The sequence below is a fragment of the Sphingomonas sanxanigenens DSM 19645 = NX02 genome, assembly GCF_000512205.2.
GTDB classification, from domain to species: Bacteria; Pseudomonadota; Alphaproteobacteria; order Sphingomonadales; family Sphingomonadaceae; genus Sphingomonas_D; species Sphingomonas_D sanxanigenens.
Map to the genome: position 1 here is coordinate 2995524 of NZ_CP006644.1, position 227613 is coordinate 3223136.

General features: G+C 67.7%; 207 protein-coding genes, 3 tRNA genes, 1 pseudogene and 2 riboswitches (2 of these 213 running past the window's edge). Of the genes and pseudogenes, 109 read left to right on the plus strand and 102 right to left on the minus strand.

What is annotated here, in order from left to right:
* The 7 genes from NX02_RS13760 to NX02_RS13790 all read right to left on the minus strand — a co-directional run.
* Positions 1 to 846, minus strand: the 5' portion of a protein-coding gene (locus NX02_RS13760; RefSeq protein WP_025292779.1) for a lipopolysaccharide biosynthesis protein. The gene continues 486 nt to the left of window position 1, outside the view; only the first 846 of its 1332 coding nucleotides appear in the window; it begins with the start codon at positions 844 to 846; the stop codon falls past the left edge of the window.
* Positions 847 to 897: 51 nt separating this feature from the next.
* Positions 898 to 2955, minus strand: a complete 2058-nt coding sequence (locus NX02_RS13765) for an NAD(+) synthase (protein ID WP_025292780.1) — start codon at positions 2953 to 2955, stop codon at positions 898 to 900.
* Positions 2956 to 2997: 42 nt separating this feature from the next.
* Positions 2998 to 3426, minus strand: coding sequence for a YbaN family protein (locus tag NX02_RS13770; protein WP_245648846.1), 429 nt, complete (start codon positions 3424 to 3426; stop codon positions 2998 to 3000).
* The gene (locus tag NX02_RS13775; RefSeq protein WP_025292782.1) at positions 3404 to 3610 is read right to left on the minus strand and encodes a DUF4169 family protein; all 207 of its coding nucleotides are present in this window, start codon (positions 3608 to 3610) and stop codon (positions 3404 to 3406) included. The genes NX02_RS13770 and NX02_RS13775 overlap by 23 nt, the downstream gene beginning before the upstream one ends.
* A 65-nt stretch (positions 3611 to 3675) precedes the next feature.
* A complete protein-coding gene (locus NX02_RS13780; RefSeq protein WP_025292783.1) occupies positions 3676 to 4713 on the minus strand; it encodes a sensor histidine kinase in 1038 nt (345 codons plus the stop codon).
* A complete protein-coding gene (locus NX02_RS13785) occupies positions 4713 to 5156 on the minus strand; it encodes a response regulator (protein ID WP_025292784.1) in 444 nt (147 codons plus the stop codon). Before NX02_RS13785 ends, NX02_RS13780 begins: the two co-directional genes overlap by 1 nt.
* Positions 5153 to 6646 carry an ATP-binding protein gene (locus NX02_RS13790; protein ID WP_025292785.1) on the minus strand — a complete coding sequence of 498 codons (1494 nt, stop codon included), beginning with the start codon at positions 6644 to 6646 and terminating at the stop codon, positions 5153 to 5155. Before NX02_RS13790 ends, NX02_RS13785 begins: the two co-directional genes overlap by 4 nt.
* 165 nt (positions 6647 to 6811) lie before the next feature.
* Between NX02_RS13790 and NX02_RS13795 the strand changes: the two genes are divergently transcribed.
* A complete protein-coding gene (locus tag NX02_RS13795; RefSeq protein ID WP_025292786.1) occupies positions 6812 to 7294 on the plus strand; it encodes a hypothetical protein in 483 nt (160 codons plus the stop codon).
* Here NX02_RS13795 and NX02_RS13800 read toward each other — a convergent pair.
* The 3 genes from NX02_RS13800 to NX02_RS13810 all read right to left on the minus strand — a co-directional run bounded on the left by NX02_RS13800 (position 7260) and on the right by NX02_RS13810 (position 10117).
* Complete coding sequence (locus NX02_RS13800; RefSeq protein WP_047099794.1) at positions 7260 to 7898, minus strand: M23 family metallopeptidase; 639 nt, start codon at positions 7896 to 7898, stop codon at positions 7260 to 7262. The genes NX02_RS13795 and NX02_RS13800 overlap by 35 nt on opposite strands.
* 2 nt (positions 7899 to 7900) lie before the next feature.
* The gene (locus tag NX02_RS13805; RefSeq protein ID WP_025292788.1) at positions 7901 to 8998 is read right to left on the minus strand and encodes a L,D-transpeptidase family protein; all 1098 of its coding nucleotides are present in this window, start codon (positions 8996 to 8998) and stop codon (positions 7901 to 7903) included.
* A gap of 63 nt (positions 8999 to 9061) precedes the next feature.
* Positions 9062 to 10117 carry an AI-2E family transporter gene (locus NX02_RS13810; protein ID WP_053000641.1) on the minus strand — a complete coding sequence of 352 codons (1056 nt, stop codon included), beginning with the start codon at positions 10115 to 10117 and terminating at the stop codon, positions 9062 to 9064.
* Between the two features lie 158 nt (positions 10118 to 10275).
* Here NX02_RS13810 and dapB point away from each other — a divergent pair, with 158 nt between their 5' ends.
* Genes dapB through NX02_RS13825 form a run of 3 tightly spaced genes read left to right on the plus strand, consistent with a single transcriptional unit; the run spans position 10276 to position 12125 of the window.
* The gene (dapB, locus tag NX02_RS13815; protein WP_025292790.1) at positions 10276 to 11004 is read left to right on the plus strand and encodes a 4-hydroxy-tetrahydrodipicolinate reductase; all 729 of its coding nucleotides are present in this window, start codon (positions 10276 to 10278) and stop codon (positions 11002 to 11004) included.
* A complete protein-coding gene (gene nth, locus NX02_RS13820; RefSeq protein ID WP_025292791.1) occupies positions 11001 to 11672 on the plus strand; it encodes an endonuclease III in 672 nt (223 codons plus the stop codon). Before dapB ends, nth begins: the two co-directional genes overlap by 4 nt.
* Positions 11673 to 11726: 54 nt before the next feature.
* Positions 11727 to 12125, plus strand: coding sequence for a hypothetical protein (locus tag NX02_RS13825; RefSeq protein WP_039996589.1), 399 nt, complete (start codon positions 11727 to 11729; stop codon positions 12123 to 12125).
* 79 nt (positions 12126 to 12204) lie between these two features.
* Here NX02_RS13825 and NX02_RS13830 read toward each other — a convergent pair whose 3' ends face one another.
* Together NX02_RS13830 and NX02_RS13835 are read right to left on the minus strand one after the other, a co-directional pair.
* The gene (locus NX02_RS13830) at positions 12205 to 12435 is read right to left on the minus strand and encodes a hypothetical protein (protein WP_158014018.1); all 231 of its coding nucleotides are present in this window, start codon (positions 12433 to 12435) and stop codon (positions 12205 to 12207) included.
* Between the two features lie 117 nt (positions 12436 to 12552).
* Positions 12553 to 12888 carry a DMT family protein gene (locus tag NX02_RS13835; protein WP_025292794.1) on the minus strand — a complete coding sequence of 112 codons (336 nt, stop codon included), beginning with the start codon at positions 12886 to 12888 and terminating at the stop codon, positions 12553 to 12555.
* Between the two features lie 397 nt (positions 12889 to 13285).
* Here NX02_RS13835 and NX02_RS13845 point away from each other — a divergent pair, with 397 nt between their 5' ends.
* Complete coding sequence (locus NX02_RS13845; RefSeq protein ID WP_025292796.1) at positions 13286 to 13786, plus strand: glycine zipper 2TM domain-containing protein; 501 nt, start codon at positions 13286 to 13288, stop codon at positions 13784 to 13786.
* A gap of 56 nt (positions 13787 to 13842) precedes the next feature.
* Here NX02_RS13845 and NX02_RS33310 read toward each other — a convergent pair whose 3' ends face one another.
* The 4 genes from NX02_RS33310 to NX02_RS13865 are packed head-to-tail and all read right to left on the minus strand — an operon-like array spanning position 13843 to position 16290.
* A complete protein-coding gene (locus NX02_RS33310; protein WP_025292797.1) occupies positions 13843 to 14448 on the minus strand; it encodes a hypothetical protein in 606 nt (201 codons plus the stop codon).
* Positions 14449 to 14487: 39 nt separating this feature from the next.
* Positions 14488 to 15429, minus strand: a complete 942-nt coding sequence (rarD, locus tag NX02_RS13855) for an EamA family transporter RarD (protein WP_084717790.1) — start codon at positions 15427 to 15429, stop codon at positions 14488 to 14490.
* A 32-nt stretch (positions 15430 to 15461) separates the two neighbouring features.
* The gene (locus NX02_RS13860) at positions 15462 to 15683 is read right to left on the minus strand and encodes a hypothetical protein (protein WP_025292799.1); all 222 of its coding nucleotides are present in this window, start codon (positions 15681 to 15683) and stop codon (positions 15462 to 15464) included.
* Positions 15684 to 15690: 7 nt separating this feature from the next.
* Complete coding sequence (locus tag NX02_RS13865) at positions 15691 to 16290, minus strand: SOUL family heme-binding protein (protein ID WP_039997538.1); 600 nt, start codon at positions 16288 to 16290, stop codon at positions 15691 to 15693.
* Positions 16291 to 16396: 106 nt separating this feature from the next.
* Here NX02_RS13865 and NX02_RS13870 point away from each other — a divergent pair, with 106 nt between their 5' ends.
* The 3 genes from NX02_RS13870 (at position 16397) to purQ (ending at position 18023) form a co-directional block, all read left to right on the plus strand.
* Positions 16397 to 17047, plus strand: coding sequence for a hypothetical protein (locus NX02_RS13870; RefSeq protein ID WP_158014019.1), 651 nt, complete (start codon positions 16397 to 16399; stop codon positions 17045 to 17047).
* Between the two features lie 77 nt (positions 17048 to 17124).
* Positions 17125 to 17358 (plus strand): phosphoribosylformylglycinamidine synthase subunit PurS, encoded by a 234-nt coding sequence (gene purS / locus NX02_RS13875; RefSeq protein ID WP_025292802.1) that lies wholly within the window; start codon positions 17125 to 17127, stop codon positions 17356 to 17358.
* Complete coding sequence (gene purQ, locus NX02_RS13880) at positions 17355 to 18023, plus strand: phosphoribosylformylglycinamidine synthase subunit PurQ (protein ID WP_025292803.1); 669 nt, start codon at positions 17355 to 17357, stop codon at positions 18021 to 18023. Before purS ends, purQ begins: the two co-directional genes overlap by 4 nt.
* Before the next feature lie 50 nt (positions 18024 to 18073).
* Here the strand turns inward: purQ and NX02_RS13885 are convergent, their stop codons facing one another.
* Positions 18074 to 18391, minus strand: coding sequence for a hypothetical protein (locus NX02_RS13885; protein WP_025292804.1), 318 nt, complete (start codon positions 18389 to 18391; stop codon positions 18074 to 18076).
* Positions 18388 to 19137 (minus strand): queuosine precursor transporter, encoded by a 750-nt coding sequence (locus NX02_RS13890; protein ID WP_025292805.1) that lies wholly within the window; start codon positions 19135 to 19137, stop codon positions 18388 to 18390. Before NX02_RS13890 ends, NX02_RS13885 begins: the two co-directional genes overlap by 4 nt.
* A 56-nt stretch (positions 19138 to 19193) precedes the next feature.
* Here NX02_RS13890 and NX02_RS13895 point away from each other — a divergent pair.
* Positions 19194 to 19270: transfer RNA gene (locus NX02_RS13895), tRNA-Arg, on the plus strand.
* A 128-nt stretch (positions 19271 to 19398) separates the two neighbouring features.
* Here the strand turns inward: NX02_RS13895 and NX02_RS33585 are convergent.
* Positions 19399 to 20778 carry a DUF5996 family protein gene (locus tag NX02_RS33585; protein WP_245648847.1) on the minus strand — a complete coding sequence of 460 codons (1380 nt, stop codon included), beginning with the start codon at positions 20776 to 20778 and terminating at the stop codon, positions 19399 to 19401.
* Positions 20697 to 21632 carry a pirin family protein gene (locus tag NX02_RS13905; protein WP_025292807.1) on the minus strand — a complete coding sequence of 312 codons (936 nt, stop codon included), beginning with the start codon at positions 21630 to 21632 and terminating at the stop codon, positions 20697 to 20699. Before NX02_RS13905 ends, NX02_RS33585 begins: the two co-directional genes overlap by 82 nt.
* Positions 21633 to 21918: 286 nt before the next feature.
* Here NX02_RS13905 and NX02_RS13910 point away from each other — a divergent pair, with 286 nt between their 5' ends.
* The gene (locus NX02_RS13910) at positions 21919 to 22749 is read left to right on the plus strand and encodes an alpha/beta fold hydrolase (protein ID WP_025292808.1); all 831 of its coding nucleotides are present in this window, start codon (positions 21919 to 21921) and stop codon (positions 22747 to 22749) included.
* 31 nt (positions 22750 to 22780) lie between these two features.
* On the plus strand, positions 22781 to 23785 hold the full coding sequence (locus NX02_RS13915) for a zinc-dependent alcohol dehydrogenase family protein (RefSeq protein WP_025292809.1): 1005 nt from the start codon (positions 22781 to 22783) through the stop codon (positions 23783 to 23785).
* Positions 23786 to 23791: 6 nt separating this feature from the next.
* Here the strand turns inward: NX02_RS13915 and NX02_RS13920 are convergent, their stop codons facing one another.
* Positions 23792 to 24724, minus strand: a complete 933-nt coding sequence (locus tag NX02_RS13920; RefSeq protein WP_025292810.1) for an AraC family transcriptional regulator — start codon at positions 24722 to 24724, stop codon at positions 23792 to 23794.
* Positions 24721 to 25572, minus strand: coding sequence for an AraC family transcriptional regulator (locus NX02_RS13925; protein WP_211258320.1), 852 nt, complete (start codon positions 25570 to 25572; stop codon positions 24721 to 24723). The genes NX02_RS13920 and NX02_RS13925 overlap by 4 nt, the downstream gene beginning before the upstream one ends.
* Before the next feature lie 476 nt (positions 25573 to 26048).
* Between NX02_RS13925 and NX02_RS13930 the strand changes: the two genes are divergently transcribed.
* Together NX02_RS13930 and NX02_RS33315 are read left to right on the plus strand one after the other, a co-directional pair.
* On the plus strand, positions 26049 to 26402 hold the full coding sequence (locus tag NX02_RS13930; protein WP_162232680.1) for a MoaF-related domain-containing protein: 354 nt from the start codon (positions 26049 to 26051) through the stop codon (positions 26400 to 26402).
* Entirely contained in the window at positions 26399 to 27190 is a 792-nt protein-coding gene (locus tag NX02_RS33315; RefSeq protein ID WP_211258321.1) for a nuclear transport factor 2 family protein, read from the plus strand. The genes NX02_RS13930 and NX02_RS33315 overlap by 4 nt, the downstream gene beginning before the upstream one ends.
* A gap of 64 nt (positions 27191 to 27254) precedes the next feature.
* Here the strand turns inward: NX02_RS33315 and NX02_RS13945 are convergent, their stop codons facing one another.
* From NX02_RS13945 to NX02_RS13955, 3 genes are all read right to left on the minus strand, one after another.
* Complete coding sequence (locus NX02_RS13945) at positions 27255 to 27905, minus strand: hydrolase (protein ID WP_025292813.1); 651 nt, start codon at positions 27903 to 27905, stop codon at positions 27255 to 27257.
* A gap of 242 nt (positions 27906 to 28147) precedes the next feature.
* A complete protein-coding gene (locus tag NX02_RS13950) occupies positions 28148 to 29386 on the minus strand; it encodes an RNA polymerase sigma factor (RefSeq protein WP_025292814.1) in 1239 nt (412 codons plus the stop codon).
* Entirely contained in the window at positions 29386 to 29745 is a 360-nt protein-coding gene (locus tag NX02_RS13955) for a YciI family protein (RefSeq protein ID WP_025292815.1), read from the minus strand. Before NX02_RS13955 ends, NX02_RS13950 begins: the two co-directional genes overlap by 1 nt.
* Before the next feature lie 441 nt (positions 29746 to 30186).
* Between NX02_RS13955 and NX02_RS13960 the strand changes: the two genes are divergently transcribed.
* Positions 30187 to 32358: a TonB-dependent receptor gene (locus NX02_RS13960; protein WP_025292816.1), complete on the plus strand. Its 2172-nt coding sequence runs from the start codon at positions 30187 to 30189 to the stop codon at positions 32356 to 32358.
* 130 nt (positions 32359 to 32488) lie between these two features.
* On the opposite strand, the gene NX02_RS13965 is transcribed toward NX02_RS13960, so the two are convergent.
* From NX02_RS13965 to NX02_RS13975, 3 genes are all read right to left on the minus strand, one after another.
* The gene (locus NX02_RS13965) at positions 32489 to 32872 is read right to left on the minus strand and encodes a hypothetical protein (protein WP_025292817.1); all 384 of its coding nucleotides are present in this window, start codon (positions 32870 to 32872) and stop codon (positions 32489 to 32491) included.
* 41 nt (positions 32873 to 32913) lie between these two features.
* Positions 32914 to 33570, minus strand: a complete 657-nt coding sequence (locus NX02_RS13970; protein WP_025292818.1) for a TetR/AcrR family transcriptional regulator — start codon at positions 33568 to 33570, stop codon at positions 32914 to 32916.
* Between the two features lie 306 nt (positions 33571 to 33876).
* Entirely contained in the window at positions 33877 to 34896 is a 1020-nt protein-coding gene (locus NX02_RS13975) for a phytase (RefSeq protein ID WP_047100039.1), read from the minus strand.
* A 200-nt stretch (positions 34897 to 35096) separates the two neighbouring features.
* On the opposite strand from NX02_RS13975, the gene NX02_RS13980 reads away from it, so the two are divergent.
* Positions 35097 to 37328 carry a TonB-dependent receptor plug domain-containing protein gene (locus NX02_RS13980; RefSeq protein ID WP_025292820.1) on the plus strand — a complete coding sequence of 744 codons (2232 nt, stop codon included), beginning with the start codon at positions 35097 to 35099 and terminating at the stop codon, positions 37326 to 37328.
* A 200-nt stretch (positions 37329 to 37528) separates the two neighbouring features.
* On the opposite strand, the gene NX02_RS13985 is transcribed toward NX02_RS13980, so the two are convergent.
* Positions 37529 to 37714 (minus strand): hypothetical protein, encoded by a 186-nt coding sequence (locus tag NX02_RS13985; protein ID WP_025292821.1) that lies wholly within the window; start codon positions 37712 to 37714, stop codon positions 37529 to 37531.
* A gap of 102 nt (positions 37715 to 37816) precedes the next feature.
* Between NX02_RS13985 and NX02_RS13990 the strand changes: the two genes are divergently transcribed.
* Complete coding sequence (locus NX02_RS13990; protein ID WP_425424040.1) at positions 37817 to 38638, plus strand: class I SAM-dependent methyltransferase; 822 nt, start codon at positions 37817 to 37819, stop codon at positions 38636 to 38638.
* 96 nt (positions 38639 to 38734) lie between these two features.
* Here NX02_RS13990 and NX02_RS13995 read toward each other — a convergent pair whose 3' ends face one another.
* From NX02_RS13995 to NX02_RS14050, 12 genes are all read right to left on the minus strand, one after another.
* Positions 38735 to 39700, minus strand: coding sequence for an IS110 family RNA-guided transposase (locus NX02_RS13995; RefSeq protein ID WP_025290252.1), 966 nt, complete (start codon positions 39698 to 39700; stop codon positions 38735 to 38737).
* Between the two features lie 369 nt (positions 39701 to 40069).
* On the minus strand, positions 40070 to 40492 hold the full coding sequence (locus NX02_RS14000) for an acyl-CoA thioesterase (RefSeq protein WP_025292823.1): 423 nt from the start codon (positions 40490 to 40492) through the stop codon (positions 40070 to 40072).
* Positions 40493 to 40570: 78 nt separating this feature from the next.
* A complete protein-coding gene (gene argB, locus NX02_RS14005; protein WP_025292824.1) occupies positions 40571 to 41470 on the minus strand; it encodes an acetylglutamate kinase in 900 nt (299 codons plus the stop codon).
* Positions 41471 to 41525: 55 nt separating this feature from the next.
* Entirely contained in the window at positions 41526 to 42191 is a 666-nt protein-coding gene (locus tag NX02_RS14010) for a queuosine precursor transporter (protein WP_158014253.1), read from the minus strand.
* Between the two features lie 121 nt (positions 42192 to 42312).
* The gene (locus tag NX02_RS14015) at positions 42313 to 43848 is read right to left on the minus strand and encodes a FadD3 family acyl-CoA ligase (protein ID WP_025292826.1); all 1536 of its coding nucleotides are present in this window, start codon (positions 43846 to 43848) and stop codon (positions 42313 to 42315) included.
* 33 nt (positions 43849 to 43881) lie between these two features.
* A complete protein-coding gene (locus NX02_RS14020) occupies positions 43882 to 45000 on the minus strand; it encodes a Gfo/Idh/MocA family protein (RefSeq protein ID WP_025292827.1) in 1119 nt (372 codons plus the stop codon).
* Positions 44993 to 45844 carry a sugar phosphate isomerase/epimerase family protein gene (locus NX02_RS14025; protein ID WP_025292828.1) on the minus strand — a complete coding sequence of 284 codons (852 nt, stop codon included), beginning with the start codon at positions 45842 to 45844 and terminating at the stop codon, positions 44993 to 44995. The genes NX02_RS14020 and NX02_RS14025 overlap by 8 nt, the downstream gene beginning before the upstream one ends.
* Positions 45834 to 46241, minus strand: coding sequence for a VOC family protein (locus tag NX02_RS14030; RefSeq protein ID WP_025292829.1), 408 nt, complete (start codon positions 46239 to 46241; stop codon positions 45834 to 45836). Before NX02_RS14030 ends, NX02_RS14025 begins: the two co-directional genes overlap by 11 nt.
* A complete protein-coding gene (locus NX02_RS14035; RefSeq protein WP_025292830.1) occupies positions 46241 to 46999 on the minus strand; it encodes an SDR family NAD(P)-dependent oxidoreductase in 759 nt (252 codons plus the stop codon). The genes NX02_RS14030 and NX02_RS14035 overlap by 1 nt, the downstream gene beginning before the upstream one ends.
* 12 nt (positions 47000 to 47011) lie before the next feature.
* Complete coding sequence (locus NX02_RS14040) at positions 47012 to 48229, minus strand: hypothetical protein (protein WP_025292831.1); 1218 nt, start codon at positions 48227 to 48229, stop codon at positions 47012 to 47014.
* Positions 48226 to 49479, minus strand: a complete 1254-nt coding sequence (locus NX02_RS14045) for a sulfotransferase family protein (RefSeq protein ID WP_025292832.1) — start codon at positions 49477 to 49479, stop codon at positions 48226 to 48228. Before NX02_RS14045 ends, NX02_RS14040 begins: the two co-directional genes overlap by 4 nt.
* On the minus strand, positions 49472 to 50500 hold the full coding sequence (locus NX02_RS14050) for a zinc-dependent alcohol dehydrogenase (protein ID WP_245648848.1): 1029 nt from the start codon (positions 50498 to 50500) through the stop codon (positions 49472 to 49474). The genes NX02_RS14045 and NX02_RS14050 overlap by 8 nt, the downstream gene beginning before the upstream one ends.
* A 236-nt stretch (positions 50501 to 50736) precedes the next feature.
* Here NX02_RS14050 and NX02_RS14055 point away from each other — a divergent pair, with 236 nt between their 5' ends.
* From NX02_RS14055 to metE, 20 genes are all read left to right on the plus strand, one after another.
* The gene (locus NX02_RS14055; RefSeq protein ID WP_025292834.1) at positions 50737 to 51630 is read left to right on the plus strand and encodes a VOC family protein; all 894 of its coding nucleotides are present in this window, start codon (positions 50737 to 50739) and stop codon (positions 51628 to 51630) included.
* Positions 51627 to 52514 carry a CoA transferase subunit A gene (locus NX02_RS14060; RefSeq protein WP_039996591.1) on the plus strand — a complete coding sequence of 296 codons (888 nt, stop codon included), beginning with the start codon at positions 51627 to 51629 and terminating at the stop codon, positions 52512 to 52514. The genes NX02_RS14055 and NX02_RS14060 overlap by 4 nt, the downstream gene beginning before the upstream one ends.
* 10 nt (positions 52515 to 52524) lie before the next feature.
* Complete coding sequence (locus tag NX02_RS14065; protein WP_025292836.1) at positions 52525 to 53310, plus strand: CoA-transferase subunit beta; 786 nt, start codon at positions 52525 to 52527, stop codon at positions 53308 to 53310.
* Positions 53307 to 53744 (plus strand): Zn-ribbon domain-containing OB-fold protein, encoded by a 438-nt coding sequence (locus NX02_RS14070; protein ID WP_025292837.1) that lies wholly within the window; start codon positions 53307 to 53309, stop codon positions 53742 to 53744. Before NX02_RS14065 ends, NX02_RS14070 begins: the two co-directional genes overlap by 4 nt.
* The gene (locus NX02_RS14075; protein WP_025292838.1) at positions 53741 to 54922 is read left to right on the plus strand and encodes a lipid-transfer protein; all 1182 of its coding nucleotides are present in this window, start codon (positions 53741 to 53743) and stop codon (positions 54920 to 54922) included. Before NX02_RS14070 ends, NX02_RS14075 begins: the two co-directional genes overlap by 4 nt.
* Before the next feature lie 4 nt (positions 54923 to 54926).
* Positions 54927 to 56018 carry an NAD(P)H-dependent flavin oxidoreductase gene (locus tag NX02_RS14080; protein WP_025292839.1) on the plus strand — a complete coding sequence of 364 codons (1092 nt, stop codon included), beginning with the start codon at positions 54927 to 54929 and terminating at the stop codon, positions 56016 to 56018.
* Positions 56018 to 56767: an enoyl-CoA hydratase family protein gene (locus NX02_RS14085; protein WP_025292840.1), complete on the plus strand. Its 750-nt coding sequence runs from the start codon at positions 56018 to 56020 to the stop codon at positions 56765 to 56767. The genes NX02_RS14080 and NX02_RS14085 overlap by 1 nt, the downstream gene beginning before the upstream one ends.
* Position 56768: 1 nt before the next feature.
* Positions 56769 to 57920, plus strand: a complete 1152-nt coding sequence (locus NX02_RS14090; RefSeq protein WP_025292841.1) for an acyl-CoA dehydrogenase family protein — start codon at positions 56769 to 56771, stop codon at positions 57918 to 57920.
* An 11-nt stretch (positions 57921 to 57931) separates the two neighbouring features.
* Complete coding sequence (locus NX02_RS14095) at positions 57932 to 58915, plus strand: acyl-CoA dehydrogenase family protein (protein ID WP_025292842.1); 984 nt, start codon at positions 57932 to 57934, stop codon at positions 58913 to 58915.
* Positions 58908 to 60062 (plus strand): acetyl-CoA C-acetyltransferase, encoded by a 1155-nt coding sequence (locus NX02_RS14100; RefSeq protein WP_025292843.1) that lies wholly within the window; start codon positions 58908 to 58910, stop codon positions 60060 to 60062. The genes NX02_RS14095 and NX02_RS14100 overlap by 8 nt, the downstream gene beginning before the upstream one ends.
* The gene (locus NX02_RS14105) at positions 60062 to 60661 is read left to right on the plus strand and encodes a gamma carbonic anhydrase family protein (protein ID WP_025292844.1); all 600 of its coding nucleotides are present in this window, start codon (positions 60062 to 60064) and stop codon (positions 60659 to 60661) included. Before NX02_RS14100 ends, NX02_RS14105 begins: the two co-directional genes overlap by 1 nt.
* 15 nt (positions 60662 to 60676) lie before the next feature.
* Positions 60677 to 61591, plus strand: a complete 915-nt coding sequence (locus tag NX02_RS14110) for an SDR family oxidoreductase (protein WP_025292845.1) — start codon at positions 60677 to 60679, stop codon at positions 61589 to 61591.
* Positions 61591 to 62715, plus strand: a complete 1125-nt coding sequence (locus tag NX02_RS14115; protein ID WP_025292846.1) for an acyl-CoA dehydrogenase family protein — start codon at positions 61591 to 61593, stop codon at positions 62713 to 62715. The genes NX02_RS14110 and NX02_RS14115 overlap by 1 nt, the downstream gene beginning before the upstream one ends.
* The gene (locus NX02_RS14120) at positions 62712 to 63494 is read left to right on the plus strand and encodes an SDR family oxidoreductase (RefSeq protein WP_025292847.1); all 783 of its coding nucleotides are present in this window, start codon (positions 62712 to 62714) and stop codon (positions 63492 to 63494) included. Before NX02_RS14115 ends, NX02_RS14120 begins: the two co-directional genes overlap by 4 nt.
* Entirely contained in the window at positions 63491 to 63958 is a 468-nt protein-coding gene (locus NX02_RS14125; RefSeq protein ID WP_025292848.1) for a MaoC family dehydratase, read from the plus strand. Before NX02_RS14120 ends, NX02_RS14125 begins: the two co-directional genes overlap by 4 nt.
* Positions 63959 to 63960: 2 nt before the next feature.
* Complete coding sequence (locus NX02_RS14130; protein ID WP_025292849.1) at positions 63961 to 64347, plus strand: nuclear transport factor 2 family protein; 387 nt, start codon at positions 63961 to 63963, stop codon at positions 64345 to 64347.
* Positions 64340 to 65539 carry a thiolase family protein gene (locus NX02_RS14135; RefSeq protein ID WP_025292850.1) on the plus strand — a complete coding sequence of 400 codons (1200 nt, stop codon included), beginning with the start codon at positions 64340 to 64342 and terminating at the stop codon, positions 65537 to 65539. The genes NX02_RS14130 and NX02_RS14135 overlap by 8 nt, the downstream gene beginning before the upstream one ends.
* 23 nt (positions 65540 to 65562) lie before the next feature.
* Positions 65563 to 66312, plus strand: coding sequence for an SDR family oxidoreductase (locus NX02_RS14140; protein ID WP_025292851.1), 750 nt, complete (start codon positions 65563 to 65565; stop codon positions 66310 to 66312).
* 146 nt (positions 66313 to 66458) lie between these two features.
* Positions 66459 to 68087, plus strand: coding sequence for a Na+/H+ antiporter (locus NX02_RS14145; protein ID WP_025292852.1), 1629 nt, complete (start codon positions 66459 to 66461; stop codon positions 68085 to 68087).
* Positions 68088 to 68151: 64 nt separating this feature from the next.
* A riboswitch (cobalamin riboswitch) is annotated at positions 68152 to 68360 on the plus strand.
* A gap of 114 nt (positions 68361 to 68474) precedes the next feature.
* A complete protein-coding gene (gene metE, locus NX02_RS14150) occupies positions 68475 to 70769 on the plus strand; it encodes a 5-methyltetrahydropteroyltriglutamate--homocysteine S-methyltransferase (protein WP_025292853.1) in 2295 nt (764 codons plus the stop codon).
* A 79-nt stretch (positions 70770 to 70848) separates the two neighbouring features.
* Here the strand turns inward: metE and NX02_RS14155 are convergent, their stop codons facing one another.
* Positions 70849 to 71499 carry an MSMEG_1061 family FMN-dependent PPOX-type flavoprotein gene (locus tag NX02_RS14155; RefSeq protein WP_025292854.1) on the minus strand — a complete coding sequence of 217 codons (651 nt, stop codon included), beginning with the start codon at positions 71497 to 71499 and terminating at the stop codon, positions 70849 to 70851.
* An 87-nt stretch (positions 71500 to 71586) separates the two neighbouring features.
* On the opposite strand from NX02_RS14155, the gene NX02_RS14160 reads away from it, so the two are divergent.
* Complete coding sequence (locus NX02_RS14160) at positions 71587 to 72363, plus strand: AraC family transcriptional regulator (RefSeq protein WP_025292855.1); 777 nt, start codon at positions 71587 to 71589, stop codon at positions 72361 to 72363.
* On the opposite strand, the gene NX02_RS14165 is transcribed toward NX02_RS14160, so the two are convergent.
* Positions 72360 to 73367: an Ldh family oxidoreductase gene (locus tag NX02_RS14165; RefSeq protein WP_025292856.1), complete on the minus strand. Its 1008-nt coding sequence runs from the start codon at positions 73365 to 73367 to the stop codon at positions 72360 to 72362. The genes NX02_RS14160 and NX02_RS14165 overlap by 4 nt on opposite strands.
* A 97-nt stretch (positions 73368 to 73464) precedes the next feature.
* Here NX02_RS14165 and speB point away from each other — a divergent pair, with 97 nt between their 5' ends.
* Both speB and NX02_RS14175 read left to right on the plus strand, forming a co-directional pair.
* Positions 73465 to 74505, plus strand: coding sequence for an agmatinase (gene speB, locus NX02_RS14170; protein WP_025292857.1), 1041 nt, complete (start codon positions 73465 to 73467; stop codon positions 74503 to 74505).
* Positions 74502 to 75923 (plus strand): APC family permease, encoded by a 1422-nt coding sequence (locus NX02_RS14175; RefSeq protein ID WP_025292858.1) that lies wholly within the window; start codon positions 74502 to 74504, stop codon positions 75921 to 75923. Before speB ends, NX02_RS14175 begins: the two co-directional genes overlap by 4 nt.
* A gap of 44 nt (positions 75924 to 75967) precedes the next feature.
* Here the strand turns inward: NX02_RS14175 and NX02_RS14180 are convergent, their stop codons facing one another.
* Positions 75968 to 76906, minus strand: a complete 939-nt coding sequence (locus tag NX02_RS14180; protein ID WP_039996592.1) for a haloalkane dehalogenase — start codon at positions 76904 to 76906, stop codon at positions 75968 to 75970.
* Between the two features lie 129 nt (positions 76907 to 77035).
* On the opposite strand from NX02_RS14180, the gene NX02_RS14185 reads away from it, so the two are divergent.
* From NX02_RS14185 to NX02_RS32995, 5 genes are all read left to right on the plus strand, one after another.
* A complete protein-coding gene (locus NX02_RS14185) occupies positions 77036 to 77476 on the plus strand; it encodes a nuclear transport factor 2 family protein (RefSeq protein WP_025292860.1) in 441 nt (146 codons plus the stop codon).
* A gap of 11 nt (positions 77477 to 77487) precedes the next feature.
* Positions 77488 to 78051, plus strand: a complete 564-nt coding sequence (locus NX02_RS14190) for an EthD domain-containing protein (RefSeq protein ID WP_245648849.1) — start codon at positions 77488 to 77490, stop codon at positions 78049 to 78051.
* Between the two features lie 222 nt (positions 78052 to 78273).
* Positions 78274 to 79266: a hypothetical protein gene (locus NX02_RS32470; protein ID WP_158014020.1), complete on the plus strand. Its 993-nt coding sequence runs from the start codon at positions 78274 to 78276 to the stop codon at positions 79264 to 79266.
* Positions 79263 to 79826: a hypothetical protein gene (locus NX02_RS32475; protein WP_158014021.1), complete on the plus strand. Its 564-nt coding sequence runs from the start codon at positions 79263 to 79265 to the stop codon at positions 79824 to 79826. The genes NX02_RS32470 and NX02_RS32475 overlap by 4 nt, the downstream gene beginning before the upstream one ends.
* A gap of 51 nt (positions 79827 to 79877) precedes the next feature.
* On the plus strand, positions 79878 to 80237 hold the full coding sequence (locus NX02_RS32995) for a hypothetical protein (RefSeq protein ID WP_162232681.1): 360 nt from the start codon (positions 79878 to 79880) through the stop codon (positions 80235 to 80237).
* A gap of 37 nt (positions 80238 to 80274) precedes the next feature.
* Here NX02_RS32995 and NX02_RS14210 read toward each other — a convergent pair whose 3' ends face one another.
* Positions 80275 to 81585 carry an SLC13 family permease gene (locus tag NX02_RS14210; RefSeq protein ID WP_025292865.1) on the minus strand — a complete coding sequence of 437 codons (1311 nt, stop codon included), beginning with the start codon at positions 81583 to 81585 and terminating at the stop codon, positions 80275 to 80277.
* 102 nt (positions 81586 to 81687) lie between these two features.
* Between NX02_RS14210 and NX02_RS14215 the strand changes: the two genes are divergently transcribed.
* Complete coding sequence (locus NX02_RS14215) at positions 81688 to 82620, plus strand: hypothetical protein (RefSeq protein WP_025292866.1); 933 nt, start codon at positions 81688 to 81690, stop codon at positions 82618 to 82620.
* Between the two features lie 19 nt (positions 82621 to 82639).
* Here NX02_RS14215 and NX02_RS14220 read toward each other — a convergent pair whose 3' ends face one another.
* Together NX02_RS14220 and NX02_RS14225 are read right to left on the minus strand one after the other, a co-directional pair.
* Positions 82640 to 83410: an SDR family NAD(P)-dependent oxidoreductase gene (locus tag NX02_RS14220; protein WP_025292867.1), complete on the minus strand. Its 771-nt coding sequence runs from the start codon at positions 83408 to 83410 to the stop codon at positions 82640 to 82642.
* A 211-nt stretch (positions 83411 to 83621) separates the two neighbouring features.
* Positions 83622 to 84761: an oxidoreductase gene (locus NX02_RS14225; RefSeq protein WP_025292868.1), complete on the minus strand. Its 1140-nt coding sequence runs from the start codon at positions 84759 to 84761 to the stop codon at positions 83622 to 83624.
* A gap of 352 nt (positions 84762 to 85113) precedes the next feature.
* Here NX02_RS14225 and NX02_RS14230 point away from each other — a divergent pair, with 352 nt between their 5' ends.
* From NX02_RS14230 to NX02_RS14240, 3 genes are all read left to right on the plus strand, one after another.
* Positions 85114 to 87483 (plus strand): TonB-dependent receptor, encoded by a 2370-nt coding sequence (locus tag NX02_RS14230; RefSeq protein WP_025292869.1) that lies wholly within the window; start codon positions 85114 to 85116, stop codon positions 87481 to 87483.
* A gap of 241 nt (positions 87484 to 87724) precedes the next feature.
* Positions 87725 to 89314, plus strand: a complete 1590-nt coding sequence (locus NX02_RS14235; RefSeq protein ID WP_025292870.1) for an arylsulfatase — start codon at positions 87725 to 87727, stop codon at positions 89312 to 89314.
* Positions 89311 to 90540, plus strand: coding sequence for an MFS transporter (locus NX02_RS14240; protein WP_025292871.1), 1230 nt, complete (start codon positions 89311 to 89313; stop codon positions 90538 to 90540). Before NX02_RS14235 ends, NX02_RS14240 begins: the two co-directional genes overlap by 4 nt.
* Before the next feature lie 23 nt (positions 90541 to 90563).
* On the opposite strand, the gene NX02_RS14245 is transcribed toward NX02_RS14240, so the two are convergent.
* A complete protein-coding gene (locus NX02_RS14245) occupies positions 90564 to 91079 on the minus strand; it encodes a DUF2721 domain-containing protein (RefSeq protein ID WP_245648850.1) in 516 nt (171 codons plus the stop codon).
* Positions 91080 to 91133: 54 nt separating this feature from the next.
* On the opposite strand from NX02_RS14245, the gene NX02_RS14250 reads away from it, so the two are divergent.
* The gene (locus NX02_RS14250) at positions 91134 to 94151 is read left to right on the plus strand and encodes a M16 family metallopeptidase (protein WP_025292873.1); all 3018 of its coding nucleotides are present in this window, start codon (positions 91134 to 91136) and stop codon (positions 94149 to 94151) included.
* Positions 94152 to 94172: 21 nt separating this feature from the next.
* Here NX02_RS14250 and NX02_RS14255 read toward each other — a convergent pair whose 3' ends face one another.
* Positions 94173 to 94850 carry a LexA family transcriptional regulator gene (locus tag NX02_RS14255; RefSeq protein WP_025292874.1) on the minus strand — a complete coding sequence of 226 codons (678 nt, stop codon included), beginning with the start codon at positions 94848 to 94850 and terminating at the stop codon, positions 94173 to 94175.
* A 99-nt stretch (positions 94851 to 94949) separates the two neighbouring features.
* On the opposite strand from NX02_RS14255, the gene NX02_RS31600 reads away from it, so the two are divergent.
* Positions 94950 to 95186 (plus strand): hypothetical protein, encoded by a 237-nt coding sequence (locus NX02_RS31600; RefSeq protein WP_084717794.1) that lies wholly within the window; start codon positions 94950 to 94952, stop codon positions 95184 to 95186.
* On the opposite strand, the gene NX02_RS14260 is transcribed toward NX02_RS31600, so the two are convergent.
* Entirely contained in the window at positions 95131 to 95688 is a 558-nt protein-coding gene (locus tag NX02_RS14260; protein WP_025292875.1) for a type 1 glutamine amidotransferase domain-containing protein, read from the minus strand. The genes NX02_RS31600 and NX02_RS14260 overlap by 56 nt on opposite strands.
* A gap of 100 nt (positions 95689 to 95788) precedes the next feature.
* Here NX02_RS14260 and NX02_RS14265 point away from each other — a divergent pair, with 100 nt between their 5' ends.
* Together NX02_RS14265 and NX02_RS14270 are read left to right on the plus strand one after the other, a co-directional pair.
* Positions 95789 to 96838 carry a DNA topoisomerase IB gene (locus NX02_RS14265; protein ID WP_025292876.1) on the plus strand — a complete coding sequence of 350 codons (1050 nt, stop codon included), beginning with the start codon at positions 95789 to 95791 and terminating at the stop codon, positions 96836 to 96838.
* 5 nt (positions 96839 to 96843) lie between these two features.
* Positions 96844 to 98097 (plus strand): mechanosensitive ion channel family protein, encoded by a 1254-nt coding sequence (locus NX02_RS14270; protein WP_025292877.1) that lies wholly within the window; start codon positions 96844 to 96846, stop codon positions 98095 to 98097.
* A gap of 27 nt (positions 98098 to 98124) precedes the next feature.
* Here the strand turns inward: NX02_RS14270 and NX02_RS14275 are convergent, their stop codons facing one another.
* Complete coding sequence (locus NX02_RS14275) at positions 98125 to 98604, minus strand: hypothetical protein (RefSeq protein ID WP_025292878.1); 480 nt, start codon at positions 98602 to 98604, stop codon at positions 98125 to 98127.
* A 225-nt stretch (positions 98605 to 98829) separates the two neighbouring features.
* On the opposite strand from NX02_RS14275, the gene NX02_RS14280 reads away from it, so the two are divergent.
* The gene (locus NX02_RS14280) at positions 98830 to 99312 is read left to right on the plus strand and encodes a pyridoxamine 5'-phosphate oxidase family protein (protein ID WP_025292879.1); all 483 of its coding nucleotides are present in this window, start codon (positions 98830 to 98832) and stop codon (positions 99310 to 99312) included.
* Between the two features lie 89 nt (positions 99313 to 99401).
* Here the strand turns inward: NX02_RS14280 and NX02_RS14285 are convergent, their stop codons facing one another.
* Positions 99402 to 99821 (minus strand): DUF2147 domain-containing protein, encoded by a 420-nt coding sequence (locus tag NX02_RS14285; protein WP_025292880.1) that lies wholly within the window; start codon positions 99819 to 99821, stop codon positions 99402 to 99404.
* 94 nt (positions 99822 to 99915) lie between these two features.
* On the opposite strand from NX02_RS14285, the gene NX02_RS14290 reads away from it, so the two are divergent.
* The 3 genes from NX02_RS14290 to NX02_RS14300 all read left to right on the plus strand — a co-directional run bounded on the left by NX02_RS14290 (position 99916) and on the right by NX02_RS14300 (position 104316).
* The gene (locus NX02_RS14290) at positions 99916 to 102204 is read left to right on the plus strand and encodes an ATP-binding cassette domain-containing protein (RefSeq protein ID WP_025292881.1); all 2289 of its coding nucleotides are present in this window, start codon (positions 99916 to 99918) and stop codon (positions 102202 to 102204) included.
* Positions 102205 to 102376: 172 nt separating this feature from the next.
* A complete protein-coding gene (locus tag NX02_RS30730; protein WP_025292882.1) occupies positions 102377 to 103714 on the plus strand; it encodes a PP2C family protein-serine/threonine phosphatase in 1338 nt (445 codons plus the stop codon).
* A gap of 62 nt (positions 103715 to 103776) precedes the next feature.
* Positions 103777 to 104316, plus strand: coding sequence for a hypothetical protein (locus NX02_RS14300; protein ID WP_025292883.1), 540 nt, complete (start codon positions 103777 to 103779; stop codon positions 104314 to 104316).
* A gap of 313 nt (positions 104317 to 104629) precedes the next feature.
* Here NX02_RS14300 and NX02_RS14305 read toward each other — a convergent pair whose 3' ends face one another.
* Positions 104630 to 105505, minus strand: a complete 876-nt coding sequence (locus NX02_RS14305; protein WP_245648851.1) for a helix-turn-helix transcriptional regulator — start codon at positions 105503 to 105505, stop codon at positions 104630 to 104632.
* A gap of 134 nt (positions 105506 to 105639) precedes the next feature.
* Between NX02_RS14305 and NX02_RS14310 the strand changes: the two genes are divergently transcribed.
* The 3 genes from NX02_RS14310 (at position 105640) to NX02_RS14320 (ending at position 108420) form a co-directional block, all read left to right on the plus strand.
* Positions 105640 to 106872, plus strand: coding sequence for a hypothetical protein (locus NX02_RS14310; protein ID WP_025292885.1), 1233 nt, complete (start codon positions 105640 to 105642; stop codon positions 106870 to 106872).
* 5 nt (positions 106873 to 106877) lie between these two features.
* The gene (locus NX02_RS14315; protein ID WP_025292886.1) at positions 106878 to 107705 is read left to right on the plus strand and encodes an oxidoreductase; all 828 of its coding nucleotides are present in this window, start codon (positions 106878 to 106880) and stop codon (positions 107703 to 107705) included.
* Between the two features lie 175 nt (positions 107706 to 107880).
* Complete coding sequence (locus NX02_RS14320) at positions 107881 to 108420, plus strand: nuclear transport factor 2 family protein (protein ID WP_039996594.1); 540 nt, start codon at positions 107881 to 107883, stop codon at positions 108418 to 108420.
* 98 nt (positions 108421 to 108518) lie between these two features.
* On the opposite strand, the gene NX02_RS14325 is transcribed toward NX02_RS14320, so the two are convergent.
* Positions 108519 to 109016: a flavin reductase family protein gene (locus tag NX02_RS14325; protein WP_245648591.1), complete on the minus strand. Its 498-nt coding sequence runs from the start codon at positions 109014 to 109016 to the stop codon at positions 108519 to 108521.
* A 309-nt stretch (positions 109017 to 109325) separates the two neighbouring features.
* Between NX02_RS14325 and NX02_RS14330 the strand changes: the two genes are divergently transcribed.
* Positions 109326 to 109709 carry a hypothetical protein gene (locus tag NX02_RS14330; protein ID WP_158014022.1) on the plus strand — a complete coding sequence of 128 codons (384 nt, stop codon included), beginning with the start codon at positions 109326 to 109328 and terminating at the stop codon, positions 109707 to 109709.
* Positions 109710 to 109760: 51 nt separating this feature from the next.
* Here NX02_RS14330 and NX02_RS14335 read toward each other — a convergent pair whose 3' ends face one another.
* Positions 109761 to 110102, minus strand: a complete 342-nt coding sequence (locus NX02_RS14335) for a hypothetical protein (protein WP_158014023.1) — start codon at positions 110100 to 110102, stop codon at positions 109761 to 109763.
* A 22-nt stretch (positions 110103 to 110124) separates the two neighbouring features.
* A complete protein-coding gene (locus tag NX02_RS30735) occupies positions 110125 to 111465 on the minus strand; it encodes a phage tail tip lysozyme (protein ID WP_025292891.1) in 1341 nt (446 codons plus the stop codon).
* Between the two features lie 161 nt (positions 111466 to 111626).
* Here NX02_RS30735 and NX02_RS30740 point away from each other — a divergent pair, with 161 nt between their 5' ends.
* Together NX02_RS30740 and NX02_RS14350 are read left to right on the plus strand one after the other, a co-directional pair.
* Positions 111627 to 112541 carry a Tle-like phospholipase domain-containing protein gene (locus NX02_RS30740; RefSeq protein ID WP_025292892.1) on the plus strand — a complete coding sequence of 305 codons (915 nt, stop codon included), beginning with the start codon at positions 111627 to 111629 and terminating at the stop codon, positions 112539 to 112541.
* Positions 112542 to 112579: 38 nt separating this feature from the next.
* Positions 112580 to 113446, plus strand: a complete 867-nt coding sequence (locus tag NX02_RS14350; RefSeq protein WP_158014024.1) for an ankyrin repeat domain-containing protein — start codon at positions 112580 to 112582, stop codon at positions 113444 to 113446.
* A gap of 24 nt (positions 113447 to 113470) precedes the next feature.
* Here NX02_RS14350 and NX02_RS14355 read toward each other — a convergent pair whose 3' ends face one another.
* Both NX02_RS14355 and NX02_RS14360 read right to left on the minus strand, forming a co-directional pair.
* The gene (locus NX02_RS14355) at positions 113471 to 114103 is read right to left on the minus strand and encodes an ATP-binding protein (RefSeq protein ID WP_025292894.1); all 633 of its coding nucleotides are present in this window, start codon (positions 114101 to 114103) and stop codon (positions 113471 to 113473) included.
* Positions 114104 to 114332: 229 nt separating this feature from the next.
* Positions 114333 to 115634, minus strand: coding sequence for an NtaA/DmoA family FMN-dependent monooxygenase (locus tag NX02_RS14360; protein ID WP_025292895.1), 1302 nt, complete (start codon positions 115632 to 115634; stop codon positions 114333 to 114335).
* A gap of 177 nt (positions 115635 to 115811) precedes the next feature.
* On the opposite strand from NX02_RS14360, the gene NX02_RS14365 reads away from it, so the two are divergent.
* The 4 genes from NX02_RS14365 (at position 115812) to NX02_RS14380 (ending at position 120499) form a co-directional block, all read left to right on the plus strand.
* Complete coding sequence (locus tag NX02_RS14365; protein WP_025292896.1) at positions 115812 to 117194, plus strand: UbiD family decarboxylase; 1383 nt, start codon at positions 115812 to 115814, stop codon at positions 117192 to 117194.
* Complete coding sequence (locus NX02_RS14370) at positions 117194 to 117769, plus strand: UbiX family flavin prenyltransferase (RefSeq protein ID WP_025292897.1); 576 nt, start codon at positions 117194 to 117196, stop codon at positions 117767 to 117769. Before NX02_RS14365 ends, NX02_RS14370 begins: the two co-directional genes overlap by 1 nt.
* Positions 117770 to 117896: 127 nt before the next feature.
* The gene (locus tag NX02_RS14375) at positions 117897 to 119252 is read left to right on the plus strand and encodes a dihydroorotase (RefSeq protein WP_025292898.1); all 1356 of its coding nucleotides are present in this window, start codon (positions 117897 to 117899) and stop codon (positions 119250 to 119252) included.
* Complete coding sequence (locus tag NX02_RS14380) at positions 119249 to 120499, plus strand: Zn-dependent hydrolase (RefSeq protein ID WP_025292899.1); 1251 nt, start codon at positions 119249 to 119251, stop codon at positions 120497 to 120499. Before NX02_RS14375 ends, NX02_RS14380 begins: the two co-directional genes overlap by 4 nt.
* Positions 120500 to 120547: 48 nt before the next feature.
* On the opposite strand, the gene NX02_RS14385 is transcribed toward NX02_RS14380, so the two are convergent.
* The 5 genes from NX02_RS14385 to NX02_RS14405 all read right to left on the minus strand — a co-directional run bounded on the left by NX02_RS14385 (position 120548) and on the right by NX02_RS14405 (position 127158).
* Positions 120548 to 121855 carry an MFS transporter gene (locus NX02_RS14385; RefSeq protein WP_025292900.1) on the minus strand — a complete coding sequence of 436 codons (1308 nt, stop codon included), beginning with the start codon at positions 121853 to 121855 and terminating at the stop codon, positions 120548 to 120550.
* On the minus strand, positions 121852 to 123489 hold the full coding sequence (locus tag NX02_RS14390; protein WP_025292901.1) for a thiourocanate hydratase: 1638 nt from the start codon (positions 123487 to 123489) through the stop codon (positions 121852 to 121854). The genes NX02_RS14385 and NX02_RS14390 overlap by 4 nt, the downstream gene beginning before the upstream one ends.
* Complete coding sequence (locus NX02_RS14395; RefSeq protein ID WP_025292902.1) at positions 123486 to 124574, minus strand: thiohydantoin desulfurase; 1089 nt, start codon at positions 124572 to 124574, stop codon at positions 123486 to 123488. Before NX02_RS14395 ends, NX02_RS14390 begins: the two co-directional genes overlap by 4 nt.
* Positions 124571 to 125263, minus strand: coding sequence for a class I SAM-dependent methyltransferase (locus tag NX02_RS14400; protein ID WP_025292903.1), 693 nt, complete (start codon positions 125261 to 125263; stop codon positions 124571 to 124573). The genes NX02_RS14395 and NX02_RS14400 overlap by 4 nt, the downstream gene beginning before the upstream one ends.
* A gap of 128 nt (positions 125264 to 125391) precedes the next feature.
* Entirely contained in the window at positions 125392 to 127158 is a 1767-nt protein-coding gene (locus NX02_RS14405) for an aromatic amino acid ammonia-lyase (RefSeq protein ID WP_158014025.1), read from the minus strand.
* Positions 127159 to 127325: 167 nt separating this feature from the next.
* On the opposite strand from NX02_RS14405, the gene coxB reads away from it, so the two are divergent.
* From coxB to NX02_RS14430, 5 genes are read left to right on the plus strand one after another with little or no spacing between them, the layout of a single operon-like run.
* Positions 127326 to 128297 carry a cytochrome c oxidase subunit II gene (coxB, locus tag NX02_RS14410; RefSeq protein ID WP_025292905.1) on the plus strand — a complete coding sequence of 324 codons (972 nt, stop codon included), beginning with the start codon at positions 127326 to 127328 and terminating at the stop codon, positions 128295 to 128297.
* A complete protein-coding gene (gene ctaD, locus NX02_RS14415; protein ID WP_025292906.1) occupies positions 128297 to 130831 on the plus strand; it encodes a cytochrome c oxidase subunit I in 2535 nt (844 codons plus the stop codon). The genes coxB and ctaD overlap by 1 nt, the downstream gene beginning before the upstream one ends.
* Entirely contained in the window at positions 130831 to 131214 is a 384-nt protein-coding gene (locus NX02_RS14420) for a membrane protein (RefSeq protein ID WP_039996597.1), read from the plus strand. The genes ctaD and NX02_RS14420 overlap by 1 nt, the downstream gene beginning before the upstream one ends.
* Entirely contained in the window at positions 131214 to 131819 is a 606-nt protein-coding gene (locus tag NX02_RS14425) for a cytochrome c oxidase assembly protein (protein ID WP_025292908.1), read from the plus strand. Before NX02_RS14420 ends, NX02_RS14425 begins: the two co-directional genes overlap by 1 nt.
* Entirely contained in the window at positions 131816 to 132841 is a 1026-nt protein-coding gene (locus NX02_RS14430; protein WP_025292909.1) for a c-type cytochrome, read from the plus strand. Before NX02_RS14425 ends, NX02_RS14430 begins: the two co-directional genes overlap by 4 nt.
* A gap of 388 nt (positions 132842 to 133229) precedes the next feature.
* Here NX02_RS14430 and NX02_RS14435 read toward each other — a convergent pair whose 3' ends face one another.
* On the minus strand, positions 133230 to 134426 hold the full coding sequence (locus NX02_RS14435) for an IS256 family transposase (RefSeq protein WP_025290540.1): 1197 nt from the start codon (positions 134424 to 134426) through the stop codon (positions 133230 to 133232).
* A gap of 227 nt (positions 134427 to 134653) precedes the next feature.
* Entirely contained in the window at positions 134654 to 135466 is an 813-nt protein-coding gene (locus tag NX02_RS14440) for an ABC transporter substrate-binding protein (protein WP_084718267.1), read from the minus strand.
* Between the two features lie 107 nt (positions 135467 to 135573).
* Between NX02_RS14440 and NX02_RS14445 the strand changes: the two genes are divergently transcribed.
* From NX02_RS14445 to cobS, 7 genes are all read left to right on the plus strand, one after another.
* The gene (locus tag NX02_RS14445; RefSeq protein ID WP_025292911.1) at positions 135574 to 136581 is read left to right on the plus strand and encodes a FecCD family ABC transporter permease; all 1008 of its coding nucleotides are present in this window, start codon (positions 135574 to 135576) and stop codon (positions 136579 to 136581) included.
* Positions 136575 to 137351, plus strand: coding sequence for an ABC transporter ATP-binding protein (locus tag NX02_RS14450; protein ID WP_025292912.1), 777 nt, complete (start codon positions 136575 to 136577; stop codon positions 137349 to 137351). The genes NX02_RS14445 and NX02_RS14450 overlap by 7 nt, the downstream gene beginning before the upstream one ends.
* Before the next feature lie 43 nt (positions 137352 to 137394).
* A riboswitch (cobalamin riboswitch) is annotated at positions 137395 to 137581 on the plus strand.
* A 145-nt stretch (positions 137582 to 137726) separates the two neighbouring features.
* Complete coding sequence (locus tag NX02_RS14455; protein ID WP_025292913.1) at positions 137727 to 139685, plus strand: TonB-dependent receptor plug domain-containing protein; 1959 nt, start codon at positions 137727 to 137729, stop codon at positions 139683 to 139685.
* Positions 139685 to 140221, plus strand: a complete 537-nt coding sequence (locus NX02_RS30745; RefSeq protein WP_025292914.1) for a hypothetical protein — start codon at positions 139685 to 139687, stop codon at positions 140219 to 140221. The genes NX02_RS14455 and NX02_RS30745 overlap by 1 nt, the downstream gene beginning before the upstream one ends.
* A gap of 5 nt (positions 140222 to 140226) precedes the next feature.
* A complete protein-coding gene (locus NX02_RS14465; protein WP_025292915.1) occupies positions 140227 to 140634 on the plus strand; it encodes a DUF1636 domain-containing protein in 408 nt (135 codons plus the stop codon).
* Positions 140634 to 141650, plus strand: coding sequence for a nicotinate-nucleotide--dimethylbenzimidazole phosphoribosyltransferase (gene cobT, locus NX02_RS14470; protein WP_039996599.1), 1017 nt, complete (start codon positions 140634 to 140636; stop codon positions 141648 to 141650). The genes NX02_RS14465 and cobT overlap by 1 nt, the downstream gene beginning before the upstream one ends.
* Positions 141647 to 142384: an adenosylcobinamide-GDP ribazoletransferase gene (gene cobS, locus NX02_RS14475; RefSeq protein ID WP_025292917.1), complete on the plus strand. Its 738-nt coding sequence runs from the start codon at positions 141647 to 141649 to the stop codon at positions 142382 to 142384. Before cobT ends, cobS begins: the two co-directional genes overlap by 4 nt.
* Positions 142385 to 142389: 5 nt before the next feature.
* Here the strand turns inward: cobS and NX02_RS14480 are convergent, their stop codons facing one another.
* The 9 genes from NX02_RS14480 to NX02_RS14520 form a co-directional block, all read right to left on the minus strand.
* The gene (locus tag NX02_RS14480) at positions 142390 to 143859 is read right to left on the minus strand and encodes a PepSY-associated TM helix domain-containing protein (RefSeq protein ID WP_025292918.1); all 1470 of its coding nucleotides are present in this window, start codon (positions 143857 to 143859) and stop codon (positions 142390 to 142392) included.
* 10 nt (positions 143860 to 143869) lie between these two features.
* Positions 143870 to 144439, minus strand: coding sequence for a hypothetical protein (locus NX02_RS14485; RefSeq protein ID WP_025292919.1), 570 nt, complete (start codon positions 144437 to 144439; stop codon positions 143870 to 143872).
* Positions 144440 to 144517: 78 nt separating this feature from the next.
* A complete protein-coding gene (locus tag NX02_RS14490; protein ID WP_039997568.1) occupies positions 144518 to 145999 on the minus strand; it encodes a cobyric acid synthase in 1482 nt (493 codons plus the stop codon).
* Positions 145999 to 146988, minus strand: coding sequence for an adenosylcobinamide-phosphate synthase CbiB (cbiB, locus tag NX02_RS14495; RefSeq protein ID WP_025292921.1), 990 nt, complete (start codon positions 146986 to 146988; stop codon positions 145999 to 146001). The genes NX02_RS14490 and cbiB overlap by 1 nt, the downstream gene beginning before the upstream one ends.
* Complete coding sequence (gene cobD / locus NX02_RS14500; protein WP_039997570.1) at positions 146942 to 147913, minus strand: threonine-phosphate decarboxylase CobD; 972 nt, start codon at positions 147911 to 147913, stop codon at positions 146942 to 146944. Before cobD ends, cbiB begins: the two co-directional genes overlap by 47 nt.
* A 215-nt stretch (positions 147914 to 148128) precedes the next feature.
* Entirely contained in the window at positions 148129 to 148947 is an 819-nt protein-coding gene (locus NX02_RS14505; RefSeq protein WP_025292923.1) for an SDR family NAD(P)-dependent oxidoreductase, read from the minus strand.
* A 26-nt stretch (positions 148948 to 148973) separates the two neighbouring features.
* The gene (locus tag NX02_RS14510; RefSeq protein ID WP_039996600.1) at positions 148974 to 150611 is read right to left on the minus strand and encodes a DUF5597 domain-containing protein; all 1638 of its coding nucleotides are present in this window, start codon (positions 150609 to 150611) and stop codon (positions 148974 to 148976) included.
* 5 nt (positions 150612 to 150616) lie between these two features.
* A complete protein-coding gene (locus tag NX02_RS14515; RefSeq protein WP_025292925.1) occupies positions 150617 to 150961 on the minus strand; it encodes an L-rhamnose mutarotase in 345 nt (114 codons plus the stop codon).
* Between the two features lie 118 nt (positions 150962 to 151079).
* Positions 151080 to 153905 (minus strand): TonB-dependent receptor, encoded by a 2826-nt coding sequence (locus NX02_RS14520; protein WP_245648592.1) that lies wholly within the window; start codon positions 153903 to 153905, stop codon positions 151080 to 151082.
* A 203-nt stretch (positions 153906 to 154108) separates the two neighbouring features.
* Between NX02_RS14520 and NX02_RS14525 the strand changes: the two genes are divergently transcribed.
* The 7 genes from NX02_RS14525 (at position 154109) to NX02_RS14555 (ending at position 161490) form a co-directional block, all read left to right on the plus strand.
* Positions 154109 to 154897 carry an IclR family transcriptional regulator gene (locus tag NX02_RS14525; RefSeq protein WP_025292927.1) on the plus strand — a complete coding sequence of 263 codons (789 nt, stop codon included), beginning with the start codon at positions 154109 to 154111 and terminating at the stop codon, positions 154895 to 154897.
* A 2-nt stretch (positions 154898 to 154899) separates the two neighbouring features.
* Positions 154900 to 155889: an alpha/beta hydrolase gene (locus tag NX02_RS14530; RefSeq protein WP_025292928.1), complete on the plus strand. Its 990-nt coding sequence runs from the start codon at positions 154900 to 154902 to the stop codon at positions 155887 to 155889.
* Positions 155886 to 156716, plus strand: coding sequence for a GDSL-type esterase/lipase family protein (locus NX02_RS14535; protein WP_025292929.1), 831 nt, complete (start codon positions 155886 to 155888; stop codon positions 156714 to 156716). Before NX02_RS14530 ends, NX02_RS14535 begins: the two co-directional genes overlap by 4 nt.
* On the plus strand, positions 156713 to 158350 hold the full coding sequence (locus tag NX02_RS14540; protein ID WP_039996602.1) for an alpha-L-fucosidase: 1638 nt from the start codon (positions 156713 to 156715) through the stop codon (positions 158348 to 158350). Before NX02_RS14535 ends, NX02_RS14540 begins: the two co-directional genes overlap by 4 nt.
* 47 nt (positions 158351 to 158397) lie before the next feature.
* Positions 158398 to 160752 carry a glycoside hydrolase family 31 protein gene (locus NX02_RS14545; RefSeq protein WP_025292931.1) on the plus strand — a complete coding sequence of 785 codons (2355 nt, stop codon included), beginning with the start codon at positions 158398 to 158400 and terminating at the stop codon, positions 160750 to 160752.
* A gap of 167 nt (positions 160753 to 160919) precedes the next feature.
* Positions 160920 to 161225, plus strand: a complete 306-nt coding sequence (gene relB, locus NX02_RS14550; protein WP_025292932.1) for a type II toxin-antitoxin system RelB family antitoxin — start codon at positions 160920 to 160922, stop codon at positions 161223 to 161225.
* Positions 161206 to 161490: a type II toxin-antitoxin system RelE/ParE family toxin gene (locus NX02_RS14555; RefSeq protein ID WP_025292933.1), complete on the plus strand. Its 285-nt coding sequence runs from the start codon at positions 161206 to 161208 to the stop codon at positions 161488 to 161490. The genes relB and NX02_RS14555 overlap by 20 nt, the downstream gene beginning before the upstream one ends.
* Before the next feature lie 75 nt (positions 161491 to 161565).
* On the opposite strand, the gene NX02_RS14560 is transcribed toward NX02_RS14555, so the two are convergent.
* The 4 genes from NX02_RS14560 to NX02_RS14575 all read right to left on the minus strand — a co-directional run bounded on the left by NX02_RS14560 (position 161566) and on the right by NX02_RS14575 (position 166981).
* The gene (locus NX02_RS14560) at positions 161566 to 163812 is read right to left on the minus strand and encodes a TonB-dependent receptor (protein ID WP_025292934.1); all 2247 of its coding nucleotides are present in this window, start codon (positions 163810 to 163812) and stop codon (positions 161566 to 161568) included.
* Between the two features lie 238 nt (positions 163813 to 164050).
* Entirely contained in the window at positions 164051 to 164887 is an 837-nt protein-coding gene (gene kduI, locus NX02_RS14565; protein WP_025292935.1) for a 5-dehydro-4-deoxy-D-glucuronate isomerase, read from the minus strand.
* 26 nt (positions 164888 to 164913) lie between these two features.
* Complete coding sequence (locus NX02_RS14570; protein ID WP_084717799.1) at positions 164914 to 166065, minus strand: glycoside hydrolase family 88/105 protein; 1152 nt, start codon at positions 166063 to 166065, stop codon at positions 164914 to 164916.
* 208 nt (positions 166066 to 166273) lie between these two features.
* Positions 166274 to 166981, minus strand: a complete 708-nt coding sequence (locus tag NX02_RS14575) for a FadR/GntR family transcriptional regulator (RefSeq protein ID WP_245648593.1) — start codon at positions 166979 to 166981, stop codon at positions 166274 to 166276.
* A gap of 160 nt (positions 166982 to 167141) precedes the next feature.
* Here NX02_RS14575 and NX02_RS14580 point away from each other — a divergent pair, with 160 nt between their 5' ends.
* Genes NX02_RS14580 through NX02_RS14590 form a run of 3 tightly spaced genes read left to right on the plus strand, consistent with a single transcriptional unit; the run spans position 167142 to position 172611 of the window.
* Complete coding sequence (locus tag NX02_RS14580) at positions 167142 to 170387, plus strand: glycoside hydrolase family 2 TIM barrel-domain containing protein (protein ID WP_025292938.1); 3246 nt, start codon at positions 167142 to 167144, stop codon at positions 170385 to 170387.
* Positions 170384 to 171325: a DUF4861 family protein gene (locus tag NX02_RS14585; protein WP_025292939.1), complete on the plus strand. Its 942-nt coding sequence runs from the start codon at positions 170384 to 170386 to the stop codon at positions 171323 to 171325. Before NX02_RS14580 ends, NX02_RS14585 begins: the two co-directional genes overlap by 4 nt.
* A gap of 23 nt (positions 171326 to 171348) precedes the next feature.
* Positions 171349 to 172611 carry a DUF2264 domain-containing protein gene (locus NX02_RS14590; protein WP_025292940.1) on the plus strand — a complete coding sequence of 421 codons (1263 nt, stop codon included), beginning with the start codon at positions 171349 to 171351 and terminating at the stop codon, positions 172609 to 172611.
* On the opposite strand, the gene NX02_RS14595 is transcribed toward NX02_RS14590, so the two are convergent.
* Complete coding sequence (locus NX02_RS14595; RefSeq protein WP_025292941.1) at positions 172596 to 173459, minus strand: helix-turn-helix transcriptional regulator; 864 nt, start codon at positions 173457 to 173459, stop codon at positions 172596 to 172598. The genes NX02_RS14590 and NX02_RS14595 overlap by 16 nt on opposite strands.
* Positions 173460 to 173555: 96 nt before the next feature.
* On the opposite strand from NX02_RS14595, the gene NX02_RS14600 reads away from it, so the two are divergent.
* On the plus strand, positions 173556 to 174452 hold the full coding sequence (locus NX02_RS14600) for an SDR family oxidoreductase (RefSeq protein WP_025292942.1): 897 nt from the start codon (positions 173556 to 173558) through the stop codon (positions 174450 to 174452).
* 90 nt (positions 174453 to 174542) lie between these two features.
* Here NX02_RS14600 and NX02_RS14605 read toward each other — a convergent pair whose 3' ends face one another.
* Entirely contained in the window at positions 174543 to 175301 is a 759-nt protein-coding gene (locus tag NX02_RS14605; protein ID WP_245648594.1) for an alpha/beta fold hydrolase, read from the minus strand.
* Positions 175302 to 175502: 201 nt separating this feature from the next.
* Between NX02_RS14605 and NX02_RS14610 the strand changes: the two genes are divergently transcribed.
* Complete coding sequence (locus NX02_RS14610) at positions 175503 to 176792, plus strand: MFS transporter (RefSeq protein WP_025292944.1); 1290 nt, start codon at positions 175503 to 175505, stop codon at positions 176790 to 176792.
* A gap of 15 nt (positions 176793 to 176807) precedes the next feature.
* On the opposite strand, the gene hutC is transcribed toward NX02_RS14610, so the two are convergent.
* Together hutC and NX02_RS14620 are read right to left on the minus strand one after the other, a co-directional pair.
* Positions 176808 to 177560 carry a histidine utilization transcriptional repressor HutC gene (gene hutC, locus NX02_RS14615; protein ID WP_025292945.1) on the minus strand — a complete coding sequence of 251 codons (753 nt, stop codon included), beginning with the start codon at positions 177558 to 177560 and terminating at the stop codon, positions 176808 to 176810.
* Positions 177561 to 177637: 77 nt separating this feature from the next.
* Positions 177638 to 180217 carry a M14 family metallopeptidase gene (locus NX02_RS14620; protein ID WP_039997576.1) on the minus strand — a complete coding sequence of 860 codons (2580 nt, stop codon included), beginning with the start codon at positions 180215 to 180217 and terminating at the stop codon, positions 177638 to 177640.
* A 656-nt stretch (positions 180218 to 180873) separates the two neighbouring features.
* On the opposite strand from NX02_RS14620, the gene NX02_RS14625 reads away from it, so the two are divergent.
* Positions 180874 to 189204 carry a calcium-binding protein gene (locus NX02_RS14625; protein ID WP_025292947.1) on the plus strand — a complete coding sequence of 2777 codons (8331 nt, stop codon included), beginning with the start codon at positions 180874 to 180876 and terminating at the stop codon, positions 189202 to 189204.
* A 44-nt stretch (positions 189205 to 189248) separates the two neighbouring features.
* On the opposite strand, the gene NX02_RS14630 is transcribed toward NX02_RS14625, so the two are convergent.
* From NX02_RS14630 to hutI, 5 genes are read right to left on the minus strand one after another with little or no spacing between them, the layout of a single operon-like run.
* Positions 189249 to 189815: a HutD/Ves family protein gene (locus tag NX02_RS14630; protein WP_025292948.1), complete on the minus strand. Its 567-nt coding sequence runs from the start codon at positions 189813 to 189815 to the stop codon at positions 189249 to 189251.
* A 2-nt stretch (positions 189816 to 189817) separates the two neighbouring features.
* Positions 189818 to 191485: a urocanate hydratase gene (gene hutU / locus NX02_RS14635; protein ID WP_025292949.1), complete on the minus strand. Its 1668-nt coding sequence runs from the start codon at positions 191483 to 191485 to the stop codon at positions 189818 to 189820.
* Positions 191482 to 192306, minus strand: a complete 825-nt coding sequence (gene hutG / locus NX02_RS14640) for an N-formylglutamate deformylase (protein ID WP_025292950.1) — start codon at positions 192304 to 192306, stop codon at positions 191482 to 191484. Before hutG ends, hutU begins: the two co-directional genes overlap by 4 nt.
* Positions 192303 to 193829 carry a histidine ammonia-lyase gene (hutH, locus tag NX02_RS14645; protein ID WP_025292951.1) on the minus strand — a complete coding sequence of 509 codons (1527 nt, stop codon included), beginning with the start codon at positions 193827 to 193829 and terminating at the stop codon, positions 192303 to 192305. Before hutH ends, hutG begins: the two co-directional genes overlap by 4 nt.
* Positions 193826 to 195028 carry an imidazolonepropionase gene (gene hutI / locus NX02_RS14650; RefSeq protein ID WP_025292952.1) on the minus strand — a complete coding sequence of 401 codons (1203 nt, stop codon included), beginning with the start codon at positions 195026 to 195028 and terminating at the stop codon, positions 193826 to 193828. The genes hutH and hutI overlap by 4 nt, the downstream gene beginning before the upstream one ends.
* Positions 195029 to 195117: 89 nt before the next feature.
* On the opposite strand from hutI, the gene NX02_RS14655 reads away from it, so the two are divergent.
* On the plus strand, positions 195118 to 196482 hold the full coding sequence (locus NX02_RS14655) for a formimidoylglutamate deiminase (protein ID WP_025292953.1): 1365 nt from the start codon (positions 195118 to 195120) through the stop codon (positions 196480 to 196482).
* 200 nt (positions 196483 to 196682) lie between these two features.
* On the opposite strand, the gene NX02_RS14660 is transcribed toward NX02_RS14655, so the two are convergent.
* Positions 196683 to 198758, minus strand: coding sequence for a malate synthase G (locus NX02_RS14660; protein WP_025292954.1), 2076 nt, complete (start codon positions 198756 to 198758; stop codon positions 196683 to 196685).
* A 126-nt stretch (positions 198759 to 198884) separates the two neighbouring features.
* Between NX02_RS14660 and NX02_RS14665 the strand changes: the two genes are divergently transcribed.
* Positions 198885 to 200093: a hydrolase gene (locus tag NX02_RS14665; RefSeq protein WP_025292955.1), complete on the plus strand. Its 1209-nt coding sequence runs from the start codon at positions 198885 to 198887 to the stop codon at positions 200091 to 200093.
* Positions 200090 to 201112, plus strand: a complete 1023-nt coding sequence (locus NX02_RS14670; protein WP_025292956.1) for an arginine N-succinyltransferase — start codon at positions 200090 to 200092, stop codon at positions 201110 to 201112. Before NX02_RS14665 ends, NX02_RS14670 begins: the two co-directional genes overlap by 4 nt.
* 28 nt (positions 201113 to 201140) lie before the next feature.
* On the opposite strand, the gene NX02_RS14675 is transcribed toward NX02_RS14670, so the two are convergent.
* Entirely contained in the window at positions 201141 to 201641 is a 501-nt protein-coding gene (locus NX02_RS14675) for an EF-hand domain-containing protein (protein WP_342671253.1), read from the minus strand.
* Between the two features lie 42 nt (positions 201642 to 201683).
* On the minus strand, positions 201684 to 202361 hold the full coding sequence (locus NX02_RS14680) for a hypothetical protein (RefSeq protein ID WP_025292958.1): 678 nt from the start codon (positions 202359 to 202361) through the stop codon (positions 201684 to 201686).
* A 119-nt stretch (positions 202362 to 202480) separates the two neighbouring features.
* Between NX02_RS14680 and NX02_RS14685 the strand changes: the two genes are divergently transcribed.
* Positions 202481 to 202966, plus strand: a complete 486-nt coding sequence (locus NX02_RS14685; protein WP_025292959.1) for a hypothetical protein — start codon at positions 202481 to 202483, stop codon at positions 202964 to 202966.
* Positions 202966 to 203796, plus strand: a complete 831-nt coding sequence (locus NX02_RS14690) for a hypothetical protein (protein WP_025292960.1) — start codon at positions 202966 to 202968, stop codon at positions 203794 to 203796. Before NX02_RS14685 ends, NX02_RS14690 begins: the two co-directional genes overlap by 1 nt.
* 120 nt (positions 203797 to 203916) lie before the next feature.
* Here NX02_RS14690 and NX02_RS14695 read toward each other — a convergent pair whose 3' ends face one another.
* The 4 genes from NX02_RS14695 to eno form a co-directional block, all read right to left on the minus strand.
* On the minus strand, positions 203917 to 205296 hold the full coding sequence (locus NX02_RS14695; protein ID WP_025292961.1) for a pyruvate dehydrogenase complex E1 component subunit beta: 1380 nt from the start codon (positions 205294 to 205296) through the stop codon (positions 203917 to 203919).
* Positions 205296 to 206372 carry a pyruvate dehydrogenase (acetyl-transferring) E1 component subunit alpha gene (gene pdhA / locus NX02_RS14700; RefSeq protein ID WP_025292962.1) on the minus strand — a complete coding sequence of 359 codons (1077 nt, stop codon included), beginning with the start codon at positions 206370 to 206372 and terminating at the stop codon, positions 205296 to 205298. Before pdhA ends, NX02_RS14695 begins: the two co-directional genes overlap by 1 nt.
* A gap of 140 nt (positions 206373 to 206512) precedes the next feature.
* Positions 206513 to 206824 (minus strand): FtsB family cell division protein, encoded by a 312-nt coding sequence (locus NX02_RS14705; RefSeq protein WP_025292963.1) that lies wholly within the window; start codon positions 206822 to 206824, stop codon positions 206513 to 206515.
* A 135-nt stretch (positions 206825 to 206959) separates the two neighbouring features.
* Positions 206960 to 208234, minus strand: coding sequence for a phosphopyruvate hydratase (eno, locus tag NX02_RS14710; RefSeq protein ID WP_025292964.1), 1275 nt, complete (start codon positions 208232 to 208234; stop codon positions 206960 to 206962).
* A gap of 157 nt (positions 208235 to 208391) precedes the next feature.
* On the opposite strand from eno, the gene NX02_RS14715 reads away from it, so the two are divergent.
* From NX02_RS14715 to NX02_RS14730, 4 genes are read left to right on the plus strand one after another with little or no spacing between them, the layout of a single operon-like run.
* On the plus strand, positions 208392 to 209021 hold the full coding sequence (locus NX02_RS14715) for a hypothetical protein (protein ID WP_025292965.1): 630 nt from the start codon (positions 208392 to 208394) through the stop codon (positions 209019 to 209021).
* A gap of 10 nt (positions 209022 to 209031) precedes the next feature.
* Positions 209032 to 209436 carry a phage holin family protein gene (locus NX02_RS14720; RefSeq protein ID WP_158014028.1) on the plus strand — a complete coding sequence of 135 codons (405 nt, stop codon included), beginning with the start codon at positions 209032 to 209034 and terminating at the stop codon, positions 209434 to 209436.
* Positions 209433 to 209774: a DUF3618 domain-containing protein gene (locus NX02_RS14725; RefSeq protein ID WP_025292967.1), complete on the plus strand. Its 342-nt coding sequence runs from the start codon at positions 209433 to 209435 to the stop codon at positions 209772 to 209774. Before NX02_RS14720 ends, NX02_RS14725 begins: the two co-directional genes overlap by 4 nt.
* 36 nt (positions 209775 to 209810) lie before the next feature.
* Positions 209811 to 210314 carry a hypothetical protein gene (locus NX02_RS14730; protein ID WP_025292968.1) on the plus strand — a complete coding sequence of 168 codons (504 nt, stop codon included), beginning with the start codon at positions 209811 to 209813 and terminating at the stop codon, positions 210312 to 210314.
* 47 nt (positions 210315 to 210361) lie between these two features.
* On the opposite strand, the gene NX02_RS14735 is transcribed toward NX02_RS14730, so the two are convergent.
* On the minus strand, positions 210362 to 211162 hold the full coding sequence (locus NX02_RS14735) for a DUF72 domain-containing protein (RefSeq protein ID WP_025292969.1): 801 nt from the start codon (positions 211160 to 211162) through the stop codon (positions 210362 to 210364).
* Between the two features lie 98 nt (positions 211163 to 211260).
* On the opposite strand from NX02_RS14735, the gene NX02_RS14740 reads away from it, so the two are divergent.
* Together NX02_RS14740 and NX02_RS14745 are read left to right on the plus strand one after the other, a co-directional pair.
* Complete coding sequence (locus tag NX02_RS14740; RefSeq protein WP_025292970.1) at positions 211261 to 211689, plus strand: hypothetical protein; 429 nt, start codon at positions 211261 to 211263, stop codon at positions 211687 to 211689.
* Between the two features lie 17 nt (positions 211690 to 211706).
* A complete protein-coding gene (locus NX02_RS14745; protein WP_025292971.1) occupies positions 211707 to 212210 on the plus strand; it encodes a MaoC family dehydratase in 504 nt (167 codons plus the stop codon).
* Here the strand turns inward: NX02_RS14745 and NX02_RS14750 are convergent.
* The 3 genes from NX02_RS14750 to NX02_RS14760 form a co-directional block, all read right to left on the minus strand.
* A complete protein-coding gene (locus tag NX02_RS14750) occupies positions 212207 to 213541 on the minus strand; it encodes a cation:proton antiporter (protein WP_025292972.1) in 1335 nt (444 codons plus the stop codon). The two genes, NX02_RS14745 and NX02_RS14750, sit on opposite strands and share 4 nt — an antisense overlap.
* A gap of 411 nt (positions 213542 to 213952) precedes the next feature.
* Positions 213953 to 214029 (minus strand) — tRNA-Pro (locus tag NX02_RS14755).
* Between the two features lie 43 nt (positions 214030 to 214072).
* Positions 214073 to 214148 (minus strand) — tRNA-Ile (locus tag NX02_RS14760).
* A 184-nt stretch (positions 214149 to 214332) separates the two neighbouring features.
* Between NX02_RS14760 and NX02_RS14765 the strand changes: the two genes are divergently transcribed.
* Positions 214333 to 214803 carry an Lrp/AsnC family transcriptional regulator gene (locus tag NX02_RS14765; protein ID WP_025292973.1) on the plus strand — a complete coding sequence of 157 codons (471 nt, stop codon included), beginning with the start codon at positions 214333 to 214335 and terminating at the stop codon, positions 214801 to 214803.
* Between the two features lie 63 nt (positions 214804 to 214866).
* On the opposite strand, the gene NX02_RS14770 is transcribed toward NX02_RS14765, so the two are convergent.
* Positions 214867 to 216150, minus strand: coding sequence for a hypothetical protein (locus NX02_RS14770; RefSeq protein ID WP_025292974.1), 1284 nt, complete (start codon positions 216148 to 216150; stop codon positions 214867 to 214869).
* A gap of 218 nt (positions 216151 to 216368) precedes the next feature.
* On the opposite strand from NX02_RS14770, the gene yaaA reads away from it, so the two are divergent.
* The 4 genes and pseudogenes from yaaA to NX02_RS33135 all read left to right on the plus strand — a co-directional run bounded on the left by yaaA (position 216369) and on the right by NX02_RS33135 (position 221216).
* Positions 216369 to 217124 carry a peroxide stress protein YaaA gene (yaaA, locus tag NX02_RS14775; protein ID WP_025292975.1) on the plus strand — a complete coding sequence of 252 codons (756 nt, stop codon included), beginning with the start codon at positions 216369 to 216371 and terminating at the stop codon, positions 217122 to 217124.
* A 135-nt stretch (positions 217125 to 217259) separates the two neighbouring features.
* Complete coding sequence (gene gyrA / locus NX02_RS14780; RefSeq protein WP_025292976.1) at positions 217260 to 220001, plus strand: DNA gyrase subunit A; 2742 nt, start codon at positions 217260 to 217262, stop codon at positions 219999 to 220001.
* 108 nt (positions 220002 to 220109) lie between these two features.
* A pseudogene (locus NX02_RS33130) lies at positions 220110 to 220397 on the plus strand (DUF952 domain-containing protein); the annotation flags it as partial.
* A 57-nt stretch (positions 220398 to 220454) separates the two neighbouring features.
* Positions 220455 to 221216 carry an aspartyl/asparaginyl beta-hydroxylase domain-containing protein gene (locus NX02_RS33135; protein WP_039997586.1) on the plus strand — a complete coding sequence of 254 codons (762 nt, stop codon included), beginning with the start codon at positions 220455 to 220457 and terminating at the stop codon, positions 221214 to 221216.
* 9 nt (positions 221217 to 221225) lie between these two features.
* On the opposite strand, the gene NX02_RS14790 is transcribed toward NX02_RS33135, so the two are convergent.
* Positions 221226 to 221663 (minus strand): DUF488 domain-containing protein, encoded by a 438-nt coding sequence (locus tag NX02_RS14790; RefSeq protein WP_025292978.1) that lies wholly within the window; start codon positions 221661 to 221663, stop codon positions 221226 to 221228.
* 20 nt (positions 221664 to 221683) lie between these two features.
* Complete coding sequence (locus tag NX02_RS14795) at positions 221684 to 222685, minus strand: DUF6607 family protein (RefSeq protein ID WP_025292979.1); 1002 nt, start codon at positions 222683 to 222685, stop codon at positions 221684 to 221686.
* On the opposite strand from NX02_RS14795, the gene NX02_RS14800 reads away from it, so the two are divergent.
* A complete protein-coding gene (locus NX02_RS14800) occupies positions 222665 to 223294 on the plus strand; it encodes a c-type cytochrome (RefSeq protein WP_245648596.1) in 630 nt (209 codons plus the stop codon). The genes NX02_RS14795 and NX02_RS14800 overlap by 21 nt on opposite strands.
* Positions 223295 to 223315: 21 nt before the next feature.
* On the opposite strand, the gene NX02_RS14805 is transcribed toward NX02_RS14800, so the two are convergent.
* The gene (locus NX02_RS14805) at positions 223316 to 225355 is read right to left on the minus strand and encodes a tetratricopeptide repeat-containing sulfotransferase family protein (RefSeq protein WP_025292981.1); all 2040 of its coding nucleotides are present in this window, start codon (positions 225353 to 225355) and stop codon (positions 223316 to 223318) included.
* 390 nt (positions 225356 to 225745) lie between these two features.
* On the opposite strand from NX02_RS14805, the gene NX02_RS14810 reads away from it, so the two are divergent.
* Positions 225746 to 227613, plus strand: the 5' portion of a protein-coding gene (locus NX02_RS14810) for a TonB-dependent receptor (RefSeq protein ID WP_025292982.1). Its footprint extends 808 nt past the window's final position; the window shows 1868 of its 2676 coding nt (coding positions 1-1868); its start codon is at positions 225746 to 225748; the stop codon falls past the right edge of the window.

A 227613-nucleotide genomic window follows, 5' to 3' on the forward strand; every position in this document is an offset into this window, starting at 1 on the left:
GATCATGCCGGTGCCGAGCTCGCGCGCGATGCGAAACAGGCCGGCGGCAGCGGGCCCCAGCATCCAGGCGACGATCATCACCGCAAGCTGGGTCGGCACCAATTGCACCGAACTGTTGAGGTTGGAGAGGATGGCGAAGCGCCACATCCCCGGATTGGCGTCTGACAGGCCGCGCAGCGACGGCGTGAAGCCGGTCAGCAGATCGTGGCGCCACGCTTCGCGCCACGCGAGGACGCCACCGGCAATCGCCCCCAGCCAGCCGGCGACGACCCAGGCCGCGATATACCAGGCCAGTCCCCCGCCGGTCAGCGCAAGTATGGCGATCAGCACCAGCCGGAACGCAGGGGTAATCACCGCCTGCGCGGTCAGCAGATCGAACCGGTTGAGCAGCCGCAGGATTGCCTTGGGAGTCGCAATCGAATTGGCGAAGGCGAGCGGCGCGGCGCATTGCGCCAGAAAGACGAGATCGGGGCCCCATCCCAGCCGCCCGGCCATGAACGGCGCGGCGATCACCGTCGCCAGGGCAGCAAGCGTGGAGGCGCCGAGATCGAGCAGGGTGCCCGCCTTGAACAGCGCCTGCACCGCGGGCAGATCGCGCGAATTGAGGTGCGGCACGCCGTAGCGGATGATCGCCTGGTTCGATTCGAACTGCGCGAGGCCGGTCAGCAGCATCACCTGCGCGACCACCACCGAGAAGACGCCGAACCCCTCCAGCCCAAGCCCGCGCGCCGCCATCGCGAAGGTACCGAGTTGCATCACGCCCGCGGCGGTCTTCCCGCCCAGCAACAGGCCGGCGTTGCGCACCGCGCGCTTGAGGATGCCGCCCTGCGGATGGGGGTGAGTCATGGCCGGGCTTTCTAGGCTTCGCACGTGCGAAAGCCATCGGAATCCGCGAGGTCACTCACCCGAAGGCAGCGCCCGCTCCAGTTCCGCCAGCCAAGCCGCCGCGGTGCCATCCGATGGCGCCCGCCAGTCGCCGCGCGGCGAGAGCGCGGCGGCGCCGGAGACCTTGGGCCCGTTCGGAATCGCCGAGCGCTTGTACTGGCTGATCTGGAAGAAGCGGAACAGGAAGCTCTTCAGCCAGTGCCGGATCGTCGGCAGGTCATAGGCGTTGCGGCCGCTTTCGGGGAAATCGATCGGCCAGCTGCCGCGCTCGGCATCCCGCCACGCGTGCCAGGCGAGAAACGCCACCTTCGACGGCGGCAGCCCGAAATGCGCGACATAATGGAGGAAGAAGTCGTTGAGCGCGTAAGGCCCGATCTTGCTTTCCGTGCTCTGCAGCGCGCCGCCGGCATCCGCTGGCACCAGTTCGGGCGAAATCTCCGTGTTCAGGATCGCGGTCAGCACGCGATCGGTCTCGACGTCGAACTGGTTGGTCTGCACGCACCAGCGGATCAGATACTGGATCAGCGTCTTGGGCACGCCGCAATTGACGGCATAGTGGCTCATCTGGTCGCCGACGCCATAGGTGCACCAGCCAAGCGCCAGTTCGGAGAGATCGCCGGTGCCGACCACGAAGCCGCCGCGCTGGTTGGCGAGGCGGAACAGATAGTCGGTGCGCAGCCCCGCCTGCACATTCTCGAAGGTGATGTCGTAGAGCGGTTCGCCCGCCGCGAACGGATGGCCCATGTCGGTCAGCAACTGCCGCGCGGCGGGGCGGATATCGATTTCCTCGCCGGTCACGCCCAGCGCGTTCATCAGTGCCCAGGCGTTGGACCTGGTGCCGTCGCTGGTGGCAAAGCCCGGCATGGTGAAGCCGAGCACGGCGGTGCGCAGCAGCCCCATCACGTCGCAGGCCTTGGCGGCGACGATCAGCGCATGCGTCGAATCGAGCCCGCCCGAAACGCCGATCACCATCGTCGTGCCCGCGGTTGCGCGGAAGCGACGGACGAGCGCCTCGACCTGAATGTTGAAGGCCTCGTAGCAATCATCGTCGAGCCGCCGGGGATCGTCCGGCACGAACGGGAAGCGCCGCACCTTGCGCTCCAGCCCGACATCCTTGAGCACCGGACGATGCTCGAAGGTCACGCGGCGGAAGCGCCGCTCGGGATGGCCGGCTGCGACCGCAGCATCGTTGAACGTGCCGGTGCGCATCCGCTCCAGCCGCAGCCGCTGCACGTCGACATCGGCATAGATGATCTCGGCATCGCTGCCGAAGCGCGTCGATTCCGCGAGCAGGTCGCCCAGTTCATGGATCATCGCCTGCCCGTCCCACGCGAGGTCGGTGGTGCTCTCCCCCGGCCCGGCCGCCGAATAGGCATAAGCAGAGATCGTCCGCATCGATTGCGCGGCGGAGAGAAGCGCACGGTCGCGCGCCTTGCCGATGATGATGTTGGAGGCGGAAAGGTTGCAGAGAATGAGCGCGCCGGCGAGCGCTCCCGCGGTCGAGGGCGGCGTCGGCGCCCAATAATCCTCACAGATCTCGACATGAAAGCTGAAGTCGGCAAGGTCGGTCGCGGCGAAGATCAGGTCCGGACCGAAAGGCGCGGTCTGCCCCGCCACCTCGATTTCCAGCCCCGCCAGCCCGGCGCCGGCGGCGAACCAGCGCTTCTCGTAATATTCCCGATAATTGGGAAGATAGGATTTGGGCACGACGCCGAGAATGCGGCCGTGCGCGATCACCACCGCGCAATTATAGAGCCGCCCGGCCCGCTGCAGCGGCGCGCCCACCAACAGCACCGGCGTGATGTCGATGCTCGCGGCGACGATGCGTGCAAGGCCCGCGCGCACCGCCTGCTGCATCACCTCCTGCAAATGGAGATCGTCGATCGCATAGGAGGAGATGTTGAGTTCGGGGAAGACCAGCAGATCCGCCGCCTTCGCGCTGGCGAGCCGCGCGAGCGCGATCGCCGCATCGACATTGGCGGCGACGTCTCCCACGCTCGCCACCGGCGTGGCGGCAGCGACACGGACGAAGCCGTGCGCGTGGATCGAGTTGAACTGGGCTGGCTTCATCCCATCGCCTCAAGCATCATTCCCGGCGCATGTCGAGCGAGGTCACTGCGCCCGCGGCACCGGCCGCGAGACGACATAGGCCATGCAACCCACGAAGACTGCAAGCACCCCGATGCCGAGCGGCCATGATGGCTGCGTGCCCCACAGGAAGCTCGCATAGCCGACGATCATGCCCGCGACCGCGGCGATCTTGCCACGCCGCGGGATCGCGCCTTCCTCGCGCCAGCTCCGCACCGGCGGCCCGTAACGCGGATGATCGAGCAGCCAGGCTTCGAGCCGCGGCGAGGAGCGGGTGAAGCAGGCCGCGGCGATGATCAGGAAGACCGTGCCCGGCATGACCGGCAGGATGATGCCGACGATTCCCACAACGACGAAGGCCAGCCCGAGTGCCGCCCACAGCCGTTGCCGCATCGACTCGCCGAGCCGGCGTGGCGGCGGAGCGCGTTCGTCACCCCCGGGTGTGATCGGCATCCTCCTCGCGGCCCTCGCGGCGGGCCCCCTCCAGCAGCGCCTCGCGACGTGCCTGTTCATCGGCCTCCGCACGCCGTTCGGCGAGCGTGCGGCCGAACTTCGCACGGTTGGCCGCCGCCACCGTTTCGGCGGTGGCGCGGGCCTTGGCCTTGCGCGTCAGCCTGAGGTTCACGACTTCGCCCATCGTCCGTCCGATCGCCTGTCCGTCAATCGGGCCTTAGGCGCTGACGCCGTTGCAACGCAATCGCATTACGCCGCGGCGGCAAGCACGACGCTGAAACCGGGCCCGCCATGATTGTAGCGCAGTTCGGCACCCAGCGTCTGCGCCATCGCCCCGATCAACTTGGAGCCGAGCCCCGTGCCCTTGGCGCCTGCCCCTTCGGCGACGCCGCAGCCATCATCTTCCACCGCGACGGTGAAGCGATCGGCGCCGTCGATGCCCAAAAGCACCCGCACCTGCCCCGCCACGTCGGGCGCATAGGCATATTTGCAGGCGTTGCTGACCAGTTCGTTGACGATGATGCCGACCGCAACCGCCTTATCCGTAGCCAGACGCACCGGCTGCGCATCCAGCTTGATGTCGCGTGGTGCATCCGGAGTCGACCAGGTTTCGCTGAGTTCGGCGAGCAGCGAGGCGAGATACTCGGCCATGTCCACGCTCTGCACCGAATCGGCGGTATAGAGCCGGCGATGGACTTGCGCGATCGCCTGAATACGGCGCTGCGTATCGGTGAGCGCGGCACGCGCGGCCTCGTCGGTCAGCACACGCGACTGCATCGCAACGAAGGCGGAAACGATCTGCAGGCTGTTGGCGACGCGGTGATTGACCTCGGCGAGCAGCGCCTGCAGCCGCTCGTTGCTTTCCCGCAGGCTCACCTGCGCCGCCTCATGCGCGCGGCGCAACCGTTCGGTGGTCAGGGCCTGCTCGATCGCACGGCCGAGCAGATCGAAGAAATCATCGCTCACCGACTTCACGACATAGTCGATCGCGCCGGCCTTGAGCGCCGCCACCGCAAGCCGGCTCTCGTCCGATCCGGTAACGAAGATCACGGGCGGCGGGACAGGCAGTTCGCGGAGCGCGGCGAGCGTCTCCAACCCGTCCTGCCCCGGCATATAATGATCGACCGCAACCAGATCGAAACTCTCTGCCGCGGCCATCGCGACACCTTCGACGCCATCGGCCGCAAGCGCGACCTGGTAGCCGGCACGCTCCAGCGCCCGCCGCGTCAGCCGGCGGAGCCCTTCATCGTCGTCGATATAGAGGATCTTCGGTTGTGGCGCGGTCATCAGTCCTCGACGATTTCCGGTACCTGGATCACCGAGAGGAACAGGCCGAGCTGACGGATCGCATCCGCGAAGCTCTCATAGTTCACCGGTTTGGTGATGTAGACGTTGCAGCCCAGATCGTAGCAGCGCTGGATTTCCAGCTTGTCGTCGGTCGTGGTCAGCACCACCACCGGCGCGCGCTTCAGCGGACCATCGCCCTTGACCTTCGCCAGGATGTCGATGCCGCTCATGTCGGGCAGGTTGAGATCGAGCAGGATCAGCGCGGGGCCGTTGTGGACCGGGCCGCTCGGATCCTCGTAGAGGAAATGCAGCGCAGAGGTGCCATCGAGGAAATGCTTGATCGGATTGGAGATACCCGCACGGCGGATATTCTTCTCGATCAGGCGGGCATGCCCCTCATCGTCCTCGATCATGACGATGTTGACGGCTTGCTCACTGGTCATGGCCTGGGCCCCCTGTCACTCACAAAAATCACTGGAATGTTGAGCGTGAAGGTCGAGCCTTCGCCGAACTCAGATTCCACCCCGATCGTCCCGCCCAACCGATAGGCGAGCGCACGCACATGCGCGAGGCCGATGCCCTCGCCCTGCTGATCCTGCACCCCGGAACGGCGGAACAGATCGAAGATGCGGTCATGGTCGCGCTTCTCGATGCCACGGCCATTGTCCACGACATCGATCATAGCGCGGCCATGCTTGGCTTGGCCAGTGATCCGGATCAAACCGGGTCGGCCGGGCTTGAGATATTTGACGGCATTCTCGATGAGGTTCGACAATATCTGTTCGATCGCAAGGCGATCGCTGACGACATCCGGCAGATCCGGCGCAACCTCCACCGTCACGCCGAGTTCGTCGATGCGGTGACGCAGACCATCGACAATGCCGTGGACGAGCGCATCCATGTCCACCCGCTCGGGCGAGATCGTCCGGCGGCCCTCACGCGACAGGCGCAGGATCGCATTGATCAGCCGGTCCATCTTCTGCGTCGAGGTACGGATGAAACCGATCGCCTCGGGCAGATCCTCGTCCACCGCCTGCCGCGCCTCACCGGTGTCGATCGCGGGCGCCTGGGCATCCACCTGATCGAGCAGCGCGCGCATCGGCTTGATCGAGGCGTCGAGTTCGGCGGTGAAGCCCATCACATTGACCAGCGGCGAGCGCAGATCGTGCGAAACGATATAGGCGAAGCGCTGAATCTCGTCATTGGCGCGCTGGAGGTCCACGGTGCGCTCGGCAACCGCATCTTCCAGATTGTCGTTGAGTTCGGCGAGCGCGTTGCGCGACGCGACGAGCGTACGCGTATAACGCCGCACGATCGTCAGCGAACCGATGCCGGTGACGATGACGAGGATCGCGGCAAGCGCCAGCACGCCATAGAGAATTTCCGTGCTCTCGCGGCGATCGCCATCGCGCTCTTCGAAGAGGAGGCGCTCGGCGTCCAGCATCCGATCCGCCCGTTTGACAACTGCCTGCGCGGCCGCCTGACGCTCGGCTTCGTCAGCCGCGGACCCGCGCTGGCCGGGGCGCAGCGATCGCTTGAAGAGGCTGTCCATGTGATCGGCCAGCCGTCGCAGTTCGGCGATGTTGCCTTGCTGACGGGGATTGTCTGCCGTGAGGTGTGCGGCAAAGTCGATTTCCCGATCGAGCCGGGCCGCAGCGGCGGCATAGCTCGCGGAGGGAGCCACCCTGATGCGCAGCACTTCGCCGCGCCGCGCGGTGCGCATTTCCTCCACCGAGAGCCGGATCCGGGCGATCTGCCGTTCGACGTCGAAACTGTGGTTGACCCATTGGGTCTGTTCCTGCGTGCGCAGCAGCACGAGGGCGGCTGCAACGCCGGCAAGCAGCAGCGCGGCGAAGCCGGCGACCATCATCAACAGCACGCGCCGCGCGAACCGCCGTTCCGATATGGCTTCCTGCTGATCCAACTCCGTCACCGCGACCCGTTAGGCCGGGATGTTCGCCTTGCCAACACGCAAAATATGGGCTTGCCCGAATCACCCCATCGGGAACCTCGTCCGCCCTGCCCGGTTTCAGCATCGATGCGGCAGAGACAGGCGAAGCAGGATCGATCGACGCGGCTCGTTTTCCATTGCGGGCGCATGGCGGCAATCCTTGTCGCGGGCGCGGTGCTGGGGACGATGCTGGGCAATTTCGCGACCGGCGACATCATCAGCCGGGCGATCGCGGAACCGCCGCTGATCGACGCCCCCCTCGCCTCCCGGCCCGACGCGCAACCGCTTGCCGCGATAGAGCCCGCGCCGCCGATCCGGTCCTGCATCGGCTGCGATCCGCCGCCCTTCCGGCGCTGGTACGAAGGCGAACAGGCACGCATCGCCGCCCACCTTGCCGAGACCGACTATGCGCCGTCCGACGCGGGCTATGGCTATGACCGCTACGGCAATGTCTACTATGACGACGGCGCCTATGATGTGCTGGCGGCCGGTCGCCCCGAACATGTTACCGGAGACGCTTTGGCCCCGGCGCGTGTTGCGGTGGCCGCTGATGCGCCGGCCATCCGCGTCACCGTCTCGCCGCGCGACCGCCCCGCTATCGACGGCGCTTCAGCAACGGATATGGATTGACCGCAACGCCCTGATACCAGGGCTCATCCGGCCGCGCATGGTGAATCGCGAAGTGCAGGTGCGGCGCCGCCGGATCGGCATTGCCTGTAGAGCCAACCGTTCCGATCGGGGCGCCGCGCTTCACCATGGCGCCTTCGCGCAGGCCTGCCGCGTAGCCCGAAAGATGCGCGTAATAGAGAATCCATCGCCGATCTGGCGTGCGGATATACACGGTGTTGCCGCCAAGATCGCTGACGAACAACTTTTCGACCCGCCCGGCGGTGGCTGCAACGACGGGCGTTCCTTCCGGCGCGAGGATATCGATTGCGTCGTGGATCCGTCCGCCTGACCGCGCCTCTGTAAAGCTGTCATATAGCCCCTCACGACGCACGCCCGCGACGGGGACGGCCATCGGACCACCGAGATCGACCGGCAACCGCCGCGCGGCCGCCGGCGCATTGCGGGAGGCGGCCGGCTTGGGCGGCGCCGCGCCGGGCGCGTCGGGCCGCGCGGGCACGAAGCGCATCCGGGAGACCAGCTGAACGACAAGCAGCAGCACCAGCGCCCCGCATAGCAGCGGCAGCCAGCGCGGGCGGGTTGCCTTACCGGAAGGCGGTGCGCGCATCGTCAAGCCTGGAAGATGACCGTGATGCCGCCCTTCACCATCTGGGCGAGGCGGGCGACATCCCAGTTCGTAAGGCGCACGCAGCCGTGGCTTTCCGTCCGGCCGATGGTCCGCGGCTCGCTGGTGCCGTGGATGCCATAATGCTCCTTCGACAGATCGATCCACACAACCCCGACCGGGCTGTTGGGCCCCGGCTTGAGCAATTTATCCTCCTTATGATCGCTCACGTCCCAGAACAGCTTGGGATTGTAGTGGAAGTCGGGATTGCGGCTGACGCCATTGACCTTCCACGAGCCGATCGGCAGCGGATCATGCTCACTGCCCATCGTCGCAGGGGCCTGCATCAGCAGCTTGTCATCTTCGCCATAGGCGCGCAGCACGCCCTCGGACTTGTCGACGACGATGCGCGTCGCGCTCGGCTGCTCCGGGGCCACCGCCAGTGTCAGCAGGGTGCGGTTCCAGCCGCGATCGTCCTCACCCAGCGCCGCCGGATCGATATCAGCGACATTGGGCACCTGGATCACCCGCCCCGCGCCCACCTTCGTCGTCGGGCCGTTGAGCGCGACCAGCGTTTCGGGCGTGGTATGGAAACGCTCGGCCAATGCCTCCATCAGGCTGCGATAGCCGAGCTGCGCGAAATCGGCCTGCGCCGATGTTTCGCGCGGCAGGTCCGGCACGAACGGTCCGGCGGCGAAAGCGGCCGGGATGCGCACCATCCGCGTGGCCGGGACATCCTTCCACGCCGCCAGCGCAGATCGGGTCGCGTCGTCGAGCGTGCCCGTCTCGGTAAGACCGCGCGATGCCTGGAAACCGCGCAAGGCCAGCGTCAGGCTGGCGCCCTCCTTGCCGTCGATCACGCCCGGCGAGATGCCGAGACGGTCGAGCACCACCTGGAGCTGCAATGCCGGCAGATCGGCCTGCCCACCCGGCGCCCGCGAGGCATCGGCCGGCGCGTCGGCAAACAGCAGCGCGGTGCCGGGGTTCGGCGCCGCCGCGGCGGGTGTCGCTGCAGCCGCATTGCCGCCGTCTTCGGATTCCTTCACCGACACCTCGCAGGCGGAAAGCAGCACGAGGGCGATCAGGGGAATACAAGCCTTCAATGCGGCATCCTTTCGATTATGGTTCGGGCCTGCAACGCCCGAACCATCGCAAAGGCTGCGCGATCAATCTTCGCCGGCGATCCGGATCGGCTTGTCGAGCATGGTGCGCACATAGATGCGTTGCACGAACACATAGACGACCACGGTGAGCGGCGCCGCGAGCAGTACGCCGAGCGCGCCGAACAACATGCCGGCGCCGACGACCGCGAACAGCAACACCGCCGGGGGCACGTCCACCGCCTGCTTCTGGATCATCGGCTGCAGGAAATTGCCCTGGAGCTGCTGGATGATCAGGAACAGCACGATCGTCCACAGCGCTGTCGCCGGCGAGACGGTGAAGGCGAGCAGCACCGCGGGAATGCCCGCGACGATCGGTCCGACCATCGGGATCACGTCGAGCAGCCCGGCGATCAGGCCGAGGCCGCCTGCCGCCGGTACGCCGAGCAGCATCAGCCCGAGCCAGGTGAGCAGCGCAACCACCACCGACGACACCGCCTGCCCGATCATCCAGCCGCGCAGCCCGCGCGAGGCATCGTCGAGCGCCTGCGCCACCGGGCCCTCGGCGCGCTGCGGCATCATCATCACCATCCCGCGGCGATAAACCGCCGGGTCGCTGGCGAGGAAGATGGCGCCGACCAGCACCAGCACGAAATCGGCCACGCCGCTGCCCGCCGCAAGCACATAGCTGCCTGCGCGCGTGGCGAGCGTGCTGAGATCGCTGCTGCCCTGATCGAACAGGCTGCGGACCTGATCGCCGATGCCGAAGCGGTTGAGCTGCCCCTCGACGGCGGCGATGGCGGGCGGCAGGCTTTGCCTGATCGTGTCGAACTGCTGGACCAACTGCGATCCGAACAGGGTGAAGATGCCGACGAAGACGCCAAGCAGCGCGATGACGGCGAGCAGCAGGGCGAGACCGCGCGGCAGCTTGGTAAGCGCCTGCAGCTTGCGCGCCATCGCATCGAAAATCGTGGCGATCACGATTGCGGCGAACACCAGCATGAACAGCCGGGTGAGTTCCGTGAGCAGCCACGCGACGCCGACGATCGCGATCAGCATCACGATCACCACCGCGATCCGGCCGTAGCTCCAGCCTTCGCGCGTGCCCTGCCCGTCACTCATGCCATTGTCCCCCTCGTTCGTGCGCCGCCTTCGCGGCTGCAAAAATCATCGACGCCGCCGATGTTCCGCTTCCGCCATGATTTCGATGCCCGCGCGCCCCCTGTCCAGCCTGCGCCTCCTGTCCTAAAGCGACGGCGATATTCGCGCGAGGGAGCGGCATGACGGCGATCGGGATCATCGGTTCGGCAGGACGAATGGGGCGTGCGATCGCCGCTGCGGCGGACGAGGCGGGGATGAGCATAGCGGGCGGCGTCGATGCCGGCGGCGACCTTGCCGCTCTCGCGGAGGCGGCCGACCTGCTGATCGATTTCTCGGTGCCCGGCGCGCTGGAGGCCACGCTTGCCGCCGCCGTCGCTGCCGGGACGCCGGTTCTGATCGGCACCACCGGCCTCGAAACCGCGCATCACGCCGCAATCGACCGCGCCGCCGCCGCCATCCCGGTGCTGCAGACCGGCAACACCTCGCTGGGCGTCACGCTGCTGGCGGCGCTGGTGCGCGATGCCGCGGCGCGGCTGGGGCCGGACTGGGACATCGAGATCGTCGAGATGCATCATCGCCACAAGGTCGATGCCCCCTCGGGCACAGCGCTGCTGCTCGGGCAGGCCGCGGCGGCGGGCCGCAACGTGGAACTGGCCGCGGTCGCGGATCGCGGGCGGGACGGCATCACCGGCGCGCGCCGTGAAGGCGCGATCGGTTTCGCCGCTTTGCGCGGCGGATCGGTGGCGGGCGATCATCAGGTGATCTTCGCCGGCGAGGGCGAGCGCATCGAACTCGGCCACCGCGCCGAAAGCCGCGCGATCTTCGCCCGCGGTGCGATCAAGGGCGCGCTGTGGCTGCTCGGCAAGCCCGCCGCACGCTACACGATGAACGACGTGCTCGGGCTGTGAAGAAGGCCGATATCTTCGAGTTCTTCCGGCGGCTGGCGGAGGCCAATCCGTCACCGGAGACCGAGCTGGAATCGGTCAACGACTATACCCTGCTGGTTGCCGTCGTGCTTTCGGCGCAGGCGACCGACGCGGGGGTCAACAAGGCGACGAAGCGGCTGTTCCAGGAGGTGACGACGCCCGAGCAGATGGTCGCGCTCGGCGAGGACGGGCTCAAGCAGCACATCAAGACGATCGGGCTGTTCAACGCCAAGGCGAAGAACGTCATCGCGCTGTCGGAGGCGCTGGTCCGCGACCATGGCAGCCAGGTGCCCGCCGATCGCGACGCGCTGGAGAAGCTGCCGGGCGTCGGCCGCAAGACCGCGAATGTCGTGATGAACGTCGCCTTCGGGCACGAAACCTTCGCGGTCGACACCCACCTGTTCCGCCTCGGCAACCGCACCGGCCTTGCCAGGGGCAAGACGCCGCTGGCGGTGGAACTGAAGCTGGAAAAGGCGGTACCGCAGCCTTTCCGGCTACACGCGCATCACTGGCTGATCCTGCATGGCCGCTACGTCTGCAAGGCGCGGCGGCCCGAATGCTGGCGCTGCATCGTCGAGGATCTCTGCGCGTTCAGGCCGAAGTCGGGGGCGCCGGCCCAGTCTCGGGCCGCTCGACCCAAAGCGGGGTAGGATCGACTCGCCATTGCCTGATAGGCTCGCCGCGGGGGCAAGAAAGGTTCGACCATGACCAGGCTTATGAAGTTCCTCGCCTGCGCCGGTATCGCCGCCGGCGCGCCGCTGTTGCTCGCTGCCGATCGCAACACGCCGCCGCCAGCGAAGGAAACCGGCGCCGCGGTCTCCTGCATCCCGCTGCGCTCGATCCGCGAGACGCGCGTGCATGGCGATCAGGTGATCGACTTCCACATGAACGGCAAGAAGGTCTACCGGAACACCCTGCCCTACAGCTGTCCGCAACTCGGCTTCGAAGAGCGTTTTTCCTACAGCACCTCGCTCAGCCAGCTCTGCTCGCAGGACATCATCACCGTGCTGCGCACCGCACCGGTGTCGCCGGGCGCGAGCTGCGGCCTCGGCCGGTTCCAGCCGGTCGAGATCATCAAGCAGGACGGAAAAAAGAAGCAATAGGCGGTCGGGGCGGCGCTCCCCGCCGCCATCCGAACGCCAGGTGCCCGAGTGACACAACACGCCACCCGACAACGCGAAATCAGGACTCCGACCGCCCCCGCACCACCCCCGCATCGTCATCGAGCTGCCCGCTTTCGGCCTTGTGGCCGACATGCGCGGCCAACTCGTCGGCGGTGGGCTTGCGCCAACCGTCCGGTGCCCGGATCAGCGGCGCATCGCACCGCTTGCAGTTCGTCCAATAGTCCTGCCCGTCATGACGAGCCGTTCCCCGATCGGGCAGATGCCCGCGAAGCTTGCACAAAACCGACACGTAACCATCCTTGTGGCCTGGAGAAAACTCCTTTTCGCACCGACCGTTACGCCGCCGATTCGCACTACTGAGTACCCAAATCATCTATGATGGTTAACAATTTATTACCAACCTCGATCAGCGGCCGACGAAGAGAAATGCGACCCCGGCCATGATGCAGCCAAACGCGGCGAAATGACGCCAGTGCAGCGGCTCCCCCAGCACCCACACCATGAACCCGGCGAACACGACGAGCGCGAGCGCTTCCTGGACGATCTTGAGCTGCCCCGCGCTCCAGCCCGAGGCGTAGCCGATCCGGTTGGCGGGCACGGCAAGGCAATATTCGATCAGCGCGATGCCCCAGCTGATCAGCACCACCAGCCACAGCGGCTTCGCCTCGCCGCCCTTCAGGTGCCAGTACCAGGCGGTCGTCATGAAGATGTTTGAGAATGTCAGCAGGATGATTGTGGGCATCGGCCGGTTTTCCAAGGGCTGTTCATTGGGGGTACAGCCGCCTGTGCCCATTCTGTGCCTATGGGGCGAATTCTTTTTCTGACGATTGGAACCGCGGCGCTGATGCCGGTGGCTGCCATGGCGGATGGACCGCGGTCGCAGGCTCCCGCAAGCGCGCGCAGCCAGCAACCGTGCACCGAAGGCTTCAGCCAGACGACGGCGCGTGCGAGCAGCGCGACCCGGATCCTCCCGCGCCAGGCGCCCAAACGACTGCCGCGCCGCTTCATCCTGATGTAAGCCGCTGCCTGCGGGCAGCCTTTCACCCCCGAAACGATCTTTCCTCCCCGGCGCAACCGCCGGCGCGTTCATGCGCTTTACGTCTGCGGTGCCTGAGGGCGCCGCGCAGAGGAGTGATGAGATGAAGACGTTTATCGTGGCGGCCGTGCTTGCCGCCATCGCCGCCCCGGTCGCCCCGGCGCTTGCCGGACCGCAGGACGCGCGCGAGTATCGCCGCGACACGCGCAGGGCCGACCGCGAATATCAGCGCGATGTCCGCGATGCACGGCGCGACCGCAACAACGCCCGCCGCGACGCCTGGCGCGATTACAACCGCTACGACTATAACCGCCCCGACCCCCGCTACGGCCGTTATGATGCCGGCCGCTATTATCGCGATGGGCGCTATTACAAGGCGCGGGCGATGCGGCGGGGCGAACGTGTCTATCGGGGCAATGACGGTCGCTATTATTGCCGCCGCAACGACGGCACCACCGGGCTGATCATCGGCGGCATCGGCGGCGGCGTACTCGGCAACGTCATAGCACCGGGCGATTCGAAGACGATCGGCACGGTGCTCGGCGCGGGCCTTGGCGCGTTGCTCGGCCGCGAGGTCGATCGCGGCGAGGTGCGCTGCCGCTGATCATCGGCATCGCTGGTAGAAGAAATAGCCCGGCACCATGTGGTGCCGGGCTATTCTTATGGGTTGGGAACCCTGCGGAACTCGCGCCGCGGACTGGGCGCGACGCGGGTGCTGCCACCACGCGGACTGCGCCATTGGCGCTGCTCCGTCCGTCGTTCGGTACGCGATGTCGGGCGTTGTTGCTCGGTTCTCCGCTCGCTGCGCAACGCCGGCCGCTGCTCGGTGCGGCGCTCGCTCCGCCAGGTCCGGCGATCGTCACGCCGCTCCGCGCGTCCGTCGCGCCGGTCATCGCGGCGGCCCGCGCGCCAGTCCCGGCGGTCGTCGCGTCGCCCGGCACGCCAGTCCCGGCGGTCGTCCCGACGCCCATCGCGCCAATCCTGCCGCGCTTCCCGGCGCCCTTCCCAATAGCGCCGGTCGCTGTCGCGCCAACGATGTCGGGTGCCGCGGCGATCATAAATATAATAGCCGCTGCCGGGATAATAGAAGCCATTATGCCAGCCGCGGCCATAGCTGGGCCCGTAGTAATTGTCGTAGAACCCGCCGCCATAATAGCCGGCACCGACGTTGACGCCGCCATAGCCACGGCCGTCATCATAACAGGCGCTCAGCCCGAGCGACGCGACAAGCGCCAGCGCCGCGGCCTTCACTCTCCTACCGATCATGACTGTCTCCTGGACCGGAAATCAGCCCCTGCACGATGCTCAACGCACGGGGTGGCCGTGCGGGTCCGTTCCGGCGGGCGCGGCCGTGGGCACCACCACGCGCCGGGCATGGCGCAGGGCATCGAGCGCGAACAACGCCAGCCCCGACCAGATCAGCGCGAAGCAGATCAGATGCGCCGGGGTCAGCGGTTCATGGTAGACGAACACGCCGATCAGGAACTGCAGCGTCGGTGCAATATATTGCAACAGCCCCAGCATCGCATAGGGCATCCTGCGCGCGGCCGCCGCGAACAGCAGCAGCGGGACCGCGGTCAAAGGCCCCGCGGCGACGAGCAGCGCGGTGGTCGAGGGGTCGGAGCCGAACGAAAGGTCACCGCTCACCCGCAGCCAGGCGAGGATGGCGATGGCCGGGGGCAGCAGCAGCACGGTCTCGATGGCCAGCCCTTCGAGCGCATCGACCGTCACCACTTTGCGCAGAAGCCCGTAGAAGCCGAAGGTCAGCGCCAGCGATGCGCTGATCCACAGCCCCTCGCCCGCGCCCGCCGCCAGCACCGCGACGCCACAACCGGCAAGAAGCACCGCACCGACCTGGATCGGCCGCAGCCTTTCCTTCAGCAGCAACACGCCAAGCAGCACGTTGAGCAGCGGGTTGAGGAAATAGCCGAGGCTCGACGCGATCACATGCCCGTTGGTCACCGCCCAGATGTAGACCAGCCAGTTGACCGCGATCAGCGTGGCGCTGGCGGCCAGGATGGCGACCGCGCGGCGATCGGCGGACGCACGCCGCAACGCGCCCAGCCGGCGCGCCATCACCAGCAGCGCGCCCACCAGCAGCAGCGACCAGACGACGCGTTGCGCCAGCACCTCGAACGGCGAGACATGCCCCACCGCATTGAAAAACAGCGGCAGCAGCCCCCAGATGCCATAGGCGCCGATGCCGAGCGCGATGCCCCGGCGCTGCTCCGTTTCACGATCCGTCATGGCGGTTCATCTCGAACGGCGCGGCGTGCGCCTCAGATGATCCCACCACCCATCATCAGCCGCACGATGCCGACGATCACGACGAAGATGTTGAGATTGCGGCCGGACGTGCTGCTCGACAGTGCGCCGAAAAACAGCCCGGCGAGCGCAAGGGGTATGATCGCCCAATAGGCCCAGCCGAGGAACGGCAGGAACGCGAAGATCGCGAGGAAAGCCGCGACAAGTCCGATCAGAATAGAAATGGCGTTCAGCATCGGCGGGTCATCCTGTCGGGATCAAGACTTCGGAGCGGCGCAGCGGCCCCGGTATCGCGGGCGAGTTGTAGAAGGCATGCTCGGCATCGCCAAGCGCGATCAGCCCGCGCCTGTGCATCCAGTTGCGCAGCACCGCCTCACGCCCCGCGAGGCGGGCATCGTCGGGCACGCCGCCGAAGCGGATCGCCGCCACGCGCCGTTCGGGCAGGCTGGCGATGGCGATGCCGGACGGCGGTGCCGGCAAGCTGGCGCGGCCGCGCGCCGCAGGCATCACGAAGCGCGTACGCCAGCCGCCCGGCACTGCCGCCGCCAGCACCGGTGCGGTCATCGCGATCTTGCCTTCGCGCTGGCTGCCTCCGCGGATGAACCCGGCCAGCCGCCTGAAACCCTCGGAAAGCGCGGGCTGGCGGGTGCCCGGCGCGATCGTCTCGGCGACGAGCAGCGCGGGATAGTCGCGCAGTTCGATGTCGCCATCCTCCTCGACCAGCCGGAAGCGCGGTTCCTCGGCCAGCCGTTCGCGCGCGTACCAGGCAACGGCGCCGGCAGCGGCCAGCACGGCCCCCGCCCCGACCCATTTCCACACCGGCTTCGCACCCTGTTCGGCCATCGCCATGCTCCCTCGATCGCCCGTACCGTTGCGCCGATATAGGGGTGCGCCTCCCCCGGCGATAGAGCGCTGGCGCCCGCCATCGGCATTCGCCATGATCGCGGGCATGCGCATCCTTCTCCCGTGCCTGGCGGCACTGCTCCTCACCGGTTCCGCCGCAGCACGGGCGACAGGCGAAACCGATCCCGCCGTCGGCCACTATTCCGCACAGCTCGGCCCCGATGCGCTTTCGGCGCTGGAGGTCAATCCGGATGGCACCTTCGACTATGCGCTGAGCGCCGGCGCGCTCGACGAGCAGGCGCACGGGCGCTGGATGCGCCACGGCGGCATGCTGCGCTTCACCACCCGGCCGCATCCGGTCGCGCCGCTGTTCGTCGCGCTGGTGCCCGCGCATGCAGCCGGCCCGCTGTCGGTCAGCGTCACCTGGCCCGACGGCCAGGGCATCGCCGGCATCGACGTGACGGTGGGGTTCGACAGCGGCGAGCCGGCGACCGGCTATACGCAGGAGGATGGCTGGACGCTGCCCGCCGGCGAAACCCGCGTGCCGCGCTGGATCCGGCTCGACGAGCCGGTCCATGGCGTCATCTCCCCCGAGTTCCGCATCGATCCCGCCGCGGGCACCGCGCTCGCCTTCAAGCTGGAGCCCAATGATCTGGGGACATTCGATTTCCGCGACGCGCCCGTCGAGATCGACGGCGACGACCTGATCCTCCACCGCGGCGAAGGGCGCATCCGCTATTCGCGCCGCCCGCGCTGATCGGCGGCTCGACGCTTGCCCCGTGGCCGAACCCGCGCCATAGGGGCGGCGTTTTCCAGCCAGGCGAAGGACGCGCGATGAAGACCCGCATTCATGTCACCTTGAAGAGCGGCGTGCTCGACCCCCAGGGCAAGGCGATCCATCATGCGCTCGAAGGGCTCGGCTTCTCGGGCGTCAACGATGTCCGCGCGGGCAAGCTGATCGAGATCGAGCATGATCCCGCGCTGACCGACGCCGAACTCGACCAGATGTGCGCCAAGCTGCTCGCCAACACGGTGATCGAGAATTACCGCATCGAGCGCGGCGCATGAAGACCGCGGTGATCGTCTTCCCGGGCTCCAACTGCGACCGCGACCTCGCGGTGGCGCTGGAGGCGGTGACCGGGCGTGCCCCCGAAATGGTGTGGCATGGCGAGGCGAGCCTGCCCGACGGCATCGGCTTCATCGGCGTGCCCGGCGGCTTTTCCTATGGCGACTATCTGCGCTCGGGCGCGATGGCGGCGCGATCGCCGGTGATGCGCGCGGTGGTCGCGGCGGCGGGCCGCGGCGTGCCGGTGTTCGGCGTGTGCAACGGCTTCCAGATCCTCACCGAAGCCGGGCTGCTGCCGGGCGCGCTGATGCGCAACGCCGGCATCCGCTTCGTCTGCCGCACCGTGAAGCTGACGGTGGCGAACGCGCAGAGCGCCTTCACCAGCCTGTATGACGCCGGCGAGGAACTGCTCGTGCCCGTCGCGCATCATGACGGCAATTATTTCGCCGACGACGCGACGCTCGACAGGCTCGAGGGCGAAGGCCGCGTCGCCTTCCGCTATGCAGAGCCCGTCAACGGCTCCGCGCGCGACATCGCCGGCGTGCTCAACGCCGCGGGCAATGTGCTGGGCATGATGCCCCACCCCGAGCGCCGCATCGAAGCCGCGCATGGCGGTGATGACGGCCGCCGCCTGTTCGCCGGGCTGCTCGAGGCGGTCGGCGCCTGATCCCGCCGGCGGGGCTGCCGCCGATCGGCTGCCCCGCGGCGACCCATCGCCTAAAGCCCAGGCGCGTCGCGGACCGCATCGAGCAGCGCCCGCAGTTCGGCGTCACCGCCGTAGCGGCGCAGCAGCAACGCCTCATCCGCATCCAGCCGGGCACAGCGCAGATCCGCAAGCGCACCGTCGATCTCGCGCCGCCGCGCGGCGTCGTAGGGTTCCTCGCCCGCCCAATGATTGCAGCCCGTCCGCCGATCGATGAACGCCCGCACCGCCGCCGGCTGGCGCGCGGCGCGGGCGGCCAGCGTCGGCGCCGGGGCATCGGCCACGGCCTGCAGCGACGCCAGCAGCGCAACCAGCAGCGGCGCGGCCGTCACACGCCGGTCCTGAAGGGGGTGAAGTCGGTCGCTTCGTCGAACACGTCCAGCCCTTCCTCGCGCTTGAGCCAGCCGACGACGAGATAGGTCACCGGCGTCAGCAGCGCTTCCCAGCCCACCTTCAGCGCCCATTGCGTGACCAGAACCTGGAGGACGAGCCCGGTCGTCCACCCTTCGGCGAAGAGGAAGGCGGCGGGATAGAAGATCAGGCTGTCGACCGCCTGGCCGGCGATCGTCGAGCCGATCGTGCGTGCCCATAGATGGCGCCCGCCGGTGACCAGCTTCATCCGCGCGAGCACATAGGAATTGACGAACTCGCCCGCCCAGAACGCGATCATCGATGCGAACACGATGCGCGGGACCTGGCCGAAGATCGTCTCGTACGCCGCCTGGTTGCCCCATTCGGGCGCGGGCGGCAGCGCCACCACCACCCAACTCATGAACGCCATGAACAGCAAGGCGGCAAACCCCGCCCAGATCACGCGCCGCGCGCGGGCATAGCCATAGACCTCGGTCAGCACGTCGCCGATCACGTAGGAGACGGGAAAGAACAGGATGCCCGCGCCGAACGGCCACAGCCCGACGAAGGGCAGATCGATCACCGCGACCTTGCCGGCGCCCAGAACGTTGGACAGCAGCAGGATGGCGACGAACGCCGCCATCACGAAATCGAAATACCGAAGCGGCCGCCCGGCGATATCCGCCGCCGAAACCGCGCGCGGCGCGGCAGAATCCCCTGTGCTCATGGCGGGCAGACTATCGCGGTTTCCCGCACGCGCAATCCGCGCTATGCGGCGGGCGGGCGCCCGTAGCTCAGTTGGATAGAGCACTAGCCTTCTAAGCTTGTGGTCGCTGGTTCGAATCCAGCCGGGCGCGCCATTTCGGTTCAAATCCGCGAACGCCAGTAACCGCCGCCTCTCCCGCAGAGCGGCGACTGGCGTAGCAGTTCTTGGGGAGACTATGCCTCGGCTCTATCCGGAAAGCGGGCGATCAGCTTGATCCAGCGATCAATGCAGCACGTCCTGCCACTCGGGATGGCGGTCGATCTGCACCTTGGCAAAGGGGCAGAGCGGAATGATCGCGACCCCTTCGCGCCGCGCGTCCTCGACCGCCTGGCGAACCAGTTGCTCTCCAACCTTGCGTCCACGCAGCGCCGCCGGAACCTCGGTATGGTCGATGATGATCAATGTTGCGCTGGCGCGGCTGTAGGTCATCTCGGCCTCGATGCCGTCGATGACGATTCGATAGCGCCCCTTCGACGCGCCATCCTCGCGCTCGACCCTTCCGACCGGGGATAGCGGAACCGGTGCCTGCAACTCGGCATCCGCCGGCCGCACCTGACGCGGTCCTCCCTGCGCGCATTCAAGCAGGTCGCGGTCCCATCCGCCCAGATCGGCGGCGGCCTCGTATGTGGAGGTCAGGAACGCCAGAAGCGTCGCATCGGGATCGTCGGCCGACTGAACGGCATCATAGGGCAGCAGAAATTCCGACAATTGCTCCTGCCAGAACGCAGCATCAGGCAAAACCTGAGCGGCACGGTAGCCGGCCGGCGTCGGATAGGCGTAGGCATAGAAGGCGGGGTAATCGATGCCGCCCCCGCCCGGCCAGAATCCTGCGGACGCGACCTCGCGGTCATAGGCTTCCTGCGCCACGTCGTTCGGCAACGCCGGAATGTTTCCCGGGTGTAGCGGCGCGCGGCGCCCTGAAAAGCGGGTCACCGCCAGGTCGAGCGCGCCCCAGAAGAGATGAACCGGACTGGACTTGCCCAGAAACGATGTCCGGAAGCGGTTGAACACCCGGTCGATGGCGACCAGCGCCTGATGGAAACGGCGCACGGCCTCACGGTCATAGGGGCGCTCGCGATGGTCCTCGGCAAAGGGCACGGGGTTCGGAACCTCGTTTGGCGTACCATGGAACTGCGGCGTGCCGCCGAGATCGGCGACGAGCTTCACGAATTCGGCATGAAACGCCGCGACCGTCGTCGGCCCAAGCGCAAAGGCGGCGCGGCGACCGTCGCCGCTGGTCCCGACGACCTTGTGCTCCCGCAGGTCGAACAGGAGTTCGATGCCGGAACCATCGGGGATCGGCGAGGAGGCCAAGCCGCCGGGCGTCACATAGAAGGTCGCGTTCCAGGAATGGTTCAGCCACGGGCTGCGCGCGAGCCGGTATTTGCCCGCGACCTGCAGGTAGAGGTGCAGCGCGGAGCAGGTTTCCCGCCAGCCGAGATAATCGAGCCGAGGCCAGTTGGTCGTCATTCCGCATTCTCCACTCGGTATCTGCTTGCACTCGGGGGCGGCGTACCGACTCAGTCGGGCAACGGAATATACTCTTCCCGGTCGTCCGCCGGCAGATCGAAGCGGCCCGCGCCCCAGTTCGCCGCGCGCCATTCGGCCTTCGCCGCATCCATGCGCTCCTGCGACGATGCCACGAAATTCCACCAGATGTAACGCGGGCCGGCCAGGGTGGCTCCGCCGAGGATCATCAGCCGCGCGCCGCCGCTGCCTGCGGCGACCGTGATCCTGTCGCCGGGCCGGAACACCATCATCTGGCCCGCCTCAAAGCCTTGCCCTGCGACCGATATCGAGCCTTCGACGATGTAGATGCCGCGATCCTCGTGATCGTCGGGCATCGGCAGCCGGCTTTCCGGATCGAGCCGCACATCGGCATAGAAGGTTTCCGAGAACATGGTCGCGGGCGAGACTGCGCCATAGGCATTGCCGAGGATCAGCCGAAGCGAAATGCCGCCATCCTCGATGACGGGAAGCATTTCCTTGCCGTGATGCTCGAAGGCGGGCGGCGCATCCTCATGCGCGTCCGGCAGGGCCAGCCAGGTCTGGATGCCGAACAGGCCATTCGGGCCGGTTCGTGCGGCGGCAGAGGTCCGTTCGGAATGGGTGACGCCCCGCCCCGCCACCATCCAGTTCAGCGCGCCGGGACGGATGATCTGGTCGGCCCCGGTGCTGTCGCGGTGATGAAAATCGCCGCGGTAAAGATAGGTGACCGTGCCGATACCGATATGGGGATGGGGGCGGACGTCGATGCCCTGCCCGGCCAGCAGCTCGGCCGGTCCGGCCTGATCGAAGAAGATGAACGGCCCAACCATCTGGCGGTTCGGCGCAGGCAGGGCGCGACGGACCTCGAACCCGCCAAGGTCCCGGGACCGTGGCACGATGAGCGTTTCGATCGCGTCCTGTTCGACCTTATCGGGACAGGTCGGTTCGATTGCCGGATTCCAACTCATTGTTCATTGCCTTCCCGGAAGCCGCCGGACGGAATCGCATGGCTGTTTCGAGCCGAGGTTCGGCGGATTGTCGCTGCGTCGGGTCCGATCTTATGGACCGGTTCCGACGATGCGGTGCCAAGACTGCGGCGAGGGTGCCGATTTTGCGCCCTTCCAAGGCGGCCGGCGAGGCCGGGGCGCGTTCGATCACACGGTCAGGTCCGCAAGATCGGCACCCGCACCGCAGCTTCAGCGCCGCGCGTGTCCGCGGCGTTTGCTAGCTCGGCAGGCGGAAGGACATCCCATCATGGCCATCGTTACCACATCCGACGGCACCAATCTGTTCTACAAGGACTGGGGACCAAAGGATGCTCAGCCGGTGATGTTCCACCATGGCTGGCCGCTGAGCGCCGACGATTGGGACGGCCAAATGCTGTTCTTCCTGTCGGCGGGCTATCGCGTGATCGCGCACGACCGGCGGGGACATGGCCGGTCGGACCAGACCGATACGGGTAACGAGATGGACACCTACGCGTTGGATGTCGCGGCGATCGTGACCGCACTGGACCTTTATGATGTCATCCATGTCGGCCATTCGACCGGCGGTGGCGAGGTCGCGCGCTATGCTGCGCGCGCGGAACCCGGCCGGGTTGCCAAGGCGATGCTGATCAGCGCGGTTCCTCCGGTGATGGTCAGGTCCACGCGGAACCCGGACGGCATTCCGATCGAGCTATTCGATGGTTTTCGAGGCGCGCTGTCCCGGAACCGGGCCGAGTTCTACAAGGCCATCCCCAGCGGCCCCTTCTACGGCTTCAACCGCGAAGGCGCGCAAGCCCGCCAGGGCCTAATCGACAATTGGTGGCGCCAGGGCATGGCCGGCGGCGCCAAGGCGCAGTTCGACTGCATCAGGGCTTTTTCGGAGACCGACTTCACCGAAGACCTGGAAGCGATCACGGTTCCGATCCTGTTCCTGCATGGAGAGGACGACCAGATCGTTCCGATCGGCAATTCCGCGCACAAGGCGATCGGTCTCGTGCGGGATGGAATGCTGAAGACCTATCCCGGCCTGTCGCACGGCCTATTCGCCACGCACCCGGACATGGTGAACGCCGACCTGCTGGCCTTTGCCCGATCCTGACCTGCTGACCTCCTGTTGGAAAGAGAAGACCATGACCAAGACCATGAAGGCGATCGTCCTTGGCAAGTTCGGCGGTTTCGATGCGTTCGAGTTACGCGATGTCGCCGTGCCGGAGGTCGGGCCCCGGCAGGTCAGGGTGCGCGTCCACGCGACCGCCATCAATCCCCTGGACTATCAGATCCGACGCGGTGACTATGTCGACCATGTGCCACTGCCCGCGATTATCGGGCACGACGTCTCCGGTGTCGTCGAGGAGAAAGGCGCGAATGTCACCGAGTTCGATATCGGCGACGCGGTCTATTATACGCCAAAGATCTTCGGTGGCCCCGGCTCCTATGCGGAGCAGCATGTTGCCGACGTCGAACTGGTCGCGCGCAAGCCGCACAACATCACCCATCTGGAAGCCGCCAGCCTGACGCTTGTGGGCGGGACGGTCTGGGAGGCGTTGGTAACCCGTGCCCAGCTTGCGGTTCACGAAACCATCCTGATCCATGGCGGTGCCGGCGGTGTCGGCACGGTGGCGATCCAGCTTGCCAAGGCGATGGGAGCGCGGGTCATCACGACGGCGCGACGGGACAACGACGCCTTCGTGCGTTCGCTCGGCGCGGATGAGGTGATCGACTATAGCGCCGACGACTATGTCACAGCCGTGGCGGACCTGACGCAGGGACAGGGCGTAAACGTGGTGTTCGACACGATCGGCGGCGACACCCTCACCCGCAGTGCGGTCGTCCTGGCGGATGCCGGTCGGCTGGTCAGCATCGTCGACATCGCCCAGCCCCAGAACCTGATCGAGGCATGGGGCAAGAACGCCGCCTATCATTTCGTGTTCACCCGCCAGAACCGCGGCAAGCTCGACGCGCTGACAACGCTTGTGGAACGCGGCCGCATCAAGCCCGTCATCGGCGCGGTGCTTCCCCTTGCAAGGATCGGCGATGCGCATGACCTGCTTGAAAACGGCGGTTCTCGCGGGCTTCGCGGCAAAGTGACGATCGATGTCGCTGGTGAAACCGTCAAGCTGCCGACCCCGCGATAGATGCTCTCAACGGAGCGACGGCGAAGGTTCCTGCACGACGACGGGACGAACCGGTTCCCGGACCGCCCGACGATAATCGCTCGGGCTCATGCGTCGATGCTTGAGGAAGACGCGGGCGAGCACCTGGTTTGACGAATAGCCGACCTCCAGGGCGATCTGGGTGACCGGAAGGTCCGTATGCTCCAGCAGTTCGCAGGCTTTTTCGATACGTAGCCTGGTCAGATAGACCCTCGGCGGCACGCCGAGGCTCTGCTTGAACATTCGGGCAAAATGAAACGGCGAAAGCCGCGCCTGGGCCGCGAGATCATCAAGGCTGATATCGTCCGACAGCCGCTCCTGCATCATTTCCACACAGCGCTGCTCAGCCCAGGGCGCAAGGCCGCCCCTTGCGGGCGTGAACGGCGTCCCGCCCAGGCGGCAGAGTTCGGCAAGAATCTCGCAGCCTGCCGCCCGCGCCAGCAACCGTGACGGCGCGCCTTCGTCCTCGCAGAGCGCCCACAGGTTGCGAACCGCCAGTCGGATCGCCGACGAACCGAACACCCGGCCATAGATGCGGGAGGCGTCGAACGAGGAGCGGCCGTCGGCGGCCTCGTCGAGCAGATCCTGCCATTGGGCAAGGGAGAAGGCGAGGCTGCGAAGCCGGTGGCTTTCATCATTGATCACGGTGGTCGCGAAGTTTGGGGCCGCGACGGCGAGCGTCCCTTTCCTGGTGGCCATATCGAAGCGACCGCCACCCAAGTCTCCCCTGACGCGACGGCAACCGAGCACGTCCTCCATCAGCACGATATCCGGCAGCGCGGGGCGCGACATATCCCCGGCGGGTCGCTGCACCTCGAGAAGATCGAGAATTCCCCCCGGTGACTTCATCGTGCGCACATAGGATGAATGTCGGCCATGGCTGTGCCATCGGGCGAAGGACGAATGCGCGTGGACGGTCATTGCCGTGCTTCCGGAGCCGGTCGCGCGTGGAACGCGATCGATTCGCCGCCAAAGTCACGAACGGCCCGCCGATAGTCGGATGGGCTGAGGTGCATGTGCTTGAGGAAAACCCGCGCAAGGACCTGGTTCGACGAATATCCCACCTCCAGCGCGATGTGCGTGACCGGCAGATCCGTCCTCTCCAGCAACTCGCAGGCTTTTTCCATCCTCAGCCGCGTCAGGTAGGCGCGCGGCGGCAAGCCCAGGCTTTGCTTGAACATCCGCGCGAAATGGAATGGCGAGAGCCGCACTTCTGCCGCCAGTTCGTCGAGGCCGATGTCCTCCGAAAGCCGCGTCCGCATCAGTTCCAGACAGCGCCGTTCCGCCCAGGGTGCAAGGCCGCCCTTCACCGTTGGCAGCGGCGCTCCGCCCAACCGGCAAAGTTCGGCCAGAATCGCGCAGCCCGCAGCCCGCGCGAGCAGGCGCGACGGTGCGCCTTCATCATCGCAGAGAGCCCAAAGCTTCCGATATGCCGCCCGAATCCCCGGTGAGGCGAACATCCGGCCATAGATATTGAGATTGTCGAACGAGAATCGGCCATCCGCGGCTTCGTCCAGCACGCTTTCCCAATCAGCCATCGGGAAGATCAGGCTGCGAAGCCGATGCGTTTCTTCCATCATCGCCGTGGTGGCGAAGTTGGGCGCGGCGACGCAGAAATTGCCCCGTTCGCCCATGACATCGAAGCGGCCCCCGCCCAGGTCGCCGCTGACCCGACTGCCTCCGAGCAAGTCCTGATACAGGACGATATCCGGCAGTCCCGGTCGGGACATGTCCCCGGCTGGCCGAGCCACCTCAAGCAGGTCGAGCACGCCGCCTGGCGACCGTCGCGAGCGCAAATAGGACGCCTGCCGCCCCTGGCAGTACCAGTCGGAAGACGATGGATGGGCCGATACCGTAATTGCCGTCACTCCTATGACATCTCGGGCGCTTCGATCTCCAAGCATGCACCCTGGTCAGCCGGCTTGGCACGCCGGCGCATCAGGGCGTTGCCCGTCTCGACAAAAGCCGATCAGCAATTAGACGGAGTCGCGCTGCGGCGACCGTAGACCGATCGGCGAGCCCTCCTCCGACGGGCCTTATGATACCATGGTCGAGGCGCGCATGACAGCGGCCCGACCGCTTCGCCGCAAGAGCGGCAACGCGGCAGCAGTGCCTGCGTCGCTCATCGCGCACGATCCCTGTAAGGTCGGTCGATGTCGCTTGCCCGTCGGCCGACATGTTCGATCACATCCGAACCGTTCGACGCGGCAGGCGCCTCAACACGATCGTTTCATCGGAGTCTGCCTTGCCTGAACCAGCATCGGACGCACCGAAATCGGCAGACGCATATCCGATCGGCATCGTCTTCGACGTCGTTTTCGACGCGTTCACCGCTCGCCTGACGACGCTGCCGGACGGCCAGATCCGGTTCGAAATCGCCAAGGGACCCTACGCCAAGACGGAAACCGTCAAGATTGCCGCGAGCCGGATCCGAACGGGTGTTTTCGCCGTGAGCTGGGTCGAAGCAAGCGGCGCCACGGTCGTGCATGTCGAGGATTTCGAGCACTGCATCGTCCACTCCTATGCCACCCTGCCCGACGGCTCGTTTCTGAGGATGCAGGGACCTATTCACCTCATCTCGAGAGGAAAAGTCCGATGACGATGACGCTAGACGGCAAAAAAGCCCTGGTCCTCGAAGCCATGACCGCGCTGTTCCAGCGCCGCGACCCCCAGGCCGTCGAGCGACTTTATGCGCCCGATTACATCCAGCACAATCCCGGCATCCCGCAGGGACGAGATGCGCTGGCCGCGCTGGTGGCAACGCTTCCCCCGACCGTGTTCTACGAGCCCGGCCTGATCGTTGCCGAGGGCGACTTTGTCGCCATCCACGGCCGGATCCATGGCTGGGCGCCGAAACCACAGATCGTCGTCGACATCTTCCGCATCGCGGATGGCCTGCTCGCCGAGCATTGGGACGTGCTCCAGGACGAGGCGGCGACCGAGGGTTCCGCGTCCGGCCTGGCGATGTTTTCATCGGACGAGGGCGAGCGGCAACGCACGCGAGAGCCCGAAACACCGATCGACGCCATCGACTATGACCGGATGATGAAGGCCAATCTGCTCACCGTCTTCAACGAGCGCGATGAGGGGCGGCGCCTTGAAGCGGTTCGCACGCTTTATCGCGAAGACGCGGTGCTGCACGAACCGCACGCCTCCGTCCGCGGTCACGCTGCGATAAACGATGCGGTCGGGCGGCTGCTTGCGACGTTGCCCGCCGATGTCGCCTTCGTCGCCGAGGGGCCTGCTGTCGGCCATAACGGCGTCGGCCGACTCAAATGGCGCTCCGGGCCGGACCCGGATGCCGCCGTAACGGGCACCGACGTCGCGCAGTTCGAGGGTGGCCGCATCCTCTCACTTCACGTCTTTCTCGACCCTCAGGGGGTCTGAAGGGGATGGCAAGCGCCGATAGACGCCGCTCGCGCAGCAGGCCGCCTGCCATCCCCGCCGGGGGTCAGGCGGCGTCCGGCACCGGCGTGTTGAGCAACTGCTGCTCCCACAGATAGGCGATCGCGCTTCCGCCGATGTGATATTTGAGCGCATCGTTCAGCGGACCGGCGGTATCGGTACGCGCCCAGTCGCGCTGCCATTCGGATGCGAGGGCGAGCCACGTCATCATGTTGACGCCCGCCGCGATCATGCGCTGGATCGACACCTCATGCGCCTCCAGCGAGGTGCCACCCGAGGCGTCGGTGATGACGGTCACGTCCCAGCCTTCGCCCGCGGCCTGGATCGCCGGCATGGCGACGCAGATCTCGGTCCACAGACCGGCGATGATCAGTTGCTTGCGGCCGGTGGCCTTCACCGCATCGACGACCTTGGGGTCTTCCCAGGTGTTGATGAAGGTTCGATCGATCACCTCCTGATCGGGAAACACTTCGGTGACATGGGGGAAGATGACCCCACCGCGGGCAGCAACCACGCTGGTAAGGATCGTCGGCACGCCGAATACCTTGGCGACCTTGGCAAGCGCGGTCGTGTTGTTGACGACCGCTTGGGGATCGTGGCTGTTCAGATTGGCCAGCTGATAGGGTTGATGGTCGATGAGAACAAGAACAGAATCTTCAGGACGAAGAAGCGAGTCGAGGCCGTTACGAGGAGCCATGATACCATCCTTTTATCTGGGGGCGTGCTTCACAAGCGGCTGTAGTGGACGCGCCCGGGCGGTGCGGCGTGAAAGCTGCCGCGATGGTGCCGATCTTGCGGTCGCTTCGCCACGATGCGGGACATTCAACGGCGCTGATTCGAACCGCAACCGTGTCCGGCCGGCCTTCATGCAACCCCGATATGTCCCCGATTGCGGCCTGGATCACCGATTTCGACAGACGTTTCGGCGCGGGGGGGAGATCAGTTGCCGGGCGGGTCGCCATACCCGCCTTCGAGCAGGAAGCGGCGAATGGCTGGATCGCTGCTGAGGCCGGCCGCCATGATGGCGGCGTCGCGCGCGGCAACCGCCTGGTTCGCCAACCAGAGTGTCCGGGCCCGCGCCGCCCACCAGGGCTGATAGGTCCTCGCGCCTTCGATGCCATCCAGCAGTTGGAGCGCAGCGGCGGGATCGCCGCCTTCCGCGACAGCGACGGCGCGTGCGACGAGAACGCCGGTGGTCGGTGCGAAGCTGGCGAGAACGTCGTAAAGCCGCACCAGCGGGCGGGTCAGGCGTTCGCCGGTCATCCGCTGCTGCACGTGCAGCGACTGGATTGCCGCCTCGGTCTGGAAGCGTCCCGGCGCGAGCAGGCGCGCGGCCGCGCGCAGCGTCGCCTCTGCCTCCATGATCAGGGCGTGCGACCACAGCGACATGTCCTGGTCGCGCAGCGCTATGAAGCGACCATCCGCGTCGCGTCGCGCGGCACCGCGCGCTTCACAGTGAAGCACCAGCGACAACAGCCCAAGCGCTTCGGGCTGATCCGGCGCGAGCTGAACCGTCAACCGCGCGAGCCAGATGGCCTCTTCGGCAAGCCCTGCCAGCCGCGCGTCGGCGCCCGCGACGTCGTCCCAAGCCGTGCCATAGGCGGCATAGATCGCGGAGAGGACTGCGGACAGGCGTGCCGGAACCTCTGCGGAATCAGGAATCACGAAAGCGAACCCGGCGTCGCGGATGCGTCGCTTGGCGCGGACGAGCCGTTGCCCCATCGACGCACCGGACACCAGGAAGCTCGCCGCGATCCGCGCAGCGTCGAGGCCCAGCACCGTCTGGAGCATCAGCGGCGTCTGCACATCCTGCGCGATCGCGGGATGCGTGCATACGAACATGAGCTTGAGCCGCTCGTCGCCAAACTCGTTCGCCATGATATCGGCGCGCTCGTCATAAAGCATTCGGACCAGCTCCGCCCCACGCTCGGCGGTTTGCCGCCGGCCGGCGGCGTGCCCGACACTTCGCCGCGCAACAGTGAGCAGCCACCCAACCGGATTGGACGGCACGCCATCGCGCGGCCATTGCGCGAGCGCAGCCGCGAATGCGTCGGACAGGGCGTCTTCGGCGGCGGCGATGTCGCGCGTCCGCGAGACCAGGATCGAGAGCAGCTTGCCATAGGAGTCGCGCGCCGCCAGCGTCGCCAGGGCGGCGGCGTTGCGGCGCGCATCGTCCATCAATTGGCGGGGGATGGCAAAACGGGGCGGATCTCGACCGAGCCAGCGCTAACGCACGGCGCGCGGGCGGCCCATTCGAGCGCCGCATCAAGGTCCGGAACGTCGAGAACCACGTAGCCGCCGAGCATCTCCTTGGTGTCTGCGAACGGGCCATCGGCCACATGGCGCATGCCGTTCTCCACCCGCAACGTGGTGCCCGCCTCCGGAGGTTGCAGTCCATTTCCGCTGACCATGGCGCCAGCCTGGCCGATCGCGCCCATATAAGCGTTCCAACCGCCCCAATAGGTGTCTGCCAGCGCCGGATCGGTGCGCTTGCGCATCTCCTCCGCGGTCTCATTGAAGAGCAGCATGTAGTGCATGTGGATCGCCTTCCGTCCGATGATGTCCGACCACCAACCCGCTGTCGATGGCCGAGCGGCCAACGCCGCTCAACTGCATGTGCCGCGAGCACAGCGAGTTTCGACAGGCCGGGGCCAAAAGGTTGCGATCATCGGCGCGTTGCAGATCGCGCCGATGATCACCGGCGGGCGCTCGAGGTCAAGGCTGACCCTGTCGCTCTGGGAAGAGCGGCCAGCAGAGCAGGCCGTGGCGCCACGCGCCGGTCGCCCGAGACGCATGACCATCCCGGTTCAGCACTGCCTTGATCGATCATGTTTTCGTGCGCTTTGCGGCCCCCGCAATGGCCACCCGTCGACCTGTCGCGGCGGCCGATAACTTGCTTATGCGAGTGAGTTGCACTAATTCCCGGCGGGACCGAGCCATACCCCACGAAGGGCGCGGCCGCTGCAAAAGGGACCTCCATGTCGATCGCTCATACCTGCTTCCGTGCGCTGCTCGTTTCCTCGGCCGCGCTCATGCCCGCTGCCGTCCATGCGCAGGCCGCGCCTGCCCCGGCGGCGGCTGACAGCGGTGAGATCGTCGTGACCGCACAGCGCGAGAACCGCACGCAGGTGATCCGCGGCGGCCAGATCGGCATCCTGGGCGACAAGGATGCCGGCGACGTTCCGTTCAGCGTCAAGAGCTACAGCGAGACTCTGATCCTCAACCAGCAGCCGCAGACGCTCGGCCAGGTGCTGGAGAACGATCCGTCGGTGCGGACGACCTATGGCTTCGGCAATGCCTCCGAGCAGTTCGTGATCCGTGGCTTCGCGCTGTTTGGCGACGATATCGGCATGAACGGCCTCTACGGACTCACCCCGCGTCAACTCGTCGCGCCCGAACTCTATCAGCAGGTGCAGGTGCTGAACGGCGCCACCGCCTTTCTCAACGGCGCGGCACCGGGTGGCTCGGGCATCGGCGGCAGCGTCAACCTGATCACCAAGCAGGCGGGCGACCAGCCGCTCACCCGCGCCACCGCCAACTACACCTCCACCGGCCATGTCGGCGGCAGCTTCGACGTTGCGCGGCGACTGGGCGACGGTTCGTTCGGCGTCCGCATCAACGGCGCGCTGCGCGGCGGCGATGTCGCGATCGACGACGAATATCGCCGGTCGGTGGTGATCGGCGCCTCGTTCGACTGGCGCAGCGACAAGGCGCGCGTGTTCGTCGATCTCGCCTATCAGCGCGTCAAGGTGCGCAACCTGCGCCCGACCGTCGGGCTTGCCGCCGGCGTGACCGCGATTCCGCGCGTGCCGAAATCCGATCATAATTATGGCCAGACGTTCGCCTATACCGATCTGCGCGACATTTTCGGCACCGTCCGTGCGGAATATGATCTGAGCGACAGCGCGATGCTCTATGCCTCGTTCGGCGCGCGCGACGGCTATGAGGACGGCGTCTATGACGGCATCACCGTAACCGACATCGTCACCGGCGCGGCGAATGGCAGTGCAAGCTACATCCCGCGCACGGACAATAACGAAGCCGCACAGGCCGGACTGCGGGTGAAGCTGGACGCGGGCGGGATCACCAACGAATTCAACTTCGGCGGTTCCTACATCTGGCAGGTCAACCGCAACGCCTTCGATTTTCGTACCGGCTTCGCAACCAACCTCTATGATACACCGCAGGTGGCCTACCCCGGCAGATCGTTCGCCGGCGGCAACCTCGACAATCCCTTCCCGATCCAGCGCAACCGGCTGGCCAGCGCCTTCGCTTCGGACACCATGGGCTTCCTCGACGATCGCATCCTCGTCACCGCCGGCCTGCGGCTGCAGACGATCAGGGTGACACGCTACGCCTATGCCACCGGCGCGTTCGAAAGCCGCTATGACGAGGATGCGGCGACCCCGGTCATCGGCGTGGTGGTGAAGCCAACAGACGGGCTCTCGATCTTCGCCAACCGGATCGAGGCGCTCGTCCAGGGCGATACCGCCCCCAACGGCGCCAACATCATCAATCCGGGCGAGGCGTTCCCGCCCTTCAAGTCGAAGCAATATGAGGTGGGCGGCAAGCTCAGCCTCGGCCGCTTCAACATGTCGGTGGCGGCGTTCCAGACCGAGCGGCCGAGCGCGTACAGCGTCTCGACGCCGATCCCGGGCAATCCGGACGCGGTGACCTTCGGCATCTTCGGCGAGCAGCGCAACCGCGGCATCGAACTCAGCGTCGATGGGGAACCGGTGGAAGGGCTGCGCATCATCGCCGGCGGATCGATCAACGACGCCAAGCTGCGCCGCACCGCGGGCGGGCTGAACGAGGGCAACGACGCGATCGGCGTGCCGGACTATCTTGCCAACGCCAATGTCGAATGGGATCTGCCCTTCCTGCCCGGCACCACGCTCACCGGCCGCGTCGTGCGCACCGGCAAGCAGATGGTGAACCCGGAGAACACGCTGGAACTGCCTGGCTGGACCCGCTTCGACCTCGGCGCGCGCTATGTCGTGCCGGTGGCGGAGAACCCGCTGACGCTGCGCTTCAACGTCGATAATGTCGCTGACAAGCGGTACTGGTCGTCCGCCTTCGGCTCCTTCGGCACCGCGCTGCTGCAGGGCATGCCGCGCACCTACAAGATTTCCGCGTCGGTCGACTTCTAGGCCAAGAGGCGGAGGTCGGCTCGTAGGGGTGGAGAGGTTGAAGTCTCCACCCCCACGGCCCGCTCTGCGGCCGCCCGGCACGGCAAGGCGCAGACGATACGGCCCCGGCTGCTATCCTGATATCGTCGCCTTATGCGCAGGGCAGCGGGCGTTCGCCGCGTTCACGCGCGCGCTTGGCTTCGCGGTTACAGCGGATCCTGCGGACGGTTTCCACATTGTTCCGAGCAGCTTCGGCATTGTTACGCTGTTGCTCGGCGGCATAGAGCGGCGCGTTATCTCGGCGACGCTGCTGGTTGAGCATGCATCGGGTATATTCCTTGCCCCTGTCCGCACCAATACGTTCGCAGGTTCTGCTGTCTTCCCGTTCGGCGGAGCGACCCCAGTCGATCTGAGCCGATGCATCACCGGCGACACCCACGCCCAGAAGGGCGGCGATCGCCACCAAGGCAGTCCGATAGAGGCCGATCGGCCGTTGCGATGCCCGGCGATATCCGGTCGGGGTAGATATACGCATGTTACTCTCCTGCGTTGTGGATCCTGGTACCGGGATTTGCGTCAAGCGCGATCGGCGCCCGCGCGATCACCGGCAGCGAATCGAAAGATCGCGCGCGGGACCGGATCGCAGACCGGCAAGGTCGCAGCCTTGCGGATCGCGCCTGACATCAGTTCGGCGAGCTCGACCGCGGCGTAAGACTGGCCGCCGCTGACGGCCGCGATGCTGATGGCCTGATCGATGATCCTGATCGCCGCGACGATTGTCGCGGCGCACATTCGCACGTCGAAATCCAGCGTCGAACGATTGCTCCGACGGGCGATCACCGCGTGAAAACGCACTTCAAGCAAATGATAGGCGTCCAGCCATATCGCACGGATGTCAGGCTCCTGGGCGCACAGCGCGACGAGCTTCACCGCCAACGTGCCGTCCGCGATCAGGCGCGGGGATTCCCCGCCGACGGGCATGGCGATGCGAAGATGGTCCTCGAGCGACACATCGAGGGGCCATTCGTCCATTATTCTCGCGAAGCGCTGGATCGACGTGACCAGTACCGGTTCGATGCAGCTCTCCTTGTTGCGGAAATGGCGCCACACGGTCCTCGTCGAGACAGCGGCGGCCGCAGCGATGGCATCGCCGCCGGTCTCTGCGACACCGCGCTCCAGAAACAGCCGCGCCGCTTCACGCGAGATCCTCAGCCGTGTTTCGTCCCGATCCATAGCATTCCGACTCTTGTCACTAAGTGACATTTTCAATGCCTCTTAGTGACACCTGCCCGCAATCGTGGCTCGATGACCCGAGCGGTTAACCGGGATGAGTCGAGGCTTTCTGATTGCATCAGGGTGTCGAGACGCCAGGCGGGCGCCCGCGGCGCGCAGGGGACAGTGCCCCGATCCACATGGGGCGCTCAGCTATGGCCCCGGCATCTCATGACGTCGGCGGCCCCGCGACAAGCTTCGATGCCGGGGAGCGATCGATGTCCTGCGAACCCGCTTGAAAACGGGTTTGCCCGCTCCTGCGCTTCGCTATTTCAGCTTGAGCGCCTTCAGCACATCGTCCCACGCGACAAGCTTGAAATTCTGCGCGGCCGGCGCGTTCTCGCCGTCCTGCGCGATCATGATGCCGCCGGGGAAGGCAGGACCGAAATCGCCGACGATCACCTCGATGCCGTCGGTCTCCTCGGTCGAACCGAACCTGCCCTTGGCGATGCGGAAGCGGCCGACATAGGCATCGTCGGCCAGCCGGTAGAGCGCATAGGCATTGTCGCCCTGGCTGGAGACGACGAGATAGCCGCCATCGCCCTCGCTACCATCGCTCGCGATCGCCAGTCCCTCGACATCGTCGAACAGCCGCTGCTTGTCGACCTTGGCGATCGACACCGCCTCTGCGGCGCCCGTCGGCCGCGCGTCGAAGCGCCAGAGACCGACATCCTCCTCGGCGACATACAGGCGATGCGTCCGTTCATCGACGACGCAGCCCTCGGCCTGGCTGCCGACCTTCAGGCGGCGGACCAGGCGCCCCACGGGCTGGGCACCGGTGAGGTCGAGCGCGACCTGGCCGATGCCGCCTTCCTTGGTGACCATGAACGCATAGAGCGCGCCGGCGTCGCGATAGAGGCACATGCCATAGGCCTCCCCCTCGATCGACGGCACCGTGCCGAGCGCGGTGAGCTTCGCGGTGGCGGTGTCGAGCCGGAACAGCGCGACCCGGGCATTGGCCTCGTCGCTGCGGTCGCTTGCCACCACCAGCACGCCGTCGGTGCCGCCGATCGCCACGTCGGCGCGCAGGTCGACATTGTTGACCCGGCCGGTCTTGATGAAGGAACGCGTCTTGCCGTCCAGCCCATAGACATAGAGGCCGGCCTTCTTGTCGGTGGCGACGATCAGGCTCTTCGCCGGGTCCGCCGGGTCGCGCCAGATCGCGGGGTCGTCCGCCGCATCGGCGTTGGCGGTGCCGACGACATCGGTCTCACCGCGCGCGGTCACTTCGGCGGTGACGATCGGCGCGGGCGTCGCCGCAGGCGCCGATTCCGACACATTCCCCATGTTCGTCAACGCGTTGTCGGCAGTTTCACCGCCGCCGCAGGCCGCCACGGTGCAAAGAAGCAACGCAGTCGTCACCGACCTGAAACAAAACTGTAGGGTCTGCGTCACGCAAATTCTCCACTGGCCGGCTCGATCGCGCCGCTCATACATCTCAAACCGCGGCGGTCAATTTCGGTGTCTTGCCGAAAAAGGGGAATTCAGTGACCAAGAAACTGCTGCTGCTTGGCGGCGTTGCGCTGCCGCTCATCTTCGCCATGCCCGCCGTCGCGCAGGAATTGCCGACCGATGCGGGTACGCCGCAGGAGGAAGCCGACCCGGTCCGCGCCAGCGACATCATCGTCAACGGCCAGATCAGCTTCCGCAACCGTACCGACGATGCCAACCCGGTGCTTTCCTACGACCTCGAATATTTCCAGCGTTTCGAGCCGGTCTCGGTGGGCGAGATGCTGAAGCGCGTGCCGGGCGTGACCTTCACGTCGGACGTGCTGGAATATGACGGCGTCCAGATGCGCGGCCTGCCGCCGGGCTTCACCCAGGTGCTGATCAACGGCCGCCGCGCGCCCGGCGGCGAGGCCGACCGCAGCTTCTTCGTCGACCGCATTCCGGCCGAACTGGTCGAGCGCATCGAGATCGTCCGCGCACCGCGCGCCGACCAGCCGAGCGAAGGCATCGCCGGCACGCTCAACATCATCACCAAGGAGTCGGTCAGTTTCGAGGGCGGCTTCGCCAAGGCCGGCGCGCTGATCAACGAGGATGGCAAGGTCCGCCCTTCGGGCGCGATCGCCTATGCGACGAGCATCGGTGAGGACACGACGATCTGGGCCGGCCTGAACTATCAGGAGCGCCGCAACCCCAAGAAGAAGGTCTCCTACCGCTTCGGCGACACGCCGACGACGGGCGCGCCCTACACCGACGATCCCGAGTTCGATAACACCGAGCTGCAGGACGATACCCGCGACGGCAGCGACCTTTCCGGCAATCTCGAGCTGACGCATCGCTTCGGCGACGATGGCCGCATCCGCTTCTCGGGCTTCTTCGTCGACACCGACCGCGACGAGGACGAGAGTTCGGTCACGCTCGAGGGCGAGGATCTCGATTTCGACGGCATCGAGGTGCAGCACGAAGAGATCAACCAGCAGACCTATTCGCTCGGCATGGACGCGATCGTGCCGCTGGGCGGCGTCGAGCTCGGCCTCGCCGCCGGCTGGTCCGGCTTTCGCGAGGATTCGACCTCGACGGTGTTCGTCGGCGAGAATGAGGATGATCTCACCGACCTCGAACTCGACGATGAAGAGACGCTCAACATCAAGGATGACGAGTATACCGGCACGATCAGCCTCACCTTCGGCAAGGATTCGCCGCTCAAGGTGAAGGCGGGCGTCGATCTGCTGCACAAGAAGCGCAATGGCCTGAACGACGGCGACTTCCTGGCGGGCGAGTTCACCATCAAGGAAGACCGCTACGATCCCTATGTGCGGCTGACCTATGAGCCGAGCACGACGTTCAGCGTCGATGCCGGCCTGCGTTACGAGATCACCCGCCGCGACGTGACCGGCGAGGATATCGACGATGCATCCTACGACACCGAGATGCTCAACCCGTCGCTGCACGTCCGCTACGCCCCCACCACGCGCGACCAGTTCCGCGCCTCGGTGGCGCGCACGGTCCGCCGCCCGAACTACGGCCTGCTCTCTCCGTTCGAGGAGGAGGAGAGCCCGGGCGACGAGGATGTGACGATCGGCAACCCCGAACTCAGGAACGAACGCGCCTGGGGCGTGGACGTCGGCTATGAGCGCCGGTTGGGGACCAGCGGTATCGTCGGCATCAACTTCTTCTACCGCAACATCAAGGATCTGACCGAACTGGTGCGGATCGCGGACAGCGACATGGGCGGCAACGTCTACACGCCGCGCAACATCGGCGATGGCGACACCTGGGGCATGGAGATCGATTTCTCCGCGCCGCTGACCGCGTTCGGCTTGCCCGACACCGGCCTGTTCGCAAACTACACCTATCTGGACAGCGAGACGACCGACCCGTTCACCGGCGAGAAGCGCCGCTTCAACAACCAGCCGCACCATGTCTACAATCTGGGCTTCATCCAGACGGTGCGGACGATCGACGCCAGCTTCGGCGCGACCATTTCCGGCCGCAGCAAGGCGCGCGAGTACAACTTCGACGAGACGATCGACCTGCGCTACGATCCCGACCTCGAATTGTTCGTCGAAAAGCGCATCGGCAAGAATTTCGTGCTGCGCGGCTCGGTGCAGAACCTGCTCGACCGCCAGAAGAAGGAAGACTTCCGCAAATATGACGGGGATTCGCTCGACGAGATCATCGCCAACCGCGCCGCTGGCGACCTCGACGAATATGAGATCGAGCGCGAGAAGTCCGGCCCGCTGTTTCAGGTGACGCTGCGCGCCGCGTTTTAACGGGCCTCTGCCCCCCTCTCCCCTTCGGGGAGAGGGGGAGTCGCGCGACGCGTAAAGGTTCGGAGGGCGCGGTACTGCTGCCCGGCCAGCCAAATTCGGGCGAACCTGTCAGACGTCTACGCTTGGCGCGACTGCCCCTCTCCCTGGTCCGCTGCGCGGACCTGTCCCTCTCCCCAAAGGGGCGAGGGCTTTCTCTGTTCCTACCCCTTCACCGCGAGCGCCGCCGCCACGATCGCGGTCAGCATCGCCGCCACCAGCACGCCGGGCCACGGCATGATACCCACCCGATCGAGGTCTTCGCGCGTCAGGCGACGGCGATCGGCGAAGGCGGCGATGCCCGCCACCGTCGCAGCGATGCCGCTGACCGCCCATAATTCCGTCTGCAAATTACCCCGCCTTCGACTTGTGTTTCCTCGCCTCTTCCAGATAGGTTGCAGACAAGGGGACGAAAGTCCCCGCCCCGACAAAAACATGGGTGGAGGATGATGATGCGGAATGCTTTGCTGGCGGCGGCGGCGCTGCTGGTGGTCACTGCGGGCAGCGGCGCTGCGATCCTGGCGAGCGAGACGAAGGCGCCGGGCACAGATGCGCAGGCGCTGGCGACGGCGATCGCCGGGTCCAACCGCAGCGAAGCCAACCGGGCGCGCGATAAATATCGCCACCCGGCCGAGACGCTCGCCTTCTTCGGTGTCGCCCCTACCGACACGGTCGTGGAATATAATCCCGGCGGCGGCGGCTGGTACACCGAGATCCTCGCGCCCTATCTTGCGACCAAGGGAGCCTATTATGCCGCGCAGCCGGGCACGCGCGGGCTCGACGCGCTCAAGACCAAGTTCGGCGGTGCGCCGGCCGCCTATGCCAAGGCCAAGCTCGTCGCATGGCCGCCCTCTTCCGCGGCAATCCCCGATGGCAGCGCGGACAAGGTGCTGACCTTCCGCAACGTCCACAACATGATCATGAGCGGCGGCACCGCCGCCGACGATAATTTCGCCGCTTTCTATCGCGTCCTCAAGCCCGGCGGCGTGCTGGGCGTGGTCGACCACCGCCTGCCCGAAAACCGCGACATCGCGCTCGAAAAGAAGAGCGGCTACGTCAAGCGGTCGACCGTGATCGCGCTCGCCGAAAAGGCCGGGTTCAAGCTGATCGATGAATCCGAGATCAACGCCAATCCGAAGGACAGCGCGGACTGGCCAGATGGGGTATGGACGCTGCCGCCGGCGCTGGCGAAGAAGGATGTCGATCGCGAGAAATATCTGGCGATCGGCGAGAGCGACCGGATGACGCTCAAGTTCCAGAAGCCGAAGCGGTAGCGGCGGGATCATCCGCCGCCGCGGATCTCGTGCCTGTCCAATCGGCACCCCCTCACTCCGTTCGCCCCGAGCGAAGTCGAGCATCTGTCTTCCAGGTCAAGCGGGTTTGGGCGCCCACACGCGATTTTTGGTGATGAGGGTGTTGGCAAGCGCGACGAGTTTTCGTGCGACGGCGATGAGGGCGAGCTTTGGAGCTTTTCCGCGCGCGAGAAGGCCATCGTAGAAGCGCTTCAAGTCGGGGTTGCGGCGGCTGGCGACGAGCGCGGCCATGTAGAGGGTGGATCTGAGCTCGGCGCGTCCGCCGCGTATGGATCGCTTGCCGCGCATGCCGCCGCTGTCGCGGGCGAAGGGCGCGAGGCCGACGAGGGCTGCGGCCTGCTTGTTGGTAATGCGGCCGAGTTCGTGGAGGTATGAGAGGAAGGCCTGGGTGCTGATGGGGCCGATGGCGGGGATGGATCGCAGGATTTTGGCTTTGCGCGTCATCTCGGCATCAGCCTTGATCAGTTCCTCGATCTTCACCTCGATGCGATCGATATGCGTGGCGATCGAGCTCAGCCTTCTTTTATGTTCGCTCTTGAGGAAGCTGCCCTGCGTGACGCTGAGCCTGTTGCGCAGCGCGGTCTGTTCGGCGAGCGCCGCGGTGCGGGCGCTGACGAGTTCCTGAAGCTCCTCCTGCCGCCGGCTCACCGGCTCGGATGCCGAGAGGCCGAAGCGATCGGCCATCAATGCCAGCATGGCGGCATCGATCGCATCGGTCTTGGCGAGTTTGCCGGCAGCCTCGGCGAACAGCCTGGCCCTCAGCGGATTGACGAGCGCCACCGGCAGTCCGGCATCATGCAGATGGCGTTGGACGTCCCGATGATAGCGCGACGTCGGCTCCATCAGCACCAGCTTCACCGCGAACCGGCCGAGCACCTCGACCAGGCGGTCATGCCCGGCACTGTCGTTGCTCACCCGCAGCTGCTCGCCCACCGGGTGAATGTGGATGTCCAAATTGGCCTTGCTCACATCGACGCCGACATGGACCTCCGGCAGCGACTTGTCCTCGACCTTTCCTTGCATACGGGACTTGCTCCCCTTCATCTGTTCAGGCCAGACTTGAAGGGACGGACGGACCGATCTCGACTACGGCTCGAACCAAGGGACACTCGGTCCCGTCCGTCCGACCGCCGGGGGTGGCCACCCCCGGCGGTCGCCCTTCTGGACTACCAGATCGGGCTGACCGCAAGATGCAAGGGGGCCGTCGAGCGCAGCCGAGACGGCGGCTTTGGGCCCCGCTCCGGGCGGGTCCCGGTTCCCGGCTTCGCTCGAACAACCCCTCGACTTCGCTCGGGGTGAACGGTGGGGTGTTGGATTGCTTTGGAAGCGTCCGTCCGGGCGGACACAGTCCTGATCCGAGTGATTGACGCGAAGTCGTCCCCGCTCCGGGCCTCAGGCGGCGGAGGGTTCGCTCGTCCGATCTCCGAAGAAGCGGGCCGCGATGTCCGCGGCGATCCGCGCCGGGCGCAGCGTTTCGGCATCGACGCAGCACCAGCTCGACTTCACTTCCGCCAGCACCTCTTCGCCGCGGCGGATCAGCGTCTCGTAGAAGGCCCGTGCGCCCTGCACCTTCTCGAGGATGACGGTGGCGATCACCTCATCCTCGAGGAAGGCGGGTTTCCGGTAGGTGATTTCGTGCTTGAGCGCGACCCACAGGTGCTGCGCCACCGCCTCGGCCGGCGCGAGGTTGCGCCAATGTGCGATCACCGCATCCTGCACCCAGCCAAGATAGCGGGCATTGTTGACATGCCCCATGAAATCGATGTCCGCCGGCTCGACGGTGATCGGATGGTGATGTGGGGCAGCGGCGGACATGGTGCTTACACTAATGTAAGCGGCCGGCGCTGTCAGCAGGGATTATGTTGCGCGGCAGCAAGCTGACGCGTCCGGCGCTCATTTCCGGATCAGCGTGCCCGCGCCGCGCCGGGTGAAGATCTCGATCAGCATCGCATGCGGCACGCGGCCGTCGAGGATGACCGCGGCGTCGACGCCATTCTCCACGGCGTGGATGCAGGTATCGAGCTTGGGGATCATGCCGCCGGAAATCGTGCCGTCGGCCTTCAGCGCCGCGACCTGTTCCGGATTGAGATCGGTGAGGAGGTTCTTCTCCTTGTCGAGCACGCCCGCGACGTCGGTCAGCAGGAAGAAGCGCGACGCGCCGACCGCGGCGGCGATCGCCCCCGCCATCGTATCGGCGTTGATGTTGTAGGTGTGGCCGTCCGCGCCGCTGGCGATCGGCGCGATCACCGGGATCACGCCCGCGTCGGACATGGTATCGAGGATGCGGCGATCGACGCCCACCGGCTCGCCGACGAAGCCGAGGTCGACATGACGCTCGATCCCCTGCAGCGCGTCCGCCTCGTCACGCCCCACCTTGCGCGCGGTGACGAGCCCGGCATCCTTGCCGGAGATGCCGACGGCGCGGCCGCCGGCGGTGCCGATCCAGTTGACGATTTCCTTGTTGATCGAACCCGCCAGCACCATTTCGGCGATGTGTGCGGTCTCCGCGTCGGTCACGCGCAACCCGCCCACGAACTGCGATTCGACGCCGAGCCGCTTGAGCATCGCGCCGATCTGCGGTCCGCCGCCATGGACGACGATCGGGTTGATGCCCACCGCCTTGAGCAGCACCACATCCTCGGCGAAATCGCGCGCCAGCTCGGGATCGCCCATGGCGTGGCCGCCATATTTGACCACGAAGGTCCGCCCGGCATAGCGCTGCATGTAGGGCAGCGCCTCGGTGAGCGTTTCGGCCTTGGCGAGCATCGCCGGATCGATGGTGCTGTTCGTCATGCGCGCGGCCTTAGAGTTTCCGCGCGCGCGTGAAAACGGCTTTTTCGGCTTCGGCTCAGCGCGCGGCCACGCTTCCGTCCAGCCGCCGCCCGATCGCGACGAAGGCATAGATCAGCAGCGGCACAAGCGCGACCGACAGCACGACCTTGGTAACCATCTGTCCGACGATGACCCCGCCAATGGGGAAGAGACCGTAAAAGGCGATGGTGATGAACAGCAATGTGTCGACGATCTGCGAAAGGGTGCTGGCGACCGCCGAGCGCAGCCACAGCAGACGGCTCCCTTCCCGCCCCTTCAGCGCGCTGAAAACAGTGACGTTGAGCGTCTGCGAGGTGCCATAGGCGATGAGGCCCGCGAACATCAGCCGTGCGCTCTGGCCGAGGATCGTCTCGAACGCGGCCAGCCGCGGCGCCTCCATGCTCGCCGCCGCCGGCAGCGACAGCACCAGTTCGATCAGCGCCATCGCGGCGATCATCGGCAGGAAGCCGATCTGCACCAGGCGGTTCGCCACCTTCGCGCCGTGAATTTCGGCGACGGCGCTGGAGAGCGCGACGAGTAGCAGGAAGGCGAAGATTCCCGCTTCCACCGCCAGCGGCCCCAGCCCGAGCAAGGGCCCCAGCGCCGAGACCGGCCCAAGCGAGACCAGCTTGTTGCCCAACACGCCGGCGATGCAGACCATGCCGCCATAGAACAGCGCATAGACGAACAACGATCGCTGCATCGCGACCGTCGGGTTGGGTTCAGCAGTCACGATCGGTCCCCGGCAAATGTCAAACGCCAACGACTAGAGGTTCGGGCGGGAAATGGAACCACCCGTGTCGCACGCGACAAGAAGGCGAACGCTATTTCAGCATGAAACGCTGCACCTTGCCCGCGGCGTTCAGCGGCAGTTCCGCCACCCATTCCACCGTCCGCGGGGCCTTGTAGTTCGCCATTTCGTCGCGGCACCAGGCGAGGAACGCCGCCGCATCCTGCGCCGCGCCCGGCTTGGCGACGATCACCGCGTGGCCGACCTCGCCCAGCCGCTCGTGCGGGCGGCCGACGACGGCGACGCGGGCGACCTCGGGATGTTCGAGGATACGCGCCTCGATCTCGGCGGGGTAGCAGTTGAAGCCGCCGCAGATGAACATGTCCTTGGCGCGGTCGGTGATCTTCAGATAGCCGCGCGCATCCTGCGTGGCGATGTCGCCGGTGCGCAGCCAGCCTTCGGCGTCGATCGCCTCGGCGGTGGCAGCGGGGTCGTCGAGATAGCCCTTCATCACGTTGAAGCCGCGCACCAGCAGCTCGCCCGCCTCGCCGGCGGCGACGTCGCTGCCCTCCGGATCGACCAGCCGTACCTCGACGCCGGGGATCGGCGTGCCGCAGCTCGCCGCGACCAGTTCGGCCGGATCGCCCGCCTTGGTCGCGCTGACGCAGCCGCAGCTTTCGGTGAGGCCATAGGCGGTCAGCACATCGTCGATGCCCAGATCCTCGCGCATCCGCCGGATCAGCACCGGCGGCACGCTCGCCGCGCCCGTCACCGAGAGGCGCAGGCTGGAGATGTCGGCGGTCGCGCGCTCGGGCGCGTCGAGCAGGGACTGGAAGATGGTGGGCGGCCCCGGCAGCACGCTGATCCGCGCCGCGGCGATGCGGCGGAGCGCGGATGCCGCGTCGAACATCGCCATCGGATAGACGGTGGCACCCTGCAGCAGCGCCGCGATCCAGCCCGCCTTGTAGCCGAAGGTGTGGAAGAAGGGATTGACCACGAGATAGCGGTCGCCCTCGCGCAGCCCCACCGCATCGCTCCACGCCTGGAAGGTACGGAGGTTCTGCATGTGGCTGCTCATCGCGCCCTTGGGCCGGCCGGTGGTGCCCGACGTGAACAGCACGTCCGCGACATCGTCGGGCGCAACCGCGGCGATGCGCGCGTCGATCGCGGCATCGTCGATCGCCTCGCCCGCCGCCAGCCACGCGTCGAAGCCGTCGTCGAGGAAGACGATCTCTTCCAGCAGCGGCAGATCGCGCCCGGCCAGCATCGCGGCATAGTCGAAGCCGAGGAAGTCGCGCACGCTGAACAGCCAGCGCACGCCGCCGCGCGCGAGGATGTCGGCGGCCTCGGCGCCCTTGAAGCGGGTGTTGAGCGGGATCAGCTGCACGCCGATCTGCACCGCGCCCGCCGCCGCGATTGCCCAGCCCGCGCTGTTGGGTGCCCAGATCGCGATGCGATGCCCCGGCGCGCCGCCGCGCGCGATGAGCGCGCGTGACACGCGGCGCGCGCCATCGCGGAAGGCGGCGAAGCTGATCGTCCTGCCATCCTCTTCATGCAGGAAGACGGTATCGGGCCAGCGCGCGGCGGCTTCGTCGATCAGCGCGCCCATGGTCAGCGTGTTGGGAAGCATCTCACCTCGTCTCGCGAAATATCATGGTCATGGTCAGTCCTGCGCCACATCGATCCAAGCACCCTGTGCGGCGGACGCGCGCGCGGCGTCGAGCACCGCCTGGCCGCGCACGGCATCGGCGAAGCTGCCCGCGGTCTCCCGCGCGCTGATCGCCTCACCGGCGATCCGGCGGCGCATCTCGCCGAACAGCCGGGCATAGGGCGCGACATCGAACCCCATGCTATGCCAGCGATCCTGCTCGGTCTGGATCAGGTCGGCGACGGGGAACGGTTCGGGGCGTGGCATCGCCAGTTCGGGCGGCATTTCGATCGGCCGCTGGCCGGCGGCATCGCTCACCCACACCTCTTCCGGATCGCCGAAGCCGGCGCCGGACTGGATCCAGGCGCCCCCCTTCGTGCCGACAATCTTGGTCGCCATGACCAGCGGACCCGGCGCCGCCAACGCCGCGATCAACGTGCCCTTCGCGCCGCCGGCGCATTCGAACTGCAGCACATAGCTGTCGTCCGCGGTCATATTGGGCCGGCCTGGCGCCAGGGTCTGCAGCACGCAATTGACCCGCATGATCGGGCCCAGTGTCGAGAGGATCTGGTCGATCATGTGGGTACCGAACGCGCCGAGGAAACCGCCGCCCTGCCCTGCATCCTCCCACCAGTCGCTCAGCGTCTCGTTCGGATCCTGCAGCCCCGGCTGGTGATAGATTCGCAGGAACTGGCGCGGTTCGCCGATCAGCCCATCCTGCACCACCCGCCGCAGCAGCGCCTGCGCGCCATCGAAGCGGAACTCGGCACCGAGCATATGGACGATGCCCGCCCGTTCGGCGGCGTCGCGCATCGTCCGCGCCTCGGCCAGATCGCGCGCGAAGGGCTTCTCGCAGACGATGTGGCGTCCCGCGCCGATCGCCGCCATCACCACCGGGAAATGCGCGTGCGGCGGCGTCGCGACCGTTACCAGCACGGTCGCCGGGTCGGCCAACGCCTCGGCGAGGCTGTCGGTGGCGAGCGGGATGCCGAGCGGCGCCGCACGATGCGCAGTGCGTTCGCGATTGCGGCCGACGATCGCGCGCACCGCGAACCCCGCCTCGCGCAGCGCGCGAACATGGGTGAACAGGCCGAAGCCGGTTCCGACCACCACCGCACCCGGTCGTTCAGCCATCGATCCTCTCCCCGATCATCCGCCGCGCCGCGGCGGCGCAGCGCGCGGCGACCGCCGCGATCGGCTGTGCGGCCAGCGCATCCGAAAAGACTTCCACGCCGAGCGGCGCCGCGGTGCCGGTCCGGCGCAGCGCCGCCATGAACCCGGCAAGGTCGAGCGCGCCCTCGCCCGGCAGCAGCCGGTCATGCACCATCGCATGGTCGAGATCGGCCTCGGGCGCCGCCGGCGCGTCGCCGATCTGGATGCTCTTGATCGCCCAGGCGGGCAGCGACGCGAGCAGCCCGAGATCGGGGGTGCCACGGAAAACGTGCCAGCTATCGACCAGCAGCCCGCCATTCGCGCGCCCCGCTGCCTCGACGATCGGCCACGCCGCGGCGAGATCCGGGATGCAGCCCGTCGGCACGAACTCCAGCGCGACATGCAGCCCCGCATCCGCCGCGCGGTCGCACAGCAGGGCGAACGCCTCCGTTGCCCGATCCCTGGGGCAATCGACGCCGCGCAGTTCGGCGACGGTGATGCCGCGCGCGCCGACCGCCTCGGCGATCGCGATCACGTGCGCGCCGGTCGTGCGCTGGAGCAAAGCGTCCAGCCACCCCGGATTCGGCTTGGTCGGCACGCCGGGCAGCCAGTTGCCGACGATCTCTACCTCGTGGATGAACAGCCCGGCATCGGCGACACGCGTACGCACCTCACCGGCATCGACGCCCCGCGCCGCCAGCGCCTCCATATCGGCGGCAAACATCGAGATGCCGGCGAAGCCGGCGTCGCGCGCGGGGGCCAGCCGGTCGAAGAAGGGCACGGCCTGCACCGTCCCCGCCGAAAGGATCAGCGCGTCAGGGCTCATGGAAATTGAGCTCGAGCAATATGCCGTCGGGATCTATGACGAAAAGCTGGGTCAGCTCGACCGCATCGATGCGGTGCGCGGTCCAGCCGACGCCCTGCGCGGCGAGCCGCGTCTCGATCGCGTCGCGATCGGTGCAGGCGAGCGCGACATGATGCAGCGCGCCCTGCGTGGCCCCGGCCTGCCAGGGCACCGCATCGTCGCTCGGATAGGCGAGCGCCGCCGAGCCGATATGCACCGCGGCATGGTCGCCATCGTCGAGCATCCAGCCGCCGCGCGCGCCATCCACATGCCCGGGAAAGGGCTGGAAGCGCATGCCCAGCACATCGCGATAGAAGGCGATGGCGCGTGCCGGTTCCGCCGTGCGCACATTGACATGGTCGATCGCCGCGATGCCCATCAGCCGGCCACCGTGAAGCCGCCGTCGATCGGCAGCACCTGCCCCGTGATCCAGGACGCCGCCGAACTGGTGAGGAACAGCACCGCGCCGGCGATGTCGGCGGGCTCGCCGAGCCGGCCGAGCGGCGTGCGCGCCAATGTCGGCCCGGTCCATTCGATCTCGTCGAAGGTGCCCGCGGTCATCCTGCTGCGGGTGAGCCCGGCGGCGACCGCGTTCACGCGAATGCCCTGCCGCGCCCATTCCACCGCGAGCACGCGGGTGAGGCCGAGCAGCCCGGTTTTCGCCGCGCCATAGCCGGGAATCATGCCGATGCCGAAATAGGAGGTCATCGAGGCAATGCCGACCACCGACGCGCCGCCGGCGCGCTTGCTCTGCGCCAACGCCCCGCGGCAGCCATGCGCCATGCGATAGGCGGCGGTCAGGTGCATCGCCAGCGAGCGTTCGAAGATCGCCGGATCCCATTCGTCGAGCCCGAGCGATCCGAGGGCAAGGCCGGCATTGTTGACGAGGATATCGAGTTCGCTCTGCGCAGCGGCAACCTCGGCGATCTGGTCGCGGTCCTCCACGTCGAGTTGCCGGTATCGAAAGCCCGACAGATCCTCGTCATATTCGGCGGCGTCGCCGCGCGTTCCGGTGATCGTCACCACCGCGCCCGCCTCGGCATAATCACGCGCGATTTCCGCGCCGATGCCGCTCGTGCCGCCCGTCACCAGCACATGCGCGCCGGCAAAATCGTAACGGAGATCGCTCCAGCCCATCCTCCTGCCCCCTCAATCGGTGATTTCGCCGCTCTCGATCGGCGCGGTCGTATCAAGCAGCGCCCGGCCCTTCGCGGCGAGCTCGGCCAGCGGCACGCGCCACAGGCGGACCGGCGGCGGCTCGCCCTCGGTCTTGATCAACCGCAGGCTCATGCCGCCATGGCGATGGCCATAGGGATCGACATGATTGCCGCCGATGCCGGGATCGCTGGCGGCGACGGTGATCAGGATCGCGCCATCCGGTTCGGCAACGGCGCGATACTTCTGCACATGGCCGCCGCCATCCTCATAATTGTCGAGATTTTCCTGCCAGATGTTGCAGAGCTGGAAGATCCAGTAATCGCAGGGCGTCGGCGTGAAGCGGATCACCAGCGCCTCGTCCGCGGCGCATTCCCAGGTGCCGAAGCCATGATGGCGATCGGGCACGCCGCCATTGGAGAGATAGACCGCGCGGCTGAAGCGGATGCGGTTGGGGCGCTGGCCCAGATTGTCCTGCCACCAGCGCCGCACCAGCGCGGCATAGGCGAGCACCACCTGCGCCGATTTCGCCAGCCCGTCCGCCACGTCGGTGGCGCGGACCGGGCGCGGTTCGGCCCCGTCGAGCCGCTCGATCCGCATCGTCGGCGCGATCGTTTCCTCCCGCAGATGATAGACGGTGCGGACGAGCAGCCCGACGCAATCCGCGGTGATCGGCAGCCATGCGACGTCGCCCGCCGGCCTGTGCTGCGAGACGATGATCTCGAAATCGCCATTGCCCGCGAAGCGGATCGCGTCGCTCTGGAGGAAGCCGGTGGTGGTCAGGGTCGCGGGATCGAAGTCGGCGAGCCCCGCCTCGCCGCGCCCCGCCCAGTCCTGCGCGCCGGGCGCCACCGGTTGCGGCGCGCGCCAGCTCGCGATGACAAAATAGGGGATCGTGCCGCGATTGCCGGTGATGCGATAAGCGTGGCGGCCGTCGACGAACTCGGCGAGCAGATGATCCTGGTCCGGCGACTGGAAGTTGATCGCCTGCCGCCACGGCGTGTCGCGCAGCCGCGGCCGTTCGGGCTCGCAATTCTCGACGAAACGCTCGAAGCCGTTTCGCATGAGCCGGGTGACGAACCGATACCATTCGGCCCGATCGAGATCGTCGACCTCGTCGCCGAACCGCTCGATCATCCGCGCGGCCACGCGAACGGTTTCCAGATAATCCTCGAATGCGCGGCCCGAGAGCAGCCGGTCGGCGCCGCTCACGTCCGTTCCCCCGTCACCCGCTCGCGCGCGACCGGGAAGCGATCATAGTAAAAGCCGAAGCGCTCGCGCAGCGCGCCGATGTCGATGCCGAAATCGCCGATCAGGTCGTAGACGACGCGGCCATGCTTGTTGCGCGGATTGGCGGCAAGGAAGGCGTCGATCCGCGCCTCCGCCTCGGGCGTCATCTCCAGCCCCGCCATCGCATAGACCCGCGCGACGGTCGCCTTCTGGTCGGCCATATATTCGTGGAAGAGAATGTCGATCGATTGCGCCGCCGGGATCGCATCCCGATCCCGCACGCAGCGGCGCAACAGCGCCTCGATGCGGTCGATCCACCAGGCGGCGAGCGCGGGCAGATCCTGGCGCTTGCGGCGGATGCGGTCGCCATAGGCGATCATCGTGATCGCCGATTGCAGCACAGCCACCGGATCGCGATGCGTGATCGGCACAATCGCGCTGGGGTGCACCGCGATCAGCGCCGGCAGGTTTTCCATGTGCGGCGGCGATTTCACCACCCAGCGGCGCGGCCCCTTCAGCCAGGTCAGCGCCTGCATCATGCGTTTGGCATAGGCATAATGCGGCGTCTGATCCGCGGTCAGATAATGATCGCGCCATGCCGTCGGCCGGCTCAGCCATTCGGGAAGGTAGGACGAGAAATCCGGGCCCTGCAGCTCGATATCCTCATGGACATGCTCGGGCGCCATCTCATGCATCGCCGGCATCAGCGGCAGCGTCTCCTCGAACGCGCCCCACATCGCCGCAGTGCGGACATAGCGCGGATCGGGCGTGCCCTGGTCCTCCGGCGCGGGGATCGGCTCCATCGTCTCCCACAGGGGCGTCGAGCGCAGCCGCGGGTCCGCCGCGAGGATGTTGACGAGATGCGTCGTGCCCGATCGCGGCAGCCCGGCGACCATGATCGGCCGGTCGATGGCGATCTGCCCGATCTCGGAGTGGCGGCGCAGCAGATCCTCCAGCCGGAGCCGGGTGGAGGCGTAGCGCACGCATTCGCCGAACACCGTCGCGCGACCGAGATCGGTCAGGTCGGCATCGGCATCGAAGCTGGCGAGCCACAGGCCCAGCCGTTGGCGGAAATCGTCGGCGCCGAAATCGTCGAGGCCGGTGCCGGCGCGCGCCGCCGCGAGCACCGCTTCGACGTCGAAGCGCACCGGCGGCGCCCCCGCGATCGCGGCGCGCTGCCGTTCGGTCAGGCGCGGCTCGGCGAGGTCGTCGATATGGATCGCGTCAGGCATCGCAACTCACCATGATCTTGGCCGATCCGGCGCGGTCGCGCGCTGCGGCGAGCGCATCGTCGAACCGGCTGAGCGGCACGCGATGGCTGATGAAGGCATCGGCATCGAAGCCGGGTTCGGACAGCGCGGCGATCACCTCCGGAAACTCGTCCGGATAGGCCATCGAGGTGATGAAGCTCATCTCCTTGCCCAGCGCCATCTTCCAGTCGATCGCGACCGGCGCGTGGTGGACCGCGACCATCACGACGCGCGCGTGGAACGGCGCCAGCGCGACGATGCCGGGCAGCACCGCTGGACCGCCCGCCGCCTCGTAGAACAAGGTGGTGCCTACCGTCGGCCAGCCGAACAGGTCGGCGCGGCCATGCGCATCGCCGAGCGCTTCGGCGACATCCTCGTGCGAGGCATCGATGCAGAGATCGGCCCCCAGCCGCGCGGCGCGCGCCAGCCGTCCCGCGGACAGATCGACCGCCGCGACATGGCGAACGCCCATACGCTTGAGAAAGAAGACGATGCCGAGCCCGATCGGCCCGGCGCCGTAGACCGCCACCTTGTCCGCCGGCGTCGCACCGCCGCGCCGCACCGCATGCAGCGCCACCGCGAGCGGTTCGGCCAGCGCCGCCGCGTCCCAGCCGACATGATCGGGGATCGGGTGGATGCTGCCGCCGACCGTGGCATCGGCAACGCACAGCAGCGGCGCAAACGCGCCTTCGGGTGCGCCGGCGCCGATGCCGTTGCCATCGCCCATCGGATTGACGATCACGCGCGTGCCCACCGCGATGCCGCGCACCGCAGATCCGACCGCCTCGATGGTGCCCGCCAGTTCGTGGCCGATGCCGAACGGTTCGGTCGCCGGCGCAGCGACGCCGCCCGTTTCGATATAGCCGAGATCGGATCCGCACAGGCCGCAACGCGCGACGCGAACCAGCACATCGGTGGGTCCGCAGCGGGGAATCGCGACATCGTCGAGCGAGACCGCCCCCGGTCCGTGCACCCTGACCATCTTCATGGTTCCGGCGTCCATACCCTCTCCCTTGCCGGCGGTTGTTCCGCGTTGCGCCGAGATTAGTCCGCGCACGCCATGGCTGGCAAGGCCATAACCGCGATCATTCTTCGCGTCACGCGGCCAAAACGGGTTTCAGATAACGATGTGCGTATCAGATTGCGCATTTTTTCACGTGAAGCGCTTGAAAGGTCGCAGACGTGCCGATAGGTGTGGGGCAACGGAAAGCAGATTTCAGGGGAGGGACGCTGGGCACTATGGGGGTAAGATCTCTCGCCTATATCCGCGTCGAATCGCGGGATCTCGAAGCGTGGAGACGCTTCGGGGAACAGGTGGTCGGCGCCGCCGTCGCCCCGGGTTCGGATGACGATGTGCTGCTGCTCAGGCTCGATGGCCGCCCCTGGCGGTTCCGCATCGAGAAGGGTGATCAGGACCGCTATCTGTGCGCAGGGCTGGAATGCCCGAGCGAGGCCGAATGGCAGCAGGCGATCGATCGCCTGCGCGGTGCCGGCGTGGCGGTCGCCGAGGGCGATACCGAGGGCGCCAGGCTGCGCCACGTGCGCGGCTATGTGACGCTCGACGATCCCGCCGGCAACATGATCGAACTGGTGTGGGGCAATATCGTCGCGGGGACGCCGTTCGTGTCGCCGGTGGGCGTGCCCGCCTTCATCACCGGGGAGATGGGCTTCGGCCATGTCGTGCTGCCCACGACCTGCTATGATGCCACCCGCAGCTTCTACAAGGATCTGCTGGGCTTCGGTGACAGCGACGAGATGCGCGTCCATTTCCCCGGCGGCCCCGAACAGGGCCTGGGCATGAGCTTCATGCACGCCGCCGGGCCGCGCCATCACACGGTGGCGGTGGGCGAGTTCCCCGCGCCCACCGGGCTGATCCATACGATGGTGGAGGTGCCGACGATCGACGATGTCGGCATGGCGCTGGATCGCGCGGTTGCCGCCGGCGTCCACATCTCGTCCTCGCTCGGGCGGCACACCAACGACAAGATGATCAGCTTTTACATGCGCAGTCCAACCGGATTCGACATCGAATTCGGCTGTGGCGGTGAACAGACTGATGATTGGACCAAAGTGACGCCGACCTTCACGATCAAGGAAGATCTGTGGGGCCACAAATGGGATTTCGGCGGATGAGTGCTGGACTGGACAAGAGGATCAGCGCCGCGGCGATGGTCGCGCAGCTTGCCGACGGGATGACCATCGGCATCGGCGGCTGGGGCCCGCGGCGCAAGCCGATGGCGCTGGTCCGCGCGATCCTGCGCAGCGAGCTCAAGGATCTAACCGTCGTCGCCTATGGCGGGCCCGAAGTCGGCATGCTGCTGGCGGCGGGCAAGATCCGCAAGCTCGTCTACGGCTTCGTCTCGATGGACGCGATCCCGGCGGATCCCTTCTTCCGCCAGGCGCGGCAGGCGGGCACGCTCGATGCCCGCGAGCTGGACGAAGGGTTGCTGCAATGGGGGCTGCGCGCCGCCGCGATGCGCGTGCCCTTTCTCCCGACCCGTACCGGGCTCGGCTCGGACGTGCTGGCGGTCAATCCGGATTTCCGGACGGTCGCCTCCCCCTATGACGATGGCGAGGTGCTGCTGGCGATGCCGGCGCTGAAGCTCGACGTCGCATTGCTGCACGCGACCAAGGCGGACCGGATGGGCAACACGCTGACGCAGGGGCCCGATCCCTTCTTCGACGAGCATTTCGCCCGCGCGGCGGACCGCTGCTTCGTCAGCGCCGACGAGGTGGTCGATACGCTCGTGCTCGATGGTGCGACCGCGAAGGACAATCTCTACGAGCGCTGCTTCGTGAGCGGGGTGATCGAGACGCGCTTCGGCGCGCATCCCACCACCAACCCGCCGCACCATGGCTGGGATTTCAAGGCGATGAAGGCCTATGCGGCCGCGGCCGATGCCGAGGGCGGCTGGGCCGCCTATCGCCGCGACATCATCGGCGAGGATGAGGCCGGCTATGTCGACCGGGTCGGCGGCGCGGAGGCGATCGCCGCCCTGCCCCTGCCGGTCTTCTGAGGACCAGGGCATGACCACCGACTATACTTTGGCGGAACTCGCCATCAACGCCTGCGCGGATGCGTTCCGCGGCAATGGCGAAGTGCTTGCCTCGGGCATCGGCACCTTGCCCCGTCTCGGCGCCGGGCTCGCCAGGCTGACGCACAGCCCCGAACTGATGATGACCGATGGCGAGGCCTATCTGATCGAGGATCCGATCCCGCTCGGGCCCCGCGCCGCGCCGCCGCCGCTTTCCGGCTATATGTCTTACGCCCGCGTGTTCGACATCGTCTGGTCCGGCAGGCGCCATGTGATCATCGGTCCGCTGCAGATCGACCGCTGGGGGCAGACCAACCTCTCCGGCGTCGGCGACTATGCGAAGCCCAAGATCGCGATGCTCGGCATGCGCGGGCTGCCGGGCAACAGCGCCAACCACATCAATTCGATGTTCGTGCCCAACCATTCGAAGCGCGTGTTCGTCGAGGGCGAGGTCGATATCGTCGGCGGCGTCGGCTACAACCCGGCACGCTGGCAGAAAGGCATGAACGACAGCGCGGTCGATATCCGCCGCGTCGTCACCAATCTGTGCGTGCTCGATTTCGAAGGCCCCGATCACGCGCCGCGCGTCCGCTCGCTGCATCCCGGCGTCAGTTTCGAGGAGGTGCAGGCGGCGACCGGCTTTCCGCTGATCCGCCCCGACGATCTGGGAGACACGCCCGCGCCCGACGCGGATGCGCTGGCGATCATCGCGCGGCTCGATCCGAAGAACATGCGCGCGGCGGTGTTCAAGGATAATCCGCCGGGGAGGCGTGCATGAGCGAACCGCAGCCCGTTCTCGACGGCTGGTTCACCACCGGAGATGCGCCACATCTGATCGGCACGCGCTGTTCGGCGTGCGGCAGCTATTACTTCCCGAAGCAGGACGATTATTGCCGCAACCCGGCGTGCGAAAGCACGCAGTTCGAGACGGTCGAGCTGTCGCGGACCGGCACGCTCTGGTCCTTCACCAACGCCTGCTACACGCCGCCCGAACCCTATATCGCGGCCGAGCCCTTCGTGCCCTACGCGATCGCCGCGGTGGAGCTCGAGCGCGAGAAGATGATCGTGCTCGGCCAGGTCGTCGAGGGCGTCGGCGTCGAGCAGTTGAGGGCCGGGCTGGCGATGGAACTGGTGGTCGAGACGATCCCCGATCGCATCGCGCCCGAGGGCAGGCTCGTATGGAAATGGAAGCCGATGGAGGCGCGGTCATGAACGGCGAGATCGCGATCCTGGGCGCGGGCATGCACCCGTGGGGCAAATGGGGCCGCAACTTCGTCGGCTATGGCGTCGCCGCCGCGCAGGAAGCGCTGGCCGAGGCCGGCATCGAATGGCGCGACGTGCAGTTCGTCTCGGGCGCGGCGACGATGCGCTGCGGCTATCCCGGCTATGTCGCAGGCGCCACCTTCGCGCAGGCGCTGGGCTGGCAGGGCGCCGAGGTCAACACGAGCTATGCCGCCTGCGCCAGCGGGTCACAGGCGCTGGCCGCCGCGCGTGCCAAGATTCTCAGCGGCCAGGCGGATGTCGCGCTGGTGATCGGCGCGGACACCACCCCCAAGGGCTTCCTCGCGCCGGCGAAGGGCGACCGTCCCGACGATCCCGACTGGGTGCGCTTCCGCGTCGGCATCACCAATCCGACCTATTTCGCGCTCTACGCGCGGCGGCGGATGGAGATCTATGGCGACAGCCAGGAGGATTTCGCGCGGGTGAAGGTGAAGAACGCCGCGCACGGCCTCGCCAACCCCAAGGCGCGCTATCGCAAGGCGTTTACCCTGGAGGATGTCGCGGGTTCGGCGATGGTCGCCGATCCGTTGCGGCTGATGGACATCTGCGCCACGTCGGACGGCGGCGCGGCCCTGATCGTCTCCAGCCTCGATTATGCCCGCCGCATCGGCAGGGCGGATGCGCCGCGCGTCGCCGCGATCTCGACGATCACGCCGACCTTCGCCTCGGCGATCGTCGAGATGCCGGATCTCGCGACCGACAGCGCGGTTGCCGCCGATGCGCGCAGCTTCCGCGCGGCGTTGCCGCAGAAGGCCTATGCCGAAGCCGGCATCGGCCCGGAAGATATCTCGGTCGCCGAGGTCTATGATCTTTCGACCGCGCTTGAGCTCGACTGGATCGAGGATCTGCAGCTCTGCGCGCGCGGCGATGCCGCCGCCCTCACCCGCGACGGCGCCACCCGCGTGGGCGGCCGGATCCCGGTCAATCCGTCGGGCGGGCTCGCCTGCTTCGGGGAAGCGGTGCCGGCGCAGGCGATCGCGCAGGTCTGCGAACTCGCCTGGCAGATGCAGGGCCGCGCGGGCGAGCGGCAGGTGGATGGCGCCAAGGTGGGCATCACCGCCAACCAGGGGCTGTTCGGCCATGGCTCCTCCGTGATCGTGAAGCGGTGAGCCGATGGCGGACGCTCTCGAAACCCCGCTGACACGCCTGCTCGGCTGCCGCTATCCGATCGTCCAGACCGCGATGGGCTGGGTGGCGACGCCGCCGCTCGTGATCGCCACCTCCAACGCCGGCGCCTTCGGCTTCCTCGCCGCATCGGTGATGCAGCCGGCGGAGGCGCGCGCGGCGATCGAGGCCGTGCGCGCCGGCACCGACCAGCCGTTCGGCGTCAATTTCCACAGTTTCCAGCCCGGCGCCGCCGAGATCGTCGACATCATCGTCGACCATGCCGCGCAGGTCCGCGCGGTGAGCTTCGGCCGTGGGCCCGATGCGAAGATGATCGCGCGCTTCAAGGATGCGGGCATCCTGTGCATGCCCACCGTCGGCGCGGTCAAACATGCCCAGAAGATGGTGCAGCTCGGCGTCGACGCCGTGACCGTGCAGGGCGGCGAAGGCGGCGGCCATACCGGATCGGTGCCGACAACCGTGCTGTTGCCGCAGGTGCTCGACGCGGTGCAGGTGCCGGTAATCGCCGCTGGCGGGTTTGCCGACGGGCGCGGCCTCGCCGCAGCACTGGCCTTCGGCGCGGTCGGCATCGCGATGGGCACGCGCTTCCTGATGACCCGCGAGAGCGCGCCGCCGGAGAATGTGAAGGCGCGCTATGTGAAGGCCGGCACCGACGATATCCTCGTCTCGACCAAGGTCGACGGCCTTCCCCAGCGGATGATCCGCAACGCCGCGCTCGACCGCATCGAACGCTCTTCCGGCATGGGGCTCTGGCGCCGCGCGGTCGAGAGCGGGCTGCAGATGAAGAGGCAGAGCGGCGCTTCCTATGGCGAACTGCTCGCGGCGGCGAAGGGCATGACCAGCCATGGCGGGCTCAGCCTGCCGCAGGCGATGATGGCGGCCGCCGCGCCGATGCTGATCCAGCGCGCGGTGGTGGAGGGCGATGCCGATGGCGGGCTGATGGCGACGGGCGTCGTCGCCGGCCGGCTCGGCGACCTGCCGACCTGCGCGGAACTGATCGACGCCATTGTCGCGCAGGCACGCGCGCGGCTTGCCGCGCTCGCCCCTGCGCCCACCCCAACCCCGGCCGGAGTGCTCTGATGCCGATCACCACCACGATCGGCGATCGCATCGCCGAGATCGTTTTCGACGTGCCGCCGGTCAACGCGTTCGACAGCGCGACCTGGAACGCCATCCCGGCGATGATCCACGCGGCGGGCAACAATCCGGACGTGAACGTGGTGTTGATCCGCGCCGAGGGCCGCGGTTTCTGCGGCGGCGTCGATATCAAGGAGATGCAGGCGCACCCCGAGCGGATCACATCGCTCAACCGCGGCAATTACCTGACCTTCAAAGCGGTCCGCGATTGCGAGGTGCCGGTGGTGGTCGCCGCCCACAAGTTCGTGATCGGCGGCGGCATCGGCATCTGCGGCGCGTCGGACACGATCATCGCATCCGACGACGCCTATTTCTCGCTTCCAGAGGTCGATCGCGGCGCGATGGGCGGTGCCAGCCACCTGTCGCGCATGCTGCCGCTGCACAAGGTGCGCGCCGCCTTCTTCACCGGCGGCAACATCCCCGCGGCCGAAGCCTATCGGCTGGGCGCGGTGGAAGCGGTGGTGCCGCGCGATGCGCTGATCGAGGAAGCGCGCGGCTTCTGCGCCAAGATCGCAGGCAAGAGCCGCAAGGCGCTGGTGATCGCCAAGGAGGCGCTCAACGGCCTCGAACCGCGCGACGTCGATCGCGGCTATCGCTGGGAACAGGGCTTCACGCTCGAAATGTACATGCACGAGGATTCGCAGAAGGCGCGCGACGCCTTCGTCGAGACCGGCAAGGCGGCGACCTTCTGACATGGACCTCGCCTACACCGACGAACAGCGCGCGTTCCGCGCCGAAGTCCGTGGCTGGATGCGGGCGCATGTGCCCGCCACGCCGCTCAGGACGCTGGAAGGCCAGGAAGGCTATGACCAGCATGTCGCCTGGGAACGCCAACTCGCCAGCGGCAACTGGGGCATGGTCACCTGGCCGGAAGCCTATGGCGGGCGCGGGCTCGACCTCATCCGCTGGCTGATCTTCGAGGAAGAATATTGGGGTGCCGGGGCGCCGCTGCGCGCCAACCAGAACGGCATCTTCCTGCTCGGCCCGACGATCATGGACTATGGCAGCGACGCGCAGAAGGCCCGTTTCCTGACGCCGATGGCGAAGGGCGAGGTGATGTGGGCGCAGGCCTGGTCGGAGCCCAATGCCGGGTCCGACATGGCGGCGATCCGCAGCCGCGCGGTGCGCGACGGCGATCATTATGTGATCTCCGGCCAGAAGACCTGGTCGAGCCGCGCCTCCTTCGCCGACTGGGGTTTCGGCCTGTTCAGAACCGATCCGGAGTCGAAGCGGCACAAGGGGCTCTCGTTCATCCTTTTCGATCTCGACGCGCCCGGGGTGACCCGCCGGCCGATCCGGCAGCTTCACGGCGAGCCGGGCTTCGCCGAATTGTTCTTCGACGAGGTACGCGTGCCGGTCGCCAACCGCATCGCCGGCGAAGGCGAAGGCTGGAACGTCGCGATGGCGACCGCCGGTTTCGAACGCGGGCTGATGCTGCGCTCCCCCTCCCGCTTCCAGGCGATGACCAGGCGGCTGGTCGAACTCTATCGCCGCCACGCCGCCACCGCTTCCCCTCAGGCGCATGAGGCGGTGCTGCAGGCGTGGATGGATGCGGAAGCCTATGCGCTCAACACCTATGCGGTCGCCTCGCAGGTGATCGCCGGCGCGCATATCGGCGCCGAGGCGAGCCTCAACAAGATCTTCTGGTCGGAGCTGGACCGCGCCGCCAACCGCGCGGCGATGAGCCTGCTCGGCGCCGCGTCCGAACTGCGCACATTGCCGGACGGCAGCGAGAATGCGTGGCTGGAAGGCTATATCTTCTCGCTCTCCGGCCCGATCTACGCCGGATCCAACGAGATCCAGCGCAACATCATCGCCGAGCGGCTGCTCGGCCTGCCACGCTGAGGGAGGCGGACATGGATTTTCGCCTGACCGACGACCAGCGCGAACTGCGCGACGCCGTGCGTGACTATCTGGCCGGCGAGCATGGTCCGGAAACGCTGCGCCGCCTCGACGCCGAGGGCAACCGCGACCCCGCGCTGTGGCACGGCCTTGTCGGCATGGGGATGACCGGACTGCTGGTATCGGAGGCCGATGGCGGGCTCGGTCTCGGGCTCGTCGAAGCCGTGCTGGTCGCAGTCGAACTCGGGCGTGCCTGCGTCTCCGAGCCGGTAGCAGATACCGCGCTGGTCGCAGCGCCCCTGCTCGATGCCGCGCAGAGGCAGGCGATCGCCGCCGGCGGGCTGAAGGTCGCGCTGGCGCACCCGGCCAACCCGTGGATCGCCGATCTCGATCAGGCCGGCCTGCTCTATGGCGGCGGCACCGCGCTGGCCCCGCCCGAGCCACAGCCGCTGGAGAGCGTCGATCCGTTACGCCGGCTGTTCGCCCCCATCGCGGTGGAGCCCGACGACATCCTGCTCGACCGCGCCGCACTGATCGCCGCCGCGCAACTGGCGGGTGCCGCCGAACGGATGCTCGACCTCGCGACGGACTATGCGAAGACGCGCGAGCAGTTCGGCCAGCCGATCGGCAGCTTTCAGGCGGTGAAGCACCATCTCGCGACCGTCGCAGTGAAGCTGGAATTCGCGAAGCCGGTGCTGTGGCGCGCCGCCTATGCCGCCGAGGCCGGCCATGCCCGCGCGCCGATCCAGATCAGCCACGCCAAGATCGCCACCACCGATGCGGCGATACTGAGCGCCGAGACCGCGATCCAGGTGCATGGCGCGATGGGCTATACCTATGAGGTCGATCTCCACTTCTGGATGAAGCGCTGCTGGGCGCTCGCCGGCGCCTGGGGCGACCGCGCCTTCCACCAACGCCGGATCGAGGACGCCGTGATCGGCGGCGCGATGGCGATCGGCCCCGACACGACCTTCGAAAGCGAGTTGCACCATGGCTGAGGCCTATATCGTCGATGCCGTCCGCGCGCCCACCGGCCGCAAGAAGGGCAGCCTCGCGGCCGTCCACCCCGCCGACCTCGCTGCGCATCCGCTGAAGGCGCTGATCGCGCGCACCGGCATCGATCCGGCGCTGGTCGACGACGTGATCTGGGGCTGCTGTGACACGATCGGGCCGCAGGCGGGCGATATCGGCCGCACGGCGTGGCTCGTCGCGGGCCTCCCCGAACATGTGCCGGGGGTGACGATCGACCGGCAATGCGGCTCCTCGCAGCAGGCGATCCATTTCGCCGCGCAGGGGGTGATGAGCGGCACGCAGGATCTGGTCGTCGCCGGCGGCAGCCAGGCGATGAACGCGATCCCCATCTCCGCGGCGATGTTCGCAGGCCAGCCCTATGGCTTCGACAGCCCGTTCGTCGGCGCCAAGGGGTGGGTCGCGCGCTACGGCACCGAGGAGGTCAACCAGATCAAATCTGCCGAGATGATCGCGGCGAAATGGCAGATCAGCCGCGAGGCGATGGAGGCGTTCGCGACCGCCTCGCACGCCCGCGCGCAGGCGGCGACCGACAAGGGCTGGTTCGCCGCCGAGATCGCCCCGCTCGAAGGGCTCGCGCATGACGAGACGATCCGCCCCACGACCTCGCCGGAAGGCCTCGCCCAGCTCAAGCCGGTGCGCGAGGGCGGCATCATCACCGCCGGCATGTCCAGCCAGAATTGCGACGGCGCCGCCGCGCTGCTGATCGCCGGCGAGGCGGCGGTGAAAGCGCATCGGCTCACGCCGCGTGCGCGCATCCATCACCTGTCGGTGCGCGCCGACAACCCGATCTGGATGCTGACCGGCCCGATCCCCGCCACCCGCTACGCGCTGGAGAAGGCGGGCATGTCGATCGACGATATCGACCTGTTCGAATGCAACGAGGCCTTCGCATCGGTGCCGATGGCGTGGATGCAGGAACTGGGCGTGCCGCACGAGAAGATGAATGTGCAGGGCGGCGGCATCGCGCTCGGCCATCCGATCGGCGCCACCGGCGCGCGGCTGATGACGACCCTGCTCAACGCGCTGGAGCGCACCGGCGGCCGCTATGGCCTGCAGACGATGTGCGAGGGCGGCGGGCAGGCCAACGTCACCATCATCGAACGGCTCGGCTGATGCCGGCCTATGCCTTCGAGGGATCGGTGCCGGTGGTCGATCCGGGCAGCTTCCTGCACCCGACCGCGTCGCTGATCGGCGACGTGATCGTCGGGCCCGGCTGCTACATCGGCCCCGGCGCCTCGCTGCGCGGCGACTTCGGCCGCATCACCGTCGAGGGCAATGCATCCGTGCAGGACAATGTGACATTGCACAGCTCCGCCGAGACCGACTGCATCCTCGGCTATGGCTGTACGATCGGCCATGGCGCGGTGCTGCATGGCTGCACCCTGGGCCGGCACGTGCTGGTCGGCATGAACGCGGTGGTGCTCGATACCGCGGACATCGGCGACGAATGCCTCGTCGCCGCGCTCAGCCTTGTGAAATCCGGGCTGGAGGCGCCGCCGCGCAGCCTGATCGCGGGCAATCCGGCCAAGGTGGTCAAGACGCTGACCGCCGAGCAGATCGTGTGGCGGATGGAGGATGATGGCGAATATGTCCGCCTCGCCCGCCGCTCGCTCGCGGCGCTGGTGGAATGCGCGCCGCTCGCCGCGCCCGAGCCCGATCGCCGCCGCCCCGCGCGCGGCGCACGGGCGGTGCGGCTGTCTCGAAGCCATTAAGGGGAGGATGTGGGCGTGGGATTGTGTGACGGACGCGTGGTGATCGTGACGGGGGCCGGCGGCGGGCTCGGGCGCGCCTATGCGCTCGGCCTCGCCGCCGAGGGCGCGAAGGTGGTGGTGAACGACCTCGGCGTCGGCACCCATGGCGAGGCCGGCGAGAGCAAGGGCGCCGCCGAGAAGGTGGTCGACGAGATCCGCGCGGCCGGCGGCGAAGCCATCGCCGACACCGCCGACGTCGCCGACTGGGATGCGACCCGCGAGACGGTGAGGACGGCGATCGACGCGTTCGGGACGCTCCACGCGGTCGTCAACAATGCCGGCTTCGTGCGCGATCGCATGTTCGTCTCGGCGACGCCCGAGGAATGGGATGCGGTGACGCGCGTCCACCTGCGCGGCCATTTCTGCCTCAGCCGCCACGCGGTCGATTATTGGCGCGCGGAGCAGAAAGCCGGCCGCCCGGTCGACGCGCGCATCGTCAACACCACCTCCGGCGCGGGGCTGCAGGGCAGCGTCGGCCAGAGCGCCTATTCCGCCGCCAAGGCGGGCATCGCCGCGCTGACCCTGGTGCAGGCGACCGAACTCGCCCGCTACGGCATCACCGCCAATGCGCTGGCCCCCAACGCACGCACGCGCATGACGATGACCGCATTCGCCGACACGATGACCGCGCTGCAGGACGCCGCGTTCGACCCTTACGCGCCGGAAAACACCGCGCCTCTGGTCGCCTGGCTGGTCAGCGCGGCGTCCAGCGCCGTCACCGGCCAGGTGTTCGAACCGTTCGGCGGCACGATCCGCATCGCCGAGGGCTGGACCGACGGCCCCACCTCGCCCGACCCCGGCCGCGCGCTGACCGCTGCCGAAGCGGGCGATGTCGTCGCGGCGCTGGTCGCCGGTCGCGCGCCCGCCAAACCGGTCTACGGAGCCGGCTGATGGCGCTCGCGCTCTCCGACGAGCAGTTGGCGATCCGCGACGCGGCGCGCGACTATCTGCGCGACCATGCCGGGTTCGAGCGGTTGCGCACCGTGGTCGACGGCGAGGCCGGCTGGGACGAGGCGCTGTGGCGCGGCTTCGCCGGCGAACTGGGTTTCACCGGCCTCGGCATCGCCGAGGCGGATGGCGGCATCGGGCTGGGGCCGATCGAACAGGCGCTGGTGCTGGAGGAACTCGGCCGCACCCTGGCGCCGATCCCCTGGTTCGAAAGCGTCGTGCTGGCCGGCGGCACCATCGCGCGCGCCTTCGACGGGCCGATGCGCGCCGCGCTGCTCGGCCGCATTGCCGGTGGCGAGCCCGCGACATTGGCGGTCCGCGCGCCTTCGGGTGCCGCGCTTCCCGGCGGCATCGGCCCGCGCATCGCCGATGGCCGCCTTTCGGGCGAGGCGCAGTATGTGCCCTTCGGCCATGTCGCCGCGCTGCTGCTGGTTGCCGCGCGGAGCGGTGACGGCGACGGCTGGGACGGGCTGACGCTCGCCGCCATCCCCGCCGACCGCGCGGGCATATCGATCGAGCGGGTCACCACGCTCGACCTCACCCGCCCCTTCGCGACGATCCGCTTCGACGATGTCGACGTAGCGGCGGACGAGATGGTCGCCGACGCGGGTGACGCCATCCGCCAAGGCTGGCTGGCGGCGACGGGCCTGCTCGCGTCCGAACAGGTCGGCGGTGCCGCACGCGCGCTGGAAGAGACCGTGGCCTACGCCATGGAGCGCGTTCAGTTCGGCCGCATCATCGGCTCCTTCCAGGCGGTCAAGCATCGCCTTGCCGACATGAAGCTGCTCGTCGACAGCGCCCGCTCCGCCGCCGACTGGGCGGCGCGCGCGATCGCCGATGGCGGGGACTTCGCGCAGGCCGCCGCCGGCGCCGCCACCTATTGCAGCCAGGCCTTCCTCACCTGCGCCGCCGATGCGATCCAGCTCCACGGCGGCATCGGCTTCACCTGGGAGCATCACGCCCATCTGTTCTTCAAGCGCGCGCGCTCCAGCGCCGCGTTGCTCGACGCGCCCGACGCGCATCGCGACGCGATCGCCCGCGCCATCATCGACGAGGTTGCCGCATGAGCCGTAATGTTCCGCCCTATCCCACGCCCCGCAACCTGCTCGCCGGCAAGACGGTGGTGGTCACCGCCGCCGCCGGCACCGGCATCGGCTTCGCGGTCGCCAGGCGCGCCGCCGAGGAAGGCGCATCGGTGCTGATCAGCGATTTCCACGAGCGCCGGCTGGGCGAGGCGGCGGACCGCATCGCCGCCGAGACCGGCCATCGCCCGGCGACGCAGCTTTGCGACGTCACCCGCGAGGATGCCGTGCAGGCGCTGCGCGACGCCGCGGTCGCCCAGCTCGGCCATGTCGACATCCTCATCAACAATGCCGGCCTCGGCGGCACCGCCAGCGTCGTCGACATGAAGGATGAGGACTGGAGCCGCGTGCTCGATGTTACCCTCACGTCGGTGATGCGGATGAGCCGCGCCTTCCTGCCGCACATGTACGAACGCGGCGGCGGCGCCGTCGTCAACAACGCCTCGGTGCTCGGCTGGCGCGCGCAGGAAGGGCAATCGCATTATGCCGCGGCGAAGGCCGGGGTGATGGCGTTCACGCGCTGCTCGGCGATCGAGGCGGCGGCGCATGGCGTGCGGATCAACGCGGTCGCGCCGTCGATCGCGATGCACGCCTTCCTCGCCAAGGTGACGACCGACGAACTGCTGGCTGAACTCTCCGCGCGAGAAGCGTTCGGCCGGCCGGCGGAGGTGTGGGAAATCGCCAACGTCATGATCTTCCTCGCCAGCGATCTCGCCAGCTACATGACCGGCGAGATCCTCTCGGTCTCGAGCCAGCGCGCATGAACGATCCGTCCATCTTCGCCAGCCCGCGCGACCTGCTGACCGCCGAGGGCACCCAGCTTGGCCCCACGCCGTGGATGCTGATCGACCAGCAGCGCATCGATCGCTTCGCCGACGCGACCGACGATCGTCAATGGATCCATGTCGATCGCGAACGCGCCGCCACCGGCCCGTTCGGGCGGACGATCGCGCACGGCTATCTCACGCTCAGCCTCGCCAACGCCTTCCTGCCGCAGCTCGTCGAGGTGCGCGGGTTCAGCCATGGCGTGAATGTCGGCACCGACCGCACCCGCTTCCTGGCGCCGGTGCCGGAGGGGTCGCGCATCCGCGGCGTCGGAGAGATCGTGAAGGTCGAAGAGGTCAAGGGCGCGATCCAGTCGATCGTGCGCATCACCATCGAACTCGAAGGGTCTGACAAGCCCGCCTGCGTCGTCGACACCATAAGCCGCTATTATCCGGAGGATTGAGGATGCCTGCTCCCGAAGCCATGGTCCGTGCCGTCGAAACCTATGTCGCGGCGTTCGACGCCGGCGACCCCGACATGGTCGTCGGCCTGTTCGCGCCCGACGCCACCGTCGAGGATCCGGTCGGCACGCCGCCGCATGTCGGCCATGCGGCGATCCGGACCTTCTATGCCAATTCGATGAAGACCGGCGCGAAGCTCAAGCTCGAAGGCCCGGTCCGCGTCGCCGTCGATACCGCCGCCTTCGCCTTCCACGTCACCTTCGCCGATCCGAACATGCGCGTCGACGTGATCGACCTGTTCAGGTTCGGCGACGACGGCAAGGTCGTCTCGATGAAGGCCTTTTTCGGCCCCACCAACATGATCGGTTTCGGACGGCCGGCCGATGCGTGAAGCCGTCATCGTCTCCACCGCGCGCACGGGCATCGGCCGCGCCTATCGCGGCGCGCTCAACGACACCGAGGCGCCGGTGCTTTCGGGCCATGTCGTGCGCGCCGCGGTCGCGCGCGCGGGCATCGATCCGGCGCGGGTCGACGATATCTTCCTGGGCGTCGGCACCCAGTCCGGCACCCAGAGCTACAATCTCGGCCGGCTGACCGCCGCCACATCCGGGCTGCGCAACGTGCCCGGCTTCGCGCTCGATCGGAAATGCGGCTCCGGCCTCACCGCGGTCGCGCTCGCGGCACGCTCGATCATCGCGGACGATATCGACGTGGCGGTGGCGGGCGGCGTGGAATCGATCAGCCTGACGCTCAACAAGCATGCGATGAGCTACCGCAACCGATCGGAAGCGGTGATCGCGGCCGAACCGCATGCCTATATGCCGATGATCGAGACCGCCGAGATCGTCGCGGAGCGCTATGGCGTCAGCCGCGAAGCGCAGGACGCGTTCTCGGCCGAAAGCCAGCGCCGCGCCGCGGCCGCGCAGGCGGAGGGCCGCTTCGCCGACGAGATCGTGCCGATCGAGGTCAGCAAGGCGCTGTTCGAGAAGGACGGTAGCGCCGCCGGCCACCGATCGATGACGCTCGATCGCGACGAGGGCATCCGCGCGGATACCACCGCCGAGGGTCTCGCCGCGCTCAAGCCGGTCTACAGGGACGGCGCCGTCATCAAGGAAGGCCGCCACATCACCGCGGGCAATGCCAGCCAGCTTTCCGATGGCGCCTCCGCGCAGGTGCTGGTGTCGCGCGCGATCGCCGAGGCCGAAGGCCTGCCGATCCTCGGCATCTATCGCGGCATGCAGGTGGCCGCCTGCCCGCCCGAGGAAATGGGCATCGGCCCGGTGTTCGCGATCCCCAAGCTGCTCGACCGCGCCGGGCTCACCGTCGCCGATATCGGATTATGGGAGATCAACGAGGCGTTCGCATCGCAGGCGCTCTATTGCCGCGACAGGCTCGGCATCGATCCCGAAAAGCTCAACGTCGATGGCGGCGGCATCGCGCTCGGCCACCCGTTCGGGATGACCGGATCGCGGCTGGTCGGCCATGCGCTGATCGAAGCGCGCCGGCGCGGGGTGCGCCACGTCGTCGTGTCGATGTGTATCGCCGGCGGCATGGGCGCCGCCGGCCTGTTCGAGATCGTCTGAAGATAACAGAGCGGGAGAGGGTTATGGCGGGATTGCTGGAAGGAAAGATCGCGTTCGTCACTGGCGGCGCCGGCGGCATCGGTGCCGCGACCGCGCGCGCGTTCGCGGCGGAAGGCGCGAAGGTCGCCGTCGCCGACCTGAAAAATGCCGAAACCACGGTGCAGGCCATCGTCGATGCCGGCGGTGAGGCCTATGCGATCGCGCTCGACGTCACCGACGAGGCCGCGGTCACCGCCGCGGTCGATGGCGTGGTCGGAAAATGGGGCCGGCTCGACATCGCCTTCAACAATGCCGGCGTGTCGCTGGAGGATTTCACGACGCCGTGGGACTCGGTGGCGCTCTACGACAAGGTCGCCGCGGTCAACCAGCGCGGGGTGATGCTGTGCATGGCAGCCGAGGTCCGCCACATGACCCGGCAGGGTTCCGGGTCGATCGTCAACACCTCGTCGGTCGCCGGCATGTCCGGCCTGTCCGGCCCCGGCTATTGCGCCAGCAAGCATGCGGTGGTCGGCCTCACCCGCTCCGCGGCGATGCGCTATGCGGCCGAGGGTATCCGCGTGAACTGCGTCTGCCCCGGCGCGATCAGCACGCCGATGACCGAGGGCGAGGCGTTGAGCGAGGAATCCCGCGCCTTCATGGCGCAGATGCACCCGATGAACCGCATGGGCCGGGCCGAGGAAATCGCCGACGGCGTCGTGTTCCTGGCGTCCGACAAGGCGAGTTTCATCACCGGGCACCCGCTGGCGATCGACGGGGGCTATCTGGCGCGCTGACGCACCCTTTCGCTTCGGGCCGCTGAGCCGTTACCGGTCGTCCGGCGGCAGCTCAGCGCCAAAGCGTGTTTTTCCGTCGACAAGCGGTTGACCCGCCGTGCTGCGTTCGCAAAAACGGCGTCGGTCGCAGCAGTCGGGAAAACGCCTTGGAAACCATCACGATCGTCCTCGTCCTGCTGCTTGCCGTCATCGTGAGCGGTGTCATTTCGAGAATCGTGCCGATTCCGTTGCCAAGGCCGCTGTTCCAGATCGCATTGGGCGCCATGATCGGCCTCGTTGCCGATTTGCGGGTCACGCTCGATCCGGAAATCTTCTTCCTGCTGTTCCTGCCGCCCCTGCTGTTCCTCGATGGCTGGCGCATCCCGCCCGATGAATTGTTCAAGGACGGCAAGGCCGTCCTCGAGCTCGCGCTTGGCCTCGTCCTCTTCACCGTCGTCGGCATGGGGCTGTTCATCCACTGGATGATCCCGTCGATGCCGATCGCGGTAGCCTTCGCGCTCGCGGCGGTGGTCTCGCCCACCGATCCGATCGCGGTCTCCGCCATCGCCCAGCGGGTGCCGATCCCGAAGCGGATGATGCACATCCTCGAAGGGGAATCGCTGCTCAACGATGCGTCGGGCCTGGTCTGCCTGCGCTTCGCGATCGCCGCCGCGCTGACCGGCGCCTTCTCGGTGCAGGCCGCCGCGCTCAACTTCCTGTGGGTGGCGCTGGGCGGGATCGCGGTCGGCGTCGGCGTCACCTGGGGCGTCTCGCGCGCCAAGCGCTGGGTCACCCGCCGCTATGGCGAGGATGGCGGCGCGCAGATCCTGATCAGCCTGCTCATCCCCTTCGGTTCCTATCTCGTCGCCGAGCATGTCCATTGCTCCGGCATCCTCGCCGCAGTGGCCGCGGGCTTGACGATGGGCTTCGTCGAGACCAGCGGTGAGGTCGCCGCGACCACGCGGATGCGCCGCAACTCGGTGTGGGATACGATCCAGTTCGCGGCCAACGGCATCATCTTCGTGCTGCTCGGCGAACAATTGCCGATAATCCTTTCCGGCGCGGCCGAAATCGTCCGCACGACCGGCCATCACGAGACCTGGTGGCTCGCGATCTATGTGCTTGCGATCAACCTCGGTCTCGCCGCGCTACGCTTCATCTGGGTGTGGGTGTCGTTCCGCTGGACGCTGTTCCGTGCGGGCGAGTGGAAGCAGCAGCCGAACTGGCGCGCGGTCGCGGCGATGTCCTTCGCCGGGGTCCGCGGTGCCATCACCCTTGCCGGTGTGATGACCTTGCCGCTGGCGATGGCAGATGGATCCCCCTTCCCCGCCCGCGATCTTGCCATCTTCCTCGCGATGGGGGTGATCATCGTCTCGCTGATCACCGCCAGCATCGGGCTACCGCTGCTGCTCAGGGGGCTGAAGCTCCCGGCGGAGCCCTCCCACCTGGCTGCGGAGGATGCCGCACGCGTCGCCGCCGCGCGGGCCGCGATCGAGGCGGTGGAGCGCGCCGAGCATGCGATGGCCGAGGGCCAGGCGGACGCCGACTTCTATGTCGCCGCCGCGGCGCGGGTGATGGACATGTATCGCGACCGCATCGAGCGCCACGACATCGATACGCCCGATCAACCCTCTTTCCGCGAGATCGAGCGGATCGAGCGCGAGTTGCGGCTTGCCGGCCTCAAGGCCGAGCGTACCGAGCTGTTTCGCATGGTCCGCCGCCGCGAACTCGGCAGCGAGATCGCACGCAAGCTGGTGCGCGAACTCGATCTGCTCGAAGTGCGCTATGCGGCCTGAGCGATGTTCATATAAGGATATAAAGATTTCTTTATATGACGCTTGACGCGGATCGCTTCTTGCCCGATGCTGAGGATGTCGAGGTTCTTCGGTCGGGCTCGCCCCCGCCGAAGCTAAGACGGGAAGCCGGTGCGATGCCGGCGCTGCCCCCGCAACTGTAAGCGGCGAGCGGTTGGTCGATATGTGTCACTGGCGGCGTTCGCGCAGCCGGGAAGGCCAGACCATCCGTGCTGACCCGCGAGCCAGGAGACCTGCCTCCGACGCGATAACGTCCACCGGCGGGGTGCCCGGTCTGGCCGCTTGCTCGTCCGCGGCCGGCCTTCGTGCGTCCGCGGCACTGGTGCGTGTGCCCGTCCGGTCCCCTGCCCTGCATCGGGGTATGTGAAAATGACCGTCACCGTCGCCACGCTGGGATTTCCCCGCATCGGCCCGCGCCGCGAACTGAAGTTCGCGCTGGAGAAATATTGGGCCGGCAAGATCGGCGAGGCCGAACTGCGGGAGGCCGCGGCCGGCCTGCGCACCGCCGCCTGGGCGCGGCAGAAGGCATTGGGCACGGACTGGCTGCCCTCCAACGATTTCTCGCTCTACGACCATGTGCTCGATCTCAGCGTCATGCTGGGCGCGATCCCCGGCCGCTACCGCGCGGCCGCTGACGGGCCCGCCGATCTCGGCACCTATTTCGCGATGGCGCGCGGCAAGACCGGTGCCGGCGACGGCTGCGGCCACGCCCATGGCAGCGTCACCGCGGGCGAGATGACCAAATGGTTCGACACCAATTATCATTATATCGTCCCCGAGATCGAACCGGGCCAGACGCTCGCGCTCGGCCGCCTCAAGATCGTCGAAGACTATCGCGAGGCGAAGGCGCAGGGCTATGAGACGCGGCCGGTGCTGCTCGGGCCGGTCACCTGGCTCAGCCTCGCCAAGGGCCATGGCGTCGATCCGTTCGACCGGCTGGACGATGTGCTGGCGCTCTATGCCGATATTCTGCGCGGGCTCGCGCAAGCCGGTGCGGCCTGGGTGCAGATCGACGAGCCGATCCTCGTCACCGACCTGTCCGAACGTCAGCGGCTGGCCTTCACCCGCGCTTATGCCCGCCTTGCGCGCACCGGCCCCAGGCTGATGCTGACCACCTATTTCGGCGGGCTGGAGGATAACCTGTCCCTCGCCGCCGCGCTGCCTGTCGCCGGCCTGCATGTCGATCTCGTCCGCGCGCCGGAGCAACTCGACGCGGTGCTGAAGGCGGCGCCCAAGGGTCTGCTGCTCTCGCTCGGCATCATCGACGGCCGCAATGTCTGGCGCGCCGATCTCGATGCGCTGCTCGCCCGGCTGGAGCCGGTCGCGGCGACCCGCGACCTGATCCTCGCCCCCTCCTGCTCGCTGCTGCATGTGCCGATCGACCTCGCGCTCGAACCGAAGCTGGATGAGGAAATCCGCCAATGGCTTGCCTTCGCGGTGCAGAAGATCGCCGAGCTCGACCTGCTCAGGCGCGCGCTGAACGACGGCCGTGCCAGCGTCGCCGAGCCGCTCGCCACCGCTGCCCGCGCCGCCGCCGAGCGCAAAACCTCGCCGCGCATCCATGACGCCGGGGTGCAGGCGCGGCTGGCGGCGGTGACGCCGGCGATGCGCGACCGGCAAGGCAGCCGCGCCGAGCGCAGCCGCGTGCAGGCGGAGGTGCTCGGCCTGCCGCCCTTCCCCACCACCACGATCGGCTCCTTCCCGCAGACCGCCGACGTCCGCCACGCCCGCGCCGAACATGGCCGCGGCCATCTCGACGATGCCGGCTATGAGCAGTTCCTGCGTGAGGAGACCGCGCGCGCGATCCGCTGGCAGGAAGAGGTCGGGCTCGACATGCTCGTCCATGGCGAGTTCGAGCGGAACGACATGGTGCAATATTTCGGCGAGCAGCTTTCGGGCTTCGCCTTCACCATCCATGGCTGGGTGCAGAGCTATGGCTCGCGCTGCGTTCGCCCGCCGATCCTCTATGGCGACGTCTCACGCCCGGCGCCCATGACCGTGGAGTGGTGGCTTTATGCCCAGTCGCTGACGGACAGGCCGGTCAAGGGGATGCTCACCGGCCCGGTGACGATCCTCAACTGGAGCTTCGTGCGCGACGACCAGCCGCGCGCCGCATCCTGCCGCCAGATCGCGCTCGCGATCCGCGACGAGGTGGCGGACCTCGAACGCGCCGGCTGCCGGGCGATCCAGATCGACGAGGCGGCGCTGCGTGAAGGCATGCCGCTGCGCCGGCGCGACGGGCAGCCCTATCTCGACTGGGCGGTGGACGCCTTCCGCCTCTCCGCCGCCGGCGTCGCCGATGCCACCCAGATCCACACCCATATGTGCTATTCGGAGTTCAACGAGATCCTGCCCGCGATCGGTGCGATGGATGCGGACGTGATCTCGATCGAGACCGCACGCTCGCAGATGGCGTTGCTGGAAGGCTTCGCGCGCTATCGCTATCCCGGCGAGATCGGGCCGGGCGTCTATGACATCCACTCCGCGCGGGTGCCGACCGAGGCGGAAATGGTCGCACTGATGCGGCTGGCGCAGCACCATCTGCGGCCGGAGCAGCTCTGGATCAACCCGGACTGCGGCCTCAAGACCCGCCGCTGGGAAGAGGTGCGCCCAGCGATCGCGGCGATGGTCGCCGCCGCCCGCCGTTTGCGCGGAAGAGGCTGACGGCGGCGTCGCGCGTCGATCCAGCGGGGCGGCCGCGGGCGTTCCAGCCACGCTGAACGCCGCGATCGGTAGGGCAAGATCAATAGAGGTCGTGGCGCACCGAATGCTCATAATGGGCATCGAGCGCCGCGACATCGGCATCGCCCAGTTCGGCGAGCGCGACCAGCACCTGACCGACCGTGGGCAGCGCCTTGCGATCGACCCGCGCGGCTTCGGACCACAGCCCGGCGCGGTTGATCGCCTTGCCGCAGTGGAACAGCACCTCCTCCACCGCGACGAGCGTGGCCGCTTTGGGCCGCCGCCCGCCCTCCGTCAGCCGATCGCGCAAAGCCGGATCGACCGACACGCGCGCGCGGCCGTTGATGCGCAGGAACACCTCGAGCCCCGGGAACAGGAACAGCATCGCCGCGCGATCGTCCTCCTCCAGGTTGCGCATCGATTCGATCCGGTTGTTGCCCGGCCAGTCGGCGAAGGCGACATGGTGCGGATCGATGACCTGCACGAACCCCGCCGGCCCGCCGCGCGGCGAGGCATCGAGCCCGCCCGCGCGCCCGGTGGCGAAGCAGAAGAAGGTCGCGACGCGCAGATAGGCCTCATGCTGCGCGACGATGCGGTTCAGCGTCGCCTTCTGGATCATCGGCGATGGCGGCGCGTAGAGCGCCCCGAGATCGGGGGCCGCGCACCGCTCGCCCCCGCTCACATCATCCGGCAGATCATTTTCGCCACGCATCGCTCGCTCCCTTCCGATGCATGCAAAATAGCGGACGAGACCTGGCGCCTGTAGCGCATTGGTGCCAATTTCTGTCATGATGGCGCCATGGCGGACCTCTCGCTCGACATCGCGCTCCTCAATTCGGATACCGAGCCCTTCCTCTTCGTCGCGATCGGACGCGAGGAGGGAGAACGCGGCTCGGCGCCGCATGCGCATGCGCGCGGGCAGTTGTTCGCGTCGATGCGCGGCGTGCTGACCGTGGGCGTGGAGCGCGCGGTATGGATCGTCCCCGCCATCCATGCCGTGTGGCTGCCGCCGCACCATGAACATTGGGCGGCCTCGCACGGCCCGTTCGAAGGCTGGGCGACCTATGTCGCCGAGAAAGTGTGCGCCACCCTGCCCGCCACGCCGCGGGCGATCCGCACATCCGGGCTGCTGCGCGAGGCGGTGCTGCGCGCGGCGGACTGGCCGCTGACGCCGCTCGATGCGGCGATGGCCAATGTCGCCGCGGTCATCCTCGACGAGATCCGCACCCTCCCGCCCGAACCGCTCGGCCTGCCGATGCCGCGCGATCCCCGCCTCGCCCGGATCGCGCAGGCGCTGATCGCCGATCCCGCCGACGGCCGCGACCTCGATGCCTGGGCCCGCTGGGCCGGCGCCAGCGCCCGCACGGTCAGCCGCCGCTTCGTGACCGAGACCGGCTTCACCTTCACCGCCTGGCGCCAGCGCGCCCGGCTGCTGCGGTCGCTGGAGATGCTGGCGACGGGCGCTGCGGTAACGCACGTGGCGCTGGATCTGGGCTTCTCCACCGCGAGCGCGTTCATCGCGATGTTCCGGCAGGCGTTCGGGGAGACCCCGGCGGCGTATCGGCGGCGGCTTTAGCCCAGCGCCAGTTCCTCCAGCCGCGCCAGCCGCTCCGCCGAAATCGGAATCCCCTCCCGCAAGGTCTGTGCGCGGGTGGCGAAGCGGCGGTCGCCGGGGAGGCGGTCCTGCCCGGCGGCGTGCATCTGGGCGATCAATCGTTCGACGCGGGCGGTGAAGCCGGCCAGCGTGCCGCCGCGGGCGGGGTCGATCAGGATCAGGCACTGGCCGGTGCAGGGCGTCTGCGCGCCAGGATGCGCGGACCAGTCGACCTCGAACGAGAATTGCCCGCCGGTCAGCGCCGCCGCCATGATCTCGATCATCATCGCGATCCCCGATCCCTTGTGGCCGCCGAACGCGAGCAGCGCGCCGCCGTCGAGCACCGCGGCGGGATCGGTGGTCGGCCGGCCATCCGCATCGACGCCGGTGCCGGGCGGCAGCGCATGGCCCTCGCGGCGCGCGATCTGGACGTCGCCATGCGCCATCGCGCTCGACGCCTGATCGAACACCAGAATGCCGCCATCGGCGCGCGGCGCCGCGAAGCCCATCGGGTTGGTGCCGTAGACCGGCCGGCTGCCGCCGTGCGGCACCACCACCGCCATGCTGTTGACCAGCGCCAGCGCGACCAGCCCCTGTTCTGCGAACGGCTCGACATCGGGCCAGAGCGCGGCGAAATGGTGCGAGCGGCGGATCGCGACGACGCAGCAGCCCGCCTCCCGCACCTTGGCGAGCGCGCGCGGCGTCGCCGCGGCAAGCGCCGGCTGGGTGAAGCCGTTGGCGGCATCGACGCGGACGAAGGCGGCGCCGACATCCTCGACCACCGGCACCGCGCGCGGATCGACCCAGCCGCTCTGCAAGGTCGAGACATAGCCGTCGATCCGGAACAGGCCGTGGCTCGCCGCGCCGTCGCGCTCGGCCCCGGCGCAGTTGCGCGCGAGGATCTCCGCGACCGCGGCCGAAGCGCCATGCGCGACGAAGATGCGGCGGAGCAGCGCGACCAGCGCGTCGAAATCGATCCTCGTCATCGCCTCTGGTCCCGGTGCACAGCCTGCAACCGCCGCTAGCATCGTTGCGGCTTGCGCTCACCCCGCAAAACCGCTTCATTTCGTGTCAGGGGGTTCAATGGCGCACGATCCACTCGATCTCGACGAGCTTCGCCGCCGCTATGCCGGATCCGGCGGCGCCGACATCCACGATCCGCATTTCCGCGCGGTGGCGGAGGCCAATTTCAAGGATGGCGACAAGCGCCGCTGGCCGTTCGCCGACCCCTCCACATTGCTCGACGCGCGCTTCATCGCCAACGGCCTCGATCCCGAGACGCTGAACACGCTCGACGTCGCGCTGATCGGCGTGCCGATGGACCTGGGCGTCACCAACCGGCCCGGCGCGCGCTACGGCCCGCGTGCCGTCCGCGCGATCGACCGGATCGGGCCCTACGAACATGCGCTGCGGGTCGCGCCGATGGGCGCGCTGGCGGTGGCCGATGTCGGCGACGTGCCGATGCGCAGCCGCTACGACCTGGCGCAGTGCCATGACGATATCGAGCAATGCTACCGGATGATCGCGGGCACGCGCGCGATCCCGCTGTCGGTGGGCGGAGACCATTCGATCACCGCCGCGATCATGAAGGGGCTGGGCGCGCGCGGGCCGATGGGCATGGTGCATGTCGATGCGCATTGCGACACCGCGGGCGTCTATGAGGGATCGAAGTTCCACCACGGCGCGCCGTTCCGCGAGGCGGTGCTGGCGGGCGTGCTCGATCCGAAGCGCTCGATCCAGATCGGCATCCGCGGCGGCGCCGAATATCTGTGGGAATTCTCCTACGCGTCCGGAATGACGGTGATCCACGCCGAGGAGGTCGCCGAGATGGGCATGCCGGCGGTGATCGCGAAGGCGCTGGCGGTGGTGGGCGACGGGCCGACCTATGTCTCGTTCGACGTCGACGCGCTCGACCCGGTCTATGCGCCCGGCACCGGCACGCCCGAGATCGGCGGGCTTTCGACGCGCGAGGCGCTGCAACTGCTGCGTGGCATCGCCGGCATAGACATCATCGGCGGTGACGTGGTGGAAGTCGCGCCCGAATATGATCCCAGCACCAACACCGCGCAGGCCGCGGCGCAGATGCTGTTCCAATTGCTCTGCCTGGTGCAATTGAAGCGGTGAGCGCAGCTGCGGCGCCCGAACCGCCACTGCGCAGGGGCATCACCGGGCCCGGCTATTTCTCGCTCGCCTTCGGCACCATCGTCGGTTCCGCCTGGATGGTGCTGATGGGCGAATGGGTGGGGCCCGCGGGGCCGGGCGGCGCGATCATCGCCTTCCTCGGCATGACCCTGCTGATGATCCCGATCGCCGCCGCCTATGCCGAGCTGGTCGCGCGGGTGCCGCGCGCGGGCGCCGAGTTCGTGTTCGTCGAAAAGGCGATCGGCCCGCGCACCGGCTTCGTCACCGGCTGGTTCCTGACGCTCTATTATGTCGGCATCACCGCGTTCGAGGGGCTGGCGCTCTCCTGGTTCCTCGAAATCCTCGTGCCGTCGCTCGGCGGCATGACGCCGCTCTACAGCTTTCTCGGCAAGCCGATCACCGCGCTCGACCTCGGCGTGGGGCTCACCGGCGCGGTGGCGATCACCCTGCTCAACATGTCGGGCGCGCGGGTGGCGGTCGGGTTCCAGAAGATCGTCACCTTCGGCTTCCTCGGCGCATCGCTGCTGCTGATCCTGTTCGGCTGCGTGCGCGGCGATCCCGCCAACTGGCAGCCGATGTTCGAATCGACGCAAGGGCGCAGCTTCGCCGGCGGGCTGTTCGTGATGCTGGGGGTGGCGGGCATGTGGCTTTCCGGCTTCCAGACCGCCGCCTCCGCGGTGGAGGAACGCGCGCCGGGCACCAGCTTCCGCACCGTGGCGCGGGCGATGATGATCGCGGTGGGGGTGGCGGCGATCTTCTACAGCCTCATCATCCTCGCCTCTTCCTCGCTGCTGCCGTGGCGCGAGCTGACCAGCGGCGCGCTGCCGGTGGCCGCCGCGTTCGACCATGCGCTGCCCGGCGGGCTGGCGACGCGCGCGATCCTGGTCGTCGCGATGGCCTCGCTGGTGAAGACGTGGAACGCGATGCACCTCAGCGCCACCCGCGTCATCCTCGCGCAGGCGCGCGCCGGCTTCCTTCCCGCCGGGCTCGCGCATATCGACGCGGCGACGGGGGCACCGCGGCGCGCGGCGCTGCTGGTGGGGATGTGGACCGGCATCGGCGTGCTCGCCGGCCGCGGCGCGATCGGGCCGATCATCTCGATGAGCACGATGTGCACCACAGCCATCGCGGTGCTGGCGCTGGTCGCGCTGCTGCGGCTGCGCAGGGCGGAGCGCGATGCGCCGGCGCCCGCCTTCGTGTTTTCGGGCGGCACGCCGGCGCTGGTGGCGGTGATCCTCGGCGCGGCGGTGGTCGCCTCGGCGGCGATCGCGACGCCGTTCGGGCTGGCGCCGGGGATGCCGGTGGAGATCTGGCTGATGATCGGCTGGGTGGCGCTGGGCAGCGCGCTGGTGGCGATGCGCAAGCTGCTGGCGCGAGCGCCGGTGGCGCGGCTGGCTTAGCGCTGCCGGATACCTGCATCAGTCATGCGCGGTTGGACATGCCCTCACCCCAGCCCGCGCAAAAACCCGACCAGCGCCGCCGCCAGCGCCTCGCCCTGCTCCTCCTGCACGAAATGCCCCGCGCCCTCGATCCGCACGTGCGGCGCCTTCGCCGCGCCGGGCACGCGCCGGCGGAACACATCCTCCCACGCCGCCGTCGCCGGATCGGCGTCGCTGAACGCGGTCGCGAACGGCCGGTCGAACCGCTCCAGCACGTCCCATGCGGCGCGGTTCTCGGCGATGCCGGGGGCATCCGCGTCCGCCGGGATCAATGTGGTGATCGCCAGCGCCGCCGCCTTGTGCCGCGCATCGGGAAAGGGCGCGTCATAGGCTGCCAGCACCGCGGGCGACGGGCGGGTGACGCAGGTGGCGGCAATGATCTCGCTCACCGCCAGATCGTCGCTCGTCCGGCACAGCTCGATCCATGGCGTCACGATCGGCCCCGGCCAGTCGGCGACGCCGCGCGGCGGCGGTTCGGCGTTGGGCAGCAGGGTGTTGGTGGCGAGCACGCCGGCGAAGCGATCGGGCATTTCGCTCAGCAGCCTCAGGCCGATCGGCCCGCCCCAATCCTGGCAGACCAGCACGATCCGCCGCAGATCGAGCTGCGCGACGAAATCGCGCATCCAGCACACGAAGCCGTCCTGGCTATAGGCGGCGCGGTCCACCGGCTTGTCCGACCGGCCGAAGCCGACATGATCGGGCGCCACCGCGCGCCAGCCGGCGGCGGCGACGGGGCCGATCAGCTTGCGGTAGAGGAAGCTCCAGCTCGGCTCGCCATGGAGCATCAGCACGGTGCCCGCCGCCCCCGCCCCGCCCTCGTCGAGATAATGCATCCGCAAGGCGCCGAGCGCGCCGCCATCGACGCTGAGATACTGCGGCGCGAACGGAAAATCGGGCAGCCCCGCGAAGCGCGCGTCGGGCGTGCGCAGCACCTCGTTCACCATGCCCCTCTCCAACATATTGCGAATCCCGTATCGCCCTTTGATACGCATCACGAATATAATCTTGCAACCCTATAGCGGTTCGCGCACGTTCCGCGCCGGACGGTCACGAGGCCGCTGGAGGAGAGGATCATGCTGTCACTGCAGGAATTGTCGGATCGCGTGGAGATCCAGGATCTGATCGCGCGCTATGCGCATGCGATCGACGATCAGGATTGGGACGCGCTGGACCGCGTGTTCACCGAGGATGCGGTGATCGACTATACCGAACTGGGCGGCGCAAAGGGCAGCCGCGCGGAGACCAAACGCTACCTCGCCGAGGCGATGCCCAGTTTCTCCGCCTTCCAGCATCTGTCCACCACCACAAGGCTCGATCTGGACGGAGACCGCGCCAAGGCGCGCACGATCCTGTTCAACCCGATGGTGATGCAGCATGAGGGGGAGGAGCGCGTGTTCTTCATCGGCCTGTGGTATTGCGACGACCTCGTCCGCACGCCCGAAGGCTGGCGCATCGCCCACCGGCGCGAGCAGAAATGCTGGTCCTACAACGCGCCGGCGGGGCTGCTGCCATGAGCGCGGGCGGCGTGATCAAGACGATCGGCTTCATGCCGCGCCGCCCCGACATCAGCCGCGCCCAGTTCCGCGAGTATTACGAGACGCGCCACGCGCCGCTGGCAGTGCCCTTGTTCCCCTTCATCCGCTATCGCCGCAACCATCTGGCCGACATGGAGGTGGAGCCGGGCTTCGACTGCATCTCCGAATTCTGGGTGCCCTCGCTCAACCGGATCGGCGAACTGATGGCCGGCGAAGTGGGTGACACGATGCGCGCCGACGAACGCAACTTCCTCGACCAGCCGCGCATCGTCGCGGCACTCGCGGATCCCGTAGCGACGGGGTCCGATGCGGGGAGCGTGATGGTGTTGCTGCGCAATGAGGGCGGCGATGTGGACGCGCTGGTCGCGGCGGCGCGGGAGGCCGGGGCCGGGCTGGATTTGCTATCGCCGATGGATGCGCGGCCGTTGCCTTGTGATGCGGTTTGGCGGTGTGATGGTGCGGCGGGGCTTTTGCCAACGGGATGGCATGTCGCCACGGCATTGCCAGTGGAAGCACGCGAAACGGAAGCACAGCAGTTGCGAGCCAGTGATTGATCGAACGATCAGAAACTGCCTGACATTTTATCCGGTAAGACCGGCTAGATAGCCCCGTGCTCTGTCATCTCAGAAACCGTCAACGCCATTTAGGCTTTGGGCTTTGATCTCCATAGCCAGTATGGCAACGGGAGCCGTGATCGTAAGGTTTCCACCCGCCATACGTTTAAACTCGACATTTCTCGCTGTGATGCGCAGCATTGCCACGAATGGAGGGACCAAGTGGCAAAGAAGCTCACGATTCAATATCGGCAGTTGAAAACTGATAACCTTTGGGAGGACATCGACCTAAAGGCAATGATCGTGGAAGTTTTGCGTCGGCGCGGCTGGGCTGAAACTGCCAAATCGAGAATCCTGAATCTGGATCAAGATGGAAGCTTGGTCATTCTTAACAAAATATCACCACCAGAGACATGGGACGGCCCCATATTTGCAGGTCAGATTATACATTTGCAAGATGGCACAGAGGTGCAGGCAGTCCTTCAATCCCTCGAAGATGACTCCCCTGAATTTGTTCTTCAGAATATTGACCTCGGGGCGCGCGCAAAGGTACTTCGCGGAGCCCTCTATTTCGCTGCTGTAGGCAATCATGTTGGGTTAATTGAAGGGCAGCAGGTTAAGGGCCGAACCCTTGAACGATACTTGACGGCACTTCTTCAGAAAGCCGATGAAATTGACCCAGAACAATTTGTAATATTGAATTCGAAATTCCTGACAGGTGACGGAAAAGAGCTTTCCGAATCGTCAGAGATCACCGTTTCTGCTGCGCCCAGCCACGGACCCGCTGCCGAAGGTCTACAACGTATTGTAGAGCGGGAGGCCGGTCACGCCACAGAACATGAGCAAGCAACTGTTTTTGACATTCTCCGCATACTCGGTTGGAGCAACGAGGCCCTCGTAAGCTTGGGCGAAGAGATTCCAGAAGGGGGATGGGTAGAAGGTTCCTTCAAGGTCTTCATCAAGGAACGGCAACGCAAGAAAAGGCCGATTTCCCGTGCAACGATCAATGAGGCACTCAGAAACATTGATCCAGCCGATCTCGGCCTCAAAGGTGATGGAAGTGAACGCGGCGGAATCGTCAAACTTTCCGTTCAACGCGAGGTTGACACAGTGGGCGGAGGTTCGCTTATCGATCCGCAATCTGCTATGGAACAGATTGTGAACGCCTTGCGTGAATGGGCCACCAGAGGAAAAATCGATTGCCAGTTCGAGTGACCGAATGGGCCGGCCTTACGATCGGCCTTATCGCTGGCGCCGCTTTGGCGCCAGCGACACTGAATGGTGACCCTGGCAGGCTTCTTAGCACCTTCCTCGGTCTGATTTCAGCGAGCATCTTACCAACCGTATCCCTGATCATTGCAAGCATGTCGTCTGGAGGCCGTTCCGTTATGGCGATCAATTCTCTTCAGAAAGAATTGGTCTCAGCGATAGACGCCCTGTTCTTTCTTCTGGCATGCGTCGGCATCGTGTTCGCCGCACTGTTTTCAATAAGCATCCCCACGCCAGCACTCCTGACAAGAATTCCATACCTGTCAACAGAAATATTCCCAAGATTTGGGCAATCCTTGGTGATTGGCGGGTCGGCATTAATCATCTTACGCGCCTGGCACGTTCCTGCAATTTTACGAAGCGCGCTTCGTATTAGGCATGATATTGCGGTCGACGAGGCGCGAAAGAAAACCGTTGAAAATGCAGCCCATTCTGCAAATACGGATAAGCTATTTCCTAGAGATTCTGAATTCGGAAAAACTATAAATCTTTCCGACCTCCAGTAGGGGTTTGTAAATCAGCATGAACTGGAACATGAATCTGACAACGAGGTAAATATGGCAAATCAGCGGCAACGCATTCGGATAGGGGAAAGCGAGCAACAGATTGAAAGGGTCGTTCGACGTCGTCGCGCAATGATTCCGCTCGGGATCGAAACTGGCTATGTTGAGCACCGGCATAGCGCGATACCAGTGTGGCGGCCGATCAATATGTTTGCGCTGGGTCTCGACTGCGGTTGGAGAGAGAACATGTGGCGCAGCATTCACAGGTGGAACCTTGCAGTCGGCCCAGATGGACCCGAAGTGGAGGGCGGTTTATCTGAGCACAACATCGCCGGAACGACCGTTTCACTTCCGGGCATTAACGTCGATATCTCACCCGCATTAAGGCGCTTTCTAAGTCAGCATTTGCAGTAACGTCTGGCGCGTGGCGCACATATGAAATCGGTCAAATTCAGAACGGAAAGAACATGCTGATCGCGGCGATCGCGGCGGCGCAGGTGATCAGGTTGAGCGGCAGGCCGACGCGGACGAAGTCCATGTAGCGATAGCCGGCCATCTGGTAGACCAGCACATTGGTCTGATAGCCGAACGGCGTCGCGAACGCCGCGCTCGCCGCCATCATCACCGCGACGAGGAACGGCCGGGGGCTGACGCCCAGGCTCTCGGCCAGCGCCACGGCGACCGGCGTCACCAGCACCGCGACCGTGGCGTTGGAGAGCAGTTCGGTCAGCACCATCGTCACCAGATAGAGCACGATCAGCGCCACCAGCGGGCTGAGCCCGTCGACGCCGGCGATCAGGATCCCCGAGGCGGCGGCGGCGAGGCCGCTCTGTTCCATCGCGATGCCGATCACGACCATGCCGGCGATCAGCATCAGGATCTCGGGCTTGAGCCCGCTATAGGCCTGATCGGCGCTGATCACGCGCAACAGGATCAGCAGCACCGCCCCGCCGAACGCGGTCGCCGCGATCGGCGCGACGTTGAGCGCGGCGAGCGCCACCGCGCCGGCGAACACGGCGAAGGCGGTCAGCGCCTTCACCGGCTGGAGCGGGCGACGCTCCGCGAAGAGGCTGGCATCGCCCACTTGCGCGCTGGCGATGTGCGAGGGCGTGGGCGGCGCAGGATCGCCGTCGCGCCGGTCGTCGGCATGCACGCCCCCCAGCAGGCGGTTGCTGAACAGGAACAGGTAGAGCCCGCCCGACAGCGCCACCGCCAGCCCGACCGGCGTGATCTCGAACATGCCGAAGCGCGGCTGGCCGGCGACGCGCGCCATATCGTCCACCAGCAGGTTGGTGGAGGTGCCGATCAGCGTGCAGCAACCGCTCAGCACGGTCACATAGGCGAGCGGCATGAGGAAGCGCTTGGGCGAGAGACCGAGCGCGTTGGCGACATCGCGGATGACCGGCGCGCCGAGCACGACGATGGGCGTGCTGTTGAGGACGCAGGAAACGCATCCGATCATCGCGAGCAGCAGCCAGATGCCCTTGGCGCCGAGCCGCCGGCACATCGCCGTGCCGCGTTCGATCGCGCGATCGAGCAGGCCCGACAGTTCGAGCGCGTAGGCGATGACGAACAGCGAGGCGAGCGCGACGATCGCGGGGCTGGCGAAGGCGCCCTGCAGATCCACCGGCCGGACGACGCCCGCCATCAGCAGCGCCGCCGCGCCGGTCAGCGCCGCCACGTCCGCCCGCAGCCGATCGAAGATCAGCACGAGCACGACAGCCCCAAGCACGAGCAGCGTCAGGATCTGATCGACCGTCATCCCCACCTGCCTCCGCTCCGCGCACGCCGCTGTCAACGCATCGATCGTCAACAGGCGTCATTGAGTGCTGGAGCAAGCGGCTGATTTTGCTAAGCTCCGGCTATGCGGGAGCCGAACCTCAGGACAAGCCGCCTCGCCATCGCCGGTGGCCTGATCGCCGCGATCGCCATCGGCGCCGCCGGGTTCCAGCTCGGCCGGCAGACGCTGCCGCAGCCACCGCCGGCGGCCACGCCGCTGCCGCTGCCGGAAGCGCCGCCGCGGGTGAAGGTGCAGCGCGTGCTGCAGCGTGCGGAGATCATCGCGCTCGCCGGCCAGGCCGCCGACGCGCTGGCAGCGAAGGCGCCGCTGCCCGACAGCGTCACCGCGGCTGCCGGCAACCGCTTCGACCTGATCCTGCCCTTCGGCTGCGACGGCCCCACCGCCGAGGGCAGCACGGCGCCGCTCCGCTGGACCTATGATTTCGACGCGCAGACGCTGCGCATCCATGTGGAACCGGCACGCTGGCAACCGTCCGACTGGGGGCTTGCGGAAAGCGCGCCCGCCGGCGAGCCGCCCCCCGACGATGCGCCGCCGCCGGAGCCCGCGCCCCGCATCGAGGGCTTCTGGATCGAGCGCCCCTGGTCGACGGCCGACCGATGCCCGCGCGGCACCGGCGCTGCCGCGCCCGCCGATGCGCAGCCGCCGGCGGCAACGGCCGAAACGCTCGCGGTTGCGCAGTTCATCCCCGCCGAGCCGCGCGCCACGGCAAAACCATCGTCCCGCGCGTTCGATACGGTCAAGCGGGTCGCGCCCGAGGCGCTCAAGGCGTCCCAGGGGTTCCGCATTCGCCTGACCGGCCGGATCGGATCGGTGCCGGACTGGGGGCCGGACAGGGGGCCGGAAAAGGGGCCGGTGCACTGCATCCAGACCGGCGGCATCGCCCAGCGCCCCGTCTGTGCCGTCGCCGTGACGCTGGACGAACTGCGGATCGAGAACCCCGAAAGCGACGACGTGCTGGCCACCTGGTCGCTCGCCAGAGCGGCGCGGGTGGAGTGAGGCGCCGCCCGCGCGCAGCTCAGATCGCCGTCTGCCCGCCATCCACCGCCAGCACCGCCCCCGTCACGAACCGCGCATCGTCCGACAGCAGAAACGCTACCGCCGCCGCGATATCCGCCGGTTGCGCCATCGGCCCGAGCAGCGGGGTCATGCGGCTGAACAGGCCCATGTCGACGCCGTCGATCGCGTCGAAGCCGCCGGCGATGAGGGGGGTGTCGACCGCGCCGGGGCAGATCGCGTTCACGCGCAGCCCGCGCGTCGCATATTCCGCGGCGACGGTGCGGGTAAGGCCGAGGACGCCGCTCTTGGACGCGGAATAGGCCGCGGCATAGGGCGTCGCGACGAGGCCGGCGGCGCTGGCGATGTTGACGATCGCACCCTTGGTCTCCGTCAGCGGCGGCAGCGCGGCGCGGGTCATCCGGAACACGCCGGAGAGGTTGACGGCGATCACCCGCGCCCATTCGGCGTCGCTGGTCGTCGCGACATGGCCGAAGCAGCCGATGCCGGCGACATTGGCAAGCCCGTCCAGCCGGCCGAAGCGTTCGACCGCCGCCGCCACCGCAGCGTCGCACGCGGCCGGGTCGGTCACGTCGAGCGCGATCGCGGCGCAACTGCCGCCGCTCTCCGCGCCCGTGCCGGCGAGGCTGGCGGCGGTCTCCTCCGCGCCGGCGAGGTTGATGTCGGCGCACAGCACCTGCGCGCCCTCCTCCACCAGCCGCGCCGCCGTCGCCCGGCCGATGCCGGAAGCGCCGCCGGAGACGAGGATGGCGCGGTTCTGGAAGCGTCGCATGTTGGTCTCTCCCTATTCTGTCGATTTAATCATCGCCCCCACCCCAACCGTTCGTGCTGAGCAGGGACTGAGCCTGGCGAGGGCCCGTATCGAAGCACCTGCTCCGCGTTTGACCCTTCGATACGCGTCTTCGACTTCGCTCAGCCGCTACTCAGGGCGAACGGCTTGGGGTTGGGGATCGGGGTTTTGGGATCGGATTGAGTGCACCCCCTCACACCAAGGTCGTCAGCGCCGCCAGATCGAGCGGGCGCAAGTCCGCCTCGCGCCCGTCGCGCACCTTCGCCGGCCATTCGGGATCGGCGAGCAACGAGCGGCCGACCGCGAGCAGGTCGAAGTCGCCCGCCGCCAGCGCTTCCGCCACCGCGTCCAGCCGCGCCAGCGACACGCCGGGCAGGCTGGCGCCGGGGGTCGCGGCTTCCTCCTCCGTAAACAGCCCGCCGAGACCGATCGAGCCGACCGCGATCGTCGGCAGGCCGGTGAGCGCCTTCGCCCAGGCGGCGAGGTTGCGCGGATCGCCGGCGAAAGCCGGTTCCCACGCCTCGCGCTGCGAGCAATGGAGGATGTCCGCCCCGGCCGCGACCAGCGGCGCGAGCAGCCGGCCAAGCTCCTCAGGCGTCTCGGCGATGCGCGCCTCATAGGCGTCGATCTTGAACTGCGAGAGGCGCAGCAGGATCGGGAAGTCGGGGCCGACCGCGGCGCGGCAGGCGGCGATCACCTCCGCCGGGAAGCGCGCGCGGTTTTCCGGCGGGCCGCCATAGACGTCGCCGCGGCGGTTGGTGGCGGGCCACAGGAACTGGTCGAGCAGGAAGCCGTGGCCGGCGTGGATCTCCACCCCGTCGAACCCGCGCGCCTGCGCTGCCGCCGCGGACAGGGCGAAGGCCTCGGCAACCGCCGCCATGTCCAGCCCGTCCATCGCTGATCCGCTGGGGCCGCGCCGCGCCTCCAGATCGGCGATGGCATAGCCGGAGGGGCCGATCGCGGGGGCGCCGCCCAGGGTCTCGGTCTTGCGCGCCATGCCGGTGTGCCAGAGCTGCGGCATCAGCTTGCCGCCGGCAGCGTGAACCTCCGCCAGCACCTCGCTCCAGCCGTCGAGCGCATCGTCGCCGAAGAAATGCGGGCCGGTGCCGTCATAATCGGCGAGGTCGTGCGCGATCGCGGCGGCGCCGGTGATGGCGAGCGCGACGCCGCCCTCGGCGCGGCGGCGGAAATAGCTGGCATAATCCGGGTGCGGCCGGCCGGCGGCGGCGTGGGCGCGGCCCATCGGCGACATGATGATGCGGTTGGGCAGGTTGAGGGTGCGGGAGTGAAACGGGGTGAAGAGCGCGTCGCGGGGGTTCGAAGCGTCGCTCATATCGCCCCCCTCCCCTTCAGGGGAGGGGTTGGGGGTGGGGAATGTCCGCCAGCGCCGATGGGAACGGACAGCCCCCACCCCAACCCGGCACGGGGTTGGACTGCCCCCGGCAGTCCAAGTCCAGTCCGGGGGACTGGACGACCCCACGCCCCTGAAGGGGAGGGGCTAAGCTCGGCCGCAAGCGCGCATACGCTTCGGCCGCTCACCGCCACCATGTCGCCCTTGCCAACATTCGTCGCCCTCTCCAAACTTTACGCACATTTACATATTCTTGTTCTCTTCCCTACACTATGCGGAGACATAATCAGCATTCAACATCAAAAATGAATGCAGAGCCCAAGGGGAGGACGGGATGCGGAGAGGGTGGCTGGTCGCGGGTGTGGCGGTGCTGGCGTGGCCCGGCATGGTCGCGGCGCAGGAGGCGGAGCAACGGCAGGAGCCGCTCGAGTTCATCTACTCATCCGCTCGCATCACCAAAGACGACATCGTGGTCACCGCGCGGCGGCGCGAGGAGAGTGCACAGGATGTGCCGATCGCGCTGACCGCGCTCAGCGGGGCGCAGGTGACGGTGCCGGGGACGATCGGCCTCGCGCAGGTGCAGCAGCTTGCGCCCAGCCTGCAGCTCACCGCCACCAACCCGCGCAACACCAACATCAACATCCGCGGGCTCGGCGCGACGCCGGCCTTTGCCAGCCTGGGGCTGGAATATGGCGCCGGCGTCTATGTCGACCAGGTCTATTACAGCCGGCCGGCGCAGACCGCGTTCGACCTCTACGACCTCCAGCGCGTGGAGGTGCTGCGCGGGCCGCAGGGCACCCTGTTCGGCAAGAACACCACCGCCGGCGCGATCAGCCTGACCACCGAGGCGCCATCCTTCACCCCCGGCTTCCGCGGCGAGATCAGCCTCGGCAATTACCGGACGCTGCAGGCGCGCGCCACCGGCACCGCGCCGATCACCGACAGCATCGCGGTGCGGCTGACGGTGACGAACACGCTGCGCGACAAGGGCTTCCAGACCATCCCCCGGCAGGGCGGCCGGCGCGTGCACGATCTTGCCAGCTTCGGCGCGCGCGGGCAGATCCTGTTCGACAACCACGACGCGTTCAGCCTGCGGCTGATCGGCGACTATTCCTCGCTGGAGCAGGATTGCTGCACCGGCGTGACCACCACGATCCGCACCACGCGGATCGACGGCACCGCCCTGCCCAACAATTTCCTGATCCGCACCGCCCGCGCCGGCTACGCGCCGCTGCCGATCGATCCCGATGCGCGGCAACTGGAGACCAACCGGCCGTTCAGCGTCGACATGGAGACCTATGGCGGCACCGCGATCGCCGACTATGATCTGGGCGCGGCGACGATCACCTCGGTCACCGGCTGGCGCAAGCTGGATTACAAGCCGGCGACCGATGGCGACGTGATCGGGCTCGACATCTTCGAGAATGCCGGCGTGCGCGAGACGCAGGAACAGTTCAGCCAGGAACTGCGCGTCGCCAGCAACGGCAAGCGCACGATCGATTATGTCGCCGGGCTCTATTATTTCTGGCAGCGCATCGATGATCGCTTCTTCACCATCTATGGCCGCGACGCCGCGCTCTGGATCCTGGGGCCGGCGACACCCGGAGGCACCGCGCCCTCGGTCGGCGGCCAGGCGGCGCTCAACGGGCTGTTCGCGGATGGCAGCGCCACCGCGCGGACGCGCAGCTATGCCGCGTTCGGCGAGGCGACGTGGAACATCGCCGATACGCTGAGCCTCACCGGCGGACTGCGCTATACGCACGAGAAAAAGGATGGCGCGTTCGGCCAGATCCAGCGCGGGCCGGCGCTGACGCCGGGCGAAGTGCTGCTGGGCGCGCAGGCGATCCGCAACGCCTTTGCCGCCAACATCCCGACCTTCCTCGCGGAGACCAGGGAGGACAATCTATCCGGCCGCGCCACCGCATCGTGGAAGCCGGTGGAGGGCGTGCTCGCCTATGTCACCTATGCGCGCGGCTTCAAGTCGGGCGGGCTCAACCTCAACGCCACCGCCGCGCCCAGCGTGATCGATCCGGAAAAGGTACAGAATTGGGAAGCCGGCCTGAAGACGCAGTTTCTCGATGATCGCGTGACGCTGAACCTCGCCGCCTTCACCCAGACGGTGCGCAACTATCAGAGCCAGCAGATCGACACGCGGATCGCGCAGACCGCCTATATCGCCAATGTCGGCACCGTGCGCTCGCGCGGGCTCGAGATGGATGTGCGGGTGCGGCCGGTGACGGGGCTCAGCCTGTTCGCCTCGGGCGCCTATACCGATGCCACCTATCGCAGCTTCACCAACGCCCCCTGCCCGGTCGAATATCTCGGGCTGGCGACGGTGTGCGACCTCAGCGGCCGGCGGCTGCCCGGCGTTTCAAAATGGGCGGCGAGCGTGGGCGGCGAATATCGCGCGGCACTCGGCAACGGGCATGAGATCGTGTTCGCGGCGGACCATGCCTATCGCTCGAGCTTCTACACCACCTACAATCTCGCGGCGGACTCGCTGGCAGGCAGCTATCACGTGACCAACGCCAGCATCGGCCTGCGCGCGGCGGACGGGCAATGGGGCGTGGCGCTGTTCGCGCGCAACCTGTTCGACACGACCTACGAAAGCATCATCAACCCGTCCGCGTTCAACACGGGGCAGTCGACGGCGATCCTGGGCGATCCGCGGACATGGGGCGTGACGTTGCGGACGGCGCTGTGAGGGTCGCCGATGATCGAGGCCGTGCCGCCCTGCCCCCTCCCCCCTCGGGGGGAGGGTTGGGGAGAGGGGGGAGTCGCGCCGAGCGTAAAGGTCTGACGGGCTGGCTCGATCAGGCTTCGGACATGTCCGACACGGCTTTGCGCATAGCGCGACTCCCCCCTCTCCCCGTCCCTCTCCCCAAGGGGCGAGGGGGCGCGGCGGCACCTCCTTTCGCGCCCCGCGGCATCTGCGCGGAGGGGCTATGACCTCCCCCAACATCCTCCTCATCGTCGCCGACGATCTCGGCTTCTCCGACCTCGGCTGCTTCGGCGGCGAAATCGCCACCCCGCACCTCGACGCGCTCGCTCATGCCGGCACGCGCTTCACCGATTTCCATTCCGCCCCCGCCTGTTCGCCGACACGGGCGATGCTGATGACGGGGACCGATCCGCACCTCGCCGGCATCGGCACGATGCTGGAGGTGGCCCAACCCGGCTTCGCCGGCGCGCCGGGGTATGAAGGGCATCTTAACGACCGCGTCGTGACCGTCACCGAATTGCTGCGCGATGCCGGCTATCACACCTTGCTGTCGGGCAAATGGCACCTCGGCGAGACCGCGACGAGCATCCCCGCCGCGCGCGGCTTCGATCGGTCCTTCGCGTTGCTGCCCGCCGGTGCCAGTCATTTCGCCGGCGAGGGGCTCGACCGCTTCTCGATCGTCACCACGGCCTATCAGGAGGATGGCCGGCCGGTGGATCGCCTGCCGGACGATTTCTACTCCTCCGACTATTTCACCGACCGGCTGATCGCCTATCTCGCCGAGCGCCCCCGCGATCGGCCCTTCTTCGCCTATCTGCCGTTCAGCGCCCCGCACTGGCCGCTGCAGGCGCCCGACGCCAGCATCGCGCGCTATCGTGGCCGTTACGACGATGGGCCGGAGGCTTTGCGCGCGGTGCGGCTCGCCCGGCTGCGCGAGATGGGGTTGTGCCCGCCCGATGCGGTGCCGCATCCCTTCGTCGACGGGCAGGACTGGGCGACGCTGACGCCGGCGCAGCGCGCCTGGTCCGCGCGGACGATGGAGGTCTATGCCGGCATGGTCGACCGGATGGACTGGAATGTCGGCCGCGTCGTCGAGGCGCTTCGCACCGCCGGCGATCTCGACGACACGCTGATCCTGTTCCTCTCGGACAATGGCGCGGAGGGCGCGATGGTGGAGGCGATGCCGATCGTCGGCAAGATGATCGCCGCGCAGATCGACGCGCATTTCGACAACAGCCTCGACAATCTCGGCGGGCCGACGAGCTGCTGCTGGTACGGGCCGCGCTGGGCGCAGGCGGCCACCGCCCCGTCCCGCCTGCACAAATCCTTCCCGACCGAGGGCGGCATCCGCGTGCCCTTCTTCGCCAGCGGCCCCGGCGTGCGCGCAGGCGCGATCAGCCACGCCTTCGGCACCGCGATGGACGTGCCGATGACGCTGCTGGAGCGCGCCGGCCTTGGTTTTCCCGCCGATTATCAAGGCCGCCCGGTGGAGCGGCCGCGCGGCCGATCGATGGCCGCGCACCTCGCGGACGGCGGCGCCCCCATCCACCCCGCCGGCACCGAGACCGGATGGGAATTGTTCGGCCGCCGCGCGATCCGCCGCGATCAGTGGAAGGCCGTGTGGATGCGTCCGCCCGAAGGCGTCGGCGCGTGGCAGTTTTACGATCTTGCCGACGACCCCGGCGAAACCCGCGACCGCGCCGCCGACCAGCCCGCGCAGCTGGCGGCACTCGTCGCGGCCTGGGAGGATTATGTGCGGCAGGTGGGCGTGGTCGAGGGGCCGGTGAGCCTGTTCGAGATCGACGCGGGATGAGCGTTGCCGGCGAACGGCTGACCCGCGCGCATGTCGGGCTGATCGCGATGCTCGCGCTGGTGGTGATGTTCGAGGGGTTCGACATCAGCGCGACCAGCGTCGTGCTGCCCTATCTCGCGAAGGACTTCGGCGCCGCCGCGCCCGAGTTGGGCCGCGCGCTCGGGATCATCGCGCTGGGGTCGATCGCCGCGTGGCTGCTGGTGCGGCTGGGTGACCGCTTCGGCAGGCGACCGATCCTGCTGCTGTCCGCCACCGGCTTCTCGCTGGGATCGCTGGCGACGGTGCTGTCGGAATCGGTCGCGCACTATACCGCGATCCAGCTCGTCACCCGCGCGCTGCTGGTGACGCAGATCGCCACCGCCTATCTCATCGTCAGCGAGAGCCTGCCGCCCGCCGCGCGCGGCCGCGCCAACGGGCTGCTCGGCGCGTTCGGCAGCTTCGGGGCCGCATTGCCCTTCCTCGTGCTCGCGCCCGCGCTCGCCAGTCCGCTCGGCTGGCGGACCTTGTTCGTGATCGGCGCGCTGCCGCTGCTGCTGACGCCGCTGCTGCTGTGGAAGCTCGCCGAGACCCCGGTGTGGCTGGCCGCGCAGGCGGAGGGACGCCCCCGCCTTTCGGCGTTGGGCGAGGTGCGGCGGCTGGTGGCGCGCGACCTGCGCGGGCGGTTCGTCGCGATGAGCCTGTTGTGGCTGATCGTCAATTTCGCCACCGCGGTCTCCAGCCTGTTCTTCACGCTCTATGCGGTGCAGGAACGCGGCTGGGTTCCCGGCGATTTCGCGCGGATCGCGCCGATCGGGCTCGCCGGCTGCTTCCTGGGCTATCTCGGCACCGGCTGGCTGCTCGACCTGATCGGCCGGCGCTGGACGGTGAGCGTGATGATGGCCGCGCTCGGCGGCCTCACCCAGTTCTGCTACACCGCCGGGAGCTGGTGGGCGGTCGCCGCCGGCTTCCTCGGGCTGCAGGCGGCGCTGGGGGTGTGGGTGGCGGCCTACACGCTCAATTCCGAACTCTTCCCCACCGAATTGCGCGCCGCCGCCAATGGCTGGTGCCACAACCTGATCGGCCGCTGGGGCGTGGTGATCGCGCCGGTGGTGCTGGGCGGGCTCACCGCGAGGCTGGGCGCGATCGGCCCGGCGGCGGCGTGGCTGGCGTTCAGCGCCTATCTCGCGATCCCGCTGGTGTGGCTCGCCCTGCCCGAAACGCGGGCGCGCGCGCTCGATGCGGGCTAGCCGCCGACGTGTCCCTTCTCGCGTTACGTGTCCTTCTCGAGCAGTTCGCGCGGCACGCGCACGTTGATGATCGCCAGCCGCACCTCATAGGCGAAGGATACCAGCCCCGCGGTCAGCAGCATCATCGCCAGCACGAACAAGATCGCCACCGGCACGGCGGCGCGGAGCTGCGCGAGCGAGGCGACGAAAAGCAGCGCGACCAGCAGGCAGACCGCGATCGCGCTGGCGACGCTGAGCGCGATCGATGCGCTGACCACCTTGATGCGGCGGTCGATCAGCCGCAATTCCCACACATGGCGCTCATGCTCTGCACCGGTCGATTCCCCGTGCAGCGTCGCGAGAAAGCGCGAGCGATCGACGACGCGCTGCAGCCGCCCGGCCAACACGTTGAGGATGCCGCCGATGCCGGCCAGCAGAAACACGGGCGCGACCGCGAGCTGGATGGTGTGGGCGATGTCGGTTACGGCGGGTCCGCTGAGCATCGCACAAGGGTGACGATGCTCGATGACAGGGTCAAGCATCACGGCGGCGCGCGCCATGTTTCGATCGATGTCACTGGCGGGCGGCGGAAAAGGCCGATAGACAGGCCGCATATGCGCTCCGAGTATCGGCGTTTCGCCCGCTTCGCCCTTCCCCTGATCGCCGTCATGCTGGTTGCTCCGCAGATCGCGGCCGCCCAGCAGCAGTCGGCGCCCGCGACTGCGCAACCGCGCCCGGCGCAGCCGGCGCCCCGGGCTCCGCAGCCCGGATCCGCCGCGCCTGCGGCCGTCCCGGCACCCGCGGAGACGCCCTGGCTCTATGAGCGCAGCGACATCCCGCCCGACACCAACTGGCGCTTCGGCACGCTCGCCAACGGGCTGCGCTATGCCACCCGCGCCAACGGCGTGCCGCCGGGCCAGGTTTCGGTGCGGGTCGCGATCGATGCCGGTTCGCTGATGGAGCAGGACAGCGAGCGCGGCTTCGCCCACTTCATCGAGCATCTCAGCTTCCGCGGCTCCACCCACGTGCCCGATGGCGAGGCCAAGCGCATCTGGCAGCGCCTGGGCGCCAGCTTCGGCAGCGACACCAACGCGCAGACCACGCCGACCCAGACAATCTACAAGCTCGACCTGCCGCGCGCGACGCCCGAAAGCCTCGACGAGAGCCTGAAGATGCTCGCCGGCATGATGTCCGGCCCCACCTTCACCAAGTCCACGGTGGATACCGAGCGCGCCGTCGTCCTGGCCGAGAACCGCGAATCGCAGGGCGCGCAGCGCCGCGCGTTCGAAGTGCAGCAAAGCCTGCTCTTCGCCGGGCAGCCGCTCGCCAATCGCATGCCGATCGGCACCATCGAGACGCTGCGCGGCGCCACAGCGGAGTCGCTGCGCGCCTTCCACGATCGCTGGTATCGCCCGAACAAGGCCGTGATCGCGATCGCGGGTGACGGCGACCCGGCGATCTTCGCGCAGATGATCCAGAAGCATTTCTCCGCGTGGCAGCCCAAGGGGCCGAACCCGCCGGAGCCGGACTTCGGCGATCCCGATCCCAACCAGCCGGTCAGCCGCGTGCTGGTCGAGCCCTCGCTGCCGCCGCTGCTGACCTTGGCGACTTTGCGGCCGTGGCGCTTCAAGGACGACACGATCGTCTACAATCAGGGCAAGATGCTCGATCAGCTCGCGATGATGATCATCAATCGCCGGCTGGAGACCCGCGCCCGCGCCGGCGGCAGCTATATCGCCGCGCAGGTGAGCTTCGACGATGTCGCGCGCTCCGCCAACGCGACCACGATCTTCGTCCAGCCGATCGGCGAGGACTGGAAGACGGCGCTGACCGACGTCCGCACCGTGATCGCCCAGGCCAAGGAAGTGGCGCCGAGCCAAGCCGAGATCGAGCGCGAATGGCAGGAGCTTGACGAGGCGCTGAACGTCCAGGTGCAGACGTCGCGCACCGAGGCAGCCGCCAAGCAGGCGGAAGACATCCTCCAGGCGGTCAATATCCGCGAAACCACCGCGTCGCCGCAGGTGATCCTCGACATCTTCCGCGGCATGAAGGGCCAGGCGACCCCGCAGCGCATGCTGGAAGGCACCCGCCGCCTGTTTACGGGCACCGCCGATCGCGCGCTGATGGTGACCCCGAAGGATATCCCCAACGGCGAGGCCGACCTCGCCGCGGCGGTGAAGACCGAGATCAAGGTCGACATCGCCGAGGCGCGCAAGGATCAGGCGCCGGTCGGCTTCGATCGGGTACCGCCGATCGGCGGCACCCCCGCCACCATCGTCAGCCGCGCACCGCTGTCGCTGCTGAACATGGAGACGGTGGAGCTGTCCAACGGCGTGCGGCTGGTGCTGTTCCCCAACAATGCCGAAGCCAACAAGATCATGGTCAATGTCCGCTTCGGCGGCGGCGTGCGCAGCCTGTCGCCCAGGAAGCAGACGCCGCACTGGGCGGGCGAGGCGGTGCTCTATGCCAGCGGCATCGGCGATCTCGGCGCCGACGAGCTCGACCGGCTGACGAGCGCCCGGCGCATCGGCATCCAGTTCGAGACCGAGGAGGACGCGTTCGAGCTCAAGTCGGTCACGCGCGCCGCGGATCTGGAGGATCAGCTTCACCTGATGGCGGCGCAGCTGAGCTTCCCGAAGTGGGACGAGGCCCCGATCAAGCGCCTCCGCGCGGCGATGCTCGCGGGCTATGAGGCGCAGTCCGCCAACGCATCGGCGGTGATGAACCGCGAGCTGCCGTCGCTGCTCAAGAGCGGGGATCCGCGCTGGAGCACGCCGTCCCGCAAGGAGATCGAGGCGCTCGACGGCAAGGCGTTCCGCCGGCATTTCGAGCCGCTGCTGAAGGAAGGCCCGATCGAGGTGCTGCTGTTCGGCGATTTCGAGACCGAACAGGCGATTGCTGCCGCGGAAAAGACCTTCGGCGCGCTCGCCAAGCGCAAGCCAGTGACGGGTCCGGGCGCCCCTGCCCGCTTCCCCGCGCACAACACCAAGCCGGAACTGCGCTATCATAACGGCCCCGCCGACCAGGCCGCGGCGACGATCGCCTGGCCGACCGGCGGCGGCATCGCCGGCATCGCCGAGAGCCGCCGGCTCGAGGTGCTCTCGCAGATCTTCAGCGACCGCCTGTTCGACCGCTTCCGCCAGGAACAGGGCGCCAGCTACAGCCCGTTCGTGTCGACGAGCTGGCCGGTGGGCATGGACACCGGCGGCTATATCTTCGCGATGAGCCAGATCGAGCCCGATCAGGTCGCCGCCTTCTACCGCATGGTCAACGAGATCGCGGTCGAATTGGCGACCAAGCCGGTAACGGCGGATGAGCTTGAACGTGCGGTGGGGCCGATGCAGCAATATGTCGCGCGCGCATCGAGCGGCAACACCTTCTGGATCGAGCAGCTCGGCGGCGTATCGACCGATCCGCGCCGCGCCGCGGCGCTGCGCCAGCTTCCCCAGGATCTCGCATCGATCACGCCCGAGGTGTTGCAGGCGACTGCGGCCAAATATCTGCTGCCGGGCAAGAGCTTTTCGCTGACGGTGCTGCCCAAGCCGGGGGCGCCGGCAACTGCGGCGCCCGCGCTTCCGGCGCCCGGCGGGCTGCCGGCACCGGTGCCGCCGACGGGTACGCCGCAGCCATAAGGCCAAGGCAATCGCCGGCGCTCAGAGCCGGCGCCCGACCCAGAGCACGCGGCCGACAATGCCGACGCGGTCGGCCGCGATGCCCAGCCAGTCGCGGTAGTGACGGTTGTCGCTGAGCACGTCGATGCCGCCATCGGGGCGCAGGGCGAGCCGCTTGACCTGCAGCGCCTCGTCCAGCCGCAGCACGTAGATGCCGTCGCGCAGCCGCCCCGCGGCATCGCCCGCGTCGACCAGTATGTCATCGCCATGGCCGAGCGTCGGCAGCATCGAATCGCCCTCAACGCGGATCACCGAGAGCGCGGCGGGGCTGCTGCCCACCTGCCGCAGCCAGGGCGCGGGAAACGGCATTCGATCGCGAATCCGCTCCTCCCCCGCGATCGCCCCCGGCCCCGCCGATGCGCCGATCGCCAGCCGCGGCACGAGGATCACGTCGAACTGCGCGTCGGCGCCGGCCGCCTGTTCAGCCGGTGCAGCGGTCGCGCTGCGATCCGGCGGGCCGCCCAGTTCGGCCTCGGGCACGCCCAGATAGGCCGCCAGCTTGCGCCGCTCCTCCTCGCCCAGCCGGCGCGGGGTGCCGCGTTTGATATATTGCTGGATATAGGCGCTGTTGCGGCCGAGCATGCGCGACAGCGACGCATAATCCTCCCCCCGCGCGCGGATCGCGGCGTCGAGCGCGGCCCTGGGATCGGAGTCGGTCATGGCAGGAAGATAAGGGTAGGAAAAATCCTAGACAAGTAGGATTTGGATAGGAAGATGAGGTGCCGAAGCGGGCGAACGAATCGCCCGCCGGGATGAACGATGACCCTGCTCCGCGAGATCGAGCGCCATCTGCGCGCCACGTCCACCTCCGCCACGCGGTTCGGCCGCGAGGCGTTGGGCGACCCCCGGCTGGTCCATGATCTGCGCGCCGGCCGTGAGCCGCGCCCGGCGACGGTGGCGCGCGTCCGCGCCTTCATCGCCGGGCATCAGCCGCTGGAGGTCACTCCGCCGGCACCGGCTCCGCTTCCGTTACTGCCTGGATCAGAGCCCTGCTGAACGCGGGGACGTCATCGGGATTGCGGCTGGTGATGATGTTGCGGTCGATCGCCACCTCGCGGTCGACCACCTCCGCGCCGGCATTGGCCAGATCGGTGCGGATCGACGGCCAGCTGGTGACGGTGACGCCGCCGATGACGTCCGCCTCGGCGAGCAACCACGGCGCGTGGCAGATCGCGGCCACCGGCTTGCCGGCATCGACGAAGCGCTTGACGATCTCGATGGCCGTCGCCTCGGTGCGCAACGCGTCCGGATTGGCGACGCCGCCGGGCAGCAGCAGCGCGTCGTAGGCCGCGCAATCCACCTCGTCGAGCAGCAGGTCGGGCGTGATCGTCTCGCCCTTTTCATCATGCTTCATGCCCTGGATCGGCTCGCGCTTGGGCGATGCGAGATGAACCGTGGCACCGGCATCGATGAGCGCCTCGCGCGGGCCGAACAACTCGACCTGCTCGAAACCGTCGGTGGCGAGAATGAGGATTTTGGCATCGGCGATGCTCGTCATGGCAGCCTCCTTCAAGGGTTGCGAATTGCGAATGTCGCGCCAGCGTTTGGCCGGCAGCGCGGTTCCGGAACGAAGCGGCAGGGCGAAAGTTGGACACGGCATGACGAAGGCCACAAAGAAAAGCCCGCCCGGGGAGAGTCCAGCCTCACCGCCGCAGGCGCTCTGCTTCATTGACGATGCGCTGCCCGGCATCACCCGCCGCAAGCTTCGCCACGGCTGGGGCTATTGGGATGAAACCGGCCAGCGCATCACCGACCGCAAGGAGATCGACCGCCTCAACCGGATCGCCTTGCCCCCCGCCTATCGCGACGCCTGGTTCTGCCCGTTGCCGCACGGCCATATCCAGGCGACCGGCTATGACGAACGCGGCCGCAAGCAATATCGCTACCACACCGATTTCCGCGCCGCGCGCGATGCCGAAAAATATGATCGCTGCGCCGCCTTCGGCCGCGCGCTGCCGCTGTTGCGCGCGCGGGTGGAGGCGGATCTCGCCGGACGCGGGCTCGGCCGCGACAAGGCGGTGGCGGCGGTGGTCCGGCTGCTCGATCTCGGCCGCGTGCGGATCGGCAACGAGACCTATGCGAAGACGAACAAGAGCTTTGGCGCGACGACGCTGCGCAGCCGTCATGCCGCGGTGCGCGGATCGACGCTGAAGCTCCAGTATCGCGCCAAGAGCGGCAAGGTGCAGATGCTGACCATCTCGGACCGGTCGCTCGCGCGTTTCGTCAAGAAGTGCCAGGATCTGCCGGGCCAGCACCTGTTCCAGTATCTCGACGACGAGGGCGAGGCGCACCCCGTCACCTCCACCGACGTCAACGCCTATATCCGCGAGGCGATGGGCAATGATTTCACCGCCAAGCATTTCCGCACCTGGGGCGCGAGCGTGATCGCCTATGACGCCTTGTGCCACGCGGAAGAGAAGCATCCGTCGATCAAGGCGCTGCTCGAACCCGTCGCCGCGGCGCTGGGGAATACCCCGGCGATCGCGCGCAAATCCTATGTCCACCCTGCCTTGCTTACCTTGTGCGGCACGCCCTGCGCCGGTTGTGCCTTGCCCCGCCCCCGCCAGACCAAATATCTCAGCCCGGCGGAACGCGGGCTGATCGACTGGCTCGAGACCGCGGCAACGCAAGCAACCAAGGCAGCCTGACCCGGATGACCAACGCCACCGCCACCGCCGCCAACAGTTCGGCACCCGCCGCCGCGAAGACCCCGGCGGCGTCCCTGCCCGACCTCGAGGCCACCGCGCGCGATTTCGGCAACTGGATTTCGGACCACACGATGCATGTCGTGATCGGTGCGCTGATCGGCGTCGGCATCGTCTTCCTGCTGATGAGCCTCCGCTCGGTGGGGTTGCGGCTGTGCCGCTACGATCCGAACCGCACGCACTGGCGCGGGATCATCGGCCGCGTGGTCGCCGCGACCCAGTTCTGGTTCATGGTGATCGTCGCGATCCAGGCGACCGCGACCTACGCCTCGACCCCGCCGACGCTGCTGGCGATCATCCGCGCGATGTTCGTGGTCGCGATGATGCTGCAGGCGGCGATCTGGCTGCGCGAACTGATTCTCGGCGTCATCGAGCATCGCGCCGGCACGCTCGACGATCATAGCGGGCTGCAAAGCGCCCTCGGCATCATCCGACTGCTGGTGACGGTCGCGCTGTTCGCGGTCGCCGCGATCCTGATCCTCGCCAATCTGGGCGTGAACGTGTCCGGCCTGATCGCGGGCCTGGGCATCGGCGGCATCGCGATCGGCCTCGCCGCGCAGGGCATCTTCTCCGATCTGTTCGCGGCGCTCTCGATCCTGTTCGATCGCCCATTCCGTCGCGGCGATTCGGTGAAGTGGGATACGACCTCAGGCACGGTCGAGGCGATCGGCCTCAAGACCACGCGGGTGCGCGCGCTGACCGGCGAGCAGATCGTGATCTCCAACACCAACCTGCTCAACAAGGAATTGTACAACCTCGCCCGGCTCGACCGCCGTCGCATCGCGGTGGTGCTGGGCGTAATCTACCAGACGCCGGTCGCGACGCTGGCGCGCATTCCGGAGATGATGAAGGCGATCGTCGAGGCGGAAGAAAGCTGCACCTTCTTCCGCTGCGTGCTGAGCGCCTTCAACGCCTCCAGCATCGATTTCGATTTCCAGTTCGACGTGCATCACGAGGATTATGCCCATGTGCTGGCGCGCAAGCATAATGTGATGCTCGCCATCCTGCAGGCCTTCGAGAAGGAAGGCATCGAGTTCGCCTACCCCACGCAGACGAGTTTCACGGCTGCGCCGGACGGCAAGGCGATCATGCCTTATCCGGCGGTGCAGATGGTGTCCGATGTCGGTGACCGCGACGTCGACACGCCGGTTCCGCCGCAGGGGCCCGGCTCTGGCGGCGGCTCGGCAGGACCCGCGAACTGAGCAGATCATAAGCGAACAGGCTGGTGATCATGCCGCCTCCGCCATCGCCGGATGGCCACCGAGCATCGCGCGCCAGCGATCGATCGTGAGCGATTCCAGATACTCCGCCTGGAAGGACGGCGGCAGCAACTCGATCATCTGCGATCCTTCGATCCACAGTTCGATCACATGGAACAGGCCATCGCGCGAGAAGGTCTCGGCATGCCAGCCCTCGCGCGCCGCGATCGCCTTCACCGCATCCTCGGCCAGCGCCGTCGCCAGCGCGAAATGGGTAGGGTTGTGGCGCGGACGATGCGCGAGCAGGCCGGTCGCGCCATCCGCAGCGCGGTGCAGTTCGGTGCCGCGCGGGTAGACTTCGACCAGCGTGTTGCGATCGTCGCCGGCATGCGCGACCCACGATCCATCGATGACGGGGGGAAAGGGCGTGGCGATACCCCCCATGATCTCCGCCAGCACGCCGGCAACACGGCGGGGTTCATCGGCTTCGATCGAAACATGAAACAGCATTTCGGATCCCTCATTGATACGGTGTTGCGACCCGTTTGCTGAAGGACGCCGGCAAACCCTGTGATCATCACCACATGGTTCCGTTTCGTTTGACGAACGACCTTGTCCGTTCGACGAACGGCGGAGGGCCATCGGCAGCGCGCCGCACCGACCCGCCCGGAGTGCGGAACCGTGTTCCCGCTCGCCGGTTGAGTCCCAATATCGCGACAATCGGAGGAGACGGAGATGACCACCGACACCGACATCCGCGACCGCTTCTGGAAGGATCTGAAGGCAAGCCCCTTCCTGATGGTGGCACTGGACAACAGCCCGCAGCATTCGCTGCCGATGACCGCGCATTTCGATGACGGCACGTCCGGGCCGCTGTGGATTTTCACCTCGCGGGACAATCGCCTCGTCACCGGCCTCGACCATGGCGGCAGCGCGATGGCGCAGTTCGTCGCCAAGGGCCACGATCTGTTCGCCTGCCTGCATGGCGTACTGACGATCGACAACAACCCGGCGATGATCGACCACTTCTGGTCCGCCAAGGTCGCCACCTGGTATCCCGACGGCCGACAGGATGCGTCGCTGACATTGCTGCGGCTCGACATCGAGGATGCCGAAATCTGGCTGGCCGATTCGAGCTATTCCGGGCTGTTTACGCGTATCTTCGGCGGCGACCTGCGCGCCGAGGTTGCGGACAAGCATGCTGAATTGACGTTCTGAACCGCCTATCGGCACGCGAGTTACCGATGGTCCTCCCCGACGCTACGCGTCGGGGAGGAAATGTCTGACGCTGTGCAGAATATCCGCCCTCAGCGCGCCCGTGTCCACGTCTGCCCGCGGCACAGGAACAAGATGCACCCCTTCACCTCGAGCGTGCCGTCGCGGTTGAGGCGGACGATCGAGCGATAGGTCTTCCCGCTTTCGGGATCGTAGATCTGGCCCTTCCACGCCGCGCCCGCATCGGTGAAACCGTGGAGGACCTGCAAGCCCAGCAGCGGCCGGGTGCGCAGCTTGGGATCGGGGTTGTTGATATCGGTGTGCGGCGCCTTGGGGTCGCCGACGCGGCGGATCTTGCCGCACTGCGCACGGCCGCACGCGGCAATCTCCACCAGCCCCTTGCCGCCTTCCGTCACCCAGCGGCCAGCAATGGCGTCCGCCGCCCAAGCAGGGAACACGGGCATTGCGGCCAGCACGGTGGCCACGAGAAGGGGGAACGCGCGAATCGCCATGGCCACGAGATGGCAGTAAAGCGTTGAAAGGCGATGAATGCCACCCGCCAAAGTGGTGTTGCACAGGCCGCCGCGCTCGGTCTAACCATCTGTCGTGGCGGGCATCACACTGATCGATCGAGAGGGCCGGCGCTTCGCGCTGGCTGGAACCGGACCTTGGCGGATCGGGCGGCAGAACATCTGCGACGTCCAGATCCCCGACGACCCCTATTGCGGGCGAACCCAGTGCGAACTGCGACTCGACGGCAATAAGGCGATCCTGTCGCCGATCTCGCGTTCGCCGACCCAGATCGATGGCCGAGAGATCCAGTCCGCATCGCCCCTCGCCGATGGCAGCCTGATCACCTTCGGGCAGACCGAGCTACGCGTGGAAATGGATTCGTCCGCGCCCCACGCCGCGCCGCGCCCGGCCCCGCGGCCGCAGACGATTCCGCCCGGGCCGATGCCATCGCCCATCCATGGCAGCATGACGATCGGGCGCGAACCTGGCGCCGACGGCCTCGCGCTCGACCATCCGGCGGTCTCGCGCCGCCACGCCATCCTGCATGGCGGGGGCGATCCGCGCATCGAGGATCTCGGCAGCACCAACGGTACCTACGTCAACGGCGAACGCGTGCGCGGCAGCCAGCGCCTCGCAGAGGGCGACAGCATCGCCTTCGGCCCGCTGCGATTCATGTTCAGCGGCGGCACGCTGCGGGAGCCGCGCAAGGCCGGCAAGGTCGCCATCGCCGCGGACGCCGTCTGTTTCGACGTGCCGGCCAAGGGCGGCCGCAAGCGCATCCTCCACGGCACGTCGCTGCGCATCGGCCGCGGCGAGTTCGTCTGCCTCGTCGGCGGCAGCGGCGCGGGCAAGTCGACGCTGATGAACCTGCTCGCCGGCCGGCGGCAGGCGAGCGTCGGCACGATCCGCGTCGAAGGCGTCGACATCGCGCGCGAGTTCGAATCGATCAAGCAGTCGATGGCGTTCGTGCCGCAGCGCGAGGTGCTGCACGAGCATCTGACGGTGCGCCGCGCGCTCGGCTATATCGCCGAACTGCGCCTGCCGTCGGACACGCCGCGCGCAGAGCGCGATGCGGCGGTGGCGCAGGCGATCGTCGACGTCGAACTCACCCAGCAGGCCGACACCGAATTCCATCGCCTGTCAGGCGGGCAGAAGAAGCGGGCGTGCCTCGCCGCCGAGATCCTCTGCCGGCCCAAGATCCTGTTCCTCGACGAGATCACCAGCGGGCTCGACGAGCAGACCGATTTCGAGATCATGCAGCTGCTGCGCCGGCTGGCGGACGGCGGCACGACGGTGGTGTGCGTCACCCACACGCTCGCCAACATCCAGCGCTTCTGCCACCGCGTCGTCATCATGGGATCGGGCGGTCACCTGACCTTCAGCGGCGCCCCAGACGACGCGCTCGGCTTCTTCGGGATCGAGCGGCTGGGTGATGTGTTTCCGATGCTCACGCGCGACAAGGCGCCGGGCTGGGCCGAGCGTTGGCAGCAGCGCGACGACGGCGTCGACGGCGATGGCGAGCCGGCAACGACCAGCCAGTTCCAGCGCCAGCGCATGCCCGCCGGCCGCAAGCTGGCGGTTGGCCTGCACCAGTTCAGCGTGCTGTTGCGCCGCAACGTGGCGCTGCTCGCCGCCGATCGCGGCACATTGGGCCTCGTCTTCGCGCAGGCGCTGATCATCGGCGTGTTCGTCGGCTGGGCGCTGTCGGATTTCGGTGAGGGGATGATGGCCATCACCTCGCGGAAGACGCTGCTGATGCTGCTCGTCGTCTCGTCGATCTGGATGGGCTGCAACGGCGCCTCGAAGGACATCGTCGGCGAGGCCGAGATCCTCCAGCGCGAGAAAGACGTCAATCTGGCGATGGGCGCCTATCTCGCCGCCCGGATGTTGGTGTCCTCGGTATTCGTCCTGATGCAATGCGGGCTGCTGTTCGCGCTGGTCTATGGTCTTTCCGAAGAGATTCCGGGGGGCGTGCCGCAGCAGCTGGCGCTCACCTTCGCGGCCGGGCTCATGGGGGTCGCGGTCGGCCTGCTGATCTCCGCCGCGTCGTCGACGCCCAGCCAGGCGACCTCGATCGTGCCGCTGGTGCTGATCCCGCAGTTGATCTTCATTGGCACCGTCGTGCCCAACCTGCCCGAACTGCTGGCCGGGATCGCGGAAACGGCGATCCCGTCCAACGTGCTCAACGCGGCGATGACCGCGGTCTATGTGGAGAATGACGGGCCGATCATGGAACTCGATTTCGCCACCGGCCAGCGCGTGCCGCTTGAAACCGCGTCGCTCGGCGGGTTGGAGGCGACCGTGCTCGTCCACTACCTCCTGTTCGTGCTGGCGACCTATGGCGTGTTGCTGTTCCGCTACCGCAGCGGCCGCAACGCCTGATCCGCGACGGACGAAGTGACATTTTTGAGGCGGCGCTTGAACTGGCGGATTGGCAGCGCGCACGATTTGGTCTTTACCTGCGAGCCGTGGGACGGTTCGGGGAGGAGAAGGCCCGTGCGGACGATCGGAGATCGGCGATGAATCGAACGCCCCGCCCCGGAGCCGCTATCGCATGAGCACGCCCCCCGTTTCCGTTTCAGGACTGTTCGGCACCAGTGCCACCATCGGCAAACGCGAGGTGCAGGAGGATGCGGTCGGCTGGTCCGCGTCGCATAACGAGACCGGCGGGCTGCCCGCGCTGACCGTGATCGCCGACGGGATGGGCGGTCATGCCGCGGGCGAGGTCGCCAGCGATATCGCGGTCAACGGCTTTCTGGACGCATGGCGCCGTGGCGAACATGGCGGCAAGACCACGCTGATCGAGGCGCTCGACCAGGCCAATGCGCTGATTTCGGCGCACGTCGCCGAGCATCCCGAAACCGATGGGATGGGCTGCACGCTGATCGCGGTCGAGCTGGACGGCCAGACCGCGGCGTTCCGCTGGATCAGCGTTGGCGACAGCCTGCTGCTCAGCGTGACGGAGGCCGGTGTCGAGCGGCTCAACGCCGACCACAGCTATCGCGAGGAACGCGAACGGCTGATCGCCGCCGGCGAGAGCCTTGACGGCGCCCCCGCCCCCAACGTGCTGCGATCGGCGCTGATGGGCTTCGACGTGCCGCTGATCGACGACCGGCAGGACTGGCGGGCCTTCGCGCCCGGCGAAACGCTGATTCTCGCGACCGACGGCATCGAGACCCTGTCGGACGCGCAGATTCTGGCAATCGTCGCGGCCAATCCCGGCGCCAATGCCGTCGCCGCCGCGCTGGTGATGGCGGTGGAAGCCGCCGGCAAGCCGCGGCAGGACAATACCACCGTCGCGGTGCTCCGGCCCGACGCGGACGAAGCGGCCTCGCCGAACACCGCGCCGATGCCCCCGCCCACTGCGGGCGACCAGCCGACGCTGTCGGTAACGGCCGATGCCGCCGCAGCCGCCAGGGCGGGCGCAGGCATCGGGGCTCCGGAAGCGCCGACCTTGCCGGCGCGCCCTGCGCGCGCTGCCGCAACGGCTGCGAAGCGTGCCCCCGACGTTCGGATCATCCTGATCGGGGTGGCCGTCGCGGTGCTGGCGCTGCTGGCCATCCTGGCGTTCAGCGGCCTCCTCTCCCGCAAACCGGCTCGATCCGGTGATGCGCCCGCAGCGGCGGCCCCCGCCGCGCCCGTGACGGATGCGGCGACGGAACCGGCACCGGCCGACCCCGACGAGGCTGCCGCCACGCAAGGCGCGCAGCAGCCCGCCGAACGCGCGGAGGCCGGCACCGGCGGCAATGCCGCCGCCAACAATTCGGCGTCGAACACCGGCAGCGGCAAACCGGCCGCCACCTCGCGCGGCGCGAAGACCCCGCCGCCACCGGCACGAACCAGCCGGGGTCAGCCCGCCGTCACCGAACCGACTGTCGCTGGCCCGAACTGACTCGCCGCCGCGCGCGGCCATCATTCCTTGAAACCGTCGCGCGCTTCGGGCTTAACGGCGCCATGCGTATCCGCCTCTCGTTCGTCCTGCTGACGCTGCTCGCCGGTTGCGTGAGCACCCCGGCTCCGCCGCCACCGCCGCCGCCCCGGCCGACGCCAACCCCGGCACCGCCCCCGCCCGCTCCGCCGCCGCCCGTGCTGCGCGGCGACTGGCAGGATTGGCCGGCATCGCCCGGCGCCTGGGTCTATCGGCAGGATTCGCGCGGCAGCCTCGCGCTGTTCGGCACGCCCGACACCGGTGCCCAATTGATGATCCGCTGCGACACGGGCGCGCAGCGCGTCTATCTCTCACGCGCCGGCGCGGTCGCCGCGGGAAGCGGGCCGATGACGATTCGCACCTCCGCGCAGACCAGCAGCCACATCGTTCGCAACACCGGCGGCCAGCCGCCCTATGTCGCGCTCGACGTGCCCCCGCGCGATCCGCTGCTCGATCGCATGGCGTTCAGCCGCGGTCGGTTCGTGGTGGAGGTGACGGGGCTGCCGATTCTGGTGGTCCCGGCGCGGCCGGAACTGAGCCGCGTGGTCGAGGATTGTCGCGGCTGATCCGCCGCGGCGATGGGCGCGGATGATTGCCGCGATTTTTTTGCATTACAAGGCTTGATCGCCGCCCCGCCCTGACTGATCTTTCGGTCGTGCCCGAGGGCACATGGGCTTCAACCAGCGAAAGGAGGTGATCCGATGTCTCATGGTTCAGCAGAGAGGTCGGTCCAGTCCGTTCGGGAGGCGCGCGCCTGAAGGGCGCTGCCTGAGTCTCCCGGAGGCGGCACTTCCGGCCGCTGACCATGTTAGGGGGTTGCCGGGCCGACGGGCTCGGCAGCCTCTTTTCATATCGGCGCACGTGGCGCGCCATTTTCCATCAGTTCAGCGCCCCGGCCCGCGCCCGAGCGCGCCATGCGCTCGGGGTCATGCCGAAGCGGCGGCGAAAGGCGGTGGCGAAGGCGCCCTGGCCGGTGAAGCCGCAGGCGCCGGCGATGCTCTTCACCGGCAGCCGGTCCGCTGCCAGCAGCGTGCGCGCGCGCACGAACATCGCCTGCTCCACCCGCTCCATCACCGTACCGCCGGTGGTCGCCTTCCAGGCGCGCATCAAATGACGCCGGCCGATGCCGCACAGTGCAGCCAGTTCGCCGACATCGGGCGGCGGCCGATCGTCCTCCGCCAGCCGCGCCTCGATTCGGCGGATCTGCCATTCGGCGAGCATCCCCCGCCCGGGCGCGGCACTGCGCACCGTCTCGAAATGGCGCGCGAGTTCGCCGAGGACGACGAGCCCGAGCCCGGTAACGATGGTATCGCGGGCAATGCCCGGTCGCGAAAGTTCGATCGCCAGCCGATCCATCGCCGCAGCGACGCTGGCAGCGCGCACGTCCACGCACGCGGCCAGATCCCCCGCCTCCGAAGCCGGGCCGATGCCCGTGAGCGTGCCGAAGCGGCTCTCGTCGAACCGCATGACGATCATCTCGCGCGGACCGAAGCCACCCGATCGAACGTGGAGCGGCACATGCGCCGGCACCACTACCGCCTGTCCGAACGGCATGAAGCTGCGATGCGAGCGGGGTTCGCCGAAGCAGCCGAGCGCGGCGCGATCGGGGCTCCCCGGCAGATAGACGAGCGAGGGGGCATCGACGCGGTGGCAGCGTTCGAACGGTCCGCTGCCGTCCTGATGAAGCTGCTCGAGCCGGAGTTGCGCCAGCGACAGTGCGACCGTGACGCGATAGGCGCCATCCATCCTGCCCATTCCTTGTTCCATCCGCGTCGCTTTAGCGCAAGCCGGTCCCGATCGCCATATGCGTAGATATTGCCCCACTCATTTTACGCAATAGAGTGACCCTCTCACCTTCCCCGCGGGGAGGGGCTATAGGAGAGCGCGTCTTGAACCCAATCGCCACGCCGGACCAGGCCCGCTTCGAACGCGAAGCCCTTGCGATCCTCGCCGATCCAGGCATGCAGGAAACGGTCGAGGATCGCCGCCGCTACTGGCTGGAAAAGGCGTCTCCATCGCCCGCGATGCGCGAGGCGTTTGACTGGGCTTATCCCGAAGTCGTGTTCGGCGCGATCATCTGGTCGCTCAACACCGATGCCGAGCGCCCCGCGGTCGTCACCATCACGCGCATCCCGCACAAGCTGGGCGATCTTGACGTGCCCGGATCGCGGTGGGGGCTCGACAATCCCGACTCGGTCTATCGCGTCATCCCGATCGACGGCGCCGAGCGCTATGTGATCCGCGGCCGCGTGCCCGATCCGCGGCTGACCGAGAATTACTTCACCTTGTGGAACGCGCATATGGGCACGGTCGACGTGCTGGACGGGAAAAGCCTCGTGCTCGACGCCGACGGCCGCTTCGAGATCTTCGTCGATGCCGAGGAGCAGGGCGATCGCGCCAACCATATCCGCTCCGCGCCCGAGGCTGTGGAGTTCTACATCCGCGATGTCATCGCCGACTGGGCGCATGAACGGCCCAACGAACTGTCGATCGAGCGGCTCGGCGGCCCGCCGAAGACGCCCGAGCGCAGCTTCGACCGGAAGCTTGCGGACGCGCAGGCGATGCTGATCCGCAACGTCGACAACACGATGCGCTGGAACGCGCAGGCCACCACCAGGCCGGCGAACGGGTTCGACTTCACCATCGACCGCGATAGCGACGGCGCGCTGCGCAACCAGCTTTACATCATGGGCCATTTCGACCTCGCCGACGACGAGGCGCTGGTCATCGAGATCGGCCTCGGCGGCGCCGGATATTTCCTCGCGCCGATCACCAACATCTGGGGCACGACCAACGAGATCGTCCACCGCACCTCCAGCCTCAACCTCACCCAGTCGGTGCGCGATACGCCCGATCGGCTGACCTATGTCGTCTCGCGGAACGACCCCGGCGTGTGGAACTGGCTGGACCCATGCGACATGCCCGAGGGTCTGCTGACGCTGCGCTGGGCCGAATTCGCCGATGGCCGTCCCGGAGACGGGTTCGGGGCGACCAGCCGCGTGGTGAAGCTCGCCGAGCTCGACGCCGCGCTGCCCGCCGGCACGAAGCGCGTAACCCCCGAGGAGCGGCAACGCCAGCGTGCCGACCGCGCGCCATCCTATCTCTGGCGGATCGCGGAGTGAGCCCGATGCGGACCTGGCTGATCACCGGCTGCTCCACCGGCATCGGGCGCGCCATCGCCGAACATGTCCTCGCCATCGGCGACGCCGCGGCGGTGACCGCGCGCAACCCCGCCGACGTCGCCGACATCGTCGCCGCCCACCCCGACCGCGCGCTCGCCCTCGCGCTCGACGTCGCCGATCCGGCGCAGGCGACGGCGGCAGTCGCGGCCGCCGAGGCGCATTTCGGGGCGATCGACATTCTCGTGAACAACGCCGGCTATGGCTATGTTTCCTCGATCGAGGAGGGCGACGAAGCTGCGATCAAGGCGATGTTCGAGGTCAACCTGTTCGGGGCGCTGAGGATGATGAAGGCGGTGCTGCCGGGCATGCGCGCACGCGGTGCCGGGGCGATCCTCACCATCTCGTCGCTCGCCGGGCGGATCAGCAATCCGGCGACGGGCTATTACTCCAGTTCCAAATTCGCGCTGGAGGCGATCAGCGAGGCGCTGTCGCGCGAGGTGGAGGGCTTCGGCATCCGCGTCTGCTCGATCGCGCCGGGCATGTTCCGCACCGATTTCTCCGGCCGCTCGCTCAAGAGCGGCGATGGCGGCATCGCCGACTATCAGGCGACGCATGAGCGGATGTCGCTGGTGAAGTCGGTCGATGGCCGGCAGCAGGGCGATCCGCTGCGGCTGGCCGAACTGGTCGTCGCGGTGGCGGAGATGGAGAAACCGCCGCGCCAACTGATCGCCGGTCCCGATGCGCTGGCGGCGATCACCGGACGGATGGCGGAGGTCGCCGCCGCCATCGACGCGAATCGCGCGCTCAGCAGCGGGACGAATTTCGCGGATTGAGTTGCGGGCAATCGCCGCCCTGCCTCCTCCAGAACCGTCACCCCGGATCAAGCCCCGGGTGACGGAAAAATGACATTCTCCCGCAAATCCATCTGCGCGCCGGCGACAAACATCGCATTGAACTCCATTATGCGTATCTATATAGCCATTAAAAATACGCATAATGGAGAGGAATATGCCCTACACATTGCAGCAGCTCTCGGATTTCGAGGACATCCGCACGCTCAAGCACCGCTATTACCGCGGCATAGACACCGCCGACGAGGCACTGCTCGACGGGCTGTTCACCGATGATGTCACGGTCGAGTATCGCGGCGGCGGCTATCTCGTCCGCCTCGCGGGTCGCGCGGAGATGGTCGATTTCCTGATGAACAGCTTCCACGCCGACGCGGTGGCGATGCATCAGGGCAGCATGCCCGAGATCAAGCTGCTGGGCGACGACGAGGCCGAGGGGCTGTGGTATCTCGAAGACGTCTTCATCTCGTTCGAGCGCAACGACATCACCAGCGGCACCGCGCTCTATCGCGACCGCTATCGCCGCGTCGACGGCCAGTGGAAGATCGCGCGCACCGAATATGACCGCGTCATGGAGGTGGTGGAGCCGCTTCGCCCGGACCAGAAGGTCACCGTCCGCCACCTCGGCAAGGTGGGCCGACGCCGCGAGCAGCGCCACGACATCAGCCACCTCATCACCTGGTTCGAGCCCGCCGAATGAGAAGGCTTTGGCCCCGTCACGCTCTGTCTTCGACCGCGCGCGAGCGGGCGACGCTCAAGCGCCGCGAAGGCGCCCCGCCCGCCCGCGGCAGGCGGGGCCTAGGCCGCCGCGCTGACCACGGTGTAGCGGCCGTCGACATAGACCAGCGGGTCGACGGGGCCATGGTTCATCACCTCGGCGACCGCGCCGATGAAGATGCCATGGGTCCCATAATCGACCTGCTGGGCGTTGCGGCAGACGAAGCTGGCCTGCGCATCCTCGAGATAGGGCAGGCCGAGGTCGCTTTCCGCCCAGCGCCCCTGCTCGAACCGCGCCTCGCCCTTCAGCTTGCCGCTGCATGCCGCCGAGATCGTCTCGTGCGAACTGTGCAGGATGTTGACGCAGAAATCCGCTCCGGCAGCGAGCGGCGCATAGAGCGAGGCGGTGCGGTTCACGCAGATCAGCAGCGAGGGCGGATCCATGCTGAGTTCGCTCACCGCCGTCGCGGCCATCGCGTAGCGCTGCCCCTCATGACGGACGGTGATCACCACCACCGCCTTGGCAAGACGCCGAAGCGCATCCCGCATCTGCATTGCAATCTGGTCCGGTTCAGTCACGCCAACCTCCGCTGGGATCGATATTATCGAATGACGACTAGATCCAGATAGCGAAGATGGCAACATGAATAAATACTACGATCAATAAAAACCATGCTATCATTTTTAGTTCGGCATGCCGAATTATACGTTATCATCGATGCCCTATTCTATATCTATATATGCATCATGAGTTCGATCGTCGGTTCTGCGCCGTTGATCCCGTGCACGGACCGGCGGAACGTGTCTGCCTGCCGCAGCGTTTGAACTTCCGACAAAGACTGGGATAGGCAAGGCCCTCGGATGTTCTGGACAGGGATGATCGTCGCCGTGGCAAGCACACACCTCGTCGACACCGTCGATCGCACCGCGATCCTCGACGCCGCGCGCGTTCCGGTTGCGGAGGAACTGGGCAAGCCGCCCCTGTTCGCCGTCCGCCAGCTGAACCGCGAGGGCGAATGGGCCTTCCTGTTCGCCGACATGCAGCAGCGGGGCGGCCAGCCCTTCGACTATAGCGGCACCCGCAAGGCCGAAGCAGCCCGCCGCGGACTGGTCTCCAAAAGCTACGCCGCACTGCTGCGCAAGACCGATCGCGGCTGGCGCGTGGTGGAGGCGGCGATCGGGCCCACCGACGTGGCGTGGGAAGGCTGGGCAGCAAAATATGGCGCGCCGGAGAGGCTGTTCGCGTTTTCGGGTGACGATGCGGGACGCTAGGCGGTTAGCCTGCCTTCCTCCCCGGCGCGCAGCGTCGGCGAGGACGCGCTATCAATACGTGCCGTGCTCGCTCGCCGGATAGAACCACGCAAAGGTCCGCGTCAGATCCGTCGTGCTGAACACGACATGCCCGCGGTTGCGCTCGAACCCCATCGCCGGCTTGCCGTCGAGCGTGCCCGACCACCAGCGGCCCTGCGCACGGCCGACGAAGCGAATCTGCCGGCCGCCGACGTCGAAGCGCAGGTCGCGCACGCCCTTGCGCGTGGTCACCTGCATCCGGCAGGCGACCGGCGGCTTCTCATCCTCCACGCAGCGGGCCGCCGCAGGCGCTTGCGCCGTCGCCGGGGCCGCTGCCAGAAGCGCCGGCGCGAACAATAGACCGAACCGTGTCATGCCGGTTGAGCGACGGGCGCGGTCAATTGTTCCAGATGTCGCGCGCACGCTCGGCGCGGCGGACCGCCTCGCCGGCGCTGTCGGCCGGGCGTTCGTAGCGCGTCGTCACGATCGATGCCGCCTCGCCCGGATCATCGGCCCCGCGCAGCGCGCGACCCGCGCCCGCCTCGGTGTTGGTCAGCTCCCACTGGATGAACTCGAGCTGCTCGCCGAAGCTGGACTGGCGGATGTCCTTGCCGGCCCATTCGCGGAAATCGGCCTGGCGCGGATTTTCCCATTGGGCGAGGCCATAACCGGGGCCGCCGCCGATCTGGTTGATGTTGGGGTCCATGCCGCTCTCGGCATCGAGGTTGGCGACGATCCCCACCGCCTGCGCGCGGGTCCAGCCCTGACCTTCGAAATAGGCGATCGCCTGGTCGATGCGCTGCGCGCGCGTGCCGTCGCCGGTTGGGGCAGCGCCCTCGGTGCGCTGCGGCCCCTCCGCCGGCGCGCTGCCGTTGTTCTCGCCGCCCGGCGCGCGCAGGATCACCGCGCCATGGTCGAGCGCCCAGGAGAGGTTGTTTTCCGAGATGCGCTGGGTGCCGTCGGCATTGACGTTGTTCGAACCGATCATGCGGCCATTGCCCGCATAGATCTCGGTGTGGGAAACGCCGCCGCCGCGGATGATCACGACATCACCGGGCTTCGCCTGCGCGGGATCGACCTGCGTCCAGCCCGCGCCGCGCAGGTTGGTGTCGAGCTGCGCCACCGAGTCGGTGCGCAGGTTCGCCGGCATCACCCCGGCCTCGATCAGCACGCCCGACACGAAGTTCGCGCAGCACACATTGGAAGGCACGTTGGCGTTCATCGGCAGGTCGTCGCTGGTGTCGCGCTTGAGGTCGGTCGCGTTGCGGCCGAGATACTGCCGTGCGACGTCGTAGACGTTGGGCGTGCCGCCGCCGGCCGATCCCGAGGGGCCATCGACGCCGCCGGGACCGCCCACCGATCCGTTGCCGCCGCCCACGCCGCTGCCGCCGATCGCGAGTTGCTGGCCAGGGAAGATCAGGTTGGGATTGTCGAGCCCGTTCTGCCGGGCGATCGTCTGCCAGTCCGTCCCGAAGCGCGCCGCGATGTCGGAGAGCGTATCGCCGCTCCGCACAGTGTAGCTCTGCGCGGCGGTGCCGCCCTCGGGGATCGATACGACCTCGCCCGGCCGGATCAGGTTCGGGTTGCCGATCTGCGGGTTGGCGGCAATCACCGCGTCCAGCGAGACGCCATGATCCTGCGCGATGCCCGAAAGCGTATCGCCCGACTGGACCCGATAGTCGTTCGAGCCCTCGAGCGAGAGCGACGAGCTGCTCTCTGCGGCGGAGATGCGAGTCACGGTGCGAACCCTCCTTGATGCTTGGCCGATGGGGTACGCGCTTTGCCGGGGCCGCTGAATAATCGGACCGACTAGATGGGGCGGCCGATCTAGTCGAACCGATTATGGGCCGCGCCGCGCCATCACCTTAGTCTTGAGCCATTCAAGAGGGAGCTCAGGTGATGGTCGAAGCCGTCCGGTCCGTTGAACCGCAATCCTTCGCGGCCTCGTCCGCCATTGCGTCGCCGCCCGCCCCGGCGAACGACATCGCCGGCTGGTGGAGCCCCGCCACCGCTGCGCCGTCCACCAGCGTCCAGGCTGCTGCCGCCAACGACGTGTCGCTCACCGATCGTGCGCAGACCAACGCGCTGCTCGCCGACGATGTCTATCGCGCCGAACCCAGCCCGCCGGACGGCTATCGCGTCGCCTCCGCGGAGGAACTCGACAAGCTCGGCATTACGCCCGAGATGCTCGAACAGCCAGGCTCCAGTTTCCGCGCGCGAGTCTACGCCACCGACGAGGGCGGCGAGACGCAGTATGTGGTCGCCTTCCGCGGCTCGCAGACCGGCGAAGACTGGCGCAACAATGTCGAGCAGGCGCTGGGCCTCAATTCCGAGAGCTATGCCAAGGCACTGGAGATCGGCCGCTCGATCGCGCGCAGCGACGAGGCGGTAACCTTCACCGGCCACTCCCTGGGCGGCGGGCTGGCCTCCGCGGCGGCGGTCGCCAGCGGCCGGGAGGCGGATACCTTCAACGCCGCCGGCCTCTCGCAGAACACGCTCGATACGGCGCGCGGCATCGCCGCCGCCAATGATCGCGGCATTTCGACCGTGCAGGCCTATCATGTGCCGGGTGAGATGCTGACGCTGCTGCAGGAAGGCGGCGATCGGGCGATCGGCGGCATCGTCGGTGGCATTTTCGGCGGCGGCATCGGCGGGATCGGCGGCGCGCTCGCCGCCGACGCGCCGGAGGCCTATGGCACCCACCATACGCTTCCCGACGTCCGCCCCGAGGGCAAGGGCTTCTTCGACGGGCTCAACCCGATCGATCGCCACGGCATGGATTGGGTGCTGGCGGGAACCGCGGCGCTGGATTGAGCATTGCCCCGGCATAATCCCGAGCCGGAGTGCGCAATGTGCCTCGCCCTGCCCCGTTCGCGCTTTTCGGCGCGCTGCTGATGACCGGTTGTGCCGCCGATGCGCGCACGCAGTGCTTCGCCCCCGGCACGGACCTGCCCGCATCCGAAGCGGTGCTGGCGCAGCCCGGCGTCGGCGAAAGCGCCAAGCAACTGATCGATGCGCTCGGTTCGGCGGATGTGCCTGCGGTTCGCCGCCTGCTCGCCGCCGACCCGGCACTGGCGCGGCTGCCGCTCGGCAAGGGGGCCGACATGCTCTCGCTGGGCGTCGCAAGCTGCGAACGCGAGGCGCTCGACCTGCTCGTCGCCGCCGGCGCGCCGCTCGATGGCGCCAGCGCCGGCGGCCTGCCGCTGACCCTGGCACTGCGCGCGCGGGACCCGTGGTTCGCCACACGGCTGCTGGCGGCCGGCGCCGCGCCCGCCCCCGGGGGCGCGCCGATCCTGCCGCTGCGCACCGCGATCGGGCTCAATTCGATCGCCGGGGTCGATCTGCTGCTGAATGCCGGCGCCGATCCCGACATCGCCGAACGCACCGGCCGCCGCCCGCTGCACATCGCGCTCGACATGGAACGCTTCCGCATCGCGGAACGGCTGATCGAGCGCGGCGCCGACCCCTGGGCGATCGACTCCGGCGGCGCCAATCTCGCCACCGCCACGGTCACCGAGATGCTGACCGACGACGATGCCGAGGCCGCGGCGCAGAAGCGCCTGCGCGCGAAGGTGGCGGCGTTGAACTGGCCCAAGCCCTTCCCGACGCCGCGCGCGATTCGCGCGCTGGCGCTGGAGGGCCGCTGGCCGCCTGCCGGGAGCGGCGCGGCGGCAGTCCCGGCGGGCGTGCTCGACCTGATCCGCGAACGCGCCCGCTGATCGCAAGCGCGGCGTGTACAGCCTCTACTGGTCGAAATCGGGGAGCTGGACGAGCGCGGTCGTCCCATGGCCGGTAAATGCCCATTCCACCACGCCGCCGAGTTCGGCGACGAGCGCGCGGATCACCCCCTGCCCGCGCCCCGGCTTCGCATCGGCAGCCGCCCCGCCATCATCGCTGACGAGGCAGGTCAGCACCCCCTGCTCGCGGCCGACATGCACCCGGATCTCGCCGCCACGCCCGTGCAAACCGTGCCGCGCGGCGTTGCGGACCAGTTCGGCGACGACAAGCCCGATCAGCCAGCAGCGCCGCGCCGGCAGGATCGGATCGACGGTAACGAAGCGCAGATGCAGATTGACGCCGCGCTGCGCGAGGGCTGCGCGGCTGTACGCATTGCAGATGCCGCCGAGATAATCGGCGAGGTTGAGCGCACCGCCGCTGCGCGGCGGCAGCAGCGCTCGATGCGCATCCGCATGCTCGCGCAAACGATCGGCGGCGCGTTCGAGCGCCGCGTTCGCCGCACCCCCCTGCATCGCCGACGCGGCGATCGACAGGCTGCCAATCGCCTCGGCATATTCGTTGATCACCCGATGGCCGATCTCCTCGACCAGCGTCAGTCCGGGCAGCGACGATCCGGCAGCGGCATTCGGCGCGAACATCGCCGGCCTCCCTCATGGCGATCCGGCAGCATCCGGATCAGGTCGCCAGTTTTGCGAAGTTCGGGGGACGAGGAAAGTAAACAATGGTCTAGGATAGACGTGAGTATGGGGCGCTTGCGACAAGGCGGACCGAAGCGCCTGCATTGCGCAGGCAACCACGATCCGCCCTGTCGAACCTTCGGCGTCTGTCGGGTGTCGGTGCGGGAGGGGGGACTGCCCCCCGCCCGGTTCAGAACGCCATCAGATTCTCACGGAAAGTCTCATGCTCATAGGCCGTGCGCGTCAGCCCGCGGCGCTGCAGTTCGGGCACCAGCCGGTCGCAGATGTCGGAGACATAGCTGGGCTTGATATGGCCGGCGATCAGGAAGCCGTCGCCGCCCACCTCGTCGACGATGTCCTTCATCATGCCCGCGATCATCTCCGGCGTACCGACCATCTGGTTGAAGCCGTCGTCCGCCGAATGCGTCATGATCTGGCGCAGCGTCGCCTGCGGGCCATGCTTGGCGAAGGTCTGCAGCATGGTCTGCATGCCGTTGGTCTTGATCTCGCCGATCGGCGCGTCGAGATCGAACGTGCTGAAGTCGATGCCGGACAGGAACGACATCGCCGCCATGCCCTTTTCCATATGATGCTTCTTCGCCTCGGCGAGCGCCGCCTTCTTGCCGGCCACCTCGTTTGGGCTGTTCACCAGGATCGGGGTGACCGCGTACATCACCTTCAGGCTGTCCGGATCGCGGCCGAAGTCGGCGGCGTGGCCGCGGACATCGTCGCGATACTTCTTCATGTCCGCCATCGTGCCCGAGGTCGCCAGCACCACATCGGCGTTGCGGCCGGAAAATTTGCGGCCGCGCGGCGAGCCGCCCGGCGCCACGAACACGGGGCGGCCCTGCGGCGAGCGCGGCACGTTGAGCGGCCCGCGCGACTTGTAGAACCTGCCCTCGAAATTGATCGCCTTGACCTTGTCGGGATCGACGAACAGCCCGCTCTCGGGGTCCATGACCACCGCATCCGCTTCCCACGCGTCCCACAACTGACTGCACAGGTCGACATATTCGTCGGCCATGTCGTAGCGCAGGTCGTGTTCGAACTGCTTGTCATAGCCATAGTTCTGCGCGGCGGCGTCGCTGGTCGCGGTCACGATGTTCCAGGCGATGCGGCCGTCGGAATAATGGTCCATCGTCGAGAGCGAGCGCGCCAGCAGCCACGGCGGATAGAAGGTGGAGGTCATCGTCACCGCCAGCCCCAGCCGCTTGGTCGCCTGCGCGAGATAGGGCGTCAGGATCACCGGATCGAGCTTGGGGGTCATCGTCGCGGTGCGCAGATAGTAATCCATGCTGCCGCCATAGGCGTAGGGCACCGCCGACGTGTCCTCGAGGATCAGCACGTCGAAGCAGGCGCGTTCCAGTGCGCGCGCTGCGTCCTGGAAGATGTCGGGCTTGGTCCAGTCATAGCCCGGCGCATAGCCCGGCTCGTTCCAGCCCTGCACGGTGATGCCCGGCCCCAGAAACCAGCCAAGATGAAATTCGGCCATGAAAACCCCCGAAATGGTTGATGAGGAGAGACTGGCATAGCGCCCGCCGCAGGGATCATTCGTTTTTATGCACTGCACAATAGCGCCGCCCGAAGAACCGGTCGCAGGCCTTGCGCTCGCACCGCCCCTCCTCTTCTATGCGGTACGGCGATCGAACGGGGCGAAGAACGGGCAGGCATGACGAACGAGCACCAATCGATCCGTCCCTTCCTGGCATGGCTGGAAACGCAGGGCGCGCTGCAGCGGATCGCCGAAAGCGTCGATCCCATGCATGAAATCTCGGCGTTCCTGTCGCTCGCCGATCGCGGCCCGGCGCTGCTGTTCGAGCGGGTCGCAGGCTCCCCCTTGCGCGTCGCCGGCAATCTGCTCGCCGGGCGCGAGCGCGTCGCGGCGGCGCTCGGCGTGCCCGAGGCAGGGATCGTCGCCGCGATACGGCGCGCGATCGCCGAGCCGGTGCCGCCCGTCGCGGCCGACCACGCCGCGGTGCAGCAGGTGGTCGAGCGCGAAGCGCCGCTGGGCAAGCTGCCGGTGCCCACCTTCTTCGAGCATGAGCAGCGGCCCTACATCACCGCCGGCGTCATCCTCGCGCGCGATCCGCACAGCGGCAACGGCAACGCATCGTTCGCGCGGCTCGGCATCCTCGACGATCGCACCGCGCTGGTCGGCATCGCCCCCAATCACCACCTCGCCTTGTTCGCGCGGCGCGCAGCGGACCGCGGGGAGACCTTGCCGATCGCGGTCGTGCTCGGCGCGCATCCGGCGATCCAGATGGCCGCCTGCCTCTATCTCGGCGTCGGTGACGACGAACTCCATTGCGCCGGCCGGCTGCTCGGCAGCCCGGTCGAACTGATCGACGCGCTGACCGTCGACCTCAAGGTGCCGGCGGGCGCCGAGATCGTGCTCGAGGGCCGGCTCGACGCGCGCGATCCGGTGGATGAGGGGCTGATCTCCGAATATCATGGCATGTATGAGGATTATGGCCCCGGCATCCGCGCGACCTTCTCGGCGATGACGCGGCGCGAGGATGCGATCATGCAGGTGATCGAGCCCGGCTATCACCGCGAGCATATCTATCTGGGGGCACTGCCGATCGCCGCCGGGTTGCTCCACGCGATCAGGGCGGCCGTCCCCAACACGCAGGATGTGGCCGTTACCGAGGCGGGCGCCGGCCGCACCGATATCGTCGTCCAGATCGCCGATCCCCGACCCGGCCAGGCGCGCCGGGCGATGCATGCCGCCTTCGCCGCGGTCAGCATGGTCAAGCGCGTCACCGTCGTCGATGCCGATATCGACCCGTGGGATGCGGTGATGGTCGATTGGGCGCGCTGCAACCGCATGAAGCTGGAGCGCGACCTGCTGCTGCTGCCGCTGAGCGGCACCGACCGCTCCGAGCCGATGGAGGCCGGCGGCCTCGTCACCAAGGTGGGGTTCGACGCCACCGCCAAAACCGGCGACCGGGTGGAAGGCGTGGAGCGCGCGCTGCCGCCCGCCGCCGTCTCTGCCGCGGCGCGCGAAAAGCTGGCGGCGATGTTCGCCCAGCGCCCGCGCTGGCTCGCCTGATGGCCGCCCCCCGCCGCATCATCGTCGGCATCACCGGGGCGACCGGCATCGCCTATGGCATAGAGGTGCTGCGCCTGCTGCGCGAGGCGGGCGGCTATGAAAGCCACCTGATCATGTCGCCGCCCGCGATCCGCACGCTGGCGGAGGAGAGCGACGTGACGCTGGCCGAGGTGCAGGCGCTGGCGGACGTGCGCCACTCGTTCAAGGATATCGGCGCCTCGATCGCCAGCGGGTCCTTCCGCACCATGGGCATGATCGTCGCCCCCTGCTCCGCCCACACGATGAGCGCGATCGCCGCATCGCTCGGCGACAACCTCATCCTGCGCGCCGCCGACGTCTGCCTGAAGGAGCGCCGGCCGCTGCTGCTGCTGCTGCGCGAAACGCCGCTCCACCTCGGCCATATCGAGCATATGGCCGCCGTCACCCGCTATGGCGCGATCGTGATGCCTCCGGTACCCGGTTTCTATACGAAACCGGCAAGCATCGCCGAGCTGGTTCGCCAGACCTCCGCGCGCGCGCTGGACGTGATGGGCATCGATACCGGGGCGGTCGATCGCTGGGGCGAGGATGAGTGAGTGCAGGTTACGGAATTGCTTATGCTGACCTCCGGCAAATCGGGCTACGGCTCCCCGCGCTGCAACGCCTAGTCTGATCCCGCGCTCGCTGATCCAGCTCTCCGCGCTGCTTACTAGGGGGTTGTTGATGCCCGACAAGGTGTTCGTCGGAAGCATTGTGTTGCCTGATCGCGTGATCGACCAGGGGTTCGTGCTGACCGCGGACGGTATCGTCCAGCATGTCGGCGCGGGCGCACCGCCCGCCGGCGAGACGCATGGCGGCGCAGGCATGCTCGTCCTCCCCGGCGCGATCGACGCGCAGGTCCACAGCCGCAGCCAGGCCGACCAGGAGGATTTCATCTGGTCGACGCGCAGCGCCGCGGCGGGCGGCGTCACCACCATCGTCGACATGCCCTATGATGCCGGCGACCTGATCTGCACGCCAGGGCAATTGACCGCCAAGGCGGCGACCGCCGGCGAGCAGGCGCGCGTCGATTTCGCGCTCTACGCCACCGTCGCGCCCGAAGACGGCGCGGCGCAGATCCCGGCGCTGATCGAGGCGGGAGCGGCGGCGTTCAAATTTTCCACCTTCGGCACCGATCCCAAGCGCTTCCCGCGCATCCCGCCGCACACGATGCACGCCTGCTTCGCCGCGATCGCGCCCTACGGGCTGATGGCCGGCGTCCACAACGAGGATGACGAGATGGTGCGCGCCGCCATCGCCGCGGTGCGCGCGTCGGGCGATACGTCCTATCTCGCCCACGGCCGCTCGCGCCCGCCGATCACCGAGGCGCTGGCGACCGCGCAGGTCTATGAGATCGGCGCCGCCACCGGCTGCGCCGCGCACATCGTCCATTGCTCGATCGGGCGCGGCTACGAACTCGCCGCCGCCTATCGCCAGCAGGGCCATGAAGCGACGATCGAGGCGTGCATCCACTATCTGACGCTCGACGAGGAAGAGCATGTCCGTCGTCTCGTCGGCCGCGCCAAGATCAATCCGCCGATCCGCCCGCGCGCCGAGCGCGAGGCGTTGTGGCGGCACCTCGCGGCGGGCAACATCACCGTCGTTTCGACCGACCATGTGAGCTGGTCCGCCGACCGCAAGGACGATCCGGACATGCTCAAGAATGCCTCCGGCGCGCCGGGGCTCGAAGTGCTGGTGCCGCTGCTGGTGAAGGGGCTGGTCGAGCGCGACCTGCCGCTCAGCCACGCCGCCCGGCTGCTCGCGCACAACCCCGCGCACCTGTTCCGGCTGGGCGGCACCAAGGGTGCGCTGGCGGTGGGCCGCGACGCGGACGTGATGCTGATGGCCAAGAGCCCCTATCGCTACGATCCCGCCGCTTCCGGCATGAACGTCGTCGGCTGGAGCCCCTATGAGGGGATGGAACTGCCATACCGCGTCGAGGCCGCCTATCTGCGCGGCACGCAGATCTCCGCCGGCGGGCAGACCAGCGCCGAACCGGGCACCGGCCGGTTCCAGCGCCCGCTGCGGCAGGCGGCATGACGCGCGCCACCATCGATGCCGCACGGTTGTGGGAAGATCTGATCGCACTGGGTGCGATCACCGAGCCCGGCAAGCCCTATACCCGCCGCTCCTTCTCACCCTTGTTCGACGAGGGCCGCGCGCTGCTGACGACATGGCTCGAAGCGGCGGGCGCCACCGTGCGTGTCGATGCCGGCGGCAATCTGATCGGGCGGATCGCGGGTAGCGACCCCGGTCTGCCCGCCATCGCCATCGGCTCGCACAGCGATACCGTGCCCGCCGGCGGCCGCTTCGACGGCATCGCGGGGGTGATCGCGGGCATCGGCGTGGCGCGCGCCTTCGCCGAGGCGGGCGAGAGCTTGCGTCATCCGCTGGAGATCATCGACTGTCTCGCCGAGGAACCGAGCGAATTCGGCCTCTCCTGCATCGGCAGCCGCGCGATGGTGTCGCGGCTCGATCCGCCGATGCTGGAGATGACCGACGGCAAGGGCCGCACCCTCGCCGATGCGTTGCGCGCGGTCGGCGGCGATCCCGGACGGCTGGAAGAGGCACACCGCAGCGACCTCGCGGCCTTCCTCGAACTCCATATCGAGCAGGGCCCGGTGCTGGAGGCGGAGGGCATCGACATCGGCGTCGTCACCGCGATCGTCGGCATCCGCCGCATCGAGATCCGCTTCACGGGGCAAGCCGCGCACGCCGGCACCGCGCCGATGCATCTGCGCCGCGACGCCGCTTATGCGGGCGCGCTGACCCTCGCGCGCCTGCGCGAACGCGCCGAGCAGCTGGCGGCGGAAGGCGGCCCCTATTTCGTCGCGACCGTGGGCATCATGGAGGTGTGGCCGGGCGGTTCCAACGTCGTCGCCGGCCGCTGCCGCCTCGTCGTCGACGTGCGCAGTTCGGACATGACGATGACCGACCGCTTCGCCGAAGACCTCGACGCGATCAGCCGCGCCGCCGCCGAGACCGCGCGCGTCGAGCGCAGCGAGATCGCGGTGCTGTCGGACGGCGTACCCGCGGTGTGCGACCCGGCCTTGCGCACGCTGATCGCCGAGGCCGCAGCCACCGAAGGCCTGAGCGCGATCGACATCGCCAGCGGCGCCGGCCATGACGCCGCCTTCATGGCCGGTATCTGCCCTTCGGCGATGATCTTCATCCCCTGTCTGCGGGGAATGAGCCATACGCCCGACGAATATAGCACGCCCGATCAGCTCGCGGCGGGGACACGGGTGTTGCTGGAAACGGTGCGACAATTCGATCGCAGGCTTTGAGGCAAATCGCCCGGCCTTTGCAGGTCGTACCGCGATGCAGTGCGCCGCTCAGCGCTGGCGGACCGGGTCCAGCGCGATCATGGCCGGCAGCGTCCGCCGGGGCAGCCCGCGGATCGCCCACAGCCCGACCAACGCCGCTGCCGCGACATAGCCGGTCGGCGCCTGTGCACCGAAGCCGTTGGCGGCGAGCCAGGTGATGATCGCGGGCGCGAAGCCGGCGAACAGGGTGATCGCGGCGTTGTAGGAAATCGAGGTGCCGGTGGAGCGGATCGCGGTCGGGAACAATTCGGCGAGGATCGCGGGCGCGGCGCCCGAATAGAGGCCGACCAGCGCACAGAACGCCATCTGGATCGGCACCAGCACCAGCAGGCTGCGCGCCTCGACCAATGCCGCCATCAGCAGCGGCGCGCCGACCAGCAGCGCGATCGCGGCCCCGCCCATCAGCGCGCGGCGCCCGAACCGGTCGGCGAGCGCGCCCGAGACGAAGCAGGTGCCCGCCAGCACCGCGTTGCCCGCGAGCGATGCCAGCAACGCCTCGTTCGCCGAATAGCCGAGCGCCCGCTGCAGGTGCACCGGCATGAACACCACCAGCGCGTAGATCGCGACGCCCCACAGCACCGAGATGCCGAAACCGCGCAACAGCGCCTCGCCATGACCCGCCAGCATCTCGCCGATCCGCGGACGCCGTTGCGGCGCCTGCGCCGCCACGGCCTCGAACGCGGGCGTCTCGTCCAGCGTCGCGCGCAGCCAGATGCCGATCGGCACGATCAGCAGGCCGAACAGGAAGGGGATGCGCCAGCCATAGGATGCCATCGCCGCCGCGTCGAAGATCTGCCCCACCGTGATCGCGACGAGGGCGGCGAGGATATTGGACATCGCCATGCTCGCCTGCAGCCACGCGCCGATGCGCGCGCGCCGCGTCGGCGGGGCATGTTCGATCAGGAACGCCGCCGCGCCGCCGATCTCGCCGCCGGCCGAAAGCCCCTGCAGCAGCCGGCCGAACAGCACGATCACCGGCGCGGCCGCTCCGATCATCGCATGCGTCGGCGCCAGCGCGATGATCGCGGTGCCCAGCGCCATCAGCCCGAAGGTCAGCGTCAGCGCCGCCTTGCGCCCGGCGCGATCGCCGTAATAGCCGATCACCACCGCCCCCACCGGCCGCGCGACGAAGCCGACGGCGAAGGTCAGCAGCGCCTTGATCATCCCGGTGGTGCCGTCATCGTCCGGAAAGAAGGCCTGCGCGATGAACGGCGCGAACAGCACGAACACCGAGAAGTCATACCATTCGAACGCATTGCCGATCGTCGCGGCCGCAACCGCGCGCCGCCGGCTGGCGCGGCTGCCGTCGCTGCTCACGCCAGACAGCGGTGGATGCCCTTGGATGCTACTTCGTCCAGCGCCTGCTCATAGCCCGCATCGGCATAGCGCAGCACGCCGAGGGCGGTGTCGTTGGTCAGCGCCAGCCGCAGCCGTTCGTCCGCTGCCTCGGTTCCGTCGGCGATCACCGTCACCCCCGCACTGGTCATGAATCCAGCATAGCCCCCGCCGCCCGAATGGATCGCGACGAGGTCTGCCTGCGAACTTGCCATCGCCAGCGCGTCGAGCAGGGGCCAGTCGGCCACCGCATCCGATCCGTCGCGCATCTTCTCGGTCATGATCGTCGGATGCGCCATCGCCGCGGCGTCGAGATGGTCGCGGGTGAAGGCGATGGGCCCCGCCAGCCGCCCGTCGCGCACCATGCTGTTCACCGCCAGCGCCAGTTCGGTGCGCTCGCCATGGCCCAGCCAGGCGATCCGCGCCGGCAGGCCTTCCACCGGCACATGCACCCGCGCCAGCTCGATCCAGCGGCGGATGATCGCATTGTCGCCGAACGCCTCGAGCAGATAGGCGTCGATGCGGGCGATGTCGTCGCGCGCGTTCGCCAGCGAGATCCAGCGGAACGGGCCGATCGCGCGCGCGAACAGCGGACGGAGATAGGCTTCGGTAAAGATGGGAATATCGAAGGCATCGGGCACGCCGCCCTCGACCGCCTGGCTGCGGATCAGGTTGCCATTGTCGAAGACGATCGCGCCGGACCGCTGGAAATCGAGCATCGCCCGAACCTGCCGGGCGATGCTGGCGCGCCCTGCGGCCATCAGCGCCGCCGGGTCGCCGCGCAGCGCCGGCACCGTCTCCGGCGTCTCGCCGATCGGGATATAGCCATAGACGAGATCGTGCGCGGAGGTCTGGTCGGTCACGACATCGGGCACCACCCCGCGCGCGAGGATCGCCGGATAGACCTCGGCGGCGTTGGCGCACAGCCCGATCGAGACCGCGCGGCGCTGCACGGTCGCCTGCGCGACCATCTCCAGCGCCTCGTCCAGCGACTCCGCCACCATGTCGAGCAGCCCGGTCTCGCGCCGCCGCGCGATCCGCGCCGGATCGACCTCGACGCACAGGATCGTCGCCCCCGCCATCCGCCCGGCGAGCGGCTGCGCGCCGCCCATGCCGCCCAGCCCCGCGGTCAGCACGAACTTTCCGGCAAGGTCGCCGCCGAAATGGCGCTCGGCGATCCGCATGAGGATCTCGTAGGTGCCCTGGATCACCCCCTGCGAGCCGATATATTGCCAGTCGCCAGCGGTCAGCCCGCCCCAGCAGATCAACCCGGCCTGCTCCAGCCGGTAGAAATTCTCCGCCGTCGCCCAGCGGCCGACGAGATTGCAGTTCGCCATGATGACCAGCGGCGCGGCCTTGTGGGTGCGCAGGATGCCGATCGGCTTGCCGGACTGGACGACGAGCGTCTCATCCTCCTCCATCGTCTTCAGCGCGGCGACGATCGCGTCGTGGGAGGGCCAGTCGCGCGCCGCCTTGCCGAGCGCGGCATAGACCACCAGCCGCTCGGGCGCCTCGCCCACCGCCAGCACATTTTCCAGCAGCCGCAGCAGCCCTTCCTGGCGCCAGCCCTTGCAGCGCAGTTCGCTGCCGCCCGGCACGGGGAAAACGCGGGTCATGCGAGCGCATGATCCGCGATGGCGATGCCGAGCGCCTGCTCGACCACCGGATAGACGCTGGCATCCCGCACCGACGAACTGAGCGGAATCAGGTCCTTGGCGATGTGGAACACCAGCAGCTCGGCGCCCTCCTCGACCTGGCCGACGCTCACCGGCACGCCGTCCGGCGTCAAGGTCGTGATCACGTCGGGATAGGTGGCGAGCCGCGCCCCCGCCATATCGCCCACCGCCATATATTCGTTCATCACGTGAAGCAGCATGCCCGTTCCGCCATTATCGATCGCGATGGTGCCGATGTCGAAAGCCTGTGCAGTATAATGCACAGCCTTTTTCGTGACCCGTCCGCGCGCGAGAATCCGCCCGCCGGTGCTCGCGCAGATCGCGTCGACCACGGCTTCCCCGCCGCGCGTCTGCGCGTCGCGGATCGCCTCGCCGAGGTCGAGCGCCAGCGAGATCCCGCCCAGCGCCGCGTGCTGCTGCACATAGGCTGCGCGGATCGGGTTGCGGCAGCTCGCGATGAACCCGCCCGACATGTCGGCGGCGGCACGCAGCACCGGCGAGACCTTGGCGGTCGCGCCGCGCGTGACCAGTTCGATATAGGCATGGGACGCGCGATGCCCGCCCGCCGCGGTCTGGATCATCGGCTCGGGGCTGGCGGCGAGGCCCAGCGAGCCCATGTCCCCGGTCGGGTGCGCGCGCACGTCGCCCACCGCATCGACCACCACCAAACCGAGCTCGACCGCGGGCAACCAGCCGTTGAGCGTGCTCGACATGCCGTTCTGGCCGATGATCAGCCCCGCGAGCGGCGCCCCCAGCGCCTCCTGAAGCAGTGCGGCGGCGCGCACATAATCCTCGCCGCGCATTTCCCACCGGGTGGTGCCGGCGGGCGCGCCGATCGCCGCCGCGGTCGCGATCCACGCATCGCCGGGCAGTTCGTCGATCGAGACGAGCTCGGGGCTGCCGCGATCCATCGCGGCGTTGCCCAGCATCCGGCCGTGATCCGCCCAGCCACCGCCGCCGCAGGCGAACACCGAGCCGCCCAGCACCGCGGCCTCGACATCGTCGCGGACCAGGCGGCGCCTCATCGATAGAGGTTCATGCGCACGGGCTGGTCGAGCGTGGTGCCATGGATCGCGACCATCTCGTCGAAGCGGCGGCGAACCTCGTCGCTGGTCGCGGCTTCCTCGCTATAGCCGTTGTAGCGCATGTTGCTGATCGCCTCGGCGGCATAGGCGTCGAACCCGCCCTCGAAGATGCGCGGCTCGGCGAAGAAGGCCACCGTCTCGCTGCCGAAGGCGGGGGCGGCGTGCGCAGAGAGCGCCGCCAGCGCGTCGGCGCGCACCGCGGTTTCGTCATGATAGGGCGCCATCACATATTGCGCCGGGCCATCGGCGACCGGTTCGGCGACGCACAATGTGCCGCCGGGCTTCAGCACGCGCCGCGCCTCCTGCAGCGCCCCGCCCATCCGCGCGCCGGGGACATGGTGCAGCGAATAGACGAACAGGACGATGTCGGCGCTCGCATCGGGAAGCGGCAGCGCATCCGCCTGCCCCAGTTCGAGCCTGAAGCTGCCCTGCCCCAATTCGGTGCGATCGGTGCCCTGGATGAAGGGATCGACGCCGGTCACCTCCGCACCCCGTTCCGCCAAAGCGCGCGCCACCGCGCCCTCGCCGCAGCCGATATCGACCACCTGCTTGCCGGCGACATCGCCGAGCGCCTCCAGCAAGCCATCGATCCGCGACTTGCGCTCCAGACTGTCCGGGGTCGTCACCATCAACTCATCCACCTCTTTTCCACCGGCGGCCAGCCTATGGACAAGCGCCGCCCCCCGGAAGGGCCGAGGTGCGAGGGCCTGTCGACGACCCCCATAGGCGTTTCCGTACATCGGGCTCCGGGGGCGGGTCAGCGCCCGTCCGGCATCGCCGGCCCCGCCGGCATCAGCCCAGCCGCCGGCACCTCCCGCACGAACCCGCCCGCCACCGCGAACGGCGATCGACCATCCGGCACCGCGCCGCGAAACGGCAACCGCGCGCGGAACGCCGCCCAGGCCGCGGTCGGGCCCGGCCCGAACGCACGGCCGGGATCCTGCGCCTTGCGCACGTCCAGCCAGAAGCTGGCGGTGAGGAGGTTCTGCGCGAGCAGGTCGAAGCTGCGGTCGATCGCGGTGTCGGCGCGCGCGATCTTGAGGCGGGTCTGCGCCTGCAGATCCTCCACCGTCGCGATGATCGCATGGCCGGCCGGCGCCACCGGCACCGCCAGCCCCTGGATCTCCTGCCACAGATCGGTCGAGACCTTGGCGTTGCCCTGCGGTGCGAACCCGCCGGCAGCCAGGCCCGGCGTGCGCGGCAGATCGGCGATCACGTCGGTCGGGCGGATCACGGTGAAGAAGCTGTTGTTGAAGCGGTCGAGCCGCTGATTGACCGCCACGTCCATATTGGCGAGCGCGATCGTGAACGCCTCGACATCATTGTCGAGCGGATAGGGATCCCAGTTGGCGTTGGAGAAGATATAGCCGGTGCGCCTGCCCGCCGCGGTAGCGCCGGTGATGCGATAGCGCAGTGCCTGCGGCGTGTTCAGTTCCCACGCATCGTCGGGCTTGAGCCCGGCGACGACGGCGGGGTTGTGATCCGATCCGTTGATCGCGATGGAGACCGTCTCGGCCAGCCGCGCCCAGGCGAGCCATGCCGAGCCCTGCCGGATCGCCGAGGCGCGCAGGCTTTCGGGGTCCTGGATAATCCGCGCCGGATCCTCGCCGAACAGATAGGAACCGCGGATCATCCCCAAGGTGCGCGCCGCCTGCCAGTTGAGCCACTTATAGGGCCGGTGGCGCTGCACCGGCATGAACAGCGGGGTGACGCTGCTGTTCATGCCGTTGAGCTCCATCGCATAGATCAGGTCCGCCCAGTCGAGCAGCCGCCGCGCATCGGCGACGAGCAAGGCCGCCTGCGCGGTATAGTCGGCATTGGTGGTGCTGACAGTGCCGTCTCCCGGCGCCGGCGCGATCGGCTTGAGCCCCGCCGCGGCCAGCGCATCCGCCGCCGGCATCCGGCAGCCGCCGAACCACGCCTCGCCGCGTCCCACGAGCACGCCGTTGACGTTGCCGACGATCGGCCCGTCCGCCTCGCCGGTGCCGCCGATCGTCCGCGCGACCGGGGTGACACCGGCGTTGAGCAGGTCGACCAGCCCCTGCAGCAATTGCGGGCTCGCCGGCAGGAATGTCATGCCATTGGCGCGGACGAGCATGTTGGCGCGGATCTTGTCCTCGCCCGCCACCTCGGGGCCGACGCCGGCATTGGCGCCGTTCTGGAACTGCGCCAGCACGCGTGCCTCCAGCCGCGGGCGGTTCTCCGGCCCCATCGGATCGCCGGTGAAGGTGGGCGTCTCGCGCCCCGATCCGGGCGCGCGATTGAACAGATAGATCGGCACGCCCTCCGCCGCACCCTGCATCATCAGCGCGAAGGTCTCGTCCATCCGTTTGCGCGCCGCCGGCGCCACCGCCACCCGTGCCCGGCCGCGCGCGACCGCAACGACCTGCTCGATCGTCAGATGCTCGCCATCCAGCGTGACCGTCGCCCTTGCCTCCGCCGGCAGCGGCTGCGGCCGGCATTCGGCATGCGCCGTACCCGCCATGGTGATCGCCAATGCCCCGAACAGAATAGCGTGCCGCATGCCCCAAGCCCCTCTTGCCGTTGGCGTGAGGCTATCGGCGGCGGCGAGCGCACCCCTCATCAGGAAGTCGGCAGCGCCACATAAGCGGCGCGCGCAACGCAAAATTACGGATCGTTCCACCCCCCGATGCATTTGAAGCCAAGGGTCGTGCAAACAGGGGCGGAATTTTGGGGTCCGGCGTTCATCGATATCTGTGTCTTTGCGCCTGTCTGATCCTGCCCGCCTGCGCGGGTGAGCAATCCGCGCTTGCCCCCTTCGGCGCGGGTGCCGACCGCATCCTCGGGCTGACGTGGGTGCTCGCGATCGGCGCGGTCATCATCTTCGCCTGCGTTGCGCTGCTGACCGTCCACGCGATGCGGCAGCCCGAGCACGGCCTCACCCACGATCAGGGCATGCGCGTCGTGCTGTGGCTCGGCGCGGTGCTGCCCGCCGTGCTGCTCGGCATCCTGCTGCTGTTCGCGCTGCCGGCGATGCGGCCGATGGCGACCGCGCCGGGCGACCTCAAGATCGCGGTCGATGGCCGCCAGTTCTGGTGGCACGTCACCTACCAGGCCGGCGAGACGCCGCCGCTTGCCAGTGCCAACGAGATCCGTCTGCCGGCGGGACGCACCGTGCTGTTCGAGCTGACCGCGAAAGACGTGCTCCACAGCTTCTGGATTCCCGGCCTCGCCGGCAAGATGGATATGCTGCCCGGCCGCACCAACCGGCTGGTGGTCAAGGCCGACACGCCCGGCACCTATCGCGGCGTCTGCGCCGAATTCTGCGGCCTCAGCCACGCGCTGATGGCGTTCGACGTGGTGGTGATGCCAGCCCCCGATTTCGACCGCTGGCTCGCCGCGCGTCGCGCGGCGCTGGCCCCGGCATCTTCGCCCGGCCTCGCATCGTTCGACCGGCACGGCTGCCGAAGCTGCCACGGCCTGTCCGCTGGCGATCCGCCCGGAAGCATCGGCCCCAGCCTCGCCGGGCTCGGCAGCCGCCGTTCCTTGGCCGCCGGCGTCCTGCCGATGACCGAGGATGCGCTCGCCGGCTTCATCCGCGATCCCGCCGCCACCAAGCCCGGAGCGCGCATGCCCTCTGCCCCCGACATGACCGACGAAGACGCCCGCCTGATCGCCCGCGCGCTGATGGAGCTGCGCTGATGAAGGCGGCCGATCTCCACGCCCCCGACCAGGACGATCCCGCAGTTCGCGCCGCGCAGGAAGCAAGGTTGCGCAAGGTGTGGGAGCAACCCAAGGGTATCTTCTTCTACTGGACGGATACCAACAACAACAGCGTCGGCGCCTGGTACACGCTGACCGCGTTCGGCTTCATGCTGTTCGCCGGCGTCCTTGCGCTGATCATGCGCGCGCAGCTCGCCACCCCCGACAATGATCTCGTCTCGGCATCGACCTTCAACCAGCTCTTCACGCTGCACGGCTCGATGATGATGTTCCTGTTCGCGGTGCCGATGTTCGAGGCGGTCTCGATCCTGTTGCTGCCGCAGTTGCTGGGCGCGCGCGACCTGCCCTTTCCGCGCCTTTCCGCCTTCGGTTACTGGAGCTTCCTGATCGGTGGCGTTTTCGTCTCGGGCTCGATCTTCTTCGATGCCGCGCCCGATGGCGGCTGGTTCATGTATCCGCCGCTCACCACCGATCCCAGGCTGTCCGGCATCGGCGCGGACATCTGGATGCTCGGCCTGTCCTTCATCGAGGTCTCGTCGGTCGCCGCCGCGGTGGAACTGATCGTCGGCGTGCTCAAATGCCGGCCGCCGGGGATGCGCCTCAACCTGATGCCGCTCTACGCCTGGTACATCCTCGTCGTGGCGGTGATGATCCTGTTCGCCTTCCCGCCATTGATCGCCGGCGACGTATTGTTCGAGATGGAGCGGCTGCTCGACTGGCCCTTCTTCGATGCCGCGCGCGGCGGCGATCCGCTGCTGTGGCAGCACCTGTTCTGGATCTTCGGCCATCCCGAGGTCTACATCGTCTTCCTGCCCTCGATCGCGCTGTTCGCGATGATGATCCCCACCTTCGCGCGCCGCCATCTGCTCGGCTATCCGTGGATCGTGCTGGCGGCGGTGGGCACCGGCTTCCTCAGCTTCGGGCTGTGGGTGCACCACATGTTCACCACCGGGCTGCCCAACATCAGCCTCGGCTTCTTCTCGGCGGCGTCGGAAGCGGTCGCGATCCCGACCGGCGTGCAGATCTTCGTGTTCATCGCCACGTTGTGGGCTGGCCGCGTGGTGTGGTCGACGCCATTGCTCTACGCGGTCGGATCGCTGGCGATCTTCGTGATCGGCGGGTTGACCGGGGTGATGGTGGCGGTCGCACCGTTCGACTGGCAGGCGCACGACACCTATTTCGTCGTCGCCCACCTCCATTACGTGCTGATCGGCGGCACCCTGCTGCCGCTGTTCGGCGGGCTTTATTATTATTGGCCGCTGATCACCGGCAAGAAGCTGAGCGACCGGCTGGGCCGCATCGCCTTCTGGATGATGTTCGCGGGCGCCAACATCACCTTCTTCCCGATGCACTTCACCGGGCTGATGGGCATGCCGCGCCGCGTGTTCACCTATCCGGCCGAACTCGGCCTCGGCGGCCTCAACCTCGCCTCCACGATCGGCGCCTATCTGTTCGCATCGGGCGTCGCGGTGCTGGTGCTCGATCTCTGCCGCTCGCCCTGGCGCGCCAAGGTGGAGCGCAACCCGTGGAACGCCGGCACGCTGGAATGGCTGGTGCAGCCCGAGGACGAGAATTGGGGGGTCCGCTCGATCCCGCTGATCGAGAAGCGCTATCCGCTGTGGGACCAGCCCGACTTCGTCAGGAATGTCGACGAGGGGCGCTATTTCCTGCCCGATGCCGAGGAGGGCCGGCGCGAGACGATCATCACCACCGTGCTCGATGCCCGCCCGCTGCAGGTGGCGCGCCTCGCCGGCCCCAGCGTCGTGCCGATGGTCACCGCGGTGCTGCTGGGCAGCGTGTTCATCCTCACCACCTATCACCTCTATTGGCCGGCCTTGGTCGGCGGCGTGCTGACCTTGGGTGCCATCCTCTATTGGTTGTGGACGGGCACCGGCGAATTCCCCGAGAAACCGGAAAAGTCGATCGGCCACGGCATCTCGCTGCCGCTCTACAGTTCGGGCCCCGCCTCGTCCGGCTGGTGGGCAATGTTCATCACGATGATGGCGGATGCCACCGCCTTCGCCAGCCTGATCTTCGGCTATTTCTTCTACTGGACGGTCCATCCCGATTTCCCGCCCGCCGAACTCGGCCACCCCGGCGCAGGCTGGACGATGGCGGCGCTCGCGCTGCTGCTCGCCGGCTGGCTGGCGACGATCGGCGCGCGCAACGCCAATGCGCGCGGCGGCACCGGGCTCTCGCGCCTGCTGCTCGCGTTCGGCGCGCTCGCGAGCCTTGCCGGCGGCGCCGCGACCCTCGCCGGGCCGTGGGTGAACGGGCTCGATCCGGTCGCCCATGTCTATCCGGCGATCGTCTGGGTGATCGCGATCTGGACGGCGGTGCATGCCGGCGTCGGACTGATCATGCAGCTTTACGGGCTCGCCAGCAGCCTTGCGGGGCGGGTGACGCCCACGCATGACGGCGATCTGCACAATATCGCGCTCTACCAGCATTTCATGGCCTTCACCGCCCTGGTTTCGCTGTGCACGATCGGCCTGTTTCCGGGGGCGGCCTGATGAAGCTCTCCGCGCGCGCGCGTAGCCTGAAGATCACCTTGTGGACCTTGATCGTGCCGCCCACGGTGTGGGCCGTGCATTTCCTGCTCTGCTACATCCTCGCGGCGACGATGTGCGCGAAGGGCGCGTTCGACATCTCCTTCCGCGGCTATGGCTGGATCGTCGCGGTCGCGACACTGATCGCGCTGGTCCTCGTCACCGGATCGGGCATCATCGCGCGCTGGCAGGAAAAGATCGCCGACGACCCGCCCCCGCACGATCGCGGCACGCAGGAGGCGCGGCTCCGCTTCCTCGCCAAGTCGACCGAATTGCTCGCCGGGCTCAGCTTCGTCGCGATCCTGTTCACCGCATTGCCGGTGATCTTCCTGCAGGATTGCCGCTGATGCGCGGCGCCTTGTTGGGCTGCGGACTGGTGCTGGTGGTCGGCGCGTGGACGACCGCCGCCACGCATATGGGCATGGTCGGCCATATGACCGCGCACATGCTGAGCGTCGCGGTCGCAGCGCCGCTGATCGCGCTCGGGCTGCGGGGCGGGCGCTTCGATCCGGCCAGACGCTGGCCATGGCTGCGCCCGCTTGGTGCCTCGCTGGTCGAACTGGTGGTCGTCTGGGGCTGGCACCTGCCGATCGCACGCCGGATCGCGCAACATCCGGCGGGGCTCGCGATCGAACAGGCCAGCTTCCTCCTCGCCGGCCTCGCGCTGTGGAGCGCGGTGCTGGGGGCTGCCGGCAGCAGCGTGCCCGAACGGCGCGCCGCCGGGGTCGGTGCGCTTTTGCTCACCTCGATGCACATGACATTGCTCGGCGTGCTGATCGGCCTCGCGCCGCAGCCGCTCTATCCGCAGCACCACGCGATTCACGGGCTCACGCCGCTGGAGGATCAGCAGCTCGGCGGCGTCGTCATGCTGGTGGTAGGCACCGGCAGCTATGTGCTGGGCGGCCTCGCGATGCTCGCGACCCTGCTTGCCCGACGGGAAGAACGGCCATGAAGATCACCCGCAAACGCGCTCTGTTCGGCCTGGTCGGCGCGCTCGTCGGCGGCATCGTCTTCGCCTGGTCCGGCCTGTTCAATGTCGCTGCCTCCGGCGGTCACTGGGCGATCACCGACTGGTTCCTGCACTGGGTGATGCAGAATTCGGCCGCCACCTGGAGCCGGATCGAGAGCGAGAAGCAGCCGGTCGACCCCAGCGGTCTCGTCTCCGCCGCCGGCCTGTTCGACCAGAGCTGCGCCGCCTGCCACGGCGCGCCCGGCATCGCGCCCCTGCCGGTGATGCAGGCCGCGTTGCCAGCGGCGCCCGACCTCGCCGAGCATCCCGACAAGTGGAGCGCGGGCGAGCATTTCTGGATCATCAAGCATGGCGTGAAGTTCACCGGGATGCCGGGCTGGGCGACGCAGGAGCGGGATGACGAGGTGCGCCGCATGACCGCCTTCGTCCGCGCGCTGCCGGGCATGTCGCCCGAGCGCTATCGCGCGCTGACCCGCGACCCCGCCGAAACCGGCGCGGATCGCCTCATCGCCTCCTGCACCGGCTGCCATGGCGTCGACGGCCGCGGCCGTGGCGGCCCCGATACGCCGATCCTCGGCGGCCAGAGCGTGACGGCGCTGCGCCGCGCGCTCGACGATTATGCCGCCGGCCGCCGTGCATCCGCGGTGATGACCAACGCCGCCGCCCGCCTCTCCCCCGCCGACCGCCAACGCCTCGCCGAGCATTTCGCCGCGCTGCCGGGATTGCCGCGCGCTGCTGCCCCCGCGACGGGCCTCTACGTGACCGGCGACCGCAGTCGGGACTTGCCCGCCTGCGCAAGCTGCCACGACCGCGACGACGGCAAGGCCCCGCGCCTCGCCGGCCAGAAAGCCAGCTACGTCGCCGGCCGCCTCCGGCTGTGGCAGGCGGACGGGAAAGCGGTGGAATCGACGCAGCCGCGCGACACGATGGCCGTCATCGCGCGGCGGATCCCGAAGGAGATGATCGAACCGCTGGCGCGCGAGATCGAGGCCCGCGGGCGCTGAGTTCGCAACGAATCCACTGTAACCTTCGTCGCCTTCGCCCCGTTTTTAACCCCCCTTCAGGCTATCAGATTCACACATCTTCGATGGATTGAGCGGGGGCTGCCGCTGCGTTCCCTCGCCCCTACGGGGAGAGGGACAGGGAGAGGGGGAAAGTCGCGCTAAGCGTACGGTTTTGAGGGTTCAGCATTGCGGCTCCGCCGACTTTTCAGTGCGAACGTGTAAGACTTGTACGCTTGGCGCGACTGCCCCTCTCCCTGGTCCGCTACGCGGACCTTTCCCTCTCCCCGTAGGGGCGAGGGAAAGACGCGGTCGCAACGAGATCTGCGAATGCCGTATCCGGCGGTTGTGTGCGTCAATGTCTGCAAAAAGGGCGGCCGTGACGGACTGGTCAGGCTGCTTGGCGTAGCTGGCTTTTCTTGAGCTCCCTGAGATCGTCCATGTTGAGATATCGATGGGCCTCGAGCCAGTTTTCGTGTGTCTCGACGGCGAGAGCACGGACGAGCCGACGGCATGAGTCGGAGTTTGGAAAGATGCGCACGACGTAGGTTCGACGGCGAATTTCCTCGTTGAGCCGCTCAAGCATGTTGGTGCTTTTGAGATGCTTATGATGCCGTCGCGGCAGCCTGTAGAAGGTCAGCGTCTCCTCGATCGCCTCCTCCGCCCAGGCGACGAGCTTGGGATATCTTCCGCTCCATTTGGCGATCCAGACGGCGAGGTCGCGCCGGGCCTCTTCGACCGAGCGGCGATCGTAGAGCCAGCGCAGTTCCTGCAGGCAATCGTCGTCGGCCTTGCGGGGCAGATGGTCGAGGGCATTGCGCAGGAAGTGGACATAACAGCGCTGGAAGGCGGCCTCCGGCAGCACCTCGCGAACCGCGGCACGCAGGCCGGCATGATCGTCTGCAACGATGAACTCGACGCCATGCAGTCCGCGCTTGCGCATGCCGAGCAGCAGGTCCTTCCACGACGAGCGGCTCTCGCGATTGGCCATCTCGACGGCGAGGATCTGGCGACGTCCGTCCCAGTCGATGCCGATCGCGATCAGCACCGCCTGGCTGGAAACGATCCCGCCCTCGCGTACCTTTTCGTAGCGCGCGTCGAGGATCAGATAGGGAAAGGGCTCGGCAAGCTGGCGACCGGCGAAGGCCGCGAGGCTCGCGTCGAGCCGCTTGTTGATCGCCGAGATCGCTGACGCCGAGACGCTGTGGCCACACAGTTCCTCGGTGATCGCCTTCACCTTGCGCGTCGACACGCCCTGCACATACATCTCGGCAAGCGTCGCAACCAGCGCCTGTTCCGAACGCTGGTAACGCTCGAACAGTTCTGTCGAGAAGCGACCGTTGCGGTCTTGCGGAACCCGCAGCTCGAGTTTGCCGACGCGCGTCACCAGCGTCCGGCTGTAATAGCCCGAACGATAGCCCAGGCGCGTCTCTGTCCGCTCGCTCTTGCTCGCGCCAAGGGCGTCATCCATCTCCGCCTCCAGCATCGCCTGCATCACGCTGCGAACAATCTCTCGCAGACCTTCTCCGCTCTGCGTCAAAAGCTCTTGGACGGCGGCTACCGACGGTTTAACTTCCTTCCCGGTCATGGTGGGTCTCCTTGGTGACGTTGAACATCACCAGCCTGCCATGGCCGCCCCCCGCTCAAAGCGGTTTTTGCAGATACTCCCGCACACTACCTATCCGGCTTTCGGGAGGCTAGGGGAGGGGATGTCAGGGCTTAGGTGCCGCGTTGGACAGGCCCTCCCCCAACCCCTCCCGCAGGCGGGCTACCGGATTCACACATTGTGCGCGTGTGAGAGGAGGGGCTTGCTCGTCACCGCCGCAACTGCCCTGCCAGACTCCGCGCCGCACGCACATAGGCCGGCCCGCCACACACCGTCCAAGCCTGCGGTACATACAGCCGCCGGATGTCCCCCAGCACCGGATGATGCAGCATCTCCGTGCCTTGGTCGACGACATGCTCGGTCGCGCTTTCCATGATGAGATAGTCCGGCCGCGCCGCCACCATCTCCTCCAGCGACACCTGCGACAGCGGCGGCTTGCCGAGGCGTGCGGCGAGGTTGACCAGCCCCACCCGCGTCATCAGGTCGTCGACCAAAGTGCCGGTGCCGGTCATGTAGCCGCGCCGCTGGTAATAGGCAGCGACCGCGCCGCCGCCGGTCTTGCCGATGTTCGCCAGTTCGGCGTCCATCCGCCGGATCAGCGCCTCGCCGCGCTCGGCATGTCCCACCGCCGCCGCGACCAGCCGGGTCTGCGCAACGATGTCGGCATAGCTGGCATCCGGGCCGAGTTCGACGATGCGATAGCTGCGGCCCGAGAGCGCGGCGAGCTTGTCCGCGCGGCCGGCGGGCACGCCCACGATCAGGTCGGGGTCGAGCGCCAGCACCTCCTCGGTCGAATCGCCCATCACGTGCAGCGATCCGACCCGCCCCGCCGCCGCCGACATCTCGGGATCGCGCGCGTTGCGCGTCAGCCCGACGATCTGGTCGCGGTCGGCCAGCGCCAGCAGATACTGGTCCGCGCACAGGTTGAGCGAGACGATGCGTCGCGGAGCCGGTCCGGGCTGCCGTTTCCCGGCACCATCTTGCGGCGCGGCCGCCATGGTGCCAAGCGCGAGCGCCAGCATGGGCAACCCGGCGACGAGCGACAAGCGGAGGCGGCGCGGTATCCCCATGGGCGGCATGGCATAGCGGCGCGGCACGGGCTGGCAAGCGGATCGGAGACGAGCATCAGGTGACAGCACGGCCTCTCCCCATCCGCCGCCCGGCGCTGATCGGCGGTCTGGCGCTGCTCGTGCTGGCGAGCGCAATCGCCTCGCTGATGCTGGGCAGCGTCGCCATCGCGCCGGCGCGGCTGTTTGCGGCGCTCGCCGGCCATGGCGACCGCATCGCCAGCGCAATCCTGTTCGACCTGCGCCTCCCGCGCACCATCCTCGGCCTCGCGGTCGGCGCGATGCTGGGCCTCGCGGGCGCGGCGCTGCAGGGCTATCTGCGCAACCCGCTCGCCGAGCCCTCGGTGCTCGGCGTCTCCAACGCCGCCGCGCTGGGCGCGGTCTGCGCGATCTATTTCGGCATTGCCGGCCTCCACCCAAGCCTGCTGCCGCTGCTCGCGATCGGCTGCGGGCTCGCATCCCTGCTGCTGCTTTTTCTGCTCGCCAGCGCGAACGAGAGCCCGCTGACCCTGATCCTCGCCGGCATCGCCGTCTCCACGTTGACGGGCGCCGGCATCAGCCTCGCGCTCAACCTCTCGCCCAATCCGTTCGCGGCGATGGAGATCATGACCTGGCTGCTCGGATCGATCGAGAACCGCTCCTACGACCATGTCATCGTCGCCCTGCCCTGCATCGTCGTCGGCGCCGCGCTGCTGTTCGTCGATGGCCGCGCGCTCGACGCGCTGACCTTGGGCGAGGATGGCGCACGCGCGCTGGGCTTCGACCTCGGCCGCACCCGGCTGCGCCTGCTGCTGGGCGTCGCGATCGGCGTCGGCGGCGCGGTCGCGGTGTCGGGGGCGATCGGCTTCGTCGGGCTGATCGTGCCGCACCTCGTGCGCCCGTTCACCGATCGCAGCCCCTCCGCGATCCTGCTGCCCTCGATGCTCGCGGGCGCGGTGCTGCTGGCGGGTGCCGACATCGCGGTGCGGCTGATTCCGGCGTCCAACGAACTCAAGCTCGGCGTCGTCACCGCCTTTCTCGGCGTGCCGGTGTTCCTCGCGCACCTGATGCGGGGCGGCCGGCTATGGTGATGGTCACGCTCGATCGCGTCTCCGCCGTGCTCGGCAGCCGCGGCGTCGTCCATGAGGTGTCGGCGGTGCTTCGGCCCGGCGCGCTGGTCGGCATCATCGGCCCCAACGGCGCGGGCAAATCCACCTTGCTGCGCGCGATGCTGGGGCTGCTCAAGCCCAGCGGCGGCGAGGCGCTGATCGACGGCGTGCCGGTGCCGCGCCTCGGCCGCGCGGCCATCGCCCGCCGGCTCGCCTATCTGCCGCAGGGCCAGACCGTGCATTGGCCGATCGCGGTGGAGCGGCTGGTCGCGCTCGGCCGGCTGCCGCACCTGGCGCCCATGTCCGGCCTCGCCGCCACCGACGCCGAGGCGATCGCGCGCGCGATGGAGCGCGCCGATGTGAGCCACCTCGCCGGCCGCGTCGCCACCGAACTGTCGGGCGGCGAACGCGCCCGCGTCCTCCTCGCCCGCGCGCTCGCAGTCGAAGCCGCCGGGCTGGTGGCGGACGAACCGCTCGCAGCACTCGACCCCGGCCACCAGATCGACGTCATGACATTGCTCCGCCGCGAGGCCCGTGCGGGCGCGCTGGTGATCGTGGTGCTGCACGACCTCACCATGGCGGCGCGCTACTGCGACCGGCTGCTGCTGCTCGACAGCGGCCGGCTGGTCGCCGACGGCGCGCCGATGGCGGTGCTGACGCCGGACTCGCTGCGCGACGTCTACGGCATCGCCGCGACGATCGATGCGTCGGGCGCGGAACCGCTGGTGATCCCGACGACGCGCATCGGCTGATGCAAGCGCCTTCCCGCCATTGACGCCCCGCCCCGCCCCACCTAAGGCGCCGCGAGCGACAGGTGCCCCGGAGACGGGGTGAAAAGGGAATGGGGTGTAAAACCCCGGCTGCCCCTGCAACTGTAAGCGGCGAGCCATCCGACCACATGCCATTGGGATCACCCCCGAGAAGGCGGCCGGACCGGCATCGACCCGCGAGCCAGGAGACCTGCCCGTCGCCGTCGTCCTTCGCGCGGACAGGGTGTGCCGGGCGGACGGGGTGAAGACCCGAGCGACGACAGCAACCGGCCGCGTGCGCGGCGGGGTTGCCGTCATGCGGACAGGCAGGCGGCGGCGCCGTCGCGGGCAGGCCTCTGTCAAAGGGGTTACCGCTCGATGTTCCGTTATGTCTCTCTGCTTCCGCTGCTTTCCGCCGGCGCCGCGCTGGCGCAGGAAGCCCCCTCGCCCGATGCCGCCGCGGTCAGCGTGCCTGCCGCCGATGCCGGCAGCGACGCCATCATCGTCACCGCCACCCGCGCCGCGACCCCGATCGACCAGGTCCCCGCCGCGATCGCGGTGCTCGACAAGGCGGCGATCGACCGCGCGCAGGACATCGGCGTCTCCGAACTGCTGCTCCGCACGCCCGGCGTCAGCCTCTCGCGCAACGGCGGTTATGGCACCGCCACCTCGCTGCGCATCCGCGGCGCCGAGACCGACCAGACCGTGGTGGTGATCGACGGCGTCAAGCTCAACGATCCGTCCTCCACCGGCGGCGGCTACAACTTCGCCAACCTGCTGGTGGGCGACGCGTCGCGCATCGAGGTGCTGCGCGGCCCGCAGTCGATCCTGTGGGGCAGCCAGGCGATCGGCGGCGTCGTCAACATCGTCACCCCGCTGCCGCAGAAGGACCTCGAAGGCAGCTTCGACGTCGAGGCGGGATCGCGCGACACCGTCAGCGGCCGTGCCGCGCTGGGCGGCAGGACCGGCCCGGTGACGTGGCGCGTCGGCGGCCATGCCTTCACCACCGATGGCATATCGGCGCTCGCCGCCGGCACCGAGCGCGACGGCTACACCAATCGCGGCGCGAGCGGCCGCGTCGAGATCGCGCTCACGGAAGGCGTCACCGCCGACCTGCGCGGCTATTATGCGTCGGGCCGCGTCGATATCGACGGGTTCAGCGGCGACACCGCCGAATACGGCCTCACCAGGGAGTTCGTCGGCTATGCCGGCCTGAACGTCGCGCTGCTCGACGGCCGGTTCCGCAACCGCTTCGCCTATGGCTATACCGATACCGACCGCGACAATTTCAATCCGGAACTGGAGCGCGCCCGGACCTTCGATGCCGCGGGGTCGAACCGCCGCCTCGAATATCAGGGCAGCTTCGCCTTCACCGACAGCATCACCGCCTTGTTCGGGGTGGAAAATGAGCGCGCGAAGTTCCGCAGCGTATCCCCCTCCAGTTCGCTCTCCGTCCCGGTGCCCGAGCCGACCCGCGGCCGTTCCGAGCTGACCGGCGTCTATGCGCAGCTCAGCGTGTCGCCGATCGAGGGGCTGACGTTGAACGGTGGCGTGCGCCACGACGACCACAACCGCGCCGGGGGCAAGACGCTGTTCGCGGCAGGCGGCGTGTGGGCGCTTTCCACCGGCACCGTGCTGCGCGCCAGCTATGGCGAGGGCTTCAAGGCGCCGACGCTCTACCAGCTCTTCTCCGAATATGGGAACGCCGCGCTCAACCCCGAGCAGGCGCATGGCTGGGAAGCCGGCATCGAGCAGCGGCTGTTCGACGGCGCGGTGAGCGTCGGTGCGACCTGGTTCGATCGCACCACGACCGACCAGATCATCTTCGCGAGCTGCGCCTTCCCGTCCTCGCCCGACCCGCTGTGCGTGACGCCGGGCAGCGGCGCACCCCGTTTCGGCTATTATCTCAACGTGGCGCGCGCCGAGGCGCATGGCATCGAGGCGCAGGCGGCGATCCGCCCGGTCGCCGGGCTGATCATCGACGGCAATTATAGCTGGACGGTCGCGGAGGATCGATCCGAGGGCGCTTCCACCTTCGGCAACTGGCTGCCGCGCCGCCCGCGCCACACCGCCAACGCGTCGATCAGCTATGAATGGGGCTTCGGGCTGACCACCGGCGCCGCGCTGCGCTATGCCGGCAAGAGCTTCGACAATGCCTCCAACAGCACCCGGCTCGACGATTATGTGCTGGTCGATCTGCGCGCCGAATATGCGCTGTCGGACAGCGTGAAGCTGTTCGCCCGCGCCGAGAACCTGCTCGATGAGGACTATATGACGGTCAATCGCTACGCCACGCTCGGCCGCAGCATCTATGCCGGCATCCGGGGGCGGTTCTGATGGCCGCCCCGGCCTCGCGCGCGGCCCTGCTCTGGGTCGCGCTGCTCACCGCCGCAAGCACCGTGACGACGCTGGTCTTCGCCTGCGCGACGCCTTTCCCCGCGCTGGCGGCGATCGCCGCCGTCTATCTCGGCGCGCGTGACGGTGCGGGGCTGATGATCGCCTGCTGGGCGGCGAGCCAGCTCGTCGGCTTCGGCCTGCTCGGTTACCCCCACGATGCCGCGACATTTGCATGGGTGCCGGGGCTGGCGAGCGCCGCGCTCGTCTCCTTCGGCGTCGCGCGTTGGGCGGCGGAAGGCGCGGGGCGCTCGACCGCGCTGCGCCTCGTCGCCGCCTATGCCGCGGGCTTCGCCGCGTTCAAGCTGATGGTGATGCTGTGGTCGTTCGCGCTCGGTGGCGGCGACGCGCTGGCGCCGCTGGTCGTGCTGCGCCAGATCGTCCGCAACGGCGCGATCCTGCTCGGGCTGATCACGCTCTATCACGCGCTGATCGCACTCGGCGTGCCGGCCCCGCGCCGGCGCCTCGCGGCGGGCTGAGGCCGATGCTCGAACGCGTCGAGGACGGGCCCGCCGTGGTCGTCTGCAGCACCTGCCGTCACGCGCCCGACGCGCGGACGGACGCCGCGGGCGTGACCGGCGGCGCCCGCCTCGCCGCGGCGCTGCGCGCGATGCAGGCGGGCGACCCGCGTTATGCCGGGATCGCGGTGCAGGACATGCCGTGCCTGTTCGCGTGCAGCACCCCCTGCGCCGTGCATCTGCGCGCGCCGGGGCGGATCGGCTATGTGCTGGGCCGCTTCGCGCCGGATGCGGCCTCGGCGCGCGCGATCCTCGACTATGCCGTCCACCACGCCGCGAGCGCCGAGGGCCAGGTGCCCTATCGCGACTGGCCGGAGGGGGTGAAAGGCCATTTCATCGTGCGCGTGCCGCCCGCGGGCACTATCGCGCGATGATGGACTTTCCCGATATCGCCGCCTTCGACGCCGCGCTCGCCACCCTTCCCGCCGCCGACGAGGCCGCGATCGAGGCCGCCCGCGCGCGGCAGGGGCAACTCACCAAGCCGCCGGGCTCGCTCGGCCGGCTGGAGGAGATCGCGCTCTTCATGGCCGGCTGGCAGGGCCGCGCTGTGCCGCGGATCGACCATGGCCGCGCCGTGGTGTTCGCCGGCAATCACGGCGTCGCCGCGCAGGGCGTCAGCGCCTTCCCGCCGGCGGTGACCGCGCAGATGGTCGCCAATTTCGAGGCCGGGGGTGCGGCGATCAACGCGCTGTCGGGCTCGGCGGGGCTCGCCCTCAAGGTCGTGCCGCTGGCGCTCGACCGGCCGACGCAGGATTTCACGACCGCGCCGGCGATGAGCGAGGCGGAATGCCTCGACGCGCTGTCGGCCGGCGCCGCCGCGGTCGAGCCGGGGCTCGACCTGCTGGTGCTCGGCGAGATGGGCATCGCCAATTCCACCGCCGCTGCAGCCCTTGCCGCGCGCAGCTTCGGCGGCAGCGCGCTCGACTGGGTCGGCCCGGGGACCGGCGTCACCGGTGCCGCGCTCATGCACAAGGCGGCAGTCATCGGCCGCGCCATCGCCGTCCACGCCGATGCGCCGCTGACGCCGTTCGAGACGCTGCGCCGCGTGGGCGGGCGCGAGATCGCCGCGATCGCCGGTGCGGTCATCGCCGCGCGCCACCGGCGCGTGCCGGTGCTGCTCGACGGCTTCATCTGCTGCGCGGCGGTCGCGCCGCTCGCCGCCGCGGTGCCGGCGATCACCGCGCATTGCCTCGCCGGCCACCGCTCCGCCGAGCCCGGCCATGGCCGCCTGCTCGACCGGCTCGGCCTCGCGCCGCTGCTGATGCTCGACATGCGGCTGGGCGAAGGCAGCGGCGCAGCCGTCGCCGCCGGCATCGTCCGCGCCGCGCTGGCGGCCCATGCGCAGATGGCGACCTTCGCCGAAGCTGGCGTCGCGTCGTCGGGCGCATGACCGGGCTGATCCTCGCGCTGCAATTCCTGACGCGGCTGCCGATGCCGCGTGTCGCCGCCGATGCGGATCGCTTCGCCGCCGCGATCCGCTGGTTCCCCGCCGCCGGGCTCGTCGTCGGCGCGATCGTGGCGGCTGCGGGCTGGCTGGGCGCGCTGGTCGATCCGTGGGCCGGTGCCGCCGCCGCGCTCGCCGCCTGGGTGCTGGTGACCGGCGCGCTCCACCTCGACGGCCTCGCCGACTTGACCGACGCCACCGCCGCCGCGCACAAGCTCGCCGATCCCGAGGCGCGGCGGGAAAGGCTGCTCGCGGTGCTGGGCGATCCGCATATCGGCAGCTTCGGTGTCGTCGCGATCGTCGTGCAGTTGCTCGCCAAGCTGGTCTTGCTTCACGCGTTCGTCGCCGCCGGCGCCTTTGCGCTGCTGCCGGCCTTGGCTGCGGCGGCGCGGATCGGCCCATTGGTCTGGGCGCGCTGGCTGCCGCCGGTCCACGCCGGACTGGGATCGCGCTTCAGCACCGCCGTGCGGGTCGTCGACCTCATCGTCTGGGGCACCCTGCTGCTGGCGACAGCACTGCTGCTGGCACCGGGGCTGGCGGTCGCCGCGGTTGCGATCGGCGGCTGGTTGCTCTGGCTGCGCCACCGGATCGGCGGCGTCTCGGGCGACGCGCATGGCGCCGGCATCGAACTGGTCGAAACCGCGCTGCTGCTGACGCTCGCGGTGCCGGCGCTGCGCTGAGCCGCTTACTCCGCCGGCGCCATCTCGCCGCGCGGCGCACCCCGTGCCATCCGCAGCGCCGCCCATGGCGCAAGCGCGACGCCGGTCAGCAGCAGTGCGAGGTCGATGACCAGCGGCCCGGCGACGATCGGCGCCATCGCCGCCGCATGCGCGATGCCGATGCCCGCCAGCAGCGCCGCCAGCGCTCCGCGCAACGCGGTCGCCAGCGGCCTGGCGCGCGCGGTCGCGGTGCCGATCCCGATCAGCAGCGCGAGGCCGATCCAGAACAGGGCGACCATCGGCGCATCCTTGCCCGCCGCCGTCCGCAGAACGAACGCCAGCGCGAGCATCAGCGGCGCCCCCCACAGGGTGGCGCACCACACGCCTTCCAGCCGCGGCGACGGCTTGCCGCGCGCGCGGCGCTTGATCAGCCAGATCGACATGCCGGTGGCGGAGACGATCGTCGTCGCGGCGCCGAGCAGGATGTAGATCAGCTTGACCGGCAACCCGCCGAAGCTGCCGAAATGCAGCTTGTAGACCGAGGCGGAGAATTGCTTGCCCATCTCCCCGTCGCTCATGTGCCGGGTGCGGCGGAACGCGCCGGCGGCATCGAACTCGTAATAGTCGCCGAAGATCAGCCGGCGCGGATGCTCGGCGAGGATCTGGACGAACTGCCTGGGCGTCCCCGGATCGTGGAGGATGATATAGTCCGGCCGCAGGTCGGGATGATGCCGCGCCATATAGTCCAGCGGGCGGACCATGCTCGGCAGCGCGGTGGGCGCCGGGCCGAAGGCGGGCTCACCGCCGAACACCGGCTCGAACACACGCTCGACATTGCCGCCATACCAGCTCGCAGCGATCGCGAACGCCATCACCGTCGCCAGCCCGAGCAGCGCGCCGGTGATCGACACCGCCAGCCCGAACGGCAGGGTCCAAACGCCCAGCCGGTTGTGCCAGTCCGCATAGGCCAGTTGCCGCGATCCGCGCGCGCGCAGGCGGAACGCGTCGCGGAAGATGCGCGGATGCGCGATCACCCCGCCCACGCTCAGCGCCGCCATCATCACGCCGAGCGCGCCGACGACGGTCAGGCCCAATATCGAGGGCAGGTGCAGATAATAATGCAGGCCGATCACGAATTCGGTCCAGCCATGTGCCTCTGGACCGGCGATACTGCCGTCGCGATCGATATAGACCGCCTGGTGATCGGTGGTGATCACCGTGCGCGGCAGCCCCGCATTGGGCATGTGGACGAACACATGGTCGCTGGGTTTCTTGCCCGCGTCGGCGGCGAGCACCGCAGCCAGCGCGCGATCGATCGCCTCCGGTTCCAGCGCCATCGCCTCGGGCTGGTTGGGCTGTTCCCAGCGCTGCCATTCCTGCTGGACGACGATCAACGTGCCGCTGAGGCACAGCAGATAGAGCAGCCCGCCCGCGAGCAGCCCGATCGCGGCGTGGCCCGCGAGCGCGCGGCGGACGATATCGGCCGGAATACCCATCCCGCCCCTCCTACAAAGAAAGCCAGAGCGCCAGCGCGGACGGCGCGGCAACAAATGCGAGCGGCCGCGCGATGCGGGCCAGCGTCTCGTACATCAGCATCCAGGTGGCGAGCAGCGCCCACGCGATCGGCCACAGCAGCAGCCCCAGCGGCGTGCTGTTGGCATCGTGCCACCCCGCGGCCCGGACCGCGCCCAGCAGCGCCAGCGCGAACAGCATCGCCACCACGGCGCCGAACGGCACGACCAGCAGGAATATCGTCACGCGCCGGCCCAAGCCTGCCCAGCCGCCGGGCGAAAGCGCAACCGTCGGCTCGGCCTCGCGCGGTGCCCGTTCGGCCTTGGCCTTGCGGCCCTTCTCCAGCGCGGCGACCGCGAGTGCCCCCTGCGCGACGACCATCGCGACCAGCGCCACCATGGTGACGCCCCAGGCGCCATCCTGCCGGCCCATGCCGATCAACGAAATGGCAATCGCGCCCCAGCCGGCGATCAGCAGCGGCCCGCGTCGCCGCGCCCCGGCGGGCCAGCCTGCACGGACGAGCAATACGCCCACCGCCGCGGCCAGCAGCATCAACGCCGTCATCGCGGCCCCTCGCACGTCACAGCGCCCCGCACATCGAACTCCGTCAGAGTGAAGGCGCCTTGCTAACCCTACTGAGAGTCAGTTGCAATCGCCCGGTGACGGCAATGTCTCGGTAGCGAGCGCGATTATCGCATCGATATCGAGATGCGCTTCGAGCGCCGCCGCGATCCCGTCGAGCGCGGCATCCACCGCCGCATGGTAATCCCGCCCGCCGCCTGGCGCGCCGATGCGGGCGAGCAGTGCCCCGCGCTGGCGCGGATCGGCGAGAAGGCCGTGGACATAGGTGCCGAGCACGCGGCCGTCGGCGCTGACCGCGCCATCCTGGCGCCCGTCGTCGAAGCGGACGAGCGGGCGCGCGGTGTCGGCGCCGCCAGTTTCGCCCATATGCATTTCATAGCCGTCGAAGCGCGCGCCGAGCGCGGTGCCGCTCACCTGGCGCAGTGCCTTCTGCGGGCTCAGCATCGTCTCGATATCGAGCAGGCCGAGCCCGTCGACTGCGCCCGCGGCGCCCTCGATCCCGTCGGGATCGGCGATGCGGCGCCCGAGCATCTGATAACCACCGCACAGCCCGAGGATCGCCCCGCCCCGCCGGTGATGCGCAAGGATGTCGATGTCCCAGCCCTCGGCACGCAGCGCGGCGAGGTCGGCGATCGTCGCCTTCGAACCGGGCAAGATGATCAGCGCCGCCTCCGCCGGGATCGGCCGCCCCGGCGGCACCATCGTCACGCCGATCGCGGGTTCCAGCTTCAGCGGATCGAGGTCGTCGAAATTGGCGATGCGCGGCAGGACCGGGCAGGCGACCAGCAGCCGCGCCGCCCCGTCCGCCGCCGGCCGCTCCAGCACCACCGCATCCTCGCTCGGCAGGCGCGCGGTCTGGTGCAGCCACGGGACGACGCCGAAGCCGCGCCAGCCGGCCAGTTGCTCGATCTGGCGATAGCCATCCTCGAACAGCGCCGGATCGCCGCGAAACTTGTTGATGATGAAGCCGCGGATCATCGCCGCATCCTCGGGATCGATCACCGTGCGCGTGCCGACGATCGCCGCGATCACGCCGCCGCGATCGATGTCGCCGACCAGCAGCACCGGCACGCCCGCGGCGCGCGCGAACCCCATATTGGCGATGTCGCCCGCGCGCAGGTTGATCTCCGCGGGCGAGCCGGCCCCCTCGACGACGACGATGTCCGCCTCGGTGCGCAACCGCCGATAGCTGGCCAGCACCGCATCGAGCAGCGGCGCGCGCGCGGTGCGGAAGCTGCCCGAACCCAAGGTGCCGCGCACCTGTCCATGGACGACGAGTTGTGCGGTGCGGTCCGCCTGCGGCTTGAGCAGCACCGGGTTCATGTCGGTATGCGCGGGCACCCGGCACGCGATGGCCTGCAGCGCCTGCGCGCGGCCGATCTCGCCGCCATCCGCGGTGACCGCGGCGTTGTTGGACATGTTCTGCGGCTTGAACGGCCTGACGGTCAGCCCGCGATTGGCGAGCACACGGCACAGCCCCGCGACCAGCACCGACTTGCCGACGTCCGAGCCGGTGCCCTGCAGCATGATCGCACCCGCCATCAGCCGCGCCACGCGACGAGGCCGGCGACCAGCCACAGGCACAGGCAGGCATGACGATAGACGTCGAGCGCACGCGCGACATCGGCGGCATCCGCCGCGGCGCGGCCGTCGCCGATCCAGGGCTTGTCGTGCCACACGCCGTCATAGGCGACGGGTCCGCCCAGCCGCAGCCCGAGCACGCCGGCCATCGCCGCTTCGGGCCAGCCGGCGTTGGGCGAGGCGTGCCGGTGCGCGTCGCGCCGCATCGACGCGAAGCCCGCGCGGGGCCCCAGCACGCGCCCCCCGGCAAGGCAGACCAGCAGCCCCGCGAACCGCGCGGGCACGAGATTGGCGACATCGTCGAGCCGCGCCGCCGCCCAGCCGAAATCGCGCCAGCGTTCCTCGCGATGGCCGATCAGGCTGTCCGCGGTGTTGATCGCCTTATAGGCCCAGATGCCGGGCAGTCCGAGCAGCAGCAGCCAGAACAGCGGCGCCGCGACGCCGTCGCAGAAGCTCTCGGCGAGGCTTTCGATCGCCGCGCGGCCGATGCCGGCTTCATCGAGCGCCTCGGTGTCGCGGCCGACGATGCGCGCGACCGCCGCGCGCGCCGCCGGCAGGTCGCCCGCGGCCAGCGGCTCGGCGACGGCGCGGACATGATCGTGCAGGCTGCGCTGCGCAAGGCCGGGGGCGGCGAGCAGCCCGATCAGAACCCAGGCCCAGCGCCCGGCGATGCGCTCCGCCGCCGCCTCCAGCGCCCACCCTGCCCCGCCCGCGAGCACCGCCAGCAGGATGATGGTCAGAATCCCCATCCGCCGCCGCCGTGTCGGGGCACCGCGGTTCCATCGCGCCTCGCACCCATTGATCAGCCGCGCGAAGCCGCCGACCGGATGGCCGATGCGGTCATAGAGCGCCTGCGGCCAGCCGAAGCCCGCCTCGATCGCCAGCGCGGCAAGCGCGAAGGGCTCAGCCACGCGCCAGCGCCTGGTCGAGCCGGTCGCGCGCCATGGCATCGCCCGGCAGCCCGAAGCGCAGCCAGCGCGGCGCATAGTCGAAGGGCCGGCAGAGGATGTGATGCTGCGCGAGGCGGTCGAACAGCATCGCAGCATCGTCATGCGCGACGAGGCGGAACAAAGGCGAGGCTCCAGTCGCGACCAGCCCGTGACGCGCCAGCATGGCATCGAGAGCGGCGGCATCGGCGCGGAGCCGTTCCCGCATCGACTCGATCCACGCCCGGTCGCGATACGCCGCAACGCCGATCGCAATGGCCGCCGTGGAGACCGGCCACGCCCCAAGCAGCGCGCGCAGCGCGGCGACGATCGGCCGCGGCGCGACCGCGAAGCCCAGCCGCAGCCCGGCGAGGCCGAAGAATTTGCCGAAGGAGCGCAGCACCAGCAGCCGGCGATGATCGGCGACGTCGGCGGCAACGCTCTCGTCCGGGTGCAGGTCGGCGAAGGCCTCGTCGACGATCAGCCAGCCGGCACCGGCATCGGCGGCATCGCAGAGCGCGGCGCGTGGCAGCAGGCGACCATCGGGGTTGTTGGGGTTGGCGAGCAGCACCATGCGTCCCGCTGAACGCGCTGCCGCCACCGCATCGACGGCGATGGGCGCGGCGCCCTCGAAGGCGGCTTCATGGCTGCGATAGGCGGGCGCGACATGCGCGGCGTCCGCCCCCAGCCCCAGCCGCGCCAGCATGCGGATGCCGATCTCCGAGCCCGGCAGCGCGCACACATGGTCGGGCGAAGCCCCGAAATGCGCGGCCGCCGCGCGTTCGAGCGCGGCCAGCGCCTCGTCGGACGGCAAGGCGCGCCAGTCGACCGCGATCGACCCGGCGCCGGGCCATGGGTTCGGGTTGATGCCGGTCGAGAGATCGAGCCACGCCTCGGGCGCGCCGCCATAGGCGCGTATGGCGGCATCCAGCCTGCCGCCATGCACCATCCATTCCTGCGCGCGTGCCCCGTCCGTCACCCGGCGCTGTTCGCCGGTTCCGATCGCCCCGACAAGCGCTTTTGCTGCGGTCTCCCGCTTTTCACTGGCCGCCGGATGGCCCCATCCCGTTCGGAACCGGATGCGTCATTCGGATTCCGGCGCATGTCTTGAGGCTCGCGCCAAACGCCGGGATACGCGCTCAAGGCGCACCTGGGCCCCACGCTTCAATCGCGCTCCGCCATGAAGGCGGCGAAGGCCTGCGCATGATCGGGATGCCAGCGCGACAGCGCCGGTCGGTTTTCGATGATATCGCCCATCGCCCAGGCCATGCGGCCGGCATCCACCGCGCGCGACACCTCATTGTCGGGGCAAAGGATGTAGAAATCGCTGGCGGCAAGCCGCTCGAGCATGAAGTCGACCACCTGATCCGCGCTCCACGCGCCCGCCGGCTTTGCCGCTGCCGCCGTCATGCCGGTATAGGTGAAGCCCGGGATCAGCAGATGCGCGCTCACCCTGCCGCCGGTCGCTTCGCGCAGGCTGTGCGCCAGCCCCTCGGTCAGCGATTTCACCGCCGACTTGCTGACATTATAGACGGTGTTGCCGGGCGGCTGGGTGATGCCCTGCTTGGATCCGGTGTTGATCACCACCCCCGGCTGCCCGCCATCGACCATCGCCGGCACGAACGCCTGAACGCCGTGGAGCACGCCCATCAGGTTGATGCCGATCACCTGCGCCCAGAGATCGGGCGAGGACAGCGCATCGGCGCCGCCATGGATGGCGGCATTGTTCATCAGCACGGAAACGGCACCGAAGCGCGCTCGGATCTCGGCGGCGAGCGCATCGACCGCGGCGCGGTCGGCGACATCGACGACGAAGCCGGCGGCACCGTGGCCGATATCCGCCGCAGCCGCCGCGACCGCATCCGATCGGTCGACAAGGCAGACCTGCATGCCGAGCGCCGCGAACCGCCGCGCGGCCGCCAGCCCGATGCCGCTCGCCGCACCCGTGATCACCGCGACCTTGCCCGAAGAGAAGATGTCCATGGCCGTTCCTTTCGCCGTCGCCCTTATCAGCGATAGCGGCCCATCGTCACCTTCAGCCAGACCGGCTTGTCGATCAGGTTGAGACCATAATCGGTCTGGTCGCCGTTCCACACGCGATCCATCACCCATTTGCCGGCTTCGAAATGCCCTTCTTCCACCCGCAGCATCATCGCATTTTCGGGCGTACCCGCGCGCGCAGCGAAACGGACGCGGACGAAATCGCCGGTCAGCAGGAATTCGTCCGCCGAAAGCTGCGCCACCACCATGCCGCCGACAGGCTCGGCACCCCAGGGGGTCGGGTCGGTCTTGAGGAAAGTCCACTCCTTCTGGCCGAACTGCCATTCACCGAAGTTGGCAGTGATCGTCCAGTCGCCCATCGTCGTGCTGAGCGGGCTGCCGTCGTCGGGCCGCGCCGCGCCCCAGGTCGGCCGTTCATAGGCGATCCGCGCCCAATCGCGCATCGCGCCGCCGATCACCCGGTACTTCGCCGCCACCGCATCGAGCGTGGCATCGTCGAAGCTGCGCGCGCCCAGCGGATAGTTGAAATAGCCGGTATCATCCATGCCGAAGGGCGCATAGCCGATCGCGCCGCGCCCCAGCGCCGCCCAGAAATAGCGGGCATATTCGCGGGCATTGCCGATCTCGGGCACCATCAGCGCATTGTCCGGCCGCGCATAGAGATCGAGGTGACGGAAGACGTTGCGGCTGGCGCGGTCATAGATGTCGGGCGCGGCGACATCGATCGAGGGCGCACCGGCCTTCCAGATGTCGATCACGTCGCCCTGCGGCCCGCCGCTGGCGACGCCCATGGGGTCGGGCGTCTTGAACGGGTCCGACAGCGCGGCGTTGACGTACATCGGCAGCGGCTTGATCGCCTTGCCGGCGGCGGCCAGCGCCTCGACATAGCGTGCGGTGTGCCAGGTGTTGAACATGCGATCGGCCTGGTCGCCGAACATCTGCGTCCAGGTCCCCGCCGGCTTGCGCAGCGCTTTGGCGAGCGTTGCCGGCACCGGCGCATCGAACAGCTTCTGCGCGGCCGCGCTGTAATCGCGCGGGTTGCGATAGCTGCCGACCTCGTTTTCCGGCTGCACCATGATGACGCTGTTCTGCGCATCATGATCGCGGATGTAGGTCATCAGTTGCACGAAGGCGCGCCGGTCCGCCTCCAGCGTCGCCGCGGCGAGCGGCGTCAGCACGTCATGGTCCTTGCCGTCGCGCGTCTTCATCCGCGGGAAGCGGCGATTGTCGCGCTTTACCCAGTCCGGCGCATAGCCATAGCCGGTATTCTTGTAGGCGCCGAACCACAGCAGCACGATGCGCTTGTCATGCTTGCGCGCCTCGTCGAGCAGGTGCTGGACGAAGGCGAAATCGAAGCGCCCCTCTTCGGGCTCCAGTTGCTGCCACGCGATCGGGATTTCGATCGTATTGGCGGCGATGCGATCGAGGATCGGCCAGACCTTGGTGAGCGGTTCGGCATAGTTGCTGCTGTTGTTCACCTGCCCGCCCAGCATCACGAAGGGCGCGCCGTCAACGATCAGCGCGTGGCGGCCGTTGCGCGTTTCCAGCCGCGGCAGATCGCCTTTCGCCTGCGCGCCGGCGGCGGTGCCGGTGATCAGCAGCAAGCCGCCCAGCGCGGCGGAGAGGAAGCGGGTCTTCATCGGCATGGCCCTCATGGCTGTTCGTCGAGCGAATAGATGCGGTCGGCGGGAGTCCATTTGCTGCCCGGCATCGCCCAGGGCAGCGGCCGCTGCACCGCGTCCATCTGCGTTTCCCACGCCTGCACGGCCGGGCTGGCGGCATCCGCGGCAGCCTTTGCCGCCGCGTCGTAACCGGGTGCGGTTTCCATCACCATCACCAGCCGATTGCCGGTGCGGTAGATCTCCATCGCAAGGATGCCGGCATCGCGGATGCTGGCGTTGATCGCCGGCGGCACCGCGCCGGCGGCATGCCATGCCTCATAGTCGGCGATCGCCTGCGCCTCGTCGACAAGATCGATCAGCAACACATGCCGCATGCTTCGCCTTCCATGCAGGATGCCCTGGGGAAAAAATGGCGGGCCGGCTGCAAGAACATGCCGGCCCGCAGGCTCTCGGGGAATGGGGTTACGACCTAAGTCTATCAGACCGGGTCGATCAGTAGGTGATGCGCGCCGTGATGCTGAGGCGGCGATCGTTCAGCACGTGCGACTGAGGACGGCTGGGAATCCCGTAATAGGTCCTGTTTGCAGTATCGGTCAGGTTCACCCCGTCCACCGTCAGCGCGAAATTGGGCGTGAAGGTATAGGTGAGGGACGCATCGACCTGGCCGCGCGCGGCGTTGAAGATCGGCAGGTTGCCGCTGCCGTTGCCGCGCGTCGTCACCACGAAGCTGCTGCGCCAGTTATAGGCGACGCGCGCCGAGACCGGACCGCGATCGTAGAAGCCGATCAGGTTGTAGCTATGCTTGGACAGCTTCTCGAGCGGCACGCTGAGCTGGTTGCCCGACGTATCCTGCGCATCCGGGCTCGGCGCCTGGCTGTCGACATAGGTATAGTTGGCCTGGACGCCGAAGCCGGACCAGAAGCCGGGGAGGAAATCGAAGAAGGTGTTGCCGCCGACCTCGAAGCCCTTGATCTTGCCATTGTCTCCATTCACCGGCCGGGTGACGTCGACGACGAACGGCCCATTGCCGAAATCGAACGTCTCGGTCGAGGTGATGTTGGCGATGAAGCCATCGACCTTCTTGTAGAAGGCGGCGCCATAGATCGATCCGGTCTTCGAGAAATACCATTCGAGCGACGCATCGAGCTGATCGGCTTCCAGCGGCCGCAGATTGGCATTGCCCGAGCTCGCGGTGCGGCGGTTGCTGCCCGAGTTGAGTTCGACGATGTTGATGTTGGGATTGAGCTGGTTGAAGTCCGGGCGGGTCAGCCCCTTCGACGCGGCGAGGCGAAGCTGAAGCCCATCCATCAGGTGGAAGCGCAGGTTAAGGCTGGGCAGCACCTTGGTGTAGCTGGAGTCCGCGCTGATCGGGACATAGCTGATCGGTCCGTTCATCGGGGTGCCGTCCGGGCCGGTGACCTGCGGCGTCTGCACGCTGAAGCCGTCGGTGCTGACCTCGGTCTTCACGACGCGCACGCCGATATTGCCGTCGATCCGCAAGCCGCTGTCGATGCCGAAGCGCGCGACCGCATAGCCGGTATAGGTCTTCTCGCCCTGCGTGTTGCGGTCGCTGGGCACATAGGACACGCCATCGAGCAGCGCCTGTCGCTGGCTGTCCGCGGCATAGGGCGCCAGCGCTGCGCGGGTCGCGTCATAATCGAGCACGATGCCGCGGTTGAAGAACAGCGCCCCCTCTGGCACCGCGGCGCCGCCGCGATACAGATCGTTCCCGAACACGCGAAGCTGGTAGAGATCGTCCGCCAGCGGCCGCGTGAAGCCATAATAGGCATAGGTGCTGCTGTCGGTCACCGCCGAGCGATCGGTGTAGCGCACGCCCGCCGAGATCGAGCGCAGGAAGCTGCCGTCGAAGCGATATTCGGCGTCGAGGCGGCCGGCATATTCGGTACCGACCGCACGCTCGATATGATCGAGATAGGCGCCGGGGCTGGTCGCATAGCTGGCGGGATCGAGCAGATTGCCGTTGCCGTTCGCGGGGTTCGAATCCGGCGAGATGATCATCGTCGGCACGCCGTCACCCACGGCCTGGTAGAGCCGCTCGGCGTTGGAATGGAGGATGACGATCGACCGCTCGCCGTCAGTGGTGCCGCGGATGTATTGAAAATCACCCTTCAGGGTGAGATTCTCGGTCGGCGTCCATTTCGCGTTCAGCGAATAATCGTTGGTGACCGACTTGCGCCGTTCGAGGCTGGTGTTGGAATCGACCGGTACATTGACGAAGGTACCGCTTCTGAAATTGCCGTCCTCGTCGAACGCGAAGGGCTGCGAGAAATCGGGCGTGATCGGATTGTCGCCCGTATAGGCGAAGAAGCTGTAGTCGCCGTAGCGGAACTTATAGTCCGAGCGGATATATTCCGCGGTGAATTCCAGCGTGTCGCTCGGGCGCCATTGCAGCGCGACATCCACGCCGATGCGGCGGCGATCGCCGAGATACTGGCCGATGCCGACGCCGTGCGGCAGATAGGTCGGCTGTCCGGTGCGGCCGAGCCCCGCCGCGGTCGCGGCATCGGCGGCCACCGCCTCGTTGAGCAGGAAGAAGGGCTGGCTCGAAATCTGGTCCTGCCGGAACGCGGTTTCCTGATAGGCGAGGTCGACGAGCAGTCCGATCTCGCCGATGCCGGTATCCCAGCGGTTGGAGACGAGCAGGTTCGCCTGCGGCTTGGTCGTCTCGTACAGGTCGTAATGGTTGAGGCTGCCGCTGGCCGAGAGCTTGAAGCCGTCGAAGTCGAACGGCTTGCGCGTGCGCAGGTTGATCAGGCCGCCGAGGCCGCCTTCGATCATCTCCGCCGACGGGTTCTTGTAGACGTCGACGCCGGCGAGCAGTTCGGAGGGCACGTCCTCCAGGCTCAGCGTGCGGCCGCTGTTCGCGGTGAAGATGTCGCGCCCGTTGATCTCGGTGCGGACCTGGCTGAGGCCGCGGATCGCGACCTGGCTGCCCTCGCCGAAATTGCGCTGGATCTGGATACCGGTGATGCGCTGCAGCGCCTCGGCGACGTTGCGGTCGGGCAGCTTGCCGATGTCTTCGGCGACGATCGAGTCGACGATCTGGTCGGCATTCTGCTTGATCGACTGCGCGCTGCTGAGGCTGGCGCGAACGCCGGTGACGACGATTTCCTCGGTGGTCGCATCCTCCGCGGCGTTACCGCTACCACCCTGGGCCGACTGCGGCTCGGCCGGCACCGCGACGGCATCCTGCGCCAGCGCGGGCGCGCTGCCGAGGATCGATCCGGCGATGGCGGTGGTGAAGAGCAAGGCGTGGCGCGTGGCGCGCCGGGGCAAACGGACCAACTCGGTCATCATGTCTCTCTCCCTTCAATCGCCCTTTGCGGGCGCCCCTGATGATTGTCCGACAAATGGCCGCCTGAACGTCGCCACACTGCATCGGAGTCGGCTCTTTCTACGCCTGCCGCGCCGTTTGTAAATTTAAAAATTGCTTTCATCTGCAATAAGCGGATAAATCGGTGGAAAGCGCAGGGCGACGCTGAACGACCGAAGGAGGGGGGATGAACGGCAAGACCCGGTACCAGGCACCGGCGCTCAAAAAGGGTCTGGAGATCCTCGAACTGCTCGCCACCGCGAGCGAACCGCTGAACATGACCGACATCTCCGCGGCGCTCGGCCGCTCCGTGAGCGAGATTTTCCGCATGCTCCAGGTGCTGGAGGAACATGGCTATATCGCGCGCAACGGCGACGGTTATCGCCTGACCAACCGGCTGTTCGCGCTGGGCATGGCACAGCCGCCGGTGCGCGAGCTGACCTCCACCGCGCTGCCGGTGATGCAGCGGCTTGCGCATGAGGCGGGGCAGAGCTGCCACCTCGCCGTGGTCTCCGGCGCCGAGATGGTCGTGATCGTCACCGCCGAGGCCCCCGGCCTTGCCGGCTTCGCGGTGCGCGTCGGCTACCGGCGCCCGCTCCACCGGTCCAATTCCGGCCGGATCCTGCTCGCCTTCCAGCCCCCAGAGGCCCGTGCGGCGATGCTCGACGACGTGCGCGCCGGCCCCGAAGGAATGGGCGATGGCGAACTGGAGACGTTGGAAGCGCGACTGGACGAGATCATTGCCGCGCATGGCGCCGTCGCCCCCAGCCCGATGCTCAACGGCATCACCGACCTGTCGGCGCCCATCCTCGTCGGCGCGGCGGCGCGCGCTGCGCTGACGATGCCCTTCGTCGACGGTCCTGCCAGCCGCGTGACACTGGACGAATCCCATCGGCTCGTGCGAGCCGCAGCAGAGTCGATCGGTGACCTGCTCGCGCCCGCGGTGCAGGCACCGCCACGCGAGCCGGAGCAATGAGAATGACGATGCTGGACCGCCGCACCCTGCTGACTGTCGCCACCGCCGCCGCTGCCGGAGCGGCTGCGCTCACGCCAGAGATGGCGGCCGCGCAGACCGGCATCGCCGACGAAGTGATCGACCTGTGGCCAGGCGACCCGCCCGGCCGCGCGCCGGTGCGCATCACCCGCAAGGTCGACGAAAAGTCGAGCGATCCGGCAAAACCCGATCGCTGGGTGACCGGTATCGCGCGGCCGGTGTTGGTCGTGCGCCGGCCGGCGAGGCCAAACGGCAGCGCGGTGCTGCTGATGCCGGGCGGCGGCTATGGCTTCGTCTCCTACGACAATGAGGGCACCAGCCAGGCGGCATGGCTCAACGCGCGCGGCATCACTGCCTTCATCCTGCTCTATCGCCTGCCGGGCGAGGGCTGGCAGCGGCGTCAGGATGTGCCGCTGCAGGATGCGCAGCGCGCGATGCGGCTGATCCGCGAACGGGCGACGAGCTTTGCGATCCGGCCCAACGCGATCAGCGTGATCGGCTTTTCCGCGGGTGGCCATCTTGCCGGGTCGCTGGCGACGCGCCACGCTGAGAAAGTCTATGAACCGCGCGACGCTGCCGATCGCCTGTCCGCGCGGCCCGATCTCGTCGGGCTGATCTATCCGGTGATCACGCTCGAGGCCCATTTCACCCATGGCGGATCGCGCGACAATCTGATCGGCCCCGGCGCCTCGGCGATGGGTGCCGAACTGCGCGCGCGCTCGGTGGACCAGCGCGTCGATGCGCAGACGCCGCCGGTGTTCCTCGTCCATGCCGTCGACGACGGGCTGGTGCCGCCCGCGCACAGCATCCTGATGTTCCAGGCGATGCAGGCGGCGCGGCGCCCCGTCGCGCTGCACATCTTCGAGGATGGCGGGCACGGCTTCGGCGTGCGCCTGCCGCGCGCGATGAGCGCATCGGCCTGGCCCGGCCTGTTCGTGACCTTTGCCGCACGCCACGGCGTACTGCCCGCATGATCCGGCAGCGCCCTGCCCTTGCCGCCCTGCTGCTGGGCATGGCGCTGCCGATCCCCGCGACGACCACGATCGCGGGCGACGAACCGCGCTACCGGAGCTCGCCCGAGCGGCGGACGGTGGCGGAAAAGGATTGGGGGCCATGGCTTGGCCCCTTCCGCACGAAGCTGGTCCCCAGCCTGATGCAGGATTTCGGCGAACGCTATCTCTATGCGCCCGCCAACGCCGCGCTGCCGCCGCCCCGGGCCGGCGAGCAGCGCGTCATCTTCCTCGGCGATTCGATCACCGACCTGTGGAACCTGCCGCGATATTTTCCGGGGAAGCCCTATATCAACCGCGGCATCGGCAGCCAGGTGACCGCGCAGATGCTGCTGCGCTTCCATCAGGATGTCGTCGCGCTGAAACCGAAGGCCGTCGTCATCCTCGCCGGGATCAACGACGTGCAGGGCTTCCTCCAGCAGGAACCCCCCGAGCAGATCGAGGCCAATTGGGAAGCGATGGCGGACCTCGCCGAGGCGCATGACATCGCCATCGTCTTCGGATCGCTGCTGCCGGTGAACAATTATACCGACTCCGCGCGCGAAATGCTGCGCGAGCGCCCGCCCGAGCGCATCCGCGAACTTAATGCCTGGCTGAAGGATTTCTGCGCGCGGCGCGGGATCGTCTATGCGGACTATGCCGCCGCGATGACCGATGCGCGCGGCTTGCTGCGCGCCGACCTTACCCGCGACGGCATCCATCCGCTCGAGCGCGGCTATGCGCTGATGGCGCCGATCGCCGAGCGCGCGATCGGCCAGGCGCTCGCGCACAAGCCGCAGCACCGCCGATGATCGCCCTCCCCCGCCGCTCCTTCCTCGCCGGCACCGCAGCCCTCGGCCTGGCGCGCGCGGTGCGCGCGGCGAGCCCGATGGGGACCGCCGCCGGCCCGGTGCAGGCGAACTGGCCGTCGATCGTCGGCGCCTATCGCTATCCGGAGTGGTTCCGCGACGCCAAGCTCGGCCTGTGGTCGCATTGGGGGCCGCAATCGGTGCCCGCGCAGGGCGACTGGTATGGCCGCTTCATGTATATGCAGGGCCACCCGATGTACGCGCATCATCTGGCGACCTACGGCCATCCGTCTGTAACCGGCATGAAGGATATCCAGCATCGCTGGACCGCCGAGCGCTGGGATCCCGACGCGCTGATGGCGCGCTATGTCCGCGCCGGCGCACGCTATTTCGTCACCCTCGCCTGCCACCACGACAATCTCGATTGCTATGACAGCCGCTATCATCCGTGGAATTCGCTCACTGTCGGGCCGAAGCGCGACGTGGTCGGCATCTGGGAGAAGGCGGCGCGGCGGGCCGGCCTGAAGTTCGGCGTTTCCAACCATGCCGCGCACGCCTGGCACTGGTATCAGCCGGCCTATGGCTATGACCCGACGGGTTCGAGGAAGGGCGAGCGCTACGACGCGTTCCGCCTGCGAAAAGTGGATGGCAAGGGCCAGTGGTGGGACGGGCTCGACCCGCAGGAACTCTACACCGGCGGCCATGCGGTGCTGCCCGACGGACTCGACACGATCGAGGCGATGACCGCCTGGCATGAGGCCAATAACGGCCAGTGGATCGAGACCGGGCCGAAGGACGACCCCGCCTATGTCGCGCGCTGGCTGCTGCGCCAGACCGACCTCGTCGCAAAGTATAAACCCGATCTCGTCTATTTCGACGATCATGGCCTGCCCTTCGGCCCGGTCGGGCTGGAGGCGCTCGCCGACTATTACAATCGCGCGATCGAATGGCACGGCAGCATCGATGTCGTCGCGACCGCCAAGCAGTTGAAGCCGCACGAGCGCTTCGGGCTGGTGCAGGATGTCGAGCGCGGCTTTTCCGACCGGCTGTGGGACGAGCCGTGGCAGACCGACACCTGCCTCGGCGACTGGTTCTACAACGTCGCCCGCCTCAACGACAAAAGCTACAAGACCGCCGAGGAGGTCATCCAGCGCCTCGCCGACGTCGTTTCCAAGAACGGCAATCTGCTGCTGTCGGTGCCGCAGCCCGGCGACGGATTGATCGACGCGGAGGAAGAGAAGATTCTCGACGGGATGGCGGCATGGATCGCGCTGAACGGCGAGGCGATCTTCGGATCGCGGCCCTGGCGGATCTATGGCGAGGGGCCGACGCGGCTGAACCCCGGCATGCAGAACGAACAGGAAGCCGCGCCCTTCACGCACCGCGACATCCGCTTCACCACCAACAAGGGCGCGCTCTACGCGCTGCTGCTGGCGCCGCCTCGCCAAGAATCTACGACGATCGTCGCGCTGGCGCGAGGACGCTTCGCCGGCAAGATCGAGCGCGTCTCGCTGCCGGGCGGCGGCGCGCTCCGCCACCGGCAGGACGATGCCGGACTGCATATCGAGATGCCGGCGCGGCGCGATGGCCCCGCATTCGTGCCGGTGGTGAGGATCGACGGACGCGGGCTCGTCTGATTGGGCAGCATCACATGGGCGCAAATCCCCGCAACAGGAGGAAGACGATGATGGGCAAGGCATTTGGCATGCGTGCGGCGCTGTTGGCGGCGGGCGTCGCATCGCTCGCGCTCGGCGCGACGCAGGCGCTGGCGGAGCCGATGGCGATGCTCGACCGGCACGGCAGCCGTGTCGCGATCGAGCCCTACGCGCCCAACATCGTGCGCGTCACCATCGCGCTCGACCCCGCGCTGGCGACCGCCGCGCCCGGCCCCGGCCCCAATGCGAAGGCCGATGCGACGGGCTGGAGCCACCGGGCGGACGCCGGCGGCGACGTCTTCACCTCCTCCGCGCTCTCGGTGGTGGTCGATGCCAAGCCCTGGCCCAAGGCGCCCAGCCAGATGGAGCGCTATTTCGCGCCGTCGCTGCCGCCGGTGTCGCTGTCGGTCAGCACCGCCGACGGCCGGCTGCTGACGAAGATGAACGGGTGGGAGATGGCCCCCCATATGGTGAACGGCGAGGAGACGTTCCGCGTCGGCGCCAGCTTCGCCGCCCCGCTCGACGAGCATTATTACGGCCTCGGCCAGAACCAGGAGAGCCTGGGGCCGCTCGACCTGCGCAGCCGCACGATCGACTGCAAGCATTGGTACGACGCGCCGGCTGGCGAGACGGTGTGCGTGCCCTTCCTCGTTACCAACAAGGGCTATGGCATCGTCTGGGACAATCCGGCGCGCACGATCGTCTCGCCGGGCCTCAACAACGGCACGCGCTGGCAGTCCGAAGTCGGCGAGCGCGTCTCCTTCTTCGTCATCGCCGGCGCCACCACCGACGAGATCTATGCCGGCTATGCCAAACTCACCGGCGAGACGCCGCTGCCCCCCAAGGCCGCGTTCGGCCTCATCCAGAGCAAGGCGCGCTTCGAGAGCCAGCAGGAACTGCTCGGCATCGCCGAGGGCTATCGCAGCCGCAACTATCCGATCGACGTCATGGTGCTCGACTGGTTCTACTGGACGCGGATGGGCCAGCTCGACATCGACCGCACCTATTTCCCCGATCCCAAGGGCATGAACGACAGGCTGAAGGCGATGGGCATGCGCTCGATCGTCAGCGTGTGGCCGCGCTTCGAACGGGAATCGCGCTATTTCGACATGCTCGCCGCCAAGGGCTGGCTGCTCCAGCACGAGGATGGCAGCCCGGTCGACGGCCTGCCCGTGCGCTTCGACCGCGCCGGCGCGCTGCTCGACAGCACCAACCCGGAAGCGCGCGAATGGTTCTGGGGTAAGATCCGCGACAATATCGCGTCGCAGGGCTTCGACTGGTTCTGGCTCGACGAGACCGAGCCCGATCTCGTGCCCGACGACTATCAATTCTCGATCGGATCGGGCGCCCGCTACCACAACCTCTTCCCGCTGCTGCACACCGCCGGCGTCGCCGAAGGCTCGGCGCGTGACCGGCCGGACCTGCGCAACCTGATCCTGTGCCGCGCCGCCTATCTCGGCACGCAGCGCAACGGCTGCGCCTTCTGGTCGTCGGACGTCCATTCGACCTGGGAGGCGCTGAAGCGGCAGGTGCCGACGGGCCTCAACTTCACCGCATCGGGCATGGCCTATTGGGGCAGCGACATCGGCGGCTGGCAATATCCGAGCGGCCCGAAGGCGGAGCATCCGCTGCTCGTCGACCCCGCCGGCGCGACCGCGATGGACGCCGGCTATGCCGACTATCCCGAATTGTTCGTGCGCTGGTTTCAGTACAGCGTGTTCACCCCGTCGCTGCGCATCCACGGCCAGCGCCCGGCCGCAGCACTCTGGGACTATGGCACCGCCGCGGAGCCGATCCTCGCAAGCTATTTGCGGCTGCGCTACAGCCTGATGCCCTATATCTATGCGCTCGGCGCGCAGACGCATCGGACGGGCGCGCCCTTCATGCGCGCGCTGTTCATGGATTTCCCGAACGATCCCAAGGTCGCGGACATCGGCGATCAGTATATGTTCGGCCCCGCCTTCCTCGTCGCCCCCATCACCGACCAGGGCCGCACCAGCCGCCCGGTCTATCTGCCCGCCGGCGCGGACTGGTATGACTACTGGACAAACAAGCGCTACACCGGCGGCCAGACCGTGGAGGTCGCCGCCCCGATCGACCGCATGCCGCTGTTCGTCCGCGCGGGATCGATCGTGCCGATCGGCGCACAGGTGAAGAGCACCGCCGAACGCCAGCCGCTGGAGAGCATCCGCGTCTATCCCGGCCGCGACGCGCGCTTCACGCTCTATGACGATGACGGCACCACCAACGCCTATCGCAAGACCGGCGGGGCCAGCGCGGAGCTGGTATGGAACGAGGCCGGCGGCACGCTGAGCGCGCGCGGCAAGCTGCCCACCGGCCAGAACCCGGCGCAACTGCTGCGCATCGTCGAAGCCGCGCAATAGGGCGAGACAGATATGCGCATCACCCGCCGTCTGGCCGGCGTGAACCCTGGCGCCGCCAAGGCGCCGGATGGTATCGGAAGTTGATAAAGCGAAACGCACCGGTGTGCGTGCCGCGCGGCTTGATCGTCTCTCAATTGAGAGACATATTGTCGGCAAGGAGACTCGCCATGCCCGCACGCACGTCCATGCTTCACGTCAGGATCGACGAGGATCTCAAGGCCAAGGCCGCTGAGACGCTTGCCGATATCGGCCTTACCGTGTCGGATGCGGTCCGCATCCTGCTGACGCGCGTCGCAAAGGAAGGCGGCATGCCCGCCGGCCTGACAGCAGATACGGCGGCGCACGACGCCTGGTTCCGTGCCAAGGTTCAGGAGGCCCTGAACGATACGCGTCCAACCGCGCCGCATGCACAGGTCATGGATGAAGTGCAGGCGCTGATTGACAGCAAGCGTCATGCCCAACCGAAAGCTTGAGTGGCGGGAGACGGCGCGCGCCGATCTTCTGTCAATCATGGACTATATCTCGGACGATAATCCGGACGCGGCACTCAAGCTGAAGGATGATCTCGACACCAGGATCGAGACCCTGCTCGATCGGCCCAAGCTCTATCAGGCTGGCCGCGTTGCAGGCACGCGAGAGATGTCGATGCGACGAAGATATATCGTTGTGTATAAGGAAGACGAGACACAAGTGACGATCCTGCGCGTTCTTCATGCCGCGCAGCAATGGCCCCACTGAATCATCGATCGATCAACATCGCCCCCAATATCGACACGACCGATGGGGCCCGATCAACCGGGCCCCCACCCCGGCTCAGAAGTTCAATGTCGCCCGAACGCCGCCATAACGCTCGAAATCGCGCGGAATATAGCTCTGTACCGCCTGGGCATTGCCCTGGTTTCCGAACGAGTTGGTGACGTTGAAGAAATAGTGCTTGTCGAACAGGTTGTTGACGAACGCAACCACCTCCCACTTACGGTCGGGATCGCGGACGCCGGCGGAAATGTTCATGATCCCATAGCCCTTCTGGATGCTTTCGGGATCATTGTTGATGTTGAAGTTGATCTTGCTCTGATAGGAATAGGCGAACTGCAACACGCCATCGAGACTGTCGGTCAGTGAGGGCGTATAGTCGCCGTTCAGGGTCAGCTTCCATTCGGGCGCCTGCGCGGGGCGGAAGCCCTTGAGGTCCTGCCGCGCCGGGCTGCCGGTGCAGCCCTGCGCCGCCGTCTGCCCCGGATAGCATTGCGAGAACGGGAAGGACCGGATCTTGGCGTCCGCATAGGTCACGCCGCCGCCGACGTTCAGGTCCGGCGAGAAGCGCACCGAGCCTTCCACCTCGATGCCGCGCGTGCGCAGCTTGCCGACATTGGCGAGGCGGAAATTGCTGGTGCCGTCTGACAAGGTCTCGATGCCCTGCGCCTGGAAATCGTCGAAGGTGGTGGTGAACAGGGTTGCGTTCAGCGTCACCCGGCGATCGAGGAATTGCGACTTGATGCCGAGCTGCCAATCCTCCGAATCCTCGGGCTGCACCGGCACCAACCGGGTGGCGTTGAAGCCCGTGCCGATATCATAGGCCGCGCCCTTGTGGCCGGTGGCATAGGTGAAGAAGGCCATCACGTCGGGCGCCAGCCGCTGCTGGATGCCCGCTCTGTAGGTCTCGTACGATTCCGAACTGTCGCCCTCGAAATAGGTCGAGGCGAGGCGATCGTCGAACGTCACGTCGATCTTGTTCCTGCCGATGCGCAGGCCGCCGATCAGCGTCGTGCCGTCGAGGATGTCATATTCGATCTGGCCGAAACCGGCATATTGCTTGGTGCCGTTGGTGCCAAACCAGTCCGCCTGCGAGAAGAAGGGCCCACGGATGAAGTCGCGCGACAGGTTCAGGTTCGAATAGAACAGCCCGAAGGTGTAGCGGAGCGCGGTGCCGCCCGGCGAGACCAGCCGGAATTCCTGCGAGAAGGTGTCGACGTCGAAGGTACCGAACTGGCGGTTGTCGAGCGCGGCGATCGCGGACTCGTCCTGATCGAGAATGTCGAACTGCTTGAACTGGTCCCACGCGGTGATCGACACCAGCGAGGCGAAGCCGGCATCCCATGAAACCTTCAGCGACTGCGAGAAGTCGCTATAGTCGGTACCCGAAGTGACGTCGTTGACGACATCGGTATTGTTCTCGCCGAAGGTCACGCCCGGCGCGAACACCGCGGGGCCATAGGCCGGGTTGCCGCGCAGCCGGGCGGCGGGCGAGACGCGAGCGAACGGCCGACCGATCGTGGTGCTGCCGTCGATATAGCCGAGTTGCGCCACCAGGTTCAGCGTGTCGGTGGGATCCCACACCAGCTTGCCGCGCACCGAGAAGATCTCGCGCCCGTTGATCTTGTCGCCGTTGAACAGGTTGCGGACATTGCCCTCGAACTTGTTGTAGTTGGCGCTGACGCGGAAGCCGAGCGTCGGCGTCAGCGGGCCAGACAGCGCGGCGTTGACGCCATATTCATCGTCGGTCGTCACGATGCCGCCGATCCGGCCGCTGAGCGTCGCCGATGGCCCCTGAGTCACGATGTTGACGAGGCCGGCGGAGGCGGCGCGGCCGTAGAGTGTGCTCTGCGGTCCGCGCAGCACCTCGATCCGTTCGATGTCCGACAGGTCGGCGAAGGCGCGCGCCAGGAACTGCACCGGCACATCGTCGATCTGCACCGCCACGCTGGGTTCGACGCTCGGCGAGAAAGCGAAAGTGCCGATACCGCGGATCGAGATCGACGCGTTGACCGGATGCTCCGCGGGTCGGATCAGCAGCGATGGCGCCGCGCGGGTGAGTTCGGAAAATTCGCGGATGCCCTGCGATTCCAGCGCCTCGCCGCCGATCACCTGCACGGCGAGCGGAATGTCCTGAACCCGCTCCTCGCGCTTCTGCGCGGTGACGACGATGTCGTCACTGGTGGGCGAAGGCTGGTCGGCGGCGGCCGGTGCGGCCTGCTGCGCATGCGCCTGGCCGGTGGCGGCGCAGGCCAGCCCCGCGGCGATCAGGACGCGCGACAAGGCAGTACCATTGCGGAACTTCATAAATCCTCCCCAATCCGTGCTGTGCAAGCGAGTCTTTCGACTTCTACGGATCGGGATTTAGCCGATTTGGCGGGGATGGCAAGAGTTATATGATAAATATGGCGCGTGGTACCTGCCGACCGGGCCAATGGAGCTTGATTGATATGATAACATTTGAGGAAGCCCTACCTGAGCTTTGCCGGGCCAGTCCATGAAGGCCGCGCACTCGGATGCGCGAATGCGGCAGGCGCTCAGCTTCTCAACAAAGCTGGCAGATATCCTTCACATCCATGTCGTTATAATCCAGATTCTCCCCCGCCATCGCCCAGATGAAGCTGTAGGCACGCGTGCCGGCGCCCATGTGGACCGACCAGGGCGGTGAGATCACGACATCCTCATTGCCCATCACGATGTGGCGCAGCGCCTCGGGCTTGCCCATGTAGTGGAAGACCCGGCCGTCCTGCGGCAGGTCGAAATAGAGATAGATTTCGGAGCGCCGCTCATGGACGTGCGGCGGCATCGTGTTCCAGACGCTGCCGGGCTCGAGGATGGTCATGCCCAGGCAGATCGACGCGCTCTCGCAGGTGTGCGGCAGGATGAGCTGGTAGATCTTGCGCGCGTTGGAGGTCGCGCGTTCGCCGCGCTCCATCGGCGTGACCTCCGACAGCGTCAGCTTGCGCAACGGAAAGGCGCGATGCGCCGGCACGCTCAGCAGATAATAGCGCGCCCCCTCGCCGGAAAAGCGCACGTCGGCCGAGCCCATCGGCACATAGAGCGCATCGCGCGGCGCGAGATCGAACCGCGTGCCATCCACCTCGACCACGCCCGCGCCGGCGCCGATATTGACCATCGCCAGTTCGCGCCGTTCGAGCAGCGGATGCCCGGCCGCACTTTCGGGCTCGGTCTGCGCGGGCAGCGCCAGCGGCCCCGCCCCCGGCACCGCACCGCCGATGATGAAGCGCTCGCCATGCGAATAGGTCAGCACCAGCTCGCCCTCGCGGAACAGCCCGCTGACGAGGTGCCGGTCACGCAGATCCTCGTTCGACGCGCCGTCCATCATGTCCGGATGCGTCGCGTAATAGGTTTTCTCGAACAAGGCTGGTCCCCCGTGGATGGTTCAGATCAGAGCGCAGCGATGGCGGTGGCGGCGAGCAGGAAGGCGCCGGTGCCATAATATTGGGTGTCGGCCGCGCGCACCTTCTCGGGCCGGTCGCTCACCTGCTGCACCCAGCCGAGCCGGCCGTCGGGCTGGATCGCGCGCGTCAGCGCATCCCAGCCGCGCCGCGCGACCGGTTCATAGGTCGCACGGTCGAGCAGCCCCGCCTCGATCCCCCAGGCGATGCCATAGGTGTAGAAGGCGGTGCCGCTCGATTCCGGCGGCGACTTCTCGGGCGCCAGCAGCGACGGCGCCCAATAGCCGTCCGGTTTCTGCACCGCGCGGATGCGCGCCGCCATTTCGAGGAACAACGCCTCCATGCGCACGCGATCGGCGCTGCCCTTCTCCAGCAGCGGGATGATCCGCGGCATGCTCGCGAACACCCAGCCATTGCCGCGGCTCCAGAACTGCTTGCGCGCCTGCTTGTCGCGGCGCTCGAAGAAGCGGCTGTCGCGGTAGAAGAGACGCTCGGCGGGGTCGTAGAGGAAGTCGGTGGTCGCCCAATATTCGCGCATCGCATAATCGCGGTAGCGCGCGTCGCCGGTCTGGCGCGAAAGCTCGATCATAGCGGGCGGCGCCATGAACAGCGCGTCGCACCAGCACCAGCGCTTGAGGCATTCGGTGTCGTCATAGCCCGAGGGCGGCTGGTAGAAGGCCAATGTCACCCGCGGCGGATTGGCGACGATGTAGTCGAACGCCTTGCGCGTCGGCGCGCTGGCGGCCTCGCCCGCGCCGTTCCTCGCGGCCCACAAATAGCTCTGCGTGATGACGAGGTCATCGGCATGGAACGGCCGCCGCGCCGGCTGCCATTCGTTGCGGGCGCCCATGTCGAGGATCGCCTTGGCGATGTCCGGCGATCTGTCGGCATCCGCCAGCGCGGTCATGCCGATCCAAAACACCGCCTGCTCCCAGGCGCGCGGATTCTTCGTTTCGGTGGTCGCGCGCGAGACCTTCTTCGCGCCCTCCATATGCTGGAGTTGCCACCGGGCGAGATCGCGCGCGATCGCGATCGGATCGCGCTGGCCGGCGGCGGTTGCCGCGACGGGCGCCTGCGCGGCGATCGGCGCCACGATGCTCAGCAACGGCAGGGCAGCTAGGGCAACAATCCAACGCAACATCAGGCCGGCTCCTCAATCTTCTCAATCTGCTGGCGGTTGTGCCGGGAAAGGCGCGAAGACCGGGGACGCCGCGTTGCGCAGCGCCCGGCAATGCGCGCGGCCGAAAATCGCCGATCCAGAATCCCTCTCCCTCGGCCGATCAACGGCCCCGGAAAGTTATCCTACAAGTTTGGCGGCCATGGTCAATCGCCTTGCCGCCTCGATCGCCTCATGGCTGCGGCTCGCGCACCCGCACCCGCGCGCTCAAGGTCGAATGGCGGGTCAGGCTTTCCTGCATGTGGCGGCGCGCCGCCTCCCGCGCCTTCGCCGCATCCATCCGCACGATCGCATCGACGATCGCCTCATGCTCATCCTGCACGCGATCGGCATAGGCGTGGTGCGCAGCAACCGGCTGGTCGCGCAGATAAAGGTTGCGCGGCGGCACGAGGCGCAGCCCCAGGAAATCGACGAAGCGGACGAAATAGTCATTCTGGCTGGCGCGGGCGATGGCGAGGTGAAATGCCGAATCGGCCTTGGCCGCGGCAGCGGGATCGTCGCGCCGTTCGTTCATGTCGAACAACGCCTCCTGGATCGCACCGATATCCGCGGTCGTCCGGCGCGAGGCGGCGAGCCCCGCCATCTCGGTTTCCACCGCCAGCCGCATCTCGAGGAGCTTGATGACGTCGGCCAGTTCGGCAAGTTCGTCGCGGGTCACCTGGAACGCGCGCAGTTCGGGCGCATCGGCGACGTAGACGCCCGAACCCTGCCGCGAAATGGTCAGGCCCTGTGCGGCCAGCCGTGCCACCGCCTCACGCACGACGGTGCGGCTGACATTCTCGTCGAGCGCGATGTCCTTCTGCGTCGGCAACCGGCTACCGGGTGCCAATTCGCCCGAACGGATGCGTGCCTCGATCCGGCCGTACAGCGCGTCCGTCAAAGACGATTGCCGCGCGGCTTCCTCTCCCCTACCCATATCGCCGCTTCTAGCACCGCCAGCGCGACTTGTCATATCAATCTCCATTGGCTAGGTGCGATCTAACACCAATGGCAGAGCCAAGTCGATCCGGCGAACGGGCCGGTTGAGGAAGGGGATCGCAATGCATCTTTCGGCCCGGATCAGTCTGCTCGCACTGCTCGCCACATCATCGGGCGTAGCGCTGGCGCAATCCCCGAGGCCCACGATGTCGCCGGTCCTTCAGCCGCAGGTTGATCCCGCCCGCCCCGACTGGGAGAATCCGGCGGTGTTCGCGATCGGCAAGGAACCCGCCCGCGCCACCGGCTTCCCCTTCGAGAGCCGCGCCAAGGCGATCGCAGGCCATCGCACCGGATCCGATCGTTTCCTCTCGCTCAACGGCGCGTGGAAATTCTCCTTCTCGCCCAGCGCCGATGCGTTGCCGGCGGGATTCGAGCAGCCCGGCTTCGACGTTTCCGGCTGGAAGGAAATCAAGGTCCCGGCGGACTGGCAGGCCGAAGGCTATGACCAGCCGCGCTTCAACAACATCACCTATCCCTTTCCCGCCAACCGCCCGCTGATCCCGCATGCGACCAACCCGGTCGGCTCCTACCGCCGCGACGTGGAGGTGCCGGCGAACTGGTCCGGATCGGACGTCATCCTCCACATCGGCGCGGCGGGCTCGGCCTATTATGTCTGGGTCAATGGCGAGCGCGTCGGCTATTCGGAAGACAGCAAGCTGCCTTCCGAGTTCGACGTCACCCGCTTCGTCCGCCCCGGCAGGAACGTCGTCGCGATCCAGATCTTCCGCTGGTCCGACGGCAGCTATCTGGAGGACCAGGATTTCTGGCGCGTCTCGGGCATCGAGCGCGAGGTCTTCCTGATGGCGGCACCGAAGACGCGGATCCGCGACTTCTTCGTCCATGCCGGGCTCGATGCCAGCTATCGCAACGGCGAACTCGCGGTCGACGTCGCGGTTACCGGCGCTCCGGGCGCGACCACCGCGCGCGCGGTGCTGCTCGATGGCGATGCGCAGGTGATCGCGCTGTCCGCCGCCGTTCCCGCCGGCAAGGATGAGCGCAAGGCGGTGCTGCGCGGCACGGTGCCGAACGTGAAGCCGTGGACCGCCGAGACGCCCAGCCTCTACATGCTGCTGGTCGAGCTCTATGACGCGAAGGGCGCGGTCATCCAGTCGACCTGGAGCCGCATCGGCTTCCGCACCGTCGCGATCCGTGACGGGCTGGTGAGCGTCAACGGCAAGCCGATCACGATCCGCGGCGTCAACCGCCACGAACATGATCCCGAGACCTTCCACGTCATCTCGCTGGAAAGCATGGAGCGCGACATCCAGCTGATGAAGCGCGCCAACGTCAACGCGCTGCGCACCTCGCACTATCCCAACGATCCGCGGCTCTACGAACTCGCCGACCGCTATGGCCTCTATGTGATGGACGAGGCCAATATCGAGAGCCATTTCTACATGGATTGGGCCAACAAGCGGCCCGAGCAGCGCGCGCAATATCAGATCGGCTTCGATCCGGCGTGGGAAGCGGCGCATGTCAGCCGCGTCACCAACATGATCGAGCGCGACAAGAACCACCCGTCGATCATCTTCTGGTCGCTGGGCAATGAGGCCGGGATCGGCCAGGCGTTCGTCAAGGCCGCCGCCGCCGCAAAGGCGCGCGATCCGGATCGCCTCGTCTCCTATCTCGGCTGGGGCACCTTCCCCGACGCGCCCGACCATCGCACCAACGACTATGCCGACATCTACGCGCCGATGTATGACAGCGCCGCGCGCATGGCCGACTATGCGACCAACTGGAACCACCGGCAGCCGATGATCCAGTGCGAATATGCCCATGCGCAGGGCAATTCCGGCGGCAATCTCAAGGATTATTGGGACACGATCTACGCCCACCCGCACAAGCTGCAGGGCGGCTTCGTGTGGGACTGGGTGGACCAGTCGATGTATCGCTATACCGAGGATGGTCGCCGCTACTGGGGCACCGGCGGCGAATATGGCCCCAATCCGGGCGGCGACATCGAGTTCGGGGACGGACTCTACCAGCCCGATCGGACGCCGAACCCGCATCTGTTCGAGCTGCGCAAGGTCTATGCGCCGGTGCAGTTCGCCGGCTTCGATCCGGCGGGCGGCGCGCTGACCGTCATCAACCGCCACGACTTCGTCGACCTCTCCGGCCTCGATTTCGGACTGGAGGTGCTGGAGGATGGGGTGCCCGTTGCCCGTGCCGCGCTGCCGCCGTTGAAGACGCCCGCGCATGCGCAGGAAACGCTGCGCCTCCCCCTCCCCGCCTTCGCCCGCAAGCCCGGCGCCGAATATGTGCTGACGGTGAGCGCACGTGCCAGGGCCGGGACGATTCCGGGTGTCGATGGCGGCACCCTGATCGGCTGGGAACAGTTCGTGCTCGGCCGCGAGGCGGCGCCGACCATCGCGGTGGACGGCAGGGCGGCACTGGCGGACAAGGGCGGCAAGCTGACGCTCTCCGCCGGTGGCGCCGAACTGGTGATCGATCGCAAGACCGGGCTGGTCGATGGCTATACAGCCAAGGGCCGGCTGCTGCTGCAGGGCGGCGCCCCCAACTTTTATCGCGCACTGATCGACAATGACATCGGCACCGGCGTCGGCAAGAGCCACGAGGTGTGGAAGCGCGCATCCGAAGCGCGGGTCGTCGAGGCGGTCGAGGCCAGGCGGCTCGACGACGGTACCGCCGAAGTGACGGTGCGCTATGTCGTGGGCGATGGTGCGGCGCGCTTCGTCTCGCGCTATCGCATGGGCGGCGATGGCCGCGTGACGGTTTCGGGTGATTTCACGCCGGCCGCCGAGAAGCTGCCCGATCCGCTGCGCATCGGCCTCGCCTTCACCATGCCGCAAGCGATCGACACGCTCGAATGGTATGGCCGCGGCCCGCACGAAACCTATCAGGATCGTGCCACCGGCGCACCGATCGGGCTGTGGCGCGGGCGCATCGCCGACCAGAACCATGACTATATGCGGCCGCAGGAAACCGGCAACAAGGTGGACGTGCGCTGGATGGAACTGCTCCAGCGCGGCGTCGGCGGCGTCCGCATCGACGGCGCCCAACCGCTGTCGATGAACGCGCTCGCCTTCCCCTACGAGGATCTGTCGCGCCGCCCGCCGGGCACGCGCCGCTCCACCGACATCGTGCCGCACGACCATGTCTCGCTGATGGTCGATGCGGTTCAGGCCGGCGTCGGCGGCGACAACAGTTGGGATCAGGGCGGCCGGCCGCTGAAGCAGTATCGCGTGGCCGTCGCCCCGCTCAGCTACAGCTTCACGCTGACACCGTTCGATGGCGACGGCACCACCCCAGATCGCGCAAGGCCGGCTGCCGCTGGAGAGCTGCAATGATGAAGCGTTTCGCGCTGCCGCTGCTCGCTCTCTCGCTGGCCGCTCCGGCCCCAGCGCAAGCACCGGCGGGCGAGGCAAGCCTGCCGCCCGTCGACAAGCCGTTGCCGCCCGCGCCGGACAAGACGCCACGCGCCGCGGTGATGATCGCCGACTATCGCTACGACGATCTGCTGTGGGAGAATGACCGCACCGCGCACCGCATCTATGGCCATGCGCTGCAGGCGATCGAGCCGCCCTCGGGCTCGGGCGTCGACAGCTGGGGCAAGACTGTCCGCTGGCCCTACATGGATCGCCAACTCCGCACCGGCGACCAGCATGGCTATCATGGCGAGGGCATGGACTTCTACAATGTCGGCGGCGGGCGCGGTGCCGGCGGGCTCGGCATCTGGTTCGACGACAAATTGTGGACGTCGCGCAACTATCGCGCCTACCGCATCCTGAGCAACGGGCCGGACGCCGCCGACTTCGAGGTCGACTATGCCCCCTGGCCGGTCGATGTCGGCCGCAAGGTGTGGGAAACGCGGCGCTTCACCTTGCCGCTCGGCACCCACTTCACCCGCATGGTCTCGACGATCGGATCGGACAGCCGCGAACCGCTGGTCGTCGGCATCGGCATCGGCAAGAAGACCACCGGCGATGGCGGTGACCTCACCGTCGACCGTGCACGCGGGATGCTCTCGTGGTGGGGGCCGAACGATCCGCGCCATGGCCGCATGGCGATCGCGCTGCGCGTCGACCCGGCGACGATCGTCGATATCAGGCAGGATGCGGACAATCATCTGGTGCTGGTGCGGGTGACGCCCGGCAAGCCCTTCGTCTATTATTCGGGCTCGGCCTGGAGCCTGGGCGAAGGCGGCTTTCGCGATCGCGTCTCATGGGATCGCTATGCCGCCGAACAGACACTCGATTTCGCGCCGCCCGCCGCCGCGACACGCTGATTTTCCTGCGCAGGAGACCGTCGATGGACCGTCGTCACTTCCTTGGTTCCGCGCTCGCCGCCGGCGCGCTTGTGCCCGCCGCGCAGGCCGCATCCGCCGCCCCCCCTGCCCCGCGCGCCGGCGCGAAGGATGATCGCGCCTATATGGTCGATCTGCTGCGGCAGATGGCGGTGCCGATCCTCGAACCGATGTCGCAGGGCCGCCTGCAGGCGGCGTTCAAGCCCGAACTCAGCCCCACCTGGGACGGCCGCGATCCGAAGGTTTCCTATCTGGAGGCGTTCGGCCGGCTGATTTCGGGCATCGCCCCGTGGCTGGCGCTGCCCGACGATGCGACGCCCGAAGGCCGGTTGCGCGCGACGCTGCGCCAGCAGGCGCTCGCGGCCTATGCCCATTCGGTCGATCCGCAAAGCCCCGACTATCTGCAATGGCATATCTACGGCCAGCCGCTGGTGGATTCCGCCTATTTCACCAACGCGTTTCTGCGCGCCCCCAGGCAATTGTGGGGCCCGCTGGACGCGACGACGAAGAAGCGCGTGGTGGAGGAGATCAAGGGGCTGCGCCGCGTCTCCCCGCCCTATACCAACTGGCTGCTGTTCGCGGCGATGAACGAGGCCTTCCTGCTCTCGATCGGCGAGGACTGGGATCCGGTGCGGCTCGATCTGGCGATCCGCAAGGTCAACGAATGGTATGTGGGGGACGGCTGGTATGCCGATGGCCCGCGCTTCCACTTCGACCATTACGGATCCTATGTGATCCACCCGATGCTCGTCGAAATCCTCGAAGTGCTGGCGGCGACCAAGGCGCGCTTCAACAGCCTCGACGCCAGGGCGCTGCTCGATCAGGCCTATAAGCGGATGCAGCGCTATGGCGAGCATCTGGAGCGGCTGATCGGGCCCGACGGCGCCTATGCGCCGATCGGCCGGTCGCTCACCTATCGCACCGCTGTGTTCCAGCCGCTCGGGCTGCTGGCGTGGCGCAAGCGGCTGCCCGCCGCGCTGCCCGAAGGACAGGTGCGCGCCGCCACGCTCGCCGCGCAGCGCGCGGTGTTCCGCCACCCGAGCAATTTCGACGCCAAGGGCTATATGACGATCGGCTTCACCGGCCATCAGCCCAAGCTTGGCGATTGGTATTCGAACGCCGGCAGCATGTATATCGCTTCCGAAAGCCTGATCGCGCTCGGTCTCTCCGCCGATGACAGCTATTGGACGTCGCCGGCCTTGCCCTGGACCAGCAAGAAGGCGTTCGCAGGCGAGGAATTCCCCAAGGATTACTACGTCGAATATTGATCGCCGGAGCGGGGGCCGGAGCCGGCGCTGTCGCGCGACGCGATGAGCGCGCGGATGGCATCCGCCGCCGCCGGCGTCGCCGGGTTGTAGACGACCATGCCCAGATCGGGCCGGCCATCGACCGCGAACGCCGAGAATTCCAGTTCGACCAGCCCGAGTTCGGGGTGGCGAAGCCGCTTCACGCCCTCGCCCTGCCCAACCACGTCATTCTCGCGCCACAGCGCCGCGAATTCGGGGCTGGCCTGCGACAATTCCGCCACGAGTTGCGTCGTTTCCGCGCCCGCGCGCGCGGCGTCCGCCCGGAATGCGGCGACGACATAGCGCGCGACGCCAAGCCAATCGTCCTGCGCCTCGCGTACCCGTGCATTGCCGAAGATCCGCCGCAAGACGTTGCGCTGCTCGCGCGGCAGGCTGCCATAATCGGTCAGCATGATCGCCGCAGCGCGGTTCCACGCCACCACATCCCAGGTCGCGGTCTTGATGATCGCGGGGCTGACCGGCAGCGCGTCCAGCACCCGCTGCAGCCGCGGCGTCACCCCGTCGCTGCCGCGATAGCGCGTCTCGGGCGGGCGGCCGAGGCCGAGCAGGAACAGATGCTCGCGCTCCGCATCGGTGAGCATCAGCCCCGCCGCCAGCCGATCGAGCACGCCCGCGGAGGGCGCCCCGCCCCGCCCCTGCTCAAGCCAGGTATACCAGGTCGGGCTGATGTTCGATCGCTGCGCGACCTCTTCGCGGCGCAGCCCCGGCGTGCGCCGGCGCCCGCTGACGAAGCCGAGTGCGGCGGGGTCGAGCCGCGCGCGCCGGTCCCTCAGGAAACTGCCGAGGCTATCGGCGGCATCGTGTCGCATCGCCATCCTGTTGCTCATTATACCATGATAATATCACTACTTTAACAGGATCTGTTGCGATGCGACAGTCGCTTTCGACATCAACGGAGACTGTTCATGCGCATCTTCCTCACCGGCGCCACCGGCTTCATCGGATCCCATCTCGTACCCGAACTGCTTGCCGCCGGGCATGAGGTACTCGGGCTGACGCGATCGGATGCCGGCGCGCAGGCGCTGGCCGCGGCGGGCGCCGAGGTGCATCGCGGCGACCTCGAGGATCCCGAAACGCTCAGCGCAGGCGCGGCGCTCGCCGATGCCGTGATCCACACCGCCTTCGACCATAACTTCACCGATTTCGCCGCCAATTGCGCGAAGGACGAGCGCGCCATCCGCGCGCTGGCGGCACCGCTCGCGGGCACCGGGCGGCCGCTGCTCATCACCTCGGGCATCGGCATCGGCATCGCCGAACCCGGCACGCCCGCCATGGAAGACGTCTTCGACACCCACCATCCCAATCCACGCACGCTGACCGAAATAGCGGGTGCCGCGGTGCTGGCCGAGGGCGTCAACCTGTCGGTGGTGAGGCTGCCGCAGGTCCACGACACCGTGAAGCAGGGGCTGATCACCTATTATGTCGCGATGGCGCGCGCGAAGGGTGCGGCCGCCTATGTCGGCGATGGCGGCAATCGCTGGTCGGCCGCGCATATCGGCGATGTCGCGCGTCTCTATCGGCGCGCGGTCGAAGCGGGCGAGGCCGGTGCGCGCTACCACGCCGTCGCCGAGGAAGGCGTATCGTTCCGCGCAATCGCTGAGACCGTCGCGGCCGGTCTCGGCGTTCCCGCCGTCTCCGTCCCGCCCGGGCAGGCGGCGGAGCATTTCGGCTGGCTGGCGCTGTTCGCCACGCAGGACCTGAGCGCATCGAGCGCCTGGACGCGCGCGCGGCTGGGCTGGCAGCCGACCGGCCCCGGGCTGATCGCCGATCTCGAGCGGATGGATTATACCAAGCTGCGATGAGTGTAACTCATCGCAGCTTGGTTAAGCCCGCGCGGCGCCTGAGCGAAACCCTCTCCCGATCGGTCGCAGACCGAGCGGGACGGTATTATGTCATGGCACGTCCGCAGTCCTGATGAAGGCCGCAACGTCCTGCGGGTGCGCCAACATCACCGCATGGCTGCTGCTGATCTCCACCGTCTTCGCACCGGCGCGCTTCGCCATGCCGCGCTGCGCGGAAGGCGGAATCATATGATCCTGGGTGGTGACCATGAAGTGCGTCGGCTTGGTCTTCCAGGCGACGCGGGTGATCTTGGTCTGCACCGCCTCCAGCCCCCACGGCACCTGCGCCGCGGCCATGAAGCGCGTCACCTTCGGATCGACCTCGGCGGCGAAGGCGGCGGGGAATTTGGCGGGGTCGGTGATCAGATAGCCGTCCTTGGGCGGCAGCAGCGGCGCCTTGCTCTCGCCCGGCGGCACCGGCTGCTCCGCCAGCGACAGGATCGATTCCCCCGCCGCCGGCGCGAAGGCGGCGATATAGGCGAGGCTCTTCACCTTGGGATTGTCCCCCGCCTCGGTGATCACCGCCCCGCCATAGGAATGGCCGACCAGCACCACCGGATGTTTCGCCATCGCGATCACCCGCTCGGTCGCAGCGACATCGCCCGCGAGCGTGACCGTAGGGTTCTGCACGACCAGCACCTCATAGCCATCGGCCGACAGCAGGTCGTAGACCGCCTGCCACCCAGATCCGTCGACGAAGGCCCCATGGACGAGGACGATCGACACCGGCTTGCCGGTTTCGGCTGCGGCGACGGTTGGGCTGACGACGGCGAGCATGGCGGCGGCGAGCGCGGATGCGGTGCGGATCATGGCCTCTTTCCCTTCCTGCTGAACGGAGGCCCCCAGCATAGCGCATGGCGGGGCTCAGCCGGGTGAATAGGGGTAAAATCCGGTGCATTGCGGGGGGTTCAGGGGGTGGGACCACGCGATTTTACCAGCTTTAACCCCGCCCCTCCCCTCCAGCCTGTACCCTTCCGGCCATGCGCGCGCCCAGCGCCCGGGAGACCGCCCTTGAAGCTGCCGCATGATGGCGACCGCGACATCCGCACCGACCTGAGCCCCCTCAACCCGCTCGGCCGCGCCTATAAGCCGCAGTGCGAGGCGGTGAAGCTGCATTGTTCCGACGCCGCCCAGCAGCGCAACCGCAGCCGCACATTGTTCGCACTGGCGCTTGGCAGCTTCTGCATCGGCACCTCCGAATTCGCGAGCATGGGCATCATCCAGCTCTTCTCGGCCAGCCTCGGCATCACCATTCCGCAGGCGACCAACGCGATCACTGCCTATGCCTTCGGCGTGATCATCGGCGCGCCGCTCGTCACACTCGCCGCGGCGCGGCTCAACCGGCGCACGGTGCTGCTCGGGCTGATGGCGCTGTTCATCGTCGGCAACCTGCTGTCCGCCGCGGCATCCGATCTGGGGCTGCTAATGGTCGCACGCTTCGTCGCCGGGCTGCCGCAGGGCGCCTATTTCGGCGCGGGTGCGGTCGTCGCCTCCTACATCGTCGGCCCCGGCCATTCGGGGAAGGCATTCGCGATCGTGATGGCGGGGCTGACCGTCGCGACGATCTTCGGATCCCCGCTTGCCACCATCCTCGGCCAGACGCTGGGCTGGCGCGAAACCTATGTGGCGGTGGCAGCGCTCGCCGGCTTCGCGCTGCTGGCCATCCACCTGTGGGTGCCGCGCAGCGCCGCGTTGAACGGCAGCCCGGTGATGCAGGAACTGAGCGCGCTGCGCAAACCCGCGGTCTGGGGCGTCATGCTGGTCGCCGCGATCGGCGTTGCCAGCATCTTCGCGGTCTACACCTTCATCGGCCCGCTGGTGACCGACACCGCGGGGCGCACCCCCGCCATGATCCCGGTCGCGCTCGGGCTGTTCGGCCTGGGCATGACCGCGGGCAATCTGTTCGGCGGGCGGCTGGCGGATGGCAGCCCGGTGCGGGGCATCGTCATCGGCTTCGGCTGCGCGCTCGTCGTCCTCGCCATCCTCGCGATGGGCGGCGCCAATGTCTGGATCCTGCTGCCGGCGATGTTCGGCGTGGGGGCGACGATGATGACGGCGATCCCGACCATCCAGGTGCGCCTCACCCGGCTCGCGCCCGAGGCACCGTCACTGATGGGCGCGATGAACATCGCCGCGCTCAACGTCGCCAATGCGGTCGGCGCCTGGGCCGGCGGGATCGCGATCGGTGCCAGGCTGGGGCTGCTCGCCGCGGTCTGGGCCGGCTTCGCGCTCACCCTGGCGGGCCTGCTGATCTTCGGCCTCACCCTGATCGGCAGCCGCCGCCGGCCATTGCCGGCATGAGCACCCCCTGATCGCTCAGCCGTCGCCTTCGGGGCCTACGTTGGAGACGAAGCGCGCGGTCAGGTCGAAATTGTCGGCGTTGAAGATCAGGCGGACATAGGTGATCGATTCCTTCTCCCGCCACGTCCAGCGCTGCAGCACGAGGCAGGGCTTGTCGGGCTTAACCCCCAGCGACTTGGCCTTCTCCCCGGCCGCCACCGCGGTGATGCGGTGCTCCGCCTCGGTCCACGGCACGTGCGACAGCAGCCAGCTTCCCGGCGGCGTCTCGGAGAAATCGACCTCGGCCGCCTGCGGCACCGCGGCCAGATTGATGAAGCGCTCCTCCAGCGCATAGGGCAACCCATCCGCCAGATGGAGGCAGCGGATCGCCAGCAATTGGCCGCTGGCGGGTAGCCGCATCACCTCCCCGGTCTCGTCGTCGACCGCCTGGACGAGGCTGCTGAGCAGATGGAGGCGATAGACATGCCCCCGCCGCTCGATCTCCTCGCGCAGATCGGGGATCTGCAGCGCCGCCATGTGGATGCGTGGGCGCGTGACGAACGAGCCGCGGCGCCGCTGGCGAGAGATCAGCCCGGTGGTGGCGAGGCTCGACAGCGCCTTGTTCACGGTCATCCGCGAACAATCATATTGCGCCATCAGTTCATGTTCGAACGGGATGCGATCGCCGGGCTTGAGCGCGCCCGACATGATCTGCGTCTCGATCGCGTGGCGGATGGTCTGGTACAGCGGCCGGGTTTCGGGGGCCGTGCGCTTCTTTTCGATCAACACGCATCTCCCTCGCGGAAGGCCAGCATTCGGCGACGATGGCGGGCGACCGGAAGCCGCCCGCCATCCCCGCGACCCGATCAGCGATAACCCGCCTCCTCGGTAACCTTGAGCGTCGAGGCTTCCTGGTCGGGATAAGCGAACAGCAGGTTGAATAGCATCTTGTAGGTGCCATGCGTCTGCCCCCGCCACTGCGGCCGGAAGCCGTAAAGGAAGACGCGGCCCTTGCCATATTCCACCTCGAGCGCCGCCGCCCGGCCGCGCAGCTTTTCCGGGTGGAGCAGCACGCCGCTGAGCAGCGGATTGCCCTCGGTCGGGTAAGACGCCAGCACATTGCCCTTGAAGCCGCGCGCCGGCTGGAAAACCGGCCCCTTCTCGAACATCACCACCGGATCCGCCGGCATGCCCGCAGTCGCGCGCGATGGCGTGGCAAGCTTCACCTGCAGCAGCGCGCCCGAACAGAAGAATTCGTCGCTGCGCGCATTCTTGACGATGTTGGTGACCGGCAGCGCGAACAGGTCGATCGCCGCATCCGCCGCATTGTTGAAGGTCACCAGCGTGCCGCCCTCGGCGACGAACTTCTTGAGCGCGATCGCGCCCTCCTCGCCGATGCCGCCGGTATAGCCCGCGGGCGCATCCTCGGGCTTGAGGCCGTTCAGCAGCGAATCGCGGCCGCGCAGATCGGGCAGGATAATCACGTCATATTTGGCGGAAAGGCCGCCCTTCTTCATATCCTCGTTGCGGATCGACGAAGCGCCATACTGATATTGTTCGAGCAGCCAGCGCGTCCAGCCCTCGTCCATGTTGGAGCCCCACGGGCGGTAGAGGCCGACGCGCGCCGCCTTGACCGCGGTCGCCTGCGGTGCGGTGGCGGTCGCCGTCGCGGTGGCACCGCTGCCGGCAGCGATGGCGGCCATCGCATCGGCACCGATGCCGCTCAGCACGATCGAATCCGGGGTCAGCGCGATCTTCGCGCCGCGCTTCGCCGCCTCGTTCGCGGCGAAGAAGCTGGCATTGACTTTGCGGCTGAGCAGGAAGGTGGAGCCGGAACCGGTCACCCCGCCCTGCTCGCGCGCCTCGGCCACGGGTGTCAGCGCTGCATAGGCGTCCGCCGCCGGCTTCGCGGTCACCGGCTCGGCGATGACGCCGAACTGCAGCGGCAAGGTCCAGCCGGTCACGTCATAGGGAAGATCGACGGGCTTGCCGTCACCGCCCATGATCGCGTCCGGATATTTCTGGCGCTCGAACAGTTCCTGGACGAGCCCGGCATAGGGCTGATCCATGCGGATCACCCAGGACCCCGCCGGATAGGGCTTGCCGCCCAGCGTCACCGGCGCGTTCGCGCGGTTTACGATCACGCCCTGCTGGATCAGCTTCTGCGCGAGCGACGCCGCCTCCGGCGCGTCCGCCTGGCCGCCGGGGATCACCCAGGCATAGGGCCCTTCGCCGCTGGCGCCCTTGCTGATCGTGTCGCGCGCCGCCTGATAGCGGTTGTAGAGCAGCACGTCGCGATAGCGCACGGCGGTATCGAGCACGGACATCGACGCGACCGTTTCATATCTGATCGAATCGGCGAAGTGCCACCAGCCGCCCTTCCACGGCGAGGGATACATCACCTGCGCCTTCATATCCTGCATGTTCCGGGGAAACTTCTTCGGATCATAATATTTCGGCGTGGCCGAACTGTGCGCGACTTCAGTGAAGAAGGAAATCGTGTGGCGGAACACATGGGTATAGTCGAGGAAGCCCGGATACCAATTGTCGAACCGCGCCTGCGCGATCGCACCGGGCATCTGCCGTTCCTCGAACGCGTTCATCATGTTGACGCCGATCGCGGTCGTCCAGCTGCGCATATAGGGGCTGATGTTGCTCGACATCGGATCCGAGAAGGGCGGCACCCAGATCCGCGCGGGGAACGGCGCAACCTGGTGGTGCGTGTACCAGATCGTCGGGCTGTAGCTCTGCTCGGCCTTGAAGACGTTCTGCGACTCGATCATGTTGAGCATGTAGCCGTCACGGTTGTTGTCGTGGCCGACATAGTCCTGGTACAGCCACGGCATCGCGCTGGTTTCCCATTGGGTACCGCGCTGCTTGCGATACCAGTCGACGACCATCGTCATCCCGTCCGGATTGAGCGTCGGCCACAGCACCACGATGACGTTCCTGAGGATCTTCTGGACCTCTTCGTCATTGGGCGACGCGACAAGCTTGTAGGCGAGCGCCATTGCGGACTGGTGCGCGGAAACCTCGGCGGCGTGCAGGCCGCCATCGATATGGACGATGATCAGGCTGTCCTTGGCGAGCGCCTTCGCGGCGGCGTCGTCGAGCCCGTCGGCGGTGGCGAGGCGCTTGTGCGCCGCGACCGTCGCGTCCCATTTCGCAAGATTTTCGGGGCTGGAGATGATCGCATATTCGTAGGTGCGGCCCTGCGTGGTCTTGCCGGCGGTCACCATCTTCATCTTGTCGGTCGTAGCGGCGAGCTTGTGGAAATAGTTGACCGAGTCCTCGTAGCTGGCGAGGTAATAATCCTCGCCGACATCATGTCCGAGAACCTCCTTGGGCGTGGGCTGTGCCGCGACGGGCGCCGCCGCCAGCACCGCGGCGATTGCACCGGTCATCGCCATCGTCGAAAGTGCCAGTCCCCGCTTCAAACCCGCCATGCTTTTCTCCATCCCGATGCAACCCCGTGCGCGCGTTGGGCGCGCATCCGCCAGATCGTCCTCTCCGCCCGTCATCTTGTTACGCGAGCATGACGCTATCGGGTTCATTTTGTATATACAATACCCCCAGTTGCAAATTTCCGCGCCGCGCATCGGAGGCTGGGCGCAGGGATTTTCCAACACTGTCCGGCAACACGCCCCAACATTCAGGATTGCGACAGATGCATTCACCTCGCGATGCATTTAACATAACTGCACTCACATACCCTAATCAGGGTATCGAGCCATCTGATCTTCATCGAATCTGTAGTGGGCGAAGCTGCAGAATACGAACACTGCCTAATGATCAATAAATCTTCGCCGATGTGGTGATGGCTACTGATTGCCACGAACTTTTTCATGCGCTAAGTTAAGGCTAAGTCGGGGAATAACAGATTCGCAGTTTTGCGTCGCGTTTGGTGGGGGCCAAGCCGTTGATGATTCGAACCTTTCTCGCATGCTTCTCGCTGCGGCCCCTGCGCCGCCCGGCGTGGCACCCGTTGCCCATGCCGCCGCGCGCCTGACCCTGACCTTTCATTCCGATCTCGGCCGATAGCTGCGCCTGAAGCCAGGTCTGGCCCGTCGCTCAGCACCAACCCGTTTCGAAGGATCCGACGATGCCGACCTACAATGGAACCACCGGTCCGGACACGATCACCGGCGATCAGGCGGGGCCCGCCGAGGACACGATCAACGGCGGCAATGGCAATGACGTGCTCACGGGCGGTGAACTCGCCGATATCCTCAACGGCGGCGCCGGCACTGACACGCTGAGCGGCGGCAATGGCGACGATACGCTCAACGGCGGCGCGGGTGCCGACACGATCAATGGCGGCGATGGCGACGATGTGATCCTCTATAGCGCATCGGGTGACCCGGTCGCGGGTGAGCAGATCGTCGGCGGCGCCGGCTTCGATGTGATCCGCGGATCGACGGGAGCAACGCTGGACCTGTCGGTGGTCACGATCGCGGCGGACGTCGAAGGCCTTGATGTTTTCGGAACCGTCAGATTGACGGCACTGCAGCTCGATCGTTTCAGCTACATCTACTCATATGGATATGCGATAGAGATCGCGAGCGCCGGCATCATTTCGTTGAACGGCGCCACCCTGCTGAACAACGTCAACATCTATCTCTCGGCCAGCGGGAACACGCTCGATTTCACTGGTGCCGACGCAGACAATTACGCCGCCATCTACGGCGCAACCGGAAACGACAATGTCACGGGAACGGCCTTCGGCGACTATCTGTATGGCGATGCCGGTGACGACATTGTGAACGGCGCCGACGGGGCGGACACGATCGACGGGGGCACCGGCACCAACACGCTGTCCGGCGGTGCCGGCGACGACACGATCTATTCGGTTTCGGTTCTCGATACGATCGACGGCGGCGCGGGTACGGATACCCTCTACATCGATGCTTCGGCCATGACGAGCGGTGTCGTCAGCACGCTCGCGATCACGGGCGTCGAAACGCTCGGGTATCTGTATCTCACGCAGTACGACGACATCGTCTCGCTTGCGAACGTGTCGTTCACGACCGGTGGAACCGTCTATCTGCTGGAAGGCAATGATCAGGCGACCGGCAGCATCGCTGGAGACATCATCTATGGCGGCGGCGGTGACGACCAACTGAGCGGTGGGGCTGGCGACGATGAATTGATCGGCGACAGCGGATCGGACACGCTCAGTGGTGGTGACGGCAATGACGTCCTTCGTTCCTACGCTGATGTCGATAGTTTCATGGATATCGACACGCTTGCCGGCGGCAGCGGCGACGATCGGCTGTTCGGCGGCTATGGCGACAACCTCGATGGCGGCGCAGGCGTCGATACGCTTTCGATCGAATACCGCTATGCGCCATCCGGGCTGATGCTCGACTTTTCCGTCCTCTTTACCGGCGGATCGATGCAGGTGGGCGGCGGCACGCTGCAGGGTTTCGAACGTTATGGCTATCTGACCGCCAGCGAATTCAACGACGTGATTTCGGTGGGCGACGCGTCGGAAGACAGCTCCGTTCTGTATCACGGTATCTGGGGCCATGGCGGCGACGATACGCTGAACGGCGGATCGGGCAACAACACCTTGCTGGGCGGCCTCGGCCGCGACATCCTGAACGGCGGTGCCGGCATCGACACCGCCGCCTATTACGATCTCACCGCCGGTGTCGGCGTGAACGTCAACCTCAACAGCACCGCAGCACAAAACACGGTCGGCGGCGGCGTCGATACGCTGAGCAGCATCGAGAACCTGATCGGCACCGCCTGGAACGACACGCTGGTCGGCAACAGCGGTGACAATGTCATCGAGGGGCTGACCGGCGACGACGTGATGAACGGCGGCGCGGGCATCGACACGCTGAGCTACGAGCATACCAGCGCCTCGGTCAGTGTCAGTCTCGCGATCACCGGGGCACAGTATACGAGTGCGGGAAATCAAACGATCAGCGGTTTCGAGAACCTGACGGGATCGAACCTCGGCTGGGACACGCTCACCGGCAACAATACGGCCAATGTGATTGCGGGCCTTGCCGGTATCGACACCATTTATGGCGGCGGCGGAAACGACACGATCGATGGCGGCGCAGACGGCGACACGCTCTATGGCGAAGCCGGCGTGGACACCATCGATGGCGGCGACGGCAATGACAGCATCGATGGCGGCGCAGGCATCGACATTCTGCGCGGCGGCGCGGGAGACGACATCATTTATGTCTATACTGTCGCCGACATCGTCGCCGGCGAACAATATGATGGCGGCACGGGCTTTGATACGCTCAGCCTTTACTTCCAGGCCGATGTCGATCTCTCTGCGACCGCTCTGACGGGCATCGAGTTTCTGCAACAGGTCAATTATTATCATAATGTCTCGCTCAGGTCAGAGCAGCTCAACGGTCTGAGCCAGCTCTACGGCGATTCCTTCACCCTGACCGATGGCGGATCGGTCGCGCTGAACGGCGCTTTCACGCAATCGGTTGGCGTCTTCCGCCTCTCAGCCGCCGGCAATGTCTTCGACATGACGGGGGTCACCGGGCAAAGCGGATACCGCATCGAGGGCGCCGGGGGCGCGGACGCGGTAACCGGGTCCGAGAATGACGAGCAGATGTTCGGCGGTGGCGGCAATGACCTGCTTTCGGGTGCTGCCGGCAATGACACGCTCAACGGCGAGGCCGGGATCGATACGCTCAATGGCGGCAACGGCAACGACACGCTCGACGGAGGCACGGGCGCGGACGTTCTGAGCGGCGGCGCGGGCGACGACTATATCTATGTCTATGACGTCGCGGACATCGCCGCGGGCGAACACTATGATGGCGGCGCCGACTACGACACGCTCAGCCTCTATTTCCAGGCCGACGCCGATCTTTCCGCCACCAGCCTTGCAGGGATCGAATTTCTTCAACAGGCATATTATGGCTACAATGTTTCACTGACGGCCGCGCAGCTCGACGGGCTGGGGCAGATCTACGTCCGCGGACTGACGCTGACCACCGGTGGATCCGTTTCACTCGACGACACCAATGTGAGCGCCGCGGAGTTCTTCTATCTTTCCGCCGCCGGCAACAATTTCGACCTCACCGGTGCCACGGGCCAGGCGGCATTCACCGTGCAAGGCGCTGGCGGCGCGGACACGGTGACGGGTTCCATCGGCAATGACGGGCTGTACGGCGCCGGCGGCAACGACGTGCTGAATGGCACGGACGGCCTGGACAGCCTGTATGGCGAGGCCGGGATCGACACGCTTAACGGTGGCGAGGGCGACGACGCGCTCGATGGCGGCGCCGGTGCCGACATCTTGAACGGCGGCGCAGGCAACGATGTGATCTACGTCTATGACGCGGGCGACATCGCGGCCGGCGAACTCTATGACGGCGGCAGCGGCGAGGACCGGCTCGATCTCTACTTCCAGGCGGATGTCGATCTTTCCGCCACCAGCCTTACCGGCATCGAACTGCTCCAGCAGTCCTATTTCAGCTACACCATCTCGATGACCGCGGCGCAGCTCGACACGATCGGCGGCCTCTATGTCCGCTGGGTGGCGCTCACGACGGGTGGGTCGGTGACGCTGAACGACACCGATGTGTCGGCGAACGAAGCCTTCTATCTTGCGGCCGCCGGCAACAGTTTCGACCTGTCGGGCGTCACCGGGCAGAACGGCTTCACCGTCTATGGCGATGTCGGCAACGACACCGTCACCGGCTCGATCTACGGCGACAATCTGAACGGCGGTGCCGGCAGCGACACCATCAATGGCGGCGACGGCGGCGATGTGCTCGCCGGAGGGCTCGGGATCGACCATCTGAGCGGCGGCGGCGGCGACGATTTCCTCGATGTCGGCGATGTAGACGACATCGGCATCCCCGATATCGCGGGAGAGACCTACAGTGGCGGCACCGGCTTCGACACGTTGCGCTATCATACCTTGTACACGACGGTCGACTTCTCCGGGACGACGATCGGAACCGACATCGAGCAGCTCGATACGAGTGGCTCGACGACCTATCTCACCGCAAGCCAGCTCGGCAATTTCACCCATCTGCAGAGTATCGGCGACATCTATGTCACCACGTCCGGCCTTATCAACCTGGCGGGCGTGACCTTCAATGGCAGCGTTGGCGTCATTCACCTCAACGACAGTGGCACTACGCTGATCCTGACCGGCGCGCTGAATGGCGGCGTGACGGTCCATGGCGGTATCGGCAGCGATCGGGTCGATGCGACGAGCGGTAGCGACCTTGTGCAAGGCAACGAGGGTAATGACACGCTGAGCGGCGCGGCCGGCATCGATTACCTCTATGGCGAAGCCGGCAACGACATCCTTCTGGGCGGCGTCGGCAACGACACGATCGACGGCGGCGACGGCAGCGATACCGCGAGCTACGCCGAGGCGACCTCGGCGGTGAACGTCAACCTCAACACCAATGTCGCGGCGGGCGGCCACGGCTCCGACGCGCTGTACAGCATTGAGAACATCATCGGCGGCAGCGCGAACGACGTGCTGACCGGCAACGCCGAGAGCAATGTCCTCGAAGGCGGCGCCGGCAACGATACGATCAACGGCATGGGCGGCGCCGACGTCGCCAGCTACGCCGGCGCCGCGAGCGCGGTAACCGTCAGCCTGGCGGTCACCGGCCAGCAGAACACGCTTGGCGCCGGCCTCGATACGCTGACCAATATGGAAGGCCTCGCCGGCTCCGAATTCAACGATACGCTGACGGGCAACGCCGCAATCAATTCGCTGCTGGGCAATGGCGGCAACGACCTGATCAACGCGGGTGACGGTGCCGACGTGCTGGGCGGCGGCGACGGCAACGACACCCTCAACGGCGAAGGCGGCAACGACGTCGTCAATGCCGGCGCCGGCAACGACATCGTCGATGGCGGCATCGGCAACGACACGCTCAACGGCGGGGACGGTAACGACGTTCTGGCCGGCGGCGCCGGCACCGACACGCTGAATGCCGAAGGCGGAGACGACAGCTTCGCGGTCAGCGGCACCGTCGATGCGGGCGACCGCTTCATCGGCGGCAGCGGCATCGACACGCTGCTGTCGCAGTCCGCGACGCACCTCGACCTGACCGGCGCGATCATCGACGCGGACGTCGAGCGGGTGGTCAATACCGGCGCGACCGTGCTGCTCACCGCAGCCCAACTCGCTGCGTTCAGCATCGTCGAGGCGGATACCGTGCGGCTTTCCGGCGGCGGCACCGCCGACTTGACCGGAGCGACGCTCGCCATCACCGGTAGCATTGCCGGATCGGGCTTCGTGCTCAGCGACGCGGGCAACACGCTGATCCTGAATGGCGTGAGCGGTGGCTACCGCATCAACGGCGGCACCGGTGCCGATACGGTCACCGGCGCGCTGGGCGCCGATCAGATCGCGGGCGGCGCGGGCAACGACACGCTGAACGGCGATGCCGGCAACGATGTGATCGAAGGCGGCACCGGAGCGGACACCCTCAACGGCGGCGCCAATGACGACCTGCTGATCGGCGGCGACGGCAACGACGCACTGGATGGCGGCGACGGCATCGACACCGTGAGCTATGCGACGGCGGCTGCCGGCGTATCGGCGAACCTCGCCACCGGCAGCGCCACGACCGGCGGCGAGACCGACACGCTCGCGAACATCGAGACGCTGATCGGATCCGCCTTCGCCGACACGCTGATCGGCAACGCGGGCGCCAACACGCTCTCCGGCGGCGCGGGCAATGACGTCATCGATGGTGGCGACGGCAATGACCTGCTGGATGGCGGCACCGGCGACGATGTGCTGACCGGCGGATCGGGCAGCGACATCGCGATCATCGCGCTGATGTCCGCTGATGCGGTCATCGAGCCGCGTGCGGATGGATCGGTGGTCGTCTCCAGCCTGTCCAACCCGGGCTTCGGCACCAAGACGCTCACCCAGATCGAGTTCATCCGTTTCCTCGATGGCGACGTGCCTGTCGTCAACGACATGACGCCGATCGTCGGCACCTCAGGCGACGATCTGCTCGAGGGCAATGGCGGCCCGAACACGCTCAACGGCCTGGCCGGCAACGACCGGCTCAGTGGCCTGGCTGGCAACGACACGCTGGATGGTGGCGCCGGCAACGACATCCTCAACGGCGGCGACGGCATCGACACCGTTTCCTATGCGACCGCGGCGGCGGCCGTGACGGTCAGCCTCGCGCTGAACGGCCCGCAGGCGACCGGCGGATCGGGCAGCGACACGCTGTCCAACATCGAGAACATCACCGGTTCGGCCTTCGCCGACCGGCTGACCGGCAGCGCCGGCGCCAACACGCTGGCCGGCGGTGCGGGTGACGACCTGCTGGTGGGCGGCGCGGGCAATGACGTGCTCGACGGTGGTACCGGCTTCGACACCGCCAGCTATGCGACGGCGACCGCCGCGGTGGTCGCCAGCCTGCTGACCGGCAGCGCCACCGGCGGCGCCGGCACCGACACGCTGGCCGGCATCGAGGCGCTGACCGGCAGCAATTATGGCGACACCTTCACCGGCGACGGCGGCAACAACCGGCTGAGCGGCGCCAACGGCAATGACGTGCTGGAAGGCGGCGCCGGCGACGATACGCTCGACGGCGGCACCGGCATCGACACCGCCAGCTATGCGGGCGCCAGTGCCTTCGTAACGGTCACGCTCGGTACCACCATTGCCCAGAACACGGGCGGCGCCGGCACCGATACGCTGGTGCTGATCGAGAACCTCATCGGTTCTGCTTTCGCCGACGTGCTGACCGGCAATACCGGCGCCAACACCATCACCGGCGGCGATGGCGACGATCTGATCGATGGCGGCACCGGCCGGGTCGGCGACATCCTGTCGGGCGGCGCGGGCATCGACACGCTGAGCTATGCCAGCGCCACCGCGCGCATCACGGCGAACCTTTCGGTTACCACGGTACAGTCCACGGGTGCCGCGGGCAGCGACACCGTCTCGGGCTTCGAAAACCTCATCGGCTCCACCTATGACGATGTTCTGACCGGCGATGCCGCCGCGAACGTCCTGACCGGCGGCAATGGCAACGACGTGCTGCAGGGCGGGCTCGGCGACGATCGGATCGAAGGCGGCGCCGGATCCGACACGGCGAGCTTTGCCGCCGCGACGGCCGCGGTCACCGCAAGCCTCGTCACCAACAGCGCAACCGGCGGTGCCGGCACCGACGTGCTGGTGGCGATCGAAAACCTGACCGGCACGGCCTATAACGACGTGCTGACCGGCGACGGCAATGCCAACACGCTGAGCGGCGGCCTGGGCAACGACCTGCTGATCGGCGGCCTCGGCAATGACATCCTCGACGGCGGATCCGGCACGGACACCGTGACCTATGCCGACGCCGCCTCGGGGATCGCGCTGACATTGGTCGGCACCTCCGGCCAGAACACCGGCGGTGCCGGCACCGATGCGGTGCGCAACATCGAGAATGTGATCGGATCGGCCTTCGCCGACACGCTGACCGGCAATGAGTATGGCAATGTGCTGACCGGTGGCGACGGCAACGACGTGCTGCAGGGCGGACTCGGCAACGACACGCTGCAGGGCGGCAACGGCATCGATACGGTGACCTATGCCGCGGCAAGCGGCGGCGTGCGCGTCAGCCTGGCGATCACGGTCGGCCAATCGACCCTGGCGGCCGGCGGCGACACCCTGTCGGGCTTCGAGAACCTCACCGGCAGCGCCTATGACGACCAGCTGACCGGGGACGCCGGCGCCAATGTGCTGACCGGCAACGCCGGCAATGACGTGCTGGCAGGCGGGCTCGGCGACGACACGCTGGTCGGCGGTGCGGGCAACGACACCGCCAGCTATGCCACCGCCACCAGCGCCGTGACGGTGAACCTGGCGCTGGCGACCGCGCAGAACAGCGGCGGCGCCGGCACCGACACGCTGTCCTCGATCGAGAATCTCACCGGATCGAACTTCGACGACATCCTCACCGGCTCGATCCAGATCAACATCATCGCCGCGGGCTCGGGCAACGATACCGTCGATGCCGGTTCGGGCAACGACACGGTCGACGGCGGCGCCGGCAACGACGTGCTGCGCGGCGCTGCCGGCGACGATGTGCTGACGGGTGCGGCGGGCACCGATACGCTGACCGGCGGTGCCGGCGCCGACCTGCTCACCGGCGGCACCCAGAACGACCGCTTCGTCTACCTCGCCGCGGGCGACAGCACGCTCACTGTGACCGACCGCATCCTCGACTTCGCGGCGGGCGACATCCTCGACGTGTCGGCGGTGGACGCGGCCAGCGCGGCGGGCGACCAGGCGTTCGGCCGGGTGGCGACGGTCACCAGCGGTGTCGCCCAATACACGCTGGCGTTCGACGCGGGCACCAACACGAGCACCGCCAGCTTCTACGTCAATGGCGATGCCAACGCCGACATGGTGATCCTGTTCACGGGCGACGTGACGGCGTTGACGGCATCCTGGGTGCTGTAATCCATCGGTCCCCGGCGAAAGCCGGGGACCGTCGGGTGGCGATATCAGCCCGGCCAGATCCTGATGATATGCACTGCCGCGACAGCCGCGATCAGGATCGCCTCTGGCCGCTCGACCAGCAACGCATCGAGCGGCGCCATCGCGTAGGCGGCACCCCCGGCGTCCACCGTCGTCTCGCCGGTCGCCAGCACCACCAGCGCCGCGGCATCGCCTGCCGCGATCGCCGCCGGGAAATCGGTCACCCGATCCACCCTGCCCCGCCACGCGCCGCGGCGGACCATCAGGTTGAGATCGCGCACCGCGCCGCCCACCGGCCGGCCATGCGCCGGCGCATCCCCCGCAAAGGAGAACGCGCCGGCCTCGGGGGTCAGCCGAACCGGTGCGTCTCCGGCGACGGCCAGTTCGAGATCCCCCTCGAGTACGGAAAGCGAGCGGTCGACATCAGCAAAGGCGGAGAAAGGCCCCGCCGCCGCCACGTCGGCGATGCTCAACCGCCAGCCGAAATCTTCCATCCCCGCGTCGGGCGGAAAGAAGAGCAGATCGCTCGTCGTGCCCCCGCCATTCTTCCATGGCTTTGCAACGCGATCGGCGGCGGGGAGCAGCCGAACCATGCTCAGCCGAGGATGCCCGGCAGGTCGAGGCCCTTGTCGCGCGCGCAATCGATCGCGATGTCATAGCCCGCATCGGCGTGACGCATCACGCCGGTCGCCGGGTCGTTCCACAAAACCCGCTCCAGCCGCTTCGCCGCGGCCTCTGTGCCATCGGCGACGATCACCATGCCGCTGTGCTGCGAATAGCCCATGCCGACGCCGCCGCCATGGTGCAGCGACACCCAGGTCGCGCCCGAGGCGGTGTTGAGCAGCGCGTTGAGCAGCGGCCAGTCCGACACCGCATCGCTGCCGTCCTTCATCGCCTCGGTCTCGCGGTTGGGGCTGGCGACCGAACCGGAATCAAGATGGTCGCGGCCGATCACCACCGGCGCCGTGAGTTCGCCCTTCGCCACCATCTCGTTGAACGCCAGACCAAGCCGGTGACGGTCACCCAGACCGACCCAGCAGATCCGCGCCGGCAGCCCCTGAAAATGGATGCGCTCGCGCGCCATGTCGAGCCAGCGATGAAGATGCGCATCGTCCGGCAGCAATGCCTTCACCTTCTCGTCGGTGCGATAGATATCCTCGGGATCGCCCGACAGCGCCGCCCAGCGGAACGGCCCGACGCCGCGGCAGAACAAAGGCCGGATATAGGCGGGGACGAAACCCGGGAAGTCGAACGCGTTCGCGACGCCCTCATCCTTCGCGACCTGGCGGATATTGTTGCCATAGTCGACCGTGGGCACGCCCGCCGCCTGGAAATCGAGCATCGCCTGGACATGCACCGCCATCGAGGCCTTGGCCGCGGCAGCCACCGCCTGCGGCTCACGCTCGCGCCGCTCGACCCATTCGGCCACCGTCCAGCCCGCCGGCAGATAGCCGTTGACCGGATCATGCGCGGAGGTCTGGTCGGTCAGCAGGTCCGGCCGGATGCCGCGGCTGAACATCTCGGGCAGCAGTTCGGCGGCATTGCCGAGCAGGCCCACGGACACCGGCTTGCCGGCAAGCTTCGCCTCCTCGACGATTGCCAGCGCCTCGTCGATCGTCTCGGCCGCCTTGTCGAGATAGCCTGTCCGCAGCCGCATCTCGATGCGCGAGCGCTGGCATTCGATCGCGATGCACGATGCCCCCGCCATCACCGCCGCCAGCGGCTGCGCGCCGCCCATGCCGCCAAGGCCGGCGGTCAGCAGCCAGCGGCCGGTCAGGTCGCCGTCATAATGCTGGCGCCCCATCTCGACGAAGGTCTCATAGGTGCCCTGGACGATCCCCTGCGTGCCGATATAGATCCACGAGCCCGCGGTCATCTGGCCGTACATCGCCAGCCCCTTGCGATCGAGCTCGTTGAAATGCTCCCAGCTCGCCCATCGCGGCACGAGGTTGGAATTGGCGATCAGCACGCGCGGCGCGTCGGCATGGGTGCGGAACACGCCCACCGGCTTGCCCGACTGGACGAGCAAGGTCTGGTCATCCTCCAGCCGGCGCAGCGTCTCGACGATGCGGTCATAGCTTTCCCAGTCGCGCGCGGCGCGGCCGATGCCGCCATAAACGACGAGTTCCTCCGGCCGCTCGGCGACATCGGGGTGGAGATTGTTCATCAGCATCCGAAGCGGCGCCTCGGTCAGCCAGCTGCGCGCCGACAATTCGGTGCCGGTGGCCGGGCGGATGACGCGGCTGTTGTCGAGGCGAGTCACAGGGATCCTTTCGTCGAACGGGCAAAATCGAGGCAGTTCCGGAGAATGTCGCGAAGGATCGCGGTAAGCGGCGCCGCCACCTCCGCATTCCAGGCGGTCGGCCAGTTCTGGAGCGTCGGCGCGTCCGGCTCGGCCATGTAGCCGCGGATCGCCAGCTCCATCTGGATGGCATGGACGCCGTCTCGCGGCTGGCCATAATGCCGCGTCGTCCAGCCGCCGCGGAAGCGGCCGTCGACGACATGGCTGTAGGGGCTTGCCGCGCAGGTCGCGGTCACCGCGTCGCGCAATGCCGGATCGCAGGTGGTGCCATCGTTGGTGCCGATATTGAACTGCGGCAGCTCGCCGTCGAACAGCCGCGGGACATGGCTGCGGATCGAATGCGCATCATAGAGGACGATCCTGCGGTGGGCGCCGCGCAGCCGCGCGATCTCGCCGGCCAGCACATCATGATAGGGCTGGAACCACAGCATCCGCCGCCGCCCGACCTCGATCTCGTCGGGCGCAGCGCCGGCATAGAGCGGCTCGCCATCGAACGTCGTCGTCGGGCAGAGTTCGGTGGTCGCCTGCCCCGGATAGAGCGACGCGCCGGACGGATCGCGATTGACGTCGATTACACTGCGCGAGATGCGCGTGCGCACCGTCGTCGCGCCGAGCGTGCGCGCGAAGCCGTAGAGCCGGTCGATCCACCAGTCGGCATCGCGCCGCGCCAGCCAGGGCGAGACGAACTGGCCCTCGATCTCCGCCGGAACATCCGTGCCGGTATGCGGGAAGGATATCACCAGCGGCGCCTCCCCCCGATGCACCTCGACGAAGCCGGTCATATCACCCCCGGCAGCGCGAGCCCCGCGGCTTCCGCGATCGCGCCGGTTCCGACGAGCAGGTTCGCCGCTTCCATGTCGGGATGGAAATGGCGATCGTCCACCAGCATCGGCACCTGCCCGCGCACCGTGGCGCGGACGGTTTCGAGCGCGCCGCTCGACGTCAGCGGCGCGTGGAAATCGACGCCCTGTGCGGCGGCGAGCAGTTCGATGCCCACCACCGCGCGCGCATTGCGCGCCATGCCGAGCAGCCGGCGCGCACCATGCGCCGCCATCGAGACATGATCTTCCTGATTGGCGGAGGTCGGGATCGAATCGACGCTCGCCGGATAGGCGTTCTGCTTGTTCTCGGATACCAGCGCCGCGGCGGTCACCTGCGGGATCATGAAGCCCGAATTGAGCCCCGGCTTCGGCGTCAGGAAGGCCGGCAGCCCGGACAAGGCCGGATCGACCAGCATCGCGATCCGCCGCTCGGTGATCGAACCGATCTCGCAGATCGCGAGCGCGATCATGTCGGCGGCGAAGGCGGTCGGCTCTGCGTGGAAATTGCCGCCCGAGAGCGCTTCATCGGCCTCGGGGAAGATCAGCGGATTGTCCGAAACGCCGTTGGCCTCGGTGCCCAGCGTGGTCGCGGCCTGGCGCAGCACGTCGAGCGCGGCGCCCATCACCTGCGGCTGGCAGCGCAGGCAATAGGGATCCTGCACGCGCGCATCATTCTCCAGATGCGAGGCGCGGATCGCCGAGCCCGCCATCAGGGTGCGCAGCGCGTCGGCGACCTCGATCTGGCCGCGATGGCGGCGCAGCGCATGGATGCGCGGATCGAACGGCGTGTCCGATCCCCTCGCCGCCTCGGTCGACAGCGCGCCGGTGACGAGCGCCGACTGGAACAGCAACTCCGCCTCGAACAGCCCGGCCAGCGCGTTCGCGGTGGAGAATTGCGTGCCGTTGAGCAGCGCCAGCCCTTCCTTGGGACCAAGCTCCAGCGGCGCGAGGCCGGCGGCGGCCAGTGCCTCGACCGCGGGCAGCCGGCCGGCGGCGGTGTGGATCCAGCCGGTGCCGATCATCGCCGCCGCCATGTGCGACAGCGGCGCGAGATCGCCCGACGCGCCGACCGAGCCCTGCGACGGGATCTCGGGGGTCAGGCCCTGCACCAGCATCGCCTCCAGCAGCGCCACCGTCTCCGGCCGCACGCCCGAGGCGCCCTGCCCAAGGCTCGCCAGCTTGAGCGCCATCATCAGCCGCACGACCGACACCGGCGAGGCATCGCCGGTGCCCGCGGCATGGCTGAGCACGATGTTGCGCTGGAGCGTCGCCAGATCCTCGTCGCCGATGCGGACGCTGGCCAGTTTTCCGAAACCGGTGTTGATGCCGTAGACCGGCTTGCCCTTGGCGAGGATGCGGCCAACCGCCGCCGCGCTCTCCGCGATGCGCGGCGCGCAGGCGCGATCGAGCGACGCCGGCGCGCCGCGATAGATGGCGCGCCAGTCGGCGAGCGCCACGTTGCCGGGATCGAGGATGATCGTCACAGGCCCTTCCAGATACGCTGATGGAGGGGGTTGAACCCCATTCGGTAAACCAGTTCCGCCGGCCGCTCGACGGTCCAGATCGCGAGGTCGCAGCTCTTGCCGGCCTCGAGCGTGCCGATCTCGTCGCCCAGCCCCAGCGCCTTGGCGGCGTTGCGGGTGATACCGGCAAGGCATTCGTCGACGGTCAGGCGGAACAATGTGGCGCCCATGTTGAGCACCAGCAGCAACGAGGTCAGCGGCGAGGTGCCGGGGTTGCTGTCGGTCGCGAGCGCGATCGGCACGCCGGCGGCGCGCAGCGCGTCGATCGGCGGCAGCCTGGTCTCGCGCACGAAATAATAGGCGCCGGGCAGCAGGCTCGCGACCGTGCCCGACGTCGCCATCGCCGCGATGCCATCCGCATCGAGATATTCGAGATGGTCGGCGGAAAGCGCGCCGTGGCGGGCCGCGAGCGCCGCGCCATGCAGGTTGGAAAGCTGCTCGGCGTGAAGCTTTACTGGCAGTCCGGCGGCGACCGCCGCCGCCAGCACCCGCTCGGTCTGCGCGGGCGAAAAGCCGATGCCCTCGCAGAAGGCGTCGACCGCATCCGCAAGCCCCGCTTCGGCGGCGGCCGGGATCATCTGCTCGCAGACCAGATCGACATAGCCATCGGCATTGTCGCGATATTCGGGCGGCAGCGCGTGCGCGCCCAGCAAGGTCGTCTCGATCCGCACCGGCCGCGCCACGCCCAGCCGGCGCGCGGCGCGCAGCATCGTGAGTTCGCTGTCCAGAGAGAGACCATAGCCCGACTTCACCTCGACGGTCGTCGCGCCCTCGGCGATCAGCGCATCGAGCCGCGGCAGCGCCGTCGCGACGAGGTCGTCCTCGGCGGCCCCGCGGGTCGCCGCCATGGTCGAGGCGATGCCTCCGCCGGCGCGCGCGATCTCCTCATAGGAGGCGCCCGCCAGCCGCAATTCGAACTCATGCGCGCGGTCGCCGCCATAGACGAGGTGGGTGTGGCAATCGATCAGCCCCGGCGTGATCCAGCGGCCGTCGCAGGCGATCGTTTCCACCGCCTCGAAGCGCGGCGCATCCGCCGCCGGGCCGGCATAGAGGATGCGCCCATCGCGGCTCGCCACCACGCCCTTCTCGACGATGCCGAGGCCGGCAGCATCGGCCAGCGTCGCCAGTCGCGCCTCCGTCCACAGCCTGTCACACCGCATCGCCACCCCCTGAATCTCGCGGCGCCTTATTGCGTCAGCCGCCATCAAATGTATAGACATAAATGCACCAAACAGGATCGAAACAGCCGATGACCGCGCCGCGCAGCTTCCACTTTGCCGAGGCCCTGCTCGCTACGGGATGGGCGGAAAATGTCCGCTTATCCGTGGTCGAAGGGCTGATTGCGGCGACCGAGATCGGCGCCGCGCCAACGGCTGCGGACGAACGCCACGCCGTCGCGCTGCCCGGCCTGCCCAACCTTCACAGCCATGCGTTCCAGCGCGGCATGGCCGGGCTCGCCGAGGTGCGCGGGCCGGCGGACGACAGCTTCTGGACGTGGCGCGAGATCATGTATCGCTTCGTCGACCGCATCGATCCGGACGACCTCACCGCGATCGCGGCGATGGCCTATGTCGAGATGCTGGAAGGCGGCTTCACCCGCGTCGGCGAGTTCCACTATCTCCACCATGATCGCGACGGCACCGCCTTCGCCGACCGCGCGGCGATGAGCGCGGCGATCGCCGCGGCGGCGGACGAGAGCGGCATCGCCCTCACCCATCTGCCCGTCTTCTACGCGCATGCCGATTTCGGCGGTGCCGCGCCCGGCCACGGCCAGCGGCGGTTCATCAACGATGTCGATGGTTTCGCGACATTGCTCGACGGCGCCCGCGCCGCCCTCTCGTCGCTGCCCGATGCGGTGCTCGGCGTCGCGCCCCACAGCCTGCGCGCGGTTACGCCCGAAGAACTCGGCCCCGTCGCGACACTCGCCGGCACCGGCCCGATCCATATCCACATCGCCGAACAGACCCGTGAGGTCGACGCCTGCCTGGCCTGGTCCGGCGCGCGGCCGGTGCAGTGGCTGCTCGATCACGCCCCGGTCGATCGGCGCTGGTGCCTCGTCCACGCGACGCACATGACCGACGCCGAGGCGGCGGCAATGGCCCGAAGCGGCGCCGTCGCCGGCCTCTGCCCGATCACCGAAGCCAATCTCGGCGACGGCATCTTCCCCGCCGAACCCTTCCTCGCCGCCGGCGGCCGCTATGGCGTGGGTTCCGATTCGAACGTGCTGATCGACGGCACCGAGGAACTGCGGCTGCTCGAATATGGCCAGCGGCTGGCGGCGCGCGGCCGCAACCTGATCGCGCGCGACGCCGGGCGATCGTCGGGCGCCGCGCTGTGGCAAGGCGCGCTGGACGGCGGTGCGCGGGCGCTTGGCGCCGCGGCCGGGCTTGCCGCGGGGAATGCCGCCGATTTCCTGACGCTGGACATGCACCATGTGTCGCTCGCCGGGCGGCGTGGCGACGCGATACTCGACGGGCTGGTGTTTGCCGCCGGGCGGACGGCGATCGACGGTGTGTGGCGGCGCGGGGTGCCTGTCGTGAGGGGTGGCCGTCATATACGGCGCGAAGCGGTGGCGGAGCGTTATCGTGGGGTGCTGGCCAAGGTGCTGGGGTAATGGCTCCCCCTCCTCCGTTCGTCCCGAGCGAAGGCGAGGGACAAGTCACATAACGGATGCCGAAAATCGGCCCCCGCCCTCCCCATCGGACAGCATTTTCGCGCGACTCGTCCCTCGACTTCGCTCGGGACGAACGGTGGAAAAGAGGGCGCCCGGACACGCCCTCCCCTAGCCCTTCCCGCAAGCGGGAGGGGAACTCGCTACGCCGCAGCCTTCACCTTCTGCCGGAACGCATGCAGCAACGGCTCGGTATAGCCATTCGGTTGCTCGACGCCCTCGAACACCAGCGCCCGTGCCGCCTGAAACGCCAGGCTTGCCTCGGGATCCGCCGCCATCGGCCGATACAGCGGGTCGCCCTCGTTCTGCGCGTCCACCTTGGCCGCCATCCTGAGCAGCGCCGCCTCGACCTGCGCCTCGCTGCACACCCCGTGCAGCAGCCAGTTGGCCATATGCTGTGAGGAAATCCGCAGCGTCGCACGATCCTCCATCAGCCCGACATCGTTGATGTCCGGCACCTTGGAGCAGCCGACGCCCTGATCGACCCAGCGCACGACATAGCCGAGAATGCCCTGCGCATTATTGTCCAACTCGCGGGCGACCTCTTCCTCCGACCAGTTCTGGCCATGCGCCAGCGGCACGGTCAGCAGCGGTTCCAGCCCCGGCGTCGGTTCGGCGGCGAGTTCCTGCTGCCGCGCGAACACGTCGACCTGATGATAGTGCATCGCATGCAAGGTCGCCGCGGTCGGGCTCGGCACCCAGGCGGTGTTCGCCCCGGAACGGGGATGGCCGATCTTCTGCGCCATCATCTCCGCCATGCGATCGGGCGCGGCCCACATGCCCTTGCCAATCTGCGCCTTGCCCGAAAGCCCGCAGGCCAGCCCGATCTGGACGTTGCGCGCCTCATAGGCACCGATCCACGCGCTCGCCTTCATCTCCGCCTTGCGGACCATCGCACCGGCCTGCATCGAGGTGTGCAGTTCGTCGCCGGTGCGATCGAGGAAGCCGGTGTTGATGAAGACGATGCGGTCCTTCACCGCATGGATGCAGGCGGCGAGGTTGGCGGAGGTCCGCCGTTCCTCGTCCATCACGCCGACCTTGATGGTGTGGCGCGCCAGCCCCAGCAGATCCTCGACCGCATCGAACAGCCGGTTGGTGAACGCCGCTTCGTCCGGCCCGTGCATCTTCGGCTTGACGATGTAGATGGAGCCCGCGCGGCTGTTGCGGAAGCGCCCGAGCCCCTTGATGTCGTGCAGCCCGATCAGCGACGTGAACACCGCGTCGAGCAGCCCTTCGGGCGCCTCGCCGCCATCGGGCAGCACGACCGCCGGGTTGGTCATCAGATGGCCGACATTGCGCACGAACAGCAGGCTGCGACCGGGCACGGTGAAGCGGCTACCGTCGGGCGCGGTCCATTCGCGGTCGCTCTCCAGTTCGCGGGTCTGCGTCCTGCCGCCCTTGGCGAAGCGCGCGGTCAGGTCGCCGCGCATCAGCCCCAGCCAGTTGGCATAGGCCGCCACCTTGTCCTCGGCGTCGACTGCCGCGACCGAATCCTCGAGATCGACGATCGTCGTCAGCGCCGATTCGAGGATGACGTCGGCGATGCCGAGCGGATCGGTGCGGCCGATCGGATGGTCGCGATCGATGACGAGTTCGATGTGGAGGCCGTTGTTCCTGAACAGCAGGGCGGTGGGCGCATCGGCATCGCCGCGATAGCCGACGAAATGCGCGCGCGCGTCCCAGCCGGGAATCGCCTGGTCGAGGAAGATCCGCGCCGCCGCGATCACCGCGGCGCCGCGTTCCGCATCATAGCCTCCCGGCTTCGCACTGCCCGGCAGCGCATCGGTCCCATAGAGCGCATCGTAGAGGCTGCCCCAGCGCGCATTGGCGGCGTTGAGCACGAACCGCCCGTTGAGGCTGGGGACGACGAGTTGCGGCCCCGCCATCGTCGCGATCTCCGCATCGACATCGGTCGTGGTCACCGCGAAGGGCACCGGCTCCGCCACCAGATAGCCGATCCCACGCAGGAACGCCTGATATTCCGCGAGATCGATCGGCTGGCCGCGCCGCGCGGCGTGCCATGCATCGATCTCGCCCTGCATGCTGTCACGCGTCGCCAGCAATGCGCGATTGTCCGGCACGAAGGTCGCGAGCAATTGCGCGAAGCCCGCCCAGAAGGCGTCGGCATCGACGCCGGTTCCCGGCAACGCCTCGGCGTTGACGAAATCGAACAGCCTGCGGTCGATGCTCAGGCCGTTGCGCGCGACGAAGTCGGTCATTCTCATGGCTCCTGCACTTTCCTGGGGAGGGGAAGCGAGGTCTCGCGCCTATGCCCGAGCGCTCCCGACGATGCAACGTCCCAGCAGGCGGTGACGGCCGCCATTGGAATGCTTTAGGGTGACGCGATGACTGCACTTGCCGCAACCGAACGCGCCGTGATCGACACGGCAGCCGCGCAACCGATGCTCGCGCAGGTCGAAGCCTGGGCGTCCGTCAACAGCGGCTCGCGCAACCTCGACGGGCTGGCGGCGACCGCGGCCCTGCTCGCCGACGCCTTCGCGGCGCTGCCCGGCGACGTGACGCTGGCGGACGCCGCGCCGGTCGAGGTGGTCGAGCCCGATGGACGCGTGCGTGAGGTGGCGCATGGCCGGAACCTGATCGTCAAGGTCCGGCCGGATGCGCCCGCGCGCATCCTGCTGACCGGCCATATGGATACCGTGTTCGGCGTCGATCACCCGTTCCAGGCGCTTGCGTGGCGCGAACCCGGCGTGCTCGGCGGCCCCGGCGTCGCCGACATGAAGGGCGGCCTGGCGATCATGCTCGCCGCGCTCAAGGCGATCGAGACGGCGCCCGGCATGGCGCGCTTCGGCTATGACGTCGTCATCAACAGCGATGAAGAGGTCGGCTCGCCCGGCTCGGCCGCGTTGCTGGCGCGGCTCGCGAAGGGCAAGGTCGCGGCGCTCACCTATGAGCCGGCGATGCCGGACGGCACGCTCGCCGGCGCGCGCTCGGGCAGCGGCAATTATTCCTTCATAGTCAAGGGATTGAGCGCCCATGCCGGCCGCAATCCCGATGATGGCCGCAACGCCGTGCTCGCCGCGGCGGATCTCGCGCTGCGGCTGGCGGCGGCACGCACGCCGACCTTGTCGGTCAACCCCGCCAAGGTCGATGGCGGCGGCCCCAACAACGTCGTGCCCGACCATGCCGTGCTGCGCGTCAACTTCCGCCCGGCGACGCCCGACGACGAGGCCCGCGCCCGCGCGCTGATCGCCGGGAGCGTCGCCGCGGTCGCTGCCGCGCATGGCGTCACCATCCATGCGCATGGCGGTTTCGGCCGCCCGCCCAAGCCGCTCGATCCCGGCGCCGAGCGGCTCTTCGGGCTGGTCAGGCGATGCGGCGCCGACCTCGGCCTCGACATCGCCTGGCGCCCGACCGGCGGGGTATGCGACGGCAACAATATCGCGGCCTGCGGCGTGCCGGTCGTCGATACGATGGGCGCGCGCGGCGGCGCGATCCATTCGGCGGACGAATATCTGCTGGTCGATTCGCTCCCCGAACGCGCCATGCTCTCGGCCTTGACGATGCTGCGGCTCGCCGGTCAGGGTGCTCCATGACCTTCCGCATTCGTCCCGCCGCGCCGCGTGATCTCCAGTCGCTCTATGAGATGGCCAAGCTCACCGGCGGCGGCTTTACCAACCTGCCCGCCGACAAGCCGGCGCTGAAAACCAAGCTCGAACGCTCCGAGGCGGGCTTCGCGCGCGATGACGACCAGCTGGCCGACGACCTCTTCATCCTCGTGCTGGAAAATGTCGCGACCGGCCAGATCCGCGGCACCTGCCAGTTGCTGAGCAAGGTCGGCGAGAAATCCCCCTTCTATTCCTACCGCATCGGCGCGCTTACCCAACATGCGCCCGAACTCGGCCGAACCTTCCGCGCCGACATGCTGAGCATCGTCACCGACCTCGAAGGGTCGAGCGAGGTCGGCGGGCTGTTCCTCCATCCGCATGAGCGCGCGGGCGGCCTCGGCATGCTGCTCGCGCGCAGCCGCTACCTCTTCATCCGCCAGCATCGCGCCCGGTTCGCCAACCGCGTGCTCGCCGAACTGCGCGGCGTGATCGACGATGCCGGCGGCTCGCCCTTCTGGGATGGCATCGCCGGCAAATTCTTCGGCATGAACTTCCAGGATGCCGACGCCTTCAACGCCATCCACGGCACCGGCGTGCTCGCCAATCTGATGCCCAAGCATCCCGTCTACACCGCGATGCTGCCGGAAACGGCGCGCGCGGTGATCGGCCTCCCCCACCCCAGCGGCCGCGCGGCGATGCGCATGCTGGAGGCGGAGGGTTTTCACCACGATCATTATATCGACATCTTCGACGGCGGCCCGTCGATGACCGCCTTCACCGACCGCATCCGCTCGGTTGCCGAGGCCAGGGAGACCCCTATCACGCGGATCGCCGATCTCGGCGAGGATGAGGGGGAGAAATTGCTGGTCGCGCGCGGGCGGCTGAAGGACTTCGTCGCCGCCTATGCGCAGGTGCGGGCCGAGGATGGCGGCATCGCGATCGATCCGGCGGCGGCGAGCGCGATGGGGCTGGCGGTCGGCGATGCCGTGGTGACGATTCCGCGCTGATCCGCCGCCATTCCTTCGCGCGCGCGGTTCAGCCCGCCGCGGCCTCCTCGTCGTCCGCCCCGCGCGCCGCCGCCGGCGGGCAGTTCGCGGGGGCGGGCCTCGGCTTGCGCTTGACCGCGGTGGTCGCGAACTCGGCGGGGTTCATGCTGCCCGATGCGTCGGCGTCGGCGGTGGCGAAGCGCTCGATCGTCTTCACCGCATACTCGTCGAAATCGAGCACGCCGTTGCCGTTGCGGTCGAGCTTGGCGAAGGCCTTGCGGCGCGCGACAAGATACTCGTCACGCGTAATGGCGCCATCCTTGTCCTTGTCGTAGCGGCCGAAACGGCGCTCCTCACGCGTCTTCGCGGTCGCCTCGGGCAGGACCGCTTCGCTCGGTTCGGCTGCCGCCGCGGGCGTCGCGACCGCCGCTGCCATCGCCGGAGCCGGCGGGATCGGATCGCTGCGGCCCATGATGCTTTCCCAGGCGAAGATGCCTGCCACCATCATCAGCAGCATTGCGGCAGCCCCGGCAATCATTCGACCCATCATCACCCTCCAGCAACAGCGGCGGGCGCCAACCTATCGCGGCGTTCAGCGCCCCGCCAGCCGGAAGCCGATTGCACGCAGCATCCGGCGCGGCGAGCCTGGGGCGGCCGCGCTGCCGCCGGCGCGGCGATCATCCTCGGCGAAGCGCGCAAGCAGCCCGAGCGGCCTCAACGGCCGCGGCCAGCGCGCGGCGAGAGCCTCCGCGAGGGCGGGCTGCGCCATGGCGAGCGCGCGCGCGCGCGTCTCGGCGTCGGAAAGGTGGCGCGCGGCATCGACCAACGCCCAGCCCTGCCCCGCGGCGGCGACCGCATCGGTGCCGTCGCCGAGCACCCCGGCGGCAAGGCGGAAGAGCCCCGCGCCGCGCTCGGCGGCGAAGGCGCCGAGCGCCGCCTCGTCGAGCGGCAGCGGATCGAGCAGCGCTTCCCATCCGATCATCGCCTCGCCCAGCGCCGCGCCGCTGACGCCCGACGCGACCAGCGCCGTGGCGACCTCCTCGAGCAGCGGCTCGGCCGGTGGCTGCGCCCCGTCGAGCTTTCCCAGCGCCTCATACCACCAGGTCAGCCGCATCCGCCCGATCATCGATTCGGTTGTCGACCGCACGATCTCCGCGCCGCGCAAATCGAGCCGCCAGAGCGCAGCGATGGCCGCCCGATGGGCGACCGGCACATGCGCGAGCATGATCGCGCGGTCGGCATCGGCGGCGAGAATGTCCTGAAAATCCATGGTGCTGCGGATGCCGTGCCGATGCCCTCGCCGCAACCCATTGCCCCGAATGCGACGAATTGCACAAGGTTGTGCGCTGCATCACAATCCTTTTCAGATGAATGGGTTAGGCAGAGGCCATGAAGACAAAGATCTCCATCTGGCTGCGCCGAATCATGATCGCGGTCACCGCGGCCGGCGCGTCGCTCGCCGTTTCCGCGGCTGCCGCTGCACCCGAAACGCTGGGCATCGACACCATCGCGGCGCTCTCCGCCGCCGATCTCGACGTCAGCAGTTCACGCGGCAATGCGGCGCTGCGGCGGCTGTTTCCGAAGGGCGCGAACGCCTGCGGCAAGCAGGAGCGCCTGCCGTTCGAGCGGACCTGTGCCTGGTTTTCCAATCCGGATGGCGACTCGATCTGGCCGGACCTGTTCCTGGCGATCGATCATGGCCGCATCGTCAGCATCGTCGCGACCGACGTCGGCAAGCTCGACCGCAAGATATGGGCGTGCGATCCGGGCAATGGCGATGGTGGTGCGGTGACGTGCAGCGTGCAGGCCGTTCCGCCCGAACTCCGGCAGCGCTGGAGCGCCGCCTGGAAGCAGTATATCGATTCGGTGAACTGATGCGCACGCGCCTCCTTGCCGGTCTTCTGGCGCTGCTCGCCGGCGCCGCAGCGCCCGCCATGGCGAAGTCGCCGCAGCCGCCGTCCCCGGCGGAAGCGATGCGGGCGCTGTGCGGCGTGCCCGATGCGGATGCCGAGGGCTGCACCATCGAAGGGCAGAACATCAGCGCTTGGCGCACGGTCGAGTACGCCGTCGATGGCGCCCCCGGCTTCACGTTGCTGGCGACGGTGAGCGAGGATGCGGACGCCGATAGCCCGCATCTTTCCGCGCCCGGCGACACGCTGGGGCTCGCGCAGGTCAGCTACCGGTTCAGGGACGCGCGCTGGCAGCAAACGAGCAGGCAGATCAATTTCGGCAGCATCGCGGTTAGCGGTGCTGCGGGCAATCCGCCGATCGTCGGTGAAGGGCGGCTCTTCGTCCAGCAGGCGCTGAGCAATGGCATGCTGATCGGCCTGCCGATCCGGCGGTTCGAGCCCGGCGGCATCTCGATCACGGGCTTCAGCATGTTCCGCCTGGCGGTGGCAGACGCCAGCGGCTGGACCTATGCCGGCGACATAGACACAGGAACCGACAATGGCGCGGATTGCGACGGCGGTGGGGCGGAGCGCCCCTGCTACGCGAGCAGCGGCACGCTTCGGCAACTGCAGGTGCGAACCGCGGGCCTGCCGTCATGGCCGGATTTCGAGGTGGCGGTGAGCGGAACCATCGTCGGCGACGATGGCAAGGTGCGCCCGGTCACGGCCGAAGATGCAACCCTATGGCGCTTCAGCGAAAAGGCCGGCGCCTATGTCGGCGTCACCCGCCGCTGCGAGCGGAAGAAGACCTGCTGAACGACCGAAGGGGATTTCAGCGAAAACAGGTTAGCCAGCACCTTCCCACCGGGAAGCGTGCGCTGTGGGGGCGTCGCTGCCGGGATGAGGTTCATTCCATCCCGGCAGCGACGTATCCCATCAGCGATAGCAGACCTTCTTGGCCGCCTCGACGACGCGCGCGGCATCGACCAGCGCGGCCTTTTCGAGGTTCGCCGCATAGGGCAGCGGAACATCCTCGTTGGTCACGCGCAGCACCGGCGCGTCGAGATCGTCGAAGCCCTGCTCCATCGCCACCGCGAGGATCTCGCTGGAGATCGAGCAGACCGGCCAGCCTTCCTCGACCACGACCATACGGTTGGTCTTGGCCAGGCTTTCCAGCACCGTCGCGGTGTCGAGCGGACGCAGCGTGCGCAGGTCGATCACCTCGGCATCGATGCCCTCGCCCGCCAGCGTCTCGGCCGCGTCGAGCGCGAGGCCGACGCCGATCGAATAGCTGACGATGGTGACGTCCTTGCCCTCGCGCATGATCCGCGCCTTGCCGATCGGCAGGACGTAATCGTCGAGCTTGGGCACATCGAAGCTGCGGCCGTAGAGCAGTTCGTTCTCGAGGAAGACGACCGGATCCTCGGAGCGGATCGCCGCCTTGAGGAGGCCCTTGGCATCGGCGGCGTCATAGGGCGCGATCACGATCAGGCCGGGAACCGCGGCATACCACGGGCCGTAGTTCTGGCTGTGCTGCGCGCCGACGCGCGCCGCGGCGCCGTTCGGGCCACGGAACACGATCGGGCAGCGCATCTGGCCGCCGGACATATAGTTGGTCTTGGCCGCCGAGTTGATGATGTGATCGATCGCCTGCATGGCGAAGTTGAACGTCATGAACTCGATGACCGGCCGCAGGCCGCCCATCGCGGCGCCCGTGCCGATGCCGGCGAAGCCATATTCGGTGATCGGCGTATCGATCACACGGCGCGGGCCGAACTCGTCGAGCAGGCCCTGCGTTACCTTGTAGGCGCCCTGATATTCGGCAACCTCTTCACCCATCACGAAGATGCGGTCGTCGGCGCGCATCTCTTCGGCCATCGCGTCGCGCAGCGCTTCGCGAACGGTCGTCTTGACCATCTCGGTGCCCGCCGGGATCGCCGGATCGGCGACCTTGGCCTTCGCTTCCACTGCCAGCTTGGCGACGCCCGATTCCGCCGGCTTGGGCGCTTCGGCCTTGGGCTCTTCCGCTGGGGCCGGTGCCGGCGCCGCTGCGGGCGCCTCGGCGGCCTCTTCACCCTCGCCGCCGATCAGCGCGATGACGGTGCCGACCTTCACGCCGTCCGTACCCTCGGCGACCAGGATCCTGGAGATCGTGCCTTCATCGACGGCCTCGAACTCCATCGTCGCCTTGTCGGTCTCGATCTCGGCGAGGATGTCGCCGGACTTGACCTCGTCGCCTTCCTTGACGAGCCACTTCGAAAGCGTTCCTTCCTCCATCGTCGGGGACAGCGCGGGCATCTTGAGTTCGAGGGCCATCAGTAGGTTTCCACCAGGACGTCAGTGTAGAGGTCGGAGAGCGGCGGCTCGGGCGAGGTTTCGGCAAACTCCGCGGCATCGCTGACGATCTTGCGGATTTCCTTGTCGATATCCTTCAGCGCGTCCTCGCCGACGCCGAGCGCCTCGAGCTCGCGCTTCACGCCCTCGATCGGATCGGACTTGTCGCGCACCGCCTGCACTTCCTCGCGCGAGCGATATTTGGCGGGGTCCGACATCGAGTGGCCGCGATAGCGATAGGTCTTGAGTTCGAGCAGGATCGGGCCCTTGCCCGAACGGACCCAGTCGACCGCGACATTGGCCGCGCCACGCACCGCGAGCACGTCCATGCCGTCGACCTGGAGGCCGGGGATGCGGAAGCTGTCGCCGCGGCGATAGAGCTGGTCCTCGGCCGACGAGCGGTTGACGCTCGTGCCCATGGCGTACTGGTTGTTCTCGATCACGAAGATGATCGGGAGCTTCCAGAGCTCCGCCATGTTGAAGCTCTCGTAGACCTGGCCCTGGTTGGCCGCGCCATCGCCGAAATAGGCCATCGCGACGCCGCCATCGTTCGAATATTTATGGCCGAACGCCAGGCCGGTGCCGAGCGAGACCTGCGCGCCGACGATGCCGTGGCCGCCATAGAAACGATGCTCGGTCGAGAACATGTGCATCGAGCCGCCCTTGCCGCGGCTGATGCCAGCCTCGCGACCGGTCAGCTCGGCCATGATCACCTTGGGATCGATGCCATAGGCGAGCATGTGGCCGTGATCGCGGTAACCGGTGATCACGCTGTCCTTGCCGACTTCGAGCGCGGACTGCAGGCCGACGGCAACGGCTTCCTGACCGATATAGAGGTGGCAGAAGCCACCGATCAGGCCCAGGCCGTAAAGCTGGCCGGCCCGCTCTTCGAAGCGGCGGATCAGCAGCATTTCACGATAGAAGGCCAGCAACTCTTCCTGGCTCGCTTCGTAGCGGGCCGGTTCGGGCGGACGTTCGCGATTGGGGAGCGGCGTCGCTTCTGCTGCGGGGGCAGGCGCAGCGGCCTTGCCGCGCCGGGGAGTGGTCGGTTTTGCCAAGAACGTCATCCCTGTCGGTGGGTTCGTCGGGCCGTCTATAGGCGTCGTTTGACGCAGTGCGCAACGCCCCGGCAAAAGCTTGTCCGACATATTTGATGTCCGGAACGTCACAACGCCCGGCCTGTCAGACCGCATCCGCCTTATTTCAAGGGGATGATGACCTCATCGGGGTGCGCGACGCCGAGCTCCTTGCGGACCAGTTCGTCGACCATATCGGGATTGGCATGCCGGGGATCGAGCAGGTCGACGCGATTGGCAAGCACCGCCTTCTGGGCCTTGAGCCGCTCGAGCTCGGCGCTGCGCACGCCGATCTGGCGCTTGTAATCGCTCCAGGCGAGCACGCCGTTGGAACCCAGCACCGCATAGCCGCCGAAGAAGGCGATCACGAGCAGCGCGAACGCCGGGCCGGCGGCCGATGCAAGCAATGTCGGAAGTTTACGCGCCTTGGTCACCCCGCCCTTGAATCACATGCGACTCGCGGAATCAAGCGGGGTTTGCGCGGATCGGCACGCACACCGCGCGATCCGCCGCCGAAGCGGCGGACCGCGCGGATCGTTGCGTAGACGATATTATTTCAGCCGGAGGACTCAGCCGAAGATGCTGCGGCCGGCATAACGCGCCACAGATCCCAGCTCCTCCTCGATGCGGATCAACTGGTTGTACTTGGCGAGCCGATCCGACCGGGCAAGGCTGCCGGTCTTGATCTGGCCGCAGTTGGTGGCGACGGCGAGGTCGGCGATCGTCGAATCCTCGGTCTCGCCCGAGCGGTGCGACATGACCGCGGTATAGCCGGCGCGCTGCGCCATGGAGACCGCCTCCAGCGTCTCGGTGAGCGTGCCGATCTGGTTGACCTTGACGAGCAGCGAGTTGGCGAGGCCTTCCTTGATGCCGTCCGCCAGGCGCGCCGGGTTGGTGACGAACAGATCGTCACCCACCAGCTGCACCTTGTCGCCGATCAGGTCGGTCAGCGTCTTCCAGCCGTAGCGATCGTCCTCGCCCATGCCGTCCTCGATCGAGGCGATCGGATACTTCGCGCACAGATCGGCGAGATAGGCGGCCATCTCGTCGGGTGAGAGCACGCGGCCCTCGCCGTCCAGATGATAGGCGCCATCCTTGTGGAATTCGGTGGCGGCGCAATCGAGCGCGAGCATCACATCGTCGCCCGGCGTGTAGCCCGCCGCCTCGATCGAACGCATGATGAAGTCCAGCGCGTCGGCCGGGCTGGCGAGGTTCGGCGCAAAGCCGCCCTCGTCACCCACCGCGGTCGCGAGACCCTTGTCGTGCAGCGCCTTCTTGAGCGTGTGGAAGATCTCGGAGCCGCAGCGCACCGCATCGAACAAGGTCGGCGCGCCGACCGGCATCACCATGAATTCCTGGAAGTCGATCGGGTTGTCGGCGTGCGCGCCGCCATTGATGATGTTCATCATCGGCACCGGCAGGACATGCGCCGAAACGCCGCCGACATAGCGATAGAGCGGCAACCCGCGCGATTCCGCGGCCGCCTTGGCGGCGGCGAGGCTGACGCCGAGAATCGCGTTGGCCCCCAGCACGCCCTTGTTCGCCGAACCGTCGAGCGCGATCATCGTCGCGTCGACCTCGGCCTGGTCCTCCGCGTCGATGCCCAGCAATGCCTCTGACAGCACGCCGTTGACGGCATCCACCGCCTGCGACACGCCCTTGCCCAGCCACATCGTCTTGTCGCCGTCGCGCTTCTCGACCGCCTCATAGGCCCCCGTCGATGCGCCCGAGGGCACCGCGGCGCGGCCGAACGCCCCGTCCTCGAGGGTCACGTCGACCTCGACCGTCGGATTGCCCCGGCTGTCGATGATCTGGCGCGCGCGGATGTCGGTGATCGCAGTCATTTCGGTTGCGTTCCTTTCAGGCGTGGCGGATGTTATCGACCGGCCTCTATCGACGGGAGCGCCTCGGCGCAATTATCGCCCGCCGGGCGGAACCGCGCTACGACACCGAATGTTGTGGGGAAGGAATGACATCAGCGATCGAGATGCGAGGAGCGACATGACCGACGAGCGTGCAGAGTTCAACGGCACCCCCGAGGGCGTGACGAGCGAGCCGGCGGCAAGCACCGCCAACCGCAGCGCGGAGGCCGTGAAGGCCGCGACCGAAAAGCTCTCGGCGGCCGCCAGGCCGGCCGTCGATGCGACCAAGGCTGCAGCAAGGGACGCCAGCGAAAAGGTCCGTGCGGAAGCCAGCAAGCTCAAGGGCCAGGCGACGGACAAGGCGCGTGAAGTCGCCACCGAGGGCAAGGAAAAGGCGACCACAACGCTTGACGAATTTGCCAGGCTGATCAGCGAGGCGGCCGAAACCGTCGATGAGCGGCTCGGCGTGCAATATGGCGGCTATGCCCGCTCTGCCGCCGACATGGTCTCGGGCGTCGCCGCCCAACTGCGCGACAAGGATGTCGACGCGTTGTTCGAGGATGCGCGCGGGTTCGTGAAGAAGAGCCCGGCGGTGGCGATCGGCACCGCGGCCGCCTTGGGCTTCGTCCTCGCGCGGCTGGTCAAGGCCGGCCTTGGCGAAGCACCGGTGGCTGAAGAGCCGACATACACACCGCCCTCCCCCGTCGCTCCGCAACCGGTGACGTCCGGCTTCGCGGACAGCCCACCTTCCGTGCCCCCCGTCGTCTGAAGGCATGGGGGTGAGCGAGGGGGTGGACTCGGTCGTGGAACCCGCCGCGTCAGGTCCGGAAGATTCGTCGATCGGCACGCTGCTGTCGCAGCTCGTCGACGATGGCGAGAATTTCGTCAGGGCCGAAATCAGGCTGTATCGCGCGCAGGCGATTGCGCGGCTCGTCGAGGCGCGCACGGCGGTCGCGATGATTGCGGTCGCCGCGGTGATCCTTTTGGCGAGCGCAATCGCTTTGCTGGTGGGTCTGATCTTCATCCTTGCGCCCTATCTGGGACGCGTCGGCGCGGTGGCGGTCGTGATCGGCCTGGCACTCGCGCTCGCTTGGATCCTGGTGCGGGTGGCGTTGGCCAAATTGCGCAAGGCCACCGATCCAGACGCCTCGCCGGCCGAGCCTGATCTCGGAGGCGGTCGATGAGCCGGGCGATCGAGGAGTTGCGCGTGGCGGAGGCCAAGTCGAAGGCCGCGCGCCAGCAGCTGACGACGACGATGATCGCGCTGCAGAAGCGGCTGACGCCCAAGGCGCTGATGCAGGAAGCGACCGAAGAAATCAGGGAACGCGCCACTGCTTTCGCTCAGGACACGGTAGAGACGATCCGGCAACGCCCCGCCGCTGCCGCAGGATTCGTCGCCGGCGTCGGCCTCCTGCTTTTTCGCGACAAGGCGATGAAGGCGGCGGGGCGGTTGTTCCGGCGTGAAACCGAACCCGATGATGACGAGTTGAATGCGCGGATGGTCGGCGAGAGCATCGGTTGACCGCGGCGCGATCCGCATGACAGGAGACAGGACGAGATGAGCAAGGTCAGCGAAGGTGTCGAGAAGGCCAAGGCCTTCGCGAGCGAAACCGCAGAGAGTGCGCGCACCGCGACCAGCGACGCCGTGGCGACGGTGAAGGCGAAGGCCGAAGGCGCCTACGACACGACGCGCACCAAGGCCGCGGAGGCGGTCGACGCGACCAAGCGCGGTGCCGCCAGCGCGACGCGCAAGGCCGGCGATGCGGTGCAGGACAATCCGCTGGCGGTGCTCGTCGGCGGCCTCGCGCTCGGCGCGCTCGCCGGCACGCTGCTCCCGCGCACCCGCCGCGAAGAGGAATTGCTGGGCGATGTCAGCCGCACGATCCACGATCGCGCCGGCGAGGCCGTGAAGGCCGCGCGCGCGGCGGGCGTCGAGCATCTCGATTCGCTCGGCATCAGCAAGGAAAACGCAAAGGCCCAGGCCAGCAGCCTGCTCGACGGCGTCGTGAAGGCCGCCGGCAGCGCGGGCACCGCTGCGGCGGAGAAGGTCAAGGGCGCCTGAACCCGTGCGTCCTCCCCGGTGCGCTGCATCGGGGAGGACACACGAATTCACCCGCTCAGCCGCTCCAGCATCGCTTCGGCCGCCGCTGGCGCCCGCACCTTGGCGCCGTTGATCATGAATATGAACACGTCGCGCTGGCCGCTGGCGCTCGCATCGGTCGCGTCGACATAAGGCAGGCCGTCGGGTGCCCCGCCCGCCGCCCAGTCCCGCGCGATCGCCGTCCAGTGGTCCAGCGCGCCGGGGGTATAGCCGGTCGGCTGATCCTCCTTCGCATCCTGAAGGCGGGCATAGACGAAATCCGCGGTCTGGTCGGCGAAGCAGGGATGATCCTCCGCATCGGCAAAGACGAGCGCGACACCCGCCTTCCGGAGCATCGCGACGAAGCCGGGATCGCGGAAGCTCTCATGCCGCGGTTCGACCGCATGGCGCAGCGGCACGCCGCGATGCGCCGCCGGCAGCATCGCAAGGAACGCCTTGAACTCGTCCTCTTCATAGCGCTTGGTCGTCGCGAACTGCCAGAGGATGGGGCCGAGCCGATCGCCGAGCTCGACCAGCCCCTGGTCGACGAACTTTGCGATCGACTCCGCTGCCTCGCGCAGATCCTTGCGGTTGGTGCAGTAGCGGGAGGCTTTCACGCTGAACTGGAACCCGTCGGGCACGGCCTTCGCCCAGCCCGCGAAGCTCTTGGGCGATTGCAGGCGATAATAGGTGCCGTTGATCTCGATCGCCGTCACACGGCTTGCGGCATGTTCCAGTTCGCGCGCCTGCGCCAGCTTGGGCGGGTAGAAGGTGCCGCGCCACGGCTCATAGGTCCATCCCCCGATGCCGACCCGGATGCTGCCCGCCATTCGCTTCTCTCCATGACTTTCGTCACAGCTTGTCATCAAGCTGGCCGATATTCAAAAGCTTAGCTTCGATTCCAGCGTATCCGGATGACCCAGAGACCATGATCAACCGCCTTCTCAGCGCCACCGCCATCATCCTTGCCAGTGCGCCGGTCGCGCCCGCGGCGCAGGCCGCCACCGCTTGCCCCGCGAAGGATTTCTCCGCCTTCGTAACCGCATTTGCCGACGACGTCGCCATCCAGCGCGCGTTCACCGCCGATCCGCTGTTCAGCGAATCGATCGATCCGGCCGCCGAACCCGAGCCGGCTCCGGTCACCGAGCGCCTGGCCGGCGCGGCCCGCGCCTTCCCGGTGATGCCCAGTGCCGCCCAGCAGAGGCGCGACGGCCTGCAGCTGACCGTCAGCAACGGCGTGGATGGCGACCATGTCGTCACGCTGCGCAAGCCCGACACCGACGCGCAGGTCCGCTACCTCTTCCGCAAGGCCGGGACCTGCTGGCAACTCTATCGCCGGGCGGACGATTCGCTGTGACGCGGGGAAACAGCGAGATGGGCAAAGACCTCTTCCTTGACGATCTTGTCGTCGGCCAGACCTGGCATGGCGGGCCGATCGAGATGCGCGAGGCGGACATCATCCGCTTCGCGCAGGAGTTCGATCCGCAGCCCATGCATGTCGACAAGGCGGAAGCGGCGAGCGGGCGGTTCGGCGGCATCATCGCAAGCGGCTGGCACGTCGCAGCGGCGCTGATGCGCGATTTCGTCGACAAGGCGCCATTCGGGCAGACGCCGCTGCTGGGGCTGAAGGTGGACGATCTGCAATGGCGCAAGGCCGTCCGCCCCGGCGACGTGCTGAGCGTGACCCGCGAGATCGTCGAGATCGCGCCGTCCCGCAGCAAGCCGGATCGCGGCACGATCTCGATGCGGATCACCGCCGCCAATCAGGATGGCGACGTCGTCATGTCCTTCCTCAACCTTATCCAACTCCCCAAGCGCCGGCCTGTCCCAGCGCCGATTGCGGAAGCGGCAGCCGCTCACCCACCCTCCGGAAGCTAGACCCCGGCGGCCGGCTCGGCCTGCCCGCGCTGTCCTGTCCGGCGCATCACGACATCGAACATGGGATTGGCCATCATCGTGGTGACGATCGCCATCAACACGAGGATCGCGAACAGCGCCGGGCCGATGATGCCCTTCTGCAGCCCGATATTGATGATGATCAGCTCCATCAGGCCGCGCGCGTTCATCAGCGCGGCGATCCCCAAAGCCACGCTGTTCTCCTCGCCGCAGAGCCGCGCAGCGATGTAGCACGCGCCTGCCTTGGCCAGGATCGATGCGATCAGGATGAGCGCGGCGATCAGCAGCAGGTCAGCGGAATTCATGACATCAAGCCGGGTGTTGAGCCCCGAGTAGGTGAAGAACATCGGCAGCAGCAGCACCACCGTCAGCGGTTCGATCTTGCGCTTGATCTCCTCGGTCAGCAGCCCGCGCGGCATCACCGCGCCCATCGCGAAGCCGCCGAAGATCGCGTGGATGCCGACCAGATCCATCAGCAGCGCCGATAGGCAGAACGCGATCATCACGATGGCGAGATGCGTCGCGGTCATCCTGCCCGCGCGCTCCACCGCACGGCCGAGCGGTGCCAGGATCCGCGGTCCGAAAAAGAACAGGAATGCCGCCCACGCCAGCCCGCCGCCGATCGCGAGCACCGCCACGCCCGGGCCGCCACCGAAGGCGGCGAGCACGATCGCCAGCACGCACCACGAACAGGCATCGTCGAACGCGCCGGCAGTCAGGGATAGGGTGCCGAGCGAGGAATTGGCGAGGCCGCGTTCGTTGATGATCCGCGCGAGCATCGGGAACGCGGTCAGCGCGATGCACGCGCCCAGGAACAAGGTCGCGTTCGCCCGGCCGATGCCGGGCGCGAACAACCCCGGCACGTCCAGCAGCAACGGCGTGATCAGCACCGCGAAACCGAAGGGCGCGGCGATGCCGGCGATCGACACGGCAAATGCGGTCGGCCCCTTGGAACGGAAATGATCGGTCCGAAGGGTCGTGCCGACGATGAACATGTAGAGCCCCACCCCCAGCTGCGCGCCCGCATAGAGCAGGTTACGCGTCTCGGGGGGGAAGATCGCCGCCTGCAGGCCGGGGAACAGCAGGCCGAGCAGCGACGGGCCCAGCACCACGCCGGCGATCATCTCCCCCACCACCGGCGGCTGGCGAAGCAGGGTCACGAGGCGGCCGCACAGGAAGCAGGCGATGAGGATGACGGCGAGCTGCAGGAAGAAATGGATGCTGTAGTCGCCCGGCGCGAAGCTGCCATCGGGTCCGTGGGGGTCAAGCAGGTTCGAAACGGTGTGGACCAGGCTGTCGAACGTCTCTCTCACCGATCATCCCCCCTGCCGGACCGGCCTGCGACTGCGCCGTGAGCCGCCGCCGGTCTCGTAGTTCTCCGATCGTTGACTATGCGAAAGCCGGCGGACAGCAATAGCGAAAATCGCGCAACTGCGCCCGCCGGGCATCCGCTACGTAGATCCAGATGGCGGGGGAAGAACGCGCCGAGCACATTGCTGTACGGTGCTGGAGAATTTCGCGCGCGCGCCCTGCCGCTGCCATGTACGACCTTCGTCGCAGGAATGACGGTAGAGCATGACCTTCTCGTCATTTGTCGGGCGCAGGCGGATGGCGCGCGTCCTTTGCTGGACATTCGCCCAGGGCAGCAGTCCGCTACCGGCAACGGCGGCGGCCGCACCGCTCGCCAACGCTGGAGGCGAAGCGGGCAGGTTCGCCTTTCAAAATGGTCGGGGAGACAGGATTCGAACCTGCGACCCTCTGCTCCCAAAGCAGATGCGCTACCAGACTGCGCTACTCCCCGCCCCGGCGGCCTTAGGCGCTTCACCCTGCAAAGCGCAAGAACGTGGTGGGCCCGGCAGGACTCGAACCCGCAACCTAGCCGTTATGAGCGGCCAGCTCTAACCATTGAGCTACAGGCCCCCGCGTCCGGCGCCCGCGATAGCGGAGGGCGGGCCGGCGTGGCAAGACCAGCCATCTGAACCATCGGCTGAAATTCGATTCGGTTGCATTTGTAAGTTTAATGACGATCGGCTCGTCGCCGACCATTTGCATTCGCTCGCAACATAATTATGCCTGTGCGCAACGTTGTGAACGGAAAGAATAGATGCCTGCCCCTCATATCGATGATATCGACCGCAAGATCCTGACTGCGTTGCAGGACACCGGCCGCATGACCAATGTCGAGCTTGCCGCACGCGTTGGCCTCACCGCGCCGCCCTGCCTTCGCCGGGTCCGCGGGCTCGAGGAAGCCGGCGTGATCCGCGGCTATCATGCCATGCTGGACCCCGCGGCGCTTGGCTATGCGATCACCGGCTTCGCGCTGGTGAGCCTTCGCAGCCAGGCCGAAGCGGATCTGCGCGCCTTCGAAGAGCATGTCGCACAGCTTCCCGAAATCCGCGAATGCCACATGCTGAGCGGCGAGATCGACTTCATCCTCAAGGTCGTCGCGCATGACCTTCAGGCATTCCAGAACTTCCTGACCACCAAGCTCACGCCCGCTCCCAACGTGGTCAACGTCAAGACCTCGCTGACGATGCGTTCGTCGAAGCTGCTGCCGGGCGTGCCCGTGGACTGATCGACGACGACGCCCCCGAACCTGCAGGTTCGGGGGCGTCGTTTCGCGTCGATCGCTAAGCGATCAGTTGCCGGTCGGGGCTGCCGAGGCGGTGGCGCCGCCGCCACGCTGATCGAGATACAGCGTCCAGTAGGACACCAGCGGGCCGCGCGGGCCGCTGGCATTGACCTGCGCAAACGCCTCGCGGGCGCCGGCGATATTGCCCGAACGCACCGAGGCGATGCCGATACGGGTGTTGATCGTGTCCTTGTCGGTCGCGCCCTTCTGCAGCGCGATCTTGTAGAGCGGGATCGCGCGCGCATCCTCGCCATAGCCCATCAGCGCATCCGCGGTTCCCGAGGCGACGCGGAAGTTGTTGGACGTGCTGGCTTCGCGCTCGGCCGCGGCGAGTTCCTTCTTGTCCGCCGCGATCTTCGAGCTCGCCTGCGTATAGACGTCCGAAATCGCCTGATTGCTCGTGTTGAGCATGCCACCGGCCTTGCCCTCGTCGATCACCGACTTGGCCTCGCCATAGATGCCGCGCTCGAACGCCGAATTGGCATATTCGAAATAGTCGCGCTCACCCGCGAGCGACTTGGTGAGCCGCATCAGGCGCATCAGGTCCAGCATCGACTGGTTGTCGAGGTTGGTATTGTCGCGATAGATCACCAGCGCGGTGCGCCAGTTCTCCGGGGTCGGGAAGGCCTGCACGTTGAGGCGCGTCCACTTGGCCACCTCCGGCATCAGCTTCGCCTGATAGGCGATCGAGATGCCCCGCTTGTACCATTCCTCCGGCACCGGCTTGCCGGCCGCCTTCTCCGCGGCGATCGCCTTTTCGATATAGCCGAGGCCCTGCGGCGCGGCGCCCGAATTGGCGTTCGCCTCAGCGAGCAGCAGATAGAGGTCGGTGCCGGTGTAGCCGGCCTGCTCGGCCTCGGTCAGCAGCGCCTTGGACTTGGCATAGTCCTTCTTGTCGTACGCGAACTTGCCTGCGTAGAACTTGAACTTCGGCAGATCGGCGGCCGGCACGCGGCCGCTGTCGATCATCGCGGTGATCGCCTCGGACTGGACGGCCTCGTCCTTCGACTGCAGGCCGATCTGCAGCAGGATCTGCGCCGACACATATTTTTCGTCCGGGTTCTTCGCGAGCGCCGCAGCCTCGGTGATCTTCGCCTTGGCCGTCGCGAGGTCGTTTGCCGCGAGCGCAGCCTGCGCCTCGCCAGCCGGTTTGCGGAACTCGTTGCTCATCTCGAGCTTCGGGCCCTCTTCCTTCTTTTCCTTCTTGGCGGCAGTCGCCGGCGCGCCGAGCATCGCGACGCCACCCAGCGCAAGCGCGGTCGCCATCGCCGCTTTCGAAATCAGCTTCATGCCAGTCAGTCTCCTTGAACATGCCCGCGAGGGCGGCGCTAACCCTTTGGCGGTCTGCTAATCCGGCCGTGCGAACCGCACAAGCCAAACCGCCCAAAACCCATGTCGCGCGCCCCGCGTATCGCACCGCCTTGCCTCATGCGCGCTGAACCATCCTTGAACCGTTCCCCCGCAACCGCTTGCCCGCACGACGACCGCCGTCTAAGGCCCGCGCCTCCATGCTTGCCATAATCTCTCCCGCCAAAACGCTCGATTACGCCAAACCGTTTCCTCCGGTCGATGAAACTGCGCCACGCTTCGTCGAACAGACGGCGGCGCTCGCCGCCGGCGCCGCCACGCTGACCGTGCCGACACTGCGCAGGCTGATGCGCATCTCGGAACCGCTCGCGACGTTGAACGCGGAGCGCTATCGCGATTTCCATCGCCAGCCGACCCGCCCCGCGATCTACGCCTTCGCCGGAGACGTCTATACCGGCTTCGAGGCACGCAGCCTCGGCGCGGAAGCGATCGGCTTCGCGCAGGATCATCTGCGCATCCTTTCGGGGCTCTACGGCCTGTTGCGCCCGCTCGACGCGATCCGCCCCTACCGGTTGGAGATGGGCACGCGCTGGGCGGTGGGCAGCGCCGATCTCTACGGCTTCTGGGGAAACCGCATCGCCGACCGGCTGGCCGAGGACGCCCGCGCGCAGGGTTCGGGCGTGGTGATCAACCTCGCCAGCAAGGAATATTGGGGCGCCGTCGAGGGCCGGCTGCCCGGCGACATCCGCGTCGTCACGATCGACTTCCGCGAACAGGGGCCCCAGGGCCTGCGCTTCAACAGCTTCGGCGCCAAGCGCGCCCGCGGCATGATGGCGCGCTATGTGTGCGAGCACCACCATGCCGATCCGCAAGCGCTCAAGGGCTTCGACATCGACGGCTATGCCTTCGATCCGGAAGGCTCCACCGACGACCTCTGGCGCTTCGTCCGCCGCTGAGGGCCACCGCGCTGCCGCCTGCAGCCAACGCTATCCGCGCGCGTGTACGCGCGCACGCGTACACGCGCGACTGGTATTCCCCTTCCCGGTCGGCTAGAGCGTCATCATTCCATCACATAACCCGAAAGCACGGCCTTGACCGACGAGACTCCGCTCGCCGACCCCTCCGACATCCGCCCGATCAACATCGTCGACGAGATGAAGTCGAGCTATCTCGACTATGCAATGTCGGTGATCGTTTCCCGCGCGCTGCCGGACGTGCGCGACGGCATGAAGCCGGTCCATCGCCGTATCCTCTATGCCAGCCAGGAAGGCGGCTTCGTCCCCGGCCGCGCCTATCGCAAATCGGCCAAGATCGTCGGCGACGTGATGGGCAACTACCACCCGCACGGCGACTCCGCGATCTACATGGCGCTCGCGCGTCTCGCGCAGGACTGGTCGATGCGCGTGCCGCTGATCGATGGCCAGGGCAATTTCGGTTCGATGGACCCCGATCTGCCCGCGTCGATGCGCTACACCGAGGCGCGCCTCGCCAAGGTGGCGATGACCTTGCTCGAGGATATCGACAAGGATACCGTCGACTTCACGCCCAATTATGACGGGTCGCTGCAGGAGCCGGTGGTGCTGCCGGCGCGCTGGCCCAACCTGCTGGTCAACGGCGCGGGCGGCATCGCCGTCGGCATGGCGACCAACATCCCGCCGCACAATCTGGGCGAGGTCATCGCCGCCTGCCGCGCCTATATGGCGAACAGCGCGATCACCTCCGAAGAGCTGCATGAGATCATCCCCGGGCCGGACTTCCCGACCGGCGCGCTGATCCTCGGCAAGGGCGGCGCGCGCAACGCCTATCTCAGCGGCAAGGGCTCGATCATCGTCCGCTCGCGCTATGTGATCGAGGAGGGCCGGGGCGACCGCCGCTCGATCGTGCTGACCGAGATCCCCTACCAGACCGGCAAGAACGCGCTGGTGGAAGGCATCGCCGAAGCCGCCAAGGACAAGCGCATCGAGGGCGTCAGCGACATTCGCGACGAATCGAACCGCTTCGGCGTGCGCATCGTGATCGATCTCAAGCGCGACGCGACGCCGGACGTGGTGCTCAACCAGCTCTGGCGGCACACCCAGGCGCAATCGAGCTTCCCGGCGAACATGCTGGCGATCCGCGGCGGCCGGCCGGAAGTGCTGACGCTGCGCGACATCATCGAATCCTTCGTGAAGTTCCGCGAGGAGGTGATCACCCGCCGGTCGAAGTTCGAGCTCAACAAGGCGCGCGACCGCGCCCATATCCTGCTCGGCCTCGTCATCGCCGTCACCAACCTCGACCAGGTCGTGCGGATCATCCGATCCTCCTCCAGCCCGGCCGAGGCGCGCGCCAAGCTGCTCGCGCAGACCTGGCCGATCGCCGAGATCGCGTCCTACATCGCGCTGGTGGAGGCGGTGGAGAAGGAGATCGAGGGCGAAACCTACACCCTCTCCGACACACAGGTCCGCGCGATCCTCGACCTGCGTCTGCACCGGCTGACCGCGCTGGGACGCGACGAGATCGGCGACGAGCTCGCCAAGCTGGCCGACTCGATCGGCGAACTGCTGCGCATCCTGTCCGACCGCGTCCGCCTCTACGAGGTGATGGCGGCGGAGTTCGACGCGATCGACGCCGAATTCTCCACCCCGCGCAAGTCCACCATCGCCCCCTCCGCCGACGGCATCGACGACGAGGACCTGATCGAGCGCGAGGAGATGGTCGTCACCGTCACGATGGGCGGCTACATCAAGCGCACCCCGCTCGACGCGTTCCGCGCGCAGCGCCGCGGCGGCAAGGGCCGTTCGGGCATGGCGACCAAGGACGAGGATGTCGTCACCCGCCTGTTCGTCACCAGCACCCACACGCCGGTGCTGTTCTTCTCGACGCACGGCAAGGTCTATCGCAAGAAGGTGTGGCGCCTGCCCGAAGGCGCGCCGACCACGCGCGGGCGGCCGATGGTCAACCTGCTGCCGCTGGCCGATGGCGAGACGATCTCAACCGTGCTGCCGCTCCCCGAGAATGAGGAGGAGTGGAAGAACCTGCACGTGATCTTCGCGACCGCGCATGGCGGCGTGCGCCGCAACAGCATGGATGCGTTCGCCAACATCCCCTCGAACGGCAAGTTCGCGATGCGCTTCGACGAGGATGCGCCGACGAGAAACGGCGAGAGCGACCGCCTGATCGGCGTGGCCCTGCTCAGCGAGCAGGACGATGTGCTGCTGGCGACCCGCGAGGGCAAGGCGATCCGCTTCGAATCCACCGCGGTGCGCGAGTTCCAGAGCCGCACCTCCACCGGCGTGCGCGGCATCACCCTGAAGGATGGCGACGAGGTGATCTCGCTCTCGATCCTCGCCGGGTTCGATGCCACCACCGATGAGCGCGAAGCCTATCTGCGCGCCGCGCCGTGGAAGGAAAACGACAACGCGCCGACCCTGCCGGCCGAGCGCATGGCCGAATTCGCGGCGGCGGAAGAGTTCATCCTCACGGTGACCGCCAACGGCTATGGCAAGCGCACCTCGGCGTTCGAATATCGGCGCACCAACCGCGGTGGCCAGGGCATCACCAACATCGAGACCTCGGCGCGCAACGGGCCGGTGGTCGCGAGCTTCCCGGTCCACGCCACCGATCATCTGATGATGGTCACCGACCAGGCCAAGATGATCCGCACGGACGTCACCGAGATCCGCATCGCCGGCCGCAACACGCAGGGCGTGACGATCTTCAAGGTCGCCAAGAACGAGCATGTCGTCAGCGCCGCGCGCATCGAGGAAGGCGAGGAGGATGCGGCCGAGGGCGTCGAGGATGGCGCGCCGGAGGGCGGCGACGATACCGCGACGCCATCGGAGGGTGAGGCCTGATTTTCCCCTTCCGCAAGCGGGAAGGCGTGCGGCTGGACACTTTACGCGCCGTCTTCGTCATGCTGAGGGGGCGCGGATTGCCCAAGCCATGACGAGGCAGACGACCGGATGACGCTTCCCGACACCGCCTACAAGGTGCTGACCGCCGACCAGTGGGCTGCGTTCGAGTCCGCCGGCGCATTCGACGGTGCCCCGGTGGATCATGCCGATGGCTATATCCACCTCTCCGCCGCCGATCAGCTCCAAGGCACGCTCGACAAGCATTTCGCCGGCCAGTCCGGCCTCGCGGTGCTGACGATCGACCTCGCGCTGCTCGGCGACACCGTGCGCTGGGAGGAATCGCGCGGCGGCGCGCTGTTTCCGCACGTCTATGGCGTGCTGCCGATCGCGGCGGTGCGCGGCGTGGAGACGGGACGTTCGGTCGCGGCGCGAATCGAACCCTCAGCCGCGGCGGTGCCACCACCCTCCGCGCCCAAGCCCAATTCCAAGCTGGTGCCGAAGAAGCCCTTGCTGATGAAGTTCGGCAAATGGGCGCAGCCTCGGGTCAATGCGCTGATCGGCAGATCATCGAAGGTCGGCGACAAGCCCTTCCACGACAAGGCGGATTTCCCCTGGATCGCGCGGCTGGAGGCGAACTGGGAGACGATCCGCGCCGAGGCCGCGGCAGTGCTGGGCGATCTGGAGAAGGTGCCGCCGCTCGCCGCGATCTCTCCCGATCACCGCCGGATCGCGCCGGCGGGTAAGTGGCGATCCTATTTCTTCCAGGGCTATGGCTATCGCGTCGAGGCCAATTGCGCCGCCTGCCCGAAAACGGCAGCGTTGCTCGCCGAGGTGCCCGAGATCAACTCGGCCTTGTTCTCGATTCTGCTGCCCGGCACCCACATCCCCGCGCATACCGGCGTGACCAAGGCGATCCTCGTCTGCCATCTCGCGCTGCAGGTGCCGCGCAAGGCGGAAGACTGCCGCATGCGCGTGGCCGATCAACAGGTGAACTGGCGCGAGGGCGAGGCCTTCGTGTTCGACGACATCTACCAGCACGAGGTCTGGAACGACACCGACGAGACCCGGATCATCCTGCTCGTGCAGTTCCGGCGCCCGGTGGGGCTGCTCGGCCGGCTGGTCGGCGGCGCGTTCCTGAAGGGCGTGCGCCACTCGCGCTTCGTACAGGAAGCGCGGCAGGGGCTGACCGACTGGTCCGAGCGGGCGATGGCCTGACCCGCGCGGTCAAATCATCAGATCGACGATCTCGGCGTCGGGCGCCATGGCTTTCACCAGCAAACTGCGGTGGCACATGCCGGGGTCGCGCTCGAAGCAGAGCAAGGCGCTGGGGCGCTCGGCGGCGAGTTCCAGCATCTGCGCGGCCTGCACCTGCGCCTCGGGCAGGTCGAGTTGCCCCGCATAGACGCGCTCCAGCCCGGCGTGATTGCCCTTGCGCGCCGCTTCGCGCCCTTCCGGCGGCGTACCCAATGCCTTCAGATGGACATAGGCGATGCCGGCCGCCTTCAGCCCCGCCGCGAGGACATTCTTCGAGAAGCCCGGCTTGCGCGACAAGGGTACCGCGCGCACGTCGATCACCTGCTCGACGCCCGCCTGCTGGAGGGTGGCGACGAACTGGTCCTGCGTGGCGCCTTCATAGCCGATGGTGAAGATGCGGGTTGGCATGAGGGGAAGGTATCACGCCCCTATCCCTTCGTCGCCTCCATGATCGCCGTGCGGGCTTCGGCGACCGCCGCGGCCTCCATCTTTTTGCCCTCGGCGATCTCGTCGGCGAGGCCCATCAGCTTGAGGCCGGTGACCGAGCCGGTTTCGGCCTCTTCCTTCACCGTCACGCCCCCGTGCGCGACGATCGCCGCGTCCCATGCCTTGCGGACCTCGCCCCAATAGGCCTTGGTCTTCGCCCAATACGCATCGCCGGCCGAAACCTTGTAGCCGTCGAACCTCTCATAGGTGTTGAGCAGCGATTCCTGCACGATCGGGGTCAGCTTGCCCGCGACCATCCCCAGCTTGATATTGTCCTGCCAGTGGATCCAGCCGGTCGGTGTCGGCGAGTGGCGGTTGATCGCCTGATAGCGATCGTAAACCGGTTTGCGCACCGCATCCCGCCGGGCGAGCGGTCTCAAGGTCCAGTTGCTGCGCCAGCGCGGCACCCCGCCTTCCCCCGTCCATTCGCCCCAGCCGCCATAGCGTGGCGAATCGTCGGTCTGCCACACGGTCTGCGACCAGCGGCCCTTGCGGAAGCGCTCGGGCACCGTCTCGAGCTTCCACTGGTTGGGGCCAGCGTAAACCAGCACGTCGGCCGGCTCATAAACCCAATCCTGTCGCCAATGCTTGATGATCAAGGTCTGGCCGCCATGTTCGGCAACGAGGATATGCTGCAGCACGATCTTGCGGCCGCTGTCCTCGACCAGCCGCACGATCTCATGCCCGCCCGAAATCTTGGGCTCGATCGGCTCGTAGCCGGCGAGCCAGGGCGTGGTCTCGCGCATGTCGAAGGTGACCTTGTAATTGCCCGCCATCGCCAGGATGTGCGCGCGATCCGCCTCGAACTTGGCCTTTTCGACATCGACGGAGCCCGCGGCGGCCGCGGGCTGGGCGCCGGCCGGCGCGGTCGCGACGACGCGAGGGGCAACAGCGCCGCCAGCACCAGGGCGCGAGGCAGAATCATGATCTCGGTCTCCGATCAACAATTGCGAGTGCGTATCAAAAGCGACCACTCGACAAAAGAGCGATCTTGCGGCGACGCGAGGATTCTGCCTCGCAACTGCAGCACGAAATCGATCAAGAGCGCGGCACATCCCGGCAAGAGAAGCGTCAGTACGTCTTCGCAACTGCGAAACAGCCTTGCGCGCGGCGGGCGGTTCGGCATGATGAGCGAAAGACGCCGCTACCGAGCGTCCTGCCAGCAAGATGGGGACCGTGAATTGACTCTCTCCGTGCGCGTGCCGCTCGCCGTGGCACTCCTCGTCGCAGCCTCCGCCGCGTTTGCGGCGCCCGCGCCGAACGGCAGCATGATCTTCCGCCAGCGCTGCCAGATGTGCCACGTCACCGCCCCCAAGCAGAAGGCCGGGCTCGGCCCCAATCTGGCGGGCGTGCTCGGCCGCAAGGCGGCGAGCACCGAATTCCTCTATTCGCCGGCGCTGAAGGGGTCGGCGCTGAAGTGGGACAAGCCGACGCTCGACAAGTTCCTCGCGGGCCCGACCAGGATGGTCCCGGGCACGCGCATGATGATCGCCGTCGGCAACCCGGCGGATCGCGCCGCGCTCGTCGACTATCTCGCGACGCTGAAGAAATAGCGCGCAGCCCCTGCCCCGCGGTCACTTCACCGGCGGGGCTTCCGGATAATGGTCCAGCACCGGGCCGAGCGCGTCCGCCAGCGGACCCAGCCACGCCTCATAATGGCGCCATTGGTCGAGACCGTCGGTGAAGATCGGCTGGCGCACCTGCTCCGAACTGGCGGTGCGCACCGCGCGATCATTGTTGTAGAATTCGAGGCAGGCCTGTTCGAACGGCAGGCCGACATGGGCGAGCAGCGCCCGCACCTGCCGCTCGGTATCCGATACCATCGCCTCATAGAACACGCGATGCACGGCACCCGGCGCCCCGCGGTCGAACGCGGCCATCAGCATGACATAGTCGCGATAGTAACGGCCGATGTCGGTCAGGTCGTAGGAAAAGGTCTGCCCGCGCGCGAAATGCTGCTTCCACGCGGAAAAGCAGCAGGACATCGGGTGCCGCCGCGCGTCGATGATCTTCGCATTGGGCAGGATCAGCTTGATCAGGCCGACATGCTGCCAGTTGTTGGGCATCTTATCGATGAACAGCGGCCGCGCGCTCTTGCGGTGAACGCGGGTGCGATCGAGATATTCCTCGCCCAGCCGCAGGCGATCGGCCGGCGTCAGCGCGTCGACCATCGCGCGGAAATCGGGAAACGCGCCCTCGTCGACGCGCGATTGCAGGCGGCCGGCGATCATCATCATCTCGGCAAGTTCCATCGTCCCTTCCACCTGGCTGTGGCTGGCGAGGATCTGTTCGATCAGCGTCGAACCGGCGCGCGGCAGGCCGACGATGAAGATCGGGTCGGGCGCCGGGCATCCCCCCGCCCCGCGGGCGGCGAGATAGCCGGCGGTGAACAGGTCGGCGGCCGCCGCGGCTTCGGCCGAGAAGCCGTCCGCATCATGCACGATCTGCGCGCGGCGCAGCCGGTTACCGCGATCATAATGGCGGAAGGATGCTTCGTGATCCCTGGCATCCTCGAGCGCCTTGCCGAGCGAGAAATGCAGGTGGAACACGTCCTCGGCCCGGTCTTCGCCGCCCGCCGCCAGCACCTGCAATGCGCTTTCCATCGCGGCGACGTCGTCGTCGCCCAGCTTCACCGTCTTGAGGTTGGCAAGGCTCCACCACGCCTCGCCCATCGTCGGCTGGCGCGTCACCGCCTCGCGATAGGCGTGGATCGCGTCCGCCTGCCGGCCGAGCGTCTTCAGCACATGCCCCAGATTCTGCCAGACCTGCGGCTGATCGGGCTGCTCCGCCAGCAGGCGATCATAGACCGTCCGCGCCGCATCCTGATCGCCGAGCCGCACCAGCACCGATGCGCGCATCAGGTCATAGCCCGGATTTTTCACCGGAGAGGCGGCCAGCACCTCGGCATGCGCCAGCGCCTCGGGCAGGCGATTGGCCTGCAACAGCAGCCGGATCAGGAAATCGCGCGCCAGATCATAGCCCGGCGCCAAGGTGACCGCGCGTTCGACCAGCGCGAGCGCCTCGCTCATATCGCCGCGGCGCCAGTGGATCTCGGCGAGCAGCCGGATCGCCGCTGGATTGTCGGGAGTCTGCCGAAGCTCGGCGGCCAACACCGCTTCGCCTTCGTCCAGCCGCCCCGCGTTCATCGCCATCGCCGCCTTGACCAGATCGGGATCGCGCGACGAGGCGTGGACGCCCGACAGATCCGCGCGCCAGCCATCCTCGGCGCGACCGGCGTTGCGATATTCCCTTGCCAGCAGGAACCAGCCCCCGGCGACCCCCGGCCACTGCCCGGTCAACGTTTCCAGCGCCGAGATCGCCTGCCGGCCATCCCCTGCCTCGCTCGCCGCCTGCGCCAATTCCCACCACACCGCCGGGGGCACGCGCGCCTGGTTGCGGGCAAGCGCTGACAGCCGCCGCTGCGCCGCCTGCGGCTTGCCGAGCCGGCGCAGCGCCTGGCCCGCCAGCAGTTCCGCCGGCGGGAGCCCCGGTGCCCGCGCCAATATCGTCTCGGCCTGGGCAAGCGCCTGTTCGGGGCGCGAGTCGATCAGGCCGGCGACCTTCGCCAGCGCCGCTTCGAGCGAGCGCGGTGCCGCCACCACAGCATTGCCCATACAGCCTCATTCCCTTCGCAACTGCACAAAGAGCTATGCCGAGATTCGCGCTCCGTCGAGTCACGCCAGAATAGCGGCAAGAAAAAAAGCTGCCTGAGAGTGCTTGACAGCCGCGTGGCGAATGGCAGTATTCAATCTAGGACGGTTGTTCTGATTGCTGCGTGTGCGAACCGGCCGTTGAATGAATGAGGTACGAAGCTACTCCATGTAGCAAGGTCTTGGCGCCTCCGGGCGCCGGGGACGGGATTTTGTGCTGTGCGCCGTTAGCGGCGGCAGGGGCGTATCCAACGTAGAAGAACAAGTTCGAAACAACAGGCGATAAGAGACCCGGAGGCGGGCGATCTTCCCAGGAGAGGCGAAAGATATGACGCGTTCAGGGGGGTATTACGCATGGCCTTTCGACTTGGCGCGCGCGGCGCGCGAAGGATTTGCGCTCTCGCCACAACCACAGTTCTCACGCCGCTGATTCTTGCCGCACCTGCACTTGCGCAGGCGCCGCCGGCCGAAGCGGAACCCGCCGAGGAGCAGGGGCTCGGCGACATCGTCGTCACCGCGACCCGCACGTCGGAAAGCGTGCAGAAGGTGCCGATTTCGATGCAGGCGCTGGGCGCCGAAAAGCTGGAACAGCGGCAGGTGAAGGGGCTGACGGATTTCGCCGCGCTGCTTCCCTCGGTCTCGTTCGAGGGCATCGGCCCGGGGCGCAACACCGCCTTCTTCCGCGGCATCGTCCCCGCCGGCGGCAATTATGCATCGGTCGGCTATTATCTCGACGACATCCCGATCACCGGCACCGAGGTGCCCGATATCCATGCCTATGACATGGAACGGATCGAGGCGCTGTCGGGGCCGCAGGGCACGCTGTACGGCGCCGGATCGCTCTCCGGCACCATCCGCCTGATCACCAAGAAGCCGAAGCTTGGCAAGGTGGAATATGGCTATGATCTGGAAGCCAACAAATATGGCGATGGCGATTTCGGCGGCCAGGTCGAATCCTATGTCAATGTTCCGCTGAACGACACCGTCGCCATCCGCGCGATGGGCTATTACCGGCGCGACGGCGGCTATATCGACAATACACCGAACAACGGCCGGCTCAACAACGGCGCGCCCGCGGTCTACACGCTCGGCGACAACAACCCGGATACCTTCTTCAACCTCGACAATTCCGACATCGCCAAGAATGATTACAATCCGATCAAGGAATATGGCGGTCGCCTGTCCCTGCTGTGGCAGCCCGTCGAGGATTGGGAGATCATGCCCCAGATCACCGCGCAGAAGCAGGTGGCGAAGGGTTATTTCGGCTATGATCCGCGGGTGGGCGACCTCGAGGTCCACGACTATGACCAGACCCGCAACGACGATCGCTGGTTCCAGGCGGCGCTGTCGATCCACGGCCATATCGGCGACTGGGACATCGTTTCCGCGACCGGCTATTTCAAGCGCCGCACCAAGACGCTGAACGACTATACCTACTATACCGTCACCTATGACGGCTTCGGCGCCGGCTATGAAAGCTATCTGCAGTTCTTCGACAACTGCACCGGATCGGGCGCGTCACAGCGCTGCCAACTGATCGATCCGACGCAATATTATCATGCCGACACGCACCGCGACAAGTTCACCCAGGAATTGCGCGTGACGACCCCGTCGGACTGGCCGTTCGACGTCACCGTCGGCGGCTTCTACCAGCGCCAGAAGAACGAGCTGAACACCTATTATGCGATCCGCGGTCTCGACGAGATCGTCGGCTATACCGCGACGGGCGGCGGCGACGTCGCCGGCGGCCTGATCGGCGTGCCAGCGATGTTCGGCATCGACTATGACGATGACGGCAATCCCTATTTCACGACCGACGTGATCAATCCCAACGGCAATCCACTGGGCACGATGCTGCTGGGGTCGCAGGCAGCAAAGGGCGATGGCTATTACATCGTCGAGCAGGACCAGCTTTACCACGACACCGCGATCTTCGCCGAAGGGCATTACAACATCACGCCGACGCTCAAGATCACCGGCGGCATCCGGTATTTCTGGACGGACTATAAGGTGAAGGGCTTCGCCGGCGTTGCCGCCTCCGCGCAGGGCGTCGGTTGCGAGACCCCGCTTCCCGACGAGCGTCTGACCTGCGTCAACACCAACCCCCTCGCCGAGGATGGCACGGGGCGCTACAAGGAAGACGGCGAAACCCACAAGGTCGCGCTCGACTGGCAGTTCGAGCCGTCCAAGATGGTCTATTTCAACTATTCGACCGGCTTCCG

Excerpts from the sequence above, each read along its gene's own strand:
- NX02_RS13765 (WP_025292780.1), bottom strand. The coding sequence starts at position 2,955 with ATGAAGCCAGCCCAGTTCAACTCGATCCACGCGCACGGCTTCGTCCGT.
- NX02_RS13770 (WP_245648846.1), bottom strand. The coding sequence starts at position 3,426 with ATGCCGATCACACCCGGGGGTGACGAACGCGCTCCGCCGCCACGCCGG.
- NX02_RS13775 (WP_025292782.1), bottom strand. The coding sequence starts at position 3,610 with ATGGGCGAAGTCGTGAACCTCAGGCTGACGCGCAAGGCCAAGGCCCGC.
- NX02_RS13780 (WP_025292783.1), bottom strand. The coding sequence starts at position 4,713 with ATGACCGCGCCACAACCGAAGATCCTCTATATCGACGACGATGAAGGG.
- NX02_RS13785 (WP_025292784.1), bottom strand. The coding sequence starts at position 5,156 with ATGACCAGTGAGCAAGCCGTCAACATCGTCATGATCGAGGACGATGAG.
- NX02_RS13795 (WP_025292786.1), top strand. The coding sequence starts at position 6,812 with ATGGCGGCAATCCTTGTCGCGGGCGCGGTGCTGGGGACGATGCTGGGC.
- NX02_RS13800 (WP_047099794.1), bottom strand. The coding sequence starts at position 7,898 with ATGCGCGCACCGCCTTCCGGTAAGGCAACCCGCCCGCGCTGGCTGCCG.
- NX02_RS13810 (WP_053000641.1), bottom strand. The coding sequence starts at position 10,117 with ATGAGTGACGGGCAGGGCACGCGCGAAGGCTGGAGCTACGGCCGGATC.
- dapB (WP_025292790.1), top strand. The coding sequence starts at position 10,276 with ATGACGGCGATCGGGATCATCGGTTCGGCAGGACGAATGGGGCGTGCG.
- NX02_RS13825 (WP_039996589.1), top strand. The coding sequence starts at position 11,727 with ATGACCAGGCTTATGAAGTTCCTCGCCTGCGCCGGTATCGCCGCCGGC.
- NX02_RS13835 (WP_025292794.1), bottom strand. The coding sequence starts at position 12,888 with ATGCCCACAATCATCCTGCTGACATTCTCAAACATCTTCATGACGACC.
- NX02_RS13845 (WP_025292796.1), top strand. The coding sequence starts at position 13,286 with ATGAAGACGTTTATCGTGGCGGCCGTGCTTGCCGCCATCGCCGCCCCG.
- NX02_RS33310 (WP_025292797.1), bottom strand. The coding sequence starts at position 14,448 with ATGATCGGTAGGAGAGTGAAGGCCGCGGCGCTGGCGCTTGTCGCGTCG.
- rarD (WP_084717790.1), bottom strand. The coding sequence starts at position 15,429 with ATGACGGATCGTGAAACGGAGCAGCGCCGGGGCATCGCGCTCGGCATC.
- NX02_RS13860 (WP_025292799.1), bottom strand. The coding sequence starts at position 15,683 with ATGCTGAACGCCATTTCTATTCTGATCGGACTTGTCGCGGCTTTCCTC.
- NX02_RS13865 (WP_039997538.1), bottom strand. The coding sequence starts at position 16,290 with ATGGCCGAACAGGGTGCGAAGCCGGTGTGGAAATGGGTCGGGGCGGGG.
- NX02_RS13870 (WP_158014019.1), top strand. The coding sequence starts at position 16,397 with ATGCGCATCCTTCTCCCGTGCCTGGCGGCACTGCTCCTCACCGGTTCC.
- purS (WP_025292802.1), top strand. The coding sequence starts at position 17,125 with ATGAAGACCCGCATTCATGTCACCTTGAAGAGCGGCGTGCTCGACCCC.
- purQ (WP_025292803.1), top strand. The coding sequence starts at position 17,355 with ATGAAGACCGCGGTGATCGTCTTCCCGGGCTCCAACTGCGACCGCGAC.
- NX02_RS13890 (WP_025292805.1), bottom strand. The coding sequence starts at position 19,137 with ATGAGCACAGGGGATTCTGCCGCGCCGCGCGCGGTTTCGGCGGCGGAT.
- NX02_RS33585 (WP_245648847.1), bottom strand. The coding sequence starts at position 20,778 with ATGGCGCGCGGCGAACTGGGGCGCGGGCCGCTTCGATCTGCCGGCGGA.
- NX02_RS13905 (WP_025292807.1), bottom strand. The coding sequence starts at position 21,632 with ATGAGTTGGAATCCGGCAATCGAACCGACCTGTCCCGATAAGGTCGAA.
- NX02_RS13910 (WP_025292808.1), top strand. The coding sequence starts at position 21,919 with ATGGCCATCGTTACCACATCCGACGGCACCAATCTGTTCTACAAGGAC.
- NX02_RS13915 (WP_025292809.1), top strand. The coding sequence starts at position 22,781 with ATGACCAAGACCATGAAGGCGATCGTCCTTGGCAAGTTCGGCGGTTTC.
- NX02_RS13920 (WP_025292810.1), bottom strand. The coding sequence starts at position 24,724 with ATGACCGTCCACGCGCATTCGTCCTTCGCCCGATGGCACAGCCATGGC.
- NX02_RS33315 (WP_211258321.1), top strand. The coding sequence starts at position 26,399 with ATGACGATGACGCTAGACGGCAAAAAAGCCCTGGTCCTCGAAGCCATG.
- NX02_RS13945 (WP_025292813.1), bottom strand. The coding sequence starts at position 27,905 with ATGGCTCCTCGTAACGGCCTCGACTCGCTTCTTCGTCCTGAAGATTCT.
- NX02_RS13950 (WP_025292814.1), bottom strand. The coding sequence starts at position 29,386 with ATGGACGATGCGCGCCGCAACGCCGCCGCCCTGGCGACGCTGGCGGCG.
- NX02_RS13955 (WP_025292815.1), bottom strand. The coding sequence starts at position 29,745 with ATGCACTACATGCTGCTCTTCAATGAGACCGCGGAGGAGATGCGCAAG.
- NX02_RS13960 (WP_025292816.1), top strand. The coding sequence starts at position 30,187 with ATGTCGATCGCTCATACCTGCTTCCGTGCGCTGCTCGTTTCCTCGGCC.
- NX02_RS13965 (WP_025292817.1), bottom strand. The coding sequence starts at position 32,872 with ATGCGTATATCTACCCCGACCGGATATCGCCGGGCATCGCAACGGCCG.
- NX02_RS13970 (WP_025292818.1), bottom strand. The coding sequence starts at position 33,570 with ATGGATCGGGACGAAACACGGCTGAGGATCTCGCGTGAAGCGGCGCGG.
- NX02_RS13975 (WP_047100039.1), bottom strand. The coding sequence starts at position 34,896 with ATGGGGAATGTGTCGGAATCGGCGCCTGCGGCGACGCCCGCGCCGATC.
- NX02_RS13990 (WP_425424040.1), top strand. The coding sequence starts at position 37,817 with ATGCGGAATGCTTTGCTGGCGGCGGCGGCGCTGCTGGTGGTCACTGCG.
- NX02_RS13995 (WP_025290252.1), bottom strand. The coding sequence starts at position 39,700 with ATGCAAGGAAAGGTCGAGGACAAGTCGCTGCCGGAGGTCCATGTCGGC.
- NX02_RS14000 (WP_025292823.1), bottom strand. The coding sequence starts at position 40,492 with ATGTCCGCCGCTGCCCCACATCACCATCCGATCACCGTCGAGCCGGCG.
- argB (WP_025292824.1), bottom strand. The coding sequence starts at position 41,470 with ATGACGAACAGCACCATCGATCCGGCGATGCTCGCCAAGGCCGAAACG.
- NX02_RS14010 (WP_158014253.1), bottom strand. The coding sequence starts at position 42,191 with ATGCAGCGATCGTTGTTCGTCTATGCGCTGTTCTATGGCGGCATGGTC.
- NX02_RS14015 (WP_025292826.1), bottom strand. The coding sequence starts at position 43,848 with ATGCTTCCCAACACGCTGACCATGGGCGCGCTGATCGACGAAGCCGCC.
- NX02_RS14020 (WP_025292827.1), bottom strand. The coding sequence starts at position 45,000 with ATGGCTGAACGACCGGGTGCGGTGGTGGTCGGAACCGGCTTCGGCCTG.
- NX02_RS14025 (WP_025292828.1), bottom strand. The coding sequence starts at position 45,844 with ATGAGCCCTGACGCGCTGATCCTTTCGGCGGGGACGGTGCAGGCCGTG.
- NX02_RS14030 (WP_025292829.1), bottom strand. The coding sequence starts at position 46,241 with ATGGGCATCGCGGCGATCGACCATGTCAATGTGCGCACGGCGGAACCG.
- NX02_RS14035 (WP_025292830.1), bottom strand. The coding sequence starts at position 46,999 with ATGGGCTGGAGCGATCTCCGTTACGATTTTGCCGGCGCGCATGTGCTG.
- NX02_RS14045 (WP_025292832.1), bottom strand. The coding sequence starts at position 49,479 with ATGCCTGACGCGATCCATATCGACGACCTCGCCGAGCCGCGCCTGACC.
- NX02_RS14050 (WP_245648848.1), bottom strand. The coding sequence starts at position 50,500 with ATGGACGCCGGAACCATGAAGATGGTCAGGGTGCACGGACCGGGGGCG.
- NX02_RS14055 (WP_025292834.1), top strand. The coding sequence starts at position 50,737 with ATGGGGGTAAGATCTCTCGCCTATATCCGCGTCGAATCGCGGGATCTC.
- NX02_RS14060 (WP_039996591.1), top strand. The coding sequence starts at position 51,627 with ATGAGTGCTGGACTGGACAAGAGGATCAGCGCCGCGGCGATGGTCGCG.
- NX02_RS14065 (WP_025292836.1), top strand. The coding sequence starts at position 52,525 with ATGACCACCGACTATACTTTGGCGGAACTCGCCATCAACGCCTGCGCG.
- NX02_RS14070 (WP_025292837.1), top strand. The coding sequence starts at position 53,307 with ATGAGCGAACCGCAGCCCGTTCTCGACGGCTGGTTCACCACCGGAGAT.
- NX02_RS14075 (WP_025292838.1), top strand. The coding sequence starts at position 53,741 with ATGAACGGCGAGATCGCGATCCTGGGCGCGGGCATGCACCCGTGGGGC.
- NX02_RS14080 (WP_025292839.1), top strand. The coding sequence starts at position 54,927 with ATGGCGGACGCTCTCGAAACCCCGCTGACACGCCTGCTCGGCTGCCGC.
- NX02_RS14085 (WP_025292840.1), top strand. The coding sequence starts at position 56,018 with ATGCCGATCACCACCACGATCGGCGATCGCATCGCCGAGATCGTTTTC.
- NX02_RS14090 (WP_025292841.1), top strand. The coding sequence starts at position 56,769 with ATGGACCTCGCCTACACCGACGAACAGCGCGCGTTCCGCGCCGAAGTC.
- NX02_RS14095 (WP_025292842.1), top strand. The coding sequence starts at position 57,932 with ATGGATTTTCGCCTGACCGACGACCAGCGCGAACTGCGCGACGCCGTG.
- NX02_RS14100 (WP_025292843.1), top strand. The coding sequence starts at position 58,908 with ATGGCTGAGGCCTATATCGTCGATGCCGTCCGCGCGCCCACCGGCCGC.
- NX02_RS14105 (WP_025292844.1), top strand. The coding sequence starts at position 60,062 with ATGCCGGCCTATGCCTTCGAGGGATCGGTGCCGGTGGTCGATCCGGGC.
- NX02_RS14115 (WP_025292846.1), top strand. The coding sequence starts at position 61,591 with ATGGCGCTCGCGCTCTCCGACGAGCAGTTGGCGATCCGCGACGCGGCG.
- NX02_RS14120 (WP_025292847.1), top strand. The coding sequence starts at position 62,712 with ATGAGCCGTAATGTTCCGCCCTATCCCACGCCCCGCAACCTGCTCGCC.
- NX02_RS14125 (WP_025292848.1), top strand. The coding sequence starts at position 63,491 with ATGAACGATCCGTCCATCTTCGCCAGCCCGCGCGACCTGCTGACCGCC.
- NX02_RS14130 (WP_025292849.1), top strand. The coding sequence starts at position 63,961 with ATGCCTGCTCCCGAAGCCATGGTCCGTGCCGTCGAAACCTATGTCGCG.
- NX02_RS14135 (WP_025292850.1), top strand. The coding sequence starts at position 64,340 with ATGCGTGAAGCCGTCATCGTCTCCACCGCGCGCACGGGCATCGGCCGC.
- NX02_RS14140 (WP_025292851.1), top strand. The coding sequence starts at position 65,563 with ATGGCGGGATTGCTGGAAGGAAAGATCGCGTTCGTCACTGGCGGCGCC.
- metE (WP_025292853.1), top strand. The coding sequence starts at position 68,475 with ATGACCGTCACCGTCGCCACGCTGGGATTTCCCCGCATCGGCCCGCGC.
- NX02_RS14155 (WP_025292854.1), bottom strand. The coding sequence starts at position 71,499 with ATGCGTGGCGAAAATGATCTGCCGGATGATGTGAGCGGGGGCGAGCGG.
- NX02_RS14160 (WP_025292855.1), top strand. The coding sequence starts at position 71,587 with ATGGCGGACCTCTCGCTCGACATCGCGCTCCTCAATTCGGATACCGAG.
- NX02_RS14165 (WP_025292856.1), bottom strand. The coding sequence starts at position 73,367 with ATGACGAGGATCGATTTCGACGCGCTGGTCGCGCTGCTCCGCCGCATC.
- speB (WP_025292857.1), top strand. The coding sequence starts at position 73,465 with ATGGCGCACGATCCACTCGATCTCGACGAGCTTCGCCGCCGCTATGCC.
- NX02_RS14180 (WP_039996592.1), bottom strand. The coding sequence starts at position 76,906 with ATGGTGAACGAGGTGCTGCGCACGCCCGACGCGCGCTTCGCGGGGCTG.
- NX02_RS14185 (WP_025292860.1), top strand. The coding sequence starts at position 77,036 with ATGCTGTCACTGCAGGAATTGTCGGATCGCGTGGAGATCCAGGATCTG.
- NX02_RS32995 (WP_162232681.1), top strand. The coding sequence starts at position 79,878 with ATGGCAAATCAGCGGCAACGCATTCGGATAGGGGAAAGCGAGCAACAG.
- NX02_RS14210 (WP_025292865.1), bottom strand. The coding sequence starts at position 81,585 with ATGACGGTCGATCAGATCCTGACGCTGCTCGTGCTTGGGGCTGTCGTG.
- NX02_RS14215 (WP_025292866.1), top strand. The coding sequence starts at position 81,688 with ATGCGGGAGCCGAACCTCAGGACAAGCCGCCTCGCCATCGCCGGTGGC.
- NX02_RS14220 (WP_025292867.1), bottom strand. The coding sequence starts at position 83,410 with ATGCGACGCTTCCAGAACCGCGCCATCCTCGTCTCCGGCGGCGCTTCC.
- NX02_RS14225 (WP_025292868.1), bottom strand. The coding sequence starts at position 84,761 with ATGAGCGACGCTTCGAACCCCCGCGACGCGCTCTTCACCCCGTTTCAC.
- NX02_RS14230 (WP_025292869.1), top strand. The coding sequence starts at position 85,114 with ATGCGGAGAGGGTGGCTGGTCGCGGGTGTGGCGGTGCTGGCGTGGCCC.
- NX02_RS14235 (WP_025292870.1), top strand. The coding sequence starts at position 87,725 with ATGACCTCCCCCAACATCCTCCTCATCGTCGCCGACGATCTCGGCTTC.
- NX02_RS14240 (WP_025292871.1), top strand. The coding sequence starts at position 89,311 with ATGAGCGTTGCCGGCGAACGGCTGACCCGCGCGCATGTCGGGCTGATC.
- NX02_RS14245 (WP_245648850.1), bottom strand. The coding sequence starts at position 91,079 with ATGGCGCGCGCCGCCGTGATGCTTGACCCTGTCATCGAGCATCGTCAC.
- NX02_RS14250 (WP_025292873.1), top strand. The coding sequence starts at position 91,134 with ATGCGCTCCGAGTATCGGCGTTTCGCCCGCTTCGCCCTTCCCCTGATC.
- NX02_RS14255 (WP_025292874.1), bottom strand. The coding sequence starts at position 94,850 with ATGACCGACTCCGATCCCAGGGCCGCGCTCGACGCCGCGATCCGCGCG.
- NX02_RS31600 (WP_084717794.1), top strand. The coding sequence starts at position 94,950 with ATGACCCTGCTCCGCGAGATCGAGCGCCATCTGCGCGCCACGTCCACC.
- NX02_RS14260 (WP_025292875.1), bottom strand. The coding sequence starts at position 95,688 with ATGACGAGCATCGCCGATGCCAAAATCCTCATTCTCGCCACCGACGGT.
- NX02_RS14265 (WP_025292876.1), top strand. The coding sequence starts at position 95,789 with ATGACGAAGGCCACAAAGAAAAGCCCGCCCGGGGAGAGTCCAGCCTCA.
- NX02_RS14270 (WP_025292877.1), top strand. The coding sequence starts at position 96,844 with ATGACCAACGCCACCGCCACCGCCGCCAACAGTTCGGCACCCGCCGCC.
- NX02_RS14275 (WP_025292878.1), bottom strand. The coding sequence starts at position 98,604 with ATGCTGTTTCATGTTTCGATCGAAGCCGATGAACCCCGCCGTGTTGCC.
- NX02_RS14280 (WP_025292879.1), top strand. The coding sequence starts at position 98,830 with ATGACCACCGACACCGACATCCGCGACCGCTTCTGGAAGGATCTGAAG.
- NX02_RS14285 (WP_025292880.1), bottom strand. The coding sequence starts at position 99,821 with ATGGCGATTCGCGCGTTCCCCCTTCTCGTGGCCACCGTGCTGGCCGCA.
- NX02_RS30730 (WP_025292882.1), top strand. The coding sequence starts at position 102,377 with ATGAGCACGCCCCCCGTTTCCGTTTCAGGACTGTTCGGCACCAGTGCC.
- NX02_RS14300 (WP_025292883.1), top strand. The coding sequence starts at position 103,777 with ATGCGTATCCGCCTCTCGTTCGTCCTGCTGACGCTGCTCGCCGGTTGC.
- NX02_RS14305 (WP_245648851.1), bottom strand. The coding sequence starts at position 105,505 with ATGGGCAGGATGGATGGCGCCTATCGCGTCACGGTCGCACTGTCGCTG.
- NX02_RS14315 (WP_025292886.1), top strand. The coding sequence starts at position 106,878 with ATGCGGACCTGGCTGATCACCGGCTGCTCCACCGGCATCGGGCGCGCC.
- NX02_RS14320 (WP_039996594.1), top strand. The coding sequence starts at position 107,881 with ATGCCCTACACATTGCAGCAGCTCTCGGATTTCGAGGACATCCGCACG.
- NX02_RS14335 (WP_158014023.1), bottom strand. The coding sequence starts at position 110,102 with ATGACACGGTTCGGTCTATTGTTCGCGCCGGCGCTTCTGGCAGCGGCC.
- NX02_RS30740 (WP_025292892.1), top strand. The coding sequence starts at position 111,627 with ATGGTCGAAGCCGTCCGGTCCGTTGAACCGCAATCCTTCGCGGCCTCG.
- NX02_RS14355 (WP_025292894.1), bottom strand. The coding sequence starts at position 114,103 with ATGTTCGCGCCGAATGCCGCTGCCGGATCGTCGCTGCCCGGACTGACG.
- NX02_RS14360 (WP_025292895.1), bottom strand. The coding sequence starts at position 115,634 with ATGGCCGAATTTCATCTTGGCTGGTTTCTGGGGCCGGGCATCACCGTG.
- NX02_RS14365 (WP_025292896.1), top strand. The coding sequence starts at position 115,812 with ATGACGAACGAGCACCAATCGATCCGTCCCTTCCTGGCATGGCTGGAA.
- NX02_RS14370 (WP_025292897.1), top strand. The coding sequence starts at position 117,194 with ATGGCCGCCCCCCGCCGCATCATCGTCGGCATCACCGGGGCGACCGGC.
- NX02_RS14375 (WP_025292898.1), top strand. The coding sequence starts at position 117,897 with ATGCCCGACAAGGTGTTCGTCGGAAGCATTGTGTTGCCTGATCGCGTG.
- NX02_RS14380 (WP_025292899.1), top strand. The coding sequence starts at position 119,249 with ATGACGCGCGCCACCATCGATGCCGCACGGTTGTGGGAAGATCTGATC.
- NX02_RS14390 (WP_025292901.1), bottom strand. The coding sequence starts at position 123,489 with ATGACCCGCGTTTTCCCCGTGCCGGGCGGCAGCGAACTGCGCTGCAAG.
- NX02_RS14395 (WP_025292902.1), bottom strand. The coding sequence starts at position 124,574 with ATGAGGCGCCGCCTGGTCCGCGACGATGTCGAGGCCGCGGTGCTGGGC.
- NX02_RS14400 (WP_025292903.1), bottom strand. The coding sequence starts at position 125,263 with ATGGTGACGACCCCGGACAGTCTGGAGCGCAAGTCGCGGATCGATGGC.
- NX02_RS14405 (WP_158014025.1), bottom strand. The coding sequence starts at position 127,158 with ATGCGGCACGCTATTCTGTTCGGGGCATTGGCGATCACCATGGCGGGT.
- ctaD (WP_025292906.1), top strand. The coding sequence starts at position 128,297 with ATGAAGGCGGCCGATCTCCACGCCCCCGACCAGGACGATCCCGCAGTT.
- NX02_RS14420 (WP_039996597.1), top strand. The coding sequence starts at position 130,831 with ATGAAGCTCTCCGCGCGCGCGCGTAGCCTGAAGATCACCTTGTGGACC.
- NX02_RS14425 (WP_025292908.1), top strand. The coding sequence starts at position 131,214 with ATGCGCGGCGCCTTGTTGGGCTGCGGACTGGTGCTGGTGGTCGGCGCG.
- NX02_RS14430 (WP_025292909.1), top strand. The coding sequence starts at position 131,816 with ATGAAGATCACCCGCAAACGCGCTCTGTTCGGCCTGGTCGGCGCGCTC.
- NX02_RS14435 (WP_025290540.1), bottom strand. The coding sequence starts at position 134,426 with ATGACCGGGAAGGAAGTTAAACCGTCGGTAGCCGCCGTCCAAGAGCTT.
- NX02_RS14440 (WP_084718267.1), bottom strand. The coding sequence starts at position 135,466 with ATGCTGGCGCTCGCGCTTGGCACCATGGCGGCCGCGCCGCAAGATGGT.
- NX02_RS14450 (WP_025292912.1), top strand. The coding sequence starts at position 136,575 with ATGGTGATGGTCACGCTCGATCGCGTCTCCGCCGTGCTCGGCAGCCGC.
- NX02_RS14455 (WP_025292913.1), top strand. The coding sequence starts at position 137,727 with ATGTTCCGTTATGTCTCTCTGCTTCCGCTGCTTTCCGCCGGCGCCGCG.
- NX02_RS30745 (WP_025292914.1), top strand. The coding sequence starts at position 139,685 with ATGGCCGCCCCGGCCTCGCGCGCGGCCCTGCTCTGGGTCGCGCTGCTC.
- NX02_RS14465 (WP_025292915.1), top strand. The coding sequence starts at position 140,227 with ATGCTCGAACGCGTCGAGGACGGGCCCGCCGTGGTCGTCTGCAGCACC.
- cobT (WP_039996599.1), top strand. The coding sequence starts at position 140,634 with ATGGACTTTCCCGATATCGCCGCCTTCGACGCCGCGCTCGCCACCCTT.
- cobS (WP_025292917.1), top strand. The coding sequence starts at position 141,647 with ATGACCGGGCTGATCCTCGCGCTGCAATTCCTGACGCGGCTGCCGATG.
- NX02_RS14480 (WP_025292918.1), bottom strand. The coding sequence starts at position 143,859 with ATGGGTATTCCGGCCGATATCGTCCGCCGCGCGCTCGCGGGCCACGCC.
- NX02_RS14485 (WP_025292919.1), bottom strand. The coding sequence starts at position 144,439 with ATGACGGCGTTGATGCTGCTGGCCGCGGCGGTGGGCGTATTGCTCGTC.
- NX02_RS14490 (WP_039997568.1), bottom strand. The coding sequence starts at position 145,999 with ATGGCGGGTGCGATCATGCTGCAGGGCACCGGCTCGGACGTCGGCAAG.
- cbiB (WP_025292921.1), bottom strand. The coding sequence starts at position 146,988 with ATGCCATGGCGCGCGACCGGCTCGACCAGGCGCTGGCGCGTGGCTGAG.
- cobD (WP_039997570.1), bottom strand. The coding sequence starts at position 147,913 with ATGGTGCATGGCGGCAGGCTGGATGCCGCCATACGCGCCTATGGCGGC.
- NX02_RS14505 (WP_025292923.1), bottom strand. The coding sequence starts at position 148,947 with ATGGACATCTTCTCTTCGGGCAAGGTCGCGGTGATCACGGGTGCGGCG.
- NX02_RS14510 (WP_039996600.1), bottom strand. The coding sequence starts at position 150,611 with ATGCCGATGAAGACCCGCTTCCTCTCCGCCGCGCTGGGCGGCTTGCTG.
- NX02_RS14515 (WP_025292925.1), bottom strand. The coding sequence starts at position 150,961 with ATGCGGCATGTGTTGCTGATCGATCTTGTCGACGAGGCGCAGGCGATC.
- NX02_RS14520 (WP_245648592.1), bottom strand. The coding sequence starts at position 153,905 with ATGATGACCGAGTTGGTCCGTTTGCCCCGGCGCGCCACGCGCCACGCC.
- NX02_RS14525 (WP_025292927.1), top strand. The coding sequence starts at position 154,109 with ATGAACGGCAAGACCCGGTACCAGGCACCGGCGCTCAAAAAGGGTCTG.
- NX02_RS14530 (WP_025292928.1), top strand. The coding sequence starts at position 154,900 with ATGACGATGCTGGACCGCCGCACCCTGCTGACTGTCGCCACCGCCGCC.
- NX02_RS14535 (WP_025292929.1), top strand. The coding sequence starts at position 155,886 with ATGATCCGGCAGCGCCCTGCCCTTGCCGCCCTGCTGCTGGGCATGGCG.
- NX02_RS14540 (WP_039996602.1), top strand. The coding sequence starts at position 156,713 with ATGATCGCCCTCCCCCGCCGCTCCTTCCTCGCCGGCACCGCAGCCCTC.
- NX02_RS14545 (WP_025292931.1), top strand. The coding sequence starts at position 158,398 with ATGATGGGCAAGGCATTTGGCATGCGTGCGGCGCTGTTGGCGGCGGGC.
- relB (WP_025292932.1), top strand. The coding sequence starts at position 160,920 with ATGCCCGCACGCACGTCCATGCTTCACGTCAGGATCGACGAGGATCTC.
- NX02_RS14555 (WP_025292933.1), top strand. The coding sequence starts at position 161,206 with ATGCCCAACCGAAAGCTTGAGTGGCGGGAGACGGCGCGCGCCGATCTT.
- NX02_RS14560 (WP_025292934.1), bottom strand. The coding sequence starts at position 163,812 with ATGAAGTTCCGCAATGGTACTGCCTTGTCGCGCGTCCTGATCGCCGCG.
- NX02_RS14570 (WP_084717799.1), bottom strand. The coding sequence starts at position 166,065 with ATGTTGCGTTGGATTGTTGCCCTAGCTGCCCTGCCGTTGCTGAGCATC.
- NX02_RS14580 (WP_025292938.1), top strand. The coding sequence starts at position 167,142 with ATGCATCTTTCGGCCCGGATCAGTCTGCTCGCACTGCTCGCCACATCA.
- NX02_RS14585 (WP_025292939.1), top strand. The coding sequence starts at position 170,384 with ATGATGAAGCGTTTCGCGCTGCCGCTGCTCGCTCTCTCGCTGGCCGCT.
- NX02_RS14590 (WP_025292940.1), top strand. The coding sequence starts at position 171,349 with ATGGACCGTCGTCACTTCCTTGGTTCCGCGCTCGCCGCCGGCGCGCTT.
- NX02_RS14595 (WP_025292941.1), bottom strand. The coding sequence starts at position 173,459 with ATGCGACACGATGCCGCCGATAGCCTCGGCAGTTTCCTGAGGGACCGG.
- NX02_RS14600 (WP_025292942.1), top strand. The coding sequence starts at position 173,556 with ATGCGCATCTTCCTCACCGGCGCCACCGGCTTCATCGGATCCCATCTC.
- NX02_RS14605 (WP_245648594.1), bottom strand. The coding sequence starts at position 175,301 with ATGATCCGCACCGCATCCGCGCTCGCCGCCGCCATGCTCGCCGTCGTC.
- NX02_RS14620 (WP_039997576.1), bottom strand. The coding sequence starts at position 180,217 with ATGGCGGGTTTGAAGCGGGGACTGGCACTTTCGACGATGGCGATGACC.
- NX02_RS14625 (WP_025292947.1), top strand. The coding sequence starts at position 180,874 with ATGCCGACCTACAATGGAACCACCGGTCCGGACACGATCACCGGCGAT.
- NX02_RS14630 (WP_025292948.1), bottom strand. The coding sequence starts at position 189,815 with ATGGTTCGGCTGCTCCCCGCCGCCGATCGCGTTGCAAAGCCATGGAAG.
- hutG (WP_025292950.1), bottom strand. The coding sequence starts at position 192,306 with ATGACCGGCTTCGTCGAGGTGCATCGGGGGGAGGCGCCGCTGGTGATA.
- hutI (WP_025292952.1), bottom strand. The coding sequence starts at position 195,028 with ATGCGGTGTGACAGGCTGTGGACGGAGGCGCGACTGGCGACGCTGGCC.
- NX02_RS14655 (WP_025292953.1), top strand. The coding sequence starts at position 195,118 with ATGACCGCGCCGCGCAGCTTCCACTTTGCCGAGGCCCTGCTCGCTACG.
- NX02_RS14660 (WP_025292954.1), bottom strand. The coding sequence starts at position 198,758 with ATGACCGACTTCGTCGCGCGCAACGGCCTGAGCATCGACCGCAGGCTG.
- NX02_RS14665 (WP_025292955.1), top strand. The coding sequence starts at position 198,885 with ATGACTGCACTTGCCGCAACCGAACGCGCCGTGATCGACACGGCAGCC.
- NX02_RS14670 (WP_025292956.1), top strand. The coding sequence starts at position 200,090 with ATGACCTTCCGCATTCGTCCCGCCGCGCCGCGTGATCTCCAGTCGCTC.
- NX02_RS14675 (WP_342671253.1), bottom strand. The coding sequence starts at position 201,641 with ATGATGGGTCGAATGATTGCCGGGGCTGCCGCAATGCTGCTGATGATG.
- NX02_RS14680 (WP_025292958.1), bottom strand. The coding sequence starts at position 202,361 with ATGGATTTTCAGGACATTCTCGCCGCCGATGCCGACCGCGCGATCATG.
- NX02_RS14685 (WP_025292959.1), top strand. The coding sequence starts at position 202,481 with ATGAAGACAAAGATCTCCATCTGGCTGCGCCGAATCATGATCGCGGTC.
- NX02_RS14690 (WP_025292960.1), top strand. The coding sequence starts at position 202,966 with ATGCGCACGCGCCTCCTTGCCGGTCTTCTGGCGCTGCTCGCCGGCGCC.
- NX02_RS14695 (WP_025292961.1), bottom strand. The coding sequence starts at position 205,296 with ATGGCCCTCGAACTCAAGATGCCCGCGCTGTCCCCGACGATGGAGGAA.
- eno (WP_025292964.1), bottom strand. The coding sequence starts at position 208,234 with ATGACTGCGATCACCGACATCCGCGCGCGCCAGATCATCGACAGCCGG.
- NX02_RS14715 (WP_025292965.1), top strand. The coding sequence starts at position 208,392 with ATGACCGACGAGCGTGCAGAGTTCAACGGCACCCCCGAGGGCGTGACG.
- NX02_RS14725 (WP_025292967.1), top strand. The coding sequence starts at position 209,433 with ATGAGCCGGGCGATCGAGGAGTTGCGCGTGGCGGAGGCCAAGTCGAAG.
- NX02_RS14730 (WP_025292968.1), top strand. The coding sequence starts at position 209,811 with ATGAGCAAGGTCAGCGAAGGTGTCGAGAAGGCCAAGGCCTTCGCGAGC.
- NX02_RS14735 (WP_025292969.1), bottom strand. The coding sequence starts at position 211,162 with ATGGCGGGCAGCATCCGGGTCGGCATCGGGGGATGGACCTATGAGCCG.
- NX02_RS14740 (WP_025292970.1), top strand. The coding sequence starts at position 211,261 with ATGATCAACCGCCTTCTCAGCGCCACCGCCATCATCCTTGCCAGTGCG.
- NX02_RS14745 (WP_025292971.1), top strand. The coding sequence starts at position 211,707 with ATGGGCAAAGACCTCTTCCTTGACGATCTTGTCGTCGGCCAGACCTGG.
- NX02_RS14765 (WP_025292973.1), top strand. The coding sequence starts at position 214,333 with ATGCCTGCCCCTCATATCGATGATATCGACCGCAAGATCCTGACTGCG.
- NX02_RS14770 (WP_025292974.1), bottom strand. The coding sequence starts at position 216,150 with ATGAAGCTGATTTCGAAAGCGGCGATGGCGACCGCGCTTGCGCTGGGT.
- yaaA (WP_025292975.1), top strand. The coding sequence starts at position 216,369 with ATGCTTGCCATAATCTCTCCCGCCAAAACGCTCGATTACGCCAAACCG.
- NX02_RS14790 (WP_025292978.1), bottom strand. The coding sequence starts at position 221,663 with ATGCCAACCCGCATCTTCACCATCGGCTATGAAGGCGCCACGCAGGAC.
- NX02_RS14800 (WP_245648596.1), top strand. The coding sequence starts at position 222,665 with ATGATCTCGGTCTCCGATCAACAATTGCGAGTGCGTATCAAAAGCGAC.
- NX02_RS14805 (WP_025292981.1), bottom strand. The coding sequence starts at position 225,355 with ATGGGCAATGCTGTGGTGGCGGCACCGCGCTCGCTCGAAGCGGCGCTG.